Origin of the sequence: Arthrobacter sp. U41, assembly GCF_007679325.1 — a bacterium.
Lineage (GTDB): Bacteria > Actinomycetota > Actinomycetes > Actinomycetales > Micrococcaceae > Arthrobacter.
Map to the genome: position 1 here is coordinate 1 of NZ_VEGI01000002.1, position 227,671 is coordinate 227,671.

Sequence of the window (227,671 nt, forward strand, 5' to 3'; positions counted from 1 at the left end):
CCCCGCGACACCAAACAAAGCGACAAACTGCAGGCACGCGAGGAGGAGGACATCCAACGCGGCCGCGAACTCCGCGAACGAAGCGGTGGCGCGGGCACCGGGTCGGAAAGCGATGCCGACACCGGGGCCGAGGCAGGAGTGCCCCGGCACGCTGACGTCACGGAGCCGCGCAACCCGCGGGACCAAAGCCCCTAGCCCTTGGCGGCCCCGTGCGTTCTACTGGGGGCCAAAGTACCGCCCGGAGGCGGACACAGCTGACCCGGAGGACGCATGACGGCACCCGATACAGGGCAGGGCCCCGCAACGGTGGCCGTGGGCTACGACGGCTCGGAAGCCGCGCAGGACGCCGTCCGGTGGGCCGCAGAATATGCCGCCGCAGGAAACTACCGGATAAAGGTGGTCCACGCCTGGGTCTGGCCTATGTTCACCAAGAAGCTGGGCCCGGTCAAGGGCGTGGAGGGCAGCGGGTTGCGGCACTCGGCCGAGGCCATCCTCGCAGAGGGCGTTGAGCTTGCCCGCTCATCCCTCGCCGCGGCGCGAACCGCCGGCCCCTCCACCCCAACCGCTCAATCCGTCCAGACCGACGCGACAACCTCCCCGCCGGCCGGGGTAACCCCGGCGGGAGAGGATCCCTTCGACGCCGGAACCGATTCCGGCGTCGAAGGGATTATGGAAGCGGGACTTCCGGCTCCGGTGCTGCGGGATGCGGCCGGCGACGCCCGCCTCCTGGTGGTCAGCAGCCGCGGACTCGGGGGTGTGCTGGGGCACGTTGCCGGGTCGGTCTGCCTCGCCCTGGCCGGGTCCTCGCCCTGCCCGTTGATGGTGGTCCGCCGCCGGCGCGGCCCCGGGGAGGCCGCGGCCCCCGTGGTGGTTGGCGTCGACGGGACGTCCCGGAGCTCCGCGGCGCTGGCTGGTGCTGCCCGGCTTGCCACGATGATCGGGGCGCCCCTGCAGATCGTCCACATCGACAAGGCCTCCGGCAGGACCCGGGAAGGCCATGGCCGGCATGTCCGGCACGGCCAGGACCTGCTGGACCATTTCCTGGCGGAGGCCAAGTCGCTGGCCCCGGAACTGTCCATCACCGGCGTCCTGCGGGAAGGCCACGCGGCGTCCAAGGAACTGCTGGCTGCCGCCACTGACGCCGAGGTCCTGGTGATTGGAACCCACAATCGTGAGGGCGGTCCCGGCAACACCGTCACCGCCGTCCTGAACAAAGCGCGTTGCAACGTCCTGATTACGCGCTGATCCCGCCCACCGGACCACCGCCTTCAGAGGGGAGCTGAAGGTTCTAGCAGAGGAGGACGCCCGTGCGAGCCTGGCGGGTAGGACAGCCCGGGCCAATAAGAAGCGGCCCCCTCGTGGCGGATGAGTGCCCCGATCCCAGGCCGGGTCCCGGGGAGGTGCTGTTGAAGGTCCGGGTGTGCGGGGTCTGCCGCACGGACCTGCACCTGGCCGAAGGCGACCTCGCCCCGCGGCACCCCGGCGTCATACCGGGCCACGAAGTGGTGGGCGAGGTGGTGGCGTGCGGGCCCCGGGCCACGAGGTTCTCCCCCGGCGACCGGATCGGGGTGGCTTGGCTCGGCGGGACCTGCGGCGCCTGCCGTTTCTGCCTGCGCGGGCAGGAGAACCTCTGCCTCTCCCCTGTGTTTACCGGTTGGGACCGCGACGGCGGCTACGCGGAACTCATGACGGTGGCCGAGAACTTCGCGTACCGGCTCCCGTCGAATTTCTCGGACGAGGAGGCTGCGCCGCTGCTGTGCGCCGGCATCATCGGTTACCGCGCGCTCTGCCGGGCCGAGCTGCCGATCGGCGGCCGGCTGGGCATTTACGGCTTCGGCGGGTCCGCGCATCTGGCGGCACAGATCGCCCTCTACCGGGGTGCCCGCGTGTACGTGATGACGCGGTCGGCGGAAGCCCGCAGCCTCGCCCTCGAGCTGGGAGCGACGTTCGCCGGCGGCGCCGATGAACAGCCGCCGGATCCGCTGGACTCGGCCATACTGTTCGCCCCCGCCGGCGGCCTGGTTCCGGCGGCCCTGCAAGCCCTGGACCGCGGCGGCACCCTCGCCGTGGCCGGCATTCACCTGAGCGACATTCCGCCCTTACACTACGCCACGGAGCTGTTCCAGGAACGCCAGCTGCGCAGTGTCACGGCCAACACCCGGGCCGACGGCGAGGAGTTCTTCCGCATTGCCGCGGAGATCCCGCTGCGGCCCACCACGGTGTCCTATCCGTTCTCAGCGGCGGACCGGGCCCTGCTGGACCTGTCGGAGGACCGGATCACGGGGGCGGCCGTGCTGCGGATGGACTCCGCCTAACCGGCAACCGACGGGCCGGACGGGCAGGCGGTCAGGGTGCCGGGACTGCCCCATCAGTCGTCCTGGCGCAGGAACTCGTGCTCCTGCCCGGCCCGAAGCAACACCCGCCGGGTCCCCACCCGCACCAGCACGGGGGCCGCGTCCCCGGGAGCTGCCGACACCCGCAGGCGGTCGCGCTCCAAATGCACGGCGAGCATCTGGTCCCGGTAGCGGACGCGGAAGTCCACGCGGCTGAGCTCTGCCGGCAACCGGGGCGCGAAATCGAGGGCATCGCGGGTGATCCGCAGACCGGCGAAACTGCGCTGCACAACGTCGATCGTCCCGGCCATGGCACCCAGGTGGATGCCTGAGCTGGTGGTTCCACCCTGGGTGTCGTCCAGGTCCGCATCCAGGGCCTCACGGAAGGTCGCCCACGCCCGCTCGGGGTCGCGCTGCGCCAGCACCGAGGCGTGGGCCACCCGGCTGAGCGTGGATCCGTGCGCCGTCCGGGCCAGGTAGAAGTCCACCGTGGCGGCGATCTGCGCGGATGTGACGGCATAACCCATCCGGGCCAGGAACCGGATGAGCTGGTCTTCGCCCAGGACGTACAGCAGCATCAGGACGTCGGCCTGCTTAGCGAGCCGGTAATGGTTGGTGCTGTCCCCTTCCGCCTCCAGGATCAGGTCCAGCCGCTCGATGAGCCCGTAGCTGCGCCGGTAGTGTTTCCAGTCGAGTTCCCGGAGCGCACTGTAGCCGTCGAACTGGCTGATGACGCCGTCGTCGTGGAACGGGACGAACATGCGCCGGCTGAGGTGCTCCCAGGCCGCGATCTCGGCGGCGGTGATCGACAGCCGGGCGCGCAGTTCGTCCATGTCAAAGCCCTGCACCGAATGCATGATCCAGACGGCCTGGTCGAATGCCCACGCCGCCATGATGTTGGTGTACGCGTTGTCGTTCAGTCCGCCGCCCGGGTTGCCGGGGTTGCCGGTGTGGTACTCATCCGGACCCATAACGCCCCGGAGATGGAAACGGTCCTGCGCCGCGTCGAACTCCGCCATCGACGCGAACAACCGTGCGACGTCAACGATGATTTCCGCACCGTGCCCGGTCAGCCAGCCCCGGTCCTGGGTGGCCTCGAAGTACTGCCAGGCGTTATAGGCGACCGCGAGTCCAACATGGCGCTGCAGCCGGGAATAGTCCGGCATCCAATGCCCGGACAGCCGGTTGAACAGCAGCTTTGGTGTCTGTTCGGTGCCGTCCCCGCCGCTTTGCCATGGGAACAGCGCCCCCTTCAGCCCGGCCGCCCGCGCAGCATCGCGCGCTGCACCGAGCCGCCGCCACCGGTAGTCAATCAGCTCCCGCGCGAGGGACGGCAGCCGGGAGTTGAGCAGCGGGAGGACGAAGAGTTCGTCCCAGAAGACGTGGCCCCGGTAGCCCTCGCCGTGCAGCCCGCGGGCCGGAACGCCGGCGTCGAGTTCCGCAGTGTGGGTGGTGAGCGTCTGCAGGAGGTGGAAGACGTGCAGGTTGAGGATGAGCTGCGCCTGGGAGGTGGCGTCGAACTCGATAACAAAGGGCTGGAGCAGGATCGTCCATGCGGCCTCGTGTTCGGACTGCAGGGCCTCGAAACCGGCCGACGCGCGGGCCAGGACGGCCCGCGCCGCCGTCAGCGGCGAGGCGATGGCGTGGTCCCGGGACGACGCCACGGCCACGGTCTTCAGCACTGTCAGCTGCTCCCCCTCGGCCAGGGGAACATCGAAGCGGTGTGTGTACAGTCCGCCGAGTTGCTCGGGAATCCCCGCCCCCGCCGGTCCGCCGGACCGGGCGACGGTGGTCCGGAGCGCGAGGGCGATCCCGATCCCGCTGGTGATGGTCCGCGCTTCCACCGTGAGCTCCGCGGTGCCCGGGCCGGCCCCGGACGCGGAGACCTGGACGGAACCCAGATGCCGGTTGGACAGAGCCGCGTCCTCGGGCACGTTGGAGTTGGTGACGCCCGTGTCGCAACCGCTGCGGACACTCACATCCCCGCCCCAGCCGAGGGCAGTGATGACAGTCTCGAGCGCCGCGAGGTGCGGCTCGGCCATGGAGACGAGGCGGCGCTGCAGGAGCTGGAGTTGCCGGCCGGCGTCGTCCTCCAGGAGCGCTTCCCGGGTCAGCACGGCACGTTTCAAATCCAGGGTTCGCCGCTCGCTGCGGAGCGAGAGGCCGCCTTCGGACCACCACGCGCCGTCGCCGATCCGGAGGTCCAGCGGCAGCCAGTCAGGGATGTTGACCAGGTGCTCGTCCACCGTCTCCTGGCCCAGGACAACGCTGTGCAGGGAGTTGTAGACGCCGGCGAGGTAGCTGCCCGGGTAGTGCACGTCCCCGGCGCGGTGTTCCGGCGCCGCCCCCCGGGTGGCCAGGTAGCCGTTGCCCAGGGTGGTGAGGGCTTCGCGGTGGCGTTCGTGCGCCGGGTCGAAGCCCTCGTAGACCAGCAGCCAGGGGTGGGTGATGACGAGTCCGATATCGAGCTGGCTGAGATCTTCGACGACGACGTCGGCGCCCGCCGCCTCCAGCCTTTCCCGGCGCCCGTCCCGGTCGATGCCCACGACGAGTCCGAAGCCGCCGCGCCGCCCGGCTTCCACCCCGGCGGCTGAGTCCTCAATGACCATGGCCCGGGCGGGCGGGATCTCCAGCCGGCGCACCGCTTCCAGCGGCAGCGCGGGAGCCGGCTTGCCCCCGACGTCGCGGTCCAGGGCGGTCTGCCCGTCGATGACGTGATCGAAGACGTCCTTTAGTCCGGCGGCACCCAGCAATGCGTCCGCGTTCCGGGCGGAGGTGGCCAGCACCACGGGGATCCGGCCTGCCTTCAGCCTGCCGAGCAGGTCCGACGTGCCGGGGAAGGCCCGGACCGGGTTATTGCTGAGCAGCTTCTCGAACAGTTCGTTCTGGCGTGCCGCGAGCCCAAAGGCTGTCCACGCCCCGGGGCCGTCCGTGGGCGAGCCGTCCGGGACGGCCCCGCCGCGGAAGCCCAGGAAGGCGGCCACCGCGCCCTCCCAGGTCCGGCCCGCCACCTGGTCCCGGTAGTCGTCGGCGGTAAACGGGTCCCGGCGGGTCCCGGCGGGAAGCCGCGGGTCCTTGAGGACGTCGTCGAAGAGTTCCTTCCACGCCGCCGCGCGGAGCTCCGCCGTATCCGTGACCACTCCGTCGAGGTCAAGGATCACGGCGTCAACCGGGGCCAGTGCGGCGGCGACTGTGGGCGACTCAGTCATGCCGCCATCAGCCCAGTAACGCGACGAGCGTGGTGAAGCCGTAGCCGGCCTGCCGGATCCGCTCAATCATTCCGGGCAGGGCGTCCGCGTCCAGGGTGGTCCCGTCGTCGGGATTGGAACCGATGTGCATCAGCACGATCTCCCCCGGCTGCAGCCGGGCGAGCACGCGGTCCGCCACGATCTGCGCCGTGATCCCGCCGCTGCTGCCCTTCCACCCCAGGGTGTCCACGGTCCAGCGGACGGGCAGATACCCGTAGGCGTTGACCGTGGCGATGGTCCGGGCGTCCCGCTCGCCAAAGGGGAACCGGAACAGCGGACGGGGGTCCCCTCCGCCGGCCCGGATTGCCTGCCGGGCCGCCGAGAGCTGCTGGCCGATCGCGGCATCGCTGAGCCCGGTGAACCCCGGGTGGGTCATGGAGTGGTTACCCAGGCGGTGGCCGCCCGCCACGATCGCGGCGACTCCGGCCGGGTTGGCCGCGGCCCAGTTCCCGGTCAGGAAAAACGTGCCGCGCACGTTTTTTGCTGCCAGCGTCTTCAGGATGCTTGGCAGCCCCGCCGAGTTGGCTCCGGCGTCGAACGTCAGCGCCACCACCGCTCCGGCGCCCGGGATCACTTCGACGTCGAGACCGGCCAGGGCGGCCGGAAACGGCGGGGGCGCCGGAGCAGGCGGCTTGGGAGCAGGGGCCGGCGCGGGAGGCTTCGGAGCCGGGACGGCCGGCGGCGGTGCGGGGGCCGGGGCTGCCGGAACCGTGGCGCCGGGGGTGGGGGCCATAGCCTTCGACGGGGATGGCGCCGGCGGGGTTGCGGCCGGTGGACTCGCGGACGGGCTCGCAGTGGACGGGGGCGACGTCGGACTTTCAGTGGCTGGCGGCGGGGACGCCGGGCCGGCTGAGGGCGGCACCGACGAGAAAACGGCCGCCAGCACCACCCCCACGGCCAGCACCAGCACGGCAGCCACGGCCGCGAGCCACCGGCGTCGTTCGCCCCGGAAGATCGCCCACATGATTCACTGTGGCGCCGCCGGCCGCAGCCGGACTAGGGCTGAAAGGCCCGCGCGGCCTGCGGCGCGGCGGGAATCAGCCGTTCGGCCCGGCACCGGTCGAATAAGCTGATAAAGGAGTCTTCCGTGCGGCGGTACCCGGTGAAACCCGCCAAACGGCTCTTGCTCATGTCGGTGACCACTTCGAGGTTCCGGCCCAGATCACCGTCTGTGTGCCACCAGGACGCGAGCCGTGCCAAGTGCGGTTCAGCCAGCCCATAGCGGGCGGCCATGTCCGCCCAGAGGCCTTCCTTGCCGAGCATCTGCTGTTCCAGCGGGCGGGGTTGCCCGGGGTAGCCTTCAGGCTCGACGCCGAAATAGGCGGCCAGCGCGGGCCACATGCGCCGCCAGCGGAAGATGTCACCGTTGACGATGTTGTAGGCCTCGTCGCTTACCCCGTCAGTGGTGGCCGCCCAGATCATGTGTTCTGCCAGCAAGCCGCTGTCTGTCATGTCAGTCAGGCTGTTCCACTGCGTCTCGGAGCCGGGAAAAACGAATGGCTGCCCGAGTTCGCGGCATATAGATGCCTGGACGGCGAGCGTGAGACCCATGTTCATGGCATTGCCCACCGCATGCCCTATCACCGTATGCGCCCGGTGCACGGACCAGCCGAAGCCTTGCTCCTTCGCGGCAGCCCACAACTCGTCCTCCTGGGCGTAGTAGAAGTTGGGCGTCGGCAGCCTCGGCTCGCTTTCGCGGAAGGGAGTGTCCGGCATCTCCCCCGCCGCATACGCTTCAAACGGGCCCAGATAGTGCTTCAGCCCGGTCATGAGGGCCACGTGTTTCACCGGGTGGCTGCTGAGGCTGGCAAGCAGGTTCCGCAGCATGGCCGCGTTGGTCTCGATGTTTTCTTGTTCCGTGTTCATCCGCGACCACGCGGTGTAGAACACGTGGCTCGGCCGTTCGCCGGCCAGGGCTGCCCGCAAGCTCTCCACCGAATTCAGGTCCGCGCTCACCTGGCGGACACCGCCGCGCCGGATCCGGCTGCGGGACAGGGCCACCACGTCCCAGCCCTCATCCACGAGCCTGTCGACCAGGGCGGATCCGGCAATCCCGGTGGCCCCCACCACCAAGGCAGTCTTTGTGTTGACGGTGTCTGAATCTGAACTGCTTCGCACGCCATTCCTCCTGGTACTGTCCGCTGCGCCTACTGTACGTTGCGCCGTCACCGGGTCCCAGGCTGCGGGCCCGGTCTGGCCGGGACGGCTCGTTTCCGGCCCGTTCCAGCGTCTCATGCCCGTGGGGGGACGGCCCGCCGGCACTTCGTAACCTGGGCCCGTACGGACCTCCGGGGAAGGGGACCGCAGTAGGATGCAACTAGTGGAAGGCGCGTAAAGACAGCGCGAATTCGAAGGCAGGACATCCGTGAAACTCTTGCTCCGCTATCCGCTGGTTGCTGGCACTCTCGTTGCCCTGCTCGCGGTGCTGATCCTGCTGTTGTCGGGGCAGCCGGTGATTGCGCAGATCGCGGCCAGCATCTATGCCCTGGCCGTGGCGGCCTACCTTGCCGTCGGCATGGCCCGCCGGCTGGCGGGCGGCCAGTGGGGCATCGACATCCTGGCGGTCACCGCGATCGTCAGCACCGTCCTGGTGGGCGAGTTCATCGCGTCCATGATCATCGTCCTTATGCTGGCCGGCGGGACCGCCCTCGAGGACTACGCCGCCGGCCGGGCCAAAAAGGAACTGACGTCCCTGCTGGAACGCGTCCCGCAGACGGCCCACCGCGAGCGCGGCGGCAGCTCCGCCGCCGGCTCCTCCGCCGTCGAACCTGCCGCCGAATCCCAAACCAATGGCCAGCACGAGGACGTTGCCGCCACCGAGGTACGGATTGGCGACATCCTGCTGGTGCGGCCGGGTGAGGTGGTGCCGCTGGACGGAGTCCTGCTCTCCGAATCCGGCACCTTCGACGAGTCCTCGCTCACCGGGGAGAGCCTGCCAGTGGAACGGGTCGCCGGGGAACCGCTGATGAGCGGCTCCCTCAACGGCGAGGCCGCGGTCCGGATGCGGGTGACGGCCCTGATGGAGGATTCGCAGTACAGCCGCATCGTTGCCCTGGTCAAGGAAGCCTCGGAGAGCAAAGCGCCCATGGTGCGGCTGGCTGACCGGTATGCCATCCCCTTCACGGCCCTCGCCTACACCCTCGGCGCCGTCGGCTGGATCATCAGCGGAGACCCTGCCCGGTTCGCTGAGGTGCTGGTGGTGGCCACGCCCTGCCCGTTGCTGATCGCCGCCCCCGTGGCGTTCCTCGGCGGGATGAGCCGCGCCGCGCATTCCGGCATCATCGTCAAGTACGCCGGTGTCCTGGAACAACTGAGCCGGATCAAGACGGCAGCCTTCGACAAAACGGGAACCCTGACCTACGGCCGGCCCGCGCTGGTCGGTGTCCGGACAGCCGGGTCCATGACCGAGGACGAGGTCCTGGGGTTGGCGGCCTCGGCCGAGCAGTATTCCTCCCATGTGCTGGCCGCCTCGGTGATGGACGCAGCCCGGAACCGCGGTTTGTCCTTCCAGACCGCCACGGAAGCCAGTGAATTCGCCACGCACGGCGTCCGGGCCCGCTTTGACGGCCGCGACGTGGTGGTGGGCAAGCCCGCATTTGTCGCCGAATCGGCCGCCGGCGTCGCAGAGACGGAACTGGCCAGCGGCGAACTCGCCATTTACGTGGGCGTGGCCGGGGAATTCGTTGGCGCCCTTGTGATGAGCGACCCGATCCGCACGGAAGCCCGCCGCACGCTGGCCGAGCTGGAGTCCATGGGCGTGATCCGGACGGTCATGCTGACCGGCGACGCGCTCGCCACCGCCCAGCACATCGCGGCCGAGGCCGGCCTCACCGATGTCCGCGCCGAGTGCCTGCCGCCGGACAAGGTCGAAGCCGTCAGGTCCCTGCCGCTCCGCCCGGTCATGATGGTCGGCGACGGCGTCAACGACGCCCCCGTCCTGGCGGTGGCCGACGTCGGAATCGCCATGGGCGCGCGCGGCTCGACGGCGGCCGGCGAGTCCGCCGACGTCGTGATCATCCTCGATGACCTGTCCAAGGCGGCGTCCGCCGTGCGGATCGGGCAGCGCACCGTGAAGGTGGCGCTGCAGAGCATCTGGATCGGCATCGGGCTCAGCGTCGCCTTGATGGTGGCGGCGGCGGCCGGCTATATCCCGGCCATCGCCGGGGCCCTGTCCCAGGAACTCGTGGACCTTGCCACGATCCTCAACGCGCTGCGCGCCCTCAGCCCCGACAGGGGCGCCGGCAAGGACGCCCTGAAGGGGGCCGGCACGCCGGGGACGGGCCGAACGCTCGACGCCGGGGCTACCGGGCCTGCGCCTGTTTCTCGGCTTCCGCGATCCGCGGAACAGTCCTGAGATAGCTGTCCGGGTTCAGCGAGATCGAGTCGATGCCCTCGCGGACCAGGAACGCCGCGAACTCCGGGTGGTTGCTGGGACCCTGGCCGCAGATGCCGATCTTGATCCCGGCGGCGTGGGCCTTGCGGATGGCCTCGCTGATCATCGCCATCACGGCCTCGTCCCGCTCATCGAAGAGTGCGGCCAGCTGCGCCGAATCCCGGTCCACGCCCAGGACCAGCTGGGTGAGGTCATTGGAGCCGATGGAGAAGCCGTCGAAGCGGGTGGCAAACTTTTCCGCGAGGACCACGTTGGAGGGGATCTCGCACATCATGTAGACCTGCAGGCCGTTCTCACCCCGGACCAGGCCGTTCTCCGCCATCACGGACAGCACCCGGTCCGCTTCCTGCGGGGTCCGGCAGAACGGGATCATCACGATGATGTTGCCGAAGCCGAGCTTCTCCCGGACCCGTTTGAGGGCCGCGCACTCCAGGGCGAATCCCTCACGGTAGCGCTCGTCGTAGTAGCGCGAGGCGCCGCGGAAGCCGAGCATGGGGTTCTCCTCCGGCTCCTCGAAGGCGGAACCGCCGATCAGGTGCGCGTACTCGTTCGTCTTGAAATCGCTGAGCCGGACGATCACGGGCCGCGGATGGTAGGGTGCGGCGATCTTGGCGATGCCGAGGGCCAGGGCGTCCACAAAGTAGTCCTTCGGGTCCTCGTAGGCGCTGGTGAGGACGCGGATCTGCTCTGCGTCCCCGGCGTCGGTGACCCTCTCGGGGTGGACCAGCGCCATCGGATGGACCCGGATCAGGCTGCTGATGATGAATTCCATCCGGGCCAGCCCGACGCCGTCGGCGGGCAGCCGCCACCACTGGAAGGCTGCCGCGGGGCTGGCGATGTTGACCATGACTTTGGTGCGCGTTTCCGGCAGCTCCCCGAGGTCCACCTCCTCGGTGTCGAACGCGAGGCTCCCCCCGTACACGCGGCCTTCATCACCCTCGGCGCACGAGATGGTGACAGCGAGGCCTTCCGCCAGGACCGTGGTGGCGTTGCCGGTGCCGACGACGGCCGGGACCCCCAGTTCGCGGCTCACAATCGCCGCGTGGCTGGTGGGGCCGCCGTGGTCGGTGACGATGCCGGCCGCCCGCTTCATGACCGGAACCCAGTCGGGGTCGGTCATTTCCGTGACAAGGATGGCGCCGTCGCGGAAATTCTCGATGTCCGCCGCGCTCCGGATCACACACGCTGTGCCCTGCGCGATCGAGTCGCCGATCGCGGCGCCGGTGGCCAGCACCGTGCCGGTTTCCCGGAGGTGGTGGAGGGTGAACCGGGAGCCGGTCTTCTGCGACTGCACCGTCTCCGGCCGGGCCTGGACCATAAACAGCTCCCCGGTCACGCCGTCCCGGGCCCATTCCATGTCCATCGGCCGCGCGTAGTGTTCCTCCACGCTCACGGCCCAGCGCGCCAGGGCGAGGATTTCGGCGTCGGCCAGGACGAAGGCGCGGCGTTCGGCGTCGGAGGTGTCCACCATCTTGGTCCGCGCATGGCCGCCCCGGCTGTAGACCATCTTCCGGGCCTTGGAACCGAGGGTCTTTTCAATGATTGGGCTGATGTCGTCCGCGGCCCCGGGCGCGGCCAGGAGCGGTTTGAACACGAGGTACTTGTCAGGGTTGATGGTGCCCTGGACCACGGTTTCGCCCAGGCCCCAGGCGGCGCTGACCACGGCCACGCGGGGGAAGCCGGAGTCGGTGTCGATGGAGAACATCACACCGGAGGCGCCGACGTCGGAGCGCACCATCCGCTGCACCCCGATCGAGAGGGCGACGTCCAGGTGGTCAAAGCCCTTGACCTCGCGGTAGCTGATGGCCCGGTCGGTGAACAGCGAGGCGTAGCAGCGGCGGCAGGCGTCCAGAAGTTCACGTTCCCCGCTGATGTTCAGGAACGTCTCCTGCTGTCCGGCGAAGCTGGCGTCGGGCAGGTCCTCGGCGGTGGCGCTGCTGCGGACCGCCACCGAGAGCCGGTCCTGGCCCGCGCGCTCCCCCAGGTCCCGGTAGTGGGAGCGGATGGATCCGGCGATGTCCTCGGGGAACTCGCTGTCCAGGAACATCTCCCGGATGGCCTCCCCGGTGGCGCGCAGGGACGTTTCGCCGGAGCGGTAGGACTGGATCCGGGAGCGCATCGCGGCCTCGATCCCGTTGGCCTCAAGGAACCGGCGGTAGGCGTCCGCGGTGGTGGCGAAGCCGTCCGGCACCCGCACCCCCTTGGCCTTGAGGGACTGGATGAGTTCGCCGAGGGAAGCGTTCTTGCCGCCCACCTGCGGGACATCACCCATGCCTATCTCTTCGAACCACAGCACCGGGGAGTCAGTCATTCACCCATCCTGTGGCGGCACGCCGTCCGGGGTCAGAGTCTTTGGACCTTGGTGGCCGGTGTGGCTTTCCCGGCCCGGCGGTGCCTCACGATCTTGTACAGCCAGTCGGCGAGCAGCACGGCGGGTATGGCGGCGAGCGCCACGGCCAGTCCACCGGGCGACGGCGGGGCATGGCCCAGCAGGGCGGCCAGAGGCCCCAGGAACAGGAACACCGCCAGCAGCCCCAGTTCGGCCAGCACCGCCCAGATCAACAGCCGGTTGCTGAACCAGCCGAGCTGCCACGGCGGCACGGAGGCGCTGCGGCAGGCGAACGCGTTGGCCAGCTGGGCCAGGACCACCGTGGTGAACGCGGCGCCGGAGGCCGCCATCAGCACGTCCGACGGCGGCAGTTCCGCCCCGGGCGTCCAGCCGGCACCGAGCAGCACGGCCGTGTACGCCGTCATTTCGAAGAAGGCCTCCACCGGGCCCAGCAGCCCGAACACCCGGATCATCAACGCCTTATCCATCAGGTGCCGGCGCTCCGGCGGCCGTTTCAATGTTCCCTTGCTCGGTGCCTCGCTGCCCAGCGCCAGCGCGGGGAGCAGGTCGGTGCCGATGTCGAGGGCAAGGATCTGGAGCACGCTCAGCGCCAGCGGGAACCGCCCGCCGGAGAGGGCCCAGATGACGAAGGGGGTGAGCTCGGCGACGTTGTCCGTCAGGTGGTAGGTCAGGAAGCGCCGGATGTTCGCGTACGTGGCGCGGCCCTGCTCCACGGCAGCGATGATAGTGGCGAAGTCGTCATCCAGCAGCACCAGGTCCGCCGCCTCGCGGGCCACGTCCGTCCCGCTGAGGCCCATGGCTACACCGATGTCGGCCTGCTGAAGGGCCGGGCCGTCGTTGACGCCGTCGCCGGTCATCGCCACCACGTGGCCGCGGTGCTGGAGCAGGCGGGCCACCCGGAGTTTCTGCTCCGGCGTGACCCGGCTGACCACCACGCCGTCGCGGTCCAGCAGCGCCGCCAGAACGGCGTCGTCCTCGGGGAGGCTGTGTCCCTCCAGCACCAGTTCGGGTGAGCCGATCAGCCCGGTTTCGCGGGCGATGGCGGCGGCGGTGAAGGCATGGTCGCCGGTGACCATGGCCACCTTGATGCCGGCCTCGCGGGCCGCCTCGAGCGCCACCCGGACCTCGGCCCGGGGCGGATCGTGCAGACCGATGAGTCCCAGGAGGGTCAGTCCGCTCTCCACCTCCTCGAGCCGGAAGCTGGCGCCCGGCAGGCCGGGCAGGCTCCGCTCGGCCACCGCAAGTACCCGCAGTCCGTGCGAGGCCATCTGGTCGACCATCTGCAGGGCGCGGCCGGCGCTGTCCTCGCCGCACAGCGGGATCACGGACTCCGGTGCACCCTTGACGAACAGTGTGGTGCCAACGATCGCGGACTCCCGCAGCCGGCGGGGATCGAAGGCGAAGCGGTGTGACACCTCGGGTTCCTCGGGTTGCTGCCCCGGATCTGCCAGCCTGGCGGCCAGCGCGTCGATGGCGGCCTCCATCGGATCGCCTTCGGCGATCCACTGCCCCTCGTGGAGCACCGCGCGGCCCACGGAGGCGGCCCGAGCGGCGGTGCTGAGGTGGCGCGCCTCCCCCGCTCCGCGCCCCGTGACCTCCGCCTCGGGTCCGTAGCCCGCGCCGATGACGCTGAGCAGCCCGGCCGGGGTCCAGACCTCGACGGCGTTCATCCGGTTCTGGGTCAGCGTGCCGGTCTTGTCGGTGCAAATGAAGGTGGTGGAGCCAAGCGTTTCCACGGCCTCCAGATTTCGGACCAGCGCGTTGCGCTGGGCCATCCGCTGCGCACCGACGGCCAGGGACAGTGTGACCGTGGGCAGCAGGCCTTCGGGCACCAGCGCCACCATCACGCCGATGGCAAACAGAAAGGCATCCCGCCAGGAGATCCCGACCAAGAGGGAAAGCACGAAAAACAGCACGCCAATGCTCAGGGCCATCGCGGCGGTGATGCGGACGATTCGTTGCAGTTCCAGCGCCAGCGGGCTCGGCGGAGCTTCGACCTTTCCCGTCAGGGCTGCGATTTCGGCGAGCCGGGTGTTTCCGCCCGTGCCCGCGACCACGCCTTCAGCCTGTCCGTTGACCAGGAAGGTCCCGCCAAAAACGGTGTCGCCGGGGATCTTGGTGAGCGCCTCGCTTTCACCCGTGAGCATCGATTCGTCGACGGAACACCCTGCTGCCACAGCCAGCCGGAGGTCCGCCGGGACCCGGTCGCCGGCAACGAGCACCACGGCGTCGTCCGGGACGAGTTCGGTGGTGTGGACCTTGGTGACGCGGTTGTCCCGGCGTACCGAGACCATGGCCGGGAGCAGCTCGCGGAGCTTTGACGCCGCATGCTGGGCGCGCTCCTGTTGAATATAGGCGAACACCCCGTTGACCAGGATCACGACGACGATCGCGACGGCCAGCTGCGGCATGCCGGCCAGGTAGGCCAGAACGGAGGCACACCACAGCAGGATGGCGAAGAAGTGGGTCAGTTCGGCCAGGAGCTTCCGCCAGCCGGGGACGGCGCCGGCCTCGGGCAGCTTGTTCGCCCCGAACTGTTGCAGCCTCCGCGCTGCCTCCGCCGAGCTCAGGCCGGCGACGCCAGGCAGTGCTCCGGCGTCCGGGCCCCCGGCGGGAGCCTCCGGTGTCACAGCCGGCCGGGGCCGCTCAGGCGCAGCACCGCAGACCGGCCCGGGTCAGGTAGCTCATGGGTTGAGAGTGCGCCCCGCGGGTGCGGGCCGTTAGGGCCAAAGGTCACGCGCGGAGCCGGACGGCACCAATCCCACCGTCAGTCGGCAGCCGGTGCCCGGTGTAATCCCAGCGTGCGGAGGTAGGCGCCGAAGCCGTGCGGAGCCCGGGCGTGGATCCGGCCCGAGGTCAGGACACGCATGCTGTCGGTGGCCGTCACCGTGAAGGCCCGGTTCCGGAGGCTTTGCACCAGCGTCCGGTCCTCGTGCGAGGCGAGCTTCGGGAAACCCCCGGCGGCCAGGTAGGCAGAGGCCCGGACCCCGAAGTTGGCCCCGTAGATGTGCGGGTGGTCCTCCTCGAAGGGGTGGCGTTCCAGCCAGCGCCGGCGCAGTTCCGCGTCCATCCCGGCGGGGTCCGGTTCCACCGAGCCCAGGACGGCGTCGGCTCCGGCCTCGGCGAATTCCAGCTGGCGGACGAGCCAGTTGTCGGGGACCTGGGAGTCAGCGTCGGTGTTGGCCAGCCACGTCCGTCCCGCCCACGGCGGCGGTGTCCACCGTTTGCCGGGCGGCCTCCGCCGGGCTGTTCCGATTCCGGCGGCCCTGATGCCGGCCGCACGGCTCGCCCCGGCGTTGCGGAGGCTGACCTCGAGGGTGTTGAAGCGGCGGTCCGCCGCAGCGTACCGGGCCGCGATGCCGGCGGAGCCGTCAGTGCAGCTGTCCAGCACCACCGTGACGCTGACAGTAATGTCGGGCCGGACCCGGTGCAGCGCGTCGGCGGCGCGCTGCACCGACAGCAGCGCCCGGCCAAGGTGTTCCTCCTCGTTGTGCGCGGGGAGGACGACGGCGATCCGGTCGAGGCTGTGTCCGCGGGGAAGCGGCAGGGCAAGGGCCGCCATCTAGCTGTCCGTGCCCGGCGCGACGACGGCTGCCGCCCGCTGATCCGGGCCTGCCTCCGGCGCCATCAGGATTTCCAGGATGAAGTCGCGTTCCCGGTACAGCCCGGCGTCGGCCCAGCGGAGCTGGCGGCGCGCGGCGGCGTGGACGGAGTCGCCGTCGAGCTCCCAGCCGGAGACGGGGTGGCGCCAGTGGCACAGAGCCAGGGTGCCGCCGGGCAGGAGGGCGGCCTGGACCCGCTCGAACAGCTCCGCCAGTTCATCGGGGGCGAGGTAGTAGCCCACCTCAGAGACCACGATCAGGTCGAACCGGCCCTTCGGCCAGTCCTGCGGGACGGTGAGGTGGCGCGTCCGGGCTGCCGGCAGGTGGTCGAGGCGCCGGGCGGCGTGGGCCAGCGCGGCGCTGCTCGCGTCGACGGCCAGGAAACTGTCGCAGCGTTGCGCGAGTTCCACGCTGAGCGTCCCGATCGAGCAGCCGATCTCCAGTCCTGCAGTGTAGTTCCGGCCGGGCAGCGCCGCGAGGGTGAGGGAACGTTTGCGGTGTTCGTACCAGCTGGTGGTGTACTGCCAGGGGTCGTCGGTGCCGGTATGGACGGCGTCGAAAACGCCCTCCGCGTCAGCAGCGGCGTACGCACCGCCGGCGGCTGTGCCTCCGGTGCCCGGGCGCTGCCACGCGAACGTCTCAAACGGCCGCTCAAAATGCTCCAGGAACGACGGCGGGAGCAGCACCTCATCGCCCGGCCGGCCGGACAGGGCGCGGACCTGCGACGTGTGGGAGTCCATCGCCGCCGCCTTGGCCTGCTGCTCGGCGGGATCCAGCGGCAGACGCAGCCAGGACTGCCAGGCCGGGTCCGCGGTGCCGGCCCAGAGCCAGTACCAGATGGGGTATTCCAGGAGTCCGTGGCCGCCTGCGCCGGCTGCTTCGGCGGCGGCGGAGCCGAGTGCGTCGTGGTCCGTGTGGCCGTCGTGCCGGTAAGGGGCCACCAGTGTGAGCTGCTCCGGCGGCAGTCCCGACGCGGCCGTCACATCGGCGATGGCCTGCTGCAGCGCGGAGATCACCTCTGGCCGGTGTGCGGCGAGCCGGCCGTCCGGCAGGGCGAGGAAGCGCCAGTCCGGATCCGGCAGCAAGTGGGTGAGCGCGCCGCCGAATTCCTCGAGCCGGACGGCGGCGAGCTGGTCCGGCGTCGTGGTGGGTGAGTCCGGGTGGGACGCCTCCCCCGCGGTGCACAGCAGCACCGTCACGCGGGCACCGAGCCGCCGGAGCCGGGCCATCAGCCCGCCGGCGCCGAGGGATTCGTCGTCCGGGTGCGCGGCGAGGACGATGAACGCCTGGCCGGCGAGTTCGCCGGCGTCGAGCGGCAGCTCCGGGAGCGCGGCCAGTCCGCTGGCCGCCCAGGCGTCCTCGCCGGTCCCGGGGTCCTGGTGCGTGAAGCTCACCAAGGGTGGTCCCCCTTGAGCGTAAGGGCACCGAGCTGGGCGTCGTCGCGCATGCCGTGGTGCTGGCGGATGTACAGGGAGAGGTCCGCCATGCGCTTTCCGTAGACCGGGTCGAACGCCAGCGGGGCGGGGCCGAGGTTCTGGCTGACGAGCGTTTGGATGCGTTCGACGGCGGTGGCAGTGTTGCCGCGGATCCGCAGGGCCTCGCTCCAGGCGCCGGCGCCCGAAAGGTCCCCGGCGTCGATCCGCGCGGCGGTCCGGGCGAGGTATGCAGTCAGTTCGGTGAGGGTGCGGTCGATCTCGCCGAGGTGGGCGAGTGCGAGCTGGTCCGGTTCGCGGCCGCCGTCGGCCGCCCTAAGCAGGGATTCCCGGTAGCCGCGGGCCACGGCGACGGCGCCGCCCAGCCAGCAGGCAGCCACGCCCATGCCGCCCCAGGCGAAGCCGGGCCGGCGGTAGTACCAGCCGGCGTCGCCCAGGGGCACGGCCGGAACGGCGTCGAAGTGCACGGTGCCGCTGGGGATTTCCCGGAGTCCCCGGCTGGTCCATTCCGGATCCGCGAACCCCACGCCGGGGGCGTGGAGGTCGACGGCGAACGCGGCCCGGCCGCCGTCGTCCAGATGGGCAGTCACGACTGCGTGGTCCAGTTGGGCCGCGAGGGAGCACCAGGGTTTGGATCCCTGCAGCAGGAAGCAGCCGTCCGCCGGTTTGGCGTCGAGCCGCAGGCCTGCCGCTTCGGCGGCGAAGACACCCCAGGCGCCGTCGAAGTGGGCACCCTCGAAGTCCGGGCAGTCCCAGCCTTCCACCGCCGCGTGGCCGGCGGCCTGGGCGAGGATCGCCGCGGCGTCCAGGTGCGGTTCGATGGCCCGGCCGGCCGCGACGTCGACGGCCGTGACGGAGGCCAGGAGCTCCCACAGGAAAGCGGTGCGGCCCTCGCCGGGCTTCGGGGCGGCGTCTCCTGCGGCCTTGGCCAGGTCCAGCAACGCCGGGACGTCGCCGACAGCCGATAGTGCGTCGTCCAGCAGGGGGCTGAGGGCGGCCAGGTCCTCCGGCGCGGAACTGATCCTCACGGCGCGGGGCCGCGGGGAAGCGGAAGTCCGGTTCATTCGGCCTGCTCTCCTTCGAAGTGCGTCTGGTGCTGCCGGTGCCCGAGCCGGCCGGGCACGGCTACTGCTCGGTAGTTCCAGCCCGTCCAGTAAATCTAAGCACACTTAGCACTTTCGGAAATGCGCTGCCAGCTGCCGGCCGGCGGCGCCTCCCGGCTGTTAGAGCACCCGCGCCAGGGCGAAGCCGTCCCACCCTTTGGAGCCCACGGTCTGGATGACGGTGGCGTCCAGCCTCGGGTCCTCGCCGAGCATGGTCAGTGCACTGATGATGCCGGGGGCGTTGGCGGTGTCCATCGAGGGATCCAGCACGGCGCCTTCCCAGACCACGTTGTCCATCACGACGGCGGTGCCGGGCCGGCCCAGGCGGATGGCCCACTCGAGGTAGTGCGGGTTGTTTTCCTTGTCCGCGTCGATGAAGACGAAATCGAAGGGCTCAGCGCCCTCCTCGACGAGGGCCTGCATCGTGTCCAGCGCCGCCCCGACCCGGATTTCCACAAGGTGGCCCAGCCCGGCGGAGTCCACGTTGGCGCGGGCCACCTCGGCGTGCTTGGGGAGATATTCGCACGTGATCAGACGGCCGTCGTCGGGCAGTCCCTGGGCCATCCAGATGGTGCTGAAGCCGGCCAGCGTGCCGATCTCCAGCACGCGCCGGGCACCGGAAAGCTGGACGAGCAGTTTCAGCAGTTTGCCGGCATTCGGGGCGACTTCGATCGGGGGCATCCCCGCCTCGAGGGCGGCGGTGACGGCGCGCGTCAGGGAGCTGTCAGGGCGGACCACGGCCCCGGAGAGGAAGTCCTCAACGGCGATCCAGCGGTCGGTGGGCTGATGCTCGAACATGCCCCCCAGTCTTCCAGCTGGGCTGTCCCGGCGGTAGGCTCCGGACCGTCCTGAATTTTAGCCCGCGGCCGGGTCCCCGGCGTCCCCGAGGGCGTGCTCCAGACGGTCCAGTTTTCCGGTGAGTTCGCCCGTATAGCCCGGCCGGATGTCCGCTTTGATAACCAGGGAAACCCGGCTGCCGTAGCGGCCCACGGCCTCGGTGGCGCGCTTCACGACGTCGAACACCTCATCCCACTCGCCCTCGATCGTGGTGAACATCGAGTCGGTGTGGTTGGGCAGACCGGACTCGCGGACGATCCGCACAGCGTCGGCGACGGCATCGTGGACCGACGCCTCGTCCGACCGGACGGCGGCGGCACCGGCGGGTGAGTCATCGGCAGGTGAATCGTCGGCGGTGCGGACGGGACGGCCTGAGGGTGCGACGGAAAAGGCAAGCAGCATGGCACCAGTCTTGCACGGATCGGGCCCCGGATCGGGGCCCGATCCGTCACATAAGGGACTACCCGGCAGTAACCTCCCGGCTGCGGCCTCGCGTTGCTAACCTAAGCAAATGAACCGGGTAGCAGACCGCAGGCCGCTCCGTGCCGATGCCGCGCGGAACGTCGACAAGATCATCACCGCCGCCCGCCAGTGCTTCCGCGAGCACGGTTCGGAAGTCCCGCTGCAGACCATCGCCGTGACCGCCGGCGTCGGCCCGGCCACACTGTTCAGGAACTTCGCCGACAAAGAGGAACTGGTCCTCGCGGCGCTGCACCGCCAGCTCGGACTGCTGGTTGATCCCGTCATCGAAGAGGCACTGGCCGGGCCCGATGCCGCCGACGGCCTCTTCCGCGTGATCGACGCCCTCATGGGCGTGGCCAGCGAGGAAGCCAACCTCCTCGGCGCCGTCGCCGGCCGGCGCGGCCTGCTCACCGGCATCACCGGTGACCTGATCGAATCCGTGGCCGTACTCCTGGGCCGCGGCCAGGGCCAGGGAACCCTGCGCAGCGACATCTCCATGACGGACATGATCCGCCTCCTGGCCATGCTGATCGGCGTCGTGGACACCATGGAGGCCGGTTCGGATGCCTGGCGCCGTCCCGTCGCCCTCGTCGAGGACGCCATCCGCACGGAGCGCCCGACGCGGCCCCTGCCGCCGCAGGCGCCGCTGCCGGGCACCGCGTTCGACTCTTACCTCGGCTGACACCCGTGTCATGGGAAACCGTGGCGGGCATCGTCGGCGGGGTGCTGCTGGTTTATGCCATTCTGTTGTTCCTCCTGTGGGGCTATGCGCGCCGGCACCCGGAAACGGTCGCGATGAAGGACGCGCTACGGTTGCTTCCGGACCTCCTGCGGCTCCTGCGGCGGCTGCTGGCTGACAAATCCCTGGGCGTCGGTGTACGGATACGGCTCGCCCTTCTCTTGGTGTACCTGCTCTCGCCGATCGATATTGTGCCGGATTTCGTGCCCGTGCTCGGCTATGCGGACGACGTCATCATTGTGGCCCTCGTGCTGCGCTCGGTGATCGCGCGGGCGGGCGAGGACGCGGTGCGCCGGCACTGGCCGGGAACGCCCGACGGGCTTCAGCTCATCCTCAGGCTCGCGGGCCTCGGGACACCGCGGTAAGGTTTCAGCCGCTGAAGGCCGCTCCGGCGGGGGCGCCGTCGAACCGCCGGAGGATCTCTTCGGCCACGATCCGGAGCTTGATGTTCCTGGTGTTGGAGACCTTGGTCAGCAGTTCAAACGCTTCCGACTGCGAGCAGCGGCTCTGGGCCATCAGGATGCCGGTGGCCAGGTTGATCACGGTCCGCGACCTCATCGCCTGCAGCAGGTCCCGGCTCATGCCCTGGGCGGTTTCGATCCGGACGGCCAGCCTGACCACCTGGGCGGCCCGGAAGGCGAGCACCTCGCAGGCGGCGACGGCGTCGTCGTCGAACGCTTCGGGCGACGGCGAAAAGAAAGTCAGGGTGGCCGCCGCGTCCTGGTCCTCAAGGAGCGGCACGGCGAGAACGCTGCGGTTCCCGCGCTGGGCGGCGGCCCGCTGGTACCGCCGCCATCTCGGATCCATCGTCACGTCCTGCACCACCACGGATTGCCTGGTCGTCCGTGCCTCCAGCCCCGGCCCTTCCGCGAGTCCGTCCTGCAAACCGTCCAGAAACCGGGCCTCGGGGTTACTGGCGGCCAGGACCGCCGCCCGGCGTGGCCAGGCCAACCGCACGGAACACACCACCTCGCGGCCGGTTTCGGCCGAGGCAAACTCACCGGCAAGAGCGGAGAGTTGGCGGAGGAAGTCCTCCAGCACATCATTTTCGAGCAACAGATCCTGCAGACGCTCCGACAGCCGGGTTCTGAACATCAATCCTCCGCGGGCTTCTCTTTGACCTCTTGGAGGTGGTGCTGCAGCTTCTCCTCGGCTTCCCGGCGCCGGCGTGACACATCGCGAAGTTCCCTGGTGGACTCGGCTCCCGGCGGAACGAACGGCTCATGCGGTTTGGGATGCTGGCCCTTGCCGGGCGCAGGAGTATCCGGATCGTCTTTGTCGCTCATATCCGAATGCTCCCACGGGGCTCCGGCGGCAAGTAGGGACTAAAGACCGTTGCTAACCGGTCAGCTCCAACCCAGCAACCGCAGTCCTGCCGCGGCACCGGCTCCGGCGAGGACGACCACCAGGAAGGGCGCCCGGAGCATCAGGGCGATGCCAGCGGCGGCGAGGGCGCCCAGCCGCGCGTCCAGCACCAGGGCCTGGCCGGAGGCCACGGTGTTCACGATTGTGAGGGACGCCAGCAGGCCGATGGTCATGGTCCCCGCGATCCGCGACATCCGGGGGTCCCGCAGCACGCTCGCCGGCACCAGATAGCCCAGCAGTTTCCAGCCGTAGGCCAGCACGCAGGAGAGCAGCAGCCACATCCAGAGGGTCACGTGGCATCCCCCTGCGGATGCGTGTGCGGGTGGTCGGCGTAGGGGTCCACGTCGGGTTCCAGCCCTTCGTCACTGCGGCCGTGACTGAACCAGCCGATGGCAGCCGCCACCACGGCAGCCACCAGGATCGGCACCCCGGCGGGCACGAACGGTACGGCAAGCACGGTGGCAAGGGCGCAGACGACGGCGATCGCCACAGGTTCGCGACCCTTGAGCCGGGGCCAGAGCAGCCCCAGGAACGCCGCGACGGCGGCGCCGTCGAGGCCCCACTGCTTGGGATCCCCCAGCGCGCTTCCGGCGAGCGCGCCCACGGCGGTGAACACGTTCCAGAGGATGAAGATCCCCAGGCCCGCGGTCCAGAAGCCGCGCTTCTGCTCGAGCGGATCCGTCTGCCCGGTGCTGGTGGCGGTGGATTCGTCGATGGTGACGTGGGCGGCGGCAAACCGCAGCAGGCCGCGCGGCTGGAGCAGGGCGTTGATCTGCATGCCGTAGATCCCGTTGCGCATGCCGAGCAACGTGGCCGCCCCCATCGCCGCGACGCCGGAACCGCCACCGGCCACCACACCGATAAACGCGAACTGCGAGCCGCCGCTGAACAGCAGCAGGCTCAGGGCCATGGTCTGCCAGAAGTCGAGTCCGGACGTGACGGAGAGGGCGCCGAAGGACACCCCGTAGAGCCCGGTGGCGATGCTGATGGAGAGCCCCACCCGTACCGCCGGGGACTGCAGGAGGTTCACGGCCGGGCCGGTTTCCGCGGGACGGGCTTTGTCAGGCTCCAGGCCCAGGCGATGAGCGGCGCCTGCAGCGGCAGCCGCAGGGAGTGGATGCGGCGCTGGCCGGGCGTCCCGTCCGGGCTGTAGGCCCGGCGCAGGGCGCCGAGGTGTCCTGCGATAAACAGTGTGAACATCACCGTGACGCAGCCGGCGGCCGCGCGGCGGGTTGCCGGAACCAGGAGCCCGACGGCGGCACCGGCCTCGAGCAGGCCGCTGACCGCCACCCACTCCTCCCGGGACAACACCGCGAGGGGGCCGTTGGACTGTTCGCCGGAGTCGTCGCGGCAGAGGAAATCCGGCACAACCGGGCCGAAGAACCCGGGGTCCTCGAAGTGCTTGCCGGCGCTGGCCAGCAGCAGGGCGCTCATCGCCACGGCGGAAAGCGTCTGGGTGTCCCGGCCGGACCAGCGAGAAAGCATGGAACAACTCAATCACAGCCGCGGACCCCTCGCTAACTGCGTCCGAAGGTGCCGGAAAGGGGACTTTCCGCACGGGCCCATCCCGGCAATCCGGCGTAGCTTGTTGACTATGAGCAGTGTGGTGGAAATGGTCGGGGTGGTGAAACGTTTCGGGTCCGTGACGGCCTTGGACGGACTGGATTTTGACGTGGCCGCCGGCGAGGTGCACGGCTTCCTGGGGCCCAACGGGTCCGGCAAGTCCACCACGCTGCGGCTCCTGCTGGGCCTCCTGCGTTCCGACGCCGGGTCCATCCGGGTGCTGGGGCTGGATCCGTGGCGCGACGTGGCGGCCCTGCACCGCAGGCTGGCCTACGTCCCCGGGGACGTGGCCCTGTGGCCGAACCTGACGGGCGGCGAGGTGATCGATCTGCTGGGCCGGCTGCAGGGAGGCCAGGACCGCGCCCGCCGCGCCCGGTTCCTGGAGCTGTTCGAGCTGGACCCCAGCAAAAAGGCCCGCACGTATTCCAAGGGGAACCGGCAAAAAGTGGCCCTGGTCGCCGCCCTGGCCACCGACGCCGAACTGTTCCTCCTGGACGAGCCGACGAGCGGGCTGGATCCGCTGATGGAGGACGCGTTCCGCGGCTGTGTCCGCGAACTGCGCGCGCAGGGGCGCACCGTGGTGCTGAGCAGCCATATCCTCAGCGAGGCCGAGGCGCTCTCCGACCGGGTCAGCATCATCCGCGCCGGGAGGGTCGTGGAGACCGGACCGCTGGAGCAGTTGCGGCACCTGACGCGCACCGCGGTCACGGCGGACGTCGCCGCGGTGCCTCCCGGGCTGGACCTCCTGCCCGGCGTGCACGACGTCGTAGTGACGGACCACCGGGTCAGCGCGCAGGTGGAGCCCGCGGGCCTGGGCCCGTTCCTGCACGCGCTGGCCTCCGCGGGACTGCACGCCCTGACCAGCCAGCCGCCGACCTTGGAGGATTTGTTCCTGCGGCACTACGGTGCCGGAAACGACGTCGACGTCGACGCCGGTGCGGCCGGCGGAACCGTCGGCGCCGGCGTCGACGGCGCAGTCCCGCGGCGGTCCGGCGATGCCTGACACCTTGGCGGGAACGGGTGTCCTGATCCGGCTGGGACTGCGGCGGGACCGCTGGTTGCTGCCTTTCTGGATTGCCGGTTTTGCCCTGGTTACCTATTCGACGGCGGTGGCCGGCGCCGAGCTCTACCCGGATACGGCGAGCCGGGTGGAGGCCGCCACCGCCCTGAACGCGACCGCCTCGATGGTTGCCCTGTTCGGGCGGATCTACGATCCCACCTCGATAGGTGCTCTGTCGCTGATCAAATACACCGCGTTTATGACCGCCATCCTGGCCGTCCTTATGGTGGTCCTCGTCATCCGGCACACCCGCGGCGACGAGGAGAGCGGCCGCTTGGAGCTGCTCGGCGGGGGCAGGCTGGGCCGTGACGCGCCGCTGGCGTCCGCACTCACCATCAGCCTCGGCGCCAACCTGGTGCTTGGGCTGCTCGCGGCTGCTGCGCTGGCCGCCGGCGGGCTGCCGGCCGCAGGATCCCTCGCGTTCGGCCTGGGCTGGGCTGCCACCGGGATGGCGTTCAGTGCCGTGGCGGGTCTGGCCGCGCAGCTGACCGCCAGCGCCCGGGCCGCGACGGGGCTCAGCATCGGGTTCATCGCCGTGACCTATGGGCTGCGCGCGGTCGGAGACCTGGCCGAGCCTGGGCCCTCCGTGCTGTCCTGGCTCTCGCCCATCGGGTGGAACCAGCAGATCCGGGCGTTCGCCGGGGACCGCTGGTGGGTGCTGGCGCTGCCGGTGGTCCTGTGCCTGGTCCTGGTCCCGGCCGCTTTTGCGCTGCGGGCGCGGCGCGACCTTGGGGCCGGCCTCCGCGCCGAGCGCCCCGGGCCGTCCGCCGGGTCGCTCTCCGGCGTCTGGGACCTGGCGGTGCGCCTGCAGTACCGTGTGCTGCTCGCCTGGGCCGTGGCGTTCGTCCTGTTCGGCGTGGTGATCGGATCCCTGGCCAGCAACGTGGGAGAACTGCTGAATTCACCGAACGCCCAGGACCTGATCAGGCTACTGGGCGGCCGGGAAGCCCTGACGGACGCCTTCCTGGCCGCCGAGATCGGCATCATGGGCGTGCTGGCCGCGGCCTACGGGGTATCCGCGGCCAACCACCTGCGCAGCGAGGAGTCCGCGGGCCACACCGAAGCCCTGCTGGGAACGGCCACCACGCGCATCCGGTGGGCCAGCAGCCACTTTGTGTTTGCCCTGGCCGGAGTCGCTGCGCTGCTCCTGCTGGCCGGGGCGTCGATCGGCGCGGGCGCAGCCTTCGCCATGGGCGAAGCCGCACTGGTGGGCCGCAGCACCGTGGCCGCCCTGGCCCAAGTGCCCGCCGCGTGGGTGGTGACCAGCGTGGCGCTGGCGGTGTTCGGCTGGGCGCCGCGGCTGGCCGGGGCGGTCTGGGGCTTCCTGCTGGCATTGGTGGCCCTGGGCGAATTCGGGGTGCTCTGGAACGCGCCCGAGTGGCTCATGGACCTCTCCCCGTTCAGGCATTCCCCGCTGCTCCCGGTGGACTCCGGTGGCCTGCCGGCGCTGGCGGCCCTCATCGTGGCCGCGGCGGCCGTCGCGGCGCTGGGCTACGCCGGCTGGCGTCGCCGCGACCTGGCGGCGTAGCCGGTGACGCTGCCCGTTTAGAGACTCCTGGAGCCGGCCGACAGTTGGGCGAGGACCTGCGCCGGCCTGTTCGTGGTGATCTCGTGGATCCCCAGGCCCTGGCACAGTGCGACGTCGTTTTCCGAGTCCACCGTCCACACCCGGAAGCGGCGGCCGGAGCCGAGCCAGCGCCGGATGGTGCGGGAATGCTCGCGGACATAGTCAATGCCCGGACCGGCCAGCCCGGTCTCGCAGTCGTCCAGGATCCGCTCAGCTTCGGTCTGCGCCGCCTTCATGACGTTCGCCAGCGCCCCGCCGGTGAATGCTCCCAGGCCGAGTTCCTCCCGGATTTCCTCGACGTTGACCTCGTCCACCAGCTGGCACACGGCGGACGCCGGGACTGACCTCAGCAGGTGCTTCACCGAGTCCGGGCTGAAGCTCATAAAGGACACCGTGATGTTGTCCAGCCGGGACGTCGCCGGATCCCAGCCTCCGGACCGGAGGACCTGCAGGACGCGGTCCTCGAGTTTGAGCTGGAAGGGGCTGGGGTGCTTGAACTCGATCGCCAGGCCGATTTCCCGGCCGGCGTTCCGCAGCAGCACCAGCAGGTCCGGGAGCGTCAGGAACTGGGCGGACTTGGCGCCGTAGTCGTCCGGGATCCTGGCGCCCTTCCAGGAGGAGAAGTCCAGCTGCCGGAGCTCGTCGAGAGTATGGTCCGCCACGGGGCCGGTGCCGTCCGAGGTGCGGTCCAGGTTGGCGTCGTGCAGCAGCACCGCGTGCTGGTCCCGGGTGAGGTGGATGTCGCACTCCACTCCGTCGGCGCCGTCGGCGATTGCCTGCAGGTAAGCGGCCCGGGTGTGCTCGGCGAACGTTTCGCTCGCCCCGCGGTGGGCGTAGACCAGGGGACGGGCTGTGGCGGACTCGTCAGTCGTCATGCTGCCACGTTAGCCGACGGCCCCCGCCAAAGCGGGGCTAGGCTGGGCACATGCAGGTGAATACTGAGCCAAGTACCCGTCCGGAAGGCCCCGGCAGTGCCGGAGAGAGCGCTTCCGGCGATCAGGCCCGCCGCCAGAGGGTGGCATCGGGCGACGCCGAGAAGGCGGCCGCGCTGCGGAAGATGAAGCTGTTGGCACTCTCGCTGCTGATCCTGATGGCCGTCATCTTTGTGGTCGCCTTCGCCTTCCAGGACCAGTACCCCTGGCTCGAATACGTCCGGGCCGCGGCTGAGGGCGGCATGGTGGGCGCCCTCGCCGACTGGTTCGCCGTGACGGCCCTGTTCAAGTACCCCATGGGCATCAAGATCCCGCACACCGCCATCATTCCGCAGCGCAAGGACCAGATCGGCGCCTCGCTGGGCGAATTCGTGGAAACCAATTTCCTCTCCGAACAGGTGGTCCACGAAAAGCTCGCCTCCGTTGACATCGCCCGCAAGGCCGGGACCTGGCTCTCCGGGCCCGGCGGCGCCGAACGCGTCGCCAAGGAGGGCGCCGCCGTCATCCGCGGCGCCTTTACGGTGCTCAACGACGACGACGTCCAGGCCGTGATCGAGGGCATGGTCCGCCGGCATCTGCTCGCCCCGCCGTGGGGTCCCCCGGTGGGCCGGGTGGCCCAGCGGATCTTCGAGGATGGGCACCACCACGCCCTGGTGGACGTGCTGGTGGACCGCACCGTGGACTGGGTGCGGGACAACCAGGAAACGGTCAACCGGCTGGTCACCGACCGTTCGCCGACGTGGGTGCCCTCGTTCGTGGACGGGCTGGTGGGCGACAAGGTCTACGTGGAGATCCTGAAGTTCACCCGGGCCGTGCAGTCGGATCCGCAGCACCAGGTCCGCCTGTCGATCGACAAGTACCTCAAGGACCTCGCGCAGGACCTGCAGCATGATCCGGTGATGATCGCCCGGGCCGAGGGCATTAAGGCCCAGGTCCTTGGCGATCCCGAGATCCGCGAGCTGGCCTCCCGCACGTGGGGCACCATCAAGGCCGCCCTGCTCTCCGCCGTCGACGACCCGCACAGCGAACTCACCGTCCGGTTCAAAGCCGCCGTGCATGATTTCGGCACCCGGCTGGTGGCCGATCCCGAACTGGCCGGCAAGGTGAACAAGTGGATCGGGGACGCCGCGGGCTACCTCGTCAGGACGTACCGCTCGGACATCGCCGGCGTGATCACCGATACCGTGGCCCGGTGGGACGCCGAGGAGACCTCGCAGAAGATCGAGCTCCAGATCGGCAAGGACCTGCAGTTCATCCGGATCAACGGCACCGTGGTGGGAGCCCTGGCCGGGCTCGCCATTTTCACGGTGGCGCATCTGGTCTTCGGCTGACGATCCGGCACTCCTTGGGAAGGACGGCTAGGCGGCCATGACCTTCGCCTTTGCCCGGCCGGGCAGGGCGAAGATCGTGAAGGCCAGCGCGGCAAGGGCCGTGACCACCAGCAGCAGCAGCCCGATCGAGTAGCTGTGCGTCGCGGGGTCATACGTCGCCCCCATGATCAGCGGCGGGAAGTAGCCGCCGAGGCCCCCGGCCGCGCTGACCACTCCGCTGATGCTGCCGACTTTCCCGGGCGGAGCGAGCACGCCCACCCAGGCGAACACCCCGCCCGTCCCGAGCCCCAGAGCCGCCGCCATGGCGACGAAGGTCAGGCCGGCAGGGACCTCGCCGTCGGGCTGCAGGTTCACCACCCAGGCCAGGACCGCGACGCCTGCCAGAGACGCGACCACCACGGGCTTCGGCCCGAATCTGTCCGCGAGCACGCCGCCGACCGGCCGCGCCAGCACGGCCGCCAGCGCGAAGCCGGCGGTGCGGGCACCGGCGCCGCTCGGATCGAAGCTGTACACGTCGCGGAGGTAGGTGGGCAGGTAAGTCGCGAAGGAAACGAAGCCGCCGAAGACGACGGCGTAGAGGAAGCACATCTTCCAGGTGATCGGGGTCTTCACGGCGTCGAGCAGTTTGGGCAGGACGGGGAGGTTGTTGCGGGTCCAGCCCGGGGCTTCCTTCATCAGGAACCAGACCAGGGCCGCCATGACCGCGAGGATCCCGGCGATCAGCAGGTGCGTGGGGAAGTATCCGATTGCCGCGACCAGCCGCGGGTTCAGGAAGGCGGCCAGCGCCGTGCCGCCCATCCCGGCGCCGAAGACGCCGGTGGCGAAGCCGCGCCGGGACGGCTCGTACCAGGCGCTGACGAAAGGGATCCCGACGGCGAAAACCGTTCCGGCGACGCCCAGCAGCAGCCCGGCACCCAGCACCAGGGCAAAGGAACTGAGGAGCCCGCCGACGGCCACGAGCAGGATGGGCAGGATGGAGGCCAGCAGCACGAAGGTGAACATGGCCCGGCCGCCGTACCGGTCCGTCAGGGCCCCGACGACGATCCGGCCCAGCGAGCCGACGAACACGGGCATGGCCACGAGCACGCCGGTGGCGGCCGGGGTGAGCTCCAGGGTCTGCGTGTAGAACGCGCCGAGGGTGGCCACCGAGTTCCAGGCCCAGAACCCGGCCACCGACGCCGACGTGGCCAGCACCAGGTTGAGTGTCCGCCCGGCCGGGGCGGTTGAAGGAACGGGCGCGGATCCGGCCACTGGTCTTCCTCTCAGTTCGACGTCAGTTCAACAGGGGCCACGGGTCCGGCTCAGCGGTTCCGGGTGTCGCGGTCGCGGGTCCCGACGGCGGACCAGCCGCGGCGGGCCGCGACGTTGGAGGTCCGCGCGGCCGCGGCGCCGGCTGCGCTGCCGGCCCTGCCCCTGTCCCGATCCCTCGAGCGGTAGACGATGTAGGGGCGGAAGAGGTAGTGGAACGGGGCGGTGAAGGCGTGGACCAGCCGGGTGAAGGGCCAGATCACGAAGAGCGCCATGCCCACCAGGGTGTGCAGGTGGAAGGAGAAGGGCGCAGCCGCCATGGCCGCGAGGTCCGGCTGGAAGATGAAGAGGGACCGGAACCAGGGGGCCACGGTTTCGCGGTAGTTGTGCCCGTGCTCGCCCTCGAAGACGCTGGCCAGGGTGGTCCACAGACCGAACACAATGGCTGCGGTGAGCACCACGTACATGGTTTTATCGTTCGTGGTGGTGGCCATAAAGACCGGTCCCGTGGTGCGGCGGCGGTAGATCAGCAGGATGATCCCGCCCAGGGTCCCCACCCCCGCGATGCCGCCCACCAGCAGGGCATTGAAGTGGTAAAAGTCCTGGCTCATGCCCGCCGCCTGGGTCCAGGCCATCGGGATGACCAGGCCGAAGAAATGGCCGGCGATCACGGCGAGCAGGCCAAAGTGGAACAGTGGTGAGGCGATCCGGAGCAGCCGGGATTCGTAGAGCTGGGAGGACCTTGTGGTCCAGCCGAACTGGTCGTACTTGTAGCGCCAGACCAGCCCGCCCACCAGCACAACCACCATGACGTAGGGCAGGACGCCCCAGAGCACAACGTCCAGTGCGGAGATTTCGGCGGCGGATCCGGGCGCGGTTTCGAATGCCAGCATGGTCAGGCCCCCTTCACGGGCAGCAGGCGGGGATCGTACGGGTCCAGGCCCACCGCTTCGGTGGGTGGTCCGTAGCCGGCCATCCGCATGACGGCCTGCTCGTCTGCCGGGGATTTGCCGGGCAGGGTGGCGCAGACGGCCTGCAGGATCCTGGCGTGTGGAAGCTCGTCCCGGAGCAACCCGAAGCGGAGCATCTCCAGGCTCGCCCGGAAGCGGGCCAGCAGGTCGCGGCCGGCGGCGAGGTCCACCACCGCGGCGTATTCGAGGACCATTGGCAGGTAGTCCGGAAGTTCCCCGTGGGTGTCCACCAGGATGTCGCTCTGCCGGTACGTCTTTTTGAAGTTGCCCAGGACCTCGCCGCGGCGCCGCGTGTCCCCGTCCGTCCAGTAGGACAAGTGCAGGGCATGGCGTTTCCCGAGGTCGAACTCGCGAACGTATTGGGCCTGGATCTGCAGGGGCGGGGTGGACTCCAGCGAATCCAGGACCTCCTGGAAGTCGGCCACGGCGCCGGGAAATTCGCCCAGCGCGGCGCGCATGAGCGGAACCCTGCCGATGAGGTCCTCGTCCGGGTAGGACAGGCACCAGGCCGCGGCGAGATAAACCACCTGCTCGCGCCGGGTCATGGCCGTTCCCCGTCCGCCGGAGTGCCGGCCCCGGGGCCGGCCCCGGGGCCGGGCCCGGGCGGCTTCTCCGGAAAAAGCGCCTTTTCCGGAAAAAGCCCGGAGGGCGCCCCCGTACCGTCCCAGTTCAGCAGGTTCACACGGCCGCGCAGGGTGGTTTCGCCGGGCGCGGAGCCGGACGTCTGACGGTCGCGGAGGGCGTTGAAGGTTTCCACCGCCACCGGGACGGGCCTGCCGCTGGCCTCACCGAACGGGGCGGAATCCTGCATGCCCGGTCCGCCCTCGAAATCCAGCGAGCAGCCCATCTCCTCCAGGTCGTGCGCCTGCTCCACGTGGGCCTTGGGGATGACGTAGCGCTCCTCGTACTTTGCGATCGCCATCAGCCGGTACATCTCGTACATGGTCTGGCTGTCCATGCCCACGGCCTCGGGGATGGAGTCGTCGGGGTCGTTGCCGAGGCTGATCCCGCGCATAAAGGAGCGCATGGCCGCGAGTTTCTTCAGCACCGCGGTGACCCGGTCGGCGTCGCCGGCGGTGAAGAGTTCCGCGAGGTATTCCACCGGGATGCGCAGCGCGTCGATGGCGCCGAAGAGGTTGCCGGCGTCCTCGCCGTCGTGTCCCTGGTCCCGCAGCAGGTCCACCACGGGTGAGAGGGGCGGCACGTACCAGACCATCGGCATGGTCCGGTATTCGGGGTGGAGCGGCAGGGCCACCTTGTAGACCTTGGCCAGGGCGTAGACCGGCGAGCGCCGGGCGGCGTCGATCCAGTCCTCGGGGATGCCCTGGGCCCGGGCTTCGGCCTGGACGGAAGGGTCGTTCGGGTCCAGCAGCACGTCCATCTGCGCGTCGTAGAGTTCCTGGGGGTCCGTGACGGACGCCGCCGTGGTAACGGCGTCGGCATCGTACAGGAACAGGCCCAGATACCGCAGCCGGCCCACGCAGGTTTCCGAGCAGACCGTCGGCAGCCCCACCTCCACCCGCGGGTAGCAGAAGGTGCACTTCTCGGCCTTGCCGGTTTTGTGGTTGAAGTAGATCTTTTTGTACGGGCAGCCGGTGACGCACTGCCGCCAGCCGCGGCACTTGTCCTGGTCCACCAGGACAATCCCGTCCTCCACCCGCTTGTAGATCGCGCCGGAGGGGCAGGAGGCCATGCAGGAGGGATTCAGGCAGTGCTCGCAGATCCGGGGCAGGTAGAACATGAAGGTCTGCTCGTAGGCGAACTTGATCTTGTCTTCGGATTCCCGCCGGACCTTTTCCACGATCGGGTCCAGGTGGCCGTTTTCGGCGGAGCCGCCCAGGTCGTCGTCCCAGTTCGCGGACCAGGTGATCTTGGTGTCCTTCCCGGTGATCAGGGACTTGGGCCGGGCCACCGGGAAATCGTCGCCCAGGGGCGCGTCCACGAGGGTCTTGTAGTCGTAGGTCCACGGCTCGTAGTAGTCCTTGAGCTCGGGCTGGACCGGGCTCGCGAAGATCCCCAGGAGTTTCTTGACCCGGCCGCCGGCCTTGAGGACCAGCTTGCCGTGCTTGTTCAGCACCCAGCCGCCCTTCCACTTGTCCTGGTCCTCGTAGCGGCGCGGATACCCCTGGCCGGGGCGGGTTTCAACGTTGTTGAACCAGACGTATTCGGTGCCCGCACGGTTGGTCCAGGCCTGCTTGCAGGTCACGGAACAGGTGTGGCAGCCGATGCATTTGTCCAGGTTCATGACCATGCCCATTTGAGCCATAACACGCATCAGTACTGCACCTCCTGGGAACGACGGCGGACGGTGGCGACCATGTCGCGCTGGTTCCCGGTGGGGCCGAGGTAGTTGAACGCGTAGGCCTGCTGGGCGTACCCGCCGATCAGGTGCGAGGGTTTGACCAGCAGCCGGGTCACGGAATTGTGGATGCCGCCGCGGCGGCCGGTGGCCTCGGACTTGGGCACGTCGATGGTGCGTTCCTGCGCGTGGTGGACGTAGACGACGCCGGCCGGCATCCGGTGGCTGACGATCGCCCGGGCCACCAGGACGCCGTTGATGTTCAGGCACTCCACCCAGTCGTTGTCCTTGACCTTGATGGCGTCCGCGTCGGCGGGGCTCATCCAGACCGTCGGCCCGCCGCGGGAGAGGGAGAGCATCAGCAGGTTGTCCTGGTATTCGGAGTGGATGGACCACTTGGAGTGCGGCGTCAGGTAGCGGACCACGACTTCCATGGCCCCGTCCCGGCCGAGTCTGGGTTCGCCGAAGAGCTTGTGCATGTCCAGCGGTGGGCGGTAGATCGGCAGGGCCTCGCCGATATCGATCATCCAGTCGTGGTCGAGGAAGAAGTGCATGCGGCCGGTCAGGGTGTGGTAGGGCTTGAGCCGTTCGATGTTGATGGTGAAGGGTGCGTAGCGCCGGCCGCCCGTTTCGGAGCCGGACCATTCCGGGGAGGTGATCACCGGGACGGGGCCGGCCTGGGTCTGGGCGAAGGTGATGAATTTTTCCTCGGACCCCTCGGACAGGTCCGCCAGTTTCTTACCCGTGCGCAGTTCCAGGTCCTTGAAGCCCTGCACGGACAGCGCACCGTTGGTGGTGCCGGAGAAGGCCAGGATGGCCTCGGCCATTTTCGCGTCCGTGTCGATCGCCGGGCGGCCGTCCGCGGCGCCGCCGAGCATCACCCCGTTGGAGCGGCTGAGCCGGTCCAACGCTCCGGCGAGTTTGTACGTGACGTTTTTGACCGTGAAGCCCAGTTTGTCGGCCAGCGGCCCGACGGCGGCCAGCTTGTCCGCGATGGCGGTGTAGTCCCGCTCCACGACGGAAAAGACGGGCATGTTCTGCCCCGGAACCGCGGGGATGGATGTGTCCCGCCAGTCCCGGACGATCCCGCCGGGCTGGGCGAGCTGACCGGGGGTGTCGTGCTGCAGCGGCACGCTGACGAGGTCCCGGCGCACGCCCAGGTGGGTCTCGGCCATCCGCGAGAACTCCTGGGCCAGCAGGTGGAACATGTCGAAGTCCGTTTTGGTCTCCCACGGCGGGTCGATCGCCGGCGTGAAGGCGTGCACAAAGGGGTGCATGTCGGTGGAGGACAGGTCGTGCTTCTCGTACCAGGTGGCGGCCGGGAAGACGACGTCGGACAGCAGCGTGGTGGAGGTCATCCGGAAGTCCGCGGAGACCAGCAGGTCCAGTTTCCCCTCGGGCGCCTGGTCGTGCCATTTCACGTCCCGGGGTTTGAGGCCCTCGGCGTGGTCCTTGCCGAGGACGTTGTTGTGGGTTCCCAGCAGGTTCCTCAGGAAGTACTCGTTGCCCTTGGCGGAGGAGCCGAACAGGTTGGAGCGCCACAGCACGAGGGTCCGGGGCCAGTTCTCCGGCGCGTCCACGTCCTCGATAGCCGGGTTGAGGGTGCGGTTCTTGAGCGCGTCCGCGATGTAGCTAGGGGTGTCCTTCGCCGTGCCGGCGGCGACGGCGGCCTCCGCCTCGTCCGCGACGTCCAGCGGGTTGCGGTCGAACTGCGGGTAGAAGGGCATCCAGCCGAGCCGGGCGGACTGGGCCAGCGCGTCGGCGGTGTGCATGCCGTCCATGGCCCCGGTGGACAGCGGGGACTTCAGCGCATCCGCGGAGTAGCCGTCCTGCCGCCATTGGTCCGTGTGCATGTACCAGTAGCCGGTACCGATCATGGTCCGGGGCGGGCGTGACCAGTCCAGGGCATTGGCCAGCGACAGCCAGCCGGTGACCGGCCGGGTCTTCTCCTGCCCCACGTAGTGCGCCCAGCCGCCGCCGTTGCGGCCCATGCAGCCGGTCAGCATCACGAGCGCCAGGACCGCCCGGTAGGTGGTGTCGCCGTGGAACCACTGGCAGATGCCGGCGCCCATGATGATCATCGACCGGCCCTTGGACTGCTCGGCGTTCCGGGCGAATTCGCGCGCCACCCGGATGCAGGCCTGCGCGGGGACGGAGGTGATCTCCTCCTGCCAGGCCGGGGTGTAGGGCGTCGCGGCGTCGTCATAGCCGGCGGCCCACTCCCCCGGGAGCCCGGCACGGCCCACGCCGTACTGGGCCAGCATGAGGTCGAACACGGTGGTGACCAGCTGGCCCTCCACTTCCAGGACCGGTACTCCACGCCGGAGTACGCTGCCGGTGCCGTCCGCTTCCTCGAAGCAGGGCAGCAGGACCTCGGCGCTCGCCGCGGACGCTTCGCGCAGCGACAGCGCCGGTTCGATCCCCTCAAGGTCCAGGTTCCATTTGCCTTCGCCGCTGCCGGAGTAGCGGAACCCCATGGAGCCGTTGGGGACTGCCGGGCGTCCGGCCTTCTTGTCGAACAACACGGTGCGGAACGCCGCGTCCTCGGCCCCGGCCTCGGCCGGGAGGTCCCGGGCGGTGAGGAACTTGGACGGGCTGAGGGAGCCGTCGCCGCGCCGTTCGAGCCGGACCAGGAACGGCAGGTCCGTGTACTGGCGGACGTAGTCGGCAAAGAACGGGACCTCCCGCTCGACGAAGAATTCCTTGAGCATGACGTGGCCCATCGCCATGGCCAGGGCTGCGTCGGTTCCGGCCTGGGCGGGGAGCCATTCGTCGGCGAACTTCGTGTTGTCCGCATAGTCCGGGCTGACCGTGACCACCTTGGTGCCGCGGTACCGCACCTCCGCCATCCAGTGGGCGTCCGGGGTGCGGGTCACGGGGACGTTGGATCCCCACATCATGAGGTAGCCCGCGTCCCACCAGTCTCCGGATTCCGGGACGTCGGTCTGGTCTCCGAAGACCTGGGGGCTGGCCACTGGCAGGTCCGCATACCAGTCGTAGAAGGACGTCATCACCCCGCCGATCAGCTGGATGAAGCGGGTTCCGACCGCGTGCGAGACCATCGACATCGCGGGGATCGGCGAGAAGCCGGCGCAGCGGTCCGGCCCGTAGTTCTTGATGGTGTTCACGTGGGCGGCAGCCGCGATTTCGACCGCTTCCTGCCAGGACACCCGGACCAGGCCGCCCTTTCCGCGGGCCAGCTGGTAGCGGCGGCGACGCTCCGGGTCCCCCACGATGTCGGCAAAGGCCAGCACCGGGTCGCCCAGCCGGGCCTTCGCCTCGCGGTACATTTCGACGAGGACACCCCGGGCGTAGGGGAACCGGACGCGGGTGGGCGAGTAGGTGTACCAGGAGAAGGCCGCGCCGCGCGGGCAGCCCCGCGGCTCGTATTCCGGGCTGTCCGGGCCCACGGAGGGGTAGTCGGTCTGCTGGGATTCCCAGGTGATGATGCCGTCCTTGACGTACACCTTCCATGAGCACGAGCCGGTGCAGTTCACCCCGTGGGTGGAACGTACCACCTTGTCGTGGCTCCACCGGTCCCGGTAGAAGATGTCGCCCTTGCGGCCGCCTTCCCGGAACACCGCCCTGCCGTCGTCGGTCTGGTCCCATTTCGTGAAAAATCGGCCCAGCTTCAGCATTGCGTCCGAGGCGGGTCCGTCTAACCCCGCGGAGCCTTCGGCAGTCATGCCTTCAAGCTAGGTTGCCGTTTCAGGCCCGGATAGGGCCTTGCGGCACTGGCCCGAATCCGCCGGGCAGAGTGTTGGCGCCGGCCTCACCCAGGGTTCAGGCGAAGCTTTCCAGCTCCACTCCGGCGCCGACCAGGGCGGCACGGATCGCCGTGGCCGTCTCGATGGAGCCGGGGCTGTCGCCGTGGAGGCACAGAGAATCGGGGTTGATCCGGAGCACGGTGCCGTCGACGGCTTCCACTTCGCCCTTGGTGGCGAGCCGGACGGCCCGCTCGGCGATCCGGCCGGCGTCCTGCAGCAGGGCACCGTCCTGCCCGCGGGGTACGAGGGTGCCGTCCGGCAGGTAGGCGCGGTCAGCGAATGCCTCGGAGAAGACCGGGTGTCCGGCGTCCTTGGCGATCCCCAGGAGGGCCGACCCCGCGAAGCCCAGAACGGGCAGCCCCGGATCGTAGGCCTGGATGGCGGCGACCACGGCGGAGGCCTGCTCGGCGTCGCGCACTGTGCGCTCGTAGAGCGCCCCGTGCAGTTTCACGTAGTCAACGGAGGCGCCGACTGCGTGCGCCACCCCGTCCAGCGCGCCGAGCTGGTACAGCACGGCACCGAAAAGGTCATCGAAGGTGATGTCCATGGCCCGGAGGCCGAATCCGGCCAGATCCGGATACCCGAGGTGGGCGCCCACCCGGACGTCCAGCTCGTAGGCTTCCCGGCACGTGTCCAGCATGGTCACCGGGTCCCCGGCGTGCAGCCCGCAGGCCACGCTGGCGCTGGTGACCAGCGGGAGCATCGCGGCGTCGTCGCCCATGGTCCAGGTCCCGAAGGACTCCCCCAGATTGGCGTTCAGATCCAAAACGTGCCGCCTTCCTGGGCTGACTTGTCCTTCGTGTCCTTCTCCGGCGCAGCTGCCAGGTCCCCGGCCTGCGGCGGGCCCCCCAGCTCCCCGGGAATGACCAGCGGCATCGGCCCGAACGCCTCCTTGGCGTTCGCGACGACGGCGCGGCCCATCACGCGGTTGCCGACGCCGCCCACCACGGCGCCGATGCCGAACGGCAACGCCCGGCCCAGCCAGGCCGTTCCCTGCTGTTTCAGCAGGGTCCGGAGGAACATCGTCTGGATCCGTTCCCGCACCGTGCCGAAGCCGGCCAGCGGTACGCGGCGGGAGAAGAGGGATCCCCAGGCCTGTGTGGGGCCCCTGCCCTGCCCTGCGGCCTGCCCGCTCAGGGAGCTCAGGAGTGCGGTGCCCTCCTCGCCCAGCATGATCGCCATGACCAGGGTGCTGGCCTTCTCTGGATCCACCAGCCGCACGCCGTGGAGTTCGGCCAGGGAGGTGGAGAACAGTGCGGTGGCTTCGAGGAAGCCCACGGTGGCGGCAGCCGAGAGGCCCAGTGCCGCAGCGGTCCCGACGCCGGGGATCACGGCCGCACCGCCCACCAGCGCACCGCCGCCGGTGACGGCCAGGAGATAGTCCCGTTCCAGCATCGCGGCGAGCTGCGCGGCAGTGGCCTGCGGGTGCCTGCGCTGGAGCCTGCGGAGGTTCGCCAGCACCAGCGGGCGCTGGACTTCAACGGCCCGCAGGAGCACGTTGTGGACGCCCGGCTTGGGATTGCCCTGGGCATCGAACATCGCGTTGTGTGCTGACTTCTGGGCAATATTTATTGCCGGGTTGCGTCGCTTGGCCATCATCGCCTCTCCGTGAACCGTAAGTGTGCTGAGTTTCATCCGGTGTTAACACTAGGCCACGGGCCCTTCCCCCGGCGCCTCCGCCCGTCGAACGGCAAGGCGGCCATGACACCCACGATTCGGTCACGGCCCGCTGGAAGTTGGCGGAGGCGTTCCTGGCCGGAGCCTGGCCGGGGCGCCTCCGCTGCGCGGAAGCGCCCCGGCTCCGGATTTAGCGCGGTGTCCGGATGAGCTTCTTGTTGACGAACTCATTCATGCCGAACCGTGCCAGTTCGCGCCCGACGCCGGAGCGCTTCACGCCGCCGAACGGCAGATCCGCCTGGGTTTCGGCCACAGAGTTGATGAACACCATCCCGGTATCCAGCTGATCAGCCACATCCTTGGCCTTCTCGGCATCGGCGCTGAAGACCGCGCCGCCGAGGCCGTACGGGGAACCGTTGGCCAGCTCGATGGCTTCCTCCACGCTGGCGACCTTGTAGATGACCGCTGCCGGGCCGAAGAGCTCTTCCGAGAACGCCCGCATCCCGGGGGTCACATCCGTCAGCACCGTGGGCTCGACGTAGGCGCCGGGGCCCTCGACGTGGTGACCGCCGGTCCGCAGGGTGGCGCCCTTGTCCACGGCATCCTGGATCTGCTCGATGAGGCCGTCGGCGGCGCTCTGTGAGGAGAGCGGGCCGAACCGGGTGTCGGCCAGCAGGGGGTCGCCCGGCTTGATCGCGGACATCCGGGCGGTGAATTTCTCCACGAACGCCTCGTACAGGTCCTCGAGGATGATGAACCGCTTGGAGGCGGTGCAGGCCTGCCCGGCATTCCCCATCCGTCCGCTGACGGCAGCCTTGACGGTGGCGTCGAGGTTCTCGGAGTCCAGGACAATGAAGGGGTCGCTGCCGCCTAGTTCCAGCACGTATTTCTTCAGGTTCCGGCCGGCCACCTCGGCAACGGCCGAGCCTGCCCGCTCACTGCCGGTCAGCGAGACTCCTTGGACCCGGTCATCGGCGATGACCTCCGCCACTTGGTCGTTGCTCAGGAAGAGGTTGATGTAGGCCCCTTCGGGGAGCCCGGCGTCCTTGAAGATCTGCTCGATGGCGAGGGCCGACTGGGGGCAGCTGCCGGCGTGCTTGAGCAGGATGGTGTTGCCGAGGATCAGGTTGGGGGCGGCGAACCGCGCCACCTGGTAGTAAGGGTAGTTCCACGGCATGATCCCCAGCAGCGGCCCCACCGGCGCGGAGCGGACGATTGCCTCGCCGCCGCCCTTGACCTCAAGGATTTCGTCCTTCAGGAAGGACGGGCCCTCGTCCGCGTAGTACGCGTAGATGTCAGCCACGAGGCCCACTTCACCGCGGGACTGGGCCAGGGGCTTACCCATCTCCGTGGCAATCAGCCGGGCCAGCTCGTCCCGGCGCTCCCGGTACAGCTCGGCCACCCGGGCAATCACCTTCGCGCGGGCCTCTACCGGCGCCGATTGCCAGTCCCGGAAGGCCGCCTTCGAGTCCGCCAGCGCGTGTTCCACCTCGGCCGCGGTGGCGAGCGGAAATTCCTTCAACGTTTCTCCGGTCGCGGGGTTCACTGTCTTGTAGGCAGTCATTAATCCACCATCTCCGTTTCTGAGTAGTCCAGCCCAACCGGTCCCTGGCCGTTGCCGCGTTGTTGCGGCAGTCCGGCCCTCCGGGCCCGGTACGTCGGAACGGGCTGCCCCGATGAGGCCACCCGTCCCACTAGGCGGCAACCCCGGCACCTGTCCTGCTATTCCATCCCTCTCCGGGGACGGCCTGCGGCCGCCGGGCTGGGACGCGTCCGGACCCGCCCCTAGACTGGAACCATGCGCTCACTGAGGGCCCTCCGCCCGTTCGTGCACCGGGAATACCGTGTGCTGATAGCGGCCTTGGCCATCTCCATTTTCGGCTCCGGGATGTGGGCCGTGGCGATGGTCTATGAGGTGATCCAGCTGGGCGGTGGTCCGCTGGAGCTCTCCCTCGTGGCGGCCGCGGGCAGCGTGGGCCTCGTCGCTTTTCTGCTCGCGGGCGGCATCGCGGCGGACCGGTTGCCGCAGCGGCTCCTGATCATTGCGGTGGAGGGCGCCAACCTTGCCGTGATCGCCAGCATCAGCGGGCTGGCCATGCTGGGCTGGCTGCAGCTCTGGCATATGGCGCTGGGAGCGTTTGTGCTGGGAGTCGGGGCCGCGTTCTTCTTCCCGGCCTACTCCGCGATCCTCCCCCGGATCCTGCCGCCGGAGGACCTGCTCGCGGCCAACGGCATGGAGGGAACCATGCGGCCCATCCTGCAGCAGGCCGCCGGACCGGCCGTTGCGGGCATCCTGGTGGCCACTCTCTCCCCCGCGCACGCCGTGACGGGGGTGGCGGCCTGCCATCTGCTGGCGTTCTGCATCCTCAACCTGCTCCGGCGCGAATCCCTCCCGGGGACGGAAAGCCTGACCGCGGAGGGCGGCACTGAGGGTGGCGCTGATCCCGGCCCGCCCGCCAGGACGTCGGTACTGCACGACCTTCGCGAAGGCGTCAGCTACACCGTCCGGACCCCCTGGCTGCTGTGGACCCTGCTGTGGGCCTGCATCTCCGTGCTGTTCCTGATCGGACCCATTGAGGTGCTGCTGCCGTTCGTGGTCCGCGACCAGCTCGGCGGCGACGCGCGTATGTTCGGGTTCCTGCTCGCCGTCATGGGCATCGGAGGCGCCGCAGCCTCGTTGGCCACGGCCTCGTTCCCGCTGCCGCGCCGCTACCTCACGGTGATGATGGTGGGCTGGGGCGCCGGCACCCTGCCGCTCGCCGCCGTCGGCATCATGGACAGCTTCTGGGCGCTGGCGGCCGCCCTGTTTATCTTCGGCGCCACCGGCGGCATGGGCATGGTCATCTGGGGCACCCTGCTGCAGCGCCGGGTCCCGCCGCACCTGCTGGGCCGTGTCTCAAGCCTGGATTTCTTTGTCTCGCTGGCCTTGATGCCGGTCTCCATGGCCCTCGCCGGTCCCGCCGCGGAGGTGCTCCCGGTGGGGCTCATCTTCCTGGTCGCCGGGACCGTGTGCCCGGTCATGGCCGTCGTCGCCATGGTCGCCGCGCGGATGCGGGCCGATGAACAGGCCCACCCCCTGGAGGACGGCCGCGAGAGCATCGCTGCCGGCGGGAGCCCCGGCGGCACCGGGTCCGAGTCCGGCGAACGGTCCGGGAACCGCCGCGCTTAGACCGCCGCGCGCACGATCGGGATGGACGCCGTCGGAAGTCCGCTCGGGAAGATCGTAGGCTCCGGCGCCGCGACCGGTGCCAGCGGGACCCGGACCGTGTCGCCGTCGACCGTGAACAGTTCGCCGCGCACGTCGACGTCGAGCGGTGCGCCCTCGCGCACGGTCAGGCTGATGGCACCCTGTTCCAGCTCGAGCTTCAGCAGCCGGCCCTGGATCTTCAGGTGGAAGGACAGCCCGTCCCAGTCGGCGGGCAGCCGCGGGTCGAAGTACGGCACCGCGCCCTGGTCCCGCAGGCCCGCGAAGCCGCTGACCAGCGAACTCCAGACCCCGCCGGTGGAGGCGATGTGCACACCGTCGATCGTGTTGCCGTGTGTGTCGTCGAGGTCGATGAACAAGGCGTGGGTGAAGTGGTTCAGCGCGGCCTCGCCGTAGCCCACCTCGGCCGCCATGATGCCCTGCACGCAGGCGGAGAGGGTCGAATCGCCGGTGGTGATCGGATCGTAGAAGTCGAAGGCGCGGCGCTTTTCCTCGGCGGAGAAGTCCTGCCACTGCAGGAACATGGCCAGCACGCTGTCCGCCTGCTTGAGGACCTGGTGCCGGTAGATCACCAGCGGGTGGAAGTGCAGCAGCAGCGGGTACTTGGACCGCGGCGTACTCCAGTCCCACGGTTCCAGCGTCATGAAGTCGTTGTCCTGCGAGTGCACCTGGAGGTCCCCGTCGTAGGGCAGCTGCATCCGGTTGGCGGCCTGCTCCCAGAACTCGCGTTCGGCGTCATCGATCTCCGGGTGCTCCAGCGCCGCCGCGGCGCGCAGATTAAACCGCGCCATAACGTTGGTGTACAGGTTGTCATTGACGACGGCGGTGTACTCGTCCGGGCCGGTGACGCCGTGGATGTGGAAGAGACCGTCCTTTCCGAAGAAGCCCAGGGACGCCCACATCCGGGCGGTCTCGATCAGCAGCTCGGCGCCGAGGGTTTCCCGGAACGCCTGGTCGCCGCTGGCCCAGATGTAGCGGTTCGTGGCAAAAGCGATCGCGGCGGCGATGTGGAACTGGGCCGTGCCGGCGGCGTAGTAGGCGCTGGCCTCGAGCCCGTTGATGGTGCGCCAGGGGAAGAGGGCGCCGTCCACGCTGAGCTCCTTGGCGCGGATCTTGGCCTCGGGCAGCATGTCGTGGCGGAACTCGAGGACCTGGCGGGCGTTGCCCGGGCTGGTGTACGTCAGGTACGGCATCAGGTACACCTCCTGGTCCCAGAAGTAGTGCCCGTCATAGCCTGAGCCACTGACCCCCTTGGCCGGGATGCCGGCGACGTCGGCGCAGGCCGTAGCCTGGGCCAGCTGGAAGAGGTTCCAGCGGACGCCCTGCTGGAGTTCGGTCTGCCCGGCGAGGACGATGTCGCTGGTGGTCCAGTAGTCGCGGTAGTGCGCGGCGCTTTCAGCGAAGATGTCCGCGAGCGGTTTGAGGCCGGCTTCGGCGTCGTCGGCCAGGTCCGCAGATGCCTGCCCGACGGCGTAGCTGACGCTCTTCTCCAGCACGAACGGTTCGTCGGCGCCGACGGCCAGGACGTAGCGGACGCTGCTGTCGTCCTCGTGCACCTGGGTGTCGAAGGGCTGCACGCCGGCGTTGGTCCAGTGGTCCACGGCCAGGCCGATGCGCTGTTTGGATTCGGCCGTCTCCCAGGACAGGCGCAGCGAGCCGTCGCCGCCGTCGAGCCGGACCGGAAGCAGCACCCGCCCGGCGTGCCGGCCGGCACGGCGCGGGTCATGGGCCGAATGGTCCTCCACCGGCTGGTCCTGGCGGTTGATGACCGAGGAGGTCACGTCAGCGGAGACGTCCCGGTCCGCGGCGAGTTCCAGCGAGATGCCGAGGGAACCGCGGGACTCGTAACCGACGGCCCGGCGTTCGGTGGTGGTCACGGTGGCACCGGAGCGGCACTGCCAGGTGATCCGGCATTCGTAGACGCCGGTGGCAAAATCGACGCTCCGCCGGTAATCCAGCACCGTTGATTCGTCCAGGCTCAGGCTTTCGCCGTCGACGATCACGGTGAAGTTGTTGGCGTCCGGGATGTAGAGGATCCGCTGGCCGGTGCGGGCGAAGCCGTAGGCGTTTTCCGCGTGCTTGATGTCCCAGGTTTCGTGGAAGCCGTTGATGAAGCTGCCCGGCAGCTCGGCGTCTGCGGCCGCCCAGTGGGCGCCGCGGATGCCGAGGTGCCCGTTGCCCAGGCTGAAGAGCGTCTCCAGCGTGCCGGCGTTGCCGGGGAGGTGGACGGTCTCCACCAGCTGCCAGGGATCGTTGGGGAACCGTGCGCGGTCCGAGGTGATGAGGGCCATAGTGGGGGCTTTCCTTGTGGGCGGTGAACGTGCTGGGTGAAAGTGCTTGTACTGATCGTGTGCTCTGCGGGCCCGGCCGGGCTGGTGGGGCGGCTAGAGGAGCTCGTCGAGGTCGTTGACCACGAGGGTGGCTCCGGCGGCCAGCAGGGTCTGCCGGCCGGCGCCGCGGTCCACGCCGATCACCGAGTGGAAGCTTCCCGCACTGCCGGCCTGGACGCCGGAGACGGCGTCCTCGACCACAACGCACTCCTGGCTGGGCAGGCCCAGCAGCCGGGCGGCGTACTGGTAGGTCGCCGGGCTGGGCTTGCCGGGCAGTCCCTCGGCCACGGCGACGACGCCGTCGACCACCACCGGGAAATAGTCCGAGAGGCCGGCGGCCTTGAGCACGGCCGGGGCGTTGCGGGAGGAGGAGACGACGGCGAGCTTGAGTCCGCGGGCCAGCGCGGCGTCGATGAACCGCACGGAGCCTTCGTAGGGCTTAACGCCGCCAGCCTCGACAATGTCGTTGAAGACCTTGTTCTTGCGGTTGCCCAGGCCGTGGACCGTGTTGTGCGCCGGGTCGTCGTCCAGCGGGCCCTCGGGCAGCACGATGTTGCGGGAGGCCAGGAAGTCGCGGACGCCGTCGAAGCGCGGTTTTCCGTCGATGTGGTCGAAGTAGTCGCTTTCGCGGTAGCCGGGCGCCTCGGGGACGGTCTTGAGGAACCCGTCGAAGAGTTCCTGCCAGGCCCGTTCGTGCACGATCGCGGTGGGCGTCAGGACGCCGTCGAGGTCAAAGAGGATGGCGGAGGCGCTGGTCCAGCTCGATGGGGTGCTGTTGGAAATCTCAGTCATGGTCGATGGTCCTTTCAGACGGCGGTATCTAAATCGGCGGGCGGGTGTCCCGTTTGTGGCGGGCGCACCGGTGCGGGTTCTGGAAACTTTTGGACGGCGGCAACATGCGGACGGCGGGCCGGGCTGGCGGATGGTGGAGGGCGCCGGTCAGCGCCGGCGTCGGGTGCTCCTGCGCTCTATCAGCTTGGTCTCCAGGACGTGGCTGGAGGGCGGATTCGGGAGCCCCGAGCGGTGGAGCCGGTCAATCAGCAGGTTGGCCGCGAAGGCGCCCTGATCGGCCACCGGCTGGGAGATGGTGCTCAGCCCCAGGAAGCAGCTCATCTGATGATCGTCTATTCCTATGATGGACACGTTCCTGGGTGCAGACAAACCGAGGTCCCTCAAGGCCATGAGAGCGCCGAAGGCCGTTTCGTCGCAACCGGCGAGGATCGCGGAGGGCATCCGGCGGTTTTCGATCAGCTCGATCATCGCCCGCCGGCCACCATCGATGCTGGACCCGGCGTCGAGTACCAGGTCCGGATCGACCGTCAGGTGCTGTGCGTCGAGCGCCTGTTCGAAGCCCCGCAGCCGCTCGCTGGCGGTGATGAGGGAGGGCTCACCGGTTTCGCTGCCGGAGAGCATGGCCACGTCCCAGTGGCCCAGTCCCAGCAGGTGTTCGGTGGCGGCGCGGGCGGCTGCGGCGTTGTCGATCCCGACGTTGTCCCACGGCACACCGTGCATGCCCACACTGGCCACGGCCAGCCCCGAGCCGGCGAGGTCAGCCAGTTCGGCTTCGCTGAGGGCGATATTGAGGAGCAGGACGCCGTCGACACGTTGGGACAGCTTAGCCAGGTCGCCGAAGAGTTTGCGGTGCACACTGGGCCGGTTCCGGAGGCTGATCAAGACGGTGTCGTAGCCACCGCCGGCGAACACTTCCTCTGCCGCTTCGACGGCCTCCGCGAAGAACCATGCGCTGGCGGTGGGCGCGATGATGGCAATCGAACCGGTGCTGCCGCCGGCCAGCCGGGAGGCTGCCGGGGAGGCCTTGTAGCCGAGTTTCGCGGCGGCGTCGCTGACCTTGGTCTGTGCGGCGACGGACACGTTCGGAAGGTTGCGGAGGGCCCGGGAGACGGTGCAGATGGAGAGTCCGGAGAGTGCGGCGACGTCCTGGATGGTGGCGCGCGGAGCTTTGGCCTGCAGCACGGGCTCAGCCCTTTCTTCCCCCTGAAGTAGTGGGCCGGAATCATGGCCAAGGTCGAGTGTAAACGCTTACAAAATTGGCGCGCAAGTGGATAAACGAAGAAAAAGGACGTTTGGCCCTTCCGCACCGGTCCGCCGCTGGCTTGTTAGGGTCAACTGTCCTGGCGCAGCACGTAGTGGCGAAGGAACGCGCTGACGTCCACCAGTTCGGCCGCCGAGATGGAGTGCCCCATTCCCGGGTAGGTCCGCGCCGTGAGCCGGGTGTGCTCATGGAGCCACTCCTCGGTGTGTGCCGTGGCGGCGTCGTTGATCACCACGTCATCCCGGTCCCGGCCCCAGAAGAACGGCGGGCGCGACTCGAACGATTCGCTCATCGCCAGGAGTTCGTTTTCCAGGACAAAGCCGGAGAGGCCGACGACGGCCCGGAACTGCGCCGGCCGCAGCCGCAGCAGAGTGCTGGCCATGGCCATGCCCTGCGAGTAGCCGAACAGGCTGACGCTGCTGTGCTGGGCCTTGACGGATTCGATCCAGCTGAAGACCGCGTTGGTGGAGGAGATGACATCGGCGAAGTCGTGGGTCAGGAAGTAGTCAAGCAGGAACCAGCCGTGGCCGTCCCCGATCACTTTGGGCCCGCGCAGAGCGGCGCAGGTGAACGCGGGCGGCAGGGAGTCGAACAGCTTCGCCATCCGGGACTCGTCCCTGCCGTAGCCGTGCATCATTACCAGCAGCGGCGTGCCGGGGCGTTCGTGTTCCGGCTTGGACCAGACGACTGTCTCCATCGGACCAGCCTAGCTTTCGGTGATCACCAGCGCGGTGCTGTGCCCGCCGAAGCCGAAGGCGTTGGCAACACCCGCTCTCGCGGGGTTATCCGTCACTGTGGTCCGCAGGAGGTTGAGGTCGATCCCGGCGTCGGGCTCGTCAAGGTTGCTGGTGCCCGGGACCGCCCCGGTCTTCAAGGCCTGGATCATCACGACGGCGCCGAGCGCCCCGGCGCCGCCGAGGAGGTGCCCGGTGAGGGATTTGGTCGACGTGACGGGAACCTGGCTCCCGAGTACGGCCTTGATGGCTTCCGCTTCCAGCCGGTCACCCACGGGGGTGGACGTGGCGTGGGCGTGGACCAGGCCAATGTCCCCGGCGCCAAGTCCGGCCGCCGCGATCGCCTTTTCCATGACCCGGCGCTGCATGGCGGGATCAGCAGCGACGATGTCGACGGCGTCGGACGTCACCGCGGTTCCGGCCACGACGCCGAGGATGTCGGCCCCGCGGGCCCGTGCGTGGTCCTCGCGTTCCAGGACCAGGATTGCTGCGCCTTCGGCCAGCACGAATCCGTCCCGGTCCGTATCGAAGGGCCGCGACGCAGATTGCGGGTCGCCGTTGCGGGTGGACAGCGCCCGGATCTGCGCGAACCCGCTGACGATCAGGCCATTGATGCAGGAATCCACGCCGCCGGCGATCACAACGTCCGCCGCGCCCGCCCGGATCATGTCGGCCGCCTGGGAGATGGCTTCCGCCCCGGAGGCGCAGGCGCTCACCGGGGTCCTGGCGCCGCCCTTGGCACCGACCTCCATGGACACCCAGGCCGCCGGCGCGTTGACCATGATCCGGGTGAGGGTGTGCGGGGATACCCTGCGCGGGCCGCTGGCATCCAGCGTCCGGGTCTGCTCCAGGGTGGTGTCCAGGCCGCCGTAGCCGGAACCGATCACCACGGCCAGCCGCTCCGGGTCGGCCTCGGGACGGCCGGCCTGAGCCCACGCTTCCCGGGCCGCGATCAGCGCCAGATGCCCGCAGCGGTCCATCCTCTTGTATTCGGGGGTAGTGAGCTGCGACGCGACGTCAACGTCCACCCGGCCGGCCATGCGGACAGGGAGGCCCTGCGCCCAGTCGTCCTCCAGCGCCGTGATTCCGGAACGCCCGGCCAGCAGCGCAGCCCAGGTCTCGGACGCAGTCCCGCCCACGGGGGTGACGGCACCCAGTCCGGTGACAACGACTCTGGGAGAAACTTCAGGCATGGGCACCGGTATTCTGTGAGGCCCTTCGGGCGACCCGCAGGGAATGCAGGGTCGGCGGAGCGCGCGGGGCGTGGGCGGGGCGTGGGCGGGGCGTGAGGCGTGTGGGCGGGGTCGGGCAGGGCGTGGGCGGGGCGTGCTTGCGGGCAGGGATGGCTTGCGGGCGCGCTGCAGGGGCAGGGGCTGCCGCGGCGCACCTTTTAAGAGTACGGGGCTCCGGCGCCCGGGGCCGCTTCGGAGTCGCGACTGTGAATCCGCTACGAAAACGGACACCCGCACCCCGGATCCGCGCCGCGGCTGTCCAAAACCGCAGCGGAAGTGACTTTGACGTGCGAAAACTAACCGGAGTGGCGCAGCTCAGATCGTTGAAACTACACACACCTGGCTGTAGCGTGACGGTGGACAGCATGCTTAGCAATACCTATCCGTCCCACCGGACACAAGGAGCAAGTCATGAGAATCGGTTCCTCCATCTTCCTCATCGCCCTGGGTGCCATCCTGGCCTGGGCCATCGCCCCCGGTCTGATCCCCAACGTGGACCAGACCATGATCGGCTACATCCTGATGGTGGTGGGCGTGATCGGCCTGATCGCATCCCTGATCCTGGCCTCCCCGGGACGCAGCCGCACCCGCCGGGTCAGTGAAACCCGCTCCGTCGTGGACCCCAACACCGGCGAGACCATCACCCGGAACGAGAGCCGCGACGCCGGCATCTAATCCCGGGCCGCAGTAAACCCCCCCGAACAAACCCGACGCCGGGCCGGACCTCCAGGAGGTCGGGCCCGGCGTCTGCCGTGTGCCCACTCCCCGGCGCGAAAACTGGACATGTCCCCCGGTCCACAAACCCCCGGGATGGGCATACCCCACGCCCGCGGCCCCGGCTGGACATAGTCCCCATATGCCCACTCCACGGCGCGAAAACTGCACATACCCCCGGCCCGGGAACCCCAGGATGGGCATGCCCCACGCCCGCGGCCCCGGCTGGACATAGTGCCCATATGCCCACTCCACGGCGCAAAGACTGAACATGTCCCCCGGTCCGCGAACCCACAGGATGGACATGCCCCACGCCTGCGGCCCCGGCTGGACATAGTCCCCATATGCCCACTCCACGGCGCGAAGACTGGACATGTCCCCTCAGAGCCAAGACAAACTTTCTGCGTTCATGTTGTTTTTCATTGACAAACCAACAGATTCAAAGATAAAGTCAATCAACTCCACTAGCTGTGATGGGTATCACGGAAGTGGCAGGAAGACCCGCAGTACTGACACAAGGGAGAGCCAGTGTTCGCCGAGGAACGCCAACAACTGATTGTTGGGCTCATCACTGCCAGTGGCCGCGCCAGCGTCACGGACCTCGCCGAGCGCTTCAGCATCACCACCGAGACGGTCCGCCGGGACCTCGCCGCCCTCGAAGCCGCCGGCAGTGTGCGCCGGGTCCACGGCGGCGCGGTGTCCCCGGACCGCTTCAGCACCAACGAGGAGAGCATCCTCGTCCGGACCGACCAGCGGCAGCCGGAAAAGATCCGGATCGCCGAGGCCGCCCTGGCGCTCATCCCGCAGGACGGCACCGGCAGCGTCCTGATCGACGCCGGATCCACCACCGAGTCCCTCGCGGAACTCCTGGCCGCCCGGACAGCAGCAACCACCGCCATCTCGGGACCCGCCGCGGAACTCGTGGTCATCACCCACTCCCTGCCCATCGCGGCCAGGTTGTCCGGGGAACCCGGCATCGCCCTGCACCTGCTGGGCGGGAAGGTCCGCGGACTGACCCAGGCCGCCGTCGGCCAGTCCACCGTCGAAGCCGCCCGCCGGATCCGCCCGGACATCGCCTTTATCGGCACCAACGGCATCCACGCAGCCTTCGGGCTGAGCACTCCCGATCCTGAAGAAGCCGCTGTCAAGGCTGCCTTCGTCCAATCAGCACGCCGCATAGTGGTGTTGGCTGATGCCTCCAAGCTGGACACCGAAACCCTGGTCCAGTTCGCCTCGTTGAAAGATCTGGACACCTTGATCACTGACACGAAACCCAGCCCGGACCTGGCCGACGCCCTCGCGGACGCCGGAGTGGAGGTGGTGGTCGCATGATCGTCACCCTGACCGCCAACCCGAGCCTGGACCGCACCGTGGCTTTGCCCGGTCCCCTGCTCCGCGGCGAAGTCCAGCGGGCCGTCTCCGTCCGGCAGGAATCCGGCGGCAAGGGAGTCAACGTCTCCCGCGCCCTGGTCGCCTCCGGCATGACAACGGTCGCAGTGCTCCCCGGAGCCGAAGCGGACCCCGTCCTCGCCGGGCTCCGGGCCGGCGACGTCCCCTTCGCCGCCCTCCCGATCGGCGAGCCGCTGCGCAGCAACGTGGCGCTCACCGAGCCCGGCGGTGTCACCACCAAAGTCAACGAACCCGGCCCGGTTCTCAGCGCGGACCAGCAGGAGGCCCTGATCGGGCTGCTGCTGGACCGCTCCCGCGGCGCCAGCTGGGTTGTCCTGGCCGGATCGCTCCCACCCGGGGTCCCGGCCGACTTCTACGCCACCGTCACCCGGCGGCTGCGCTCCATGGATCACGGCAACGAGGCTCCCCTCATCGCCGTCGATTCCTCCGGCGAACCGCTCGCCGCCGCGATCTCCGGCGATGCGCTGGGGAAACCGGATCTCCTCAAACCCAACGCCGAGGAACTGGTGGAACTGGCCGCCGCAGCCGGATTCGCCACCAACAAGTCCGCCGAGGAACTCGAAGCGGATCCGGAGGCTGCCGCGGTGGCCGCCGCCGCCGTCGTGCGTTCCGGGGTGGGTGCCGTGCTGGCAACGCTCGGGTCCAAGGGTGCGGTGCTTGTGACGGCCGACGGCGCGTGGCTGGCCACGCATCCGCCGGTCACTGCGGTGAGCACGGTAGGCGCCGGCGATTCCTCGCTGGCCGGCTACCTGCTCGCCTCCGGCCAGGGCGCCGCCCCGGCCGATTGCCTCCGTCAGGCGGTGGCCCACGGTGCCGCCGCCGCTTCCCTGCCGGGCTCCACAGTTCCGGCAGTCCACCAAACCACCCCCGATGCCGTAACCATCACGGCCCTCCGGAAGGATTGACAGTGACTCAGCTCATTACTACCGAACTGGTCGAGCTCGACCAGAACTTGGGCAGCTCGCCCGAGGACGTGATCCGGCACCTGGCAGGCAAAGTTGCAGCCAACGGCCGCGCCACGGAAGTCGAAGGCCTCTTCGCCGACGCCTTCGCCCGTGAATCCAAGACCGCCACCGGCGTCCCGGGCGGCATCGCCATCCCGCACTGCCGCTCGACGGCGGTCACCGAACCGACGCTCGTCATGGCCCGGCTCTCCCAGCCCGTGGACTTTGGCGCCAAGGACGGTCCCGCGGACCTGATCTTCTTCATCGCAGCCCCCGAAGGCGCGGACCAGGAGCACCTCAAGCTGCTCTCCAAGCTGGCCCGCTCCTTGATCAAAAAGGACTTCACCGCCGCCCTGCGCGCCGCCGGCTCGGAGGCCGAAGTGGTGGAGCTCGTGGAAGGCGCCCTCGCGGACAAGCCGGCAGCAGCGGCTGCGGCCCCTGCGGCAGCCGCCGCCACCGGAGCCACCGCTGCCGGAGCCGCCGCCGACGCAAGCACCGAGACGGCCCGCCCCAAGCGCCTCGTCGCCGTGACCGCCTGCCCCACCGGCATCGCCCACACCTACATGGCCGCCGATTCGCTGGTGGCCGCCGCCAAGGAAGCCGGCGTCGACCTGCAGGTCGAGACGCAGGGTTCCTCCGGCGCCAAGGCCCTTGACCCGGCCGTCATCGCGGCCGCCGACGCCGTGATCTTCGCCGTGGACGTGGACGTGCGCGGCAAGGAGCGCTTCGCCGGCATGCCGGTCATCAACGCCCCGGTCAAGCGCGGCATCGACGAGCCGGACAAGATGGTCCAGGAGGCCCTCGCCGCCGCAGACAACCCCCACGCCCGCCGCGTCCCGCACTTTGGTGAGGACCAGGCCCAGCAGGAGGCCGAGGAAAAGGGCGAGCACTTCGGCACCAGGCTGAAGAAGGCGCTGCTCACGGGCGTCAGCTACATGATCCCGTTCGTGGCAGGCGGCGGTCTGCTGATCGCCCTCGGCTTCCTGTTGGGCGGCTACGACATCACCGCCTACGCGGACAAAATCCTGACAGAGAACACGCTCACCAATCTGCCCACCGAGTACCCGGAACTGGCCTGGGGCCCCTTGGGCGCATTCCTGGGTGCCGTGATGTTCAAGATCGGCGCCCTGTCGCTCGGCTTCCTCGTCCCGGCGCTGTCCGGCTACATCGCTTTCGCCCTGGCTGACCGGCCGGGCATCGCCCCCGGCTTCGTCACCGGTGCCGTTGCAGGGTTCATGGGCGCAGGCTTCCTCGGCGGCATCGTCGGCGGCCTGCTGGCAGGCTACACGGCACATGCCATCGGCCAGATCAGCGTCCCCCGCTGGCTGCGCGGCCTGATGCCGGTAGTTATCATTCCGCTGGTGGCATCCCTCGTAGCGTCCGGCCTGATGTTCCTGGTCCTGGGCGGCCCGATCGCCGCACTCACCGTGGGCCTCAACGACTGGCTGAACAGCCTCACCGGCGCCAGCGCAATCGCCCTCGGCGTCATCCTCGGCCTGATGATGTGCTTCGACCTCGGCGGACCGGTCAACAAGGTTGCCTACGCCTTCGCCGTCGCCGGCCTCGGCGCAGCAACCATCGACAACCAGGCCCCGTGGCAGATCATGGCGGCCGTGATGGCCGCAGGCATGGTCCCGCCGCTGGCTATGGCCCTCGCCTCCACCGTGCTGAACAAGAAGCTCTTCAGCCTCGCGGAACAGGAGAACGGCAAGGCCGCCTGGCTGCTGGGAGCCTCGTTCATCTCCGAAGGCGCCATCCCGTTCGCCGCCGCAGACCCGCTCCGCGTCATCCCGGCCAGCATGCTCGGCGGCGCCGTGACGGGCGCCATCTCCATGGCAGCCGGGGTGGGATCGAAGGCCCCGCACGGCGGAATCTTCGTCTTCTTCGCGATCGACAACTTCCTGATGTTCGTCGTCGCCATCGCAGCCGGAACCGTCGTCACGGCCTTCGCAATCATCGGGCTCAAGCGCTACGCAGTCAAGAAGCCGGTTGATACGGTGGAACAGGTTCCCGTAGCCGCCTGAGCCGTCCAGAAAAACCTTCCTGGCTGATATTCCCCAAGCTGAAACCAAGGAGCAGAAATGACCGAACGTAACGCCACCATTGCCAGCCGCGTCGGGCTGCACGCCCGCCCGGCCGCCATCTTTGCCGAGGCTGCAGGCGAGTTCGATCTCGAAATCACCATTGCCCGCCTGGGCGAACCCGTTGACGAGGCCATGGACGCCGCAAGCATCCTGTCCCTCATGAGCCTGGGCGCGTCCCACGGCGAAGTTGTGGTGCTGCGCGCCGAGGGCGACGGCGCCGACGCCGCCCTGGAGCGCCTGGTCCAGATCCTCGAAACGGACCACGACGCCGAATAGCGTCACCGCCCGGCATTGCTGCCGCCGGCTCCGAGGCCCGGCCGAACCCTGAACGGGGGGCGGCCGGGCTTCTGCGTTCCGGCACCGTTCCGGCGCTCCCCGGAGTTCCTCAGCAAACTTAGTAACTGCTTGTCACGGCCCTGCCGCGCGGCTAGTTTGGAATCCGCGGCACCATCACCCGTGGCCTGCCGCAGGACCCGTTCCCGGCCGAAGGAGAAACCGTGGCAACCGTGCAGCACAGCATTGAAGTCGACGTTCCCGTGTCCACCGCGTACAACCAGTGGACCCAGTTCGAGACCTTCCCCGAGTTTATGAAGGGGGTCGAAGCCGTCGAACAGGTCGACGAGACCTCCCTCCAGTTCCGCACCGAGATTGCCGGGGTCCGGCGCGAATACCTCGCCCAGATCACCGAGCAGACGCCCGACCGGAAGATCGCCTGGGTCAGCACGGACAAACCCCGCAACGCCGGGACCGTGACGTTCGAATCCCTCGGCGCGGAGCGCGCCCGGGTCAACGTGGAACTTGAGTGGGAGCCCGAGGGGCTCGTGGAAAAGGCCGGCTCGGCTGTCGGCGCGGACAGCCGCCAGGTTACCGCGGACCTCGGCCGCTTCAAGGAGTTCATCGAATCCCGCGGCGTCGAAACCGGCGAATGGCGGTCCTCGGTGGCCCGGGGCGAAGTGGACGACACCACCGTCGGCACCGACCACCAGCTCCCGAGGTAGTCATGCCCACGAAAAAGAACGCCCCACGGGGCGCCGACAGCCCCAGCATCAAGGATCCGGAACTCTACGAAGAGCTGCTGGAGGACGGTGCCTCGAAGCAGAAGGCAGCCCGCATCTCCAACGCCGCCGCCAAAAAGGGCAGGTCGGCCGTGGGCCGCAAGGGCGGGAAGGCCGGGGACTACGAGGACTGGACCGTCCCCCAATTAAAGGCACGCGCCAAGGAGATCGGCCTCAAGGGCTACTCGGCGAAGAAGAAAAGCGAGCTCATTTCCGCGCTCAGGAACTCCTGATCCCGGTGGCCGCCGGCCGGGCCGACCCCCGCTCAGGCCTCCTTGCGCGCCGCCCCCTCGGCAGTCTTCGCGGCGGCAGCCTTCGGGGCTGCCTTCGTGCCGGCGGTTTTCGCGGCGGTTTTCGCGGTGGTTTTCGTGCCGGCTTTGGGAGCGGCCCGGGACGCCGTCTTGGGCGCGGCCTTGGCCGCCGTCTTCGCGGCAGGCCTGGCGGCGGATTTGGCAGTGGGCTTCGCGGTGGACTTGGCGGAGTCCGCCCCGGACGCGCCTCCCCCGCGTTTCTTCTCCAGGCTCCGCTTGAGCGCCTCCATCAGATCGATCACCTCGCCGCTCCCGGCCTCGGCCGCCGGGACGCCGAAGGTCTCCTCGGTGTCCAGGGACTCCCCCTTCTCCAGCTTCGCCTCGATGAGCTGGCGCAGCTGCAGCTGGTAGTCGTCGGTGAACTGGTCCGGCTCGAAGTCCGCCGCCATCGAGTCGACCAGCGCCGCGGACATTTGACGTTCCTGCGCGGAGATACGGATGGATGTTTCGAGCGACGGGAAGCTGGCCTCCCGCACCTCGTCGGCCCAGAGCAGCGACTGCAGGACCAGGACGTCGCCGCGGATCCGCAGGGCCCCCAGCCGCGTCTTGTCCCGCAATGCGAACTGGACTATGGCCACCCGGTCGGTGTCCTCCAGCGCGCGGCGCAGCAGGACGTAGGCCTTGGGCGACTTGGAGTCGGGCTCAAGGTAGTAGCTCTTCTCGAACATCATCGGGTCCAGTTGCTCGGCCGGCACGAACTGCACCACATCGATCTCGTGGCTGTTCTCGGCCGGGATGGACTTCAGCTCCTCGCGGCTGAGGACCACCGTCCGCCCGTCGTCCTCGTAGGCCTTGTCGATGTCCTCGTAGTCCACGATCTTGCTGCAGACCTCGCAGCGGCGCTGGTACCGGATCCGTCCGCCGTCGGCGTTATGGACCTGGTGGAGGCTGATGTCGTGGTCTTCGGTGGCGCTGTAAACCTTGACGGGCACGTTGACCAGCCCGAACGCTATCGCGCCTTTCCAGATGGCTCTCATGGATCAAGTGAACATCACAGTCGCAGGCAGGTGAAGCCCTTTGGCTGAAACCACGCCGGCCGGAGGCCGGGAGCGTGTCCGGGTTGCCGGCCGCGAAATGGTTGTCACCAACCTGGACAAGGTCATGTATCCGGAGACGGGCACCACCAAGGCCGACGTCCTGGCCTATTACGCGGCGGTGGCGCCGGTCCTGATTCCGGCTGCGGCGAACCGCCCGGCCACCCGGAAACGCTGGGTGCACGGCGTCGGGACTGCCGACGCCCCCGGCGAGATGTTCTTCCAGAAGAACCTGGACCATTCGACGCCGGGATGGGTGCCGCGGGCGTCCATCACCCACAAGGACCGCACCATCCAGTACCCGCTGGTCAACGACCCGGCCACCCTGGCCTGGCTCGCCCAAATCGCGGCACTTGAGATCCACGTCCCGCAGTGGCGCGTGGATTCCCACGGCAACCAAATGCCTCCGGACCGGCTGGTGCTGGATCTGGATCCCGGCGAAGGGGCCGGGCTGGCCGAATGCGTCGAGGTGGCGAAGCTCGCCCGCACCATCCTGCAGGACGTGGGCCTGGAGCCCGTACCCGTGACCAGCGGGAGCAAGGGCATCCACCTGTACGCCGCACTCGACGGCACACAGAGCTCCGAGCAGATCTCCGAATTCGCCCACGAACTGGCACGCTCGCTGGAGGCCGATCACCCCGAGCTCGCCGTGAGTGACATGAAGAAGACGCTGCGCACCGGCAAGGTCCTGGTGGACTGGAGCCAGAACAGCGCCGCCAAGACCACGATCGTGCCCTATTCCCTGCGGGGCCGGCTCCGGCCCACGGTGGCGGCGCCCCGGACCTGGCGCGAACTCAGCTCGCCGTCGCTGCACCAGCTCGACTACCAGGAGGTCCTGCAGCGGGTGAAGGACGGCAAGGACCCCTTCGCCGCCATTTCGGGTGGGAAACGAACCGGGCACGAGCCGGCGCAACGCTCCCAGGACCAACGCCCGGATGGGCCCGGCGACGGCGGTGGCACCGACCCGCGGCTGGAGACGTACCGCGCCAAGCGGGACGCGGCGTCCACCCCGGAGCCCTTCACGGCCGAGCGGCACCGTGCAGGCACCGAGGGAACGGGACCCGGGGACGGCACGCTCCGGGAGAGGTTCGTTATCCAGGAACACCACGCCAGCCGGCTGCACTTCGACCTCCGTCTGGAGCGCGACGGCGTGCTGGTGTCCTGGGCGCTGCCCAAGGGTGTCCCCACGTCCAAGACGAAGAACCATCTTGCGGTCCAGACCGAGGACCATCCGCTGGACTACCTGGACTTCGAAGGCACTATCCCCAAAGGCCAGTACGGCGCCGGGACCATGAGCATCTGGGATCACGGGTACTACGAGGTGGAGAAGTGGGTGGCGGGCAAGGAGGTCATTGCCACCCTCACCGGCCAGGACGACGGAGGGCTGGGCGGCGCCCGCAGGTTCGCCCTGATCCACACCGGCCGGGGCGACGACCAGTGGCTCATCCACCTGATGGACCCCCTCGCCGCGAAGGACGCGAAGAAGGGGCAGGCCGCCCCGCCGCCGGACGACGAAGCGGCTGCCTCCACAGACCAGGTCGACGATCGCGCCACCCTGGTCCCGGAGGACTTCCAGCCGATGCTCGCCAGCGCCGGGACCATTTCCGACCTCCCGGACAAGGACTGGCAGTTTGAGCTCAAGTGGGACGGAGTACGGGCCCTGATTATCGGGGATGCGACGAGGATCCGGTTGATCAGCCGCAACGGGAACGACATGTCCGCCTCGTATCCGGAGCTGACGGACCGCGCCTGCTGGCCGGCGCAGGATTTCATCGCCGACGGCGAGATCATCGCCGTCGGACCGTCGGGGCGGCCCGACTTCGGGCTGCTGCAGGGGCGGATGAAGCTCACGCGGGCCGCCGACGTCGCGAAGGCGCGGGCGTCGACGCCGGTGCGGCTGCTGCTGTTCGACCTCCTCGCCGAACACGGCAAGGACCTCCGCCGTCTGCCGCTCAGCAAGCGCCGGGTCCGGCTGGAAGCGTTCTTCACCCCCTCCGGCTGCCCGGTGGAGCTCTCCGGGCTGATCGACGGCGATATCCGGCACATCCTCGAGAGTGCCGAGGAACTGGGACTCGAGGGTGTGATGGCCAAGCGCACGGACGGCCGGTACGTCGGGCAGCGCAGCAGGTCCTGGCTCAAGCTCAAGTTCGAACGCACCCAGGAGGTGGTGGTCGGCGGCTGGCGGCCGGGCAAGGGCGAGCGCGGGCAGTCCGTGGGCTCGCTCCTGCTGGGGATCCCGGACGGATCCAGGCTGCGCTACGTCGGACGGGTGGGCAGCGGCTTCAGCGCCCGCGAACTAGTGGAACTGCGCCGGCAGCTCGATGCGCTGCCGCGGAAGACCCCGCCGTTCAGCGACGTGCCGGCAACCGACGCCGCGGACGCTCACTGGGTGAGCCCCAAGCTGGTCGGTGAGGTGACCTACGGCGAATGGACCGGCAGCGGCAAACTCCGGCACCCGGTCTGGCGCGGATGGCGGCTGGACAAAAAACCGGAGGACGTGGTGGTGGAGGAAGGCTGAGAGTAACGAAAAGCCCGGGCCAACCGATAACAGTTGGCCCGGGCAGATGCCGCCGGAAAAAATGCCGCCGGGCTAACGCCACGATCCATGGCGCCGGCTCGTGCCGCCGCCCCGCGACCGCGGACGGCCGTCAGGACGAGTGCGGGGTGTCCGGCGGAGTGATCCGGTGAACCGCGTTGACGGCGGCCCCCTGAGCCAACCGGCCGTGCTTGACGTCGTGTTCCTTGGGGTGGCGGTGCTTGCCGTTGCCGTCCGGCCACTGCTGCCCGCTGGCGGCGGACGGCGGGGCGGGGCGTTTGGTTTCCGGCCCGGGCGCCTCATCCATGGACTCCGCCAGATGACTGGCAACCTCGGGATTGATGTCGTCTCCGAACTGGTGTTCCGCCATTGCTCTTCCTTCCGCTGTCGAATTACGCCGTCGAAATAAGCTGTGAAATGAAGTGTCCAACTATCGTAGGTCGGCCGGCGGGCGATGTCTGTAGGACTACCAGCGGACTTTCTTTTCCGTCGGCCCCTGCTTGCCGCTGACGTGCGTGGGCTTGTGGCTGTGGCCTACGCTTTGGGTGGCGGCGCCGCCCCGCGACTTGCTGGCGAGCATCTCCCTCTGGGCGTCGGTGAGGCGCGACTTAATGCCCTTCCCCTGCCCCTCCTTGGCCTGGGGGCCGTCCCCGTCGGCTCCGCTGTTGCTGCTCTTCTTGGTCTCTTTGCCAGTCATGGGCTGTTCTCCTCGTGCGGCGTTGTGATCGGGGCTGCGCTGGCTTCAACCCTAAGCGCATTCCGGATCCCGTGGGTACCCCCTTTTTTCGTGCTCTGCGGCCCCCGGAGGGTGAGCTCGGAGGGTGAGCTCGGAGGGTGAGCTCTGAGGGTGAACTTTGCGGGTGAACCGGAGGTGCGGTGACGCCGTCCCGGAACACTTGTTCGGGCCTAAAAACCGGCTCCAGCCCGCCCCTCAGGGAAAAATTTTGTGCAGGCCACGGTGGAGGCCGGGGATTCCCAGCATTGGCGCGGCGAAACGGCGGAAAAGAAATCCGACAATCAGCCTCTGATCGGGGCTGAAACACCGGATGATACGGCACGAAACTCGGAAACACCATAGAAATCACGTAAAATCGAAAGCCTGCCCAGAGCGGGGCAGCTACAAGTCGCAAGCAAATGACCTCCATAGGAGCGGCCCAAATGCCCACAGACCGAAGCACGACCGACTCTTCAGCAGGCGTTATGAACGCCCGCGGAACCAACCAAGCCGCACCCCCGGGTGCGAAGAAACCTAAGCTGCGGACGCGGCGTCGGCTCAAAGAGTCCGACGTCAACGTCGTGAACAAGCCGATGCTCAAAAAAGCACTCGGCGGCACCATCGTGGGTAACACCATGGAGTGGTACGACGTCGGCGTGTTCGGCTACCTGATCACCACCATGGGACCGGTGTTCCTGCCCGAGGCGGACAAGAGCGTTCAGACGCTGTTCCTGCTGGGAACGTTCGCCGCCACCTTTATTGCCCGCCCCCTCGGCGGAGTCATCTTCGGCTGGCTCGGCGACAAGGTGGGCCGCCAGAAGGTCCTCGCCTGGACCCTGATGCTGATGGCTGCCAGTACATTCGCCGTCGGCCTGCTGCCCGGCTACGCGCAGATCGGCATGTGGGCTGCTGTCCTGCTGGTTGTGCTCAAGCTCGTCCAGGGATTCTCCACCGGCGGCGAGTACGCCGGTGCCACCACCTTCGTGAGCGAATATTCCCCGGACAAGCGCCGCGGCTTCTTCGCCAGCTTCCTGGACATGGGCAGCTACCTCGGCTTCGCCCTCGGCGCCGCACTGGTGTCCGTGCTCCAGTTGACCCTCGGCCAGAGCGCCATGGAGGAGTGGGGCTGGCGGATCCCGTTCCTGATTGCCGGCCCGCTGGGCCTGATCGCGGTCTACTTCCGCAACAAGATCGAGGAATCCCCGCAGTTCCAGGCCACCCTGGACGCCCAGGAGAACCTCTCCAAGGAGGCTGCGGCCTCCGCTGACGCCGGATCGAAGAGTCCGGTGGGCATCGTGAAGGCCTACTGGCGTTCACTGATTGTCGCCATGATCCTAGTGGCAGCCGCAAACACCGCAGGCTATGCCCTGACGTCCTACATGCCGACGTACCTCACCGAATCCAAGGGCTACGACCCGGTCCACGGCACGCTGCTGACCATCCCCGTGCTGGTCGTCATGAGCCTCTGCATCCCGCTTACGGGCAAGCTGTCGGACCGTATCGGCCGCCGCCCCGTGCTCTGGATCGGCGCGCTCAGCACCGTGGTCCTGGCCACCCCGGCGTTTATGCTGATTGGCATCGGCGAAATCTGGTCCACCCTCCTGGGCCTGGGCATGATCGCCTTCCCGGTGACGTTCTACGTGGCGAACCTTGCCTCGGCCCTGCCGGCGCAGTTCCCGACGGCCAGCCGTTACGGCGCCATGGGCATCGCGTACAACTTCTCCGTTGCCATTTTCGGCGGCACCACGCCGTTCATCGTCGCCGCCCTCATCGGCGCCACCGGCGACGACATGATGCCTGCCTACTACCTGATGGCCACCTCGGCGATCGGTGCAATCGCCATCTACTTCCTGAAGGAATCGGCCAAGCGCCCCCTGCCGGGTTCCATGCCCAGCGTGGACACGCAGGCCGAGGCCAAGGAAATCGTTGCGAACCAGGACGAGAACCCGCTGATCGACCTCGTGGAGATGGACATGCCCTTCACCACGGCCACCGGTCAGGGTACTGATCCGGCGGCGCCGCGGGACACCGAAAAGGTGCCTGTCTAAGCCTGAGCTTGCCCTTCTGGCAGCCCGGTCAGGTTCATCCTGAGCCCGGCCGGCTAACCCAGGCTCTGTAGCAAAAAAGTCCCGCCCGTTGAGGCCTGCCTTGTGTGATTACCCATTGGGGGAACCACACAAGGCAGGCCTTAGGCGTGTCCGGCTACTGCGGTTCGGCGGCCAGGAGTTCGGCATGCTCCTCCGCCGTCAGGTCCTTCTGCCCGTCCATGACCGGAGGCGGGGAGAGCTTGTACGCGGCGTAGTACAAGCCGGCGGCGAGTGCCATGGTGATCAGCGGGGTGAGTTGCGAGACCACGGGCACCGCTGTCTGCTCAGTCAGCAGGATGCCGGTGGCGGAGGCGATCACCCAGGCGATGGCTCCGGCGGTGACTGGCTTGAGCCGGCCCGGCCGGACTTCCGGAAGGTACCGCTCCTCTTTCCAGTTGATGGCAATGTACGTTAGCGCGATCGCCACCCAGGCCGTGACAAAGACGCCTTGCCACGCGAGCGCCTTCAACAGGTAGCTCAGCACGTCCGTGAGCATCAGCAGGTACGCGAGGATGCCGGAGACGATCACCCAGACATACCGTGGCAGGTTGAGGCCGAACGCCCGGTGCACGAAGGCCGAGAGGTTTGTCGACGCGAGGAAGTAGTTGGCCGTGTTGATGCGGGTCTGGGAGATGAAGATGACCAGCACGCCCCAGATTCCCAGCGACGAAATGAAGGCCGTGACCACACCCGTCTCGGAGGCCTCCAGCCCCCAGGCACTCATGATGTAGATGCCGACGAGGCCGTTCAGGCCGAAGGTGAAGGCATAGAACACCCAGCCGAAGGTGACGCTGCCCAGGAATCTCCGGTCCTCGCGCTTGCCCATGCGGGCGTAGTCAAAGGTGTACATCATCATGATGTACACGCCCATGTAGATCAGATAGGACGTCAGCCAGCCGGGCAGGGCGGAGCCGGCCGCGGCCTCGCCGATCCAGGTGGTGGGGACCCCGCGGATGACCGTCGCGGCGATCACCACGGCAATGAGCCCCGCGAAATAGAACGGGAGCAGGAAGCCGTTGAGCCGGTCCAGCCAGTGCTGGACGCCGCCGACCGCCAGTGGAATGGCATAAATCACCACCGCGGCGTACCAGATCAGGATGTCGCCACCAAAGTACTCGTGAAACGCGACGGCGATGATGGAACCTTCAAAGACGGCGTAGTAGATGGCCGTCGCTGCGAAGATCAGGGACGCGAGCGCCGACCCCAGCAGCCCGAACAGGGTGCGGGAGAAGACGCTTACGGTCAGTCCGGTCCGGGCGGCGTAGCGCGACAGCACCAGGTTGATGATCCCGTAGGTGGCGATGGTGAGGACCATACCGATGATGGTGTTGGGCACCCCCACGGCGCCGGCCGAGGCGACGGCCACGTAGATCCAGAACATGGCCGAGAACAGGGCCCACCAGGCCATGGTCAGCGACCATTTGCCGACCCGCTGATCCGCGGGCATTACTAGATTTGAGTACGACAAAGCGACACCTCTGGTGTTGGAATGATGCATGTATTGAACTGGTGGCGGGTGCCACTGGTCTGGGGGCGTTGGTTACCCCCAGATGGAACGGCGGAGGGCCTTTCCTTCCGCACGGGCCGCGACGGCCTCCTCCATGGTCACGGCGACGAACCGCGTCTTGGTGCCCGGTGCGCTGCGGGCAAGCTGGTCCATGTCCGCGCTGATGACGGTTGCGACCATGGCGTAGCCTCCCCCGGACACGGCGTCGCGGTGCAGGACGATGGGTTCGCTGCCTCCGGGGATCTGGATGGAACCCACCGCATAGCCGGCGTCGACAATGTTGGAAGGGTCGGAACCGGCGCCGAAGGGCTGTTCCCGGGCTTTCCATTCGACGGCCGGTCCGCTGTACCGCAGGCCGGTCCGGTCGGCCACCGGGGTGAGCGTCCAGGTCGAATCCAGAAGGGTTGCGAGCCCGGACTCGGTGAGCCGGTGGTCGTAGAGGCCCAGAAGGACCCTGATCTCCGTTTCACCGGGAAATGCCGGGCGCAGCTCCGGCGCGATTCCGGCGAGGACTTCCCCGGAGGCGGTGTCGCCGACCGGGACCTCATCGCCCGCGGCGAGCTTGCGCCCTTGATAGCCGCCAAGGGCGCCGAGGGCATAGGTGGAGCGGCTGCCGAGGACAAGGGGCACGTCGATGCCGCCGCGGACGGCCACGTAATAGCGCGTGCCGCCCTGGAGGAAGCCGAAGGAGACTTCGTCCCCCGCGGCGAGTTCGATGGCTTCCCATTGCGGGGCGGTGGCTCCGTTGACTTTGACCTCCACCGGGGCGCCTCCCACGGCAATGACCGCGGCGGCGGAGGTGCGGAATTTCGGGCCCAGATAGGTGCACTCCAGCACCGCCTCCTCGGCGCTGTTGCCCACCAGGGCATTCACGATTTCCGCGGAGAGCTGGTCCATGGACCCGCCCTGCGGGATTCCCACGTTGTAGTGGCCGAATCGGCCCCGGTCCTGGACCGTCGTCGACAGGCCGGGCTCCAAGATCTCAAGAGTCATTGAGGTTCTCCAATAGCTTCGTGTTGTAGCTCTCGGGATCGTCGAGGGCCTCGGCCAGGTCGAAGGTGACCGGCACCTGCTTGTATACGAAGGTGCCTGCTTCCACCTGGTCCTTGATGCTCTTGTATTCGCCCTCATCGACAGGCCGGAACTTGACGATGTCGCCCGGCTTGAAAAAGACCATGAAGTCCTTGAAGTCGGCCAGGGACTGCGCGGGGTCGAAGATCGGCGCAGCCGCGATGCCGAACATCTGGTAGCCGCCGGCGCCACGGACGGAATAGATGCAGGCGAAGCACCCGCCATGACCGACGGTGAGGGGAGGTGTGTCCGTGCGCGGACTGAGGTACTTCGGCACCTCCAGCTGCTGCTCGCGTGGCACCATCTGGAACATAAACGGCAGACCGGCGACAAACCCGACCATGGAAACCAGCCAGGGGCTGCTGTGGTGGCGCCTGATGAACTCGTCGGCACCGGAAAGGTTATTGACCTCGGCCGCAAAGTCCAGGTCGGTCCCCTCGGGCCGCTGGTGCCCGCTGCGGAAGCGGGCGCCGGTTTCCCGCGTGTACGGATCGTCGTACCAGACCGGAACCTCGATCAGCCGCGTGTTCAGCACCGGGTGGGCGGTGTTGTCCACCTCCACCTCGATCTCCCGTGTGGCTGCCTCCAGCTCCGCGGCGTCCAGCACATCGGGGTCGAAACGGACCAGCAGGGACGCGTTGGCGGGGCAGATTTCCGTCACGCCGGCCAGCGCCCTGTCGCCAAGCCTGGTGGCCATCGAGTTGGACTTGAAGTTCGCGGCCAGGCTCATCGCCTCCGAGATTTCGACGAAAAGGAACTCGTCGCCGCCCCAGGTGTAGCGGGCCGTCCCTTTGAGTGAGCTGGCACTCAGGATATTGCTCATGACAGGTCCCCCAGGATCTCCGGGCAGGTTTCGATGAACTTGGTGTGGTGCTCCACGGACTTCAGTTCCGGCCGGTGCAGCACGGCGCTGAGAAGCGGAATGGTGGTTGACACGCCCTCGATGGTGATTTCGTCGAGGGCGCGGATGGACCGGCCGATGGCCTCCTCCCGGGTTTCGTCCCAGACGATGATTTTCGCCAGCAGCGAGTCGTAGAAGGGCATGACCGAGGAGCCGGCGACGAATCCGGAGTCGATGCGGACGCCAGGACCGCCCGGCCAGTCCAGGCGTTCCAGCAGCCCCGGACTGGGCATGAATCCCTTGGACGGGTCCTCGGCGTTGAGCCGGAATTCGAAGGCATGCCCGCGGAAAAAGACGTCTTCCTGGCGCATCCGCAGCGGCTCCCCGGCAGCTATCAGCAGTTGTTCGCGGACCAGGTCAAGGCCCGTGACCATTTCGGTGACCGGGTGCTCCACCTGGAGACGGGTGTTCATTTCGATAAAGGAGACTTCGTGGTTGACAGCGTCGTACAGGAATTCGACCGTTCCCAGGCCCTTGTAGTGGCACTGCCGGGCGAGCTCCACCGAGGACTCCAGCATGTGCCGGCGGACGTCGTCCGGCAGGTCGGGGGCTGGCGCTTCCTCCAAAATTTTCTGCTGCCGTCGCTGCATGGAGCAGTCCCTGTCCCCGAGATGGACCACGTTGGTGCCGTCGCCGAGGACCTGAACCTCAACGTGGCGGGCGCGTTCCACGAACTTTTCCAGGTAGACGGCGGCACTGCCGAATGCAGCCGCCGCTTCGGCCTGGGCCACCTCGACGGTCGAGGCCAGGTCCTCCGCACGCGTGACCAGCCGGATTCCGCGTCCGCCGCCGCCCGCGGCCGCCTTGACCACCAGGGGGAAGCCGATCTCGGCAGCGATCTCCAGCAGGGCGTCGCCGGTGGGGGCCTCTCCGTGGGTTCCGCGGAGGGTGGGGACGCCCGCCGCTTCGGCGGCCTTCCTGGCCTGCGCCTTGTCCCCCATCAGCTCGATGGCTTCCGGGGACGGGCCCACCCAGATGAGTCCCGCGTCAATGACCGCCCGGGCAAACGCGGCGTTCTCGGACAGGAACCCGTATCCGGGGTGCACGGCGTCGCAGCCGAAGTCGGCTGCCGCTTTCAGGACGGCACCGTGGTCCAGATAGCTTTGGCTGGCCGGTGCGGGGCCGATGACGGCGTATTCGTCCGCGAGGCGCGCCGCCAGCCCGTCGACGTCGGGCTCGCTGGCCACCACCACCGTGTGGATCCCCAGTTCGCGGGCTGTGCGGATAATCCGTACTGCGATCTCCCCCCGGTTGGCGATGAGCAGTTTCTTCATGGTTTTTCCTCTATTACTGCAATCACGTCGCCCGGATTAACGGTGCCTGAATCCGACACCTCAAACTTGACCAGGTTCCCGGAGACTTCGGTCTTGACCTCGCTGAACTGCTTCATGATTTCGACGACGCCGATCGTCTGGCCCGCTTCGACGTGGTCGCCTTCCTGCACATAGGGATCCTTGTCAGGGCCGGGCTTGCGGTAGAACACTCCGGGAAGCGGCGAGGTGACTTGGTGTGACATGGTGTGCCTTTCGGTTGGGGTGTTGTGGGCAGTACATGACAGGTCATTGGCTACCGTCCGCCCAGGGCCGCCCGCACGGCCTGCGCCACGGCCGGCGAATTGGCGGCATCGGAGTGGACGCAGATGCTGGTGAAGTCGATGTGGACGGTTGAGCCGTCGGAGGTTTCCACCAGCCCGTCGTCGAGGACCCTGCGGACGCGCTCGGCAGCCTTGGCGGGGTCCGTGGCTTCGGGCCGGCGCTGGATGATCAACTGGCCGGCGGGGTTGTAGTTCAGGTCCACGTAGAGTTCGCTGACGAACGGCACTCCCATCTCTGCGCAGACGCTTTCGTGCGCTGTTCCGGCGAGCCCGAACATCGGGACCTCGTACAGCGCGGCGACTTTCGCGGCGGACCGCATCAGTTCGGGGTCCCGTGAGAGCATCCCGTAGAGGGAGCCGTGCGGTTTGATGTGGTTCAGCTCCAGTCCGGCCTTCTTCAGGAAGCCCACCAGTGCGCCCGTCTGGTACAGGATGATGGACTCGACTTCGGCCGGGGTCAGTTTCATTTCGCGGCGGCCGAATCCGGTCAGGTCCGGCAGGCCCGGGTGCGCCCCGATCCGCACCCCGTGCTCTTTGGCTGCGGCCACGGTTTCTTCCATGGTGTCCGGGTCGCCGGCATGGAAACCGCAGGCCACATTGGCCACATCGATGATCTCCATCAGCGCCAGATCGTTGCCAAAGCTGTGCAGCCCGAACGCTTCGCCCATGTCCGAATTGATCTCGATGCTGTTTTTCCCGTCACCATTTTTTCCGGCGGCGGCTGTGACTTGGCCCACATTAACATTGTTCATGCGTTCCACATTAGGGACTGCCCCAGCCCTTACATAGTGGGCAAATGTCCACTAACTTTGACAGCAGATGTGCAGCTTGCACACCACATTCTCGGAGGGCAACGGCACCCGGGAGGCACCCATGAGAGTCTCGGATCTACTGGCAGAGGACGCGCTGCAACTCAGGTTGCATACGCCGTCCACCGCCCAGCGCCTGGCGACATCCATCAGCTACACCGCCCCGGCTGAGTTCCTTGATCCCACCCCGTTCCTGGGTGCCAACTGCCTGTTGATCACCCACGGGATCGGCTTCAACTTCTTTGACCAACGGACGTGGGACGCCTATGTCGAACGGCTGGCCGGTGTCCCTGTTTGTGCCATCGCCTTCGTCACGGGAGTGGCGCACCGGCTGATTCCCAAACCCCTGGTGGAGGCGGCCAAGGCCCACGGGATTCCCCTGCTGGAGGTTCCCAGTGTTGTTCCCGCCCTGCAGCTGCAGCGCTTCGTCACGAGCGTTCTGGAAGCCGAACGGTTTGCCCTGACCCGTCAGTCATGGGAGCTGGCCGATTTGTGCGCCAAGGCCGCGCGATCCGGCGGATCGCTCCGGGCCGTGCTGGCGGAGGTGGCCGCCGCAGCAGAGGGGCAGTGTGCCGTTTTTGACACCACCGGGGCCCTGATCAGCTGCTGGCCGGCCAGCTCACGCTGGACCGCGGAGGACCTCCGCCATGACCGCGGCTCCTCCGGGTCCAGCTTCGCGCTGCCCACCGGCGGCACGGAGCACTTTCAGCTGGTGGTCCGGGGCGGGACCACCGGGGAGCCGCTCGCCACGCTCATCGGGCCGGCGTCATCCATTCTCGCCATGCAGCTCAACAGGGCGTTCCAGGCCAGCGCGCCGCACCAAACCAAGCTGGAGCGGCTGATGCAGCAGCTTGAGGACTGGCAGGGTGTGGCCTTGAAGGAGGTGACCCGGACCTTCCGCGGCACGGGCCTGGACGCGCACGCCCCCACTTTCCTGGTGGTGGCCGAGCCGGACAAGGCCGAACTGCCGCATGCCTGGCGGATCCGGCTGGCCGTGCAGGAGCACCTGAACAACGCCCACGTCTTCACGTATAGAGGCTCGTTCTACGCCCTCGCGCAGGCGCGGACGGACACCGCCGCGGATTGGAATGTCATTCCGGACCGGCTGCTGGGCTCTCTCCGGCAGGTGGTGCCCGGGATGCCCCTTGTTATCAAGGGGCCCTTGGGCAGCGTGGATGAGCTCCGGCTCGGCCTCGCCCATGCGCAATGGCTGGTCCGGCAGGTCAGGGGTCCCGCCGTCGCCGCCCCGATGAGCATCGAGTCCCTGGTGCTGGCCACCGCCGGCAGCGGCGCCCACGCCGCAGCGGAGAATCTGCTCGCACCCCTCCGCAACTACGACCAGGCGAACAACGGCCGGCTGATGCCGACACTGCGCGCCTACCTCGACCACGACGCCCAGCCGTCCAGGGTCTGCCAGGCCCTGTACATCCACCGGAACACACTGAGCAAGCGGCTGGCGCTGATGTCGAGGCTGCTGAACGTCCGCCTGGACACCCTGGACGGGCTCACCACGTGCATGCTGGCCGTCCGGATCACCGACGACGAGCCCTGATACCGGGCGCTACTTGGGGCGGCGGGGCGGTCCGGCCACGAGCTGGTCCGGGAGGATCCGGGCGGCCGCGGTCAGCACCTTGTAGCGCTTGGTCGGGACGGAGACGGCCTTGCCCCGTTCGTTGTCAGCGAGGCCCTCCCGCACCACCCGTTCGGCCTGCAGCCACAGCCCGCGCGGCACCACGGTGGTGTCCATGCCCATCCGGTCGTGGAACTCGGTGTGGGTGAAGCCGGGGCAGACGGCGGTCACGTGCACGCCCTGCCGGGAGTACGTGAGGTTGGCCCAGCGGGAAAAGCTGACAAGCCACGCTTTGGCCGCGGAATAGCTTCCCCGGGGAAGGAACGCGGCCACGCTGGCGACGTTGATGATCCGGCCGGAATGCCGCCTGAGCATCCCCTGCAGCGCGGCGTGGGTCAGCTGCATGGCGGTCTCGACGTGCAGCTTGAGGTGCCTGGTCTCCTCCGCGACGTCGTTGTCCTCGAAAGAACGCAGCAGGCCGGTCCCTGCATTGTTGACCAGGATCTCCACCGGACGCGCCGGATCCGTGAGGCGGGCGACGACGGCTGCCACGCCGGCGTCGTCCGTCAGATCAGCGGAGATCACCTCGGCGTGGATGCCGTACCGCTTCTCCAGCTCCTCCGCCTTGGTCTGCAGCCGGGAGGCGTCGCGGGCCACCAGCACCACACTGTGCCCCTGTTCGGCGAGCTGGCGGGCGAATTCCGCGCCGATTCCGGCGGTCGCTCCGGTGATCAGGGCAGTGGTGGCAGCAGGTGCCGGGGCGGGCGAAGGTGCAGTCATGGCGACAGCCTAGTACGCGGAGGCCTCAGGCAAGGGCCGGACCGGCTGCCAGTTCGCCCTCCGCGGGATCGCTCCCGCCGCCCAGGTGCCGGTTCTGCAGCTCTTCGGTGGCCAGCTCGTACCAGGTGTGCGCGCCAAAAGACGGGTTGCTGGTGTCAAGGTGCCGGTAGAGGGCATCGGCCAGTTGGCCCAGTGCCACGTCGGACAGTGCCCGGACGGTGGCGGCGGGGTCGAGGGTCCCTTCGAAGTATTCGGAGAGCGCCAGGCCGTTGATGGTGTTGACCTCGTCAGGAATCGGGCTGCAGGCCTCGTCGAGCCCCGCATCCAGCGCCCCGCCAGCGGGAAGGCCAGCAGTTGAACCTGCGGGAAGGCCCGCGGCGAGTCCCGCAGAGAGGGCCGGGGAAACGCCGGCGCCGCCGACGGCCAAGGGCGCAGCGCCCCCGACGGCCAAGGGCACGGCGGCGTCCGGCAGCGGGGCAGCGGCGAGCTCGCCCTCGAGGCCGGCCAGGACCTCGCCCTCGGAGCCGACGTGCATCAGGCAGATCGGCAGGTCCGCAGGTTCCGCCAGAGTGATGCGGAAAGGCACTTTTCCGGCAGCAGTCCCGTCAAGTGACCCGGCGTCCGTCCCGGCGTCCGTCAAAGGTGCATCCATGCTGGCGTCGGCGATGGACCGCAGCTGAAGGAGGATTTCGGGGTCGAGGTGGGACGAGCCATGAAGGTCAATGATGACGCCAGACCCTGCGCCGAGGCGGCCCGCCCGCCGCATGATGTGCAGCAGTGCGGGGAAATCTGATTGGGTGAGGCAGCCGGTGACCTCGAGGGTCACGTGTCCGGGATCGACGTCCACACGGACAAGCACACGCAGTTTATGGTTCACGGGGTTCTCCAAAAGGGACACGTCCAAGAGCCAACTGCATAACTCTGCTAGAACTTTACGGGGTTGTTGCTCCGGTCACAAGCAGGGAGCGGCCTTTCCTGAGACACGCCGCGGCTGGCGCGGCGTCAGGCGCCGGCCGGAGGCTGCTCGGGCCAGTCGATGTATTGGTTGTACGCGTCGTGCTTGCGCAGGTACCGGTACATAAAGGGGCAGTTGGGAATGATCCGCTTGCCGGCTGCCACCACGTCGTCCAAAGCGAAGTGGGCCAGCACCTTGGCGAGACCCTGGCCCTGGAATTTCTCCTCCGTATCGGTGTGGATGAAGTCCACATGCCCCGGCTCGTCGATGAAGCGGATCTGGACGGCCAGCTGGCCGCCGACGTGGAGCTCATAGTGGTGCAGCTCATCATTCCGGGTGGTGGATACGTTCGGACTGAACGTGTCTTCCGTGGCTGCCGAGTTCTCCGTCATGGTTCGACATTGGCACTTAATGGCGGGTGTGGCAATGGCGGGTCAGATCCGCCGATGCCCGGATCGGACACGAGCCGGGCCGGAATCCGGCCCAGCAGCAGGACGGCGAGCGCGAAGCACGCCGCTCCCCCGCCGAGCAGTGCCAGGGTCAGTCCGTTGAGCGCTGCGTCGGCAACCGGCACAAAAACGACGACGGCGGCCGTCACCACGGCGGCTGCCGGGCGGGGCCGGGCGGCAGCGGACGACGTCGGGCGTTCTTCGAGCCGGCCGAAGAGCACCAGCACCGGCAGCAGCAGGCCGATCACGGACAGCAGCACCAGCGGCCTCCCCCACCACCAGGCGGCGGTTCCGCCCGCCGGCTGGGGGAAGTCGGTCAGCAGGAGCACACCGGACAGCGCCGCGAGCAGGGGCAGATGCCAGAGGTAGACGGTCATGGACCGCCGTCCGGCCAGCCCGATGAACCGACGCACCGGTACCAGCGACCCGATTCTGGACAGCACCGGCCGGAAGAGCTGCAGGGCCGCGGCCTGCGAACACCCGAGGAGCAGCAGGGTGAGGTTGGGCGGGTTGAGGTTCACCAGCATGTTCCCGGAGTACAGCCCCAGCCACACAAGGAGCCCCAGGAGCAGGTTGCTCGCCAGGATGATGCCCGCCAGCGCGGCGCGGCCGGGAGCCAGCGGACCCCTGTCGGCGAGGAAGAATCCGAGCTGCTGCACGGCGCACCAGACGAAGACCATGTTGAGGTAGGCCAGCGCCGGCATCATCCCCCGCAGGCAGTCCACCGCCACCACCAGGGCGGTGAGTGCCGTCAGGGTCAGCCGGGGCGCCCGGGCATGCAGGCGGGCCAGGATCGGGAGGTTCAGCTGCGCCGCGAGATAGGCGGCGAGGAACCACAGCGGCATGCCTGCCCCGGACACCAGGAGCTGGATGACCTGCGGATCCACCCCGGTGAGCCGCGCAACCCAGAGCCCGGTGAACATGATGGCAAGCAGGACGGCGGCGGGGCGGATGAGCCGCAGCATCCGCACCTGCATGAAGTCAAAGGTGGTGCCGCCCCGGGCCCTGAGGCGGCGCCAGGACTGCAGGCCGGTGATGCCCCCGACAACAAAGAAGAGCGGCATGACCTGCAGGACCCAGACCACGGGTTCGAACCAGCGCTGGTTGCCAAGGGTGTTGTCGGAGGTCACGGTGCCGTCAGGGTGCAGCACTGGGCTCACCATCATGGTGTGCGAGACCACCACGAGGGCAAGGCAGAAAAACCTGGCGAGGTCGATCACCAGGTCACGGTCCGGCCGCACCGCCAGTCCGCTCCCTGCCCGCTGCCGTGGAACCATTGAGCCCCTCAGGAACCTGCCAACGCCCCGCCAGGGTTGTTGGCACCAACGCCGCTGTGTTTGCTCCATTGTCGGCCCCGCCGGCGCCCGCGGCCAGTACCGTTGGGCCCGATTTCAGGTTCTGGGCGTCGCGGTCAGGCGGTCAGGCGGTCAGCAGCCCCACGGCACCGAGTGCGACGGCGAGCAGCGGCGTCGCGCCCTGCATGGCGGCTGCACGGAGGTACTTGCGTCCGCTCACGGCGAGAACTATCGAGGCCAGGAGCATCGATCCGCAACTGCTGAAGACCAGGGTCCAACCGACCGCAGGGTGCCCGAGGGCGATGGCGCCGGTGCCGGCCAAGGCACCGGCGGCGAGGAAAAGATTGTAGAAACCCTGGTTGTAGGCCAGCGGCCGCGTGGTGTCGGCGTCCGCCTGCGAGGTAACGCCGAAGCGCTTCCACGTGGCTGGCTGCGTCCAGGTAATGGACTCCATGACGAAGATATACACGTGCAGCAGGGCCGCAAGCAGCGCAAAAACGAGGGAGGCCAGAATCATGGTCCTGATCCTAGCCTCCCCCGATTTCGGAGCGGTTGTGTTGAGTCAGCGCGAGAGGGTGGCCAGCGCCGTGGCCGCGAACGTCCCGGCCGAGTTGTCCCATTCGGCCAGCAGTCCCTGGAGGTTCTCGCCGTCCCTGCGGTGCACGGCGGTGCGTGCCTCAAGGGTTTCCAGGACGCCGGTGCGGAGCTCGGTGTTGAAGTTGACCTTGCCCACGTTCATGGCGGCGGCCTTGACCAGCTCGGCGGCGGGGATTCCGGAGGCGCCGTGCAGTACCAGGGGGATGCGGGTCCGCACTGCGATGTCCTGCAGAACGTCCCACCGCAGCTCGGGTTCGCCCTGGTAGCGGCCGTGGACGTTGCCCACGGCCACGGCCAGCAGCTGGGCTCCGGTGCGGGCCACAAAGTCTTCCACCTGGGCGGAGTCGGTGAGTCCTGCCGTGCCGGCCGACGGGGCCCTGCTTGCGGCGCCGGGACCGAAAGCCCGGTCCTCGTCGCCGGCGAGGCCGCCGAGTTCCGCTTCAATGACGGTCTCCGCCGAGCCGGAGCGGTCCAGCATGGCGCGGGCGGCACGGACCAGTGCGATGTTGTCCTCGTACTCCATCGACGAGCCGTCCACCAGGACGGAGTCGGCGCCGGCGGCGACGGCGTCGGCAATCACCGCCAGATCGGAGGAATGGTCAAGCTGCACGGCGACCGGGACCGCTGCCGAGTCGGCGAGGCCGCGCAGCGCCGCGATCAGCCGCAGGCCCTTGGCGGTGGCCGCAGTGCTGGGCGGGACCAGCAGGATGGCGCCGCGTCCGCCGTCCTCCGCCGCCGCCACCACGGCGAGCGCCGTGGTGAAGTCGTAGCAGGTGAAGGCCGGAACGGCCGATCCCTGCTGGAGGGCCGAAGTTACGAGCTGATCGAGGCGGGCACGCATCAGGCGCTCAGGCCTCCCACCAGGGTCCAGGCGAGGAACGTCAAGGCGAAGCCGGCGACGCCGAGGACGGTGGTGAGCACGGTCCAGGTGCGCAGGCCGTCGGCCACCGACAATCCGAGGTAGCGGGTGACAATCCAGAAGCCCGAGTCGTTGATGTGGCTCAGGCCAAGGGCGCCGAAGCCGATAGCCACGAGGATCAGGGCCGTCTGCACGGGCGTGTAGCCGCCGTCGGCCACGGAGGCGGCGAGCAGGCCGGAGGTGGTGATGATGGCTACCGTTGCCGAGCCCTGGGAGGCGCGGAGGACGGCGGCCAGGATGAAGGCCATCAGGATCAGCGGCAGGCCGATGCTCTGCAGGCCCTCGGCAAGTGCCGTGCCGATTCCGGAGACAGTCAGGACTTTGCCAAAGACGCCGCCGGCGCCGGTCACCAGGATCACGATGGCAGTGGGGGCGAGGGCCGAGTCCATGACTTCGCCGGTGTGCTGTGAGGACCAGCCGCGGCGGATGCCCAGGAAGTAGTACGCCAGTCCGAGTGCCGTCAGCAGGGCAATCAGGGGGGCGCCGACGAAGGCTGCGATGTCGGCCGCAGTGCTGCCCTTCGGCAGGACCACAGCGCCCACGGTTCCCACCATGATCATCAGGATCGGCAGGACGATGAGCGTGATGATCATGGCCGGGCTGGGTGCGGTCTTGGCTGTGGTCTTGACCGCGACGCCGCCGCCGCCCGCAGTGGTGTCCTGTTCGACGTCGGACTTTCCGGTGCCGAAGAGGCGGAACTGCTCGGCGGTGCCGGACAGCATGGGGTAATCGCGGCGGTTCAGCCGCTTCGCGACAAAGTAGCCGAGCACGCCGACCGGGATACAGGTCAGGAGACCGATGATGGTGGTCCAGCCGATGTCGGCGTTCAGGATGCCTGCGCCGCCAACGACACCGGGGTGCGGCGGGACGACCACATGGATGGCGAGCATGATGCCACCGACCGGCAGCCCGATCTTGACCGGGTTGACCCCGGCGGCCTTGGAGAAGCCGTAGATGATGGGGATCAGGATGATGAACCCGACGTCGAAGAAGACCGGGATGGCCAGCAGGAACGCCGCCGAGGTGAGCGCTGCGATGACGCGGCGCGGGCCCAGCAGCTGGGTGAACTTGCCGGCCAGGGCCTGGGCGCCGCCGGAGACTTCGATCATCTTGCCGAGCATGGCGCCGAGGCCGACGAGGATGGCGACGGAGCCGAGGGTGCCGCCCATGCCTTCGGTGACGGTTTTGACAATGTCCGGCAGCGGAATACCCGCCACCAGGGCGACCAGGACGCTGACAACCAGCAGCGCCAGGAAGGCCGGGATCTTGAACTTGATGACGGCCACCAGCAGCAGGGCAACGCCTGCTGCGGCTATGGCCAGAAGAGCGAGAGCGCTCATCGGGTGTCTCCTTTGACAGACCCGCCGGCGGGAAACCGGCGGGAAGGGTTCAGCTGCGACGGCGGAAAGGGGGGATCCGCCGTCGCAGGGTTTTGGGGAACTATAGGTGAAGGCGGAAGCGGGTACTAGGCGGTGCGCTTGGTGGGGGCGACGACCCTGATGACGGCGGAGTCGTCGGCGGCGGCGAGCCCCTGGGCCTGGCCGAGGAGGTACAGCTGCTCGGCGGCAGCGGCCACCGGGGCGGCGAGGCCGGCGGCGCGGGTGGCCTTGCCGACGATGCCCATGTCCTTGACGAAGATGTCCAGGCGGCTGAGGACCTCCGCGCCGTTCTCGGTGTAGGCCTCCAGGATGCGGGGCCCGCGGTTGGACAGCATAAAGGAACCGGCGGCCCCGGCCTCCAGTGCCGCGAGGGTCTTGGCCTGGTCCAGGCCAAGGGCATCCGCGAGGGCCATCGCCTCGGCCGCCGCGGCGATATGGATACCGCAGAGCAGCTGGTTGACGGTCTTGAGGGCCTGCCCGTCGCCGGGCTTGTCGCCCACCACGGTCAGGGTTGAGGCGAGCAGTTCCAGGACCGGCCGGGCCGTTTCCAGCGCCTGCGGTTCGGCGCCGACCACGATCAGCAGGTCGCCTTCCCCGGCGCGCTTCGGCCCGCCCGACAGCGGGGCGTCGACGAGGGCGACGCCGAATTCCGCGAGGCGGGCGACGGTGGCGGGGATGGCTTCGGTGCCCACGGTGCTGCCCAGGATCACGACGGCGCCCGGCTTCAGTACGGAAGCCACGCCGTTCCCGCCGAAGAGGACGTCGTCCAGCTGTTCGCCGTTGCGGACGGCCAGCAGCAGGGCGTCGGCGCCCTCGGCGGCCTCACGGGCCGAGGAGAAGGTCTTGATGCCGGCCTCTTCGGCGAGCTTCAGCCGCGGTTCGGCGATGTCGAAGCCGTGGACGGTCAGCCGGGTGGCCAGCCGTGCGGCCATGGGCAGTCCCATGGCGCCCAGGCCGAGGACAGTGACTTTGTAGTTCATGGTTTCTCCGTTGAAATGAGGGTTTTGTTGCGGGCGGGCGATCAAAAAGTGTTGCTGAGCTTGCGGGTGACCTGGGCCAGGGACTGGTCGTCACCCACGTTGCCGGCGAAGACGATGTACGGGATGCCCTTCGCAGGTCCGTCCACCGGTTCCCACAGGCTGACGATGCCCGGAAGCATGGGCCCGCGGACGATCGCGTGCCGGATCTCCAGGCCGTGGGCGGCGACGTCCGAGGACGTGATGCCGCCCTTCGCGATGACAAAGCGCGGCGGGAACGTCTTCAGGGTCCGGTTCACCACCGCGACGACGGCGGCGGACACGGTGCGGGCGATCCGCAGGCTCGCGGCGGCGTCGTCCGTCTTGATGAGCAGCCGGCTGGTGTGGAGGATGACGTCGGCGCTGCGCAGGGCCTCGGCGACGGTCCGGACGATGCCGTCCAGATAGTCCTCGGACCCGCCGCCCAGCAGCCTTTCGACGTCGATTTCCACGATGCGCGCGGCGCTGTGCTGTTCCACGAGGGCCTTGAGCTGCCGGGTGGTGACGCCGACGTGCGATCCGACGACGATCAGGCCGCCGGCGTCGGAGGGTGTGAGCCCCGCGTACGCTTCCTCGCCGCTGAGTTCGGTGCGGATTTCCTGCCCGATGCGGCCCCGGACGAACGGCGGACCCACCCGGTACAGCAGCTTTTTGCCCCGGCGTTCGGCTTCCTCCAGGCCCAGGGCCAGCGCACGGAGATCGTTTTCGGTCACGATGTCGGCGACGATCGGGGTGGAATCCGTGGCCGAGCCGACGGCGTCGGCGATGGCTTTGGCCGAGGCCTGGGGATCCCCGTCCGGGCCGGCTGCACGGATGATGTTCAGGTCCAGCACGATCACCGAATCCGCCGGGAACCGGCCTCCGGACTTCTCCTCCACGTACTTCGCCAGATCGGAATTCGCGAAGCCGAAGCTCGCGTCCCGGGCGAATTCGGTCTGGGCCACCGGAGTGAGCTTGCCGGCGTCCCCGCCGGTGCCGCGCATGTAGTGCACGCCGCCGATCGTCACGCGCCCGGCGTCGGGAAATGCGGGGACCATCACGACGCCGTCCGTCACCTCGCCGGTGGCAGCGGCGACGGTGGCCGCGATGGTGTCCGGCTCCAGCGGGTAGTGGCCGCGGAGGGTGGAGTCGCTGCGGCTGACAAACCCGAGCTGCAGGCTGGGGGCGGCACCGTCGATTTCGAGGGCGGCCGCCGCGAGGGCGTTCCGGACCACTTCCTCGTTGCGGGCGGCCGCCTCGGCGGGGTCCAGGCTGCGGGTGTTGGTCAGGACGTAGACCGCGTCTGGGCGGCGGCCGTTGATGCGGTGGTTGAAAGCCCAGGTGAAGTCGGTGACTTCCCAGCGGGTGAGGACCGGCAGGTCCGCGACGGATTGCGTGCCGGTGGGGTCGTCGTCGAGCACTACCAGGATCCGGGGGGCCGCCGCGGAGCGGGCCTCCAGCGCTTCGGCGACGGTCCGGGCGGGAATCCGGACCTCCGCGGGGAAGGCGGCCAGCACATCTGCTTCGAAAAGCTCTGGTTCAAAGGGCACTTGCACTCCATTGTGGGAACTCTGCTGCGGAACAAATTTGTAAGATGTCTGACATCTAACATCTGAGTGCTAGTGTGGCATACGGCACAACGGCGCGCAAGTAGACTTGTCCACCAAGTGCAACTCGGTGACAGCGGATGGGGAAAATTGGCTAGGAAATCGCTGGTCGGCGTGGTCGCTGACGAATTACTGGACCGCATCATTGCCGGCGAGTTCCCCCCGGGCACATCAGTCCCCGGCGAGCTGGAGCTGAGTGCCCGCCATGAGGTGAGCCGCATGACGGTCCGCGAGGCGATGAAGACCCTCGAAGCCCAGCAGATCCTCAGCGTGGAGCGCGGCCGCGGCACCTTTGTGAATCCCCTGAGCCGCTGGGCTTCCCTGGAGGCTGTCCTCCGGGCGGCCTCGGAGGGGAAAAACGACGCAGCCGCCGCCGTGCAGCTGATCGAGCTGCGCCGGATGCTGGAGTCGGGCGCCTGCGAGCTGGCGGCCGTCCGGATCAACGACTCCGACCTGGAGGCTCTCTACGGGCAACTGGAATCGATGCGCCTGGCGCATGAAAAGCACGATGTGGCCGCGTTTGTGGCGGCCGACCTCGCGTTCCACGACCTCATCCTGCGCGCCTCGGAGAATGTTTTTGTGGCTGTGCTGTTCGCCCCGCTGCACCGGGTGCTGGAAAAGCGGAGGACCCAGACGTCCGAGGTACGCGAGATCCAGGCCCATGCGATCGGCCAGCACCAGAAAATCGCGGACGCCCTGGCCACGCGGGACCCGCACCAGGCGCGGGACGCCATGGACGCCCACATGCAGCAGACACTGGATGACCTCAAGACCTACGTCTTGGCGGACCGGCCGGCCTGATTGGCGGCGCGACTGTCGGGAGCGGTGCCGGGCCCGGTGACTGGGGGCTCTTAGCTGCGCCCGGCCGGCTTAGGCCAGCGAGAGGAAGAGCTTCTCGAGCTCGGCCCGGTCCAGGGTGGGGTCCTCCTGCTGCATGCACTGCTGCAGGCCCGTGGCGATGATCGAGAATCCGGCCCGGTCCAGGGCGCTGGACACGGCAGCCAGCTGGGTCACAACGCTTTTGCAGTCGCGGCCCTCTTCGATCATCCGGGTCACGGCGGCGAGCTGCCCCTGGGCGCGGCGAAGTCGGTTGATGACGGGCTTCATGTCGGTGGGATCGAGTTCCATTTTGTTCTCCGGGATCAAACAGTCGGGATCAACAGGGTTCATTCCATGATATACCCCCCTATGTATCTGCCATACCCTGCAGGGTATGATGCCGCCCACTCCCGCCGCCCGGCGCGGGCATCAGGGGTCCCCGGAAGGGTGGGCACGCCCCGCTAGGGACCTAAGGACCTAGTGGAGCCTGAATATTCGGCGTATTGCTAAAAGCGTGAACGCGGCCGGATTCCTGGATCCCGGCGCCGGCCAGGCCGGCGCACGGGGCCCCGCGCCGGGGCCAGGGCCGGGCCCGGGCCATAGACAGGTGCACGGCGTGGCGTACGGTCCGCGGCGGGACATTACTTCGAGTGCAGCGTGGAGCCCGGGACTGTGGAGCCGCTATGTCGCTTTGGGAGATTCGTTCACGGCGGGCCTGGGGGATCCTGAGCCGCTGAGCCCCGGCGGGATGAGGGGCTGGGCGGACCGCATCGCGGAGGAACTCAGCGACGGAAGAACGGATTTCCGGTACGCCAATCTCGCCGTCAGCGGCCTCCTGCTGCGCCAGATCCTCGACCGGCAGCTGGGGCCCGCGATCGCGCTCAGGCCGGACCTGGTCACGCTCTCGGCCGGCGGAAACGACCTCGTGTTCCACCGGAGCGATCCAGACCGGCTGGCCGCCGACCTCGATGCCGCAGTAGGCATGCTCAGCGCCACCGGGGCCACCATTGTGCTGTTCACCGGTCCCGACTGGCGCGACACACCGCTGCTGGGGCATAACCGGGGCAGGGTGGCCGTCTTCAATGAGAACATCCGGACCATAGCGGCGCGCCATCACGGGGTGATCGCTGATCTTTGGACGTTGCGGCAGCTCTCTGACCCGCAAATGTGGGACCCTGACCGGCTGCACTTCTCGCCGATCGGGCATCACACCATCGCGGCCATGGTGCTGGAATCACTGGGGGTCGCCCACACCCTCACGCCGCTGGAGCCCAGGCCCATGCCTGCCGCAAGCTGGCGGGACAGCAAGGCCGGGGATCTCGCCTGGTTCACCACCTATCTGCTGCCCTGGATGGTCCGCCGGGTCCGGAAACGCTCCGATGCCCCGCCGCTTGCGCCCAAGCGTCCCGAGCCGGGTCCGGTCTACGGATCCTGAGGCGCGGGATTCAGAGGCACGGGCCTCCGGCCCCTCTAGTCCCGCCGCGATCTGTCGGCTAATCTGCAGGAACGGCCCACCGCCGGGTACCGATGGCGATCACGAGGAGCGAAGTTGTCTAATCACACTTACAGCATTTCTGAAATTGTCGGAACGTCGAACGAGGGCGTTGATGCCGCAGTCCGCAACGGCATCGCCGAGGCGGCCAAGACCCTGCGTAACCTGGACTGGTTTGAGGTCAAGGAAATCCGCGGACACCTCGAGAACGGCGCTATTGCCGACTGGCAAGTGACCATCAAGCTCGGATTCCGACTGGAACGGTAACGTCCGACGCCGGCCCGCACGTTCCGCCCTCCACAAAGGCGGGCGCCGTGCGGTCACCGAATTCATCGACTTCCGCGGGTGGCCCCCCGCTCAACGGAGACGGGCAAAACCCGGCCGAAACCGGGGCAAATGCCCGAGAAAGTACCCGCCACGAAGAGTTTTCCCTCCCCGCCGAATGGCTCTTTGATAATAAGCATGATTAGTATTGGGGAAGAAGGATGAAGCGTACCCGGCAACCCGGGTGCCTCCTCAATGAAGAAGAAGGAACGATAAAAATGGGTTTTTTCGCATTTCTGATTCTGGGCCTCATCGCCGGCGCAATCGCTAAGGCAATCCTCCCGGGCAAGCAGGGCGGTGGCATTCTCATCACGCTGCTGCTCGGCGTGGTCGGCGCCATTCTTGGCGGCTGGATTGGCGGACTGCTGTTCGGCACGGGCATCAACGAGTTCTTCTCGCTGTCGACCTGGCTCCTGGCCATCGGCGGCGCGATCATCGTCCTGCTCGTTTACGGCATGATCACCAAGCGTTCAGCCCGCTAAAGCTGACGACCGGAAACCGGTCCCGGGAATTTTCCCGGGGCCGGTTTTTTGGCAAACGGCCCCACCACCTTTATTACCCAGCACCATCGAGGAACAGGAGTACCGCATGAAAGGCAAACTTCTTTTCGGAGCAGGAATCGCAGCAGGCTACGTTCTCGGATCGCGGTCCGGACGGGCCGCCTACGAGAAGCTCAAGACGCGGGCGGCCGCTCTCTGGGAGAGCCAGCCGGTCCAGGACAAGGTGGCAGCGGCGACCGAGGCGGTCAAGGAAAAGGCACCAGAGGTATCGGAGCAGCTCGGCGAAGCCGCCCGGCGGGCCGGAACCGTGATCGGCTCCGCGGTCCGCCGCGACACACCCCCGACGGGGACCTCAGGTGACGGGAGTGCAGCCGAGGGCGGCATCCCCGCGCACAGCACCCACCCGGAGACCGTCAACCTCGGGACGTCCGTCGCGGCCGGGGCTCCCGACGTCGACTCGGACCCCGCACTGTCGGACCAGCAGGGCCAGGACTGGTCGGATGAAGGCGGGGCCACCCGGGCCGGAGCCGCGACCAACGTCGATCCCCACAAGGCGTACTAACCGCTCCGGGGTTCGCCGTCATTGGGGCGCATCGTGCATCGGCGTTCCGATGACAACCGTGGCGTCCAGCTCCCCGGAGCGGGCCACCCGGGCGGTGAGTCCGTTGCGGCGGAACAACCCGGCGGTCTGCGGCGCCTGCCGCGGACTCGTCTCGATCAGCAGGTAGCCGCCGGGAGCCAGCCATAGCGGCGCCACGGCGGCCACCCGCCGCTGGATCTTAAGCCCGTCTGTGCCGCCGTCGAGGGAAACCCGCGGCTCGTGCAGGCGGGCTTCCCGCGGCATGGTGCCGATTTCGGCCGAGGGAACGTACGGGGCGTTGACGGCGAGAACCGAAACCCGTCCGCGCAGCCGCTCCGGGAGGGCCGTGTACAGGTCCCCGGCGTGGACCTCGCCGCCCAGCGGCACCAGGTTGCGGGCCGCGCACTGCACCGCTGCCGCGTCGACGTCGGCAGCGTGCAGTTCCAGGGGGCCGGCCAGCGCCGCGAGCGCGGCGCCCACCGCCCCTGAGCCGCAGCACAGGTCCACGACCACCGGCGGGGTCCCGGTGCGGCCGGATCGGGCAGCCCGGCCGGAACTATTCAGGAGCCTCATGGCCTCCCTGACCAGGAATTCGGTGCGGCGGCGGGGCACAAAGACTCCGGGGTCCACGTCGATCCGGAGTCCACAAAATGCCGCCCACCCAAGGACGTGCTCCAGCGGCAGGCCGGAAATCCGCTGCTGCACGAGGGCGTCGAGGTGGTCCGGCGTCGTGGCAGCACCGGAAAGCAACCCGGCCTCCTCCTCGGCGAAGACGCAGCCGGCTGCCCGGAGCCTCGTGATGACCGTGGGGCTGGACGCGGCAGGAGCCGTCATGCCGCAGACCCCCTTCCGTTCATCACGCCGGGAATCTCATGGTATCGAAGTGGCAGGATGGCACCATGTCCACGAACAGCATGTCCTCCGGATCTTCGCTGCCGGTTCCGGCAGACGCGCCATTGTCAGACCCCGCATCCGCAGACGCCGCATTGTCAGGCCTGGTACCGCCGGACGAGCTGATCTGGACCGGTTGTTACACCACGGACCGCGGCGGCCGCGGGACCGGAGTCGGGGCCCTGCGCGTCACCGCTGACGGAACGCTGGAATGGCTGGGGGTGGCCGCCGCGGCGGACTCGCCGTCGTTCCTCGCCGTGCACCCCACCCTGGACGTGGTCTACGCGGTGGGCGAGGCGGCCGGGACTGTGCGGGCGTACCGGCGGTCCGGCGGATTCAGCCTGGTCCCGGCCGGCCGGGACTGGCCGGCCGGAGAGGCAGCCTGCCATGTTGCCGTCGACCCGCAGGGCCGCTTCGTCGTGGTCACCTGCTGGGGCGACGGACAGGTGCTGCTCTACGAACTGGACGACGACGGCGGCATCACGGCGCGCTACCCGGCCGCGGCCTCGTTGGTGTCCGGGCGCCCCAGCCGCGCCCACGCCAGCCTGATGCTCGACGACGGCAGGGTGATGACCACGGACCTGGGGCACGACCTTTTGCGGGTCTGGAACTACGTGCCCTCGCAGGGGCTGCAGCTGGACCACGAGCTGGCACTCCCCCGGGACAGCGGCCCCCGGCACCTCGTCCAGCACCCCGGCGGGCGCGTGCTGGTGGTGACCGAATACTCGATTGAAGTGGCCGTCGTACAGCTCTCCCGCCAGTCCGGCATTTTCAGCCTGGCCGGGGTGGTCCCGGCTACCCGTGAGGGAGCCCTCCCCGGGGACTCCGCGGCCGAGATTGCCCTCTCCCCGGACGGGAGGCACGCCTACGTCGGGGTCCGCGGCTCCAACCGGATCACCGTGCTTGACGTGGACAACGACGGCGGCGTCCGTGCCCGCGCCGATGTCCCCAGCGGCGGCGACTGGCCGCGTCACCATCTGGTCCGGAACGGCCGGCTGCATGTGGCGCATGAACGCTCCGGGGACGTGGTGACGTACCCGCTGGATCCGGCCAGTGGCCTCCCCGGAGAGGCCGTGGGCAGGGTGGCGCTGGCGTCCCCGACAGCACTCGTCCCAGCGGCGCGCTAGCGAGGGACATGCCCAGCCTCAGCAGCGGTCAGTGGACATAGGGCATTTTGCCCACCCTTCCCCGCTTCCAGAGCGCATGTCACGCCGGGGTAGGAAAAACTGGACATGCGCAGCAGCCCTGACCGCGGGACATGTCCTGTCTCCGCAGCGGTCAGTGGACATAAGGGCACTTTGTCCAGCCTTCCCCGCGCCCGGAGGGCATGTCCCGCGCTGCCGTACTGAAGATTTTCTGACCATTCGCTGGAATAACTTCCGTGCAAGCGCTTACAGTTGTGACTTGGCTCTCAGTGGCCGGTCTCCGCATCCATCCCTTCGTCGAGGCAACGTCGCTTACCGGAAGGTTTCCCATCGTGTTAATCCGCACTACTAGCGCGGGCAAAAAAACCGCACCCAGCAACAGGCTGTGGCGCGCCGCGTTCCTCCGCACCGGAACCGCCGTGGCAGCGGCCCTCGTTACCGCGGCAGCCGCCGTCGTGACCCCGGTGCCGGCCGCCCAGGCCGCGCCCGCCCCGGACGATCCGTCGGCCGTCCACTCGCTCCGCGGCCCGGTGACGGACGAACGGTTCTATTTCGTGATGGCGGACCGCTTCAACAACGGCACCACCGCCAACGACGACGGCGGCCTTGGCACGGACCCGATGGTGTCCGGCTTCGACCCGACGAAGAAGGGCTTCTTCAACGGCGGGGACCTCAAAGGCCTGCGGGAGAAGATCGACTACATCCAGGGCCTGGGCACCACCTCGATCTGGCTGACCCCGAGCTTCAAGAACAAGGCGGTCCAGCCGGAGGACAAGTCCGCCGGCTACCACGGCTACTGGGTCACCGACTTCACCCAGATCGATCCGCACTTGGGCACCAACGCTGAGCTCAAGTCGCTCATCGACGAGGCCCACGCCCGCGGCATGAAGGTCTACTTCGACATCATCACCAACCACACCGCGGACGTGATCGGCTACGAAGAGGGCGACCGCACCGCCTACAAGTCCAAGGACGCCGCCCCGTACCTGACCGCCGCCGGCGAACCGTTCGATGACCGCGACTACGCCGGAACAGGCAACTTCCCGGCCCTGGACGCGGCTAAGTCCTTCCCCTACACGCCGAAGCTGGCGCCCGGTGAGGAAAACCTCAAAGTCCCGGCCTGGCTCAACGACCCGACGCTCTACCACAACCGCGGCGACACCACCTTTGAGGGCGAAAACTCCTTCTACGGCGACTTCTTCGGCCTCGACGACCTCTTCACCGAACACCCCCAGGTGGTGGACGGCATGGCGGACGTCTACGAGAAGTGGATCGGCGACTTCGGCGTGGACGGCTTCCGGATCGACACCATGAAGCACGTCAACGACGAGTTCTGGCAGCAGTTCGGCCCCCGGGTCCTCGACTACGCCAAGGCGCACGGCAAGGACGAGTTCTTTATGTTCGGCGAGGTCTTCGACACCTCCAAGAGCTTCACCTCGCAGTTCACCACCCGCAACAAAATGCAGGCCGTGCTCGACTTTCCGTTCCAGGATGCGGCCCGGAACTTCGCCTCCCGCGGCCAGGGCGCCAAGGAACTGGAGACCTTTTTCGCCGGTGACGACTGGTACACCGACGCCGACTCCAACGTCTACCAACTGCCCACCTTCCTGGGTAACCACGACATGGGCAGGATCGGCAGCTTCATCAGCGCTGACAACCCGAACGCGGACGACGCCGAACGCGTCGCCCGCGACCGGCTCGCCCACGAGCTGATGTACTTCTCCCGCGGCAACCCCGTGGTCTACTACGGCGACGAACAGGGCTTCACCGGCCCCGGCGGCGATCAGGACGCGCGCCAGACGATGTTCGCGAGCAGGGTCCCGGACTACCTCGATGACGATCTGCTCGGCACCGACGCCACGCACTCGGGCGACAACTTCAACACAGCCCACCCGCTGTACCGCGGGATCAGTGAGCTCGCCGCCCTGACCGCCGAACACCCGGCGCTGCGCAACGGCGCACACCAGAACCGCTATGCCTCCGACGGACCGGGCATCTACGCTTTCTCCCGGACCGACGCTAAGGACCAGCGCGAGTACGTGGTCGCCGTCAACAACAGCAAGCAGGCCCGGACGGCAGCGGTCCCCACCTACGTGGCCAAGCGCAGCTACAACCGGATCTACGGAGAAGCAGCCGCCGAGGTCAAGACGGCCGCGGACAGGAAGCTCACGGTCACCGTGCCGCCGCTCTCCGCCGTCGTCTACGAGTCCGCGGGCCGCATCCCGCATTCCAAGGCAGCGCCGGCCGTAACGCTGCAGGAGCCGGCGGCTTCTGCGGCGGACAACAGCCGCGTACGGGTGGCGGCCGACGTCGACGGCAGCTCCTTCTATGAGGTCACCTTCCAGGCCCGCACCGGCGGCGGCAAATGGTCCCCGATCGGCACGGATGACACGGCGCCGTACCAGGTCTTCCACGACGTCTCGGCACTGGACGCCGGCACCGCCGTGGAGTACCGCGCCGTCGTGCTGGACAACGGGTCCCACACGTCGGTGAGCCAGCCCCGCAGCGGCACCGTCCCGGCGCCGGTTTTGACCCTGGTGTCCCCCAAGGAGGGCAGCAGCGTCCAGGGCAAGGTCGACATCAGTGCAGTCGCCAGCCCGGAAAAGGCCGACTACACGGTCCGGTTCGAGCGCAGCATCAGCGGCGGTGACTGGTCCAAAATCGGCCAGGACAGCTCCTCCCCCGCCTACACGGCCGTCGACGACCTGAGCGCGCTGGCGCTGGCGGACGGTACCCAGCTCCGCTACCGGGCCCTGATGGACGTTCCAGGCGTGGGCGAGGTGTCCAGCGGGACCCGCACGGTCGTAGCCGGGGAGCTTCCCCAGCCCGCTTCGGTCACCGTGGCCGGGAGCCTCAACTCGGAAATGGGCTGCCCGGGTGACTGGCAGCCGGATTGCCGGGACGCTTTCATGACGCTGGATCCGGCAGACAAGATCTGGCGGTTCACCGCGGTCCTGCCCGCCGGCAGCTACGAGTTCAAGGCAGCCCTCAACGGATCCTGGGACGAGAACTACGGTGCCGGCGGAGTGCTCAACGGAAACAACATCACCCTGGACCACCCCGGCGGCCCAGTGACCTTCCGGTACGACAACAGCACGCACCTGCTGAGCGCCGTGTACGCCTCACAGCAGCCGGGGGCCGTCGCGGCTGCCGGTGACATGAACTCGGAGCTTGGCTGTGCGGGCGACTGGATGCCGGACTGTGACATGGCCCAGCTGATCCTGGATCCCACGGACCAGGTCTGGAAGCTGACCACCACCCTGCCGGCCGGCAGCTACGGGTTCAAGGCCGCCCTCAACCGCTCCTGGGCGGAGAACTACGGGGCCGGGGGCGCCCCCGGCGGTGGCAACGTCAGTATCACGCACGACGGCGGGCAGATCACCTTCCGGTACGACCACTTCAGCCATCTCATCAGCGCCGGCTGATCAGCGCCGCCCGGGCCTCAGCGCCCCTGCGCGGCCCAGTCCAGCAGGCGGTCCAGGGGCCAGGTGGTGACGATCCGCTCCGCCGGCACGCCGTTGCGTTCGGCGCGCTCGGCACCGTACTGCAGGAAATCGAGCTGGCCCGGGGCGTGGGCGTCGCTGTCGAGACTGAACAGGCAGCCGGCGTCGAGGGCCAGCTGGATGAGGGTGCCGGGCGGGTCCTGGCGTTCGGGCCGTGAATTGATCTCGACGGCGACGTTGTTCTCGGCACAGGCGGCGAAGACCAGTTCGGCGTCGAACTCCGACGCCGGACGCGTCCCCCGGCCGCCCTGAACCAGGCGGCCGGTGCAGTGGCCGAGCACGTTGGTGTGCGGGTCCGCGATGGCGCCGAGCATCCGGCGGGTCATGGTGCGCTTGTCGGAGCGAAGCTTAGAATGCACGCTGGCGACCACGATATCCAGCCGGTCCAGCATCTCCGGGGTCTGGTCCAGGGTGCCGTCCTCGAGGATGTCCACCTCGATGCCGCGCAGGAGGCGGAAGCCGCCGTCGTCGGCATTGATCGCCGAGACGATATCGAGTTGCTCCGCGAGCCGCGCGGCACTCAGCCCGTTGGCGATTTTGAGGTTCGGTGAATGATCAGTCAGCGCGAGGTACTCGCGGCCCAGCAGCTTGGCGGCGTGCACCATGGCCTCAATCGGGGATCCGCCGTCGGACCAGTCACTGTGGCTGTGCAGGTCGCCGCGCAGCGAGGCCAGCAGCTCGTGACCTCCCTGCACCAGAGGCTGGTCCCCCCGGCTCCGCAGGCCGCTCAGATACTCAGGCACCTCGCCGTCGAGCGCCTCCCGGATGACCTGGAACGTCCGGTCGCCGATCCCTTTGGTCCTTTTGAGCCGGCCGTCACGGGCCCGGGCAGCCAGTTCCTCCGCGTCGAGGCCGGCGATGATTCCGGCGGCCTTGCGGAAGGCCTGGATCTTGAACGTGGGTGCGAGCTCGCGTTCGAGCCAGAAGGCAATCTCATTGAGGGCGTCGACGGCATCCATGGCACCATCTTGCACCCCATCCGCGGGCTGCGGGCCCCGAACGTGTCCGGATGTCACGCTGATTTGGGCGGCGGGCCCTTCGTTCTGAGAGACTTGTCCCGGCCGGGGCCTGATCCGGCGGGGAACTAAGCCGGCAGTCCGTGGGGAGGGCGGCCCGGCAGCTGGGAATGTTCAGAATTATGGTGCTGCTCGACCGGTCCACGCTCATGGTGGTCTTCGCCGTGATGACGTTGACCATGCTGGTCCTTTTCTACTTCGACACCTACCGCAAGAGCCGGGCTCCCTTTGCCGGGTGGTGGTGCGGCGCTGTCGCCTCGTTCTTCCTGGCCGCCGTCTTCTACATCATGGGCGAGGTCCAGGGTGTGGCCTGGTCTCCCAGTGTGGGCAACGGCGTGATGGTGCTGGGCACCGGCTGCGTCTGGGCGGGCACCCGCTCGCTGGCGGGCCGGAGGATCCGGCCCTGGCTGCTGGCGGTTCCGGCGACGGCGGCCGTCGCCGTTGATGTCGCCGTCCGCTACTCAGACAATGCCCGGCTCGGCAGCATTGTCCTGTTGGCCCTGATGGGCACGGCGATCGGCCTGGCCTCCGTGGAGCTCTGGCGCGAGCGCGCCGAGTCCTGGCACCTGGTCCGGTCCCTCGCCGTCGCAACGGCCGGCTGTGCCGCCTACTACCTGAGCCGGACCGTCGGGCTGGCAGTGCTGGGCCCCGCGGATCCGCTGTTCCAGGTGCTCTTCGGCACCGGCGTGACCCTGCTGATGGCCATGGTCCTGCTGGTGGTGGTCTCCTCCAGCATCACATCGCTGAACTACGCCCGCCGGACCGAGGACCTGCAGGAGCTGGCCTACCGCGACGGGCTGACCGGGCTGCTGAACCGCGAGGAGTTTATGCACCAGGCCCACCGCCGGCTCCGGGCCAACCTCGCGGCCGGCATCGACACCGCGGTTGTTATGGCGGACCTGGACCGGTTCAAGGCAATCAACGACCGCTTCGGCCATGACGCAGGCGACGGCGTCATCCGGGCTTTCGCCGAGGCCTGCCGCTCGGCCGTGCGGGACGCGGACCTGGTGGGCCGCTACGGCGGCGAGGAGTTTGCCCTGCTGCTCGACGGCGTCGACGCGGAAGAAGCCGTCCGGATCGCCGACCGGATCAACGCCGCACTGGCCGAAAAAAGTTCCCTGCCCCAAGGTGTGGCCGCGCCGACGGCGAGTTTCGGCGTCGTTGACGCACGGGACCGAAACGCCGGGCTGCAGCGCCTCCTCCGGGAAGCCGACCGCGCCCTGTATGACGCGAAAGCCGCCGGACGGAACCGGGCGGTGATCGGATTCACCGGAGCGGGTACCCAGGCAGGCTGAACGGTCCGGCGGCGCTCAGGACGTGCGCGGAAGCCTTGCCGCGAGCTTCCTGGCCGCAGCGGCCGAAGGACGCGCCGCGGGATCCATGGACGTCATGGCACCCAGCAGCGACACCCAGGATGCGCCGATGCCGGCCGGAATCTCAGGATCGCGAAGGGTCCGCGCCACCAGCGATTCCACGGGGGTCCCCGGGAACGCCTTGGCCCCGGTGAGGCACTCCAGGAGCACGAGCCCCAGGGAATAGATGTCGCCGGGCGCACCCGGATGCCGGCCGGCGGCCTGCTCCGGGCTCATGTAGTGGACGGTGCCGGAGGAATCGCCCGGCTCCAGCTCCACTCCGGCGGGGGTGGCGATGCCGAAATCGGCGATCCGGACGGCAGAGCGCCGCAGTTCGCTGACCAGGATGTTGGCGGGTTTGATGTCCCGGTGGACCAGCCCGCGCGCGTGGATGTGCGCAAGCCCGGACAGCGCCGACTCCGCCCAGCGGGCCACGTCGCCGGCGTCGGCGGCGCCGTTGCGGATCCGCTCGGCGAGGCTTCCACCGTAGACGTACTCCTCCACGAGGAACGGGCGTCCTGCCCACGGGTCACCCGCCGGAACGACGCCTTCGGCGATAAACGTGACGATCGCGGGGTGGTTCAGTGACGCCAGGATGCGCGCCTCGGCGTGGATCCGTTCCGTCTGCCGCGGTTCGGGGCCCTCAGCGACCTTGATGGCGACGGTCCGGCCGTCCAGGAGGTCCGTCCCGCGGAACACCGTGGCGGTGGCGCCCCGGCCCAGGAGTTCATGGACGAGGAAGCGCCCCGCCGGGGCGTCCGGAAGGGCCAGCACTTTGGCATCGAGCCCAGCAGCGGTGATCGCAGGGGCAATGAGCCCAGGTGCCGTGAGCGCAGGAGCCTTGACCGCCTGGGCGGGGACCGCAGGGGCGGTGGCGGCGGGCCGCTCCGCCAGGGCTACCCCGGACGGCGGTGTCATCGGCTGAGCTCGGACAGGATGCCGGACGTGTGCACGATTCCGTCCAGCTGGAAGCCGCAGACGCAACGCCAGAGCGGCGGCAGCTCTGCCGCGGCGTCGGCCGGCGCGTAGGAGTAGACGGACATGGTGGCCAAGGCCGGGGCCTTCCACTCCATGGGCATCCCGCAGTGGCTCGGCGCGGTCAGGGCCTGCGCGGCCGGCGCGATGGCCGGTGCAGCGGCGGGCGCCATTTCAGCCACGGCGCCGCCGGAAAAACGAATCTCAGACATAGTTGGTAAGCATACATATAACTAGTCAGACTAGCTAGTTGCCGTGCGGGTTAATTTCCGCCGTGGCTCGTCGGCTCGGCAATGGCCTCACTCATCCGCCGCAGGAACCTGACTACGGTCCGGGCTTCCTCCTCGCTGAGTTCCTCCGCCACGGCCATCATTCGGCGGTGCATGTCACCCAGCGTGGCCCGGACCTCGGCATCCGTGGCCCCCGTGGGGACGATCACCAGGGAGCGCCGGTCCGTGGGGTGGGGCTCGCGGCGGACATGGCCGCTGCTCACCAGCCGGTCGATCAGCGACGTGGTGGAGGCTGTGGTGATTCCCAGGATGCGGCTGAGGTCTTTGGGCCCCGCCTGCTCGCCCGCGGCCTGGGCGCGCAGCAGGTACCGCAGCGCCAGCAGGTCCGTCTCGCCCATCCCCATGGAATCCCTCGTGGAGCGCCGGCGGGCAACTTCCACGTTGCGGTACTCGCGAAGGGCCTGGAGGACCGCGCCGGGCGGGTCAAGCCGGTCGTCCGCTCCATACCAGTACCCGGAGCCGGTGGTGCTGTTCGCGTTCATCCAGCAATCCTAGCCGAACTGATAACTAGATCATCGTGCGTTTTCGGCGGGGTCCGGGCAACAAAAAACCCCGGCACCCTGTCGCCAGGATGCCGGGGTTTTCCCGCTCTTCGCTAAAAGAGTGGGCCCTGTGGGGATCGAACCCACGACCCACGGATTAAAAGTCCGATGCTCTACCAACTGAGCTAAAGGCCCCAGCCGACTGCCCTGAAACAACGGATGAATCCGCCACTCGAGGACTGATCAGCCCAGTCCATTTCTGGACGTTAATACTGTACCCCAGACCGGGGCCGGTTTTTCGCACGCGGCGGGGGCATCGCCGTCGGGCGCCATCGCGGCCGCGCCGGTACCCGGCGGTTGGCGGGCTGCACGCTCGATTCCCCGACAGCACTGGAGTAGCGTGGTGGCATGAGCGAGCAAGCAGGATCCAGCACCCCCGGACCGCCCCGGCACCACAAGCCGAAGCCTTTCGCCCCCATTGACTTTGAGCCCTTCGCGGGCGGGGCCGATCCCGCCCGCGTCTCCGAAGCGGCCCATCTCGCCGCGCAGGCGCTGGTGCGCCGAGGACGTGACAGCGACGACCCCGTAGTGACGAAACGGCTGGTGAAGCTCGCCGACGAGCAGGGCCTGGAGGCCATCGCCGAAATGTGGGCCGAAAGCCCGGCACGCTCCCTCCCGGGAGCCCTCTGGCGGCTGTACGCCATCCGCGCCGCCACCATCCAGGACCCCGAACGGATCTCCGTGTACTTCAAGGCCGGAAAGGACACCGCCCAGGTCTCGCACGTCGTCGCCGGCGCCGCCGAGCCTCCCGGAGCGGATGAGATGAAGTCGATGGCGGATGCCATCCTCTCGGGCGCGTTCGACGGCGAGTTCGACGTTGCGCTGGAGCGCTCCGCCGCATTCTGCCGCGTGGTGGCGCTGGGCCAGGCCACCCTCGCCGACGGCGCAGAGCACGGGAACGAGGGCCACGCGAGCAAACTCACCCGCAATTCGCACCTGCTGGTGAAGACCGCCGAGGACCTGGAGCACGCCGCCAACGCGTGGCGGCTGGGCGAGCTGGACTGAGGCCTATCGCGCGCCGCCGGGTTCCCGGCACGCACGCCTCCCGCGGACTGTCAATGTTGACTTGTCCCCGGCCACGTAGAAAACTAAAAGCGGTGCCGAACCGCGAAACCCCCGGGCTTCAACATTTAGCCGCCTAGAGCGGCCTACCGCCGAGAGGCGTATCCGGTTCGGCACCATTTTCATGCCCTACGCTCAGCTCCCGGTGAGCTCCGCATACAGCGTCTGGACACGGGCCTTGATGTCGTCCCGGACCAGGCGCATGCGCTCCATGCCTTCGATGCCCCGCGCGGAGGGCTCGTCCGTATCCCAGACCTCGAGCCTTTTGCCTTCGGGGGCTTCGACCTTCGCCTCGTTGCCCAGGACGATCACGACGTCGACCGCCTCCAGGACGTCCACCGTGACGGGCTTGGGGTGTTCGCCGGTGATGTCGATGCCGAGTTCAGCCAGCGACTCCACGGACTGGGGGTTCAGCGCCGTGCCGGGCTTGGTCCCGGCGGAGTGCACCGTGACCGTCCCATCAGCGAGCTGGTTCATCAGGCCGGCGGCGAGCTGGGATTTTCCGCCATTCTTGCTGCAGACGAACAGAACGGCCGGCTTCTTAGAAGTCTGGGTCATGCTTTTGATTCTTCCTTGTCTGGGGAGCTAAGCAGCGAGGCTGCGAGGGCCTTGACCCGGTCGTGAATCTCGTCACGGATGATCCGCACGGCCGCAACGGGGAGGCCGGCCGGGTCTGCCAGCTCCCAGTCCTCATAGCGCTTGCCCGGGTAGATCGGGCAGGAATCGCCGCAGCCCATCGTGATCACCACGTCCGAGGCGCGCACCACGTCGTCGGTGAGGGGCTTGGGGTAGTCCCTGGTCAGGTCCAGGCCCATTTCGGACATCGCCGCGACGACGGCGGGGTCCAGTTCGGCCGCCGGGAGGGAGCCGGCAGACCGGACGTGGATCCTGCCCTTGGCCTCGACGGCGAGCAGCGCGGCGGCCATCTGGGACCGGCCGGCGTTCTGCACGCAGACAAACAGCACTTCGGGGACCTCGGAGACGACCGCACCCTTGGATTTGGCCAGGGCACTGAGCCGGTCGATCGCGAAGTTTTCCGTGGTGGAGGGCAAGTACGTTTTGATCTTCGCAGTCCGGGCCAGCGCCGTATAGGACTCGAAGACGTAGCGCTCCACTGTCTCCGCTGCGAACACGCCGGCAAACCGGGCGGCCAGGCGGTCGCTGATCCGGTGCAGGAGCTCGGTGTTGTCCTGCAGGCCCGTGCCGCGTTCAGGGTGGTCAGTCATGGCAGCTCTCCATTGCGCTCGGTGGACCGGGTCAGGCGTGGGTGGGTTCTTCGACGAGGGCGGTGGCGATGCTGTCGGCGTCGTCGAGTGCCGCGAGGTAGCGTTCGGCGTCCAGGGCGGCGGCGCAGCCGGTTCCAGCAGCCGTGATGGCCTGCCGGTAACGGTGGTCCACGGCGTCGCCGCACGCAAAGACACCGGAGAGGTTGGTGACCGTGGTGGGGGAATCGACCTTGATGTAACCCTCGGCGTCGAGGTCCACCTGGCCCTGCAGCAATTCGGTGCGCGGGAGGTGGCCGATCGCGACGAAGATGCCGGTGGCGGCCTGTTCCCGGGTTTCACCGGTGCGGGTGTCGGTCAAGGTGACGCCGGTGACCTTGGTGTCCCCGTGGATGGCGGTGACGGCGGAGTTCCACGCGAAGCTGATCTTGGGGTTGTCCTTCGCCCGCTGCGCCATGATGCGCGAGGCGCGGAGCTCGCCCTTGCGGACCACCACCGTGACGGTCTTCCCGAAGCGGGTCAGGAACGTCGCTTCCTCCATGGCCGAGTCTCCGCCGCCGACCACAATGATGTCCTGGTCGCGGAAGAAGAACCCGTCGCACGTGGCGCACCAGGAGACGCCGTGGCCGCTGAACTTCTTCTCCTCCGGCAGGCCGAGTTCCTTGTAGGCGGAGCCGGTGGCGAGGATGACGGCCGGCGCCTCGTGCGTCTCACCGGCTGCCGTGACCACCCGCTTGAGGTGGCCGGCAAGCTGGACCTCCGTGACGTCGTCGAACACCACCTGCGCGCCGAACTTCTCGGCCTGCTGCTGGAGCCCGTCCATAAGCTCGGGGCCCTGGACGCCGCCGGGGAAGCCGGGGAAGTTTTCCACTTCGGTGGTATTCATCAGGGCACCGCCGGCGGTCACCGCGCCGGCGATGACCAGCGGCTTCAGGCCCGCACGGGCGGCGTAGATGGCCGCGGTGTACCCGGCGGGGCCGGACCCGATGATGATCAGCTGTTCAGTCATGGCGGTACTCCTACTTGGCGGCGGGGACGAGGGATGCGATGAGGTCCTCGATGCGGGCCTTGATGTCGTCGCGGATGGGGCGGACGGACTCGACGCCCTGGCCGGCCGGGTCCTCAAGTTCCCAGTCCTCGTAGCGCTTGCCGGGGAAGATCGGGCAGGTGTCGCCGCAGCCCATGGTGATGACGACGTCGGATTCCTTGACGGCCTCGGTGGTGAGGATCTTCGGAATTTCGGCGGACATGTCGATGCCCAGTTCGGCCATGGCCTCGACGGCGGCCGGGTTGACCTTGTCCGCCGGCGCCGAACCGGCTGAGCGGACCTCGATCCGCCCCTCGCCCAGGGTGGTGAGGAAGGCGGCGGCCATCTGGGAGCGGCCGGCGTTGTGGACGCAGACGAACAGGACGGAAGGCTTCTTGGCGGTATCGGTACTCACGGGATTTCTCCTGAAATCAGTTAGGAATCGGTAAAAGCGGGCATGTTCGGAAAACTAGGCAGTCAGTACGCGCGGGGCTAGGTCATTGATCCGGTGGGAGATGTCCTGGAAAGCCTGTTCGAAGGCTTCGTCGGTACCCAGGCGCAGCGGATCCGGCACTGACCAGTGCACACCACCCAGGCCACCCAGCTCCTCGTGCGCGTTGTCACACACGGTCACCACGAAGTCACCCTCGCCCGCCACCTGCTCCAGCTTGCGCGGAGCAACGTCTGCGAGGTTCATGCCGTGGCGGCGGGCAACCTCGACGGCGCCCCGGGCGATGCGGTCCGCGGGATGCGTTCCCGCGGACAGCGAGGGGATCTCGCTGACCTGCCGCCAGAGCGCGGCGGCCAGCTGGGACCGTGCGCTGTTCCGCGTGCAGACAAACAGGATGCGGCGGGCACCGTGCTCCACCCCCGGCACCAGGCCCTCCAGGGCGCCGGCGGCAAGCCGGATGTAGCTGCGCCGCCTGTCCGCTTCGGAGCGGCGCCGGATCACCAGCCCGGCCTCTTCAAGTGCTCGCAGGTGGTGGGAGAGCAGGTTCGACGGCATCCCCAGCTCTGCCTGCAGCTCCGTCGGCGAGAGGTCCCCCAGGGTCAGCAGGTCAGCGATTCGCAGCCGCGCCGGATCGGCGAGGGCTGCATGTTTGGCGACCCGCGCCCGAAAATCGTTCGCTGCATCAATGTTCATTGATTCAATTTTGACTGAGTTAGTTCTTTCCGTCAAGCTGTTTCCATGACTTCCAACCAGCCGCCCCTGTGGCGCCGCGCCCTCGCCGAGCTCCTCGGCACCAGCCTGCTCGTCTGCATCGTCGTTGGCTCCGGGATCGCCGCACAGCAGCTCTCCCCCAATGACGTTGGCCTGCAGCTGCTCCAGAACAGCACGGCCACCGTGCTGGGTCTGGCGGTCCTGATCCTGATGCTCGGACCCGTGAGCGGCGCGCATTTCAACCCTGTGGTGTCCCTCGCCGACTGGATCCTGGGCCGGCGCAGCGGGTCCGGACTGACCCTGACCGAGCTGGGTACGTACGTGGTTGCCCAGACCGTCGGCGCGGTGAGCGGCAGCGTGCTCGCGAACGCCATGTTTGAGGTGGGCACCTCCATCTCCGTCAAAGAGCGCGCAACCACGGGGCATCTGCTGGGGGAGGTTGTGGCTACGGCCGGGCTGGTCCTGCTGATCTTCGCCCTCGCAGCCACGTCCCGCGGCGCCCTCGCCGCGCCGGCCGTGGGCGCCTATATCGGGGCCGCGTACTGGTTCACGTCCTCGACGTCGTTCGCGAACCCGGCGGTGACGGTGGGCCGCATCTTCAGCGACACCTTCGCGGGCATCGCGCCCTCCTCCGTTCCGGCATTCGTCCTGGCACAGCTGGCCGGCGCGGCCGTGGGCCTGGGCCTCCTGCTGCTTCTGTTCCCCTCCGCCCCCCGCTCCGCGGACGACGTCGTTCTTCCGCACAGCTCCGAAAAGGCCAGCGCGTAGGCTTCGCCTGCAGTCGGAGGGCGAATGGAAGGACACCGTGCTGATCGAACGGCGCACACGGGTCCTTTAGTACTTGTGCTGCAAGCACGGCGGCGGCGAAGGTAGTCGCTGGGAGCTGACGACGCGACCGCAACCAAGGAGGACACCATGACTGCCGAGACCCCCGCCACCGAGGCCCGGTTGCGCGCGATGCTGGAGAACATCAGGACGGCAACCGCCAACACACGCCAAGCGATGGACTCACCGGGCGACGAGAACTGGGTGCAGGACGGCGAGTCGGACGCCGAGTACCTGCGGTCGCTCCAACGGGATACGATCACCAGGCTTGACGCCACTGCCCGGGACATCGAAGCCCTGATGGCTCAGCGCCCGGACGGCTAGCCGAACGGGTCACAGCCCCCGCCCGCACGCGTAGCCGGGGACTTGATCCGCGTCAGGCAGGCAGTGAGCTCAGCGCAGTCAGGGCCGACAACTTCTCTTCGCCGATGGGCTCTTCGGGCAGCAGCGGAATGAGCGCGACCCGGTCCGTCAACGTGCGTACCTTTGTGATCTGTTCGATTTCGTTCGCGGCGCGGGCCCGCAGGAACGGCGTTTTCGGGTGTGCGGCGGCGATCGAGTTGTTGATGACCCACGCCCACGGGTGAATTCCGGCCCTTTCCAGGTCGCTCTTCAACTCTTCGGCCTCCAGTACCGGCGTGGTTTCGGCCAGCGTGACGAGCACAACCTTGGTCTGCGCCGGATCCTGCAGCCGCATGAGCGGCGTCACGAATCCCATGGTGTCGCCCACCTGGCGGGCGATCTCGCGATGGTACGAACCGGTGGCGTCAAGGAGCAGCAGAGTGTGGCCGGTTGGTGCGGTATCGATCACCACGAAGTGCCGGCGGGATTCCTGGACCACCTTGGAGAACTGCCGGAATACGGCCACCTCGTCGGTGCACGGGGACATCAGATCCTCAGCGAGGGCCGCGCGTCCGTCCTCGTCCAGGCTCCGGCCTTTCGTCTCCATCACGTGGCGTCGATACTCATCAATGGCGGCTTCCGGATCGATGCGCGAAACCGTCAGGCCGGGGATGGAACCGGCGAGTGTTTCGGTGAGGTGGGCTGCGGGATCGGTCGTCGTAAGGTGGACCGGATGGCCGCGTTTGGCCAGGGCGACCGCAATAGCGGCAGCGACCGTGGTCTTCCCGACGCCGCCCTTTCCCATGCACATCACCAGACCGTGGCCATCGGGCTCCATTTCGTCCACCAGGGCGGCCAACGGAGCGTCCGCAATCTCAGCGACCAGCGCCGCCTCCGGCGCGATACCGGCCTCAGGAGTGGCCACGAAGAGGGACTCAATCGCCGGAATGCCTACCATGTTGCCCGGCTTCAACTCCAGAATATCGAGGGGCAGGCCGGCAACCGCCGAGGGCATGGCTGCCATCGCCGCCGCTTCCCTGGCACGCAGGGCCCGCGCCAGCTCCTCCCCGCCGGCGGCTTCCGGCAGGAGCCCGTTGACGACGACGAAGCCGCCGCCGATGCCGATCTGGTTGAGTTCGAAATAGGTCCGCTTGATCTCGTTCAGAGACGATGTCTGGGCGCGGCTGACCAGGACAAGCCGGGTCCTGGCCGGGTCGGTGAGGGCCTGAACAGCAGTGGCGTAAACCTGCTTGTGCTTCTCGAGCCCGGAGAGGGGGCCGAGGCAGGACGGGTCACCGTTGCCCGCCTCGAGGAAGTCGGTCCACGAGCCGGGCAACTGCAGCAGGCGGATGGTGTGACCCGTCGGAGCCGTATCGAAAACGACGTGGTCATACTCCCCGTAGGAGCTGTCGTCGGCAAGCAGGTTGGTGAACTCGTCAAATGACGCGATCTCCGTGGTACAGGAACCGGACAGGCTCTCGGCAATCCCGGCCAGCTCCGAATCCGGAAGGAGCCCGCGGGCCGGAGCGATGATCCGCTCCCGGTAGGCGTCGGCCGCCTGCTCCGGGTCGATCTCCAGCGCAAAGAGACCCGGAACGTCCGGGATGGCAGTGACGGTGTTCCCGATGGTCTCGCCGAAGACCTGTCCGAGATTGGACGCCGGGTCGGTGCTGACCAGCAGCACCCGTTTGCCGGCCCTCGCCAAGGTCAGGGCGGTCGCACAGGCCACGGAGGTTTTGCCAACACCGCCCTTGCCTGTGAAGAAAACGAACCGTGGAGTGTTGTCGAGGAATTTCACGCTGGACCTGGCAGCAGCAGGCATTTCGTTCTCCTTGGCACTTGCAGTCGTCAGATCCAGTAACCGAAATAGAGCGCCACCTTCGGCCTGGCGGCAGCCCCTGGCTACCGGTGATAACGCCAGTGTGGCGTTTCTGATTGTATCGACAATTGTCGATGCAAGGTAGGGTTCCGGAGAGTGACGATGCCGGATACGGTCCGCCGCGGACCCCAGGCGGACTGGACCCGGCCCCCGGGCCCTGCCCCTCCAACCGGGCCGCTGTCATATTCCGGGTGCCACCCGGGTGGTTTCCCGGCACTGTCAGGGCGGACGGTAAAGTAATGCACATGCGCGGGTCATCACCACGTTTCACGCCCGGCAGAAAACTCCCGTGCACCTCCTTCCCGAAGACCGGTAACCACACGTGAAGCTGCGCCTTTTCCCCCAGGAACCCGCCGGGCTGAATCTTCTTGCCCAGCTGGCACGCCAGATCGTGCTCGCCACAGGCACACTCTCGGAGATCCTGGGCGCACCGGCCAGCGAGAATGCCCGGCTGGTGGAGGACATGCACAACCACGAGGCCAAATGCGCTGAGCTGCATTTCGCCCTGCTGACCCATATGCGGACCACTTTCGTGAGCCCGCTCCCCCGCGAGGACATGTACGCCCTGTCCCGGCACCTCAATGACGCGATGGAAAAACTTGATGCCGCCGCCGACCTGGTGTCCCTCTACAAGCTGGATCGCCTGCCGAAGCGCGCCGCGGACCAGCTGGAGATCATCAGCAGGCAGGCCGAGCTCACCGTGGATGCCATGCGGAACCTCGATAACCTGGACGACCTCGAGGACTATTGGATCGAGGTCCTCCGCCTCGCCAAGCGCGCTGAGCGGTCCCACCGGGTCTGGGTGGCGGACATGCTCACTGAAATGAAGTCGGCGCGGTACGCACGCCACCGGGACATTGCCGACCAGTTGGTCGAAGTCACCAGGGACATGCGCCGGATCGCGACCCAGGTGGGCAGCATCATCGTCAAGGAATCCTGACGTGACCATCTTCCTGTTTGCCCTGGTGGTGGTTTTCGCCGGGGCATTCGCCTTCCTGAACGGCTTCAGGGACGCCTCCGCGTCCGTGGCACTGGCCGTGCGGAACCGCGCCCTCACCCCCACCGTCGCCGTGCTGCTGGCCGGGTTCTTCAACTTCATCGGTGCGGCGTTGAGCGCCGCCCTGGCCCTCGCTGTCAGCCGGGCCTGGATGCAGCTGCCGCCCGGAGAGAACGGGCTGGCCATCCTGATGGCGGGCCTCATCAGCGCCGTGCTGTGGGGAATCTACACCTGGTGGCGGGGTATCCCGTCGTCCTCGACGCACGCCCTCGTGGGCGGCCTGGCCGGCGCCGGATTCGCCAGCGTCGCCGTCGGCGGGAACGCCGTCGGGGGCGTTGACACGTCCCTGCTCTTCCAGGTGGCGCTTCCGCTGCTGCTCTCACCCCTGATTGCTTTCGCCGGCGCCTACCTGCTGGTCTGGCCCGCGACGTGGGCCGCGCGGTATACGCCGCCGAACGTCGTAAACAGCCGCGCGCGGAGCGCCCAGAGCATTGCCGGGGGCGCTGTGGCGTTCGCCCACGGCCTGCAGGACGGCCAGCGCACCAGTGCCGTGCTGATCCTGGCGCTGCTGGCGTCCGGTCTGTCCGACGGCGGCGAAGTGCCGGTCTGGGTGGCCCTGTTCACCGCGGCCCTGCTGACCGCCGGGACCCTGGCCGGCGGCTGGCGCATTTCCTACACCATGGGATACCGGCTGATCCGGATGGATCCCCTGCGCGGTTCCGTGGCACAGTTGTTCAGCTCGGCCATCCTGCTGGTGGGCGCGATCGGACTGCAGTGGCCCATCTCCACAACGCACACGGTCACCTCGGCCGTGCTGGGCTCCGGCTCCAACCAGCGGTTCCCCGCCACCAACCGGAAAGTGGTGATCCGGGTGCTGGCGTTCTGGGTGCTCACACCGCTTGTCACCGCCGCGGTGGCGTTTGTACTGGCCCTGTCTATGTCACCGCTCAAGGACCTCTAAGCGACTCATCGAGCGCTTATCCGAAGCGGCCGGAGACGTAGTCTTCCGTGGCCTTCTCGGTCGGGTTGCTGAACATGGTGTGGGTGTCGCCGTACTCGATGAGGCGTCCCGGCTTCCCGGTGCCCGCGATGTTGAAGAACGCGGTCTTCTGGGACACGCGCGCGGCCTGCTGCATGTTGTGGGTCACGATCACCACGGTGTACTCATCCTTGAGCTCATTGATGAGGTCCTCGATGGCGAGCGTGGAGATCGGGTCCAGTGCGGAGCAGGGCTCGTCCATCAGGATCACCTGGGGTTCCACGGCAATGGCCCGGGCGATGCAAAGCCGCTGCTGCTGGCCGCCGGAGAGTCCCGAACCGGGCTTCGCGAGGCGGTCCTTGACCTCGTTCCACAGGTTGGCGCCGCGCAGTGAGCGCTCCACCAGCGCGTCCGCCTCGCCCTTGGACATCTTCTGGTTGTTCAGCTTCACGCCGGCCAGCACGTTGTCCCGGATGGACATGGTGGGGAACGGGTTGGGCCGCTGGAACACCATGCCGATCTGCGAACGGACGGTCACCGGGTCCACGCCGGGACCGTACAGGTTGTCGCCGTCGAGGAGCACCTCGCCTTCCACGCGGGCGCCGGGGATGACCTCGTGCATGCGGTTCAGGGTGCGCAGGAAGGTGGACTTGCCGCAGCCCGAGGGGCCGATAAAAGCCGTCACCGATTTGGCGTCGATGTTGATGTTGACGTCTTCAACGGCCAGGAACTTGCTGTAGTAGACGTTCAGGTCCTTGACGTCGATGCGCTTAGACATGATTTTCCTTCACTTACTGGAGATACGGGCTGAAGAGTGGGGCGGCCGGTGCCGGGCTAGCGGCCGGTCTTGGGGGCGAACGCGCGGGCGATCAGGCGGGCGATCAGGTTGAGCAGCATCACCAGGATGATGAGGACCAGGGCCGCGCCCCAGGCGCGCTGGGAGGACGGATCCGGGTTGGACGGCGACGTCGGGTTGAGGATCTGCGTGTAGATGAACGTGGGCAGCGAGGCCATCCAGCCGCTGAACACGTTGTAGTTGATCGACGTCGCGAAGCCGGCGGTCACAAGGATCGGCGCGGTCTCGCCGATCACGCGGGCGATCGCCAAGGTGACGCCGGACGCGATGCCGGAGATCGCCGTCGGGATGACCACCTTGAGGATGGTCCGCCACTTGCGGACGCCGAGGGCGTAGGCGGCCTCGCGGAGTTCGTTGGGGACGATCTTCAGCATTTCCTCGCTGGAGCGGACCACCACGGGAATCATCAGCACGGACAGCGCGACGGCGGCGACGGCACCGGTTTTGGTGCCCGGCCCCACGATGGCGAAGAAGAACGCGGCCGCGAACAGGCCGGCCACGATCGAGGGGATGCCGGTCATAACGTCCACGAAGAATGTGATGGAGCGGGCCAGGGGGCGGTCGTTGCCGTATTCCACCAGGTAGATGGCGGTCAGCAGGCCGATGGGCACCGAAATGATTGTTGCCACCAGGGTGATGAGCAGGGTGCCGATCAGCGCGTGGAAGATGCCGCCGACGACCGGCGCGCCTTCCTCGACGCTCTTGTTGTCGAAGGCGCCCGTGACGCCGTTCATCGAGGTGGTCAGGAAGCCCGGGTCCGTGAGGCCGGGAAGGCCGTTCACCAGCACCGTCCAGATCACGGAGACCAGCGGGAGCAGGGCGATCAGGAACGAACCGACGACCAGGCACGTGGCCAGTTTGTCCTTAGCCTTCCGGCTGCCTTCAACAGCTCCGCTCCAGCCGACGAGGCCGGCCGCGAAGAGGATGGCGGAGACGAGGCCCCAGCCGAAGGCGTGGAAGCCGATAAGTGCCATGATGGCGGCACCGAGAACCAGGGCCACAGCCAGGACTAGGTAGGGGGCCCATTTGGGCAGCTGGCCCTTGGTGAGGGCCGAGCGCTTCTTGACGGGGGTCAGGGTGGCGGTCATTTAGTTGGCTCCCGAGAATTCTTTGTGCCGGGTGATGATCCACCGGGCAATCATGTTCACGCCGAGGGTGATGACGAACAGGACGAGGCCTGCTGCGATCAGGGTGCTGACCTGAATCCCGCTGGCTTCCGGGAAGTTCAGCGCGATCTCGGCGGCGATGGTCTGGTTGCCGGTCTGGATCAGGCTCGCGGTGAGGGCGCCGGAGGACAACACCAGCGCAACGGCCATGGTCTCGCCCAGCGCGCGGCCCAGGCCCAGCATGACGGCGCTGATGATTCCGGGGCGGGCGAACGGCAGGACAGCCATTTTGATCATTTCCCACCGCGTGGCTCCCAGCGCCAGGGAGGCTTCCTCGTGCAGCTTGGGGGTCTGCAGGAAGATCTCGCGGGTCAGGGAGGTGATGATGGGCAGGATCATGACGGCCAGCACGATGCCCGCGGTCAGGATGGTCTTGCCTGTTGCCGAGGCGGGGCCTTGGAAGATCGGCAGCCAGCCCATGTTGTTGGCCAGCCAGTTGTAGGCCGGGGAGATTTCCTTGGCCAGGAACGCCGCGCCCCAGGCGCCGTAGACCACGGAGGGGATGGCGGCGAGCAGGTCCACCACGTACCCCAGGCCCGAGGCGAGCTGCCGCGGGGCGAAGTGCGAGATGAACAGCGCGACGCCGATCGCGATCGGCGTCGCGATCACCAGGGCGATGGTGGCCGCGATGAGCGTGCCGATGACGATCGGCCAGATGTAGGCGAAGAAGCCTTCGCCGCCCTTGATCATGTCCGGGGAGGCCGTCAGGGCGGGGAACGCCTGGACAACCAGGAAGAGCGCCACTCCGAAGAGCACGGCCAGGATGAGGCACCCCGCGGCCAAGGTGGCTCCGGAAAAGACTTTGTCTCCGGCGCGGCCTGCGCCCCGGGACGAGGTCAGGGAGGTGGTGGTCACTTCATGATCCTTCGGCTTTGAAACTTTGGTTCTTCGGACAAAACGCTCAGGTTCCCTGCCCCGGGCCGACGGTCGGTGACCGTCTGAATGGGGCAGGGAACCTGGGTCAGGCTGGTGTTTCCACTATGCCTTGTGGCGGAAGGTATTCCCTAAGACTTGACCTTGATGGCCTCGATGGAAGCCTTTGCCTTGTCCTGCAGCTCCTTGGAGAGCGGAGCGGACTTAGCGGCGTCAGCGGCTGCCTGCTGACCGGTCTCGGAGACCACGTAGTTTTCGAATGCCTTCACCAGGTCAACAGTTTCCTGGCTGTCGTAGGTGGAGCAGACGATGTGGAAGGACACGAGCACGATCGGGTAGGCGCCCTCGATGGTGGTGGTTCGGTCCAGCTTGATGGAGAGGTCGTTGGCGTTGCGTCCCTCAACCGGCGTGCCGGCGTCGACTGCCTTGGCGGCGGCCTCGGCCGAGATCTTGGTGTAGGTCTCGCCCACCTTGATCTGCGCGACGCCGAGCTTGCCGCTGACGGCGGAGTCGTCGGCGTAGGTCACGGCGCCCGGGGTGTCGGTGACGGTCTTGACCACACCGGAAGTGCCCTTGGCGTTCTCGCCCTTCAGCGACGCCGGCCACACGCCGGAAGCCTTGTCGGTCCAGGCCTCGGGGGCCGCGGCGGCCAGGTAGTCGGTGAAGTTGGAGGTGGTGCCGGAGTCATCCGAGCGGTTTACCGGGGTGACCGCGAGGTCCGGCAGCTTGGCGTCCGGGTTCATGGCGGCGATGGCCGGATCGTTCCACTTGGCGATTTCGCCGCGGAAGATCTTGGCGACGGTGGGGGCGTCGAGGTTCAGTTCCGTGATGTCGGGCAGGTTGAAGGCCACGGCGATCGGGGAAATGTAGACCGGGAGGTTGATGGCGCCGTCGGGGCCGCACTGGGTGGTGGAGCTGGCGTACTCTTCGTCCTTGAGGTAGGCATCGGAGCCGCCGAACTGTGCGGAGCCGTCCAGGAGCGCCTTGCGGCCTGCGCCGGAGCCGTCCGGGGAGTACTGCACAGTGGCACCCTGGTTGGCCGAGGCGAAGTTGGTCTTCCACGCGTCCATGGCCGCACCCTGTGCGGAGGAACCGATGCCGGTCAGCGTGCCGGTGACCGCGGGACCCGAGGCGGCGGGGGTCGCGGGGGCGGTGCCCGTTGCGTTGTCTGAACCACAGGCGGTCAGCGCGAGAGCGCCAGCTGCGATGACAGCGGTTGCCGCGTGGCGGCCGAAGCGGAGTGCCTTCACTAGATGTACCCCTTCCAGGGATTTTCTATGCGTGCCGGGCCGGAGAAGACCGGGCAGGGGATGCGTACGGTTTGTACCTTTATCGAAGGTAGGTGCCCCAGATGAAGAGAATGACTGTCCAAGGTGAACGAATGGTTAACGACGCCGGGACATTGGCTTACATCCACCGGCGCCCCCTTGCGTTAGCTGCGTCACATCCGTAGTGGTTGTGGCGCGGCCCGCGCTCGATGACCGAACAAATAGACTGGAGCGCATGGCCCCCGCCCCTGGACTCTCCGCAAGCGCCCGATTCCTGCGCCGACGGGTGCGCACCGGCCTGGTCCGGAGCCGAAATTCCCTGGTGCCGGCCATCCAGATGACCGCTTGCGCGGTGGGCGCCTACGCGTTCGCCGAGTACGTCCTGGGCCACAGCGGCCCGCTCTTCGCGGCTACGTCCTCCCTCATCTCCCTGGGCTTTTCCCGCGACCCCCGGCTGCGCCGCGTGATTGAGGTCGGCCTGGGCTGCACCATCGGCATCGTGGTCGGGGACCTGCTCCTGCACTGGCTGGGCGCCGGGATCTGGCAGGCCGCCGTCGTGCTGCTGTTCTCGATCCTGCTGGCCCGCTTCCTGGACAGCGGCACGATTTTCACCACCCAGCTGGGATTGCAGTCCCTGCTGGTGGTACTGCTGCCGGCACCGGCCGGGGGGCCGTTCACCCGCAGCATCGACGCCATCGTGGGCGGCGTCTTCGCCCTGCTGGTGACCATCCTGGTGCCGAAGGACCCGCGCCGGGAACCCCGCAATGACGTCAAAAAGCTCCTGCACGAGCTCGCCGAGGTGCTGCGCGAATGCGCCTCCGCGCTGAGCTACAGCGACTCCACCCAGGCCTGGCATGCGCTCATCAGGGGGCGGAACTGCCAGCCCCTGGTCGATGCCATGCGGCAGTCCCTGCGCGCGTCCGGCGAGGTGGCCACGCTGGCGCCCGCCTACCGCCGGCACCGGGAGGAGCTGGACCGGATGGAACAGTCGCTGGATTACATCGACCTCGCGCTGCGCAACAGCCGCGTCTTTGCCCGCCGCCTGACCAGTGCCATCAACCATGCGGCGTTGTCCGACGAGGCCACCCAGAACATCGCCGACGTCCTGCAGGACACGGCCGACGCCGTCGACGAACTGTCCCTGGGCCTGGCGGAAGTGCACGACGGCGTCCGCCGCTCGCACCTGCGGACTGCCCGGACGGACCTGCGGGAAATCGCCGGTCGGCTGCATCCGCGGCTACTGGACGTGCAGCGGCTAGAGGGCGAAACGGTGGTCATGTTGTTCCGCCCCCTGATGGTGGACCTGCTCGAAGCGGCGGGGGTCGACTCCCGCGAAGCCCGGGACATCCTCCCGCCGCTGTAGCTGCCGTGGCGGCCGTGGTTGTCGTATCCCGCGGATAGTGTGGAGCAATGGCTACCAAGACTTCCCGGACGTCCAAGGCTCCGGGCTACAAATGCGCCGAGTGCGGCTGGACCACAGCCAAGTGGGTGGGCCGCTGCGGCGAGTGCCAGGCCTGGGGCAGTGTTGAGGAAACCGGCGGCGCCGTGGCGCGCACGACGGCGGCCACCACCGTTCTGGAGCCGGCGCGCCGGATCTCCGAGGTGGACGCCACCACAGCGGCCTTCCTGCCCACCGGCGTGGACGAACTGGACCGTGTCCTCGGCGGCGGGCTGGTCCCCGGAGCCGTGATCCTGCTGGCCGGCGAGCCCGGCGTCGGCAAGTCGACCCTGCTGCTGGATGTCGCGGCAAAGTTTGCCCGCACCGCCCAGGACGTCCTCTACATCACGGGCGAGGAGTCCGCCGCGCAGGTCAAGCTCCGGGCGGAACGAATCGACGCCGTCGCCGAGTCCCTGTACCTCTCCGCCGAAACGGACCTTGGCCAGGCCCTGGGCCAGGTGGAGAAGCTGGAGCCACGTCTGTTGATCGTGGACTCCGTGCAGACCTTGAGCAGCGCCGACGTCGAAGGCAGCGCCGGGGGTGTCTCGCAGGTCCGGGAGGTCACGGCGTCCCTGATTGCCGCGGCCAAACGCCGCAACATGACCACGCTGCTGGTTGGCCATGTGACCAAGGACGGCTCCATCGCCGGGCCCCGGCTGCTGGAGCACCTCGTGGACGTTGTGTGCCAGTTCGAAGGCGAGCGCCACTCCCGGCTGCGGCTGCTGCGGGCCGTCAAGAACCGGTACGGCCCCACCGACGACGTCGGCTGCTTCGACCTGAACGAGGACGGCATTGTGGGCCTGGCCGATCCGAGCGGGCTGTTCGTCTCCCGGACCAAGGAACCCGTGTCCGGGACCTGCATCACGGTGACCCTCGAGGGGCGCCGGCCGTTGCTCGCCGAGGTGCAGTCCCTGCTGGCCGAAAGCGCCAGTTCCCAGCCCCGCCGGGCAACCAGCGGGCTGGACAGTTCGCGGGTGGCCATGCTGCTGGCTGTCCTCCAGCAACGGGCCGGGTGCCTCCTGAGCAAAGATGACTCCTACGTGGCGACCGTGGGCGGTGTGAAGCTCAGCGAGCCCGCGACGGACCTGGCGGTCGCCCTGGCCGTTGCATCGGCCAAGTCCAAGAAGCCGCTGCCGCAGCGGCTCATCGCTTTCGGCGAGGTTGGCCTGGCCGGCGAAGTCCGCCCGGTGCCCGGCATCAACCAGCGGATCCAGGAGGCCCACCGGCTGGGATTCACCCACGCCGTAGTCCCGGCGAGCCCGAACGGCCCCGGCCCTGTCCCGGCGGGCTTCTCGGTGCGGGAGGTCGGGCATCTGGCCGAAGCGCTGGGACTCCTGATCAGCTAAGGCTTCGCTGCGGCCCGAAAGGCGACTTAGGACCCTACCCCCGGCGTCGTGTCCGGCGGATCATGGGACTAAAGACTGCCTCGGGCGAAAGGATCAGGCCATGATGGGGTATTACGGCGACGGCTTCGGCTGGATGTGGCTCTGGGGCCTGCTGTTGCTGATCGGAATCGGGGTCCTTGTGCTGCTCGCGGTCCGCCTCTTCACCGGGGGGACCAGCCGCGGCGGTCCGGCCAACTACGGGCCCTACGGCGCCCCGCCTTATGGCCAGCCGGGGGGTCCCCCGGGCGGCAAGAGCCAGGCGCGGTTGATCCTCGATGAACGCTTCGCGAGGGGCGAGCTCACCGCGGAACAGTACCGCGAGAATGTGAAAGTACTCGGCGAGGAGCCGTAATGCGGCCGATCAGCCGCCGTAACGCCCTGATTGCGGGCGGACTGGGCACCGCGGCCACGGTGGCCGGCGGCGCCGGGCTGTGGTGGTCCCTGAATTCCACGCAGCAGCCGAACGGCGCCGGCGGGGGCAACAGGGGCGGCGCAGCGCCCGTGCAGGGTGCCGGGCTGCACGGTCCGGCCGAACTTCGCAGCGCCGACGGCCGGCTGCAGCTCACCCTTGATACCGCCCCCGGACGGGTGGAGCTCGGCGGCCGCCAGACCCGTGCCCTCTGTTACAACGGCACCGTCCCTGGCCCCACCCTGCGCCTGCGGCCGGGCGACGAGCTCAGCGTCCGGCTGGTGAACGGCCTCAACGAACCGACGAACCTGCACGTCCACGGCCTCCATGTGTCCCCGGAGGACGACGCGGACAACGTCTTCAGGGCGGTCCTGCCCGGACAGGCCTTTGACTACCGTTACCGGCTGCCGCCGGACCACCCGCCGGGTGTGTACTGGTACCACCCGCATCACCACGGCATGGTCGCAGACCAGATCTTCGCCGGGCTCTTCGGGGCGATCATCGTCGAAGATCCCGAGGTTATCCCGGTGAGCACGGAACGGGTGCTGGTGGTCTCGGACACCACCCTGGACAGTGCCGGGAACATCGCGGCCGTGTCGCCGATGGAACGCATGGCGGGGCGGGAGGGTGAACTACTCCTGCTCAACGGGCAGAGCAACCCGCTGCTCACGGCCAACCCGGGCGCCCGGGAGCGGTGGCGGATCATCAACACGTGCGTGGCCCGCTATCTCCGGCTCCGGCTCGACGGCCAGCAGCTGCAGCTGCTCGGCATGGACTCGGGCCGGTTCCCCGAACCCGAAACCGTCGAGGAACTCCTGCTGGCGCCGGGGAACCGGGCGGACCTGCTGGTGACTGCTGCCGCCGGCGAAGCCGTGTTTCATGCCCTCCCCTATGACCGCGGCGGCATGCCCGGGATGATGGGGCAGGTCCCGATCGGCGGGGCGGGTACGCTGGCGACTTTCCGGGTCAGAGGCTCCACCGCAGCCCCTTCCGACGCCGCCACGCCCGGCGCCGTCACGTCCCGGCCGGCCCAAGAGGACCTGAGGACTGCCGCCGTCGCCGCACGCCGGCAGCTGGTCCTGTCCATGGGGGCGGGACAGGGACGCAGGGGCGGGGGGATGGGCGGCATGATGCGGTTTACGATCAACGGCCGAGAATACAGCGAGGCCCGCACGGACACGACCGTCGCGGCCGGCACCGTGGAGGAATGGACGCTGGTCAACACCAGCCCCATGGACCACCCGTTCCACCTGCACGTGTGGCCGATGCAGCTCATCGAGGACAACGGTCAGGACGTCGGCGCCGTGGTGATGCGTGACGTCGTGAACGTGCGGGCAAACGGCCGCGCCACGGTCAGGATCGCGTTCCGCGACTTCGGCGGCCGCTCGGTCTACCACTGCCACATCCTGGATCACGAGGACCTAGGAATGATGGGCGTGATCGAGGTCCGCTGAGGGGTGAAACCTCTTGTCAACGATACCCCCTGGGGGTATGGTGGGCCTCATTCGAACTGACGATGAATTTCCCCGGGAGCGCATCATGGAACACCGGCACAGCAACCACCCCATCGACGGCCGGCAGCTTGACCACCCGAAAGCAGAACACGGCGGGCCGCATGGCGAGCACAACGGGCACCAGCCCCACGGCACGCCCGGAGCCGGCACCGCCGCACCGCCCGACGACGAGCATCTGGTTCACAGCCAGGGCCAGCACGCCGGCCACAGTGTGGCCATGTTCAAGAACAGGTTCTGGCTGACCCTGGCCCTGGCGGTCCCGGTGGTCTTCTTCAGCCCCATGTTCGGGCATTTGCTCGGCTACCAGGCTCCAGTGTTTCCCGGCTCCGCCTGGATCCCCCCTGTGCTGGGAACCGTCATTTTCTTCTACGGCGGCCAGCCGTTCCTCAAGGGCGGCCTCAACGAGCTCAAAGCGCGCAAGCCGGGGATGATGCTGCTGATCGCCATGGCCATCACGGTGGCCTTCATTGCCTCGTGGGTGACCACCCTGGGGATCGGCGGCTTCGACCTCGATTTCTGGTGGGAACTGGCCCTGCTGGTCGACATCATGCTCCTGGGACACTGGCTTGAAATGCGCGCGCTCGGCTCGGCACAAGGCGCCCTGGATGCCCTCGCGGCGCTGCTGCCGGACGAGGCCGAACGCATCACCGAAACTGGAACCGAGACCGTCGCGGTGTCCGGGCTCAGGAGCGGCGACATCATCCTGGTCCGCTCCGGAGGCCGGATGCCGGCGGACGGGACCGTGATCGAAGGCCAGGCCGAATTCGACGAGTCCATGATCACGGGTGAGTCCAAGACCGTCCTGCGCTCTCCCGGCGACGCCGTGACAGCCGGGACCGTCGCCACCGACAACAGCCTCCGCGTCCAGGTAACGGCCATCGGCGAGGACACCGCCCTCGCTGGGATCCAGAGGCTCGTGGCCGAAGCCCAGGCGTCTTCCTCCCGGGCCCAGGCCCTCGCCGACCGCGCCGCGGCCTTCCTGTTCTACTTCGCTGCCGGCGCGGGCGTCATCACCTTTATCGTGTGGACACTGCTGGGCAGTGTGCCCGACGCCGTGGAGCGCACCGTGACGGTGCTGGTGATCGCTTGCCCGCACGCCCTGGGCCTGGCCATCCCCCTGGTCATCGCTATCTCGACGGAGCGGGCCGCCCGGGCCGGCGTGCTGATCAAGGACCGGATGGCGCTCGAGCGGATGCGGACGGTCGACGTCGTGCTGTTCGACAAGACGGGGACGCTGACGAAGGGCGAGCCGGAGCTGAAGGACATTGCCGCCGTTGACGGGACCGACCGGGACGGGCTGCTCGCCCTGGCCGCCGCTGCGGAGTCGGACAGCGAGCACCCCATGGCGCGCGCAATCGTGGCCGCGGCCCGCGCACGCGGACTAGCGGTCCCCCAGGCGAGCGGGTTCACCTCCCTGACCGGGCGCGGGGTGCGCGCCACGGTCGGCGGACGGACGGTCCGGGTGGGCGGTCCGGCCCTGCTCCGGGAGGTGGGGGCGGAGGAGCCGCCGGATCTGGCCGCCGCCACTGCCACCTGGCGGGACCGCGGCGCCGCGGTGCTCCATGTGGTGGACGGCGCCACCGTGATCGGCGCCGTGAGCCTTGAGGACGCGGTCCGGCCGGAATCACGCCAGGCCGTCGCGGCCCTGCAGCACAGGGGCATCAAGGTTGCCATGATCACCGGTGACGCCCGGCAGGTGGCCCAGGCGGTGGCCGCCGACCTGAAGATCGATGAAGTCTTCGCCGAGGTGCTGCCCGCGGACAAGGACAAGAAGGTCGCTGAGCTCCAGACCCGCGGCCTCAGGGTGGCGATGGTGGGAGACGGTGTCAACGACTCCCCCGCCCTGGCCCGGGCCGAGGTGGGAATCGCGATCGGAGGCGGAACCGACGTCGCGGTGGAGTCCGCGGGCGTGGTCCTGGCCGGGAACGATCCGCGGGCGGTGCTGTCCATGGTGGACCTGTCCCGCGCCAGCTACCGGAAAATGTGGCAGAACCTGGTGTGGGCGACCGGCTACAACATCATTGCGGTGCCGCTTGCCGCCGGCGTCCTGGCCTTCGCCGGGATTATCCTCTCCCCCGCCGCCGGCGCCGTGCTGATGTCCGCCTCCACGATCGTGGTGGCGCTCAACGCGCAGCTGCTGCGGGGCCTGAAACTCAACCCGGCCGACGTCGGCTGACCGGGAGGAGACCTCCATGCCCGAGAACACCCCGCGCGAGTCATCATTCGGGAGATCCTTTGCGCGCGTGGGTCCGCGGATGGATGCCCGCGGGGCCGCGGACCACCGCCGGCGGCTGGTTGCGGCGGCGCGCGGCGTCGTCGTCGAAATCGGGGCGGGTTACGGCGCCACCTTTCCGTTCTATCCGGCCGCGGTGACGGGGGTGCTTGCCCTCGAACCGGACCCCACGCTCCGGGGGCTGGCCCGGGCCGCCGCCAGCAAGGCACCGGTGCCTGTCACCGTGGAGGACGGTATGGCGGAATCGCTGCCTGCCGCGGATGCCACTGTCGACGTCGTGGTCTCCAGCCTGGTGCTGTGCAGCGTGGCGGACCAGCCGGCCGCCCTGACGGAGGTGGTCCGGGTGCTGCGGCCCGGCGGCCTGCTGCTCTTCTACGAGCACGTCCGCTCGGCACACCGCGTGCTGGGGGCCGCCGAAGACCTGCTCACGCCGTTGTGGAGCCGGGTGGCCGGGGGCTGCCATCCGAACCGGGACACGGCCGCCGCGATCGCCGGGGCAGGCCTCGCGGTGCAGGACCTGGACCGCTTCGGTTTTTCGGTCCTTCCCGGCAACCCCCGGGTGGCCCACGTGCTGGGCGCGGCCAGAAAACCCTGAGGTCCCCGTTGCGGCGCGACGCTCCCGAAACACCGCCTGGCACACAAAAGGGGCGCCCGCCGCGATGGCAGACGCCCCTTCAGTCAGTCGAAACCGGCTTGGGCCGCGCTCAGGCCTTCTTCGGCGGCAGCGCCAGCTTGAAGACCTTCGCCCAGGTGGAGCCGACCTGCTTCCAGATGGGACCGGTGGTGTACGGCAGGCCGTAGCGCTTGCAGATTTCCTGCACCTTGGGAGCCACCTCGGCGTAGCGGTTGGACGGAATGTCCGGGAAGAGGTGGTGCTCGATCTGGTGGGAGAGGTTGCCGGTCATGAGGTGCATGAACTTGGAACCCGAGATGTTGGCTGATCCGATCATCTGCCGCACGTACCAGTCACCGCGGGTTTCGCCTTCCACCATTTCCTCGGTGAAGGTGTCCGTGCCTTCGGGGAAGTGTCCGCAGAAGATCACCGCGTGGGCCCAGACATTGCGGACAGCGTTGGCGGCCAGGGTGCCGTACAGCGCCTGCTTGCCGGAGCCGGTCAGCATTGCGACGGCGGGAGTGGCAGCGTAGTCCTTGGTGAACTGCGTGAGCGCCTTGCGGCCGAGGGCCTTGAGGTCCTTGGTGAGGGCCTCCTTGGACTTGTTGCCCTCCTTGTAGTCGTTCAGTTCGAGATCGTAGATCGCGATGCCCCACTCGAAGACCGGGGCCAGCAGGGCGTTGTAGAGCGGGTTGCCCAGGTTGAACGGCTTCCACTCCTGGTCCGCGTCCATCCGCAGCAGGTTGTATCCGACGTCGTTGTCCTTGCCGACGACGTTGGTCCAGCGGTGGTGCAGGTCGTTGTGGGTGTGCTGCCAGGACCGGGCCGGGGTCACGAAGTCCCACTCCCAGGTGGTGGAGTGGATGTCCGGGTCCCGCATCCAGTCCCACTGGCCGTGCAGGATGTTGTGGCCCAGCTCCATGTTTTCCAGGATCTTGGCGAAGCTGAGCAGCGTGGTGCCGGTGACCCACGCGGCCTTGTTCTTGCTGACCAGAAGCGCGGCGCGGCCGGAAATTTCCAGTCCGCGCTGGATCTTGATCATGCGGCGGATGTAGGCGGCGTCGCTGGCTCCGCGCTTGGCAAGGATGTCGTCCTTGATGGCGTCGAGCTCGCGTCCCAGTTCGGCGACCTGCTCGTCGGACAGGTGCGCTGCAGCCGGCGGCCGAACGCTGGGGCTGCCGGTCTCGGCGAGGGCGCCGCGCCGCGTCTTCACGGCAGCGGGCGCCTTGCCAGAGTCAATACCGCCCTGGGGGGCTTCCTCGGAAACGTCAGGCTTGTCGGAAACAATCGTCATGCGTTGGTACTCCTCAGAGGTCGAGGTTAACGGGTCCGGCGGCTGCCGAAACACACGTCTGGATTAGTTGGCCGGGCTCGCCGTGGACTTCGTCCGTGCGCAGGTCACGGACCTGGCCGGCCCGGAGGGGGATAAGGCAGCTGTGGCAGATGCCCATGCGGCAACCGCTGGGCATCAGGACACCGGCGTCCTCGCCGACGTCGAGCAGCGGGGTGTCGCCGTCCGCTTCGACTTCGCGGTCCGACGCCTCGAACGTGACCAGTCCGCCGTCGTGTCCTTCTCCGCCGGCAAGCTTGGTGCTGAAGCGCTCGATGGTGAGGCTGGCTTTGGACGGTTCCGCGGTTGCGGTCTCCGCCTCCCAGAGTGCCTCGGCGTCGTCCAGGAAGCTTTCGGGGCCGCATGCGTAGGCGGCGCGCTGGCGCCAGTCCGGGCAGAGCTGTTCGAGCCCAGCCACGGAGCTGAAATCCAGCCGGCCGCGTTCGCCGGTGAACCAGTGAACCACACGGAAGTTGGGGAACTGGTCCGCCAGTTCGGCCAGCTCCTCGCGGAAGATGGCGTCGGCCGGGGTCCGGGCGGTGTGAATGAGGACGACGTCGGAGTCGGGGCGGTGCGGGACCAGGGTCCGGATCATTGACATCACCGGGGTGATTCCGCTGCCGGCGGTGAGCATCAGCAAGGGCCGCGGGTGTTCAGGGAGGACGAAGTCGCCCTGCGGCGGCGCCAGGAAGAGCACGTCGCCGGGCTTGGTGTTGCGCACCAGGGTCCCGGACACGGCACCCATGTCACTGACGGTGATGGCCGGGTCCTTGCCGGCCGGAGCGCTGAGCGAGTACGACCGCCAGTGGCGGACACCGTCGAGCTCGACGCCAATACGGGCCCACTGGCCGGCAAGGTGTGCTTGCCAGCCGCGGCCGGGACGGAAGAAAATTGTGGCGGAATCGGCCGTTTCTGGAACCACCCGGGTGACTACGCCGCGCAACTGGCGGGCAGAAAACACAGGATTGAACAGCGACAGAATGTCTTCTGGAGCTAGTGGGGTGGTCAGTAGAGATGCGGCGCGCGCCAGCTTACGGAGCCGGATCATTTATCAATCTTATGTCAGAGAGGGTCATAGTTCTTCACCCAAGGCATACGATCGACCAGAAGAAACTATTCCCCCGAAACAACTTTTTGGACCCATCCCATGAACACTTCCCCTGCCGGCACCCCCGGCTCCCCCGCCTACGACCCCCCGTGGCTGGCCCTGCCGCGCGAGGTCAGCGACGTGCTCCGGCCCATGATGCCGGGCATCGTCGAGGCCATCATCGACGCCGTGCCCCAGCTCGTCCCGGCCTACGCCAGGCCGATCGAAGGCCGGTTTGGCCGCGGTCTGCGCCGCGGCGTGGCAGCCGCGCTGGACCGGTTCCTGCAACTGCCGGGGACCCGGCTGCCCGCCCTCTCCGAGGAAAGCAGGCAGCTGGTGGCAGGGCTGGGGAGCGGCGAATTCCGGCAAGGCAGGAGCATGGATGCGCTGTTGAGCGCCTACCGGATGGGGGCCCGTGTGACCTTCCGCGAGATGTCCCGGGTGTCCGTGGAGCACCATCTGGGGCAGACCGTGGTGGTGGACCTGGGCGAATCGATCCTGGCCTACATCGACGAGCTGTCCGCGGTCAGCGCCGAAGCGTATGCCTTCGAACAGTCGGAACGGGCCGGGGCCGTGGACCGCCGGCGCACCGAACTGCTGGACCTGCTGCTGCTGGGACAGGCCGACGAGGCGGCCCTGCGCCAGACGGCCGCCATGGCGGACTGGTCCCTGCCGCCGCGGATGGTGGTGGTGACGCTGCCGGTGGACCGGTCTGCGGGGCTGCGTCTCCGGCTGGGGCCGGGAACGCTGGTGATCGAACGGGAGACCGACGCCGTCGCCCTGGTTCCGGCGCGGAAGTCCGCGTCCGCGCGGGCTGACCTGGAAAAGGCGCTGCGGGGCCGCGGTGCCGCCGTGGGGCCGGCTGGCGGCTGGGAGAAGGTCCCGGATTCCCTGCGCCTGGCAGTGCTCGCAGCCTCGGTCCTGCCGCCCCGCGACGGCCCGGAGGATCCGCCAATCTGGGCCGACGACCACCTGGCCGAGGTGATCCTCGGCGCGGAGCCCTCCGCCATCGCCGAACTGGCCAATCGCCGTCTGGCGCCGCTGGAAGGACTGCGTCCGGCCCAGCGCGAACGGCTCGCGGAGACACTGCTGTCCTGGCTGCGGCACTGGGGCCAGCGCGCGCCGGTGGCCGCAGAGCTCGGGATCCACCCGCAGACGGTGGGCTACCGGGCAGCGCAGCTGCGCGAGCTGTTCGGCGACACCCTGGAGGACCCGAAGGCGCGATTCGAACTGGAACTGGCGCTCCACGCTGGTAAGCGTTAGACAGCGCAGGCGTTAAGGAGCGTAAGCGTCAGATAGCGCAGGCGTCAGATAGCGCAGGCGTTAGACAGCGTAAGCGTTAGACGGCGCAGGCGTTAAGCGGCGCGGGCGCCGAGGCGCGCTTCCCGGCTTTGCAGCCGCATCTCCAGGTCGTTCATCACAATGGCGGCCAGGTCCTGCAGCGCCCGGATGTCGTCGGTGCTGAACTCCCGCGGCTCCCGGTCCAGGATGCAGAACGTGCCCAGGTTGTGGCCGTCCGGGGTGCGCAGCGGAACTCCGGCATAGAACTGCAGGCCGAACTCGCCCGCCACCAGCGGGTTGGCGAGGGTGCGGGGATCCCTGACGGCGTCTTCAATGACCCAGACGTCATCCTGCAGGATCGCCGAGGCGCACAGCCCCGGGTCGCGGCCGATCTGCGTGACCTCGGTGCCGTGATGGGCCTTGAACCAGATCCGGTCATGGTCCACCACGCTGATGATGGCCACCGGCACGGAGAACATCCGTGCCGCAAGTCCCGCGATCCGGTCGAAGGCACCGTCCGGCGGGGTGTCGAGGATCCGGTAACGCTCGACGGCGCGGAGCCGGCCTTCCTCGTCACTGGCGCCCGGGGCGCTGTCCATGCGGTGGCGGGCGGCGCTGTTGATGACTTCCTGGCGCAGGGCCAGCGATACTTCCCGGGCCGCGGGGCGCTGCGCCGGGTCGCGGGCCAGCATGGAGGACAGCAGCGCAACCCACATCGGGGCGAGTTCCTCGGGAATCTGCGGGTCGTGGAGCAGCCGCGCGACGGCGGACTGGATCGGCGCGCCGGGGTACGCCATCTTCCCGGTCAGCCCCTCGAGCAGCACCAGGCCGAGCGAGTACACGTCGCCGGCCGGGCCAGCCACGTCGCCGGCCGCCTGCTCGGGGCTCAGGTAGGCGGGGGTTCCGGAGGTTCCGCCTTCATCCGGCACCGGGCCGTTGCCGGTGACGACGGCGACGCCGAAATCGGTGAGCTTGGCCCGCGGGCGCCGGTCATCGTTGCTGTAGTCCACCAGAAGGATGTTCGCGGGCTTGACGTCCCGGTGCACGATTCCATGGTGGTGGATGTAGGAGAGCCCGTCCGCCAGGTCATAGCCGATGTGGGCCATGTGCGCCGTCGAGAGCGGACCCTGGGCGCAACGGTGGCGCAGGTCCTGCCCGCCGACGAGTTCCATCACAAGGTACGTGAGGGGGTCGTTCCGGTCGCTCAGGTCCGCTCCGGCGTCGAAGAGCGTCACCAGCGCGTGGTGGCTCATTCCGGCGAGGATGCGGATTTCCTCACCGTGCCGGCGGGTCTGTTCAAGGTCGTCGGCGTCGTTGCGGAAAAGCTTGACCGCCACGTCGCGCTGCAGCAGTTCGTCGTAGGCCCGGTACACGGAGGACTGGCTGCCCCTGCCAACAAGGTCCGCGATCCGGTACCGCCCGCTCAGCAGATAGCCGGGTTCCATACGATGCTTCGGGGTGGCCGGTGTGGAACGTGCCGGTTCTGAAATGAGCTCTGTCAACTAGTGTTCGTTGTCCCTTGTAGCGGGTTCCGCCGATGGCGCCAGGCAGATCAGTCCAATCCCGGCATTGGTGAAGATCCGGCGCCCGCATAATTAGCAAGGTTACTTATGGTACCGCGATTTCCCGGTTCAGGAAGACCTTGGGCCGGGTCGTTTTTCCGCCCCGGCAGCCGGGCGGCGGCTGCTACTTGGCCGGGTTGTGCGTGCCGATCGGCACCAGCGTCAGGTCCGGGTGGTTCTTCTCGATCCGGCGCAGGGCCCACACGTCGTTGAACAGGGCGAGGTATTCGCCGTCGGAGCGCAGCAGCACCTCAGCGCCGGGCACGGTGGCCAGCGCCGGCATGGCTTCCGCCGTCGTGATCCTGGCGATGGAATACGGCAGGCGTTCCAGCCGCATCGGCGCGCTGAAATCATGCGCCATGCGGTCCTCCACCACTTCGAACTGCATGGGGCCGACGGCGGCAAGCACCGGTGCCTGATCGCCGCGGATGTCCGAGCGGAGCACCTGGATGACACCCTCGTGCTCCAACTGCTCGATGCCGCGGCGGAACTGCTTGAACCGGCTGGGGTCCTTGGAGCGGGCCACCTGGAAGTGCTCCGGGGCGAACAGCGGGATGGCGGGGAACTCGACCGGCTGCTCGAGGAAGAGGCTGTCGCCCACCCGGAGCGAGGAGGCGTTGACGAGGCCCACCACGTCGCCGGGGAAGGCTTCGTCAATGACCTCGCGCTCCCGGCCGAAGACCTGCTGGGCATATTTGGTGGCGAAGGACTTACCCGTCCGGCCCTGGGTCACCACCATGCCGCGTTCAAAGATGCCGGAACAGACCCGGATGAAGGCGACGTGGTCGCGGTGCGCCTTGTTCATGCCGGCCTGCACCTTGAAGACAAACCCGGAGAAGGGCGCCTCGACGGGCCGCGGAGCGCCCTCGACGTCGGGCCGCGGGGCGGCCGGCGGGGCGAAATCCACCAGGGCGTCGAGGATCTCCTTCACGCCGAAGTTCAGGGCGGCGGAGCTGAAGAGAATGGGGGTGGCCTTGCCGGCGTGGAACGCGTCCACGTCGAACTCAAGGTTGGACTCAATGACAAGTCCGGCTTCATCGACGGCGTTGGACCAGTCGTCGCCCTGGCTGGCCGCGGCCTCCTCGGGGGTGAAGTACTCGGTGAGGGCAATGTTGGCGCCCGCATTGTTGCGTTTGAACTGGGCGAAGCGGTCATTGCGCAGGTCCCAGACGCCACGGAAGTCACCGGAGATCCCCACGGCCCAGGTCAGCGGCATGGGCTGCAGGCCCGTGCGCTCGGTGATCTCGTCCATGAGCGCCAGCGCGTCCAGGCCCGGCCGGTCCCACTTGTTGATCACGGTGATGATTGGCAGGTTGCGCTGCTTGCAGACCTCAAAGAGCTTCATGGTCTGGGTTTCCAGGCCCTTGGCGGCGTCCACGAGCATCACGGCGCAGTCAACGGCGGCCAGCACACGGTAGGTGTCCTCGGAGAAGTCCGCGTGGCCGGGGGTGTCCAGGAGGTTGATGACGGTGTCGCGGTAGGCAAACTGCAGCGCCGCGGAGCTGATGGAGATGCCGCGGTCTTTTTCCATCTGCATCCAGTCCGAGACCGTCTCCTTGCGGTTCGCCTTGCCGCTGGAGGCGCCGGCGGTGCCGATCACCTTGGCGTGCAGCGCGAGGGCCTCGGTCAGCGTTGACTTGCCGGCGTCGGGATGTGAAATGACTGCGAAAGTCCGACGCCGGGCCGCCTGCTTGTGAATCTCCTGGACTCGGGCGGGGCTAAGGACTTCTTGAGACACGGTGCTACTTTCGCTGCGGCTTTGAATGGTTGCGGTCCCGGGCTGGGGGAATCCGGCTGGCCCGGCGGGATCGCGGGAGGTCCTGCCGGGAGTTCTGCGTAACTGCTGTGCTGGTTGCTGTGCTGATTTGGGGCGGGCGGCGCCGGCATGTCGGCGGCGCACCCCAAGGTTCCAAGTTTATCGCAGCCCGCACCGCCGCCGCGAAGCGGGCATGGCACCGAAGGAGCTGCGGCCAAAAGTCCGCTCAGGGAGAGGGAGTTTCCGGGGCATTCCGGAGGCGTTCCCGCGGACGTCCTTTTGGACCACTTTGGGGCTTGTCCGTGCGGAACTTGGCCCGCCTTACCTCTACTATGATGAAAGCGGGGAACCGAGTACTTTTGATCCTGCCGGCAACACTGGGAACCGGCGCACCTGCGGGCCGCGGCCTGCACCTTTGAAGGGAATATCTATGGCTCGGAGCCCTGAAGATTCACTCAAGGCGACGCTGGGCCGAGTGGCACCGGGCACCGCTCTCCGCGACGGCCTGGAGCGTATCCTCCGCGGCCGGACCGGCGCCCTGATCGTGCTGGGCATCGATAGAACCATCGAATCCATCTGTTCCGGCGGCTTCGATATCGGCATTGATTTCTCCCCCACCAGGCTCCGGGAACTGGCCAAAATGGACGGTGCCATCATCTGCGACAAGGATGCCAGCAACATCCTGCGCGCGGCCGTCCAGCTGGTGCCCGACTCCAGCATCGAAACCCAGGAGTCCGGCACCCGGCACCGGACCGCCGAGCGTGTTGCCATCCAGACGGGCGTCCCGGTGATCTCTGTCAGCCAGTCCATGCAGATCATCGCCCTTTACGTTAACGGGCTGCGGCACGTCCTGGAGGGCTCGGAGAAGGTCCTGGCCCGCGCCAACCAGGCCCTGGCAACCCTGGAACGCTACCGTTCACGCCTCGACCAGGTGACCAGCTCCCTGTCGGCCCTGGAAATCGAGGCCATGGTCACCGTCCGCGATGTCGCCGTGACCCTGCAGCGCCAGGAGATGGTCCGCCGGATTTCCGAGGAAATCTCCCAGTACGTGCTGGAACTCGGCGAGGACGGACGGCTTCTCTCACTCCAGCTGGACGAACTCACCGTGGGCCGCGGCCCCGGCAGCGACGTGATCATCCGCGACTACTCCGGTCCGGACACGTCCGCCGAGGACATCGACCGCGCCGTGAAGTCGCTCGTGAACCTGGGCCCCACGGAACTGATCGACCTCGGCAAGATCGCCGGGATTGTCGGCTTCGCCGGCGGCGAGGCCAACCTCGACGCCGTCGTCCAGCCGCGCGGCTACCGGCTGCTGTCCGGGCTCAAGGCCGTGCCGAAGGCCGTCGCCGACCGCCTGGTGGACCACTTCGGCGGGCTGCAGTTCCTGATGGCGGCCACCATCGATGACCTGATGACGGTGGACGGCATCGGCGACCAGCGCGCCCGGACGGTCCGCGAGGGCCTGAGCCGGATGGCCGAGGCAAGCCTGCTGGACCGCTTCCTCTAAGCCCCGGTCGAGCGCTCCGCAACTGCCCTTTTGGCCCCTCATAACGGCACCTACGGAACAATCGACGAGGGTTTAGTGGAGCTGGAACACGGCTTTGGGGCTGGTCTTGTTCGCCAGCCGTGCGGTGAAGACGTAGTACGCCCCGCCCGCCCCCGGCTCGGCGTCGATCCGGGCGCAGCCCTGGACGGTGCGGTTGCGCTGCCAGGGGAAATTCGCCGTCTCACTTTGGCCCGGCGCGATGGTCTTCACCAGGTCCGTGGAGTCCGCCTGGCAGTCGGTGGAGGAAAAGATCCGGTCGGAGCCGCTCGTGACAAGGAACTCCATCTGGGAAGTCCCCATATTGACCTCACACGGCACCCTGTTGCCGTTGGTTACCTTGAGCGTGAGGAGCGGGTTCTCGCCGGCAGCGTAGGCGGGCTTGTCCGTGGCGGCTGTGACGGTCACGAGGTTCTGCTCGCAGCCGTTCCCCTCCGGAGATGCAGAAGGCGATGCCGAGGGGGCGGCCGAGGTTCCCGGTCCGGCGGCGGGGCCGGAGGCCTGGCCGGACGTTCCTGTCCCCGCACCGGAGGAGGACTGCCCGGTGTTGAGGAGACTCGACACGGCAGCGAATCCCCCGATGGCGAGGGCGAGCACGAGGAGCAGGGCGACGCCAGCGAACAGCCGTCGGCGGCGGTAGACAGGGCTAACCGGCTTCCGGGCAGGCTTCTGCGCGGGTTTCCGCGCTTGCTTCCGGGCTGGCTTGCCTGCAGACTTCGGGGCAGGCTTGCGCGTGGAATTGCCTCCCGCGCCGCGGCCCGCGGGTGCTCCGCTGCCGGAATCCTCCGGCCGGGAACCGCGAGTTCCTGAATTGTCGTGCCTGCCCATCCTTCTAGGCTAGAGAACCGCGCCGGGTATGGAGCCCTCCCACGCCGCGGGCGGGGTGTGGCCCTCATCTATTACGCTGAATCCATCAAAGCTCTCGCCGATTCCCCCACTGCCCCTCTGGTTGCCGCGCGTCCGGACGACAATCCGGCAGCCCTCCCGCTGTCCGCCATCCATGAGGCCCTTGCCACCTGGTTTGCGGCGAAGGCCCGCGACCTGCCGTGGCGGGCCGCTGAATGCACGCCGTGGGGCGTGCTGGTCAGCGAGATCATGCTGCAGCAGACCCCCGTTGTGCGGGTGCTGCCGGTCTGGGAGGAGTGGCTGCGGCGCTGGCCGGAGCCTGCCGATCTGGCCCGGGAGCCTGCCGGCGAAGCGGTCCGGGCCTGGGGCCGGCTGGGATATCCGCGGCGGGCGCTGCGGCTGCACGCGGCCGCCGTCGCCATCGGCGCCGACCACGGCGGCAAGGTGCCCGGAACGTATCCGGAACTGTTGAAGCTGCCCGGGGTGGGGAGCTACACCGCGGCGGCCGTCGCCGCCTTCGCTTTCGGGCGCCGCGAGACGGTCGTGGACACCAACATCCGCAGGGTGCACGCGCGCCTGTTCTCCGGCGCGGCGCTGCCGTCGCAGGCGCTGACCGCCGCGGAGATGCGGCTCGCCGCGCAAACGCTGCCGGACGACGTCGGGTCCTCCGTCCGCTGGAACGCCTCCGTTATGGAACTCGGGGCGCTGGTGTGCACGGCGCGGTCACCGAAGTGCCGGGAATGCCCGGTCAGCGGTTCCTGCGCCTGGCTCGCGGCCGGGGAGCCGCCGCCGACGTACACGCCCAAAGGGCAGTCGTGGCACGGAACGGACCGCCAGGTGCGGGGCGCCGTGATGGCGGTGCTTCGCGCGGCCGAGTCGCCGGTGGCTCCGGAGCTGCTCCAGCGGGCGGCCGCGGACCTTGGCTTCGAACCCGCCGGGGTCGGAATCCCGCTGGCCGCCCTGCACCGGCTCAATCCAGCCCCGGAGCAGCTGGAGCGCGCACTGGCGGGGCTGCTGAGCGACGGGCTGGCCGAACTGCAGCCCTCCGGCTTCCAGCTTCCCGCCTGATCCGCTGGAACCCCAGCCGCCCCTTGGATCTGGCCGCGGCCGATACTGCGTGAAGCCGGGGCGGTAAGGGGCCCGTTCGGTGAGGGCGGGTCCGCTAGGGTTCGCCGAAACTTGTCCCGATCAGTCCGCGCAGGTATTCGACGGCTTTGACGGCGTCGGGGCCGCTGGCCTCGACGTGAAGTACGGTTCCCTTTCCGGCACCGAGCATCATAAGTTCGGTCATCGACGCGGCGTCGGCGCCGTTGACGGTCACCTCGGCGTCCATGCCGGACAGTCCGCCGGATATCTTGGCAGCCGGGCGGGCGTGCATTCCGGCCTGGTTGATGAGTTCAAAGTCCCCTGCTGCCTCCGGGGGCCGGTGTTGGTGCGCGTGCTGCGGCGCTGCCGGGGGCCGGTAGACCGCCTCCGCGGCCTCCTTCACGCCCGCGGAATCGGCTCCGGCCTGGGCTGCCACAGCGGCGGCGACGAGCCCTTCGACCAGGGGTGCGTCGGCCAGCAGCACAGAGGAGGGATCGGCCAGGAATTCCAGGGCGGACTCGGCTGTCATCACGGCCGAGCCCAGGTCCGTCAGGATAACCGTGCCGTCGCTGTTGGCGTCCGCTGCCTGTTCCAGGGCCGCCATAACGCGCTCCAGGCTGGTGCCGATCCGGCCGTCGTCGGTGCCGCCGGCGGGGAGGATCAGGACGTCGGGCGCCATCTGGACGGCGAGCTCGACGGCGCCGTCGGCGATCTTTTCGCTGTGGGAGACGACGACGAGGTTGACCGTCATTCGGCCGCCCCGACGGCAGCCCGCAGGATCAGGGCACTGGACACGGCGCCCGGATCCCGGTGGCCGATGCTCCGCTCCCCCAGGTAGCTTGCGCGGCCCTTGCGGGCGAGCATCGGGTCGGTGGAGACGGCTCCCGCTTCGGCCGCCTCCGCGGCGGCCAGCAGGACTTTGCGCACGTCGCTGTCTCCGGCGGCGGCCGCTGCGGCGTCGACCGCAGGAGTCCAGGCGTCGACCATCGTCTTGTCGCCGGATTCCGCCTTTCCGCGGGCCACGATTCCGTCCCTCGCGGCCTGGAACGCTGCGGCGAGGGTGGCGGCGTCGACGTCGGCGGTGTCGCCCAGCGCCGTGGCCGCCCGGAGGAACGCCGTGCCGTACAGCGGACCGGCGGCCCCGCCGACTTTGGACATCAGGGTCATGGCAGTCAGCTTCAGGGCGGCCCCTGCGGTTTCCGGCGGCGCTTCGGCAAGCTTGACCATCACGGCCTTGAAGCCGCGGTCCATGTTCTCACCATGGTCTGAATCGCCGATGGGCCTGTCCAGTTCGATGAGTTCTTCCCGGTGCTCCGCCATGGCGTCGGCCGAAAGGGCCAGCCACCGCAGCGCCCAGTTGACGTCCAGTCCCACGGTCAGACGCCCCAGCGGAGGGCGGGGGTGTGCACGGGAGCATCCCAGAGTGCGGTCATCTCATCGTCGAGGCGCAGGACGGTAATGGAGCAGCCCTGCATTTCGAGGGAGGTGATGTAGTTGCCGACCAGCGAGCGCTCCACAGTGATGCCCTGCCCGGCCAGCTGCTGCGCGGCACGGCGGTAGACGATGTAGAGCTCGCTCTGCGGGGTGCCGCCCATGCCGTTGACGAACAGGAGCACTTTGTCCCCGGACGCCAGGCCGAGGTCGCTGACCACAGGCTCCAGCAGGCGGTCGGTGATCCCGTCGGCGTTCTCCATGGCAATGCGGTGCCGGCCGGGTTCGCCGTGGATGCCGATTCCGATTTCGATCTCGTTTTCCTCCAGCACGAAGCTGGGCGCCCCGGCGTGCGGGACCGTGCAGGCCGTCAACGCGACGCCCATGCTGCGGACGTTCTGGTTGACCCGGTCGCCGATGGCGGCGACGGCGTCGAGGTTGTCGCCGCGCTCGGCGGCGGCCCCCGCGATCTTTTCCACCAGGACCGTTCCGCCCACGCCGCGCCGTCCGGCGGTATACAACGAGTCCTGCACCGCGACGTCGTCGTTGACCAGCACGGTGCGGACGTCCACCCCTTCGGCCTGGGCCAGTTCGGCAGCGGTCTCAAAGTTGAGAACGTCGCCTGTGTAGTTCTTCACGATGTGCACGACGCCGGCGCCGGAGTTGACGGCGAGCGTCGCCGGAAGGATCTGGTCGGGGGTAGGTGAGGTAAACACGGCGCCCGGCACCGCGGCGTCGAGCATTCCCATCCCGACGTAGCCGCCGTGCAGGGGTTCGTGCCCGCTGCCGCCGCCGGAGACGAGTCCGACTTTCCCTGCCACCGGCGCGTCTTTGCGCACGATGTACTTGGGGTCCGGAAAGACGGTCACGAGGTCGGCATGGGCAAGCCCGAAGCCCTCCACTGACTCGTCAACCACGGCGCGGGGATCATTGATGAGCTTCTTCATGGCTGTGCTCCCTGGATGGTTTCCTGGCTGCTTGGTTGAACCCTACTACCGGGGCCCCTGCCAGCGGTAGGCTCCGGATTCACAACCTCTGACGCGGAACCGGGGTCTCCCGGACGGCAGCCCTCCCGGATCCGCAGTTGCCTCAGGTGGGCTTATCCGCCCACAAGGGGAAGTTCGGCCAGGCGTCGCCGCCGAGCCAGGAAAACGGCGGCGCATTGAGCCGCTCCTGGCTGGTCCCGGACGCGGGGCCGGACCGGGACCCGGGGCCCGTGGGATGGGCCGGCGCCGGGTCCCCGGCTGCTTGTCCCCCGGCGGCCGGGCCGGAGGCGGGCGCCGCCGGGACCGAGCCTGCGATAGTCATCTGGAATGCGGAGAAATCTGGAAATATGACGCGATCGTGCAATTTCTTGCCTCCGAAAGTTGGTCGGTCCACCCCCTGGACCGGGATCAGTTTATCCATCAAATTTATTGATGGGAAGACCCAATTCGGCCGGCTCCCGCCGCGGTTCCGGGATGCCTGTGGACCCCGGCTGCTGCGTTCCTTGCGGCTTTCGGCGTCGCGGAACTACAGGGTTTTGATCATCCGGGTGTTGCCGAGCGTGTTGGGCTTCACCCGGGCCAGGTCCAGGAACTCGGCGACGCCCTCGTCATGGGAGCGCAGCAGTTCTGAATACACCACCGGGTCGACGGCGGTCTGGTCGGCCATGACTTCGAACCCGTGCTTCTTGAAGAAGTCCACCTCGAAGGTCAGGCAGAATACCCGGGCGACGCCCAGGGCACGGGCGTCCTCCAGCAGTCGTTCCACCAGCAGATGGCCCACGCCCCTCCCCCGCCAGGCGTCCGATGCGGCGAGCGTGCGCACCTCGGCGAGGTCTTCCCACATAACGTGCAGCGCCCCGCAGCCGATCACTTCACCCCCGGAGGACTCGGCGATGCGGAACTCCTGCAGGCTCTCGTAATAGGCCACGGTCTCCTTGGCCATGAGGATCCGCTGATCGGCCAGTGGCGCCACCAGCGTCTTGATCGCCCCGACATCGCTCGTGCGGGCAGGGCGGATGCGGATTGTCTCAGTCACAGGCCAATCTTACGGGGGCGCGCCCGCGGCGCCCCCGTCCTGACCTGACCGCCGGAGCCTACAGACCCAGCTCCGCAGGCACGGGCAGATCCTTGTCGAGCAGGTTCCTGGCAAGGAAGTGCTCCACTACGCCGTACCAGACCTTGGCGTGCTGCGGCTGCAGGATCCAGTGGTTCTCGTCCGGGAAGTAGAGGAACCGGTGTTCGGTGTCGCCGTTCTCGTCGGCCGCGAGCCGGGACTTGGAGAGCAGTTCATACCAGAGGCGCAGGCCCTCGCCGATCGGGACGCGGTAGTCCTTGTCGCCATGGATGACCAGCATGGGCGTGCTGATGTTCTCCACATGCAGGTGCGGGGAGTTCTCCAGCGCCATCTCCGCCGTCATCTCCTTGAGCCAGTACTGCGCGGCGTCGGTGGTGGGGCCGAACTGGTCCAGCGCCCAGAGGCTGGCGTGGGTGACGATTGCCTTGAAGCGGTCCGTGTGGCCGGCCACCCAGTTGGCCATGTAGCCGCCGAAGGAGCCGCCCATGGCGGCCGTCCGGGTCTCATCGATGTCCGGGCGCTGCACAACGGCGTCGGTAATGGCCATCAGGTCGGTGAAGGGCGCCTTGCCCCATTCGCCCCAGCCCCGCTGGATGTGGTGCTGCCCGTAGCCGGTGGAGAGGGCCGGGTCAGGCAGCAGCACCGCGTAGCCCCGGGCCACCAGCAGCCAGGGATTCCAGCGCCAGGTCCAGGCGTTCCACGAACCGAGCGGGCCGCCGTGGATCCACAGCAGCAGGGGCGCCGGGCTGCCGGCCGAGGCGTCTTCGGGGAGGGCCAGGTACGCCGGGACGCGGGTCCCGTCCGCCGCCGTCGTCTCCACGCGTTCCAGCGAGCCCTTGTAGTGGGGGCGCCCGGCGGGGGCGGGGAGACGGCGGACGTCGCCCGTGGTGAGGTCGATCCGCACCGCTTCCGGGGGGACTTCATAGGAGCTGCGCAGCGCGTATGCGGCGCGGCCGTCCGGGGCGGCAACGACGTCGGTGTACGCGGCCGTGTCGGCGGTCAGACGGGTCACGTGGCCCGCGCCGCCGCTGCCGGTCACGCTGATCCGGAAGACCGGCGAAGCGCCGTCGTCGTCAGCAGTGACCAGCACGGCCGAACCGTCCGGCAGCCAGGCGGCAGGGTGCGGCCAGCGGTCCCAGTCGTGGGCCAGCGGAGTCAGGCCGGCGTCGCCCGGCACGCTGCCGGGGGCACCGCCCGAGACGTCGAGCAGGTGCAGTTTGACCTGCGGTGCCGCGACCGGCGTGGTCTCGCTCTCGCTGAGGACCACAAGTGTCCGGTTGTCGGGGCTCACCGGACCGGGGAAGTAGCTCATGCCCTCGGTATCCAGCAGGACGGTGCGGGTGCCGGTGGCGACGTCGATCGCGATCAGAATTGAACGTGAGTTCGCGCGGGCAAGCGGCTTGTTGAAGCTGCTGTAGATCGTTTTGCCGTCCGGACTGACGACGGCGTCCGCGTCGCGGAGCGCGCTACCGGCGTCGGGCGTCAGGTTGCGGAGCTTCAGCGGCGGTGCGGCGTCAACCGTGGCGGGCCTGCCCGGCTCCTGCTCCTCGCCCGGTTCCACCGCGAAGAGCCGGGGCTGGGCCGGCCCCAGGTCGGCGTCCCAGTAGCGGACGGGATAGCCGCTGTGCAGGATGGCAGCCACCTTGTTGTCCTTGCGCGCCTTGCGGCGATCCTCGTCGCTGTCCTCGTCTGTGGACCCGGCCAGCACGGAGGCGTTGACGAACAGGGCGCCGGTCTCCTTCGCGGCCAGGAGTCCACTGACGCCGCCGGCCCGGGTGAGCACCACGCGGGCCTCGCCGCCGTCAGCTGGCAGCATCCACAGTGCGTTCACGGGGTCCGCCTCGGGGGTTTCCGGGTCGGGGCGGGCGGAACTGAAGTACAGGTCGCCGCCGGCGGCGAACACGGCCCCGGCCTCCCCCTTGGCGCTGCGGGTGATCCGGCGGGCCTGCTTCTGCCCCTCCGGGTCCAGTTCCCACAGGGCGGTGCCGTATTCGGTGCCCTTGGCGTTGAGTGTGGCCACCGTGGTAACCAGCCTCCTGCCGTCGGGGCTCAGCGCCAGTCCGGACACCCTCGGGATGGCGAGGTAATGGTCCAGGTCATGGAAGGGTGTCTCGGGTTTTTCGCTCAGGGTCTCTGAATCGTTGGAAGCCATGCACCGATTCAACACCCACTGTGCGCCGGATCACATTATGTTCACTTATAGTGAAACATTACTTTCAGATAGGCAATGTTGCAGGGGCCTAGGCGTGAGGTGCGGATTAACGCGAAGGCCCCGCCTGCTCCTTGCGGAGCAGGCGGGGCCTTCGAGTGGTGCTTAGACGCTCGGAGCGATCTCCGGGATGCGCGGCTTGGCGTTGCCCGCGAAGGTGAACTTGGCGTCGTCGCCTTCGCCGTCCACATCCACTACAACGATGTCGCCGGCGTGGAGTTCGCCGAAGAGGATCTTCTCGGAGAGCTGGTCCTCGATCTCGCGCTGGATGGTCCGGCGCAGCGGCCGGGCACCCATGGCGGGGTCGTAACCGCGGGTGGCCAGGAGGACCTTGGCCGCGGGCGTGAGCTCGATGCCCATGTCCTTGTCCTTGAGCCGCTTCTCCAGGCGGCCAACGAACATGTCCACGATCTCGATGATCTCGTCCTGGGTCAGCTGCGGGAAGACCACAACGTCGTCAACACGGTTCAGGAACTCGGGGCGGAAGTGCTGCTTGAGCTCCTCCGTGACGCGGGCCCGCATCCGGTTGTAGCCGGTCTGCGTGTCCGTGCCGGACTGGAAGCCGGTGGCGACGCTCTTGGAGATGTCCCGGGTGCCCAGGTTGGTGGTCATGATGATCACGGTGTTCTTGAAGTCCACCACGCGGCCCTGGGAGTCGGTCAGGCGGCCGTCTTCCAGGATCTGCAGCAGCGAGTTGAAGAGGTCGGCGTGCGCCTTTTCCACTTCGTCGAACAGGACCACGGAGAACGGACGACGGCGGACCTTTTCGGTCAGCTGCCCGCCTTCCTCGTAGCCCACGTAGCCGGGAGGGGCACCGAAGAGGCGCGACACCGTGTGCTTCTCCGAGTACTCGGACATGTCCAGGGTGATAAGGGCATCTTCCTCGCCGAAGAGGAATTCCGCCAGCGCCTTGGCGAGCTCGGTCTTGCCGACGCCGGTGGGCCCGGCGAAGATGAACGAACCGCCCGGACGCTTCGGGTCCTTCAGGCCTGCACGGGTGCGGCGGATCGCCTGGGACAGCGACCTGATGGCCTCGTTCTGGCCAACAACGCGCTTGTGCAGCTCGTCTTCCATCTTCAGCAGACGCGAGGACTCTTCCTCGGTCAGCTTGAAGACCGGGATGCCGGTGGAGTTCGCCAGCACTTCGGCGATGAGGTCCTCATCAACTTCGGAGATGTCATCCATGCCGCCGGTCTTCCACTGGCGTTCCTTCTCGGCACGCTCTGCAATGAGCTTCTGCTCCTTGTCGCGCAGCGAGGCGGCGCCTTCGAAGTCCTGCGCGTCAATCGCGGATTCCTTCTCCAGCTTCATTGCGGCGATCTTCTCGTCCATGATCTTGAGTTCCGGCGGGGCGGTCATCCGGCGGATGCGCAGCCGCGCGCCGGCCTCATCGATCAGGTCAATCGCCTTGTCCGGCAGGAAGCGGTCCGAGATGTAGCGCTCGGAGAGGCTCGCCGCCGAGGCGAGGGCGCCGTCGGTGATGGTCACACGGTGGTGTGCCTCGTACCGGTCCCGGAGGCCCTTCAGGATCTCGATCGCGTGAGCGACGGAGGGTTCCTTGACCTGGATCGGCTGGAAACGGCGTTCCAGCGCGGCATCCTTCTCGATGTGCTTGCGGTACTCGTCCAGCGTGGTGGCACCGATGGTCTGGAGCTCACCGCGGGCCAGCATGGGCTTCAGGATCGAGGCCGCATCGATGGCGCCCTCGGCGGCACCGGCACCCACCAGGGTGTGGATTTCATCGATGAACAGGATGATGTCGCCGCGCGTGCGGATCTCCTTGAGGACCTTCTTCAGGCGCTCTTCGAAGTCGCCGCGGTAGCGGGAGCCCGCCACGAGGGACCCGAGGTCCAGCGTGTATAGCTGCTTGTCCTTGATGGTCTCCGGCACGTCGCCGCGGACAATCGCCTGGGCAAGGCCCTCGACGACGGCAGTCTTGCCGACGCCGGGCTCACCGATCAGGACAGGGTTGTTCTTGGTGCGGCGGGAAAGGACCTGCATAACGCGTTCCATTTCCGATTCGCGCCCGATGACCGGATCCAGCTTGTTCTCGCGCGCAGCCTGGGTCAGGTTGCGGCCAAACTGGTCCAGGACGACGGAACCGGCAGGAGTGCCTTCGGCCTGGCCCGGGCCGACGCCGGCTCCGGTGGTCTCCTTGCCCTGGTAGCCCGAGAGCAGCTGGATGACCTGCTGCCGGACACGGTTGAGGTCCGCGCCGAGCTTCACCAGCACCTGGGCGGCAACGCCTTCACCCTCACGGATGAGGCCGAGCAGAATGTGCTCCGTGCCGATGTAGTTGTGGCCCAGCTGCAAGGCCTCGCGGAGCGAGAGTTCCAGGACCTTCTTGGCGCGCGGGGTAAAGGGGATGTGCCCGGACGGGGCCTGCTGGCCCTGGCCGATGATCTCCTGTACCTGCTCGCGGACGCCGTCGAGCGAAATGCTCAAGGACTCAAGGGCTTTGGCAGCAACACCTTCACCTTCATGGATCAGACCCAAGAGGATGTGTTCGGTACCAATGTAATTGTGGTTCAGCATGCGTGCCTCTTCTTGGGCAAGCACAACTACGCGACGGGCACGGTCCGTAAATCGCTCAAACATTTCGCCACACTCCTAGCTACGACGTACTTTGATGCTACGTGGCCGGGTTCAAGATTTGGGGCTTGTTCGCCACAGGGGAAACCGGGACGCCCCCGCCGCGTCACATCAGGGCGGGAACCAAGGCCCGCGCATGCCCTGCGGCAACGCCCCGGGGGCACCCGAACATGCGTGGCGGCGTGGGTAGCAGCGGGCGTGGCGGCGGGCCGAACCGGCCCGGTCCCGGATGCGCTCCTGCCCGGTTGTTTCGTCCCGGCCGGGCGGACATGCCGCGCGTCCCCGGCTCCGGGCCGCGTGGTTGGCCGGCAACCGGGCTGGACCGCGCCGAAGTAGGACCTCGGCCAAGTATCGGCACGGCGAAGGATCAGCACGGCGTATCGGCACGGCCCGCCGGCATCTGCGCACACAACAATGCCCCCGTCAAGGCGGGGGCATTGTTGTGTGTCCTGCGGCTCCGACGCCGCGCGCACGGCGCAGCGGTCCGGGCGTGGAGGCTAGGAATTCGCTTTTTGGTAGGCTTCCTGAATTTCAGCCTGAATACGGCCGCGGCTGTTTACCGCGTAGCCGTTATCGCGGGCCCACTGCCGGATCTGGGCAGAGTCCTGATTCCGGCCCGAGGCAATTTTGGTCCGGGTTGCGCGGCCGCTCGAGGTCTTGCGCGCGTGACTCACAAACCGCTCAACGGCGGCCCGTAGTTCTGAAGCATTTTCCGCCGACAGGTCAATTTCGTAACTGACCCCGTCAAGGCCAAACCGGACGGTCTCGTCCGCGGATCCCCCATCCAGATCATCGACAAGGATGATTTTCACTTTCTGTGCCATTAATGACTCTCTTTCCAAAAGGACGAGCATTTAGTAAAAGCAGGATGTATCTGGTTAAAAGTATCCTCTGCTTTATGGCAACGAGTCAAAGCGAAAAAGAGTTTCCAAAGGAAAACCCAAGGGGAATAGTCCGCTATTAGTTACGCCCGTTGGAATGGCCGTCGTTACGGAGGGTATCCGCCCCGCGGGCATTTCCTTCGGCTTCCGCCTGGGCACGCGCTTCGGCCTGGCGCTCCGATTTGTCGGCATTGAAAATCGATTTCATGGCAAACCAGAAGATCAGGCCCACCACCACGGAGGGAAGCAGGACGGCGACGTATTCCATGGTCAGTGTCCTTCGGGCTTCAGCAGCGGGAAGAGAATGGTCTCGCGGATGCCGGCGCCGGTGAAGAGCATGACCAGCCGGTCGATGCCCAGGCCGATCCCGCCCATGGGAGGGGCGCCGTACTCAAGGGCCCGGAGGAAATCCTCGTCCAGCTGCATGGCCTCGACGTCGCCGGCGGCGGAGCGGCGGGACTGTTCGGTGAGGCGGTCGCGCTGGATGACCGGGTCAATCAGCTCGGAGAACGCCGTGCCGCGCTCCATGCCGCCGATGATGAGGTCCCACGCCTCGATCAGCCGGTCATCCTCGCGGTGGTGGCGGGCCAGGGGCTGGGCGGACGGCGGGTAGTCGTAGACGAATGTCGGGTTCAGCAGCGTCGGCTCCACCAGCTCACCGAAGAGTTCCACCACAAGCTTCTCGGCGTCCCAGTTGGCGTCCACCTTCACCTCGTGCTTGGCGGCCAGCGCCAGGAGCTCGGACACGGGGGTCTCCGGGGTGATGTCCTGGCCCACGAAATCGGACAGTCCCGGGTAGACCGCCATCCACGCCCAGTCGCCGTCGAGGTTGATCTCCCCGGCCTCGGTCTGCAGGACGCGGCCCACGCCGGCGGCGTCAGCGGCGTCGAGGATGAGTTCCTTGATCCGGTCCGCCATCACGAACTGGTCGGCCCAGGCCTCGTAGCTTTCAAGGGTGGTGAATTCAGGGCTGTGGGTGGAGTCCACACCCTCGTTGCGGAAGACGCGGCCCATGTCGTACACGCGGTCAATTCCGCCGACGACGGTGCGCTTAAGGTACAGCTCGGTGGCGATCCGCAGGGTCATCTTCTGGTCGAAGGCGTTCATGTGCGTCTCGAAAGGGCGGGCCGTGGCGCCTCCGTGAACCAGCTGCAGCATGGGGGTTTCCACCTCGACGTAGCCCTGGCGGTGCAGGGTTTCGCGGATGGAACGCGTGATCGCGGCCCGGGTGTAGACCATTTCACGGGCTTCGTCGCGGACGATGAGGTCCACGTAGCGCTGGCGGACGCGGGTTTCCTCGTTGAGGCCGGCGTGCAGCACCGGCAGCGGGCGCAGGGCCTTGGACGCCATGGACCAGGACTCGGCCATAACGGAGAGCTCGCCGCGCCGGGAGGAGATGACCTCGCCCTTGATGAAGACGTGGTCGCCCAGGTCCACGAGGGCCTTCCAGTCGGCGAGCGCGTCCTCGCCGATGTTGGCCAGGCTCAGCATGACCTGAAGCCGGACAGCCTTGCCGTCAACGCCGCCCTCCTGAAGGGTGGCGAAGCACAGCTTGCCGGTGTTGCGGATAAACACAATACGGCCGGTCACCCCGACCACGTCGCCGGTGGTTTCGTCGGCCTGGAGGTGGGCGTACTTTTCGCGGATGTCACTCAGTGAATGTGTGCGCTCAACACCCACCGGATACGCCTCGATGCCGCGCTCGATCAGCTTGGCGCGCTTCTCCATACGGATGCGCGTCTGCTCGCTGGCGTCGTGGGAGTCGGCGGCGGTGTTCGGGGCGGAGGTGTTTTGGGAAGTCACAATTCCCAAGTTTACCGGGGATTCCGCCGGGGCAGGTCCCGCCCGGCCAAGGACGCCGCGGCTGCCGCGGAATAGACTCGGGGCTGTGGAGACGCGGACCATCAACACCGACGACGGCGAGGGGCACCTCGAGCTGCACACCTTCCGTCCGCCTGCGCACCCGCGCGCTGGAGCATCGGACGCCCCGGCGGCTGGACCAGCGGCCGGCCAAGCACCCTGCCAGGGCATCGTCGTCGTGCACGGCACCATGATCACCGCCTCGCTGTACCGCCCGTTCGCACGGAACATCAGCCGCCTGCTGGGCCGCCCGGTGCACTGCTACAACCGGCGCGGGCGCGCCGGTTCCTCCCCGCAGCCGGCCGGGTATTCCGCGGCCATGGAGGTGGGAGACCTGGCTACGGTGATGCGGGAAACGGACTCATGCGACGTGGTGGCGCACAGCTACGGCGGCTTCGTGGCCCTGCAGGCGGCACGGACGTTGCCGATCCGCAGAATGGTGACCTACGACGCCGCGGTCTCCCTCGCCGGGAACCTCACCCACCGTTGGCGGCCCGAGCTGGAGCGTTCGGTGGCGGCCGGGGAACTGGATGATGCCTGGGCGCACCTGGTCCAGGGCATCGAGGTGGGCGGGCCCGTCGCCAAGCTCCCGCTCGGCGCGCTGCGGATGCTCAGCATCCTCTCAGCACGGACGACCATGGGTGCCGAGATGCGCGAACTGCTTCCCACTGCCGTCGCGGAGATGCGCGCGGTGCTGGACGAGGACGCCGAACTGGCCGACTTCGCGGCTGTGACCACCCCCACGCTGATGCTGAGCGGCAGCTGGAGCCCGGACTACTTCACCGAAACGGGCCGGCAACTCGCCGCCGCAGTCCCCTGCATCGAGTGCGCCGTGCTGCCGGGGCAGCTCCACGAAAGCCCGCTCCGGCCCGGAATCCGGCTGCCCCGCGCTGTGGCGCGGTACCTCCTGGCCGGGGAAGGAAACCTGCGGCGCCTCCCGGCGCGCAGGAGGCGGCTCAAGCTGGGCCGCTGAGGGGCGCGCCCTTACAATCGGTGGGCGACCCCTTCGAAAGGACCCCTTTGGCCAAGCTCTACTTCCGCTTCGGCGCGATGAACTCCGGGAAGTCAACTGGCCTGCTGCAGGCCGCCTTCAACTATGAGGAGCGCGGCCAGCGGGTCCTGCTGGCCAAGCCGGATGTGGACACCAAGGGCGACGCCGACGTCGTCTCCCGCCTGGGCATGACACGTTCGGTGGACTTCCTGATCCCGGCCGGGGCCTCTGCCCGCGACCTGTTCACCGCCCAGGCCCACGGGGACGATCCCGATGCCCTGCTGAAACATGTGGACACCCAGCCGGTGGCGTGCCTGCTTGTGGACGAGGCCCAGTTCCTCGAACCGGACCAGGTGGACGACCTCTTCCGGATCGCCGTCCTGGACAACGTTCCCGTGCTGGCCTACGGCATCCGCACGGACTTCCGCACCCGGGCGTTCCCTGGATCCCTGCGGCTGCTGGAGATCGCCCATACCCTCGAGGAGCTCAAGACGATCTGCCGCTGCGGCCGCAAAGCCATTTTCAACACCCGCCGGGCCGGCGACGAGGTGGTCTTCGACGGCGACCAGGTCGCGATCGACGGCCAGGACGTCTGGTACGAGTCGCTCTGCGGCTCCTGCTACCTGGAGGTCTCCGGCGGGCGGCTGGGCAACTAGCCGCGCAGGGTCGCCCGGGCGAGCGGTACCCCTACTACGCCGTAGCTGCAGCCTCGGCTAGGCTCGGACCATGACCCGCGAGAACATCAGAACCCCCGACGGTGGAACGATCGAGCTTTTCAGCACGGGTGCCGAACTCGCCGCGGCGGGCTCCGGCGTCGTCGTCGTTTCGGCTTCAATGGTGACGGCCGCCGACTACACGCGCTTCGCCCAGAAGCTCAGTGCGTCCCTGGGGCGGCCGGTGCATACGTTCAACCGGCGTGGCCGCGGCTCGTCCTCGCCGCAGCCGGAGGACTACACCCTGGACGTGGACATCCACGATCTCGACGCTGTCATGAAGCACACGTCCAGCACGGACGTTTTCGGGCACAGCTTCGGCGGCGCGGTGGCCCTGCACGCTGCCCGTACCCTGCCGGTGGAGCGCCTCGCCGTGTACGACCCCGCCGTCTCCGTGAACCACAGCGTCACCGCGGACTGGACCTCCGAATATGAGAAGGCGACGGCGGCCGGCGATGACGACCGCGCCCTCGCCGTCCTGCTCAGGGGCCTCGAGACCGGCAGTGCCCTGTCCCGGATGCCGCTGTCCATGCTGACCCTGGCGAACAAGCTGGCCGCGGGGACCCCGATCGGCAAGCAGATGCGCGAGCTGATGAAGACCGGCGTCCGGGAGATCAAGGCCATCATCGCCGCCGACATGCCGGCCGAGCCGTTCCTGGAACTGCCGCTGGAGACGCTGATCATTGTCGGGGAGAAGAGCCCGGCGTACTTCGGGGTGGCCTGCGCCCAGATACACGAGGTGCTCTCCGGCTCCAGCTACACCATCCTGCCGGGCATGGGGCACGACGGCGTCAACAAGGCACCGGACAAGCTCATTTCCGCGCTCAGCGAGTTCTTCGCCAGTTAGGCTGCGCCAACACGACGCGGGCTCCAAAGCCAACGCGGGGTCACCCGGCGTCCATCCCGACGGGATTTACGGGCGCTAGGTGACCCCGCATTGGGTTAAGCGGCTAGTGGGCGACGGCGTGTTCCGCCGCGGGGTGTTCCACCGCGGCTGTTTTCCGCATCAGGGTGGCGAGCACCACGGCGGCGACGGCGATGACCGAGGCGGTGAGGAACGCGGCGTGCATCCCCGCGACCATGCCGGCGCCGGCGGATACCACCGCGTAGACCGAGACGAGCAGCGCTGTTCCGGCGGCCCCGGCAACCTGCTGCAAGGTACTCATGATCGCCGATCCGTGTGAATACAGGTGCGGCGGCAGCGGGTTCAGCCCGGTGGTGAACGCCGGGGTGAAGATCAGCGCCAGGCCGAGGCTGAGCCCCACATGCACGGCAATGATCCATCCCACCGGGGTGCCTTCGTCAAGCAGCGAAAACTGGAACAGCGCCAGCACCAGCAGCGACGAGCCCGTGACGGTTAGCGGCAGCGGGCCCACCTTGTCGAAGAGGCGTCCGATGAACGGCCCCAGCAGGCCCATGGCAAGTCCTCCGGGCAGCAGGGTCAGTCCGGTTTCCAGCGACGACAGTCCCCGGATTTCCTGCAGGTACAACGGCAGGAGAATTACGGAGCCGAACAGGGCGATCATGGCCACCACGAGGAGCAGCACGGACACCGTGAACATCCGGAAGGTGAACGCCCGGAGGTCCAGCAGGGGCGCCGCGGACTTCTGCAGCCGCAGCTGCCGGAACACAAACGCCACCATGGCGATGACGCCCACGGCCAGCGCCATGATCGCGGTTGAGCCGGGTCCGCCGTCGGCGCCGCCACCCTCGCCGCCTATATGGCTCAGTCCGTAGACCAGTCCACCGAACGCGGGGACGGTCAGCAGCACGGACAGGACGTCAAGCCGGGTCTTCTCTTTCTCACCGATGTTGGTCAGGTACCTGGCGCCGATGGCAAAGGCGGCCACGGCGATCGGGAGGACGAAGACGAACAGGAAGCGCCAGGAGAAATGCTCAAGAATCAGGCCGGAAACCGTGGGGCCCATGGCCGGCGCCACCGAGATGGCGATGCTGACGTTGCCCATCACGAAGCCGCGGCGTGTCACGGGGACCAGGGTGAGGATGGTGGTCATCAGCAGGGGCAGCATGATGGCGGTGCCGCCGGCCTGGACGATCCGGGCGAGCAGCAGGAATTCGAATCCCGGAGCCAGGGCCGCGAGCAGGGTACCGCCGGAGAAGAGGCCCATGGCCAGCATAAAGACGGCGCGGGTGGACAGCCGCTGGAGGATGAAGCCGGTGGTGGGAATCACGACGGCCATCGTCAGCATAAAGCCGGTGGACAGCCACTGCACGGTGGGGGCGGTGACCCCAAGATCCACCATCAGCCGCTGCAGCGCGACGTTCATGATGGTTTCATTCAGGATCACTACAAAGGTTGCCACCAGCAGGGTGGCGATGACGGTCACCGATTCCCGGGACATCTTCGCCGGCTGCGCGGACGCCTCCGCGGCGACCTGAGTCGGCGCGGCCGGCGCGGGATCGCCGGTGGGCTTGGAAGAGACGTCTGTAGACATAGGGGTTCCCTCAGGGAGTTGTGGCGTGGGGTCGGCGAGCGTCGTCGCTACAACAGGAGTCAACCTGCGAGCCGCCGCGGTAATTCCCGCCAATGGAGAAAACTTGCCGGGACCTGAAATCCAACGCTTGATGGCGGCGGGATTTGGCCTAGGCGTCCAGCGGGACGTTGTCGATAAGGCGGACCTTGCCCACCGTGGCGGCGATCAGAGCCAGGCCCTCGCCGCGGAACGGTGTGTCCCGGCAGTTCTCCGCGAGCGGTTCCAGGGTGCGGGGATCCACCACGTCCAGGTAGTCCAGTTCCACGAGCGGCTGGGACCTCACCAGCGCCTCCACGGACTCCAGGTCCAGCGGCTGGTGGGCGTTGGCCCGTTCCTCGATGAGCCGCAGCGCCCGCGAGAGCACCAGCGCGGCCTCGCGTTCCCCGGCGGAGAGGAAGCGGTTGCGGCTGGACAGCGCCAGCCCGTCGGCGGAGCGCACGATCGGCACCGGGACGATCTCCACGGGGAAGTTCAGGTCCGCGACCATACGCTGGACGAGCGCCAGCTGCTGGGCATCCTTCTGGCCGAAGTATGCCCGGTAGGCCGGCAGCTCCGGGCCGGCGGCCGCCCCGGGCAGGCCGTAGTGCAGCAGCTTGGCCACCACGGTCAGGGCGCCGTCGAAGTGCCCGGGACGGGAGGCCCCCTCCCACTTTTCGGCCATGGGACCGGCGCTGATCCGGACCCGGGGTTCCCCGCCGGGATAGACCTCGTCCACGTCCGGAGCGAACACCAGGTCCACGCCGACGGCGTCGAGGAGCGCCAGGTCGGCGTCCAGGGTCCGGGGGTACCGATCCAGGTCCACGGCCTCGCCGAACTGCAGCGGGTTCACGAAGATGCTGGCCACCACCACGTCGTTTTGCCCGACGGCGGTGCGTGCCAGTTCGGCGTGGCCCTCATGGAGGGCGCCCATGGTGGGCACGAGGCCCTGCGAGGTGCCGCCCTTCTCCCTGATCAGCCGGGCGCTTTCGGCGCGGAGCGCGGCGGCCGTGGTCACGAGTTGGATCGCCAAGGTATGGACCTTCCTTAGGGTTGCGGGCCGTCGTGGTCCGGGCCCTCGAGGGCCTGCGTGATGCCGTCGAGCTGGTCCGGTTTCAGCAGGCCCCGGCGTCCGGCCCGCCGGGCCGTCGCCCGGGCCATGGCCAGGTACGCCTCCAGAATATCGCCGCCGGCGCCGCCGTCGTGCTCCCGCAGGGACCCTGCGTGCGCGGCCACGGTTCCGACGTCGCCGCGGGCCACCGGCCCGGTCAGGGCTGACTCGCCCGAGGCGAGGGCGTTCTCCAGCGTCGCGCGCAGCAGCGGTCCGAGCATACGTTCGGGGGCCTCGACGCCGACCTCCCGGAGCAGTTGCGAGGCCTGGGCCACCAGGGTGACGAGGTGGTTTGAGCCGTGGGCGAGGGCGGCGTGGTACAGCGTGCGGTCGGCCTCGGCGATGGCAACGGGTTCCGCGCCCATCTCCACCACCAGGGCCTGTGCGATGGGCAGCATGGCAGCATCCGCCGTGACGCCAAAGGTGCAGTCCAGCAGCCGGGTCAGGTCCAGGCTCATCCCGGTGAAGGTCATCGCGGGATGCAGCGCCAGCGGAACGGCGCCGGCGGCCCGGACGGGATGCAGGATTCCGACGCCGAAACGGCCGGAAGTGTGGGCCACGAGCTGCCCGGGCTGCCAGGCGCCGAGCTTCGCCAGGCCCTCCACCAGCGGGCCGAGGGCGTCGTCGGGGACGGCCAGGAGCACCAGTTCTGCGCGTTCGACGATGTCCTGCACTTCGAGCACCGGGACACCGGGGAGCAGGGTTTCCGCGCGCTCCCGGCTTGCGTCAGAGACCGCGGAGACTCCGATGATGGCGTGCTCCGCGCCGCGAAGCGCCGCCCCCAGGACGGCACCGACTTTGCCGGCGCCGACGATTCCGATGCCGAGTCGTCCTGGTTTAGCCATGCTGCCGGTCATCCTGTCTGTTGGGTTCTTCGGTGTTCGCGGGTTCGTCGGTGTTCGTAGGCGCTTCGGCGCTTGACGGCGCTCCGGTGCTGTTGGGCGCTTGGGTGCTGGCAGCCGCTTCGGTGCTGCTGGGCGCTTCGGTGCCGGCGGGGTCAGCTGCGAGCGCCCGGACCTGGTCCAGCCAGTGCTCGCTGGTCTGCCGTTTCCGCGCGGTCCGGGCCCGCGCCGCCTGGTCGTCCAGCAGCGCCCGCCCCTCGTCCAGGCCGGCCTGGACCAGCCGCGGGGACACCGGCCCGGCCGTGGTGTGCAGGACCAGGTCCACCACGCGGAACCGCCGCGCCAGGGGGCCCTGCTCCAGCGCCATGGATTGCGTGCGCTGGTGCGGGACCACCACGAGGTGGCGCCACCAGCGGCCCGAGCGGATCAACAGGGCCGTGCCGGTGGCGGTGAAGCCGTTGCGGCGCCAGCCCAGTGGCGCCAGCAGCCGGGCGCGCTGCGGCGTGGTGACAAAACCGCCGTCGTCCGGGCCGGTATCCGCCGGAGCGTGCGCTGGAGACCCTGCGGGGGCGGCGAGGCCGTTGATGCCGGCGCTGAAGATCCCCACCGGGTCGGTTGTGCCCGGATCGGGCAGGACGAGGGAAAGCATGGTGAGCACGTCGGGGAAGGTCCCCACCGGCAGGAGCGTGGTCCGGGATGAGCCTCCGCCGTCGCTTCCCGCTCCGCCGTAACCTGCGACGTTGACTTGGATCCGGTACCAGCCGAAAATCCGCCACAGCGGGGGCTGGCTGACCCGAAGCGCCTGGATCCGGCCCGGCGGCAGGGTCTGCGCCTGGGTGTCCAGCAGACCGTACCGCAGCCGGATACCGTCCGGGGAAATGGCGGCGGTGAAGTTGTACCCCCGGTTGATGGAGTTCCAATACGCGGCCACCATGCCGAGCACTGCCGGGATCAGGAAGAGGTAGAAGCTGCGGTTCTCGGTGAAGGCGGAGAGCACCACGGAGGCGACGCCGCCGACCACCACGAACATACTCTGTTCGCTCAGGAGCAACGATCCCACCAGGCGCCGCGGCGGGACGGTCAGTACGGCATGTTCGGGGGCCTCCGCGGCGGCCTCCCCCGGGCGTGCGGGGTCCGGCGCCGCACCGGCAGCGCGGGCCAGGATCGCGGCCCGGAGCAGCCGCGCCTCGTCCATACGAAGGTAGGCGAGCCGCACCGCGGATTCCCCGGCGTCCGCCACCTCGAACTTGAGCTCGGCCAGCCCGAAGATCCTGGCCAGCAGCGGCTGCACGATGTCGATGGCCTGGACGCGGTCCAGCCGGGCCTGGCGCTGCTGTTTGAAGAGGAAGCCCGTGTTCAGCCGGACATACCCGTCCGCCACCTGATAGCGGGTGAAGTACCAGCTCAGGACGTAGCCGAGGACGGTGAGCAGCAGCAGCCCGCCGCCGCCGAGCAGCAGCCACGGCGCCCGGTCCGCGAGCCGCTCATCAACCAGCGGGCCGCCCTGAAGCATCCGTTCGAAGGAGTCCCGGAAGAAGAAAAACGCGATCGCGGCCAGCGCCACCCAGCCGCGCACAAACGGTGAGGCGGGGTGCACACGAAGCCACGCGCCGTCGGGGGCTCCCGCCGCGGCGCCGGCGGAGGCCGCCGGCGCGGCACCCGGCTTCACTGAGCTCCCTTGACGCAGGCCTTCACGGCGAACCCGTCACAGTCCGGCCAGCCTGGCTTCGCCGCGGGCGGAGAGCTGTTCACGGAGCCGCGCGCCTTCCGCTGCGGGCAGGCCCGGGATTTCCGCGTTGGTGCCGGCCGAGGCGGTGTGAAGTTTCAGCGTGCACAGTCCCAGGGCGCGTTCCACGGGTCCGGCGCCGATGTCCACGTACTGCATGCGGCCGTAGGGGACCACGAGGGTGCGTTGGTAGAAGATGCCGCGGCGGATGAGCAGGTCATCCTCCCGCTCGGCGTATCCGATGGCCCGTACCTGGCGCGGAATGAGCAGGAGCCGCCACAGGGCCAGGAGCAGCGTCACGGCCGGGACCGCGACGGCCAGCCAGAGCGGGAACGACTGCCACACTCCGTTCAGGACAAGAACGAGGGGAAGGCACAGCAGTGCCACCAGGAACAGGGTTGACAGCGCCCAGCCGGCGAGACGCACCGTGACGTACTTCGGCGAGACGCGCAGCCACGTGATGCCTGGAGGATCAATCGCCTCGGTACGCATACTCGCCTTCCGACTTGGGCTTGCGTTTTTCCTGGCGGCCCGGGGCCGACTCGCCGTCACCGTCTTCGGGGGGTACCCGGCAGAACCGCTCCACCATCAGGCCGACCACAATCATCACGAGGCCGCCGCCCGCCATGGCAACAGCCTGCCAGGCGAGGGCCTGGTCGCTGCGCAGGTTCCAGAGCCGCAGCTGGTCAATGAAGATCCCGGCGTGCCAGCCCAGCAGCACGCTGCCGGTGTAGGCGCAGGCCTGGGCGAGGACCAGGGTCCAGGCGGCCAGAATGGGGTTGAGCATTTTCTTCTTGTTGCCGTTCCGCCACCGGAGCACCCTGATGCCCAGCACGAGGGTGAGCACAACGATCACACCCATCGTGATCAGTGCGTTGAGCGGCAGCACCGGGGTGTTGAGGCCGTAGCGGGTGGTCAGCACCGCGGCGAGCCAGCCGAGGACCCCCACGGCCGAGCCGATCACAACAAGGGTCAGGGGGTTGGTCAGCTTCATCATTCCACCGCTCCGGCCACGCCGTGGAAGTTTTCGAAGCCGTCGAAGGGCACGAGGTCGGCGAAGTCGGCGGCTCTGGCGGCCAGTTCCCCCACACGTTCGCCGTTCAGTTCCGCCGCGGGGTCGATGAGCGACCACGGGTACAGCACGAAGGCCCGCTCGGCCGCCCGCGGGTGCGGCAGGGTCAGCTCCGGGTCGGCGCTGACCGTGTCCCCGTAGGTGATGATGTCGACGTCGAGCGTGCGCGGGCCCCAGCGCACGTCACGGACCCGCAGGTGCTTTTGTTCCACCGCGTGGCAGTGCCGCAGCAGCTCCAGCGGCGCAAGCGTGGTTTCGACGGCGATCACCATGTTGAGGAAGTCCGGCTGGCCGGCCGGCCCGCCGACGGCTTTGGTCTGGACGATGGGTGAGATGGCCAGGAGGCGGACCTCGGGCGGGTCAACGATGTCCGCGACGGCCGCCGAGAGGGTGTCGCTGCGCTCCCCCAGGTTGCTGCCGAGCGCCAGCACAGCGCGCGTGTAGTTCATCGCTGGTCCTGCCGGGTCCGCCGGACGCTGACGGAGACGTCGCCGAACTCGACTTCGATCGGAGCCTTGGGTTTGTGCACGGTGATCTCCACCGCGGCGACGGGGAACTTCACCAGGACGTCCTCGGCGATCCGGACGGCCAGCGCCTCGATCAGGTTCAGCGGTTCCCCCGTGATCCAGGCCCGGATGCACTCGGCCACTTCACCGTAGTGGGCGGTGTCCAGGACGTCGTCGGAGGCTGCGGCGGGGCCGAAGTCCAGGTGCAGGACGGCATCGACCACAAACGGCTGGCCGTTGCGCCGCTCGAAATCAAACACTCCGTGATGGCCGACGGCAGTGACGCCGCTCAGCGTGATCTGGTCCATGGGTAGTCTGTCGGTTCAGCTGCGGCCGGGGGCGGCTGGATGAGCCGGCGCCATGCGGGCGGCGACCTTGACGGCGTCGAGGCTGGGACCGACGTCGTGCACGCGGACCGCCCAGGCACCCCGGTAGGCGCTGATGGCGCTCACGGCGGCGGTGGCGTCGTCGCGTTCGGCCGGCGGGGCGGCCTTGCCCGCCACGGTGAGGAGGCTCCCCAGGAACCGTTTGCGGGAGGCGGCCACTAGGACCCTGTGGCCCATGGCCTGCAGGACGTCCAGGCGCTGGAGCAGTTCCCAGTTCTGCTCCTCGTTCTTCGAGAAGCCCAGTCCCGGGTCCAGGATGATCTGCTCCGGGGCGACGCCGGCCGCGTACAGTTTGCCGCGGACACCGGCCAGCTCCGCGGCCACTTCGTCCGCGACGTTCCCGTACTCGGCCAGGGAGTCCATGGTGCTGGCGTTGCCGCGGCGGTGAGTGAGAATGTACGGGGCCTTGCTGCGGGCCACCAGTTCGGCCATCTCCGGCTCCATGGTCAGTCCGGAGACGTCATTGATGATCGCGGCCCCCGCGTCCAGGGCGGCGGCGGCGGTGGCGGCGCGCGTCGTGTCGATACTGACCAGCGCGCCGGCCTTGACCAGCGCCTGGATCACGGGCAGCACCCGCTGCTGCTCTTCCTCAGCACCCACCTCCACCGCTCCCGGGCGGGTGGATTCGCCGCCGACGTCGATGATGTCCGCTCCGGCGTAGAACATCCGCAGGCCGGCGGCGATGGCGGTGTCCGCGGTGGCGTGCTTGCCGCCGTCGCTGAAGGAGTCCGGGGTGACGTTCAAGATCCCCATCACGAGCGTGCGGTCCGTGGGGAGATCCTTGAATTGCGCTGCCGGGCGCGATTTGCGCAGTACGGGCAGGGGCGAGGTCGCGGGTCCGGTTCCAGGGGCTGCGGCGAGGGAATCCATAGTCTGTGTTCTTACCTTCCGATGATGAGGCTCATGGCTTCGGCGCGGGTGGCCGGGTCATGGAGTTGCCCGCGCACTGCGCTGGTGACGGTCTTGGCGCCGGGCTTGCGGATGCCGCGCATGGACATGCACAGGTGTTCGCATTCGACGACGACGATCGCGCCGCGCGGTTTGAGGTGGGTGACGAGGGCTTCAACGATCTGGGTGGTGAGGCGTTCCTGGACCTGGGGGCGGCGGGCAAACATGTCCACCAGCCGCGCCAGTTTGCTCAGCCCCGTGACCTTACCGTCGTGCGAGGGGATGTAACCCACATGCGCCACCCCGTGGAACGGAACGAGGTGGTGCTCGCAGGTGGAGTAGAACGGAATGTCCTTGACCAGGACCAGTTCCTCGTGGTCCAGATCGAACGTGGTGGCCAGGATTTCGGCCGGATCGTGGTGCAGGCCGGCGAACATTTCGGTGTAGGCCTTGGCCACCCGTTTCGGGGTGTCAAGGAGTCCGCTGCGGTCCGGGTCCTCGCCGATGGCCAGGAGGATCTCGCGGACGGCCGCCTGGATCCGGGCCTGATCCACAACGGTGCCGGGGACGGACCCTCCCGCCGCCGAAGCGTCGGTGGCGGGAGCGTCGTCGTCGTCATTGAAGAAAGAAGTCACTGAAGAAGCCTAGCCGGGATGGCCGTCGGGCCCGAGATCCGTTACACCGCCCTGGAACGGCTCCTGCCCGGAGACACCCTGCGCGTGCGGCGGGAACGTGTCCAGCGGTTCCTCAAGACGGGCTTCCTTGGCTTCTTCCTGGGCCTCGCGTTCGGCCTTCTCCCGGCGGGACTCCACCGGCCCCACGTCCTGGATCGGGCGGGATTCCTTGGAGAGCCAGATCTCGCGGAAATCGCGCTTCCGGATGTTGGTGAAGACCTGGGCGATTTCGGCCTGGTTCAGCGTCTCCCGTTCCAGCAGTTCGAGGGCCAGCTCATCCAGGACGTCGCGGTTCTCGACCAGGATCGCGTAGGCCTCGTCGTGGGCGCTCTCGATCAGGCGGCGCACTTCCTCGTCGACGATGTAGGCGATCTGGTCCGAGTAGTTGCGCTCATGACCGGCGTCGCGGCCCAGGAAGGGCTCGCCGCCGCCCTGGCCCAGCCGCACCGCGCCGACGCGTTCGCTCATGCCGAACTCGGTGACCATCTTGCGGGCGATCCCGGTGGCTTTTTCAATGTCGTTGGACGCGCCGGTGGAGGGGTCGTGGAAGACCAGCTCCTCGGCAACGCGGCCGCCCATGGCGTAGGCCATCTGGTCAAGCAGTTCATTGCGGGTCACGGAATACTTGTCGTTCTCCGGAACCACCATGGTGTAGCCGAGGGCACGGCCGCGGGGCAGGATGGTGATCTTGGTGACCGGGGCCGAGTTCCGTAGCGCCGCCGCCACCAGGGCGTGCCCGCCTTCATGGTATGCGGTGACTTTGCGTTCGTGTTCCTTCATAACGCGGCTGCGCTTCTGCGGGCCGGCCATCACACGGTCAATCGCCTCGTCGAGGGCGCGGTCGTCAATCAGGTTGGCGTTGGAGCGGGCCGTCAGCAGGGCCGCTTCGTTGAGGACGTTGGCGAGGTCCGCGCCGGTGTAGCCGGGAGTCTTTTTGGCCACGGCTTTCAGGTCGACACCGGGAGCCATCGGCTTGCCCTTGGCGTGGACCTTCAGGATCTGGTCGCGTCCGATCAGGTCGGGGGCTTCCACCGAGATCTGGCGGTCGAAACGGCCGGGCCGCAGCAGCGCCGGGTCGAGGACGTCGGGGCGGTTGGTGGCGGCGATCAGGATGACGTTGGTCTTGACGTCGAAGCCGTCCATTTCAACGAGGAGCTGGTTGAGGGTCTGCTCGCGTTCGTCGTTGCCGCCGCCGATGCCGGCGCCGCGGTGGCGGCCGACGGCGTCGATCTCATCCACGAAGATGATGGCCGGGGCGTTGGACTTGGCCTGCTCGAACAGGTCGCGGACGCGGGAGGCGCCGACGCCGACGAACATTTCCACGAAGTCGGAACCGGAAATCGAGAAGAAGGGGACGCCGGCTTCGCCTGCAACGGCGCGGGCCAGGAGGGTCTTGCCGGTGCCGGGCGGGCCGTAAAGCAGCACACCCTTGGGGATCTTTGCACCCACGGCCTGGAACTTCGCGGGTTCCTGGAGGAACTCCTTGATCTCTTCGAGTTCCTCGACGGCTTCGTCGGCGCCGGCAACATCGCTGAAGGTGACCTGGGGCATGTCCTTGCTGACCAGTTTGGCCTTGGACTTGCCGAACTGCATGACCTTGGAGCCGCCGCCCTGCATCCGGGAAAGCAGGAACCAGAAGAGTACGCCCAGGAGCAGGACCGGGATCAGGAGGGAGAACAGTCCGGCGAACCAGTTGTTCTCGACCGGCTGGTCGGTGTAGCCGCTGGGGGGCTGGGAGTCTGTGACAGCTTGGACCACATTCTCGGCGCGGGCGTTGACGTAGTAGAACTGGATGTTCTTGCCCTTGTCCTGGCCGTCAACTTGGTAGTTTTCCTTCAGGACCAGATCCACGCGGTTTTCCGCATCGAAGATCTTGGCCTGTTCGACTTTGCCGCCCTCGGTCAACAGCGCCAGACCCTTGTCGGTGTCGACCCGGGTTGAACCGCCCGGGGAAAGGGTGGCAAAGGCCAGCAGGAGCATGCCGATAACAACGACAATCCAGATCCCCGGGCCCTTGAAGAAACTCTTAGCTTTCATCTGTTCGGGGCCAGGCCCCGTCCCTCCTGGTAGTGCTGCACGGCGACCGATCTGCGCGCGTGGGGTGCTGCGTCAGGTTCTAGCTATACACCGTCGGTGTAAGTCACGCACGGAATGGGCCAAAAGTTCCCTGAGGGCGTAGCGGGCGCAGGGCAGGACCGGCCCGGACCTGCGCCGGGCCCGTCCTGCCGGGCCTGTCCCGCGTGGCGGGTGCCTTCTATTCGTAAACGTGCGGGGCCAGGGTGCCGACGAAGTCCAGGTTGCGGTACTTCTCGGCGTAGTCCAGGCCATAGCCCACAACGAACTCGTTGGGGATGTCGTAGCCGACGTACTTGACGTCGATCTGGACCTTTGCGGCCGTGGGCTTGCGGAACGCGGTGCAGATTTCCACCGAGGCCGTGCCGCGTGATTCCAAGTTGGTCTTGAGCCAGGACAGGGTCAGGCCGGAGTCGATGATGTCTTCGACGATCAGCACATCCTTGCCCATGAGGTCCGTGTCGAGGTCCTTGAGGATACGGACCACGCCGGAGGACTGGGTGCCGGAACCGTAGGACGACACGGCCATCCAGTCCATTGACACGTGGCTGTGCAGAGCACGGGCGAGGTCGGCCATGACCATCACGGCGCCCTTGAGCACGCCGACGATCAGCAGATCGCGGCCTTCGTAGTCCTTGTCGATCTGGGCAGCGAGTTCGGTGATCCGTGACTGGATCTGTTCCTTGGAATACAGAACATGCTTGAGATCTGACTGGACGTCGTTTGAATCCACCAATAACTCCTGTGTAGATGCGGGGGCGACTATATTTGGGGCGGTTTTTGAGGCCGGAATACAAGCTTCCCACAGCGGGCCGCTTCGCGGGGAACCCCTGCGGGCCCTGGTTTCCCCTCCGCGAGGAGCTGCGCGAGGGAGAGACGGTAGACGCTGACCCCGCCGGGGAGCTCCACGGGACCTGCCGAGCCCTGCCGGCGGAGCAGTGCTTCCGCGGCGAGCAGGCGCTGGTACCCGGGCTGCTGGCCTCCGACGGCGGCCGCGGCTTTTGCGATGACGCGGAACCGCACGGCCGGCGGCAGTCCGCGCAGGGCCTCCTCCGGGAGGCTGATGGTGGCGCCGGTTTGTTCCCGGAGCCGGGCGTAGGTGTCTTCCGCCACGTCGTCGAGGTAGTCAGCGTCCAGCTGCAGGATGGCGGCGGTGCGCGCGAGCGATTCGGCCACGCCCGGACCCAGCTTCTCCTCCAGCAGCGGCAACACTTCCACCCTGGTCCGGGACCTCGCAAACGCCGGATCGGCGTTGCTGGGATCGTGCCAGGGGTCCAGGCCTTCAACCTCGCAGATCGCGAGGGTGTCCGCGCGGCGCAGTCCCAGGAACGGCCGCAGCAGGCGGTCCCGGGCGGGCCGCATTCCAGCCAGGGAGCGGGTTCCGGAGCCGCGGGCGAGCCCTAGCAGCACCTGTTCGGCCTGGTCGTCGAGGGTGTGCCCGAGCAGGATTGCCCCGGCGCCGGTGTCGTCGGCGGCAGCTTCCAGGGCAGCGTGGCGGGCGGCCCGGGCGGCCGCTTCCGGCCCCATCCCGGTGGACGCGACGTCGACGGTCCTGATCTGCACGGGCGAGAGGCCCAGTTCCCGCAGCGCGGCCGCCGCGGCGGCCGCGACGTCGGCGGATCCGGGCTGCAGTTGGTGGTCGACGACGACGGCTCCCACAGTGACGGGGTGCCCGTCCACGTGTCCGCGGCGGGCGAAGTAGGCGGCGACGGCGGCGAGGGCCAGCGAGTCGGGCCCGCCGCTGCAGGCGACCAGGACCCGTTCCGGGTAGCCTGCCTCGGCCAGCGCGTCCTGCAACATTTTGCGCGCGGTGCCGACCACCGGCGCGAGCCGGCCGGGCCGGCGCCGTCCGCTGGATAGCGGGCCGCTGGATTGCCGCACGTCGGAAAGCTGTCCGCTGGAAACGGGACCGGAAGTCACGGGACCTAGTGCCCCATCCGTTCGAGCCAGAGCCTGGAGTCGTGGATTTCGGCCTCGCTCGGCAGGTGTTCGGCGGACTCCCAGACCTTGTTGAAACCCTCCATGCCGGCGACGTCCACCACTTCGCGGACAAACTTGGAGCCGTCGCTGTACTGGCGCATCTTGGCGTCCAGCCCGAGCAGGTTGCGGATGAACTTCTCGATCACGCCGCGGTCCTTCGCCCGGGAGTTGAAGCGCTGCCGGATGGTCTTCACGGACGGCACGATGCTGGCGTCCACTGCGTCCATGACCACGTTGGCGTGCCCCTCGAGCAGGCTCATCAGAGCGGTCAGCCGGGAGATGGCGGCCTTTTCCTCGGGGTTCTGCAGCAGGTCGACGATGGCGCCGCGGCTGGGGGCGGCGCCGGAGGCCGTGCGGTCCTTGAGCGATTTCGCCGCGGCGGACGCCCGCTCCATCAGGGAGTCCATGTTGCCGAGCAACTGTCCGCTGAGGTTTTCGATCTCGTCCAGCATGTGGTGCCGCAGCCACGGCGCCGCGGCGAACTGCACCCGGTGGGTCTGTTCGTGGAGGCAGACCCAGAGCCGGAAATCCTCGGGTTCAACGTTGATTTCACGTTCGACGGAGATGATGTTCGGCGCCACGAGGAGCAGGCGTCCGGCAGCGGGGGCCGTGGAGTTCTCAGCGAGCGCAGAGAAGGGGTCGTACTGGCCAAGTACCTTGCTCGAAAGGAAGGCAAGGATGGCTCCGAGCTGGCTGCCCGTGATGGCGCCGCTGACGCTGGCCGCGCCGGGATTCAGGGTGCCGCGGCGGCCTTCGAGCATCTTTTCCATCGCCGGTTGGAGCATAACGGCGAAGCTCTGGGTGTTGGCCTTGGCCCAGGACGCGCGGTCCACCACCAGGACTGAGGAATCGCGCAGGTCGCGGGCGGCCTCCAGTCCGGTGATGTCATGGACGTGCGGCACGGAGATGTCCGCCATCAGCCGCAGGTTGTCCACGGCGGCGCCGATTTCCGCAGAGCTGAGGGTGGGCCCGGCGGGTGTCAGGCGGGCGGCGGTGGAAGCGGCAAGCTCCCAGTTGATGAGGGCTTGGGCTTGGGCTGATGTCTCGCCGGCAGAGGACTCCATACGCTCCATCAGACCACAAGGGCATGACAATGCGCCTTAAATTCGTCGGGCGGCGAACGCCGGCGGGCTGATCGCCGTCGCCCGGGCCGTCCGCTGCTCCGTAACTGCCGTTTTGGGGGCCCAAAAGGGCGTCTACGGAGCAGTCGGGGGAACGACGCCGACCGCCGTCGGGTCAGCGGCAGCCGCAGCCGGCCAGGACGGAGGCGGCGCGGTCCAGCGCGGCCTTGTTTGCCGCACCGGGGGTCAGGCCGTTGCCGATAAAGGAAAACACCAGGAGCCGGCCGTCGGCGTCCACCACGTACCCGCTCAGCGCGATCACCGTGTTCAAGGTGCCGGTCTTCGCGCGGACCAGTCCCGCGCCGCGGGCCGTCGCCGCGTCCAGGTAGCGGTCCCCCAGGGTTCCGGTGAGGCCGGCAATCGGGAACCCGTCAAGGCCGGCACGCAGCCGGGTGTCCGCGCCCGAGGTGATGGCCCGGACCACTTCAGAGAGCTGCCGGGCGGAGACCTGGTTGGCGAGCGCCAGTCCGGAGACGTCGGCGGCGCGCAGTGTGCCGGCGGGAATTTTCAGTTGTTCGAGCTGCTGCAACACGGCCGTGACGGCGCCCTGGTTGCTCCCGGGCTTGCCGGAAGCGACGGCGGCCATGCGGCCGACCGCCTCGGTGAGGTAGTTGTCCGAGGTGCGCAGGAGTAGGTCCACCTGCTGGCCGACGGTAGCGGACTGCACCTCGGCCAAGACCCTGCCCGAGGTGCTGCCCGAGCCGCTGCCCGCCGTCCCGCCGTCGGGTTGCGATCCGGCCGGAACCCGCGCGACGCCCGGCGCGACCGTCAGCCCGGCCGCGGAGGCGGCGGCCGCAAGCTCGGCCGAAAACGCCTTAGCGGCGCTCATCGCGGCGTCCTGGGGGCGGGGGCCGGTGGTCTTGGCGGGGTCGAAGCGGGCCGAGTTCAGTGCCAGCGGGAACAGCGGAGCGACCTCGCCGGCGGCAACGTCCTCCGGGCTCCAGGCGGGGTTCAGCGCGGGTCCGGTGAAGAGGGAATCGTCCAGCAGCACTTTCACGGGGACGGAGACGCCGTCGTCCTTCAGCGCCCGGACCGTCGCCTTGGCCAAGCTGGCGAGCCCTGCATGGCCCATCACGGCGTTCGGGGCTGATTCGCCGGCGCCGAGGAGCACATCTCCGCCGCCGGTGAGCACCACCGATCCGGGGGTGTCGCCTGACACGGCCGTAGTGCTGAAGCGGCGCTCCGGGCCGAGCGTGCGCAGCGCCGCGACGGCCGTGAGGAGCTTCATGTTGGATGCTGGAACGCGGACGGCGTCGCCGGACCGGTCGAAGAGGACCTCCCCGGTGGCGGCGTCCTGCACCACCCCGGTGAAGCTCCCGGCGCCGTCGACCTTCAGGGTCTGATTAAGTTGCGCCGCGAGGGAGCCGGGTTCCGGGACGGGGGCCGCGGCAGTGAGCGGTTCGATACTGTCAAGGGCGCCGCCGGCGGCCAGTGAACCGGGGACCTGGTGCCAGGGCGGGGCGGACGGCGCCGCGGTTGCGGGATCCGGGGCGCCGAAGAATCCCGGTGCGACGGCCAGGCCCGCGGGGAGCGCGAGTGCCGCGACCAGCAGGGTCTGGAGCAGCAGCGGGAGGCTCCGCCGCAGCGGCCCGGTCACCGGGTCCGTGCCCGCGGGGCTCGTTCTGCGTTTCATGCTGCTGCTGGTCCTTTAGTCCTGAAATGTCCCCACTAGTTCCTGAAACCAGGGCCTCTCGCTATATCCTCAATAGTAGTCGGCGGCTCCGGCGCTGCTTTGTGCGGATGTCCCGGGTGCCGCGAACCCCCTGAAATCGTCAAGGAGCAGTCCATGAAGCATGACGTGACCATCGAGATCCCCAAGGGATCACGCGTCAAGTACGAAGTTGACCACGAGACGGGCCGCGTCCGCCTGGACCGCGTCCTGTTCACCTCCATGCAGTACCCCACGCACTACGGTTTCTTCGAAAACACCCTCGGCGAAGACGGCGATCCGCTGGACGCCCTGGTGCTGCTGCAGGACTTCGACCTGCACCCCGGCGTCATTGTTGAGTCCCGCCCCATCGGCGTGTTCAACATGACCGACGACGGCGGCGGCGACGCCAAGGTCCTCTGCGTGCCGGCGGACGCCCGTTTTGATCACATCAACGAGATCAGCGACGTCAGCGAGTTCCTCATCAAGGAAATCGAGCACTTCTTTACCCGGTACAAGGACCTGGAGCCCGGCAAGTGGGTCAAGGCCGAGGGCTGGGGCGACCGCGCCGCCGCCGAGGCCGAGCTCGAAGCCTCCATCAAGCGCTACGTCCCGCACACGCACTAACGTATTTCAACTCAAACGCGGGGTCACTTGCCGCCCATCCGGACGACGGATTTGGGCCGGAGGTGACCCCGCGTTGCTGTTAACGAGCTGTTGCCGTTTAAGCGACGACGGCGGCTGCCAGTCGCGGGTCAGGAATGTATGAAATCGTTGGCTCATGAACGCCACCCCTGCTTTTAGCCCTCCCTGCGGTCCGATCACCGGATGGCGTGACGGCGACGTGGTGCGCGCCACCGGAATCCCCTACGCCACGGCGGGACGTTTCCAGCCGCCCGCGAGTGCACCCGACCGGACCGAGGTCTTCGCGGCCACGTCCCTGTCCCCGGCCTGCCCACAGGGACCCGTGCCGTTCCTGGACGACATCCTCGGCACCCGCTACGGGGAGCTTCCCGGAAGCGAGGACTGCCAGCGGCTCTCGATCACCATGCCGGCCGGCCTTGGCGCGAACGAGCGTGTCCCGGTGATGGTGTGGCTCCACGGCGGCTCCTACACCTCCGGCTCCGGCGACCTCGCCATCTTCGACCCCCGGGCCCTCGTCGCTGAAAACCGGGTCATCGTGGTGTCCGTGACGTACCGCCTGGGCCTGTTTGGCTACCTCGCCACCGGCACGGGCCGGCCCGCGAACCTCGGCCTGCTGGACCAGCTCGAGGCGTTCCGCTGGGTCCAGCGCAATATCGCCGCCTTCGGCGGCGATCCGGGACGGGTCACGGCCTTCGGGCAGTCCGCCGGCGGCGACGCCGTCGCGCACCTCATGGCGACGCCGGAAGCCCCAGCCCTCTTCCAGCGCGCCATCATCCAAAGCGCACCGCTGGGCATTGCCCGGGGCCGGGAAAAGATGAGCACCGCCATGGGCATCGCCGCCGAAACCGTCACCGAAGACACCCCGGCGATGGACGTCGTCGACATCGAAGGGCACGTATCGCAGGTGGCCCGGAAGTTCGGGCTGATCGCGGCCATGCCGTTCGGCACCCAGTACGGGCACGCCCCCTTGCCGCCGGAATCCGGTATCGAGGAGGCCTGGAACGCCACGGCCGCCGGGATCGAGGTCCTGATCGGCCACACCTCTGAGGAAGCCCGGATGTTCCTGCCGCGCAACCGCGCGGTCAGCCGCCTTACCAGAGTCCCCGTGGTGGGGCCCGCCGCGGTCAAAGCCATCAACTGGGCCGTGACAGAGGCGGTCTACGGCCGGTCCGCCCGGAAGTTCGCCCGCCGCCACGCCCGGGCGGGCGGCACGGCCTACAGTTACGTACTGAGCTGGGCGGCGCCGGGCAACGTCTACGGCGCCGCGCACACCGTCGACCTGCCGCTCCTGTTCGGAAACAAGCAAACGTGGGCGGGAGCCGGCCTGCTCGCGGGTGCCTCGTGGGAGGAAATCAACGCCCAAGGCCGGGCACTCCGCGCCGTCTGGGCCCGCTTTGCCGCCGGGGACGGCCTGGACACCCGCGGCGGGCTGCCCGGCACCCTGCAGTACCGGGCGGTTTAGCCGGATGACGGTCATGGTTCCGGTCGCCTTCGGGAGCGGACCGCGGTGAGGACCCTCGGCGTCGACCTCGCCGCGGCCACCCGGAAAACCGCGGCCGCCGTCATCGTCTGGGGCAACGGCACCGCCCACCTGGAGCATCTGGCCCTCGACGTGGGCGACGACGAGATCGTGCGGCTCTTCGGTGCCAGCGACATGACCGGGATCGACTGCCCCGTGGGGTGGCCCGACGCCCTCCTGCCCTTCCTGGCCGGGCATCTCGCCTGCGAGCCGCACTCCGTGCTGGACTACGACGGAATCGAAGGCCGCCGGCTTTTGGCGTACCGGGACACCGACCGCTTCGTCACGGCCCGCACCGGGCTGATCCCCCTGAGCGTCTCCGCCGACCGGCTGGCCCATCCCGCGATGCGCTGCGCAGTCATCCAGGCCAAAATCGCCGTCGCTCACGGACCGCAGGCCAGGGACGGCAGCGGCCGGCTCGCGGAGGTCTATCCGGCGGCGACGCTGAAGTCCTGGGGGCTGCCGGCCCGCGGCTACAAGGGGCGCGGCGGCGCCGAGACGGAGCGGCTGGCCGCGATCCTGGACGGCCTGACCGCGGCAGCGCCGTGGCTGGACCTGGCCGGACACCGCGACCAGCTGGCCGGCTCGGATGACATGTTCGACGCGCTCATCGCCTCCCTCACCGCGCGGGCCGTAGCCCTCGGCGCGACGCTCCGCCCTGATGCCGGACATGCCCGGGCGGCCGTGACCGAGGGCTGGATCCACGTGCCCGCCGGCGGGCTGGACGGGCTCACCGGGACCCGGCCGTAGCGGGGCGTTCCCGAGGAGCGGTGGTTACTCGAGGCCGAGGGTCCAGCCGCTGATTTCCTCCGAGTCCTCGCCGTGGTCCCGGGTGTGGTTGTGCGCCCGGATGCGGCTGTCCTGCAGCGCCTGGCGCAGCAGCGAATGCTTCTCCGCCAGGCCCGGCACCCGGTCGATCGCGTCGATGGCGAGCTGGAAGCGGTCGATCCCGTTGAGCATGGCCATGTCGAACGCCGTTGTGGTGGTGCCTTCCTCCTTGTAGCCGCGGACGTGCAGCCCGTCCTGGTTCGTCCGCCGGTACGCCAGCCGGTGGATCAGCGACGGATAGCCGTGGTACGCGAAAATGATGGGTTTGTCCGCCGTAAAAATCCCGTCAAAGTCCCGTGACGTCAGGCCGTGCGGGTGCTCGCTGGCATCCTGGAGCCGCATCAGGTCCACCACGTTGACCACCCGGATCTTCAGCCCGGGGGCACCGGCCTTCAGCAGTTCCGCCGCCGCGACCGTCTCCACCGTGGGCACGTCTCCGGCGCAGGCCAGCACGACGTCGGGCTCCTCACCGGGGACTTCAGACCCGGCGAACTCCCAGATCCCCAGGCCGCGCTGACAGTGGTGCGCCGCCTCGGCGGGGCCCAGCCACGTCGGCGAGGGCTGCTTGCCGCTGACCACGATGTTGACGTAGTCCCGCGAACCGAGGCAGTGCTCCATCACCGAGAGCAGGGTGTTGGCGTCCGGGGGCAGGTAGACGCGGATGACCTCGGCCTTTTTGTTCACGGCATGGTCGATGAAGCCGGGGTCCTGGTGCGAGAAGCCGTTGTGGTCCTGCTGCCAGACGTGCGAGGACAGCAGGTAGTTGAGCGAGGCGACCGGCCGGCGCCACGCCAGCTCCCGGTGCACCTTCAGCCACTTGGCGTGCTGGTTGAACATCGAGTCGACGATGTGGATGAAGGCCTCGTAGCAGCTGAACACGCCGTGCCGCCCGGTCAGCAGGTAGCCCTCGAGCCAGCCCTGGCACAGGTGTTCGCTGAGGACTTCCATCACCCGCCCGGCGCGGGCAAGGTGCTCGTCGAGTTCCTCGATCCGGTACTGCCACACCTTGTCCGTGACCTCGTAGACGTCCTGCAGCCGGTTGGACGCGGTCTCGTCCGGACCGAACAGCCGGAACGTTTCAGGGTTCTGGCTGATCACGTCGCGGAGCCAGGACCCCAGCGTGACCATCGCGCTGACCCGCTCCACCCCCGGCCGTGCCACCGCCACCGCGTGGTCCTCGTACTTCGGCAGCTTGAGGTCCCGCAGCAGCACGCCGCCGTTCGCGTACGGGGTGGCGCTCATCCGCAGTTCGCCCTCGGGGGCGTTCGCCGCAACGTCCGGCCGCAGCCGCCCGGCGTCGTCGAAGAGCTCATCCGGGCGGTACGATTCCAGCCACTCCCCCAGCTGCGCCAGGTGCTCCGGGTTGGTGCGCACCTCGGACAGCGGCACCTGGTGGCTCCGCCACGTTCCTTCCACCGGGAGCCCGTCAACCACCCGGGGCCCGGTCCAGCCCTTCGGGGAGCGCAGCACAATCACGGGCCAGCGGGCAGCGCCGTCGTCGGGTGTTCCGTCCCCCGTTGTTGCACTCCGGCGCGCCGCCTGGATGTCCCTGATCTCCATGAGGCAGCGGTCCAGGACGGCGGCGAAGTCGCGGTGGGCGGCCGCCGTGTCGTCCGGATCGGCCACGGTCACGAAGTGCGGCTCGTGGCCGTACCCGCGGAGCAATTGCTCCAGCTGGGCCTCGGGCATGCGGGCCAGGATGGTCGGGTTGGCGATTTTGTAGCCGTTCAGGTGGAGGATCGGCAGCACCGCGCCGTCATGCACCGGGTCCAGGAAGTTGTGGGAATGCCAGCTCGCTGCCAGCGGCCCGGTTTCGGCCTCACCGTCACCGATCACGACGGCGGAGATCAGGTCCGGGTTGTCGAACACGGAGCCGTACGCGTGCGCAAGGGAGTAGCCCAGCTCCCCGCCCTCGCTGATGGAGCCCGGGGTTTCCGGGGCGGCGTGGCTGGGGATGCCGCCCGGGTACGAGAACTGCCGGAACAGCTCGGCCATGCCGGGTTCGTCGTCGCTGACGTTGCTGTAAATCTCGGAGTAGGTGCCCTCCAGCCAGGCGTTCGCCACCACGGCGGGTCCGCCGTGCCCCGGACCGGCGATGAACAGCATGTTCTTGTTGTCCCGGCGGATGGCCCGGTTCAGGTGGGCGTAGACGAAGTTCAATCCCGGGGTGGTGCCCCAGTGGCCCAGCAGCCTGGATTTGGTATCGTCCGCGCTCAGGGGCTCGCGTAGCAGGGGGTTGGAGCGGAGGTAGATCTGCCCTACGGAGAGGTAGTTCGCGGCGCGCCACCAGCGGTCCACCAGCGCCAGTTCGGCGTCGTCGTCACCCTTTCGCCCGGCAGACTCCGGCGCCGGCTCGGATTGCCGCCCCGGGGTGCCGCTGAGGCTTGGATCGGCGTCGGTGATCTGGTCACTGGACTGGTCACTGGACTGGTCACTGGACAGATCGCGGGTCAGGTCACGGGTCACTGGATTCCTTACTTCACGGGGGCTTGGGCGGCGCGCAACCTCCATCGCAACACGTCCCCGGACCGGACACAAGCCTGCCCGCCCGTGTCAACGGGCGGAGCTTGCCAGCCTCTTGCCACCGGGTAGTGTGGTCCCAGAATGTTCACGCTGACCATCAATCAAACAGACAGCCGGCGCGACGGCGACTGCGTGCCGCAGCTCCTTAAGGACCTGCGGCACATTCCAGCGCGCCTCGATTTCGACCGCTCGGTGGAGGACGAGGTCCAGGGCATTGTGGACCTCCCGCACCAGGCCGTCGAGGCGGCGATGATCGCGTTGCGGACCGGCAGCTGGTACGTCGGGATCGGCGTCGGGCCTGTCAATGAGCCGCTGCCGAACCAGATTAAGGACGCCTCGGGCCACGGGCTGATTTATGCCCGCCGGGCCGTGGACCGGCTGCGCAACGGAAAGGACCGGATTCCGGTGGCAGTGGAGGGACCGCTGGCCGAGATCGCGGCGGAGTCCGAGGCGGTGTTGCGGCTGCTGGGGCACATTGTGCACGACCGCAGCCCCGCGGAATGGCGCGTCCTGGACCTGCTGACGCCCGGCGTCCGCGGGCAGCAGAAAGCGGTGGCCGAGGAACTCGGGATCACCACCCAGGCGGTCAGCAAGGCCGTGGCGCGGGCCCAGTGGAACGAGGAACACGCCGCGCGTCCCGCCGCGGCCAGGCTTCTGGGCCTCATCCTCGAGGTGCGCTGACCGCGCCTCCGCCCGGCCGGTTGCTAGAGCAGCAGGCTGCGCAGCACGTGGGCGGCGCCGTCGTCGAACACGGAGTGGGTGACCTCGTTCGCGGCAGCGATGACTTCCTCCGGCGCCTGGCCCATGGCCACACCGCGGGCTGCCCAAGTGAGCATCTCGATATCATTGCGGCCGTCGCCGACCGCGACGGTGCGGTGCGTCTCGATCTCAAGCCGGCCGCGCAGGTGCTCCAGCGCGCTGGCCTTCGTCACGCCTTCGGCGGCGATGTCCAGCCAGGCCGTCCAGCCCACCGAGTACGTCACGCCGGCCAAGCCGATGTGCCGGATGGCGGTATTGAATTCCTCGGGTGTGTTCTCGGCGCTGAAGACCACCACACGGACCGCGGTGGCTTCCAGCATGGTCTGGAAGTCGACGCCGATGGCCTCCACCCCGAAGCTCATGTCCTGGAAGCGCTCGGTGGAGAGGAACGCGCCGTCCTCGTCCTCGAGAGCGTATTTGGCTGTGGGCAGCCGCTTGCGCAGCGCCCGCAGCACGGGGCCGGGGTCGAAGGTGGCCTTGTGCACGATCTCGTACCCGGCCGAGAGGCTGGAATCCAGGCGCAGCGTGACACCGCCGTTGGAGCACACGGCGTAGCCGTTGTCGATGCCGATGTGCTCGATGATGGGCAGCGTCGCGTTGAGTGAACGGCCCGTCGCGATGGTGACGTGGTGGCCTGCAGCCACGACGTCCTGGGCGGCTTCACGGACGGGGACGGACATGTGGCCGTCGTGGTCCACGAGGGTGCCGTCGACGTCGAGGGCGACCATCAGCTTTTGGGCTGCTGCGTTGTTGTTGTTCCCGTTGTTGCGGTTGTTCTCGTTGTGCTCGTTGTTCCGGGTGTTGTCTCGCCGGTCATCGTTGCCGGCGACTGAGGTTTCAGTCAATGTTGTCATCTCACAAGTAGAGCAGACACCCCCGACCGCCGCTAGGACGCCCGCCACAGCGCGCAGTGAACCGGGGATGAACAGCTGTTGACGCCCATGACCCCGCGGCAGTCCGCCGGGTCATGGGCCGGGAACCGGCGGCTCAGATGACGGGGAAGACCGTCATGCCGCCGAGGTACTTCTGCAGGGCCTGCGGGATGTTGACGGAGCCGTCCGGGTTCTGGTGGTGCTCCAGGATGGCGACGATCCAGCGCGTGGTGGCCAGGGTGCCGTTGAGCGTGGCGACGGCCCGGGTGCCCTTGGGCGCCCCGTCCTCGTTCAGCACGCGTTCGCGGATATTGAGCCGGCGGGCCTGGAAGGTGGTGCAGTTGGAGGTCGAGGTCAGCTCGCGGTAGGCACCCTGCGTCGGAACCCAGGCCTCGCAGTCGAATTTGCGGGCGGCGGAGTTACCGAGGTCCCCGGCGGCGGTGTCAATGACCCGGTACGGCAGTTCGCACTTGGCCAGCATCTCCTCTTCCCAGGCCAGCAGCCGGGCGTGCTCGGCCGCGGCCTCCTCGACCGTGGTGTAGATGAACATCTCCACCTTGTTGAACTGGTGGACCCGGATGATGCCGCGGGTGTCCTTGCCGTGCGAACCGGCCTCGCGGCGGTAGCACGAGCTCTGCCCGGCGTAGCGGACCGGGCCGGCGGAGAGGTCCAGGATCTCGTCCGCGTGGTAGCCGGCCAGCGCCACTTCAGAGGTGCCCACAAGGTAGAGGTCGTCTTCGGCGAGGCGGTAGATCTCGGCGTCGTGCTTGACGTCAAAACCGGTGCCCTGCATGGTCTCCGGGCGCACCAGGGTGGGGGTGATCATCGGAATGAAACCGGCGTCGATCGCCTGCTCCATGGCCATCTGCAGCAGCGCCATTTCCAGCCGGGCTCCCGCACCGCGCAGGAAGTAGAACCGTGAACCGGACACCTTGGCGCCGCGCTCCATGTCGATGGCGCCAATCAGCTCACCGATCTCCAGGTGGTCCCTGGGCTCGAAGTCGGTGAACTCGCGGGGGGTGCCGACGGTCTTGACCACGATGTAGTCGTCCTCGCCGCCCGCCGGGACGCCGTCCTCGATGAGGTTGGGGATGGCGCGCAGCAGTTCGTCGTGGTCGGCCTGGGCGGCGTCGGCCTCGGCGGACGCGGCCTTGACCTGGCCGGCGAGGACCTTGACCTCCGCCAGCAGGGCCTGCTTCTCCTCGCCCTTGGCCTGCGCCACCTTCTTGCCGAAGGCATTCTGCTCGGCCCTCAGGTTTTCAAAGCGGATCAAGGCGGCACGCCGGGCCGAGTCCGCGGCGATGATCGCGTCCACCACGGACTCGTCGGCGCCGCGGGCGCGCTGGCTGGCCCGGAACTTGTCCGGATTTTCGCTGAGGTCTTTTACGTCGATCACGTGACAAGACTATCCAATGCGGGCACCATTACCGGGCAATCGCCGGGCAATCAGGCCACCGGCCACCGGCGGGATAGTGTTGGAGCACAATGCGCGACTGGCTGCCCTACCTCATCATCGCTGGACTCCTGGTATTTGCCGTCTCCAGCTGGTGGGGGGTGCGCAGACTCAAAGCCAAGCACGCGCGCAGCGCCGTGTGGGAGGAAACGCACAGTCCCGGGCTGGGCCAGCAAAAGGTGGCCGTGGTGATGAACCCGATCAAGTCCCGGTCCGATGAGGCCCGCACCCTGATTGAAAATGCCTGCGCCGCTGCCGGCTGGGTACCGCCGCGGGTCTTCGAGACCACGGCCGAGGACCCCGGGGCCGCGCAGGCGCGCGCCGCGCTGGACTACGGCGCCGATGTCATTCTCGTGGGCGGCGGCGACGGCACGGTCCGGGCAGTGGCGGACGTCCTCGCCGGCACGGACACCGCCATGGCCCTGATCCCCCTCGGCACCGGAAACCTCCTGGCCCGCAATATCCACCTCGACATAGGCGACCTGCAGGGCAGCGTCCAGACCGCCCTGTTCGGGCACCAGCGCTTCATCGACACGGCGCGGATGAAGGTTGAGAACACCCGCACCGGCGAGGCCGCGGAACACACCTTCCTGGTCATCGCCGGCATTGGCATGGACGCCGAGGTGGTGGGAGACACCAACGACGGACTGAAGAAGGCCGTGGGCTGGCTGGCCTACACCGAGGCGGGCGTGCGGCACCTCCCCGGCCGCCGCAAAAAAGTGTCCATCTCGCTGGACGACCAGCCGGAACAGAGCCGGAAGATCCGCAGCGTGCTGTTCGCCAACTGCGGCCTGATCCCCGGCGGGATCGACTTCATCCCCCAGGCCATGATCGACGACGGCATGCTCGACGTCGTGGTGATGAGTCCGCGCAGCGCGATCGGCTGGCTGGCGATGTACTGGAAGATCGTGCTGAAGCACAAAAGAAACCTGCCGGTGATGACGTATTACCGCTCCGGCAAGATCACCATCCGCTGCGCGGAGCCGATGCCCACACAGGTCGACGGCGATCCATCCGGTGAAGCCACGAAGGTCACCGTGCAGGTTGCCCCCGGCTCGCTGCTCGTCCGGGTTAAGGACGGCACCGAGGGGGATTAGGCGCTGGCGTCCTTCGCGGCGTCGTCGTTGTCCGCGGCTGCGGTCTTCTTCGCTTCCGCGGCTGCCTTGGCGGCGCGCGCCTCGGACTGTTCGCGGATCATCGCCTGCTCCTCTTCGAAGCGCAGCCGGTCCGCACGGTCGGCGTCGTCGCCGTCCCAGTCCTGGTTGTCAGCGGTCGGCTTGGGATTCACGATCATTCCCTGGCCGTCATTTTCAAGGCTGGTTCCTGCCATGACCTGCTCCCTCGGTAGAGGACTTCCCCAATATGGATCAGGTAAGCATACGCACAGATTCATAGGGGCGGAAGTGCCTGATGTGGCATTTGTCTACGCTGTGGGCGAAGCCCCGGACGTATATTCCGGCACCACGGATGCCCCGGACAGTATGTCTTTCACCCAGGCATGCGCGGCGCGGAACGCCGAGTCGGAGGTGTGCGGCTCCACGACGGTCCGGTGCCCGTCAGCGCGGCCGTAAGACCCCAGGAATCGGGTGGCAGGGCTGATCCGGTGCAGTCCAGCCAAGGCGTCCGCCACACGGGCGTCGGCCACGTGGCCGTCGGCGTCGATGCTGAAGAAATAGTGGCCCAGGTACTGGCCGGTGGGGCGCGACTCGATCCGGCTGAGGTTCACACCGCGGGTGGCGAACTGGTCAAGGATTTCCATGAGGGCGCCGGGACGGTCTTCCGGCAGGGGCACCACCACGGTTGTCTTGTCCGCGCCCGTGGGCTCCGGCAGCTCACCGGGCCGGCCGACCAGCACAAAGCGCGTAACAGCTCCGGGGTTGTCGCCGATGTTCTCCGCCAGCACGGTGAGGCCCGGCTGCTCGGTCGCCACAATCGGGGCGCAGATGGCGGCGTCGTAGTGGATGTCGCCTTCCAGAAGCCCGATGGCCGCCGCGGCGGTGGAGGATCCCGGGATGTATTCCGCATCCGGAATGTTTTTCTCTGCCCACAGCCGGCACTGCGCCCAGGCGTGCCCGTGGGTGGAGATCCGGCGGATGTCTTCGATCCGCGTCCCGGGCCGGGCCACCAGCACGAAGCTGATCGGCACGAGGGTTTCGCGGAGGATCCGCAGTTCCTGTCCCGTGGCGATCGCATCCAGGGTGGCGGTGACGCCGCCCTCGACGGAGTTCTCGATCGGCACCATCGCCGCGTCCGCCGAGCCGTCGCGGACCTTGTCCAGCGCCGTGTTGACGTTGGACGACGGGACGCGGACCGCGTCCGCCGCACCGGGAACCTGCATCAGGGCCGCCTCGGTGAAGGTGCCCGCGGGTCCGAGGAAGGTGTAGGTGACGGGTGAGGCGGGCATCGGCGCTTCTTTCTTCACTTACAGGATGACGGGCTTGAGTCCGTTGTCGGACACCAGCGGCATCCCGGCTTCCAGCCACTGGTCCATGCCGCCGGCCACGTTCAGGGCGGAGTACCCCTGGCCGGACAGCCACTGGGCGGCGCGGAAGGAACGGCCTCCGGTGCGGCAGATGACGTAGAGGTCCTCGTCGGGATCCAGATCGTCAAGCCGTGCCGGGAGCTGGTCCAGGGGGATGTGCAGCGCGCCTGCGGCGTGGCCAGCCACCCATTCGTAGTCTTCGCGGACGTCGAGAATCCTGGCCCCTTCGGGGATATCGGACACTTTCACGGTGTCAAAGTCGCTCATGGTGGTCCCTCCGCAGAATGCATGGTCTCACCCCAGCGTATCGCCAGCCACCCGTTCCGCGACCTCACCGGGTGCAGGTTACGCTTCTGGAATGGCGCACTGGAGACCCGTAGCAACCGACCGGCCCCCGGTTCCCGCCAGTCCCCGCTTCTCCTCCCGCGGGGCATGCCCTCCCCCGGCCGCGAAGACCGGGCACAATGCCACCATGTCCACCGGCCCGCACCAACACTGGACATGTCCCACGGCGGGCCGCGCCTCCTCCCGCGGGGCATGCCCTCCCCCGGCCGCGATGACCGGGCACAATGCCACCATGTCCACCCGCCCGCACCAACACCGGACATGTCCCACGGCGGGCCGCGCCGGGAACCCGCCGGAGCTGCGCTCCCGTGGCTGAAATCCATGAGCTCTCCGCCGTCGAGCTGCGCGACGCCCTGCGCTCCGGCGAGCTGTCCTCGCGGCAGGCCACAGGGCATTTCCTGGACCGTATCGCCGCCGAGAACAAGCACCTTGGCGCCTTCATCACGGTCACCGCTGAGCAGGCCCTGCTGGATGCGGCCGCAGCGGACGAATTCCACGCCCGGGCCGCCCGGGACGGAACCGGGCTGGCGCTCCTGCACGGGATGCCGGTGGCGTTCAAGGACCTGACGGACGTTGCAGGCGTCGTGACCACCCACGGCAGCGCCGCCCTGGACCACAAACCCGCCCTGGCCGATGGCGCCCTTGCCGCCGCGCTCAAAGATGCGGGGGTGGTCTCGGTGGGCAAAACCCAGGTGCCGGAGTTCGGCCTCACGGCGTACAGCGAGAACCGGATCGCGCCGCCGTCACGGAATCCATACGCCCTCAGCCGCAGCTCCGGGGGCTCCTCCGGCGGCAGTGCCGCGGCGGTCGCTGCCGGCCTGGTTCCCTTCGCCCCCGGATCCGACGGCGGCGGTTCGGTCCGCATCCCGGCCGCCGCCTGCGGTCTGGTGGGCCTGAAACCCGGCCGCGGGCTGGCGCCGGCGGGTGAAAGCTCCGGCGACCCCGCCGGGCTGGTGGTGTCCGGGCCGCTGGCCCGCTCCGCGGCGGACGCCGCACTGTTGCTCGATGCCCTGGTGCCCGCCGCCGGAACCGAGAAGTCCGCGGCACCCGCACCCGGTTACCGGGACCTCGCCGCGCAGGATCCGCCCAGGCTCCGGATCGGAGTAAGCCTGGAGAGCCCGTGGCAGACGGTCTTCCCCTTCACGCCGGACGCCGAAGCGCTCCACGCCCTCGCCGAAGGCATCCGGCGGCTTGAAGCGGCCGGTCACCAAACCGCGGAGGCCTCCGTCCGCTACGACAACCGTTACCCGGCGGTGTTCACCACGGCCTGGACCGCCGGCGTCGGGGGCGCCCGGATCGCTCCCCAGCGCGAGGCGCTCCTGACCCCGCTGACCCGGACGTTCCGGCGCCGGGCACAGCAGCGCGGCCCCGCGAAACTCGCCGAATCGCTCGCTTTCCTGCGCCAATTCCAGCGGGACACCATCGCCCAGTACGCCGCGTGGGACCTGATGCTGATGCCCTCGCTGGCCCAAACCCCGCGGCCGGTTGGCTGGTTCACCGGGGCGGCCCACGGCGACGGATACTGGCCGGCCTCCGAATGGGCGGGGGACGCCGACGGCGACTACCGCAAGCAGTGCGAGTACGCGCCCTGGTCATCGATGGTCAACGTGTGCGGGCTGCCCGCGATCAGCATTCCGGTGCACTGGACCGGCGGGGCGAAGGGTGCCGGGCTGCCGATGGGCGTCCAGCTGGTCGGCCCGATGGGTTCCGAGGCGCTGCTGCTGCAGGTGGCCGCGCAGCTGGGGTTCTAGCCCCACGACCCGCCGGGGTGGATGATTTCCCGGGCAGGCGGCGATACGGTTTAGCAGGGCAACGCCATGACATGCCCCGCCTGGCAACCGCATGACTGGAACCCACATGAGAGGGATCGATGAAGATCACCGGTGCAGTACTTGAGGAAATCGGCCGTCCCCGCCCCTTCGCGGATTCCCGGCCCATCACCGTCTCCGAGCTGGACCTGGAGGGTCCCGGACCCACTGAAATCCTGGTCAGGATCGAGGCCGCCGGCATCTGCCATTCGGACCTGAGCGTTGTGGACGGCAACCGGGTGCGTCCGGTGCCGATGCTGCTGGGGCACGAGGCTGCGGGGCGCGTCGTCGAGGTGGGCGCGGACGTCACGGACCTCGCGCCGGGCCAGCGCGTGGTGATGTCCTTCCTCCCCCGCTGCGAACGGTGCGAGAACTGCGCCGAAGACGGCCGCCTGCCGTGCACCACGGGTTCGAAAAGCAACGGCGACGGCACCCTCCTGCACGGATCGATGCACCTGGACCGCGGGGGAGAGAAAATCTTCCACCACCTGGGCGTCTCCGGCTTCGCCACCCATGCCGTGGTGGACCGCGCCTCGGCCGTGCCGGTGGACGACGACATCCCGGCGGACGTCGCCGCCGTCCTGGGCTGCGCCGTGCTGACCGGCGGCGGTGCCGTGCTGAACGCGGCCCGGCCCCGGCCGCAGGACAGCATCATGATCGTGGGACTGGGTGGCGTTGGCATGGCCGCGCTGATCACGGCGATCTCCCAGGGTGTTTCGCGCATCGTGGCCGTGGACACGCTGGAGGAAAAACTCGACCATGCCCGCCGCCTGGGTGCCCACGAGACTTACACCCCGCAGCAGGTCCTGGCGGAGGGCGTCAAGGCGAAGTACGTGATCGAATGCGCCGGGAACCCGCGGGCCTTCGAAACTGCCTTCGCCGCGACCGCGGTGGGCGGAACCACCATCACCGCAGGCCTGCCGCACCCCGACGCCCGCGCCCAGATCTCACCGCTGACCGTCACGGCCGAGGCCCGGACAATCATCGGCAGCTACCTCGGCTCCGCCGTACCCGCGCGGGACATTCCCACCTACGCCCAGCTCTGGCGGGAAGGGAAGCTGCCGGTCGAAGAGCTCATTTCGGCGCGCATCTCTCTGACGAACATCAACCAGGCGATGGACCAGCTGGCCGACGGGAAAGCGGTCCGCCAGGTCATCATGTTCGACGCCGAGTAGCCCCGCTCCCGCCCGCCCCACACACCCCCGCCCGTTGCGCTATCACGCCTTGTTGTTATTCCCGGTCATTCCGGGTCCATAGCAACATCCAGTGATAGCGCAACGGCAGAAACACCGGGCGAATGACTTGCCCCGGGGCGCCGCGAATGTGACAATCGCGCGTCACACTGTCAGCATTAAGTAAATGAGCACTACTCATTTATCCCGTCCCCCCGCTACAACGCCGGGCGACACATCCTTTTTCGGCCACCCAAAGATGCTGGCCAGCCTCTTCTCCGTGGAGATGTGGGAGCGCTTCTCCTTCTACGGAATGCAGGGCATCCTGCTCTACTACATGTACTTCACGGCCGCCGAGGGCGGCCTGGGGATTGAGCAGGGCCTGGCCGCAGGCCTCGTCGGCGCCTACGGCGGCGGCGTCTACCTGTCCACCATCCTGGGTGCCTGGCTCGCGGACCGGCTGCTCGGTTCCGAGAAGGTGCTGTTCGGCTCCGCCATCCTGATCATGGCCGGCCACGTGGCCCTCGCCTTCGTGCCGGGCATACCCGGCCTGATCGCCGGCCTGGTGCTGGTCGGCGTCGGGTCCGGCGGCCTGAAGGCCAACGCCACCGCCCTGGTGGGAAGCCTCTACCGGGAGAAGGACGAACGCCGCGACGCCGGATTCTCCATCTTCTACATGGGCATCAACGCCGGCGCGCTGATCGGCCCGCTGGTCACCGGCTGGCTGCAGGAAAGCCAGGGGTTCCACTGGGGCTTCGGCGCCGCCGCCGTCGGCATGGGTATCGGACTGGTCATCTACGCGCTGGGCCGCAAGAACCTGCCCGAGTCGGCGCACCTGGTGCACAACCCGCTTCCCGCCGACGAGCGCACCAAGTACGGCCTGCGCTTCGGCGCGATCGCCGCCGTGATCGCCGCGCTCTTGGCCACGGGCATCGTAAATGCGGAGAACCTGGCCATGTCCATGGCCTACGCGGCCATCGGCGCGTCGGTGCTCTACTTCGCCCTGATCTTCAGCAGCAAGAAGGTCAACGGCGCCGAACGCCGGCGTGTGGGGGCGTTCATCCCGCTGTACATCGCCTCCGCCGCATTCTGGGCACTGTTCCAGCAGCAGTTCACCTTCATCGCCGTGTACTCAGAGGAGAAACTGGACCGCAACCTGTTCGGCTGGGAAATGCCCGCCGCCTGGGTCCAGTCCATCAACCCGGTGTTCATCATCATCTTCGCCGGTGTTATGGCTGCCCTCTGGACCCGGCTGGGCCGCAAGCAGCCCGGCTCGGCCCTGAAGTTCTCGATCGGCCTGTTTGTGATGGGCCTGGCGTTCCTGGCGTTCATCCCGCTGGCCGGGGACGGCAAGACCCCGCTGCTGGCACTCGTGGGCATCCTGTTCCTGTTCACGCTCGCGGAGCTGTTCCTGTCCCCGATCGGCCTGTCCGTGACCACCAAGCTGGCGCCGGCGGCCTTCCGCACGCAGATGGTGGCGCTGTTCTTCCTCTCGGTGTCGCTGGGCACCACGCTGGCCGGCATCCTGTCCGGGCTGTACAACCCGGAGGACGAGCTGCCGTACTTCATCGGCATCGGCGGCACCGCGATGCTGCTGGCCGTCGGCCTGGCCGCGGCCTCGCCGGCGATCAAGAAGCTCATGGGCGGCGTACGCTGAGCCGATGAGCTCCCGGCACCGCGCACCGCTTGAGTCCCGCGTTTACGTCCCCGCCGCAGGCGAGGCGTCCGACGTCGAACTCATGCCGGCGGGCGATGTCACCGACGGCGTGGTGCGGGTGGGCGGAACCATCCGCCGCCCGCACCAGCCGCAGTCTTTCGCTGTCGCCGCGTACCTCGACTGGCTGGAGGACGCCGGTTTCGATGGTTCCCCGCGTTTCCTGGGCCGGGACGGAGAGGGCCGGGACGTGCTGACGTTCCTGCCCGGACAGTGCGCCGGGCCCCTCCCGGAGGCCTGGGTCCGGTCCGAGGAACTCCTGGTCTCCGTCGCACAGCTGCTGCGCCGGCTGCATGCGGCCTCCGCCGGGTTTGTGCCGGGCGCCCATCCCTTCCCGCCGCGCCCGGTCCGGCAGGACCCGGCGGAGCTGGTCTGTCATCTCGACGTAACCCCGCAGAACGTGGTGGTCCGCGACGGCCGTGCCGCCGGCCTGGTGGACTTCGACCTTGCCGGCCCCACGACGGCGTTCAAGGATTCCTTCAACACCGCAATGCACTGGGTGCCGCTCCGGGACCCTGCCGACGCGTGGCCGGGATGGGAGGCGGCGGACCCGTTCCGGCGGCTCCGGATCTTCGCCGACGCCTACGGTTGGAACAACGAGGAACGGCGGCGCCTGCCCGCGTTTGGCATCGAGGCCACGTCCCTGAGCTACGAGCGGATGCAGCACAACGCGCGGGAACTCGGTGGCGGCTGGGCGCGGATGTGGGACGAAGGCGCGGGCGGGACGATCCGCCGCCGCGGCACCTGGCTCGAGGCCAACGCCGGCCGGCTGATTACGGCGCTTACGTCCGCCGGCGGAGGCTAGGCGCCAGACGTTCCGAAGGTTGACCTTCCGACGGCCAGTCCCACCGCGATGAGTACGAATATCAGAACCGTCAGCGCGATCCCCACATAACCCATCACCAGGCCGGCGATGGCCATGCCCTTGCCGGCCGGCTCGCGCTTGAGGGCCATGTGCCCGAGGATGACTGCCGCAAGCTGCGGCAGGAGGAAGAAGCCCAGTCCCACGAAGGTTGCGATGCCGCAGCACAGGCTGGCGATACTCAGGCCCTTGGGTTCCGGCGGCAGGCCGTAATATGCCGGCTGGCCGTAGGCGTTGAACGGTGTGCCCGGCTGGCCGTACTGCGGCTGCCCGTACTGCGGCTGCCCGCCGTAAGACTGCTGGGCGTACGGCTGCTGGGCGTACGGTGAGGGCGTGCCGTACGGATCCGCCTGCTGGTTGTAGTCCGGTGCGGCCTCGCGGTACTGCTCGCCCGGGCGGACCTGTTCGCCCGCGTAGCCCTGCGCTCCGGACGGCTGCCGGCCGTAGCCCGGCTGCTCGAACTCCGTCGTCGCGGGCGGCGCCGGCGCCGCAGGAACATCTGACTCCTGCGCGGGAATATACGACGGCGGCCGGTAGCCCTCAGGCGACTCGTCTTTGTCCGGTTTCGGCTGGTCAGTCATGGTTTTCCCCTCGCGAAGTCTTAGGATTCAGCCTACCGCCGTCCCGGTTCCTTGAGCAGGACATTTCTTACGTCACAGGGGCCGTAATCCGTCGAAATCATGTTGCCTGCCACGACGGTCTGGCATGCTGGTGCCATGGCTAGCCGCGCGGGCACTGTTGCCCAACCCCAAGACCTTGTCGACCTCACTGCGCTCCTTGATGCGTACTACGATGTTTCACCGGATCTGGGCGACCCCGGCCAACGGGTGGCCTTCGGGACGTCCGGGCACCGGGGCTCCAGCCTGAAAGCTTCCTTCAACGAACCCCACATCCTGGCCATCACGCAGGCGATCGTGGAGTACCGGGCAGGCCAGGGGATCACCGGTCCCCTCTACCTCGCCAAAGACACCCACGCCCTCAGCGAACCGGCCCAGAACTCCGCCCTCGAAGTCCTCGCAGCCAACGGCGTCAACGTGCTGATCGATGCCCGGCACGGCTACACCCCCACGCCGTCACTGAGCCACGCCATCCTGACGCACAACAACAACTCCCCCGCCGGGGCCCCGCAGGCCGACGGGATCGTGGTGACGCCGAGCCACAACCCGCCCGGAGACGGCGGCTTCAAATACAACCCGCCGCACGGCGGCCCCGCCGATTCCGACGCCACCGGGTGGATCGCCAATCGCGCCAACGAACTGCTGGAGAACGGACTGCGCGGGGTGAAGCGGATCCCCATCGCCGAGGCCCTCAGCTCCGACACCACGGGCAAGTTCGACTTCCTCAGCAGCTACGTGGACGATCTCCCCTCCGTCCTGGACCTCAATGCCATTCGCGAGGCCGGCGTCCGGATCGGCGCCGACCCGATGGGCGGGGCGTCTGTGGACTATTGGGGCGAGATCGGCGAACGCCACCACCTGAACCTCACGGTGGTCAACCCCACCGTCGATCCGCAGTGGGCGTTCATGACGCTCGACTGGGACGAGAAGATCCGGATGGACTGCTCCTCCCCGTCCGCGATGGCCTCGCTGATCAACAGGATGTCTGTTGGTGCGGACGGGTCCGCAGCCTTCGACGTCGCCACCGGCAACGACGCCGACGCCGACCGTCACGGCATCGTGACGCCGGACGGCGGCCTGATGAACCCGAACCACTACCTCGCCGTCGCGATCGATTACCTGTACCGCCACCGGACCGGCTGGAACCCGCAGTCCGTGATCGGAAAGACCCTGGTTTCCTCCTCGATCATCGACCGTGTGGCCGAAAGCCTGGGCCGCAAGCTCGTTGAGGTCCCGGTTGGTTTCAAGTGGTTCGTCCCGGGGCTGCTCTCCGGCGAGGGCGCGTTCGGCGGCGAGGAATCCGCCGGCGCCTCCTTCAACAAGATGGACGGCAGCGTGTGGACCACCGACAAGGACGGCATCCTGCTGGCCCTGCTGGCCTCGGAGATCACGGCGGTAACAGGCAAGTCGCCGTCGCAGCTGTACAAGGGACTCACCGATCAGTTCGGCGATCCCGTCTATGCCCGGATCGACGCAGCGGCCACCCGCGAGCAGAAGGCGGCCCTCGGGAAGCTCTCACCCTCGGACGTGACCGCCACCGAACTCGCGGGCGAGACCATCACGGCCAAACTGACCGAAGCTCCGGGCAACGGGGCGGCAATCGGCGGACTCAAGGTGGTCACCGAGAACGCCTGGTTCGCGGCGCGCCCCTCCGGCACCGAGGACGTATACAAGATCTACGCCGAGTCCTTCAAGGGCGCCGAGCACCTCAAGCAGGTCCAGGCCGAGGCCAAGGCCCTGGTGGACGGGGTCATCTCCTAGCGGCCGCCCCTGAGCCGCTGCCCGGCGATGCCGCGCACCTGCGGCCCGGCGCGCTCAGGCTGGTTCTTCCTCGAAGCTGCCGGCGAGTACTGAGCGGTCGCGGCCCAGGGTCTTGGCGCGGTACAGCGCGGCGTCGGCGGAGGCGATCATCGCGTCAAGATCGACACGGCCGGGCGCGGTAGAAGCGATGCCGTAGCTGGATGTGGGCAGGCGCGGGATGACCGGCGACGCCGATTCCTGCAGCCGGGCGCTGATGTCCGAGGCGATCTGGCCGGCGCGCTCCTGCGTCACTCCGGGCAGGAGGATGATGAACTCCTCGCCGCCGTAGCGGCCCACGAGGTCGGTGGACCGCACGGTGGACGTGCAGGCCTCGGCGAACGCCTGCAGGGCGGCGTCGCCGGCGGAATGGCCGTACTCGTCATTGATGGATTTGAAGTGGTCCAGGTCCGCCAGGATCAGCGACGCCGTGGTCCTGGTCCTCGTGAGGCGGCGCAGTTCGTCCTCGGCGAGGTCAAGGAATGCCGCACGGTTCAAGAGCCCGGTCAGCCCGTCCACGGTAGCGCGGGCACGGAGGTCCTGGGTCTGCTGCTCATAGCTCAATTCGGCCATGGTGAAGGACGCCACCACCATGATCACTGCCGAGCAGACCGTTGCCGGGACGGAGCCGAAGAGGGTCAGAAAAACGGCCCCCTCCGGTCCATCAAGGACAAAGGCGGCCAGGCGGCCCAGGTAGAACGCCGCGAGGAACCCGGAGCCCAACGCCAATGTGCGGTGCACACGGGAGAAGTGCGGGTCCAGCAGGAACAATTCCCGGCAGGCGAGGCCAATCAGCAGGCCCATGAAACCCAGGTAGGCCGGCCCCCCGGACCACACGTTGGTGGCCGGCTGGTCCAGTGCCGACGCCACGGCGGTGATGGCGGGCCCGGCTGCCAGGTACCAGAAGGTGGGGGCCGTGGTCCGCAGGGAACGGGCCCCCGCCCAGATGCTGGACGCGCCCGCAACGAGGAGCACATTCCCCAGCGGATTGGCCCAGACCTGCTGCGGTCTCCCGTCCAGCAGGTACGCCGCATTGCCGGCCAGGAAAAACAGGAGCGCCAGGCACCACGAGCCGCTGTACGTGGAACGTGTCCGGCGGAACGTGATGAAGTAAAAGAGCAGCAGCAGCGTCAGGTCAACCGCCGCCAAGGCGACACGCAAAGTTGAGGTGTCAAGCGTCATGTAGTGGCCCCCCGGTCCGCTCGCAATAGCCCGATATTGCGTCGACTATGCGCCGCAGATGACCCTAGTATTACACCCCGGCCGGATAAAGTGTGATCGCCGTCTCGGATGTGACTTGACGCGCCATGCGTCTCGGCCGGCACGGCCGCCACGCACCCCCGGGCGGGGCCAACGGCCCCTGTGGCAGGAGACGGAAGCGGACTAAACTGGAAGCGGCCCCGGATGCGGCCTTGCGCTCAACCGCAGAATTGCGTCCCGAGTGCCTCCGGCCTGTCCCCCATGGTGCCGGAGGCACCTCCGCGTGATTGCAGTGCCGGAGGCACCTCCGCGTGATGAGAGTGCCGCAGGCAGCTCCGCGTGAACACACATGTCAGACGGTGCGGACAACGTCCTCATAAGCGAACTTTGGCTTGGCCTCGCCCCAGGCATCGGCCGCGGGCTGCCCGATGTTGACCACCAGGAAGCTCCGCTGGCCGCCGTCGGGGAAAAAGGCCTGGTCGATCGCGGTGAAGTCCGCGCCCGTCATCGGTCCGGCGGACAGGCCCAGGGAGCGGACGGCGAGGATGAAGTAGCCGGCCTGCAGGTGGGCGTTGTTGTTGCCGGTGGCCGCGGCGAGGTCCGGGTCGGCGTCGTACATGGCTTTGGGTGCGTTGTAGCCGGGAAGGAAAGTGTCCCACTGTTCCTGCCAGGACGTGTCGTAGCTGAGGATGGCGACGAGCGGCGCCGCCTCGGTCTTGGCGCGGTTGCCGTTGGCGAGGGTGCCCACCAGGGTGGCGCGGGCTTCCGCGGACCGGACGTAGGTCACGCGCAGCGGCTGCGAATTGAATGCGGTGGGGCCGAACTTGGTGAGCTCGTAGATGGCCCGGGCCTGGCCGTCGGTGACGTCGCCGGTGAAGGTGTTGGGGGTGCGGGCCCCGGCAAAGATGGCGTCTACTGCGGCGGCGTCGATTACTGCTTCGTCATGGGCGATGGTCATGAGCGTCCCTTTCGCTGGGGTGCCCGCCGGCGGGCGGCCACTGGTCTCTGTCAATAGTTGCAACTTCAAGTTCTGCCTCCCGCTTCCCGAAGTTCCCCGTGACGTCCGGCACAGCAGCGCCGGCGGCGAAGCATGCCGGAAACACCGTCGCGGTAATGTTGCTCCGGAAGATTCCTTCCCGCCCGCCAAAATTTTCTCTGAAAGGCCCGGCAATGAGCATGCTCGGTACCAAATGGAAGCTGCACGGCAACGGCAAGTCCATCCGCCCCGGCGAAGTCGTGAAGCCGGATGAGCGCCTTGCCTGGCCACTGACGCTTGGCGTCGGGATGCAGCACGTGGTCGCCATGTTCGGCGCCACCTTCCTGGTCCCGATCATCACGGGCATGCCGCCGGCCACCACCCTGTTCTTTTCGGGCATCGGCACCCTCCTGTTCCTGGTCATCACCAAGGGCCAGGTGCCGAGCTACCTCGGGTCCAGCTTCGCGTTCATCGCGCCGATCATGGCCTCGCAGCAGCAGTACGGCGTCGCGGGAGCGCTCGGCGGCGTGGTGCTGGCCGGCGTCGGTCTGGCAGTCATCGGCGCGATCGTGCAGAAATTCGGTGCCGGCTGGATCAACCGCCTGATGCCTCCGATCGTCACCGGCGCCATCGTGGGCCTGATCGGCCTCAACCTGGCCCCGGCGGCGAAGAACAACTTCGACGCCGCCCCGGTGACGGCCCTCATCACCCTCGCCACGATCATTGTGGTCAGTGTCTTCTTCCGCGGCATCCTGGGCCGGTTGAGCATCCTGGTCGGTGTGGTGGTGGGCTACCTCGTGGCGATGATCCGCGGCGAAGTGGACTTCTCCAAGATGGACTCCGCCGCCTGGGTGGGGCTGCCGTTCTTCCAGACCCCCGAGTTCCACCTCGGCGTCGTGGGCCTGTTCGTTCCGGTGGTGCTGGTGCTCGTAGCGGAGAACATCGGCCACGTGAAGTCCGTGTCCGCGATGACAGGCCAAAACCTCGACGGCGTCTCCGGGCGGGCACTGATGGCCGACGGTGCCGCCACCGTGCTTGCCGGCATGGGCGGCGGCTCCGGCACCACCACCTACGCGGAAAACATCGGCGTGATGGCCGCCACCAAGGTCTATTCGACGGCGGCCTACTGGGTGGCCGGCCTCTTCGCCATTGTGCTGAGCTTCTCGCCGAAGTTCGGCGAACTCATCGCCACCGTCCCGGCCGGCGTGCTGGGCGGCGCGGCAACGATGCTCTACGGCATGATCGGCGTCCTGGGCGTCAAGATCTGGGTGCAGGCCAAGGTGAACTTCTCCAACCCGATCAACCTGACCACGGCCGCCGTCGCACTGATCGTCGGCATTGCCGACTACACCTGGACAATCGGCGACCTGGTGTTCACCGGCATCGCCCTGGGCTCCGCGGCGGCGCTGGTGATCTACCACGGCATGACGGCGATCGCGAAGGTCCGCGGCACCGTCGCCGAACCTGAGACCGAAGGCGCCGTGGCCGCTGCCACGGCTGCCGTGAAGCGCACGCCGAAAAAGCGCCGCTAAGCCCTCTGGCCCCAGCCCTGGAAGCCACCGGGGCCCGAAGGGACTGCGCCGCAGCCGAAAGGCCGGGACCCGGACACCCACGTGGGTGTCCGGCTCCCGGCCTTCGCTGTGAGGGGCAGTGGCTTTAGCCGGCGTCGAAGGTTTCCTCGGCGTCGTCGTCCTTGGGAGCCTGGTCTTCTGGCAGGTCCGTTCCCGATCCGTCCGGCAGCCCGGCCGCATCCTGTCCCGGCTCGGAGGAGAAGGGCCGCCCGGCGTCGGGCTCCTCGGTGTTGGATGTGTCCATCTCTGCCTCCGAGGACGGCATGACTGCCTCGGAGTTCTCCGAGGCGTCGGCGTCGTAGCCGGGGGTTGTGCTGGCGTTTTCCGAACTCATTTGTTCCTCCGTTCCTCCGAAGCGTCCCGCTCCGGGTTCTCCTGCACTGTCCTGGTCTTCGGCGCCGAACTGGCTTAGGTCGGGGGCGCCGGCCGGGTACGTTTCCCCGTCCGGGCTGTCCTGGCTGAGCCCTGCCGCGTCGAATGCTTCTTCTTCCCGGGGCTGGGCGAACTTCCTGGTGTCCCCGCCGGGCAGCTCCTGCTCCGCCGTGGGCGTTCCGTAGCCGCCGGCTTCCTCGATCGGGTCCTGCTGGTTGTCCTGGGTCATGCCGTTCCTCCAATACTGGAATGTTGAACTGCGTGGATTATTGCTGGAAATTTTTGACCGTTCAGAGGCCTTTGCCGCCCGTGACAGGCAGGACCGCGCCGGAGATGTAAGAGCCGTGGTCGGAGGCCAGGAGCACGTAGGCCGCTGCGAGTTCCGCCGGCTGCCCGGCGCGCTGCAGCGGGGTGTCCTGGCCGAAGGACGGCAGCTTGTCCGGCCACTCGGTTGCCGGGATCAGGGGCGTCCAGATGGGGCCCGGGGCCACGGCGTTGACGCGTATGCCCTTCGGCCCGAGCTCTTGGGCCAGGGCTTTGGTGAAAGCAACCTGCGCGGCTTTGGTCATGGCGTAGTCGATAAGTTCAGGCGAGGGGTTGAACGCCTGGATCGACGCCGTCGTGATGATCGACGCGCCGGCCTTCAGGTGCGGCACCGCCGCCCGCGCGGTCCACAACAGCGAGTAGAGGTTGGTCTGGAAGACGCGGTCGAACTCCTCGGTGGGGAGGGACTCGAAGCTGTCGCGGTTCTTCTGGTACGCGGCGTTCAGTACAACGACGTCCAGCCGGCCGAATTCAGCGAGCGCGTCATCCACGATCCGGGTGGCGAAGGCCTCGCTGCGGCCGTCTCCGGCGATCAGCAGCGCCCGCCGGCCGGCTTTGCGGATCCATGCGGCGGTGTCCTGCGCGTCCGCTTCCTCCTCCGGCAGGTAGGAAATAGCGACGTCGGCGCCCTCCCGTGCGAAGGCAATGGCCACCGCTTTCCCGATCCCGGAATCGCCGCCCGTGATCAGCGCGGCTTTGCCGTCGAGTGCGCCGCTGCCCTGGTAGCTCTCCTCGCCGTGGTCCGGTTTGGGTTCCATGGGCGCAGTGAGGCCCGGCTGTTCCTGCACCTGCTCCGGGAAGGAGCCGGAGTAGTAGCCGCCCCGGGGATCGCGCGGCTGGTCCTGCTGTTTTGAATCACTCATAGTCCACCTACCCAACGTGTCGGTTTTCCAGAGGCCGTTTCTGCAGGTCGCGGGCGAGGGCCCGGACCTGCGATGCGGCCCGACGGAGTAAACAATTACACCCTACCCGGGGATTCATCAGCAACCTTAGTATCGGCTTGAATTTCGTAACGCTCAAGCCTAGGTTGAAGTTGACTGCCACCGCAGCCCGGCCATCATTCACGTGGAGGCACAAGTGTCCGATTTAGAGCCGGAGTCCGCTCCGAACGAGTCCGCCGCGGGCCGAACGAGGGTGCCCGCCCAGGACGAACGCAACGAATCCGCCATCGAGAAACTGGACCGCAACTGGATGGAGCTGTTGCAGGAACTGCGGGTGCTGCAGACCGGCGTGCAGATCCTGGCAGGGTTCCTGCTGACCCTGCCGTTCCAGTCGAGGTTTGAGACGCTGGACGATTACCAGACCACGCTCTACCTCGCCAATGTGGCACTGGCTGCACTGACCACGGCCCTGATCCTGCTGCCTGTGAGTGTGCACCGCCGCCTGTTCCGGCTGCACCTCCGTGCGGCCCTGGTGTCCAGCGCGGACAGGATCGCCAAGGTGGCCCTGGCCTGCGTCGGGCTCCTCAGCGTGGGCACGTCGTCGCTGGTATTCGACGTCACGGCGGGCCGGGCGGCAGGGCTGTGGGCCGGTGGAGTGCTGCTGGTTGTGCTGATTGTCCTGCTGGTCTATGTGCCGAGCAGGCTGCGCCGGCAGGCTGAAAAGGAGAACTGAGGTGACCAAAGCGGCAGGCCTTCACGGCGGCACAGGGCCGCGGCGGACCGTGCGGGACTGGACGAAGGACCACGGCCTGCTGCTGGCCAATATCGCCCTGTTCGTGGTGTTCTTCGGCGGCATGGTGGTCAGCGGAGCGGCCGAATACAGCGAGGACCAGCGGGCGCACGGCGAACCGGCCGTGACACTGCTGGGCTACCTGGGCACCGGCGCGTTCCTCGAGGCGACCTTTGAGAACTGGGAATCCGAGTTCCTGCAGATGGGCATGTACGTCATCCTGACGGTTTTCCTCTTCCAGAAGGGTTCCTCGGAGTCCAAGCCGGTGGGCCGGGAGGCCCCGCAGGATGAGGATCCCCGGGACGCGGACCTCAAGGCAGCCACCCCGTGGCCCGTCCGGCGCGGAGGCTGGGTCCTCAAGCTGTATGAACACTCGCTGTCAGTCATGTTCCTGCTGCTGTTCCTGGCCTCTTTCGCCCTCCATGCCGTGGGCGGCGCGGAGGAGTACAGCTCAGAGCAGCAAAGTCACGGAGAAGCGCCCGTGACGGTATTTGAGTACGTGGCAACCAGCCGTTTCTGGTTTGAGTCGTTCCAGAACTGGCAAAGTGAGTTTCTGGCCGTCGCCGTTCTGGTGGGCGCCTCGGTATACCTCCGCGAGCGTGGCTCCCCGGAATCCAAACCGGTCGCGGAGCCGCACTATGAGACGGGTGCCTGAAAGACGGTCGCCTAAGCCGCCGGAGCCTGGGGGCCTAGGCTCCCTCGAGCACCTGGCTGGTGGCCCGGGCGAGGTACTTCGCGGCGTTCGCGACGGCGTCGTCCGGGCTCCCGGCCAGGTCCAGCAGCTGGGCAGCGGCCACCACGCCGTGCGCGGCGAGCTCCTCCGGAGTGACCAGGATCCGTCCTGCGACCACAATCACCGGGATTCCGCGGCTCTGGGCGGCATCGGCGAGCGCAATCGGGGCTTTGCCGGTGAGCGACTGCGAATCCATCGACCCCTCCCCGGTGATCACCAGATCCGCCTGCACGAGCTTGTCCGCCAGTCCGGTGAGTCCGGCCACCAGCTCGAACCCGCCTTCCAGCGCTGCGTCGCTGAACGCCAGGAACGACGCCGGGAAGCCGCCGGCCGCCCCGGCCCCGGGGACATTGACGTCCCGCCCGGTGGATTCGCGCAGCACCGAGGCCCAGTTGCGGAGTCCGGCGTCGAGCAGTTCGACGGCGTCCCCGTCGGCACCCTTCTGCGGGCCGAACACGTGGGCGGCACCGTCGCTGCCGTAAAGCGGATTCTGCACGTCGACAGCGATCCGGAAAGTGACCGACCCCAGCCGCGGGTCGAGGCCGGTGGCATCGAGGCGTGCCACGTCGGCCAGCGATCCGCCGCCGAGCGGCACCACGTTGCCCGCGGCGTCGAGCGGTTTAAGGCCCAGCGCGCGCAGGGCGCCGCTGCCGCCGTCACTCATGGCGGAACCGCCCAGGCCCAGGACAATCTCCGTCGCGCCGGCGTCGAGGGCGGCGGCGATGAGCTGGCCGCAGCCGTAACTGTGCGCGCGCAGCGCGTTGGCCGGCGTCGGCTCCATGTGCGCCAGCCCGGACGCCTGCGCGGTCTCGATCACTGCGGTGGCCCCGCCGAAGGCGTCCTTCCGGATCGCCCAGGCCGCCCCGACCGGCGCCAGGATGGGGCCCACGACGGCGTTCAACCGCTCCTCATACCCGGCGGCGACGGCCGCCTCCAAGGTGCCTTCGCCGCCGTCGGCCACCGGAAACTGGATGGCCTCGGCGTCGGGATAGACGCGCAGGGCGCCTTCGGCGATGGCGGCGGCGGCCTCGGCGGCAGTGAGGGAGCCCTTGAATTTGTCCGGGGCGATGAGAATACGCATGGTCCCATCCTGCCAGTCCCGGAGCTGCGCCCGACGCCGGGACAGCGGGACAGACCGCCGCCCCGGTAGTAACGTGGCAGCCACAAAGCAACGACCCGGATTCAGGGGGCAACGGTGAACGTCAACGGTAAGACCCGCCAGCACATGTCCGGCCAACCCGGCATGGCCGAACTTCTGCTCGTCCGCCACGGCGAGAGCCAGGGCAACGTCGCAGCCACACTCGCGCACGAGTCCGGGGCGCACGTCATCAAGGTCCCGGCGCGCGACGCCGACGTTGAGCTGTCCGCAACCGGGCGCGAGCAGGCGCTGGCCCTGGGCCGCCTGTTCGCCGGATTCCCGGAGGACCGGCGGGCCGCAGTGTGGTCCTCCCCGTATCTCAGGGCGCGGCAGACGGCGGAACTGGCCGTGCACACCGGGGGCTGGACAACGCCGGTCACGCTGGACGAGAGGCTGCGCGACCGCGAGCTCGGCATCCTGGACATGCTCACCTCGGCCGGGGTGGAGGCCAGGCTGCCGCAGGAAGCGGAACGGCGGCGCTGGCTGGGCAAGTTCTACTACCGCCCGCCGGGCGGCGAGTCGTGGGCCGACGTCGTCCTCCGCCTGCGTTCCCTGCTGGCCGACCTGGATCGCTCCTACCCGGGGCAGCGGGTGCTCCTGGTCTGCCACGACGCTGTCATCATGCTGATCCGCTACATCCTGGAAGGGCTGACGGAGAACGAACTGCTGGACCTCGCCGCCTCCACCGCCATTCTCAACGCCTCAGTGAGCCGATTCGTCCGGCCGGACGGCACCGGTCCCTGGCAGCTGGAGAGCTTCAACATGGCTGACCACCTGATGAGCGAGGGAGTCCCCGTGACCGAACACGCCGGAGATGCCAATGTCCACCCGAGGTAAGGCAGACCCCGGGCCGGGGCGGGAGCCGGTCCGCCCCGAGCCCGTCACACCCACCCTGTTGCGGGACTGGCCACTGCCGGGCGGCGGCTCCGGCAAGGACGACCGCGGATCGGTGCTGGTGATCGGCGGGGCGCGGATGACGCCGGGCGCCGCGCTGCTCGCCGGAGTGGCGGCACTGCGCTCCGGCGCCGGACGGCTCACCCTGGCAGTGGCGGAATCCGTGGCCGTCCAGCTGGCGGTCGCGCTGCCGGAAGCCGGTGTCCTCAGGCTGCCGGAAACTGCGTCGGGAACAGTCAGGGGCTCTGCGGCGGCCGCCGTCCTCGCAGCACCGGTCGAGGCGGCCGACGCGGTCCTGATCGGCCCGGGCCTCGACGACAAGGACGAGGCCACCGCGCTGCTGCGCGGACTCCTCAAGCTGCCGGCGGGGAAACAGCCGCCGGCCATCATCCTTGACGCCTTCGCCCTGGGCAGCCTGCCCGAGCTGGCCGGGGAGCTGGGTCCGTGGGAGGGCCGGCTGATCCTGACCCCGAACGTCACCGAGGCGGGCATCCTGCTGGGGCACGACGCCGGGCAGCTGGTCCGGGACGTGCCCGAGCTCGCGGAGAAGTACGGCGCGGTGGTGAGCTGCCAGGGGGTGATCGCAGGACCGGGCGGCGCCGCCGGGAAATCCGCCGGCAAATCGGCAGGGAAATCCGCCGGTAAATCCGCGGGTAAACCAGCCGGCAAGCCAGCGGGCGCGGCCAACTCCGCGGCGGAGGCCTCGCTGTGGGAAATCACCACCGGACACAGCGGCCTGGGCACGTCGGGCTCCGGTGATGTGCTGTCCGGGACGATCGCCGGTTTGCGGGCTCGGGGCTGCACCGACGCGCAGGCTGCCTGTTGGGGCACGCATCTGCATGCGAGCGCCGGTGACCGGCTTGCCAGCCGGCTGGGCGGTCTCGGCTACCTCGCCCGGGAACTGACGGAGGAATTGCCGCCCCTGATGATGGAGCTCGGCTCCTGACTTCGGGATCTGGGCTCAGCCGCTCCAGCCGCCGCGTTCCAGCAGGACTTCCTTGAGCAGGTCCGCCCGGTCGGTCACGATCCCGTCCACGCCAAGGTCCAGCAGGCGTCGCATTTCCGCGGGATCGTTGACGGTCCAGACGTGCACCTGCAGCCCGTGCCGGTGGGCCCGCCGGACGAAGCCGGGCGTCACGACAGGCACGGCGCCGTAGCTGACCGGGACCTGCAGCGCCTGGACCCCCCGGAGCGCCCGCCCGGCCGTGAGGCGCAGCAGCGGCGCCGGCAGCACCGGGCCCAGCAGGACGAAAAGCGCGTTGGACACAATGCCGGCCGAACTCGCGACGGGGCGGCTCAGTTGCTTCAGCACGGCCCGCCGCCGGCGGTCCGAAAAGCTGGCGATCAGCACCCGGTCGTGCAGGCCGTACCGTTCGATCGCCGCTGCCAGGGCGTCCACCGAATTCCAGTCCTTGACGTCGAGATTGAGCCGGACGTCCGGGAAGGCCTTCGCGAGTTCCTCGAACAGCGGAATGGGTTCCACGCCGCCGATCCTTGCCCGGGCCACGGCCTCCGCCGGGAGTTCCGAGATCCGGCCGCGGCCGTCCGTGACGCGGTCCAGGGTTTCGTCGTGGAACAGCAGCAGGACCCCGTCGGCGGTGGTGTGGACGTCCGTCTCCAGATGCCGGAACCCCAGCTCGACGGCGGCGCGGAACGCCGCCATGGAGTTCTCCAGGCCGTTCCGGGAGAAGCCGCGGTGGGCCATGGCCAGGGGAAGATCGGGACCGTCGCCGTCGGCAGGACCGGAGGCGAAATACGGGTGCGGGCTGCTCACCCCTGAAGCCTATCGGAGCACGGCCGGGGCCCGGGATGGGCTAACGCGGCGCGGGCCGGGTCAGTCAGCGGGCGGCGTCAGTTAGCGGGCGGGAGGATTTCCACACCGTCGGTGCAGTGCAGCAGCGTGCGGCCCCGGCCGCCGTCGAGGTCCACCCACACGGCGGTGTGGTCCGCGGTGACGGCCTCCACCCGGCCGCCGGTTTCGTAGCCCGGCGCCAGCCGCACGCTGACGCGGTCGCCTTGCTGCAGGCTCTTCCAGTGCGCGTCCGGCGCCGCCGGGCGCAGGGGCGTGTCGTCCATGTTCTTCGTGCGGTACCTGGCCATGATGTCCCACCGTTAGTCAGCTGATCCGTCGTGAGATTTCAGCGTAGGGCGCCAAGGTGAACGCCAGTTGACCGGGAGCTGGGAGTCCGGTGACCGCGGGTCAGGGCAGCCGGACGCCCAGGGCCGCCAGCTTCGCTTCGAGGATCTGCGCAACGCCGTCGTCGTCAAAGTGCGGGGCCTGCTGCCCGGCGGCGAGGATGGCTTCCGGGTGGCCACTGGCCATCGCGTAACCGTGGCCGGCCCAGCGCAGCATCTCGATGTCGTTGGGCATGTCCCCAAAGGCGACGACGTCGGCGGAGTCCACACCAAGGGAGGCCGCATATTCGGCGAGGGTGACGGCCTTGTTCACACCGGGCAGGGACAGCTCCAGCAGTGCCATGTTCGGCGCCGAATGCGTCGCGGCGGCCAGATGGGCGACCGCAGGGGTCACCTCGGCCAGGAACTCATCAGCCGTGCCCTCCCGGACGATGGCCATGAGCTTAACCACGGAATCTTCGGCCGTCAGGGTGCTGTGCAGCGGCGCGGGGGTGAGTTCGGCCAGCAATGGGCTGCTGCCGGAGTTGAGGAACCCCGGTTCCAAGTGGAAGCCGGTCAGGGTCTCGGCGGCAAAGACTGCGGAGGGGCGCAACCGCTGGATGATGCGCCGCGCCTCAAAGACGGCGTCGAGCGGCAGGCCGCGGGCCGACACGAGGCGGTCCGCCTCAAGGTCCCAGACGACGGCGCCGTTGGAGCAAATAACCGTTCCGGTGTGGCCCAGCCGGTCCTGCAGCGGGTGCAGCCAGCGCGGCGGGCGGCCGGTGACGAAGACCAGCTCGACGCCGGCCTCGCGGCACGCGTGAAACGCCCGGACAGTCCGGTCACTGATTTTGCCGTCGTGGCCGAGGATCGTTCCGTCAATGTCACTTGCTACCAGCCGCATACAGCCAGTCTACGTTGGCGGTGCCTGCCTGGGCGCGGGCGTCCGGGCTGTCGGGAGCCGCGCGGAACCGAGTCGGGCGCCGGCCGCGGGCTCAGCGCTCGTAGATGCCGGTCAGGCTCGCCTTGGCCAGGGTGTGCGGGGCGAGCTTCGCTTCGAGTTTTGCGGGATGTGCTCCGGCGTCGAGCCCGGAGTGCGCTGTACCGAGGGCGTGGACCGTGACGATGTACCGGTGCGGGCCATGGCCCCTGGGCGGCGCCGCTCCCAGGTAGCCGGTGGTGCCGCCGTCGTTCTTCAGCTGGAAGGCGCCGGGCGGCAGGTGCCCGTGCCGCGACCCCGCCCCGGCAGGCAGGGAGGTGACGTCCGCGGGGAGGTCCAGCACGGCCCAGTGCCAGAAGCCGCCGCGGCCCGGGGCGTCGGGGTCGAACACGGTGACAGCGTAGCTCAGGGTCCCTGCGGGGGCGCCGCTCCAGCTCAGCTGCGGGGACTCGTCCTTAGCGCTTGCGCCGGTTGAGGTGCCGCGCTGGGCCGGCGGGAGGGTCTGGCCGTCCTGGAATGACTCACTGCTGACGCGGAAGGACGGGGCATCGTGGTGTGTCATGGCTGCCTTTCAGTTGCTGGGGAGTTCTGCACTTTCAGGGGCGTGGCCGGTTTCCCTAGGCGTCCGCGCGCCGGCCTCCATCCGGTTCAATTCCGCGCGGGTGGGCGGGTTGGCGCCGGCGCGGGACACGGTGACGGCGGCGGCCCGGGCGGCGTGGGCCAGGAGGTCCCGTAGGCTCTCGGCGGAAAGCCCGCGCAGGTCCTTGCGGTTCTGCGCCCCGTCCAGGCCCAGGTCCACAATGGCGGAGAGCAGCGCCGCCATAAAGGAGTCCCCGGCGCCTACCGTGTCGGCCACTTTCACGGACGGCGCCGGGAAGTCCGCCTCACCGGCGGCGTTCACGCCCCACGGCCCCTGGGCGCCGCGGGTGACCACCACCATCGCGGGGCCTTCCGAACCGCCGAGCGACAGCCAGCGCCGGGCCGAATCCAGCGGTTCCTCGCCCGGGTACAGCCATTCGAGGTCCTCGTCCGAGGCCTTGACCACGTCAGCCAGGGTGACGAACTTTTCCGCCTGCCGGCGCGCGTAGTCGACGTCGGTAATGATGCTGGGCCGGCAGTTGGGGTCAAAGCTGATGGTCGCCAAAGGATGGGCATGCTCGACGGCGGAGAGCACCTCGGCAGCGCCGGGGGCCAGCATGGTGGCAATCGAACCGGTGTGCAGCAGCGTTGTGGCCTGCAGCATAAACGGCAGCCGGTCCGCGAGCCCGGGAAGCTCCCACGCGAGCTCGAACGTATAGCTCGCGGCGCCGTCGTCGTCGTCGATCAGGGCGGTGGCCACGGACGTGGGGAGCTCGTCCGGGCCCACCGGGAGGAGCACCGAGCTGGACTTCAGGTGGGCGGCCACCGATTCGCCGTAGGCGTCGCGTCCGTAGCGGCCGATGAACTGCACCGGATGGTCCAGCCGGGCCAGCCCCACGGCGACGTTGAGCGGACTGCCGCCCACGTGGGCCTGGATACCGGAGGAACGCTGGACCACATCAACCAGGCCCTCGCCTATAACTGTGAGCATGCTCATACTCTGCCAGAGAACGCGGGCCGGCGCCCCAGTGTTTCGCCGTGCGGCCCAGCGGTTCAGCCGGAGGCGGCCCCCGACGTCTCCAGGGGGATCCCGGCGGCCTCCGCGTCGTCGAACCTCGCATCGATGAGGACCACGTCCCTGCCGGCGCGCTGCAGCAGGCTCGCGGCGATGCCGGCCCGGTAGCCGGAGGTGCAGTGCACCCACAGCTTCCCGGCGGGGAGATCGGCCAGGCGCGGCAGCAGATCGTGCAGCGGGACGTTGACGGCCCCCGCCACCCTCGAGGCGGCGTACTCGTCGGCCCGCCGCACGTCGACGACGGCGTCTCCGCCGCCGGAACGGTGCACCGGAACAGCGTCCCAGCCCACGCAGGGGAAGGACGCGACGGCGGCGCGCGGCGCCAGGGCGTGCGGGTCCGTGCCGAGGGCGGCGTCGGGCGAGTCGATGCCGATGCGGGCGAGGTCCCGGATGGCATCTTCAACATCGGCGCGGGATCCGACGAGGGTCAGTTGCTCGCCCCACGGCATCACCCAGCCGAGGTAGGTGCTGAAGCTGTCCCCGTAGCCAAAGCTCACACTTCCCTTGAGGTGGCTGCTGGCGAAGGCCACCCGGCGGCGCAGGTCCACCACCCACTCGCCCGCCTCCAGCCGGCGCATGAGCTCCTCGGCGTCGAGGGCCTCCGGCACGGTCAGGTCGGCGGGGCCGGGGCCGGCGGTGTTGGTGACCCCCATGTGGGCGTAGTAGGAGGGGTAGGCCGTGAGGTTGGCGATGAGTTCCTGGACGAAGTGGTCCTCGTCGGGGTCCGTCAGGGCGTGGTTGCTGGTGAGCTGTTCGCCGATGGTGGACGATCCGGCGCCGCTGGCCGGGCCGGAGGAGCAGAAGGACCCGAAGCCGTGTGTCGGGAACAGGCCGGCGCCGGGAGTGGCCTCCCCGGCGAGGCGGCGCACCGAGGCGTACTGGTCATGGGTCAGGCCAAGCGTGTCCTCGGCGCCGACCAGGTCCGTGCGGCCCACCGAGCCGTAGAGGAGGCTTCCGCCGGAGAACACGGCCTGCTGCCCGCCGTCGTCCACGATGAAGGACAGGTGGGTGTGGGTGTGGCCCGGTGTCGCGACCGCCTTGACCGACAACGCGCCGACCCGGACGGTCTGCCCGTTCGCGATCGGCTGCCGCTCGAAGGTGACGGGATCCGCGGCGTTCACGAGGTAGGTGGCGCCGTGCGCCCTGGCCAGTTCGAGCCCGCCGGTGAGGTAGTCGTTGTGGATGTGAGTCTCGGCGACGTGAGTGATGCGCACCCCGGCGCCGAGCGCGGCCGCCTCGACGCGGTCCGTGTCCCGCTGCGGGTCAATGACCAGCGCCACGGAGCCGTCATGGACGAGGTAGCTGCGGTCCCCGAGCTGTGTGGTCTCGATGACGATGACGTCCATGATTCACTCCTGCGGCCGGGCGATCCGTGCGTGTCGCTTCCATAGTCAAACCCCTGAGGGTATGAGCGCAAGCCTCATCGGCGCGGATGCCGGCTCGGGAGTTCAGGCGGGGGCCGGCCGGCCCGACTGGCGGCTGGCCCGACTGGGCTACCGGGCCGGGCCGTCCTCCTGGTAGACGTCTGGGATGCCGTCCATGTCCGCGTCGACCTTCTCCGCCTCCTGGACCTCCCGGTACTGCCGGTTCCGGGTCCGCAGCACCAGCGTGGCCAGGAGGGCTGCCAGCACGGATGCCGCCAGGATGCCCACCTTGGCGTGGTCGTCGTGCAGGCTGCCGTGGCCAAAGCTCAGCTCGGCCACCAGGAGCGAGACGGTAAAGCCGATGCCGGCCAGCAGGGACACTCCAAAGACGTCGATCCACTTGAAACTGGTGTCCAGCCGGGCCTTGGTGACCTTGGTGAGCAGCCAGGTGGTACCCATGATGCCGATCGGCTTGCCGAGGACCAGCGCCATGATGATGCCGACGGCCACCGGGTCGGTCAGCGCCGACACCAGTCCGTCCCATCCGCCCACGGCCACACCCGCCGAGAAGAACGCGAAGATCGGGACGGCGACGCCGGCCGAGATCGGGCGGAACCGGTGCTCGAAGATCTCCGCCAGTCCCGGACCGGCCTCCGGGCCGCCGCTGGCCTGGGACCGCAGGACCGGAACCGCGAAGCCGAGCAGTACACCGGCGACGGTGGCGTGGATCCCCGAGGCATGGACGAGGGCCCAGGCAACCGCACCGATGGGCAGCAGGATCAGCCACGCGGCGGAGGCCTTCATCCCGAAGAAACGCCGGTACTTGTGCGCCAGGTAGGCGTAGAGGGCCAGCGGAATCAGGGCCAGCAGCAGCGGTGTCAGCTGGAGGTCACTGGTGTAGAAGACGGCAATGATGGTGATAGCGATCAGGTCGTCCACCACGGCCAGGGTCAGCAGGAAGATCCGCAGGGCGCTGGGCAGGTGGGAGCCGATGATGGCCAGCACGGCGACGGCGAAGGCGATGTCGGTCGCAGTGGGGATGGCCCAGCCGCGCAGGGTCTCCGGGCTGGCGAGGTTGACCACAATGTAAATCAGCGCCGGGATAATGACACCGCCGGCGGCCGCTGCGACCGGCACGATCGATTTGTTGATCTGCCGCAGGTCCCCGGCGATGAACTCGCGCTTGAGTTCCAGGCCCACCAGGAAGAAGAAGATGGCGAGCAGCCCGTCGGCGGCCCACGCGCCGAGGCTCAGTTCCAGATGCCAGGGCTCGTAGCCGAATTTGAAGTCCCGCAGGGCGAAGTAGCTCTCGGAGACCGGGGAGTTCGCCCAGATGAGCGCGATCACGGCTGCCGCGACGAGCAAGGCGCCGCCGACTGTTTCCTTGCGGAGGATCTCTCCGATCCGGAGGGATTCGGCGTAGCTGCCTCGGCCGAAGATCGTCATGCGCGGCCGGTTGGGAGGGGGCGTGGGGCTCATGCGGGGAGTCCTAAAAGTTGGGTCGACAGAACTATGCCGACCAGACTTCCCGGCGCACCTGTCATCCAGTCTAGTGGGTCAGGCCATGGTGCTGAACCGTTCGGCCTTGGCTTTGCGGCCCTGGACGATGATCTGGTCATCGTCGTACAGCACCGTCTGCGCCGTCGTGTGCCCCCACGTGCCGCCGGGCCGTTTGACGGCAACAATCGTGACGCCGAACTTGTCCCGGAGCCCCAGCACGCCCAGCGGCCGGTCCCGCGCGGCGGAGGGCGGGCTGGTGCGGATCATCACGAAATCGTCCTCGAATTCCACGTAGTCAAGGATCGAGCCGAGGACCAGGTGCGCGACGCGCTTGCCCATGTCGTGTTCCGGCCTGATGACGTGCTCAACACCGAGCTGGCCCAGGATCTCGGCGTGCGGTTCGCTGATGGCCTTCGCCCAGATCTGGGGACGCTGGAATTTCAGGATCCGGGAGGTGGTCAGGATGCTGGCCTCGATGTCCGAGCCGATGCCGACGACGGCACGGTCGAATTCGTGGACCGAGAGCTGGCGCAGCGCCTCTTCCTTGGTGGAGTCGGCCCTGACCACGTGGGTGAGGCGCCCGTTGTAGGACTGGACGATATCCTCGCTGGCGTCGATGCCGAGGACCTCGGTGCCCTGCGCCTCCAGCTCCAACGCGAGCGAGCCGCCGAAGCGGCCCAGGCCGATGACCACCACCGAGGACGCCTTGTCAGTGGCGGCGGCGGAGTGGGACGAGAAGATGTTCCTAGCCAATGAGGGGCCTTTCCTTGGGGTATTCATAGAGCAGGGGCCGTTCGCGCAGGGCCAGGGCGGCGCCCAGCGTGACCGGGCCCAGCCTTCCGACGAACATCAGCAGGATCAGCACGAGCTGCCCTGCCGGGGGCATTCCGGCCGTGATGCCGGTGGACAGCCCCACGGTGGCGAATGCCGACACGACCTCGAACAGGATCCGCTCCTGCCCGAAGTCGGTGATCAGCATCAGGAACATCGTGGACCCGGTCACCAGGGCGATCGCCAGCAGCACCACGGTAATGGCCTGCCGGTGCACGGCGCGGGACAGCCGCTTGCCGAAGATGTTCACGGCCGTACCGCCCTGCAGTTCGGTGCTGAGAATAAAGAACAGCACCGCGAAGGTCGTGATTTTCAGGCCGCCGGCTGTACCGGCCGGGCCGCCGCCGATGAACATGAGGATGTCCATGCCCAGCCACGACACCGGATTCATCTGGGCAATATCGATGCTGTTGAAGCCGGCGGTGCGGGTAATGACGGACTGGAAAAAGCCGGCCAGCACGCGCTCGGCGGGGTGGAGGCCGCCCAGCGTCGCCGGGTTGGCCCACTCGACGGCGGTGAGGAACACGGTGCCGCCCGCCAGGAGGACGGCCGAGCCGACGACCACGAGTTTGGTGTGCATGCTCCAGAGGATCGGACGCCGGTACTCCCGGCCCAGTTCGAACAGGACCGGGAAGCCGAGTCCGCCGATGATCACCGCGGCGGCGATCGGCAGGCAGATCCAGGGATCGCCGACGAACCCCATGAGGTTGTCCGAGTACAGGGCAAAGCCGGCGTTGTTGAAGGACGAGATTGAGTGGAACACCCCGTGCCAGACCGCCTCGCCCAGCCCGTAGCCGTACCCGGCACTGAAACGGACCGCGAGCATCAGCGCCAGCACTGTTTCCACGACCACGCTGATGAGCAGAACGCCGAGCAGCACACGGCGGACGTCGCCGAAGCCGCTGCTTTTCGTCTCGGCGGCGGCGGATATCCGGGATTTCAGGCCCAGCCGGCGGGCGGTCAGGACCCCCAGCAGCGTGCCGAAGGACATCACGCCGAAGCCGCCGATCTGGATGAGCACCAGGATGACCACCTGGCCGAAGCCGCTCCAGAAGACGGGCGTGTCCACGGTGATCAGGCCCGTGACGCAGACGGCGGACGTGGCCGTGAACAGCGCTTCCAGCAGGCTGGCTCCGCCCCCGCCGGCCTTGGCCACCGGGAGCAGCAGCAGTCCGGTCCCGACGGCGATGGCCGCGGCGAAGCCCAGCACGATCACCTGGGCGGGGTGGCGCGGCGCGAACGCGCGGAAAAACCGGGTGAAGCCCGCAGCCAGGGCGCGCAGGACCGCGGGAACTTCGACTTGCATAGGCGCCACGCTACCACCGGCCGCGCGGCCGTGGCTGACAGAGTCAGCCGAGCAGGACTTGCACCAGTTCGCGGCACTTCCGGTATGCGGCGGCCTTCGGGTCGATCAGGGCGAAGTGGTCGCCCGGGACCTTCAGCAGCTGGACCGGGGCGCCGGCGGTCTTGGCTGCCGCCGCGTAGGAGTCGGACTGGCTCACGGGAACGCTGTCGTCGTCCGTGCCGTGAACGGCATACACGGGGATCTTCAGCGGCACTGCGCTCATCGGGTCCGCATACTTATGCCGTTTCGGGTATTTTTCCGAAGAGCCGCCCAGCAGGTTGCTGACCGCGCCGTTGCTGAGGTTCAGCCGTTCGGCTTCAGCGAGGTTCAGCAGTCCGGACTGGCTGACGACGCCGGTCAGGTGCACCGCGCCGTCGTTGTCCTTGCGGATCAGCTGGCGGTCCGCGTCGGGGGCGCCCAGCCGGGCGAGCCTGGTCCGTCCCGCAGCCCAGACCGCGAGGTGCCCGCCGGCGGAGTGTCCCAGCGCCACCACCCGGTCCAGGTCAAGGGCGTGTTCAGCGGCGATGTCGCCGAGTTTGTCGATGCCGGCGAGCACGTCGGAGAAGGTGTGCGGCCAGCCGCCGCCGTTGCCAGCGCGGCGGTACTCCAGGTTCCAGGCGGCCATGCCGTGCGCCGCGAGGTCCTTGGCCAAGGGTTCGCCGAGTTCCGCGCCGTACTGGGAGCGCCAGTATCCGCCGTGGATGACCACCACCACACCCTTGGTGGCGGCTGACTCCGGCAGGAAGAGTTCCCCCCACTGGCTGGAGTCATCGCCGTAGCTGTACCTATGCCGCTTCACACTGTCCTCCTTGGGGCCCGGTGAACAGGCGGCGGAGCCTGCCCCCAGAATCACCGTCGCTGCGGCCGCGATAAATGCCCGACGCCGCACATCAGCCATGTGCCGAGCCTACCCTGAGGGCCGCGCGGCACGGCGCAGGGCGGCTCGGGCCCGGGTTGGCTGGCCGCGGGCTCACGCGCGGGTGTCGGCCGGCCGCCGTCGTACCCCGGCCGTAAGCTGGACGCATGGCGAGTAACTGGGACCGGCTGGACGTGGGCTTGCGCGAATCCGTGCAGGAAAACGTGAAACTCTACGAGCGCGTGCGTCCTGCGCTGAAGCTGGTCACCCGCGAGGTCCTGCTGGAGCTACGGAGCATGCTCAAAGGCACGGAGGTGACGCCGCTATTCGTTACCGGCCGGACCAAGACGGTCGAATCGTTCCGCGAGAAGATCTCCCGGACGGAGGAGCCGTTGGAGCCGGGCGGTCCCCCGGTGCTGAAGTTCCCGGATCCGTTCCGGACCCTGAATGACATGGTGGGCGTCCGCGTGATCACCAAGCTGCCGGCGGAAAACGCGGTGGTGGCCAACCTGATCAAGCGCCAGCGCCAGCTCTTCGACTGCCGCGGTGACCGCGAGAAGGACATCGGCTCCATCGAGTCCGGGACCTACGGCTACTCCAGCCGGCACCTGATCCTGCGGACCATCCAGAACGAGGCCGTCAAGGAGTACCAGCAGGCCTTCAACCCGGAGGTGCCGCCGAACGGCAGCTACTTCTTCGAATGCCAGATCCGCACCGTGTTCGCGCACGCCTGGAGCGAGATCGAGCACGACATCCGCTTCAAGGCCGAGGATCCGCGGGCCTGGACCCCACACTTTGACCGCCAGTTCACCGCCACCGCGGCCATGCTGGAAACCGTGGAGGGAGCCTTCGCCGACCTGCACGAACGCTACGAAGAGGTCCGCAGCTACTGGGACATGGAGGGCGAGGGAGCAGCGCAGCTCACCCCGAACCGGATCCGCGACGTCTGGCGCACGCTCCTGCCGCACGTGGACCGGAAGGTCGACGACGACTGGGGCTGGGCCGCCGAGCTGATGGCCGCGCACGGCCTCAACCAGACCATGCAGCTGGCTGCGCTGCTCAGCGCCAACCGGATCACCGAGGTCCGCAGGGCCCTGGACCACCGCTACTCCCCCGGCCCGGACCGTCTCCTCGATGACCTGCTGCTCTGGCAGTACGGCACCAAGCACATCGACCTCACCGCCGAACCGGCCGACGCCGTCCCGCACCCGCGGCGGGACAGCCTCCTGCGGCGTCTCAAGCAGATCGAACGCTACCGACTGACGCAGGGGTAGGCCGCCGGCCTGCGTCAGCCTGCCCTGCTCAGGCGAACCGCGCCAGGGGGTTCCGCAGCCGGCCGGCCATCTGCAGTCCGCCGGAGGGGTCGGCCAGGTCCAGCATCTGCTGGTTGTTGCGCAGCTGCAGCCGGTTGAGGCAGGACAACGGGAAATCCGTGGCGAACAGCTCATGCCGGGCAAACTGCTCCGCGAGCTCGGGATGCTCGGCCTGGTACTCCCGGAGGACGGCCGCGGCGGTCCGCCAGAATTCATCACCGCTGAGCTTCCCGTCTTCCTCCAGCAACGCGCTGAGGAACCGGAAGATGCAGTCGAAGACGTCGGTGAAAATGGCCAGGACTTTCTCCTCGTCGGGGATCTCGGCCTTGATCCTGGCGACATCGTCGGGCAGCTCCAGCCGGTCACCCATCACCACGATCTCCTCAGCGATGTCCTTCATGACGGCGCTGACCGGGACGCCGTCCTCCAGAATCAGGATGACGTTTTCGCCGTGCGGCATAAACGCCAGCTCGTAGGCGTAGAGGCAGTGGACCAGCGGGACGAGATACGCCTCGAAGTACCGGCGCAGCCACTCCGCGGGCGCCAGTCCGGACCGCTCGATCAGCGCGGACACCATCGGCTTGCCCGCGGCGTCGACGTGGAGCAGGGACGCCATGGTGGCCAGTTGCTGCCCGTCCTCCAGGAGCGGCACGGGGCTTTCCCGCCACAGCGCGGACAGCATCTTCCGGTACGGTGAGCCCTTCGCCGACCCGGCCTCGTAGTAGCCGTTGTGATAACCGATGGCAGCCACTTCGCGGATGAGCGCCAGCCGGCGTTTCTGCAGTGCGGGGTCGCCGTGGATCAGGTCGCGGAGCCAGTCGTTGATGGCCGGGGTGGCTTTCATGTACTGCGGCGACAGCCCCCGCATAAAGCCCATGTTCAGCACGGACATGGCCGTCTTGACGTAGCACTTCTCCGGCGACACCGTGTTGAAGAACGTCCGGATGGACTGCTGGGCCTGGTAGCTGTCCGCGCCGATCCCCAGATGGACAATGCGCTGCTGCGCTATTTCGGCCGCGAACGTCACGGTCAGCTTGTTGTCCCACTGCCACGGGTGCACCGGCATCAGGAAATAGTCCGCCGGGTCCAGGCCCCGGACTCCCAGCTCGGCGTCGAAGGACGCGACGGCGGACGCCCCCAGCTCGGCGTCGAGGTGGTTCCGGTAGCTGAGGCCCGCGGCGGATGTGAAGACGGCCTGGTTCCGGTGCACCGCAATCCACTCGACCTGCACGGGGGCGCCGGCCTCCGGCGCGAAGGAGCGGTAGTCCACGATGCCAAAGCCCAGCCGACCGTTGTTGGCCACAAAGCAGGGATGCCCTTCGGTCATGCTCCGTTCGATGGCTTGGAAGTCAATGGCGGCGTCCGCCCCGCCGGTCACGCCGGCCGCCAGTTCGGCGGAGGAGGGCTGGCCCGTCCACTGCTTGTAGGCGTGGCTGGAGAGCGTGCTGCTGATTTCCTCGAGGTAGACCGGGAGCATCTCCTCACGGATCCCCAGGGTGTCCCGGAACTCGGTTATGAAGCGCAGGGCATCGAGCTCCGCTGCCTCCCCCGGGGGACATGCCCATTCTTCGGCCTCTGGCGCGGACATATCGGGATATGCCCCGGCCTCGAGGCGGCGGATGGACATGTCCGCGATGGACCAGTGGTCAAGCTCCAGCTTCCGGGCCGAAAACCGGTACTCGACGGAGCCGTCGTCGCTGGTGACGCGGTAGCGGTCCAGCTCTGCGTTGAGGGGATCTGGTCCCAGACGTTCCGGCGTGAGGATCCGTTCGTGCGAGAACTCGGCGAGGGCCTTGCGGAGCACGTGCCGGTTGGCGGCGGCCCAGCGTTCGGGGGTCAGGTGGACGGTGGCGTTGCCGGCCGTGAGGACGGATTCAAGTGCGGCGGCGGTCATAGCGGGGCTCCCTGGCGGATCGGGGATGAATGGAGGTCGGCGCGGGCAGTGTGGAAGGCCTCCCGGGTACAGAAGCTGAGCAGGGCAGTCTTGTCCGGCAGGACCACCTCCCCGGCAGGCTGGAAGCCCAGCCGCGCGTTGAGGACGTGGATTTTGTGGTTCCGGACGTCAGGCTCCACCACCACGCGCTCCACACCCGGGTCGGCGAACAGCCGGTCCAGCACCGCCTCCATCACCCGGGTGGTGAAGCCGGTGCGGACCTGCCCTTCCGGCGGGCCGACCAGCAAGTGCATCCCGATATCGCCGGGCTGCGTGGCGTACACACCGGCCAGCGGCGACAGCGGCGGGAGGTACTCCTCCATCAGGAAGGCGGGGACGCCGCCGTCGAGCCCCAGCAGCGCATGGTGGTGGCCGGTGGACTGGATCTTCGCGTACTCCTCCGCGAGGTCCTGCACGGTGGCGGACTGCATCCCCCAGAAGGACGCGTAAGGCCGGGCTACCCAGCTGTGGAGGAGGGGCGCGTCGGCGTCGGGATCGAAGCAGCGGAAGGTGAAACTCATGCGTTCGCACCTGCCGGCTCACGGTCGCCAGCACGGCGGTCGCCGCCCGGGAACCCGGCGGGCTCCCGGGTTCCGAACTGCTGGAACGCGATGCTTTGTTCCACCGGGTAGACCTCGCGGCCGGTGATCTCGCGCAGGATGCAGGAGTTGCGGTAGGCGGCCATGCCCAGGTCCGGCGTAACGAAGCCGTGGGTGTGCAGTTCGGCGTTCTGGACGAAGATCTCGCCGGGTTCGACGCCGGTGCTGTAGTTGCGCTCGACGGCGAACCTGCCGCGGCTGTCCCGGGCGATGCGGTCCTGCACACCGGCGAGGAACTCCGGCTCGCGGTAGCCGTACCCGGTGGCGAGCACCACGGCGTCGGTGTCCAGCGAGTAGCCGGCGCCCTGCTCCTCGTGCCGCAGCTGCAGGGTGTGGGAGCCCGTTGCCGGGTCCCAGGAGGCGCCGGTGAGAGCCGAGTGCGTCAGCAGCCGGGTGTCCACGATGCCCTGGAGGCTCTTGGCATACAGGAGGTCGTAAATGGCGTCGATGAGCTCGGAATTGATGCCCTTGTAGAGGTTTTTCTGGCTCTTGACCAGGCGGTCGCGCTGTTCCTGCGGGAGCGCGTGGAAGTAGTCCACGTATTCGGGCGATGTCATTTCGAGGGTCAGTTTGGTGTACTCGAGAGGGAAGAACCGGCCGGAGCGGGTAACCCAGTTCAGCCGGTAGCCGTGGACGTCGATCTCCTGCAGCAGCTCATAGTAGATTTCGGCGGCGCTCTGGCCGCTGCCGACGATCGTGATGCTCCGCTGCTGCTGCAGTTCGCTCTTCCGCGGCAGGTACTCGGCGTTGTGGAGGACCAGTCCGCCGGCGTCCATAATGCCGTCGCAGGCCGCCGGCACGTAGGGCGAGGTGCCGGTGCCCAGCACCAGCCGCCGGGCGTGCAGCACCTCCGGCCCGTCCGGGCCTTCCAGCGCAAACCGGTACACGCCGTCGTCGAAACTGATCTCCCGGACGTCCGTACCAAACCGGACGGAATCCAGCTGGCCGGCCACCCACTGGCAGTACTGGTTGTACTCGGCGCGCAGCGGATAGAAGTTCTCCCGGATGTAGAACCGGTAGAGCCGTCCGGTCTGCTTGAGGAAGTTCAGGAACGAGTACGGCGACGTCGGGTCCGCCAGGGTGACCAGGTCGGCCATAAACGGAACCTGCAGGTGCGCCGGCTCCAGCATCATGCCCGGGTGCCAGTCGAAGGAGTTCCGGCGTTCCAGGAAGACGCCGTCCAGCCCGTCGACGGGCTCGCTCAGCGCCGCGAGGCCCAGGTTGAACGGCCCGACGCCGATCGCGGCGAAGTCGTGGACGCGCTGGTTTCCCGCGTTCATGCGGACACCTCCGCGTCCTCGAGCAACGATGCCCCGGTGGTCCGGAGCAGGTCGATGATGCTGCGGATGTCCTCCACGCGGGCCTCGGCGTTCAGCAGGGTGAACTTCAAGTAGTGCCGGCCGGCCACGGTGGTCCCGGCCACCACGGCCTCGCCGGAGGCGAAGACGGCGGAGCGGATGTCCTGGTTGAGGCGGTCCGCCGTGTCTTCGGCCAGGCGGCTGCCGTCCGGTTGCAGGGGGCGGTACCGGAACACGAGCGTGCTGAGTTGCGGCGCTGCGGCGAGCTCAAAGTCCGGATCCGAGGCCAGGATCCCGCCCACGCGCGACGCCAGGTCGATGGCCTCGTCGAAAAGCGCCCCCAGCGCGTCGGCGCCCATGATCCGCAGCGTCAGCCAGAGCTTCAGGGCGTCGAAACGGCGCGTGGTCTGGATGCTCTTGTCCACCTGGTTGGGGCGGTCGACGGCGGCGGCCGGGTTCAGGTAGTCGGCGTGATAGGTCACGTGCCGGAGCGTGGCCGCGTCACGGACCAGCAGCGCGCTGGAGCTGACCGGCTGAAAGAAGGTCTTGTGGAAGTCGACGGTGACCGAATCCGCCCGGTGGATCCCGTCCAGCAGGTGCCGGTGCCGCCCGGACACCATGAGCCCGCCGCCGTAAGCAGCGTCGACGTGCAGCCAGACACCATGCGCGCGCGCCGCCGCGGCCAGCTCGTCGAGGGGATCGACCGCCCCGAAGTCGGTGGTGCCGGCCGTGGCCACCACCGCCATGGGCACGAGGCCCTCGTTCCGGGCGCGCGCCAGTTCCCCGGCCAGCGCCACGGGATCCATCCGGTGGTCCGGTCCGCAGGGAACAGACACGACGGCGTCGTACCCCAGTCCCAGCATGGACGCCGACTTCCGGATGCTGAAGTGGCTGTCCGCCGAGGTGAAGATCCGCAGCTTCTCCAGGAGGGACGGCAGCCGGAGCCCGTCATTTTCCGGGTCCAGCTTCAGCCATTCCACGGCCTGGTTCCGGGCCAGCAGGAGGGCCTGGAAATTGGACTGGCTCCCGCCCGAGGTGAACACCCCGTCGGCGGAGTCGCCCAGCCCGAGCTGCCCGGCAGCCCACGAGATGAGCCTGCGCTCGATCATGGTGGCGCCCGCGCTCTGGTCCCAGGTGTCCAAGGAGGAATTCACCGCGGACAGGACGGCCTCGGCCACGAGGGCGGGGATCACGACGGGGCAGTTCAGGTGCGCCGCGTACTTGGCGTCGTGGAAGTAGACGGCATCCCGGAGGTAGACGCCCTCCAGTTCGTCAAGGGCAGCTGCGGTATCCGGCAGCGGGGTGCCGAGGTCCACGGCGTCGACGCGGTTCTTCAGCTCGGCGGGCGTGGCCCCGGTGAAAGGCCGGGTGCACTGGGAGACTTTGTCGGCCACTGCCACGACACCCTTGAGCACCTGGGCCGTGTAGCCGTCAACATTGCGGGCGTTGAAGAGGTGGGCGGTGGCACTGTGCAGCAGCTGGGCTGGCGAACCGGGTGCGGCCTGGGTGCCGGGAGGCAGGGGGTGAAAATCCGCGGGGATGACGGGCGCCACAGAAGAATCCTTTGTTTGACGTAAGTAGCATCGACTAAGCTAACCCTTACTTAGGTTAGCCTTAACGTCAAACTTGTGTGACTTAATTCCTGTCGAAAAAGATTACCGGAGAGAAAGGGGTCAATGCCGCCTGCGGATCAGGACGGACGTTTTACCTGTGGGCGTAGGTAAGGCAGTCGGCGTTGTCGACGCCCGGACCCACATGCACCTCGGTGGCCTTGCACATCAGGTGGTCGTTGTGAGTGCATTCGGAGCGCTGGCAGGCGCCAACGTCGGCCAGCACCTTGGGCAGCCCGCCGTGCACGCCGATATCGATGAACGTGGCGCAGGAGGCATGGTCCTCGGCCCCGCCGACGGTGATGGCGGCGGCGTTGCAGTTGGAGTGGTCGTTGAAGGAGCAATTGGTCACACTGCAGTCGGCTACGTGCGTCGTCATGGGATATTCCTCCGTGATCCGGCCACCCGGGCTGGGCGGCTCCGTGTGTCCACGGTAGGCCCCTCCCCGGCATGCAAAAAGACCCAATTGTGTTACCTAATTCCGGAACCGGACGGCGCCTGCAAGGCCCGGAGCAAGGGGCGTGCCCTGAAGTGGGAGGGCGCGTCAGGCGTCCGGCTTCTGGAACCGGGCGACGTACTTCCGCTGCCACGGGGTCTCGCTGGCGCCCCGGCGATAGTGGGCGCGCACGAAAGCCACAGCCTCCGCGGGCGGAACGCCGTCGAGGACGGCCAGGCACGCCAGCGCGGTGCCGGTCCGTCCGCGGCCGCCCCAGCAGGCGACTTCAACCCGTTCGGACTCGGCTCGGCGCCAGGCTTCCAGAAGGGCGTCCAGGGTGTCGGCGTCGTCGGCCGGCAGGCCGAAATCCCGCCAGCGGACCCAGCGGGATTCCCAGGTCACCGGCGCCGGACGGCTTCCCAGCAGGTACAGGCCAAACTCGGGCCGCGGGCCGGCCGGAAGCGGCCTGATCAGCCCGCGGCCCCGGATTAGCCGGCCGGACGGGAGTTCAAGGACTCCCACCTGGCCCGGATCCCAGGTCTCGGCCATGCTCCCGAGCGTAGTCCTTCCGCCCGCAACACGCACCGCGGCTTACTCGCCGGCGCCGAGCTTTCCGGCCAGGCGTTCGCGCATGAGGAGGCTGGCGTCGTTGAGGCCCACGACGTCCACAGCCTTGCCGTGGCGGCGGTATTTCTCGGTGATGGCGTCCAGCGCGGCGATAGTGGAGGCGTCCCAGAGGTGGCTGGTGTGCATGTCGATGACCACGCGCTCGGGATCCAGGGCGTATTCGAACTGGGTGTAGAGGTCGTTGGAGGAGGCGAAGAAGAGTTCGCCGTCCACCTTGTAGGTGGCCACCGGAACCCCGTCAACCTCTGTCACGGTGCGGTCCACGGTGACGAAGTGCGCCACGCGGCGGGCGAACATCACCATTGCCACCAGCACGCCGACGCCGACGCCGATGGCCAGGTTGTGCGTGGCCACCGTGACCACCACGGTGGAGACCATCACCAGGGTTTCGCTCTTGGGCAGTGCCTTCAGGGTTGATGGCCGGATGCTGTGCCAGTCGAACGTGGCCACGGAAACAAAGATCATCACGGCCACCAGGGCGCCCATCGGGATGAGGGACACGATGTCGCCGAGGGCCACCACCAGGATGAGCAGGAAGACGCCGGCCAGGAAGGTTGAGATCCGGGTGCGTGCGCCGGAGGCCTTGACGTTGATCATGGTCTGGCCGATCATCGCGCAGCCGCCCATGCCGCCGAAGAAGCCGGTGACGATGTTCGCGACGCCCTGGCCCCAGGCCTCGCGGGTCTTGGGGGAACGGGTGTCCGTGATGTCGTCCACGAGCTTGGCGGTCATGAGCGATTCCAGCAGCCCCACGAACGCCATGGCCAGGGCGAACGGGAAGATGATCTGCAGTGTTTCGAGCGTGAACGGCACGTTGGGCACGAACAGCGAGGGCAGCGAGTCCGGCAGCGCGCCCTTGTCCCCCACCGTGGGGACCGCGACGGCGGCCAGGACCGTGACAAGGGTCAGGGCGACGATGGCGACGAGCGGCGCGGGCACAGCCTTAGTCAGCTTCGGCAGGCCGAAGACGATCAGCAGGCCGGCCGCGGTGAGCGGATAGACCAGCCAGGGGACGCCGAGCAGTTCGGGGACCTGGGACATAAAAATCAGGATGGCCAGGGCGTTGACGAAGCCCACCATCACAGAGCGGGGAATGAAGCGCATCAGCTTTGCCACCCCGGAGAGCCCCAGGACGATCTGGAAGACGCCGGCCAGGATCACGGCGGCGACGAGGTAGTCCAGGCCGTGGGATTTCACCAGCGGGGCAATCACCAGGGCTACGGCGCCGGTGGCCGCCGAAATCATCGCAGGACGGCCGCCGACGAAGGCGATCGTCACGGCCATCGTGAAGGAGGCGAACAGCCCGATGCGGGGGTCGACGCCGGCAATGATCGAGAAGGCGATGGCCTCCGGGATGAGCGCCAGCGCGACGACCAGCCCGCCAAGGACCTCGGTCTTGAGCCGGCGCGGGGACCTCAGGGTGCCGCGGACCGATTGCAGCTGCTCCGGGGCCAGGGCCGGGGCGGTTATGGTGGCCATCGCTGGCTCCGTTCAGACTCGGGAAGGCGCACCGCGGCTTCGGTGTTGAGCAGGAGCCAGGGCGACGTCGGCAAGGGATGAGGCGCCACACCGCGCCGGAAGGGAATACCGTGGCAGGGGTACCGGCCGGAAGTGGCAGCGGGTCCATCCTGCACCCTCGATTCTACCCGTCAGGGCGTAAAGGGCGCGCTGACGGGAAGCCCGCCGCCGAAAGCAGGGGGCTGGCCGCCCCCTGCGCTTCGGCTTAGTACCCGGTGCTGCGTCCGCCGCTGAGGACGTCCGCGGTGCCGGACAGCCCCAGCCGGGTGGCGCCTGCCGCGATCATCGCCTGCGCTGCAGCCCAATCCCGGATGCCGCCGGATGCCTTGACGCCAAGGCGTGGACCCACCGTGCGTGCCATCAGTTCGACTGCGTGGACGGTGGCTCCGCCGTCCGCGTGGAAGCCCGTCGAGGTCTTGACGAAGTCGGCTCCGCTGCTTTCAGCGGCGGCACAGCACCGCACGATCTGCTCATCCGTCAGCGCCGCGGTCTCCAGGATGACCTTGAGCACGGTCGGCGACGACACGGCCTCGCGGACGGCGCTGATGTCCCGTTCGACGGCGTCGTAATCACCGGCCCGGACCGCTCCGACGTCGATGACCATATCGATCTCGTCGGCACCGTTATGCACTGCGTCGCGGGCTTCGGCAGCCTTGACGCTGCTGTGGTGTTTGCCCGACGGGAAGCCGCAGACCGCCGTAATCCGGGTTCCCGTGCCAATGCCGGCCAGCGGCAGCATCGACGGGGAGACGCAGACCGACCAGGCTCCCAGACGGGCGGCTTCGGCGGCCGCCTGCTCGGCCTCGGCCCTGGTGCCCGTGGATAGCAGGAAGGTGTGGTCCACGATCCCGGCCAGGCCGGCCGCATTCAGTTCAGTCATGGTTCTCCTTGGAGGTAGAGGGGCTACTTGCAGGTGGCCGTGTCGCCGATGCCCCGCAGGTAGGAGCAAAACTCGTCGACGCCGCTGCCGGTGACGAGCTTGCCCTGGAGCACCCGGGACTCTTCGACTTTGTCGCCGCTGGCAACGGCGTGGCCGATCTTGGCGACTTCCTGGCCGAGCGCGAACGGGGACTCGGCGTTCGTGGCGTACATCTCTCCGCTCTTCACGGCGGCCAGGGCGTCACCGATTCCGTCGTTTCCGACGATCTTGATTGTGGCGAGCAGCCCCCGTGACTTGACGGCGGCCACAGCGCCGAGCGCCATTTCATCGTTGGCGCCGTAGATCCCGGTGATGCCCGGGTTGGCCTGGAGGATGTTGGTGGTGACATCGAGGGCCTTGCCGCGGTCGAAATCTGCGGACTGCACGGCGACAACCTGCACGCCCGGGCATTCCTTCATTCCGGCCTTGAACCCTTCGGACCGGTCCCGTGCAACGCTGGTGCCGAGGAGGCCCTGCAGCTCGGCCACTTTGCCCGTGCCGCCGACCGCTTCGCAGAGGGCTTTGGCGCCGTTCTTGCCCGCCTGGACGGCGTCATAGCCGATGAAGGCGGCCAGTTTGCCCTGATCGGGCACCCGGTCGAAGGCGACGACGGGGACGTTTGCCTGGTTGGCCTTAACGGTGATCGATCCGCCGGCTTCGCTCGAGGTCGGGTCAAGCAGCAGCACTCCGGGCTTCTTCACGAGCGCGGTGGTGGCCTGGTTCAGCGCGGCCGTGTCGTTGTTGTTGGCGTTCTGGACATCCAGGTTCACGCCCAGTTTCGCGGCCTGGTCCTTGGCGCCGTCGCCGACGGAGACGAAGAACGGGTTGTTCAGCGTCGAGATGACCAAAGTGGCCGATTTCTGCTGAGCGCCCGCGCTTCCGTCGTCCGTGGAGCGTACGGCCGTGGTGACGCCTGCGCCGACCACCAGGAGGCCCACCACGGAGATCATGGCGACCTTCGGAAGGAGGGGAGCCGGCGCGCCGGGACCGGTTGCGGGCGCCGTCGTGGGGGTTGCCTCGGCGGGCCTCCCTGACCGGAAGACGCGCATCAGGACCCCGGAGTTCCGGTCCACAAACACGGCCAGCAGGATCACGGCGCCCTTGACGACGCTCTGCAGGAACGGGGAGACGTTGAGCAGGTTGAGCCCGTTGTCGATCATGGCCAGCAGGACCGCGCCGACCAGGGTGCCCAGAAGCGCTCCGCGGCCGCCGGCAAGGCTGGTCCCGCCGATGATCACGGCAGCAATGGCAGCGAGCTCAAGGCCGGTACCGGCGGTGGGCTGGGCCGTGCCGAGACGTGCGGTGAGGATGAACCCGGCGGTCGCGGCGAGGACGCCCGAAATCATGAAGGCCAGGATCTTGACCCGGTCGGTGCTGATGCCGGCGAGCCGCGCGGCGTCGGCGTTGTCGCCCGTGGCGTAGAGCTCACGGCCGTACCGTGTTCGGGCCAGGATGTAGCCGAACAGTACACCTAGGACCAGCATGATCCAGATCGGCGTGGGAATGCCCAGCAGGTTGCCCTGGCCCAGCGCCAGGAACGCCTCGTTGGTCACCTTCACGGGGTTGCCCTGGGAGAACTGCAGCGTCAGTCCGGCGAAGATGGACATTGTTGCCAGCGTGGCGATGAACGAAGGCATTTTGGCTTTGGTGACCAGCACACCGTTGACCAGGCCCGCCAGCGCGCCGACCGCGAGGCCTGCGGCGAGCCCGGCTACCACACCGTATTGGCTGATCACGCTGGCGGTGGTGATTGCGCTGAAGCCGAGGACCGCTCCGACGGACAGGTCGATCTCGGCGAGGATGATCACGTATGTCTGCCCCGCGGCGATCAGGGCGACGACGGCGGCAGTGAGCAGGACGTTGAGCATGTTGGACGGCTGCAGGAACAGCGGTGTGGCGAAGACAAGCGCTATAGCCACGAAGGCCAGCATCCACACCGCGCGCAGCTGGTCACTGAAGAGGGATATTTTTTTCATCGGGATACGGTCTCCATTGCGTGTTCCAGGACGGACTGCTGGGTCAGGGCGCCGGAGGTCAGCTCAGCGTTGATGCTGCCTCCGCGCATGACCAGCACCCGGTCCGACATTTCGACTAGTTCGGGCAGGTCAGACGAGACAAGGACGACGGCCACGCCCTGGGCGGCGACGTCGTTGATGATGGAATAGATCTCCGCCTTCGCACCCACATCTACGCCGCGCGTGGGTTCCTCCATCAGCAGGATCGCGGGGTTGCTCAACAGACAGCGGGCCAGGAGGACCTTCTGCTGGTTGCCGCCGGAGAGGGTCCCGACGGCGTCGTCAATGCTGTTGCATTTGACGCTGAGCCGGGTGGAAATCTCCTGGCACCGGTCCCGCTCGCGTTTCAGGGCCACAATCCCGTTCCGGGTGATGGCGCCAAGGGTGGCCAGGGATTCGTTGTGCGAGATGGGCTGCGCCAGCGTGAGGCCCTCCGCCTGGCGGTCCGGGGTCAAGTAGGCCACGCCGGCGCCGATGGCATGCCGGGGCGACTTCAGGGTCAGCGGTTTGCCGTCGACACTGACGGAACCGGCAGCATCGTCCAGTCCGAAAAGTGCGCGCAGGACCTCGCCTTTGCCGCTGCCCATCACGCCGCCGATCCCGAGGACTTCCCCGGCCCGGACCTGGAAGGAAACTCCGTTAACGCCGGCCGATTCCAGGTTCTGGACGTCCAGCCGGACACGGTCCGTGGCGTGGTGTTCCTTGGGGTAGAAGTTCTCCACCTCGCCGCCCACCATGGCGGACACGACGGCGGCTTCGGTCAGTTCGGCGGCGGTTCCGGTCTTCGATACGCGGCCATCGCGCATCACGACGATGCGGTCGGACAGTGCGAAGACTTCGGGGAGCCGGTGGCTGATGTAGATCACGGCCACGCCGGCAGCCTGGATCTTGCGCACCTGGGCGAACAGGAGCTCCGATTCGCGGTCGTCAAGGGCGGCCGTCGGCTCATCGAGGATGAGCAGCTTGACCGAGTGGTTGAGGCAGCGGGCCAGCTGCACGAGCTGCTGCTGGCCGAAGCTGAGTTTTCCCACAGGAAGCCGGGTGTCGACGTCGATCCCCACCTGGCTCAGGAGCTCGGCGGCGCGGGCATGCATCTTGTCCTTGTTGACGAAGAGCCTGCCGAACTCGCCGGTGCCGTCGTGGGCGAAGATGTTCGAGGCGACGTCCAGTTGCGGGAACAGGTTGTTCTTCAGCTCTTGGTAGATGACCTGGATGCCGGCGCCCATGGCGTCCTGCGGGCCGCTGAACTTCCGCGCCTCGCCGTCGATGGAGATCTCACCGGAATCGGGCTGGTAGGCCCCGGCGATGATGCGGGTCAGGGTGGATTTTCCGGCCCCGTTTTCGCCCACGAGGGACACAATTTCGCCGGGTTCGATGCTGAGGTCGACACCGCGGAGCACCCGGTTGGGGCCGAAGGACTTGGTGATGCCGCTGAGGGTGACTGTCATGTCAGTACACCACCCCGGCCACGAGGATCACGTTGGCGTAGGGGGTGAATTCGCCGGAGCGGACTGCGGCCCGGGAGTTCCTGGTCCGCTGTTTGAATTCCGTATGCGGGACCAGTTGCAGGGGGATGCCGTGGCTGCCGAGCCGGTCCTTGAGGGCCTCGAGGAGTTCCGGGCTGTGTTCGGCAATCTCCGATGCCGCGATGGCTCCTTCCGCCTCCACTTCGGCCAGGACGACGTCCAGGCACTCCAGGAACCGCGGGACGTTGGCTGTCAGGGCCAGGTCGATCCGTTCCACGCCGGCCGGGATCGGCAGGCCGGCGTCGGTCACGACGAGTTCGTCGGTATGGCCCAGTTCCGAGATGACCCGGGCGAGGGATGCGTTGAGGGTACCGCTGTTTTTGCGCATAGTTGCTCCACTGCGTTGTAGAGGGATGGGGTGGTGGGTGGCTCTTCCGCGGCTAGCGGGCCGTGGCGGCCTGCCCGGCGAGGAACGCGTCAATGGCTTCACGCTGCGGGAGGCTGGGGCTGGCACCGGCAACGGTGACAGCCAGCGCGCCGCCAGCCATAGCGCGCCGCAGGGACTCTTCCCAGTCCAAGCCTTCGGCCAGCGCGCTGCCAAGCACCCCGGCGAAGGCATCGCCCGCGGCCGTTGTGTCCACCGCGGTGACACGGAACGGTTCCTGCAGGGTCACGGCGGTGCTGTCTGCGGACGTCCGCTCAACGACGACCGCGCCGGCGCCGGCCAGGGTGATGACGGCACGCTGCACGCCGCGGTCGGTGAACCAGCGACCCGCCGCGGTGGCTGATTCGTGATCGGTTACCTCGATTCCGGTGATGAGGCGTGCTTCGGTCTCGTTCGGAGTGACGATGTCCACGTGGGGCCAGAAGTCCTCGTCAAGGGCAGCCGCCGGAGCCGGGGCGGGGTCCAGAATGACGATGATGCCGCGGGCTTTGCACACGCGTGCCGCCTCCAGCGCCGATTCGTGCGGGATCTCCAGCTGAATTAGTGCGACTTCGGCGGGACGTGCGGACAGGTCCAGGGATTCCCTGATGTGGGCCGGGCTCAGCCGGGAGTTGGCGAGCGGGATCATCACGATGTCGTTTTCCGCCGAAGCGTCCACCCGGATGTGGGCGATTCCGGTGGGGCCTTCCGTGCGCATCACGCCTGTAGTGTCGATGTTCTCCTCGGCCAGGGTCCCGAGGACCAGTTCGCTGAAGCCGTCGTTGCCCACGCTTCCGATCAGGGATACCTGGCTGCCGGCGCGTGACGCCGCCAGCGCCTGGTTGGCGCCCTTACCGCCGAGGACCATGGTGAAGGCGTTGCCGAGGACGGTTTCCCCCGGCTGCGGGAGGCGGTCGCTGAAGCTGGTCAGGTCGCAGGTGATGCTGCCGATCACCAGTACGTTCCCGTTTCCGGGCGCAGTTGTTGTCATGGGATTCCTTAGTGATGTGATCAGTTGGGAGCGTTAGTTGGAGGCGGGAGCGGAGCAGGACTGCCGGATTGTCAGGCTCACCGGGAGTACTTTGTGCTCCAGAGGGGGCTGATTGGGACTGCCGAATCGTTCAATCCGCTCGAGCAGCAGGTCCGCGGCGGCGTGGCCCTCGGCGATGGCGGGCCGCGAGATCACAGTGACGGGCGCCGGGAGCAGTTCCGCCAGGTCGAAGTCGTCGAAACAGAGGAAGGAGAGCTGCCCGGGGATTGACACCCCGGCGGCGTGTAGGGAGAGCAGGGCACCTTGGGCCATGGTGTTGTTGCCCACGAACAGTGCCGTGATTCCGGTGGGATTGTCGATCAGCTCCTGGGCGGCGCGACGGCCGAAGTCACGGCTGAATTCGCCGATCTTCACGGCTTCGGCCGGGACCTGGATGCCGGCATCGGCCAAGGTCTGCAGGAAGACCTGATGGCGGACCCGTCCGGGAACGGTGTCCTGGCGTCCGCTGATGATGCCGAATCTGCGGTGCCCCAGGGACAGGAGATAGTCCGCAGCAGCTTTGGCCCCGCTGGCGTTGTCGACATGGACCAGGTCGAAACCCGGCTCATCACCTACGGTCCGGTCGATCAGCACCACCGGCTTGTTGAGGTCCGCCAGCATCCTGCGGGTTCGGTCGCCTTCTTCGGCCGGCACAATCGCGACGGCGTCGACGGCGTCGATGAGGTTGCCCAGGAGTTCCGACTCCGCGCTGAACTGCTCATCGCTGCTGGCCACGACGATTCGGAATCCCTGCGTCATGACCCGTTCCTCAATGCCGCGGACCAGTGCGGCGAAGTAAGGGTTCGAGATGTCGGGGACAATCACGGCAATGCTGTGATGCTTGCCCAGGCGCAGCCCGCGGGCACTGGCGTTGGGCCGGTAGCCGAGATCTGTGATGGCCCGCCTGATCGCCTCAGCACTGCGGACGTTTTCCCCGGCGAGCATGCGTGAGACGCTGGCGATCGACACGCCGGCAAGCTTTGCCACGTCATGGATGTTTGCCACGGATGCCCTCTCCTTTGAGTCGGCCGGGTCTGCTGGTCCGGCCATTCTTTGCCGGGATGAGGCGCCGGTTGTGAACCCAGTCACGCCGGAATTCGACAACTGTAAACGTTTTCAGTTGGAAGCACAAGGGCGGGTTTGACCAGCTGTTATTGCCGGAGCAGCGTTCAGGAATCCCCGGACCCAAGTCCTGGGGGCATGCCTTGGTTGTCGTGCCCGCCGCCGCGCAGCCGGGCGATCAGCCGGGCCACCGCCCGCTCGGCGAGGGCATCCGCCGTCGTGCTGGTTCCCGGCGGCAACGCGTCGACGCCGTCCGGCGGCCGGGTGTCCGAAACCACCAGCTGGGCCACGCCGCGGTCCACGAGTTCCGTCATCGCCTCGATATCGGCGGCGGTGCGCCCGGCCGGGCGGGAGCCGAGAATGACGCCGTCGGCGCCGCCCGAGAGCATAAACGGACGCCAGCTGTCGCCGACCAGGACGACCGGCTGGTAGCCGTGCCGGGGCAGGATCCGGGCAGCGGCGGTGGCCAGCTCCCGGTCCCCGGAATCGTCGAGGTCGGTGATGGCCAAGGCGACGACGTCGGTGCGTCCGCGCCGCATCCCGCGGGCGGCCCCGTTGGGCACATAGCCGAGGTCGCGGGCCGCGGCATGGACGCGGTCCTGCGTGGGCTGGCTGATCCGGGTGTTCCCGCCGGACCGGCCGGAGAGCACGTAGGACACGGTGGTCAGGGACACGCCTGCCGCCTCCGCGACGTCGCGGATGGTGGGCTTGGATCCGTGCCGCACTGATGACTCCCGGGTACTTCTCCGCCGCAGATTAGCGGCGGCCTTGAGGCTGGCTTCTCCTTGAACTGTAGCGGGAAGTCACGCGCAAGGGTCACGGGCGGGGACTTTCCGCCGTGCCCATTGTTAAGGGTTGTGTACCCCTGCGGGCGGCCACCGCGCGAAAGGCGTAGCGTGCAGAGATGGCTGAGGACAGATACACCACCGAGAGGGACGGCTTCGGGCGGCTCCTGGCAGACCGTGAAGTCTGGCGGCAGGCGGGCACCATCCCCGCGGCCGGCGAGCTCACCGCGCGCTGGCTGGAAGGGCGCAGCGAATACCAGCCGGGGACCTTCGCCCCCGGCTTCGACGCAGAAACCCGGGCCATCGCCGGCCGGCTCGCGGAGTTGAGCCGGAGCGGTCTCTTCACCAAGGAATCGCAGCCCGGCGTGCTCGCCGAGGGACACGCGCAGCGCGCCTACGTGACGGGTTTCTGCAGTGCGGAGTCGGCGTCGGCGCTTCTGGAACTGTCCGGCCGGACCGATCTTGTGACCGTGGCGCATGCTCCCGGAGAGGCCAGCCAGGCCTCCATCCCCGTGACTTTGCGGGACGACGCCGTGGTGACGGTTCTCGGCAGCAGTGAGGTCCCCGTCAGCGAGGAGCAGCTCCGCGACTGGACCGAGGAGGCCAACGAAACCCTCGCCCTGTTGCTGGCCGAGTCCTGGTATGTGGAGGTCTTCGACCCGGTCTGGGGCCGGGAAGAAGTCCTCCTGCCCGCCGTCCTCAACGCGCTGGCCGCCGCGGATTCAGGAAGCGGGGGCTAGTCCCGGCCGATGCTGGCGGCCTCGTCCAGGGTGCGCGCCTCGAAATGCTCCAGCATCCCGCTCATGCCCTCCATACTCTGCTTGAACACCTCGGACGCCCGCCACGCTTCAGCCTGTTCCAGCGACTCCCAGGGACCGGTGCTGATGAACCGGTTCCGGACGTCGCGGTCATGCATCAACACGGCCTGCGTGTGCGGGAAGTCTTCCTGGGTTTTGCGGGCCAGGTCCCGCCACGCCTGCACGAAATCATTCTCGCGGCCGGGGTGTACCAGCCAGATTCCCAGCGTATAAACCGACACGTCGATCGCCTCCATAGTCTGCACGGGGTGGATACCCCTGATTATCGGCCCGGCCGCCAGCATGCGGGTAGGGCCGATTTACCCGCGGGCGGGACCCCTTTCAAGAAGCCGGTGCACCGGACGCCAAGGATTTGTAGGCTGATGCCATGACTGAGACGCAGCAGAAGGTGGATGGGTTCTTCGAGCGGTACGCCGCTGCGCTCCTGGCGCGCGACGCCAAAGCGATCGCGGGGCTGTATGCGGTGCCGTCCCTCATCCTGTTTCCCGGTACGTCGATCCCGGTCAGCGACTCCCGCCAGACCGAGGAGTTCTTCGCGTCGGCGTTCGGCCAGTACGCCGGGGTGGCCGACGTCCGGACGCACATCGCCATCATGGGCGAGGGACCGGGCACCGTCTGGGCGGACGTCACCTGGTCCTTCGACGGCCGGGCCTCCGAGCGGTTCTGTTACCAGCTCATCGAATCGGCCGAGGGTTACCGGATCGCCGTCCTCACCCTGCTGGCCTGAGAACTCTTCAGATGCCGGAATCCCGCAACGCCGCTCCTGCCTACGTCCTGCGCGGCGCCCTCCTCAGCGACGGCGAAAGTGCCGCGGACTCGGTCGTGGCGGTGACGGGTGGCCGCATCGCCTACGCGGGACCCGGACGCAGCTACGATCCCGCGCAGTTCCCCGGAGCAAGGGAGCTCCCGCTGCCGCCCGGCAGTTCCCTGCTGCCCGGGCTTGTCGACCTCCACTGCCACGGCGCGGCGGGCGGCGGATTCCCGACGGGCGACGACAAAACTTGCCGGGAGGCAGCGGACTTTCTGCACCGCCAAGGGACCACCACCCTGCTGGCCAGTCTCGTCACCGCCTCGGCCGATGAGCTGCTGCGGTCGCTCGGCGTCCTCAATGTCCTGGCCGCCGAGGGTCTCATCGCGGGGATCCATGCCGAAGGCCCTTTCCTCTCCCACACGCGCTGCGGTGCGCAGAATCCGCTCTGGCTCCGGGACCCGGATCCGGGCCTTCTCGGGGAGATGCTGGCGGCCGCCGGCGGTGCGCTGAAAACGATGACCTACGCCCCGGAGCTTCCGGGCGCCGGCGAGCTGGTCCGGAGACTCGCGGAGCACGGTGTCGCGCCCTCGCTGGGCCACACCGACGCCGATTCGCGGACGGCGGCGGCCTCATTGACCGAGGCCGCAGCGTTCGTGGGCACCGCGGCGCGGGCTGGGGTTTTCGGGCCGCAGGCCCGGCCGACGGTGACCCACTTGTTCAATGGCATGCCGCCGCTGCATCACCGCAGCCCGGGGCCCGCGGCGGCCTGCCTGCGGCTGGCCGCTGCGGGGACGGTCGCCGTCGAGCTCATCGCCGACGGCGTCCACCTCGATCCGGAGACGGTCCGGATGGTGTTCGACCTGGTCGGCGCCGGAAACATCGCGCTGGTGACGGACTCCATGGCGGCAACCGGACTGCCCGACGGCGACTACGATCTGGGCCCCTCCGACGTGGTGGTGCACGACGGCGTCGCCACCTTGAGAAGCAACGGCGCCCTGGCCGGGGGCACGGCGACCCTGCTGCAGGTTGTCCGCTCCACGATTGCCGCCGGGGTGAGCCCTGCCGACGCCGTCCTGGCAGCAACCCTGGTCCCGGCCCGTGTCCTGGGCCTGGAAACCGAAATCGGAAGCCTCCGCCCCGGAATGCGCGCCGACCTCATCGCCGTTGACCCGGGCTTCGAGCTGGTGACGGTCCTGCGCGGCGGGCGGATTCTGGACTCCCCCAAATAAGCCCGGATGCCGCCTTAGCCCGGCGCCGCCTGCCGAATCGCTGGCTGGCTGGCGCCGCCGTCGCGCAGGCCGGCTCAGGCGGGAACCTTGTCCGCCAGGCCGGAGTGGGCCGCGCGGACGGCCGGGACGCCGTCGCCGTCCTGGCCGTACAGCCAGTCGTTGTACTGGAAGTCGTTGTCCTTCCGGCTCTTGAAGAGCAGGTTGCGCAGCGTCCGGGCCAGCCCGGAGACGTGCCAGGATTCGCCCCAGACGCGGGCGGTGCGCTGGACCCGTGCGGTGCGGCCGGCACGGTTGGTGTTGAACTCCTTGATCGCGGCGTCCCAGGCTTCCGGGTGCACGCCGTCGGCGGTGAAGACGGTGCCGTTGCTGACATCCTGCAGCGCTGCGGCGTCCTCGAGCGCCTGGCAGGCGCCCTGGGCGAGGTACTGGAGCATCGGGTGCGCGGCGTCGCCCATCAGCACCATCCGGCCGGCGACCCAGTTTTCGATCGGGTCGCGGTCGTACATGGGCCAGCGGATGCCGGTGGCCAGGTTCTTGAGTGCTTCCTGAACGGCCGGGACGCAGTCCTTGTACGCAGCCTCGAGCTCGTCCACTCCGCCGTACTGCTCCTCGCCGCGTTCGAAGGAGGGGCTCTTGAAGACGGCAACGGTGTTCAGCAGCTCGCCCTTGCGCAGCGGGTACTGGACGAGGTGGCAGTCCGGGCCGAGGTAGACAATGACGTCCTCGAGGTCAGCCTTGGGGGTGTCCTCGGTGATCGGCACGGTGCCGCGGTAGGCGACGTAGGCCGAGGAGACGGGCTCGTCGTTGGCCACGAGCGGACGCAGGGTGGACTTGAGTCCGTCGGCGCCGATCACGACGTCGGCCTCGTAGTCCACACCGGCCGCGGTGTGGGCCACGCCGCGGCCGTTCACGGTTTCGACACTCTCCACCATGACGTCGTTGACAAGCTTGACGCCCGCCGCCTCGCAGCCTTCGAGAAGGACCCGGTGCAGGTCGCTGCGGTGGATCACGACGTACGGCGCGCCGTAGCGGTCCGTGAACTCACCGTTGAGGGTCTGGCGCGTCAGCTCCTCGCCGGAGACGGCGTCGCGGAAGACCAGGTGCTTGGGCTGGACACCGATTTCCAGTGCCTTTTCCAGCAGGCCCCAGCGCTTCAGGACGCGGGAGGCGTTGGGGGCCATCTGCAGCCCGGCGCCGACCTCGCCGAATTCGGGAGCCCGCTCCACGAGGGTGACGTTGGCGCCGTTTTCCCGCAGTGCGAGGGCTCCGGCCAGTCCGGCCATTCCCCCTCCGATGACGAGGACATCGGTGGACTCTGCACCGGTGGACTGGACGTGCTCAGACATTGCTTGCTCCTGTTGTTGAGAGGGAGGGGGAGATTGAGGATTTTGACTTGAGTTTGAGGCCGACGGCGGCCAGCAGGACCGCGGCGATGGCGGCTGCACCGGCGAAGGCGAGGAAATTGGAATTGACGCCCAGCCCGGCGGCCAGCAGCAGGCCGCCCACCTGGGGTGCGGCGACGGCGCCGATGCGGCCCGTCCCCAGCGCCCATCCCAGCGCGGTTCCCCGCAGATGTCCGGGATAGTGGCTTGCGACGGCGGCGATGATGAGGCACTGCGTGCCGTGCGTTCCGACGCCGGCCAGGACCAGCATGAGGTACACGACCGTGACTGACGGTCCGGTGACCAGGACCATCAGCGCGACGGCGGCGACGGCGGCCGCGGCGATCGCGGTCGGCACCGGACCGAACCGGGTCCCGGCCCAGGCCGTGATCACCGAGCCGGCCACCGCACCCAGGTTGAGGGCGAGGGCAAAGGTCAGGGCGGAACCCAGGTTGTAACCGGCCAGCTGCATGAGGTTCGGCAGCCAGGTGCCCAGCCCGTACCAGGCGAACAGGGTGGCGATCGTCGCCAGGGCGAACAGCATGCTGACCCCCAGGTACGGGGCACGGAGCAGGGAGGAGAAGCCGGACGGCTCCTTGATGGTGCTGGCCTTGCCGGCCGCCTTGCGGGCGGCCTTGTCTGCGGAACTCACCGGGGCCAGGGTCTCCGGCAGGTACTTGAGTCCCAGCGGCACCACGATCACCAGGGCCAGGCCTGCCACGAGGAACATGGACTCCCAGCCGAAGGCCGGGATCAGCTGGATGCCGACAAGGGCGGCAATGGACCCGCCGATCGGGACACCGGACATCATCAGGGTGGCGATGGTGGACCGCCATTTGGTGGGGACCAGTTCGGCGACAAGGGCGTTCGCGGAGGGCACCAGTCCGCCAAGTCCGATGCCGGCGAGGAGCCGCAGGGCGCCGAAGACGGCGGCGTTGGGTGCGAAGGCGCAGAGGACGGTGAAGACCGAGAAGATGACGGCGCAGCCCAGGATGGTCCGGCGGCGGCCCCACGAGTCGGCCATGCGGCCGGCGAAGATCGCTCCGATCATCATCCCGAGGAAAGCCATGGAACCGATGGTTCCGGCGGTGGCCTTGTTCAGGCCCCAGCCGGTCTCGGAGATCAGCGAGGACTGGACGGTGCCGTAGACGATGAGGTCGTAGCCGTCGAAGACCACCAGCAGCCAGCAGACAAGCACGGCGGCTGCCGAGCCCTTGGAGAACCGCGATGCAGGCCCATCGGCGGTGGTGGGGGCTGAGGCCCCCGGCGATGACCGTTGCGGCGCTGCAGCGGGAGGTGTGTGATTCATGCCACTAACTGTCCTAGCCGCCGCAGGTGAACCACAATAGAATTCTGATGTGCAGAACAAGCCCCCGCCCGCATCAGCCCGGAAGCCCATCCAGAAGCGGCCCACCTACTCCATCGAGGCAGTGGACAACGCGTTGCAGCTCCTGCAGCTGCTCCGCGACGGCGGGGCGCTACGGCTCAAGGATGCCGCCGAGGAACTGGGGGTGGCCCCGTCCACCGCCCACCGCCTCCTGGCCATGCTGGTCTACCGGGGCTTCGCCGTGCAGGATGAAAACCGCCGGTACGTGCCCGGCCCGGCCATGGGCGTCGGGCCGGCCGGGCTGAGCTGGACCAGGCTCCTCCGCTCGCTCTCCCAGCCGCACATGGAACTGCTCTCCGCGCGACTCAACGAGACCGTCAACCTTATGGTGCGGGTGGGGACGAAAGTGCGCTTCCTGGCCACTGTGGAGGGAAACAACGTCTTGCGGGTGGGTGACCGTCAGGGGACGGTGATGCCTGCCAATAAAACCTCCGGCGGCAAGGCCATGCTCGCCGAGCTGGAACCGCCGATGATCGACCAGCTCTTCCGCAGCAACAATGCCGAGATCGGCGGGGACACCATTCCGGCGGCGGAGTATCCTGCGTTCCTGCGCGAACTGGAATCCATCCGCAACAACGGCTTCGCCGCCAATTTCGAAGGCACGGAGGATGGTGTGAGCGCCCTCGGCATCGCCCTGCACAACCGGCACGGGCACGTGGTGGGCGCGCTCAGCGTCGCCACTCCCGCCACCCGCTTCCGAAAAGTGTTCGACGCCGGACTCGTCCCCGCGCTGCGGGAAACGTGCCGGCAGCTGGAGATCGACATCGCGGCCAATCCGGCCGACCCGGACTGAGCGTCCGGCCGCCCCTCCCAACAATTCTGACCAGCAGAATATGTTGGGGGTCACACTGCCCCCGTCCGTAGAGTCGAACTACGCCAATGAACTGTTCTGACCCTACCGAGGAGGCCCACGTGTCCATCAGCGCCGAGAACACGACTCACGAATCAGTGGCCGCCGGGCACACTGCTCCGGAGCCGACGCCCGAAGAGGCTGCCCAGCTGCAGGAGCTGTACCGGGATTTTGACCGCGAGAACCTGATCCCGCTGTGGACCGAGATCGCGGACCTTATGCCGATGGTCCCGAGTCCCAAGGCGGTGCCTCACGTGTGGCGGTGGAGCGACCTGTACCCGCTGGCTGCCCGCGCCGGAGACCTGGTCCCGGTGGGCCGCGGCGGGGAACGCCGCGCCATTGCCCTGGCCAACCCCGGTCTGGCCGGGACGCCGTACGCCACCCCGACCCTGTGGGCGGCCATCCAGTACCTTGGTGCCCGCGAGACCGCCCCGGAACACCGCCACTCGCAGAACGCTTTCCGCTTCGTCGTCGAGGGTGAAGGTGTCTGGACGGTGGTGAACGGGGATCCGGTCCGGATGTCCCGCGGCGACTTCCTGCTCACCCCGGGCTGGAACTTCCACGGCCACCACAACGACACCGATGAGCCGATGGCCTGGATCGACGGCCTGGACATCCCGTTCGTGCACTACGCCGACGCCGGCTTCTTCGAGTTCGGCACCGAACGCGTCACGGACGAGGCCACCCCGGACATCTCCCGTTCCGAGCGGCTCTGGGCCCACCCGGGCCTGCGCCCGCTCTCGGGCCTGGATGACACCACCAGCTCCCCCATCGCGGCGTACCGCTGGGAATACACGGACCGGGCCCTGCGCGAGCAGCTGCTGCTCGAGGACGAGGGCCACCCGGCCACCGTGTCCCAGGGCCACGCCGCGGTCCGCTTCACCAACCCCACCACCGGCGGGGACGTGATGCCCACCATCCGGGCCGAATTCCACCGGCTCCGCGCCGGCGCCTCCACCGAGCCGCTCCACGAGGTCGGCTCCAGCGTCTGGCAGGTCTTCGAAGGCTCCGGCTCCGTGGTCCTCAACGGCGAAACCAGGACCCTGGCGAAGGGCGACCTCTTCGTCGTCCCGTCCTGGGCCGCCTGGTCACTCCAGGCGGAAACGGAGTTTGATCTGTTCCGCTTCAGCGACGCCCCCATTTTCGAACGGCTGAACTTCAACCGCACCTACATCGAAGGACGCAACAACAAATGAGACTCCTCACCCTCCGCACCTCTGTTGGGGACAAGACAGTAACGAAGGCCGTGCGCCAGGACGGCGACACCCTCACCGAGATCGACGGCTTCGCCGACGTCGGAGAGCTGCTCCGCTCAGAGGGCTGGGAGGCGACCGCGCAGAACGCGAACGGCGCCACGCACCCGCTCGACGGCGCGGACCTGGCCGCCGTGGTCCCCTCCCCCGGCAAGATCATCTGCGTGGGCCACAACTACCGCAACCACATCAAGGAAATGGGCCGGGAAGTCCCCGAGTTCCCCACCCTGTTCGCCAAGTACCAGGAATCCCTGATCGGCCCGAACGACGACCTGGCCCTGCCGCAGGAATCGGACACGGTTGACTGGGAGTCCGAACTCGCCGTCGTCATCGGCAAGAAGGGCCGCCGGATCGCCGAGGCCGACGCCCCGGCCCACATCGCCGGGTACGCCGTGCTCAACGACGTGTCCATGCGCGACTACCAGTTCCGCACCGTCCAGTGGCTGCAGGGCAAGACCTGGGAGAAGTCCACCCCGTTCGGACCCGCCCTGGTCACCAAGGACGAGTTCAGCGGCGGCCTCATGACCACCGCGGTGGACGGTGACATCCAGCAGCAGACCCCCACGAACGACGTCGTCTTCACGCCCGAGTTCCTGGTCTCCTACATCTCCACCATCATCACGCTGAACCCCGGCGACGTCATCGCCACCGGCACCCCCGGCGGAGTGGGCCACGCCCAGGACCCCAAGCGCTACCTGCAGGAAGGCCAGATCCTGGTCACCACCATCGAGGGGCTCGGACAGCTGAAGAACCGCGTGGTCAAGGAAGCCTGATGGTTGCCCGCCACGACCAGACGACGGACCCGGAGCTGCTCGCGGCCCTGCTGCAGGCGCGCCGGGGCACGGCGTTCTTCGCCCGCAAGCTCAACGAGCTCTCCGACGCGGAGCTCGACGGCGATTCGCTGCTGCCGGGCTGGACCCGCCGGCACATCACGGCGCACATCGGCTACAACGCCCGGGCCATCGCCCGGCTCATCGAGTGGGCGGCCACCGGGGTGGAAACCCCGATGTACCCCTCCACCGAGGTCCGTGACCACGAGATCAACTTCGGCGCCACCCTGAGCCCGATCGCGCTGCGGCACCTCTTCGACCACTCCGCCGTGCACCTGAACGTCGAATGGCGGGACCTGCCCGAGGACGCCTGGCACCACAACGTCCGGACCATCCAGGGCCGGGAAGTGCCCGCCACGGAAACGGTCTGGATGCGCAGCCGCGAAGTCTGGATGCACGCCGTCGACCTCGCCAACGGCGCAGCGTTCCGCGACATCCCGGTCCCCGTCCTGGAACGGCTCCTGGCGGACATCACCGGCGCCTGGAAAACCCGCGGCACCGACGTGGGTCTTGTGGTCAAGGTAACGGACCGCGACCTCACCTTCGGGGACACGACGACGGCGTCCCCCACCGTGGTCTCCGGACCGCTGGCCGCCGTCGTCGAATGGGCTGCAGGCCGCGGCAACGGCGGCGTCACCGCCGCCGGGCCTGGCGCTACCAATGGCGCAGTTCCGGCCGCGCCGAAGTGGATCTGAGGCTCGATAAACGACCGATAAGCGGGAGGCCCCCTCGGAGGCCTCCCGCTTATTGCTTGGTTGCCTCCGTCCGGGGGCACTTTGAGGGCGATGTTCGACGCCGGCGCCCTGGCTGACGGCGTGTCCGCGCCAAAGTGCCCCCGGACCGCAGCCGCCGTGCTCAGCCCAGATGGACGATCGGAGCGTCACCGTCCGTGCCGGCGAATTTCCTGCGGTCGATGGTGATGAGCAGCAGGGCGATGGGAGCGATCAGGATTGCGACGCCCGCGGCCCAGAGGAACACCATCGAGTAGCCGGTAGAAAGCGCCGCCAGAGAAACGCCGCCGGCTGTTGCGGCCGCGGCGATGGTGCTGAACAGGGCGATGCCCAGGGAACCGCCGATCTGCTGCGAGGCGTTGACCAAAGCGCTGGCCACGCCGGAATCATCCTGGTCCACGCCGAACAGGGCAAGGTTCTGCATCGGCACAAAGACCATGCCCAGCCCGACTCCCAGCAGGAGCAGCGCGGGCAGCATGTTGACGAAGTAGCTCCCGTCGGCGCTGACCTGCGTGAGCCACAGCATCGCAGCCGCCATAAAGACCGGGCCCGCCGCCGTCGGGATCTTTGCGCCCAGTTTCGGCAGGTTCTTCGCCACAAGCCCTGCCGTGATGATGAGCGCCACCGTCATGGGCAGGGAGGCCAGGCCGGCGAGGAACGGGGCGAAGCCCAGCACGATCTGGATGTAGAAGTTGATGAAGAGGATGCCGCCGATGAGGACCGCGCCGGACAGGAGCGCGGCCAGGAAGGCCGCCCCGCGGTTCCGCTCGGTGGCCACGCGCAGAGGCAGCAGGGGGTGCCGGACCTTACGCTCGACGGCGACGAACAGCGCCATGAGCACCGCGCCGGCGGCAATGAAACCCCAGGCTTCGGGGGCGTCCCAGCCGTGCTCCGCGTTGGTGAAGCCGTACACAAGGGATCCCAGGCCCAGGGCGGCGAGGACCACTCCGGGCCAGTCGTACTTTGTGGAGCCCTGCGCCTTGCTTTCACTGACGAGTGACCAGACGCCGACGAGCGCGACGATGGCGATGGGCACGTTCACGAAGAAGCACCAGCGCCAGCTCACATGTTCCGTCAGGAACCCGCCCAGCAGCACGCCGACGGCGGCGCCGACGCCGGTGATGGAGCCGAAGATCGCGAACGCCGTGCCGCGGTCCTTCCCGCCCGGGAAAGCGACCGTCAGGAGCGCGAGGGCGGCGGGGGCCAGCAGCGCGGCGAACACACCCTGGAGTGCGCGGGCGCCGATGAGTTCCCACGGCTGCTGCGCGATGCCGCCGATCAGGGACGCGGCGGCAAAACCGACGGCGGCCACGATAAACGCCCGTTTGCGGCCCCAGAAGTCCGCGATCCGGCCGCCGAGCAGCAGGAAGGCGCCGAAAGCCAGGGCGTAGGCCGTGACCACCCAGGAACGCGTCGAGTCACTGATGCCCATCTCGGTCTGCAGGCGCGGCAGTGCCAGGTTCACGATGGTGCCGTCCAGGACCACCATGAACTGCGCGAGGGCAAGGAACACCAGCGCCCACCACCGCTTCCCGTTGCCGCTCCCCTGCTGTACGCCTGCAGCTGCTAACTGTGTTGCCACGCTAAGATCCACCCTTCAAAGTAACAATACTTATAAAAGTATAACTACTTTGGAGGAGTGGTCCGGGTAGCGATTGCGATGATGCGGACTACTCGGGTTCGGCGAGCAGCGCCGCGAGCCGTTGCAGGGCGGGCAGGCTGGCGGCGATCTGCTCGCGCTCTTCGGGCAGCAGCCGGGAGCTTGCCGAGGACAGCGCCTCGGCCCAGGCGCCTTCAAGAAGCGCTTTGATCCGTTGGGATTCCGCCGTCGGGTGGAGGGCGACGTAGCGCTTGTCGGCCGGGTCGCGGACCCGGGTGACGAGGCCCCCGGCGACCAGCTCGCGGAGCTGGACGCTGACGTTGCTGAACTGCCGGCCCAGGCGGGAGGCGACTTCCGCGACAGTGATACCCGGGTGGCTTTCGATGACCCGGAGGATTTCGAGCACCCCGTTGGAGAGCGGCCGGACGCCGGTGTCATTGTGCGATTTCCGGCGGATATCGGAGGAAATATCGATCACCGAGACCGCCAGGGCGCGGTGGTCCACAGCCTCCGCCGGTCCTTCTTTTGCGCCAGCACTTTCCATTCCCTAAGCATAGGCTTCGGGCCGGCCCGGCCCCTGCGGCCCGGCGGGCGGGCGCGCCGGACGGGCCCGCACATCCGACCGGCGGACGGGCCGTCTTTCCTTTTGCGGCGGGAACAGGCAATAATCGGATTGGTCAGCATACTTATCAATTCCAGTAATGACTGAAGGAGCGGCATGAGGGCACTTACCTGGCAGGGAAAGCGGTCGGTCAGCGTGGAGGAAGTTCCGGACCCGGTAATCCAGGAACCGACGGACGCGATCGTAAAAATCACTTCATCGGCGATCTGCGGTTCCGACCTCCACTTGTACGAGGTGCTCGGGCCATACATGAAGGCCGGCGACATCCTGGGCCACGAGCCCATGGGCATCGTCCAGGAGGTCGGCCCCGCGGTCTCGGCCCTCAAGCCCGGCGACAGGGTGGTAATCCCGTTCAACATTTCCTGCGGCCACTGCTGGATGTGCAGGCAAGGCCTGCAGTCCCAGTGCGAGACCACACAGGTCCACGCCCATAACAGCGGAGCTAGCCTGTTCGGCTTCTCCGAGCTGTACGGCTCGGTCCCCGGCGGCCAGGCAGAGTACCTGCGCGTGCCCCACGCCGACTACGGGCCGATCAAGGTGGGGCAGGAACTGCCCGACGAGCGGTACCTCTACCTTTCCGACATTCTTCCCACAGCCTGGCAGGGCGTCAAATACGCAGACGTCCCCGACGGCGGGACGCTGGCCGTCTTCGGGCTGGGTCCGGTGGGGCAGTTCGCCAGCAGGATCGGCCGGCACCTCGGCCAGCGGGTCATCGCCGTCGAGCCGGTTCCGGAGCGCCGCCGCATGGCCGAGAGGCACGGCGTGGAAACGGTCGATTTCACCAAAGACATCGGCGACCAGCTTCGCGACATGACCGGCGGCCGGGGCCCTGACGCGGTGGTCGACGCCGTCGGCATGGAAGCGCACAATTCGCCCGTCGGGGCCTTTGCCCAGAATGCGGTGGGCCTGCTGCCCGATGCCTTGGCCAAGAAAGCTATGGAGACTGCCGGCGTCGACCGGCTGACAGTCCTCCACGCTGCCATCGACTCCGTGCGCCGGGGCGGGACCGTCTCGCTCAGCGGGGTGTACGGGGGCACAGCCAGCCCCATGCCCCTGCTCACTATGTTCGACAAGCAGATCCAGCTGCGGATGGGCCAGTGCAACGTCCGCCGGTGGACGGACGAGCTGCTCCCGCTGGTGGAGGACTCCGCAGACCCGCTCGGCGTCATGGACCTCAAAACCCACGAGGTCTCCCTCGACGGCGCCGCGGCCGCCTACGAGATCTTCCAGAAGAAAGAAGACGGCTGCATCAAGGTAGTGCTGAAGCCGTAGCCGGACAATCCCCGTGTTCCGAACCACGAAAGGCATAACCATGGACACCTACCATCCCGAAAATGACCCGGCCAACCCGGATCCGCCACAGCCCGGGCACTGCGCGGAGCGTCCGGACGATCACGGCGCGGAAGCAGCCGATCCGGCATCCTCGGCCAACCCGGATCCGCTGAGCGGGAACGTCACGGGACTGGAGCCCGGCGGCGGCGTTCCTCCGGGAGAGACCCCGCCGGCCGAGGACCAGATGAGCCGCGACCAGGGCCACGAGGAGTAGCGCGGCGGGCCGGGCACCGGGTGCCCGGCCCGCCGTGGTGTTTCCGGCGGACGGTGCGTGCCGCGGTCGGCCCTGACATGCTTGTGAGGTGACATCGATCTCGACGGAAAGTCAGCGCACCGCGCTCAGCTGGAAACTGGTGCCGGCGGGGCTTGTCTCGGTGGCCGGCGTGCTGCTGTTCGGCGTTGAGAATGACGTTGGCTACGGAGTCCTTGCTTTGGGCTTGGTCGCGGCGACTTTCGTCGACCGCGCGTTGATGCGGCACCTTGCGCTGATCGCGGCGGGAATGGTCACCATCAGCCTGGTGCCGCTGAACGCTGACTTGAGCATCCAGCACATGATCCTGATGGGCGGTGCCCTCGCGCTGGCCGTGCTGGTTCCGTGGCTGGTGTCGCGCTTCGTTTACGGGGAGAGGATCATCAGATTTCCGGTGAAGACCGGCCGTAAATGGCCGCTGACCGCGAAGCTGTACCTGATCGGCGTCGTGCTGCTCGGATACTTCATCCTGCCGGCGTACCTGATCCGCACCGGGGTCTACCAAAACTGGCCGGACGCCTCCGACCCGACCATCTTTTGGCGGCTCTTTCTCGGCGTGAACGCTGTGGGCATCTGGGACGAACTGTTCTTCATCTGCACCACGTTCACCCTGCTGCGGCAACACTTTCCGGACTGGCTGGCCAACATCCTGCAGGCCGTAGTGTTCTCGTCATTCCTGTGGGAGATCGGCTACCAGGCCTGGGGACCGCTTCTGACGTTCCCCTTCGCGCTGCTGCAGGGCTACACCTTCAAGCTGACGAAGTCCCTCACCTACGTCGTGACAGTGCACCTGACCTTCGACTTCGTGCTGTTCCTCGCGCTGGTGCACGCCCACAACCGCGACTGGCTGCCGGTTTTCCTGTACTGAGTCCTGCTTGGAACGAGGGGCCTGGAACGAGGTGTCCGTCGCGCTGATCAGCCTTCGTCGCAGAGCAGGTGATACCAGCTGTCGGCGAGCACCTCGAGCGCGTGGTCGCGGTTCGGCTCGAGCTTGCGGCGCGTCCAGAGCGTGGCGACATAGTCGAGCTGGGTGAAGGCGAGCGTCCCCCGGATGTGGTGCGTTTCCTGAGAGAAGCGGCCGGCCAGTTGCATGCCGCGGACGATGTCGGAGATGACCTCTTCATGCCATCCGCGGACCAAAGCCCGCACCTCGGGATCGACGGCGGCAGCCTCGTCGAGCACGTCGAGGTACGGGCGGAAGACCGGCCAGAGCGCAGCGCGCGATTCGAGCCAGGCAAGGATTCCGTCCAGCTCGCCCGCCCGAACCACGTCGACGAGTCCGGCGGCGGTCGTCGCCAGGTCGGGGCCATCCGCGCGGTCGAGCACGGCGTTGACGCGGGCCATGAAGTCCCGCATCAGGTCAGCACGCGAGGGGTAGTGCGCGTAGAAGGTCGCCCGGGTTGTCCCGGCCCCCACGGCGATCTCGTCGATCGTCGTCGCAGCGTAGCCCTTCTCGGTGAAGAGCTCCAGCGCGCGGTCGACGATCATGTCGCGGGTGAGCTGCTTCTGGGCCTCTCGCAACGACGACATGAGCCAATCCTATCCATGGTGTGCGGTAGTTGCCCGGCGGACGAACAAAGATACGCCACGGCAAGCGGCCCGACATGCTGTAAAGCGCGAGGGCGCGCCTCAAACGCTCACCGGCGCCGCCAGGCGGAGTGCCCCAGGGCCGACGTCGGCCAATCGGCGCAGTTTCGGGATGGGGATCCGGTAGTTGACCGCCGCGGCGGTTCCGGAGCCGTCGCCGTTCTCCCAGCGCAGGAGCATGGACTCCGGGTCTTTTCCCGGCTCGCGGTAGTCGGGCGCGCCCGCCACGGGAGTGAACCCGACCGATTTGAGCGACAGACCGAAGCCCTCCGTCCAGAAATACGGCTGGAAGTTGAGCTCGGGGGCCGCGTCGCCCCGGAGCAGGCCGACGGCAGCGACCTTGGCCTGGTCAATGGCGCTGGTCCACAAGGGCACGCGCTGGACGCCGCGGCGAGTCGGGAAGGACGCCACGTCGCCGGCGGCAACGATCTCCGGCCGGAGCCGGCCGCGGGTATCCACCCGCAGCGACCCGTCGACCAGGAGTGTGGAGCCGGCCAGCCAGCCGGTGTTTGGCTCGTCGCCGATGGCCGTGACCACGAGGTCGGCCTCCAGCTGGGTCCCGTCGGCCAGGACCACCCGCGCCCCGGCGTCGAAGCCTGCCCCTTCATCGAAGTCGATGAGACGCGCCTTCCCGCCGCCGACGACTCGAAGGCCGCGCCGGGCGGCGGCCGCGGTGAACATCCCGGACAGATGGTCACCCAGCTGGCGCGAGAGGGGCTGGACGTCGGAGACGAGCGTGACGTCGCAGCCAGCCTGCAGGCAGCCCGACGCGACCTCCATGCCGAGCGGTCCGCCGCCGACCACAATGACCGACGGACGCGCCGCGACGCGCTGTTTGAGCGTGATCGCGTCCTCGATAGTGCGCAGAGTAAGTTCCGGGGCAAAGCCGTCGTCCCGCGGCTCACGTGCTCCCTCCGTGGGGGCGAGGCGCTTCGCCCGGGAACCTGAGGCGATGACAAGGCCGTCATACGGCAGTTCGCCGCCCCCGTCGAGCCGGACAACCCGGGCCTCGACGTCCAGGCCTGACACATTGACGCCGAGCAGCTCGGTCGCTTCGTGCGTCGGCTCGGGCAGTTCGTGGGCTTGCAGGCCGTCGTCGCCATTCCCATTAACACCGTGCAGCAGGGCCTTCGACAGGGCCGGGCGGCTGTAGGGGTGGTGGCGCTCGGCGCCCACCACCGTCAGCTCGCCGTCGAAGCCGGCGGAGCGCAGCGAGTCGCAGGCCGTGAGCCCGGCAATGCCGTTGCCGACGACGACGATCCGGCGCATCGTCATGCCGCCGCCAACCGGAGCGCGGCCACCGGGCAGACCCTTACCGCGGCCTTCGCGGCGTCCAGGTCGGCCCCGTCCACCTCCGGCACATCGATGAGGAGTTCGCCGTCGTCGTCGAGGTGCATGAGCCTGGGCGCGGCCTCCTCGCAGAGGCCGTGTCCTTCGCAGCGCGGCCGGTCGAGTTCGATCCTCATGCGGCCACCACCTTGGCAACGTGGAGTTTGTCGATGCTCCGGGTCATGTTGCTGGGCACCCGGACTTCATCGGTGATCGTGATTGACTTCACCTGGCGTGCGAGGGCGCTGACGATGGCGTGGCCCTCGAGCTTGGCCAGGCCCTGGCCGGCGCAGCCGTGCGGCCCGTAGCCGAAGGACAGGTGGTCCACGGGGTTGCGTGTCACGTCGAAAACGTCGGGATTCTCGTAGTGGCGGGCGTCGCGGTTGCCGGCGCCGAGGAGAATGCCCAGCTGGGCGCCGGCGGGAACCGTTACGCCGTCGATCTCCACGTCGCGGGTCGCCGTGCGGCCCCAGATGTGCAGCGGGGCCCAGTAGCGCAGCACCTCGGCAAAGGCTGCGGGGACAAGCTCCGGGTTCTCGCGGACCAGCTGGAGCTGCTCCGGGTGGCGGCCGAACAACGCGACGATGTTCCCGATCGAGGCGATCGTTGTGTCGACGCCTGCCCCCAGGTATTGATGGATGATGTGCCCCGCGGAGCCTTCGGGGATGTCGCCCCGGGTCTCGGCGTCGAAGATTCCGCGGCCGATCGAGCCGGGAGTGAGGTCGCCGCCGGTGACGGTGGAGCACCAGCCGTAAAGCTCCCCGGCGATCGGGAAGCTCTCCTGGGTGCGTTGGTTCAACGGCCCGATGACCTGCATCGCGGCCTGCCCCCAGCGCAGCATGTTGTCCTTGACGTGTCCGCTGAAGCCGATGAGATCGGCGACGATCTCAAGCGGGAAGGCGCGGGCCAGGGAGTCGATGGCCTCGAAGCTGCCGCTGGCCACGAGTTCGGCGACGAGCTTGTCCGCCTTCTCGTCGATGGTGACCTTCAGGCCGCGCAGGGCGCGGGGCGTGAGGTTCTCTGACAGCGTTGCGCGCAGCTGGGTGTGCACTGGCGGGTCGGAGGCAAGCGAGGTGCCCTGCAGCGCCTCGTTCACCATGGGGTTGAAGCCGAGCGTGGTGGACGAGAACGTCGACGGATCGCCGAGCACGTCGCGGATGATGTCGTAGCGCGTCAGAACGTACAGGTCGTTCTTGGGCAGGTGGACGACGCCGGCCTGCTCGCGGAGCGCGGCGTAGGCGGGGTAGGGGTCGACGAGGATGTCGTCGTCCCAGATGTCGATGGCTGATTCGGTGGGTGCAGTCATGCTGCTCTCCTTGCGGATAGTGGGTGGTGGGTGGTGGGTGAAGTGAAGCCGTCAGACTCAGACAGCCACTTCGGCGTTCTCCTCTGTCGCCTCCGCGACGGCCTCGGGCGCGGGCGCCGAGGACCGGGCGGAGATGAAGAGGGTGAGGATCGCGGAGGCCGCCGCCGCAATGGCAGCAACGAGGTAAACCATTTGGAAGCCCTGGCCGAGCGAGGCCCCGGCCACGCCCTGGATCTGCTGCTGCGCAGCCGTGAGCGCCTGGACCATGCCGTCGACGGCCGGGGCGGGTGCGCCGCCGGCCAGCGCCTGGCCGGAGAACTGCGCGATCACGCCGTCCCAGCCCGAGAGATAGCCCAGCGGCGGCACCTGGGAGAGCCCGGCGACGGCTTGGGCGGGCAGCCCCGCCTCGCCCAGGATCCCGCCGAGCGGGGCCGCGAAGATCGAGGCGCCAATGCCGAACGCGATAACCGAGCCGATGACCGGACCGAGTGCGAAGCCAAGGTCGCGCAGGAGGTTCGTCGTCGCGGAGGCCATCCCGATGTGCTGGGGCGGGACGGTGTTGATCGCCACCGACGTGACGGAGCCAACGGTGAGCGCGAAGCCGATGCCCAGCAGCAGAAGCGGCGGAATGAACGCCGTCCACGGGGTACCGCCGAAGGCCTCGGGCGTGCCCAGGGAGAACGTCGAGAGCCAATAGCCGGAGACCGCCATCAAGGCGAAGCCCGAGGTCAGCACCCAGCGCGGCGCTACGCGGTGGATGAGCCAGCCCACCACCGGGATGAAGGCGAACGCCGGACCCTGGATGAAGACGAACAGCACCCCCACCTTCCACGTCTCGGCCAGGGCGAGACCGCCGACGGCGACGCTGGTGCTGAAGCAGATCGCCAGGAAGGCGAACATGCCGGTAACCGCGACGACGCCGGTGATCGAGTAGGCGCTGTTCTTGAAGAGCGAAAGGTGGATGAGCGGCTCTTTGGTGCGCGTCTCGATGACAACGAAGACGATCAACAGCAGGCCGCCGACGACGTAGCTCACGATGACATCCCAGGCGCCGAACCCGGCGTCGACCGCCTGAACGGTCGCGAAGAGCACGGCGATGAGTCCGAGCGCGAGGGTGAACTGGCCGGGCAGGTCGAGTTTGCGTCCCTTGGCAGCCGCGGAGTCCTTCGCCCGGAGTGCGACGAGGAGAACAACAACCGCGACGCCGGCCGCAACGAGGTAGGCCACACGCCAGCCGCTGAACACGTTCGGCGCGCCGGGCGCAGCGCCCGGCACCGTGAACAACTGCGCGGTGAGGCCGGCGAGCACGGGTGAAATGACGGCTCCGAGCGACAGGAACCCGGCCCAGGTGGCGATAACCCGGGCACGCGCCCGGTGGTCCGGGGTGATCGCCGCGATCATGGACAACGAGATGGGAAAGAGGATGCCCGCCGCGATGCCGCCGACCGCCTGCGCGAAGATCATCATCTCGGTCGTCGGCGCCAGCGCAGCCATGACGGAGCCGACGACGCTCAGCGCGGCGCCGGCGTACAGCAGCTTCTTGCGTCCGAACAGGTCGCCCAGGAGCCCCCAGCTGAGCTCGAACACCACGATGCCCATCAAGAACATGCCCGCGATCCACGTCAGGCCTGCGCCCGAAGTATGGAATTCCGCGGCAAAGGTGCCGCTGAGGGCGCCCGGCAGTGCGTTGGTGATCTGTGCGAGGGCGACCGCGCTGTAGGCGGCGACGAAAGTCGCCCGTACCGAGCCTCGGCTCGACACCTTAATGGTCTGACTCATCGATGAAACTCCTTTGTTTCCGGTCGATCCTCCGGTGTTGCGCCAGGGACTGGTGACACCGAACATCGGCTGAACCGGAGGTGGGTGTGGCGCTTCCCACATTGTGGCCATTAGATTTACATGATGTCAAGAGTTTTAACGGACCGTTGGTTTTGCAGACGTATTGCGGGCTTTTGATTTACATAGCGACTATTTACTTGACATCATGTAAAGAAACATGTGACGCTGGCTACACCGCAACGGAGCGACGCCGGCACAGTCAAGCTCCGCGTCCCCCTGCATCCAGCACCGATCTTCAAGGGAGAAGCCAGTGAGTCACACCCCACCCGTCGCCGCCGGTGATACGTTCCACGCCCCCACCGGACAAACCGTCAACACGGTCCTTGGGCCCATCCCAGCCTCGGAATTGGGTGTGGTTGCCGTCCATGAGGCGCTGTTGTCGGTAATTCCTGGCGCCCAGTACGCCCCGGACATTTCCATGGACCGGACGGAGATCTTCGAGATCCTGGCCGGGAAGCTGGCGGGTTTCCGCGAGCACGGCGGACGGACGATCGTGGACAGCACGGGCATGTTCCACGGCCGCGACGTGAAACTGTACGAGGCGCTGTCGCGCTCAACCGGGGTGCACATCGTGGCCTCGACCGGCATGGGTCCGGAGGAGATGCTCGGCGGCTACTTCCTGACGCCGCAGACCAACCCGCCGACGCCGTGGCCTGCCGGGAAGTTCGCCGACCTCTTCAGCAAGGAAGTCACCGAGGGCATGGTGGTTCCGCGCGTCGAGCGGCGCGGCGCCGCCGGGCTGGTGACCACCACGGCCGCCCGGACCGGCATGACGCCCACCGAGGAGAGCCTGTTCCGCGGTGCAGCCAGAACATCCTTGAAGACCGGCATCCCGGTGTCCATCCGATTTGGTGCCGACGCGCTGCACGACCTCGACATCGTCCTCGACGAAGAGCTCCCGGCCGACCGGGTGCTCGTCGGCGGCCTCGACCGCAAGGACGCCGACAGCGCCGCCCTCGGGGTGGCTGGCCGCGGAGCGTTCGTCGGCATCGACAACGTGGGCCTGAACGACCACGCCGGCTACCTCACCGACCATGACCGCGCCGAACTGGTGCTCGGGCTCGTCAAGGCCGGCCATGCCGACAAGATCATCCTGTCGGGCAACTCGATCGGCGTGGCCAAGGGACAGCCGGACTACGACCTGCCGTTCAGCCACGTCGT

The 227,671-nt window shown here is 68.3% G+C and carries 210 protein-coding genes, 1 tRNA gene and 1 pseudogene (1 of these 212 cut by a window edge); 72 read left to right on the forward strand and 140 right to left on the reverse strand.

Annotated elements, in window-relative coordinates; genetic code table 11:
• From FS787_RS08765 to FS787_RS08775, 3 genes and pseudogenes are all read left to right on the forward strand, one after another.
• Positions 1-195 (forward strand): annotated as a pseudogene (locus FS787_RS08765) (ribonuclease BN); the annotation flags it as partial.
• Between the two features lie 75 nt (positions 196-270).
• Entirely contained in the window at positions 271-1,245 is a 975-nt protein-coding gene (locus FS787_RS08770) for a universal stress protein (RefSeq protein ID WP_144672070.1), read from the forward strand.
• A 62-nt stretch (positions 1,246-1,307) separates the two neighbouring features.
• On the forward strand, positions 1,308-2,315 hold the full coding sequence (locus FS787_RS08775) for a zinc-dependent alcohol dehydrogenase family protein (protein ID WP_144672071.1): 1,008 nt from the start codon (positions 1,308-1,310) through the stop codon (positions 2,313-2,315).
• A 53-nt stretch (positions 2,316-2,368) separates the two neighbouring features.
• Here the strand turns inward: FS787_RS08775 and FS787_RS08780 are convergent, their stop codons facing one another.
• The 3 genes from FS787_RS08780 to FS787_RS08790 form a co-directional block, all read right to left on the reverse strand.
• A complete protein-coding gene (locus FS787_RS08780) occupies positions 2,369-5,542 on the reverse strand; it encodes an HAD-IA family hydrolase (RefSeq protein WP_144672072.1) in 3,174 nt (1,057 codons plus the stop codon).
• Positions 5,543-5,549: 7 nt separating this feature from the next.
• Positions 5,550-6,314 carry a polysaccharide deacetylase family protein gene (locus FS787_RS08785; RefSeq protein WP_260982482.1) on the reverse strand — a complete coding sequence of 255 codons (765 nt, stop codon included), beginning with the start codon at positions 6,312-6,314 and terminating at the stop codon, positions 5,550-5,552.
• A gap of 263 nt (positions 6,315-6,577) precedes the next feature.
• Positions 6,578-7,699 (reverse strand): SDR family oxidoreductase, encoded by a 1,122-nt coding sequence (locus FS787_RS08790; protein ID WP_260982483.1) that lies wholly within the window; start codon positions 7,697-7,699, stop codon positions 6,578-6,580.
• 247 nt (positions 7,700-7,946) lie between these two features.
• Here FS787_RS08790 and FS787_RS08795 point away from each other — a divergent pair, with 247 nt between their 5' ends.
• Positions 7,947-9,935 carry a heavy metal translocating P-type ATPase gene (locus tag FS787_RS08795; protein WP_144672075.1) on the forward strand — a complete coding sequence of 663 codons (1,989 nt, stop codon included), beginning with the start codon at positions 7,947-7,949 and terminating at the stop codon, positions 9,933-9,935.
• Here FS787_RS08795 and ppsA read toward each other — a convergent pair.
• The 7 genes from ppsA to FS787_RS08830 all read right to left on the reverse strand — a co-directional run bounded on the left by ppsA (position 9,883) and on the right by FS787_RS08830 (position 19,701).
• Positions 9,883-12,285, reverse strand: coding sequence for a phosphoenolpyruvate synthase (gene ppsA, locus FS787_RS08800; RefSeq protein WP_144672076.1), 2,403 nt, complete (start codon positions 12,283-12,285; stop codon positions 9,883-9,885). The two genes, FS787_RS08795 and ppsA, sit on opposite strands and share 53 nt — an antisense overlap.
• Before the next feature lie 32 nt (positions 12,286-12,317).
• Positions 12,318-14,954, reverse strand: a complete 2,637-nt coding sequence (locus FS787_RS08805) for a cation-transporting P-type ATPase (RefSeq protein ID WP_260982484.1) — start codon at positions 14,952-14,954, stop codon at positions 12,318-12,320.
• Positions 14,955-15,091: 137 nt separating this feature from the next.
• Positions 15,092-15,886, reverse strand: a complete 795-nt coding sequence (locus FS787_RS08810; protein WP_144672077.1) for a glycosyltransferase family 2 protein — start codon at positions 15,884-15,886, stop codon at positions 15,092-15,094.
• Positions 15,887-17,323 (reverse strand): bifunctional PIG-L family deacetylase/class I SAM-dependent methyltransferase, encoded by a 1,437-nt coding sequence (locus tag FS787_RS08815; protein WP_144672078.1) that lies wholly within the window; start codon positions 17,321-17,323, stop codon positions 15,887-15,889. It abuts the gene before it with no gap.
• Positions 17,317-18,423 carry an acyl-CoA dehydrogenase family protein gene (locus FS787_RS08820; protein ID WP_144672079.1) on the reverse strand — a complete coding sequence of 369 codons (1,107 nt, stop codon included), beginning with the start codon at positions 18,421-18,423 and terminating at the stop codon, positions 17,317-17,319. The genes FS787_RS08815 and FS787_RS08820 overlap by 7 nt, the downstream gene beginning before the upstream one ends.
• 159 nt (positions 18,424-18,582) lie before the next feature.
• On the reverse strand, positions 18,583-19,260 hold the full coding sequence (locus FS787_RS08825; RefSeq protein ID WP_144672080.1) for an O-methyltransferase: 678 nt from the start codon (positions 19,258-19,260) through the stop codon (positions 18,583-18,585).
• A gap of 57 nt (positions 19,261-19,317) precedes the next feature.
• Positions 19,318-19,701: a thiamine-binding protein gene (locus tag FS787_RS08830; protein ID WP_144672081.1), complete on the reverse strand. Its 384-nt coding sequence runs from the start codon at positions 19,699-19,701 to the stop codon at positions 19,318-19,320.
• A gap of 109 nt (positions 19,702-19,810) precedes the next feature.
• Between FS787_RS08830 and FS787_RS08835 the strand changes: the two genes are divergently transcribed.
• Together FS787_RS08835 and FS787_RS08840 are read left to right on the forward strand one after the other, a co-directional pair.
• Entirely contained in the window at positions 19,811-20,443 is a 633-nt protein-coding gene (locus FS787_RS08835; protein WP_144672082.1) for a TetR/AcrR family transcriptional regulator, read from the forward strand.
• 5 nt (positions 20,444-20,448) lie between these two features.
• Positions 20,449-20,865, forward strand: a complete 417-nt coding sequence (locus tag FS787_RS08840) for a YkvA family protein (RefSeq protein WP_144672083.1) — start codon at positions 20,449-20,451, stop codon at positions 20,863-20,865.
• 4 nt (positions 20,866-20,869) lie between these two features.
• On the opposite strand, the gene FS787_RS08845 is transcribed toward FS787_RS08840, so the two are convergent.
• From FS787_RS08845 to FS787_RS08865, 5 genes are read right to left on the reverse strand one after another with little or no spacing between them, the layout of a single operon-like run.
• Positions 20,870-21,595, reverse strand: coding sequence for a GAF and ANTAR domain-containing protein (locus FS787_RS08845; RefSeq protein WP_144672084.1), 726 nt, complete (start codon positions 21,593-21,595; stop codon positions 20,870-20,872).
• A complete protein-coding gene (locus FS787_RS08850; RefSeq protein WP_144672085.1) occupies positions 21,595-21,786 on the reverse strand; it encodes a hypothetical protein in 192 nt (63 codons plus the stop codon). Before FS787_RS08850 ends, FS787_RS08845 begins: the two co-directional genes overlap by 1 nt.
• 60 nt (positions 21,787-21,846) lie before the next feature.
• Complete coding sequence (locus tag FS787_RS08855) at positions 21,847-22,158, reverse strand: AzlD domain-containing protein (protein WP_144672086.1); 312 nt, start codon at positions 22,156-22,158, stop codon at positions 21,847-21,849.
• Entirely contained in the window at positions 22,155-22,895 is a 741-nt protein-coding gene (locus tag FS787_RS08860; protein WP_144672087.1) for an AzlC family ABC transporter permease, read from the reverse strand. The genes FS787_RS08855 and FS787_RS08860 overlap by 4 nt, the downstream gene beginning before the upstream one ends.
• On the reverse strand, positions 22,892-23,350 hold the full coding sequence (locus FS787_RS08865; RefSeq protein ID WP_144672088.1) for a hypothetical protein: 459 nt from the start codon (positions 23,348-23,350) through the stop codon (positions 22,892-22,894). Before FS787_RS08865 ends, FS787_RS08860 begins: the two co-directional genes overlap by 4 nt.
• A gap of 109 nt (positions 23,351-23,459) precedes the next feature.
• Here FS787_RS08865 and FS787_RS08870 point away from each other — a divergent pair, with 109 nt between their 5' ends.
• Together FS787_RS08870 and FS787_RS08875 are read left to right on the forward strand one after the other, a co-directional pair.
• Positions 23,460-24,431, forward strand: a complete 972-nt coding sequence (locus FS787_RS08870; protein ID WP_144672089.1) for an ABC transporter ATP-binding protein — start codon at positions 23,460-23,462, stop codon at positions 24,429-24,431.
• Positions 24,424-26,016 carry an ABC transporter permease gene (locus tag FS787_RS08875; RefSeq protein WP_144672090.1) on the forward strand — a complete coding sequence of 531 codons (1,593 nt, stop codon included), beginning with the start codon at positions 24,424-24,426 and terminating at the stop codon, positions 26,014-26,016. The genes FS787_RS08870 and FS787_RS08875 overlap by 8 nt, the downstream gene beginning before the upstream one ends.
• Before the next feature lie 17 nt (positions 26,017-26,033).
• On the opposite strand, the gene FS787_RS08880 is transcribed toward FS787_RS08875, so the two are convergent.
• A complete protein-coding gene (locus tag FS787_RS08880) occupies positions 26,034-26,930 on the reverse strand; it encodes a glycerophosphodiester phosphodiesterase family protein (RefSeq protein WP_144672091.1) in 897 nt (298 codons plus the stop codon).
• Positions 26,931-26,980: 50 nt separating this feature from the next.
• Here FS787_RS08880 and FS787_RS08885 point away from each other — a divergent pair, with 50 nt between their 5' ends.
• A complete protein-coding gene (locus FS787_RS08885) occupies positions 26,981-28,318 on the forward strand; it encodes a DUF445 domain-containing protein (protein WP_144672092.1) in 1,338 nt (445 codons plus the stop codon).
• Positions 28,319-28,345: 27 nt separating this feature from the next.
• Here the strand turns inward: FS787_RS08885 and FS787_RS08890 are convergent, their stop codons facing one another.
• The 8 genes from FS787_RS08890 to FS787_RS08925 all read right to left on the reverse strand — a co-directional run bounded on the left by FS787_RS08890 (position 28,346) and on the right by FS787_RS08925 (position 39,784).
• Positions 28,346-29,569 carry an MFS transporter gene (locus FS787_RS08890; protein WP_144672093.1) on the reverse strand — a complete coding sequence of 408 codons (1,224 nt, stop codon included), beginning with the start codon at positions 29,567-29,569 and terminating at the stop codon, positions 28,346-28,348.
• 50 nt (positions 29,570-29,619) lie between these two features.
• Positions 29,620-30,459: a respiratory nitrate reductase subunit gamma gene (gene narI, locus FS787_RS08895; protein WP_144672094.1), complete on the reverse strand. Its 840-nt coding sequence runs from the start codon at positions 30,457-30,459 to the stop codon at positions 29,620-29,622.
• Between the two features lie 2 nt (positions 30,460-30,461).
• A complete protein-coding gene (gene narJ, locus FS787_RS08900) occupies positions 30,462-31,082 on the reverse strand; it encodes a nitrate reductase molybdenum cofactor assembly chaperone (protein ID WP_144672095.1) in 621 nt (206 codons plus the stop codon).
• On the reverse strand, positions 31,079-32,812 hold the full coding sequence (gene narH / locus FS787_RS08905) for a nitrate reductase subunit beta (protein ID WP_144672096.1): 1,734 nt from the start codon (positions 32,810-32,812) through the stop codon (positions 31,079-31,081). Before narH ends, narJ begins: the two co-directional genes overlap by 4 nt.
• On the reverse strand, positions 32,812-36,522 hold the full coding sequence (locus tag FS787_RS08910) for a nitrate reductase subunit alpha (protein WP_186329147.1): 3,711 nt from the start codon (positions 36,520-36,522) through the stop codon (positions 32,812-32,814). Before FS787_RS08910 ends, narH begins: the two co-directional genes overlap by 1 nt.
• A 97-nt stretch (positions 36,523-36,619) precedes the next feature.
• Entirely contained in the window at positions 36,620-37,369 is a 750-nt protein-coding gene (locus FS787_RS08915) for a LamB/YcsF family protein (protein ID WP_144672097.1), read from the reverse strand.
• Positions 37,360-38,199, reverse strand: coding sequence for a hypothetical protein (locus FS787_RS08920; RefSeq protein ID WP_144672491.1), 840 nt, complete (start codon positions 38,197-38,199; stop codon positions 37,360-37,362). The genes FS787_RS08915 and FS787_RS08920 overlap by 10 nt, the downstream gene beginning before the upstream one ends.
• Before the next feature lie 211 nt (positions 38,200-38,410).
• Positions 38,411-39,784: an NAD-dependent succinate-semialdehyde dehydrogenase gene (locus tag FS787_RS08925; RefSeq protein ID WP_144672098.1), complete on the reverse strand. Its 1,374-nt coding sequence runs from the start codon at positions 39,782-39,784 to the stop codon at positions 38,411-38,413.
• A 234-nt stretch (positions 39,785-40,018) separates the two neighbouring features.
• Between FS787_RS08925 and FS787_RS08930 the strand changes: the two genes are divergently transcribed.
• Positions 40,019-41,389 carry an MFS transporter gene (locus FS787_RS08930; protein WP_144672099.1) on the forward strand — a complete coding sequence of 457 codons (1,371 nt, stop codon included), beginning with the start codon at positions 40,019-40,021 and terminating at the stop codon, positions 41,387-41,389.
• On the opposite strand, the gene FS787_RS08935 is transcribed toward FS787_RS08930, so the two are convergent.
• The 5 genes from FS787_RS08935 to FS787_RS08955 form a co-directional block, all read right to left on the reverse strand.
• Positions 41,386-43,716 carry a glycoside hydrolase family 65 protein gene (locus FS787_RS08935; protein ID WP_144672100.1) on the reverse strand — a complete coding sequence of 777 codons (2,331 nt, stop codon included), beginning with the start codon at positions 43,714-43,716 and terminating at the stop codon, positions 41,386-41,388. The genes FS787_RS08930 and FS787_RS08935 overlap by 4 nt on opposite strands.
• Before the next feature lie 93 nt (positions 43,717-43,809).
• Positions 43,810-44,547, reverse strand: coding sequence for an HAD family phosphatase (locus FS787_RS08940; protein ID WP_144672101.1), 738 nt, complete (start codon positions 44,545-44,547; stop codon positions 43,810-43,812).
• 147 nt (positions 44,548-44,694) lie between these two features.
• The gene (locus FS787_RS08945) at positions 44,695-45,729 is read right to left on the reverse strand and encodes a LacI family DNA-binding transcriptional regulator (RefSeq protein WP_144672102.1); all 1,035 of its coding nucleotides are present in this window, start codon (positions 45,727-45,729) and stop codon (positions 44,695-44,697) included.
• A gap of 149 nt (positions 45,730-45,878) precedes the next feature.
• Positions 45,879-46,505: an alpha/beta hydrolase gene (locus tag FS787_RS08950; RefSeq protein WP_144672103.1), complete on the reverse strand. Its 627-nt coding sequence runs from the start codon at positions 46,503-46,505 to the stop codon at positions 45,879-45,881.
• A gap of 9 nt (positions 46,506-46,514) precedes the next feature.
• Positions 46,515-47,735 carry a beta-ketoacyl synthase gene (locus FS787_RS08955; protein ID WP_144672104.1) on the reverse strand — a complete coding sequence of 407 codons (1,221 nt, stop codon included), beginning with the start codon at positions 47,733-47,735 and terminating at the stop codon, positions 46,515-46,517.
• Between the two features lie 450 nt (positions 47,736-48,185).
• Between FS787_RS08955 and FS787_RS08960 the strand changes: the two genes are divergently transcribed.
• The 7 genes from FS787_RS08960 (at position 48,186) to FS787_RS08990 (ending at position 54,214) form a co-directional block, all read left to right on the forward strand.
• Positions 48,186-48,449: a DUF6458 family protein gene (locus FS787_RS08960; RefSeq protein WP_144672105.1), complete on the forward strand. Its 264-nt coding sequence runs from the start codon at positions 48,186-48,188 to the stop codon at positions 48,447-48,449.
• A gap of 567 nt (positions 48,450-49,016) precedes the next feature.
• Positions 49,017-49,820 (forward strand): DeoR/GlpR family DNA-binding transcription regulator, encoded by an 804-nt coding sequence (locus FS787_RS08965; protein WP_144672106.1) that lies wholly within the window; start codon positions 49,017-49,019, stop codon positions 49,818-49,820.
• On the forward strand, positions 49,817-50,803 hold the full coding sequence (locus tag FS787_RS08970; protein WP_144672107.1) for a 1-phosphofructokinase family hexose kinase: 987 nt from the start codon (positions 49,817-49,819) through the stop codon (positions 50,801-50,803). Before FS787_RS08965 ends, FS787_RS08970 begins: the two co-directional genes overlap by 4 nt.
• Before the next feature lie 2 nt (positions 50,804-50,805).
• Positions 50,806-52,866, forward strand: a complete 2,061-nt coding sequence (locus tag FS787_RS08975) for a fructose-specific PTS transporter subunit EIIC (RefSeq protein ID WP_144672108.1) — start codon at positions 50,806-50,808, stop codon at positions 52,864-52,866.
• 57 nt (positions 52,867-52,923) lie between these two features.
• On the forward strand, positions 52,924-53,202 hold the full coding sequence (locus FS787_RS08980; protein ID WP_056428072.1) for an HPr family phosphocarrier protein: 279 nt from the start codon (positions 52,924-52,926) through the stop codon (positions 53,200-53,202).
• A 221-nt stretch (positions 53,203-53,423) separates the two neighbouring features.
• Complete coding sequence (locus FS787_RS08985) at positions 53,424-53,924, forward strand: SRPBCC family protein (protein ID WP_144672109.1); 501 nt, start codon at positions 53,424-53,426, stop codon at positions 53,922-53,924.
• Positions 53,925-53,926: 2 nt separating this feature from the next.
• Positions 53,927-54,214 (forward strand): Rho termination factor N-terminal domain-containing protein, encoded by a 288-nt coding sequence (locus tag FS787_RS08990; protein ID WP_144672110.1) that lies wholly within the window; start codon positions 53,927-53,929, stop codon positions 54,212-54,214.
• Positions 54,215-54,246: 32 nt separating this feature from the next.
• On the opposite strand, the gene FS787_RS08995 is transcribed toward FS787_RS08990, so the two are convergent.
• Positions 54,247-55,269, reverse strand: a complete 1,023-nt coding sequence (locus tag FS787_RS08995) for a Ku protein (protein ID WP_144672111.1) — start codon at positions 55,267-55,269, stop codon at positions 54,247-54,249.
• Between the two features lie 97 nt (positions 55,270-55,366).
• Between FS787_RS08995 and FS787_RS09000 the strand changes: the two genes are divergently transcribed.
• Entirely contained in the window at positions 55,367-57,844 is a 2,478-nt protein-coding gene (locus FS787_RS09000) for an ATP-dependent DNA ligase (RefSeq protein WP_144672492.1), read from the forward strand.
• Between the two features lie 130 nt (positions 57,845-57,974).
• Here FS787_RS09000 and FS787_RS09005 read toward each other — a convergent pair whose 3' ends face one another.
• Both FS787_RS09005 and FS787_RS09010 read right to left on the reverse strand, forming a co-directional pair.
• Positions 57,975-58,232 carry a hypothetical protein gene (locus FS787_RS09005; RefSeq protein WP_144672112.1) on the reverse strand — a complete coding sequence of 86 codons (258 nt, stop codon included), beginning with the start codon at positions 58,230-58,232 and terminating at the stop codon, positions 57,975-57,977.
• A 96-nt stretch (positions 58,233-58,328) separates the two neighbouring features.
• Entirely contained in the window at positions 58,329-58,559 is a 231-nt protein-coding gene (locus FS787_RS09010; RefSeq protein ID WP_144672113.1) for a hypothetical protein, read from the reverse strand.
• A 461-nt stretch (positions 58,560-59,020) separates the two neighbouring features.
• On the opposite strand from FS787_RS09010, the gene FS787_RS09015 reads away from it, so the two are divergent.
• Positions 59,021-60,625 carry an MFS transporter gene (locus FS787_RS09015; RefSeq protein WP_144672114.1) on the forward strand — a complete coding sequence of 535 codons (1,605 nt, stop codon included), beginning with the start codon at positions 59,021-59,023 and terminating at the stop codon, positions 60,623-60,625.
• A gap of 154 nt (positions 60,626-60,779) precedes the next feature.
• Here the strand turns inward: FS787_RS09015 and FS787_RS09020 are convergent, their stop codons facing one another.
• The 6 genes from FS787_RS09020 to pxpA all read right to left on the reverse strand — a co-directional run bounded on the left by FS787_RS09020 (position 60,780) and on the right by pxpA (position 66,489).
• Complete coding sequence (locus FS787_RS09020) at positions 60,780-62,111, reverse strand: cytosine permease (protein WP_144672115.1); 1,332 nt, start codon at positions 62,109-62,111, stop codon at positions 60,780-60,782.
• A gap of 93 nt (positions 62,112-62,204) precedes the next feature.
• Positions 62,205-63,164, reverse strand: coding sequence for a biotin-dependent carboxyltransferase family protein (locus tag FS787_RS09025; protein WP_144672116.1), 960 nt, complete (start codon positions 63,162-63,164; stop codon positions 62,205-62,207).
• Positions 63,154-64,065, reverse strand: coding sequence for an allophanate hydrolase subunit 1 (locus FS787_RS09030; RefSeq protein WP_144672117.1), 912 nt, complete (start codon positions 64,063-64,065; stop codon positions 63,154-63,156). Before FS787_RS09030 ends, FS787_RS09025 begins: the two co-directional genes overlap by 11 nt.
• Complete coding sequence (locus FS787_RS09035) at positions 64,062-65,417, reverse strand: acetyl/propionyl/methylcrotonyl-CoA carboxylase subunit alpha (RefSeq protein ID WP_144672118.1); 1,356 nt, start codon at positions 65,415-65,417, stop codon at positions 64,062-64,064. Before FS787_RS09035 ends, FS787_RS09030 begins: the two co-directional genes overlap by 4 nt.
• Positions 65,414-65,659, reverse strand: coding sequence for an acetyl-CoA carboxylase (locus FS787_RS09040; RefSeq protein ID WP_144672119.1), 246 nt, complete (start codon positions 65,657-65,659; stop codon positions 65,414-65,416). The genes FS787_RS09035 and FS787_RS09040 overlap by 4 nt, the downstream gene beginning before the upstream one ends.
• A 50-nt stretch (positions 65,660-65,709) precedes the next feature.
• Complete coding sequence (pxpA, locus tag FS787_RS09045; protein ID WP_144672120.1) at positions 65,710-66,489, reverse strand: 5-oxoprolinase subunit PxpA; 780 nt, start codon at positions 66,487-66,489, stop codon at positions 65,710-65,712.
• 121 nt (positions 66,490-66,610) lie between these two features.
• Here pxpA and FS787_RS09050 point away from each other — a divergent pair, with 121 nt between their 5' ends.
• Positions 66,611-68,098, forward strand: coding sequence for a PucR family transcriptional regulator (locus tag FS787_RS09050; RefSeq protein WP_186329148.1), 1,488 nt, complete (start codon positions 66,611-66,613; stop codon positions 68,096-68,098).
• A 9-nt stretch (positions 68,099-68,107) separates the two neighbouring features.
• Here the strand turns inward: FS787_RS09050 and FS787_RS09055 are convergent, their stop codons facing one another.
• From FS787_RS09055 to FS787_RS09095, 9 genes are all read right to left on the reverse strand, one after another.
• Entirely contained in the window at positions 68,108-68,896 is a 789-nt protein-coding gene (locus FS787_RS09055; protein WP_144672122.1) for an SDR family oxidoreductase, read from the reverse strand.
• 25 nt (positions 68,897-68,921) lie between these two features.
• Positions 68,922-69,773 (reverse strand): hypothetical protein, encoded by an 852-nt coding sequence (locus FS787_RS09060; RefSeq protein WP_144672123.1) that lies wholly within the window; start codon positions 69,771-69,773, stop codon positions 68,922-68,924.
• Positions 69,774-69,898: 125 nt separating this feature from the next.
• Entirely contained in the window at positions 69,899-70,243 is a 345-nt protein-coding gene (locus tag FS787_RS09065) for a GNAT family N-acetyltransferase (protein WP_144672124.1), read from the reverse strand.
• Positions 70,240-71,577 (reverse strand): acyltransferase, encoded by a 1,338-nt coding sequence (locus FS787_RS09070; protein WP_144672125.1) that lies wholly within the window; start codon positions 71,575-71,577, stop codon positions 70,240-70,242. Before FS787_RS09070 ends, FS787_RS09065 begins: the two co-directional genes overlap by 4 nt.
• Positions 71,578-71,719: 142 nt before the next feature.
• Positions 71,720-72,112, reverse strand: coding sequence for a DUF1304 domain-containing protein (locus FS787_RS09075; RefSeq protein WP_144672126.1), 393 nt, complete (start codon positions 72,110-72,112; stop codon positions 71,720-71,722).
• Positions 72,113-72,157: 45 nt separating this feature from the next.
• Positions 72,158-73,033, reverse strand: a complete 876-nt coding sequence (locus FS787_RS09080) for a class II fructose-bisphosphate aldolase (protein ID WP_144672127.1) — start codon at positions 73,031-73,033, stop codon at positions 72,158-72,160.
• On the reverse strand, positions 73,033-74,451 hold the full coding sequence (locus FS787_RS09085) for a GntP family transporter (protein ID WP_144672128.1): 1,419 nt from the start codon (positions 74,449-74,451) through the stop codon (positions 73,033-73,035). Before FS787_RS09085 ends, FS787_RS09080 begins: the two co-directional genes overlap by 1 nt.
• Positions 74,452-74,576: 125 nt before the next feature.
• Positions 74,577-75,470: an NAD(P)-dependent oxidoreductase gene (locus FS787_RS09090; RefSeq protein ID WP_144672129.1), complete on the reverse strand. Its 894-nt coding sequence runs from the start codon at positions 75,468-75,470 to the stop codon at positions 74,577-74,579.
• Between the two features lie 41 nt (positions 75,471-75,511).
• Positions 75,512-77,035, reverse strand: a complete 1,524-nt coding sequence (locus FS787_RS09095) for a four-carbon acid sugar kinase family protein (protein WP_144672130.1) — start codon at positions 77,033-77,035, stop codon at positions 75,512-75,514.
• 147 nt (positions 77,036-77,182) lie between these two features.
• On the opposite strand from FS787_RS09095, the gene FS787_RS09100 reads away from it, so the two are divergent.
• A complete protein-coding gene (locus FS787_RS09100; RefSeq protein WP_144672131.1) occupies positions 77,183-77,893 on the forward strand; it encodes a FadR/GntR family transcriptional regulator in 711 nt (236 codons plus the stop codon).
• 69 nt (positions 77,894-77,962) lie between these two features.
• On the opposite strand, the gene FS787_RS09105 is transcribed toward FS787_RS09100, so the two are convergent.
• Positions 77,963-78,220 carry a metal-sensitive transcriptional regulator gene (locus tag FS787_RS09105; protein WP_056428136.1) on the reverse strand — a complete coding sequence of 86 codons (258 nt, stop codon included), beginning with the start codon at positions 78,218-78,220 and terminating at the stop codon, positions 77,963-77,965.
• 307 nt (positions 78,221-78,527) lie between these two features.
• On the opposite strand from FS787_RS09105, the gene FS787_RS09110 reads away from it, so the two are divergent.
• The 4 genes from FS787_RS09110 to FS787_RS09125 all read left to right on the forward strand — a co-directional run bounded on the left by FS787_RS09110 (position 78,528) and on the right by FS787_RS09125 (position 80,789).
• Positions 78,528-79,346: an SGNH/GDSL hydrolase family protein gene (locus FS787_RS09110; RefSeq protein WP_144672132.1), complete on the forward strand. Its 819-nt coding sequence runs from the start codon at positions 78,528-78,530 to the stop codon at positions 79,344-79,346.
• 114 nt (positions 79,347-79,460) lie between these two features.
• Entirely contained in the window at positions 79,461-79,670 is a 210-nt protein-coding gene (locus FS787_RS09115) for a dodecin (protein ID WP_144672133.1), read from the forward strand.
• A 275-nt stretch (positions 79,671-79,945) separates the two neighbouring features.
• On the forward strand, positions 79,946-80,209 hold the full coding sequence (locus FS787_RS09120; protein ID WP_066432543.1) for a GlsB/YeaQ/YmgE family stress response membrane protein: 264 nt from the start codon (positions 79,946-79,948) through the stop codon (positions 80,207-80,209).
• 106 nt (positions 80,210-80,315) lie between these two features.
• Positions 80,316-80,789: a YtxH domain-containing protein gene (locus tag FS787_RS09125; RefSeq protein WP_144672134.1), complete on the forward strand. Its 474-nt coding sequence runs from the start codon at positions 80,316-80,318 to the stop codon at positions 80,787-80,789.
• An 18-nt stretch (positions 80,790-80,807) separates the two neighbouring features.
• Here the strand turns inward: FS787_RS09125 and FS787_RS09130 are convergent, their stop codons facing one another.
• Complete coding sequence (locus tag FS787_RS09130) at positions 80,808-81,641, reverse strand: putative protein N(5)-glutamine methyltransferase (protein WP_144672135.1); 834 nt, start codon at positions 81,639-81,641, stop codon at positions 80,808-80,810.
• Positions 81,642-81,706: 65 nt separating this feature from the next.
• On the opposite strand from FS787_RS09130, the gene FS787_RS09135 reads away from it, so the two are divergent.
• Positions 81,707-82,825: a lactonase family protein gene (locus FS787_RS09135; RefSeq protein ID WP_260982486.1), complete on the forward strand. Its 1,119-nt coding sequence runs from the start codon at positions 81,707-81,709 to the stop codon at positions 82,823-82,825.
• 437 nt (positions 82,826-83,262) lie between these two features.
• On the forward strand, positions 83,263-86,268 hold the full coding sequence (locus FS787_RS09140) for an alpha-amylase family glycosyl hydrolase (protein WP_144672494.1): 3,006 nt from the start codon (positions 83,263-83,265) through the stop codon (positions 86,266-86,268).
• A gap of 17 nt (positions 86,269-86,285) precedes the next feature.
• Here FS787_RS09140 and FS787_RS09145 read toward each other — a convergent pair whose 3' ends face one another.
• Positions 86,286-87,305 (reverse strand): PHP domain-containing protein, encoded by a 1,020-nt coding sequence (locus FS787_RS09145; protein ID WP_144672136.1) that lies wholly within the window; start codon positions 87,303-87,305, stop codon positions 86,286-86,288.
• Positions 87,306-87,472: 167 nt separating this feature from the next.
• Here FS787_RS09145 and FS787_RS09150 point away from each other — a divergent pair, with 167 nt between their 5' ends.
• Positions 87,473-88,657, forward strand: coding sequence for a GGDEF domain-containing protein (locus FS787_RS09150; protein ID WP_144672137.1), 1,185 nt, complete (start codon positions 87,473-87,475; stop codon positions 88,655-88,657).
• A 15-nt stretch (positions 88,658-88,672) separates the two neighbouring features.
• Here FS787_RS09150 and FS787_RS09155 read toward each other — a convergent pair whose 3' ends face one another.
• The 4 genes from FS787_RS09155 to FS787_RS09170 form a co-directional block, all read right to left on the reverse strand.
• Positions 88,673-89,632 carry a serine/threonine-protein kinase gene (locus FS787_RS09155; RefSeq protein ID WP_144672138.1) on the reverse strand — a complete coding sequence of 320 codons (960 nt, stop codon included), beginning with the start codon at positions 89,630-89,632 and terminating at the stop codon, positions 88,673-88,675.
• Positions 89,629-89,901 (reverse strand): hypothetical protein, encoded by a 273-nt coding sequence (locus FS787_RS09160; RefSeq protein ID WP_144672139.1) that lies wholly within the window; start codon positions 89,899-89,901, stop codon positions 89,629-89,631. The genes FS787_RS09155 and FS787_RS09160 overlap by 4 nt, the downstream gene beginning before the upstream one ends.
• 50 nt (positions 89,902-89,951) lie before the next feature.
• The gene (locus FS787_RS09165) at positions 89,952-90,461 is read right to left on the reverse strand and encodes a MarR family winged helix-turn-helix transcriptional regulator (RefSeq protein WP_144672140.1); all 510 of its coding nucleotides are present in this window, start codon (positions 90,459-90,461) and stop codon (positions 89,952-89,954) included.
• A 122-nt stretch (positions 90,462-90,583) separates the two neighbouring features.
• A tRNA-Lys gene (locus FS787_RS09170) sits at positions 90,584-90,656 on the reverse strand.
• A gap of 213 nt (positions 90,657-90,869) precedes the next feature.
• Here FS787_RS09170 and FS787_RS09175 point away from each other — a divergent pair.
• Positions 90,870-91,526, forward strand: a complete 657-nt coding sequence (locus FS787_RS09175; RefSeq protein WP_144672141.1) for a hypothetical protein — start codon at positions 90,870-90,872, stop codon at positions 91,524-91,526.
• A gap of 192 nt (positions 91,527-91,718) precedes the next feature.
• Here the strand turns inward: FS787_RS09175 and FS787_RS09180 are convergent, their stop codons facing one another.
• The 5 genes from FS787_RS09180 to FS787_RS09200 are packed head-to-tail and all read right to left on the reverse strand — an operon-like array spanning position 91,719 to position 94,977.
• A complete protein-coding gene (locus tag FS787_RS09180) occupies positions 91,719-92,141 on the reverse strand; it encodes a low molecular weight phosphatase family protein (RefSeq protein WP_144672142.1) in 423 nt (140 codons plus the stop codon).
• The gene (locus FS787_RS09185) at positions 92,138-92,809 is read right to left on the reverse strand and encodes an arsenate reductase ArsC (protein WP_144672143.1); all 672 of its coding nucleotides are present in this window, start codon (positions 92,807-92,809) and stop codon (positions 92,138-92,140) included. The genes FS787_RS09180 and FS787_RS09185 overlap by 4 nt, the downstream gene beginning before the upstream one ends.
• A gap of 31 nt (positions 92,810-92,840) precedes the next feature.
• Positions 92,841-93,815 carry a thioredoxin-disulfide reductase gene (gene trxB / locus FS787_RS09190; protein WP_144672144.1) on the reverse strand — a complete coding sequence of 325 codons (975 nt, stop codon included), beginning with the start codon at positions 93,813-93,815 and terminating at the stop codon, positions 92,841-92,843.
• A gap of 10 nt (positions 93,816-93,825) precedes the next feature.
• Positions 93,826-94,248: an arsenate reductase ArsC gene (locus FS787_RS09195; protein WP_144672145.1), complete on the reverse strand. Its 423-nt coding sequence runs from the start codon at positions 94,246-94,248 to the stop codon at positions 93,826-93,828.
• A 54-nt stretch (positions 94,249-94,302) separates the two neighbouring features.
• Positions 94,303-94,977, reverse strand: coding sequence for a metalloregulator ArsR/SmtB family transcription factor (locus FS787_RS09200; protein ID WP_144672146.1), 675 nt, complete (start codon positions 94,975-94,977; stop codon positions 94,303-94,305).
• Positions 94,978-95,022: 45 nt separating this feature from the next.
• Between FS787_RS09200 and FS787_RS09205 the strand changes: the two genes are divergently transcribed.
• Together FS787_RS09205 and FS787_RS09210 are read left to right on the forward strand one after the other, a co-directional pair.
• The gene (locus tag FS787_RS09205; protein WP_144672147.1) at positions 95,023-95,763 is read left to right on the forward strand and encodes an MIP/aquaporin family protein; all 741 of its coding nucleotides are present in this window, start codon (positions 95,023-95,025) and stop codon (positions 95,761-95,763) included.
• Positions 95,764-95,910: 147 nt separating this feature from the next.
• Entirely contained in the window at positions 95,911-96,144 is a 234-nt protein-coding gene (locus FS787_RS09210; protein ID WP_144672148.1) for a hypothetical protein, read from the forward strand.
• 52 nt (positions 96,145-96,196) lie between these two features.
• On the opposite strand, the gene arsA is transcribed toward FS787_RS09210, so the two are convergent.
• Positions 96,197-97,960 carry an arsenical pump-driving ATPase gene (gene arsA / locus FS787_RS09215; protein WP_144672495.1) on the reverse strand — a complete coding sequence of 588 codons (1,764 nt, stop codon included), beginning with the start codon at positions 97,958-97,960 and terminating at the stop codon, positions 96,197-96,199.
• Positions 97,961-98,363: 403 nt separating this feature from the next.
• Between arsA and FS787_RS09220 the strand changes: the two genes are divergently transcribed.
• Positions 98,364-98,981 (forward strand): DUF47 domain-containing protein, encoded by a 618-nt coding sequence (locus FS787_RS09220; protein WP_144672149.1) that lies wholly within the window; start codon positions 98,364-98,366, stop codon positions 98,979-98,981.
• 1 nt (position 98,982) lies between these two features.
• Positions 98,983-99,999: an inorganic phosphate transporter gene (locus FS787_RS09225; protein WP_144672150.1), complete on the forward strand. Its 1,017-nt coding sequence runs from the start codon at positions 98,983-98,985 to the stop codon at positions 99,997-99,999.
• A gap of 16 nt (positions 100,000-100,015) precedes the next feature.
• Here FS787_RS09225 and pstB read toward each other — a convergent pair whose 3' ends face one another.
• The 4 genes from pstB to pstS all read right to left on the reverse strand — a co-directional run bounded on the left by pstB (position 100,016) and on the right by pstS (position 104,162).
• Complete coding sequence (pstB, locus tag FS787_RS09230; RefSeq protein WP_144672151.1) at positions 100,016-100,795, reverse strand: phosphate ABC transporter ATP-binding protein PstB; 780 nt, start codon at positions 100,793-100,795, stop codon at positions 100,016-100,018.
• Between the two features lie 56 nt (positions 100,796-100,851).
• Positions 100,852-101,961 carry a phosphate ABC transporter permease PstA gene (gene pstA / locus FS787_RS09235; protein WP_144672152.1) on the reverse strand — a complete coding sequence of 370 codons (1,110 nt, stop codon included), beginning with the start codon at positions 101,959-101,961 and terminating at the stop codon, positions 100,852-100,854.
• Positions 101,962-102,894 (reverse strand): phosphate ABC transporter permease subunit PstC, encoded by a 933-nt coding sequence (pstC, locus tag FS787_RS09240; protein WP_144672153.1) that lies wholly within the window; start codon positions 102,892-102,894, stop codon positions 101,962-101,964.
• Positions 102,895-103,043: 149 nt separating this feature from the next.
• The gene (gene pstS / locus FS787_RS09245) at positions 103,044-104,162 is read right to left on the reverse strand and encodes a phosphate ABC transporter substrate-binding protein PstS (protein ID WP_144672154.1); all 1,119 of its coding nucleotides are present in this window, start codon (positions 104,160-104,162) and stop codon (positions 103,044-103,046) included.
• A gap of 253 nt (positions 104,163-104,415) precedes the next feature.
• Here pstS and FS787_RS09250 point away from each other — a divergent pair, with 253 nt between their 5' ends.
• The 6 genes from FS787_RS09250 to FS787_RS09275 all read left to right on the forward strand — a co-directional run bounded on the left by FS787_RS09250 (position 104,416) and on the right by FS787_RS09275 (position 111,754).
• Complete coding sequence (locus tag FS787_RS09250) at positions 104,416-105,543, forward strand: aromatic acid exporter family protein (RefSeq protein WP_144672155.1); 1,128 nt, start codon at positions 104,416-104,418, stop codon at positions 105,541-105,543.
• A 47-nt stretch (positions 105,544-105,590) separates the two neighbouring features.
• Positions 105,591-106,964: a DNA repair protein RadA gene (gene radA / locus FS787_RS09255; RefSeq protein WP_056428196.1), complete on the forward strand. Its 1,374-nt coding sequence runs from the start codon at positions 105,591-105,593 to the stop codon at positions 106,962-106,964.
• 100 nt (positions 106,965-107,064) lie between these two features.
• Complete coding sequence (locus tag FS787_RS09260; RefSeq protein ID WP_144672156.1) at positions 107,065-107,355, forward strand: SHOCT domain-containing protein; 291 nt, start codon at positions 107,065-107,067, stop codon at positions 107,353-107,355.
• The gene (locus tag FS787_RS09265; RefSeq protein WP_144672157.1) at positions 107,355-108,866 is read left to right on the forward strand and encodes a multicopper oxidase family protein; all 1,512 of its coding nucleotides are present in this window, start codon (positions 107,355-107,357) and stop codon (positions 108,864-108,866) included. The genes FS787_RS09260 and FS787_RS09265 overlap by 1 nt, the downstream gene beginning before the upstream one ends.
• A gap of 85 nt (positions 108,867-108,951) precedes the next feature.
• Entirely contained in the window at positions 108,952-111,102 is a 2,151-nt protein-coding gene (locus tag FS787_RS09270; RefSeq protein ID WP_144672158.1) for a heavy metal translocating P-type ATPase, read from the forward strand.
• 16 nt (positions 111,103-111,118) lie between these two features.
• Complete coding sequence (locus FS787_RS09275; RefSeq protein ID WP_144672159.1) at positions 111,119-111,754, forward strand: class I SAM-dependent methyltransferase; 636 nt, start codon at positions 111,119-111,121, stop codon at positions 111,752-111,754.
• A 109-nt stretch (positions 111,755-111,863) separates the two neighbouring features.
• On the opposite strand, the gene FS787_RS09280 is transcribed toward FS787_RS09275, so the two are convergent.
• Positions 111,864-113,066 carry an acyl-CoA desaturase gene (locus tag FS787_RS09280; protein WP_144672160.1) on the reverse strand — a complete coding sequence of 401 codons (1,203 nt, stop codon included), beginning with the start codon at positions 113,064-113,066 and terminating at the stop codon, positions 111,864-111,866.
• A gap of 13 nt (positions 113,067-113,079) precedes the next feature.
• Positions 113,080-114,150 carry a ferredoxin reductase gene (locus tag FS787_RS09285; protein WP_144672161.1) on the reverse strand — a complete coding sequence of 357 codons (1,071 nt, stop codon included), beginning with the start codon at positions 114,148-114,150 and terminating at the stop codon, positions 113,080-113,082.
• Between the two features lie 99 nt (positions 114,151-114,249).
• Here FS787_RS09285 and FS787_RS09290 point away from each other — a divergent pair, with 99 nt between their 5' ends.
• Positions 114,250-115,452, forward strand: coding sequence for a CdaR family transcriptional regulator (locus FS787_RS09290; protein ID WP_144672162.1), 1,203 nt, complete (start codon positions 114,250-114,252; stop codon positions 115,450-115,452).
• 92 nt (positions 115,453-115,544) lie between these two features.
• Here the strand turns inward: FS787_RS09290 and FS787_RS09295 are convergent, their stop codons facing one another.
• Positions 115,545-116,915, reverse strand: coding sequence for a GAF domain-containing serine/threonine-protein kinase (locus FS787_RS09295; protein ID WP_144672163.1), 1,371 nt, complete (start codon positions 116,913-116,915; stop codon positions 115,545-115,547).
• A 241-nt stretch (positions 116,916-117,156) separates the two neighbouring features.
• Positions 117,157-118,770: a peptide chain release factor 3 gene (locus tag FS787_RS09300; protein WP_144672164.1), complete on the reverse strand. Its 1,614-nt coding sequence runs from the start codon at positions 118,768-118,770 to the stop codon at positions 117,157-117,159.
• Positions 118,771-119,218: 448 nt separating this feature from the next.
• Here FS787_RS09300 and disA point away from each other — a divergent pair, with 448 nt between their 5' ends.
• Positions 119,219-120,295 (forward strand): DNA integrity scanning diadenylate cyclase DisA, encoded by a 1,077-nt coding sequence (gene disA / locus FS787_RS09305; RefSeq protein WP_144672165.1) that lies wholly within the window; start codon positions 119,219-119,221, stop codon positions 120,293-120,295.
• Positions 120,296-120,367: 72 nt separating this feature from the next.
• Here the strand turns inward: disA and FS787_RS09310 are convergent, their stop codons facing one another.
• Positions 120,368-120,895 (reverse strand): hypothetical protein, encoded by a 528-nt coding sequence (locus FS787_RS09310; RefSeq protein WP_313959648.1) that lies wholly within the window; start codon positions 120,893-120,895, stop codon positions 120,368-120,370.
• A gap of 513 nt (positions 120,896-121,408) precedes the next feature.
• Here FS787_RS09310 and FS787_RS09315 point away from each other — a divergent pair.
• The gene (locus FS787_RS09315; protein ID WP_395940340.1) at positions 121,409-122,245 is read left to right on the forward strand and encodes an A/G-specific adenine glycosylase; all 837 of its coding nucleotides are present in this window, start codon (positions 121,409-121,411) and stop codon (positions 122,243-122,245) included.
• Positions 122,246-122,339: 94 nt separating this feature from the next.
• Here FS787_RS09315 and dhaM read toward each other — a convergent pair whose 3' ends face one another.
• The 10 genes from dhaM to lysS form a co-directional block, all read right to left on the reverse strand.
• Positions 122,340-123,014, reverse strand: coding sequence for a dihydroxyacetone kinase phosphoryl donor subunit DhaM (gene dhaM, locus FS787_RS09320; RefSeq protein ID WP_144672167.1), 675 nt, complete (start codon positions 123,012-123,014; stop codon positions 122,340-122,342).
• Positions 123,011-123,637 (reverse strand): dihydroxyacetone kinase subunit DhaL, encoded by a 627-nt coding sequence (gene dhaL / locus FS787_RS09325; RefSeq protein ID WP_144672168.1) that lies wholly within the window; start codon positions 123,635-123,637, stop codon positions 123,011-123,013. Before dhaL ends, dhaM begins: the two co-directional genes overlap by 4 nt.
• A 2-nt stretch (positions 123,638-123,639) precedes the next feature.
• Positions 123,640-124,641 (reverse strand): dihydroxyacetone kinase subunit DhaK, encoded by a 1,002-nt coding sequence (gene dhaK, locus FS787_RS09330; RefSeq protein ID WP_144672169.1) that lies wholly within the window; start codon positions 124,639-124,641, stop codon positions 123,640-123,642.
• A gap of 142 nt (positions 124,642-124,783) precedes the next feature.
• Positions 124,784-125,002 carry a hypothetical protein gene (locus tag FS787_RS09335; RefSeq protein ID WP_144672170.1) on the reverse strand — a complete coding sequence of 73 codons (219 nt, stop codon included), beginning with the start codon at positions 125,000-125,002 and terminating at the stop codon, positions 124,784-124,786.
• Between the two features lie 204 nt (positions 125,003-125,206).
• Positions 125,207-125,716, reverse strand: coding sequence for an amino-acid N-acetyltransferase (locus tag FS787_RS09340; RefSeq protein WP_056428239.1), 510 nt, complete (start codon positions 125,714-125,716; stop codon positions 125,207-125,209).
• Between the two features lie 58 nt (positions 125,717-125,774).
• The gene (locus FS787_RS09345) at positions 125,775-127,907 is read right to left on the reverse strand and encodes a prolyl oligopeptidase family serine peptidase (protein WP_186329149.1); all 2,133 of its coding nucleotides are present in this window, start codon (positions 127,905-127,907) and stop codon (positions 125,775-125,777) included.
• Positions 127,908-128,069: 162 nt separating this feature from the next.
• Positions 128,070-130,562, reverse strand: a complete 2,493-nt coding sequence (locus FS787_RS09350) for an ATP-dependent Clp protease ATP-binding subunit (protein ID WP_144672172.1) — start codon at positions 130,560-130,562, stop codon at positions 128,070-128,072.
• A 491-nt stretch (positions 130,563-131,053) separates the two neighbouring features.
• Positions 131,054-131,380: an Lsr2 family protein gene (locus FS787_RS09355; RefSeq protein WP_056428247.1), complete on the reverse strand. Its 327-nt coding sequence runs from the start codon at positions 131,378-131,380 to the stop codon at positions 131,054-131,056.
• A gap of 136 nt (positions 131,381-131,516) precedes the next feature.
• Complete coding sequence (locus FS787_RS09360; RefSeq protein ID WP_144672173.1) at positions 131,517-131,705, reverse strand: hypothetical protein; 189 nt, start codon at positions 131,703-131,705, stop codon at positions 131,517-131,519.
• A 2-nt stretch (positions 131,706-131,707) separates the two neighbouring features.
• A complete protein-coding gene (gene lysS, locus FS787_RS09365) occupies positions 131,708-133,240 on the reverse strand; it encodes a lysine--tRNA ligase (RefSeq protein ID WP_144672174.1) in 1,533 nt (510 codons plus the stop codon).
• Between the two features lie 85 nt (positions 133,241-133,325).
• On the opposite strand from lysS, the gene FS787_RS09370 reads away from it, so the two are divergent.
• The 3 genes from FS787_RS09370 to FS787_RS09380 all read left to right on the forward strand — a co-directional run bounded on the left by FS787_RS09370 (position 133,326) and on the right by FS787_RS09380 (position 135,848).
• A complete protein-coding gene (locus FS787_RS09370) occupies positions 133,326-134,270 on the forward strand; it encodes an alpha/beta fold hydrolase (RefSeq protein ID WP_144672175.1) in 945 nt (314 codons plus the stop codon).
• A 47-nt stretch (positions 134,271-134,317) separates the two neighbouring features.
• On the forward strand, positions 134,318-134,944 hold the full coding sequence (locus FS787_RS09375; protein WP_144672176.1) for a thymidine kinase: 627 nt from the start codon (positions 134,318-134,320) through the stop codon (positions 134,942-134,944).
• Positions 134,945-135,014: 70 nt separating this feature from the next.
• Positions 135,015-135,848 (forward strand): alpha/beta fold hydrolase, encoded by an 834-nt coding sequence (locus tag FS787_RS09380; RefSeq protein WP_144672177.1) that lies wholly within the window; start codon positions 135,015-135,017, stop codon positions 135,846-135,848.
• A gap of 103 nt (positions 135,849-135,951) precedes the next feature.
• Here the strand turns inward: FS787_RS09380 and FS787_RS09385 are convergent, their stop codons facing one another.
• The 15 genes from FS787_RS09385 to dacB all read right to left on the reverse strand — a co-directional run bounded on the left by FS787_RS09385 (position 135,952) and on the right by dacB (position 151,484).
• Positions 135,952-137,457: a DHA2 family efflux MFS transporter permease subunit gene (locus FS787_RS09385; protein WP_144672178.1), complete on the reverse strand. Its 1,506-nt coding sequence runs from the start codon at positions 137,455-137,457 to the stop codon at positions 135,952-135,954.
• A gap of 148 nt (positions 137,458-137,605) precedes the next feature.
• A complete protein-coding gene (gene panC / locus FS787_RS09390; RefSeq protein WP_144672179.1) occupies positions 137,606-138,505 on the reverse strand; it encodes a pantoate--beta-alanine ligase in 900 nt (299 codons plus the stop codon).
• Positions 138,506-138,519: 14 nt separating this feature from the next.
• Positions 138,520-139,428: a Rossmann-like and DUF2520 domain-containing protein gene (locus FS787_RS09395; protein ID WP_144672180.1), complete on the reverse strand. Its 909-nt coding sequence runs from the start codon at positions 139,426-139,428 to the stop codon at positions 138,520-138,522.
• Entirely contained in the window at positions 139,421-141,094 is a 1,674-nt protein-coding gene (locus FS787_RS09400; RefSeq protein ID WP_144672181.1) for a PH domain-containing protein, read from the reverse strand. Before FS787_RS09400 ends, FS787_RS09395 begins: the two co-directional genes overlap by 8 nt.
• A gap of 36 nt (positions 141,095-141,130) precedes the next feature.
• Positions 141,131-141,643, reverse strand: coding sequence for a PH domain-containing protein (locus FS787_RS09405; protein WP_144672182.1), 513 nt, complete (start codon positions 141,641-141,643; stop codon positions 141,131-141,133).
• A complete protein-coding gene (locus FS787_RS09410) occupies positions 141,624-142,145 on the reverse strand; it encodes a DUF3180 domain-containing protein (protein ID WP_144672497.1) in 522 nt (173 codons plus the stop codon). The genes FS787_RS09405 and FS787_RS09410 overlap by 20 nt, the downstream gene beginning before the upstream one ends.
• Positions 142,145-142,672 (reverse strand): 2-amino-4-hydroxy-6-hydroxymethyldihydropteridine diphosphokinase, encoded by a 528-nt coding sequence (folK, locus tag FS787_RS09415; RefSeq protein ID WP_144672183.1) that lies wholly within the window; start codon positions 142,670-142,672, stop codon positions 142,145-142,147. The genes FS787_RS09410 and folK overlap by 1 nt, the downstream gene beginning before the upstream one ends.
• Positions 142,669-143,037 (reverse strand): dihydroneopterin aldolase, encoded by a 369-nt coding sequence (folB, locus tag FS787_RS09420; RefSeq protein WP_144672184.1) that lies wholly within the window; start codon positions 143,035-143,037, stop codon positions 142,669-142,671. The genes folK and folB overlap by 4 nt, the downstream gene beginning before the upstream one ends.
• 15 nt (positions 143,038-143,052) lie before the next feature.
• Positions 143,053-143,985 (reverse strand): dihydropteroate synthase, encoded by a 933-nt coding sequence (folP, locus tag FS787_RS09425; protein ID WP_144672185.1) that lies wholly within the window; start codon positions 143,983-143,985, stop codon positions 143,053-143,055.
• An 11-nt stretch (positions 143,986-143,996) separates the two neighbouring features.
• A complete protein-coding gene (gene folE, locus FS787_RS09430) occupies positions 143,997-144,638 on the reverse strand; it encodes a GTP cyclohydrolase I FolE (RefSeq protein WP_395940333.1) in 642 nt (213 codons plus the stop codon).
• Between the two features lie 9 nt (positions 144,639-144,647).
• Positions 144,648-146,714 carry an ATP-dependent zinc metalloprotease FtsH gene (gene ftsH, locus FS787_RS09435; protein ID WP_144672186.1) on the reverse strand — a complete coding sequence of 689 codons (2,067 nt, stop codon included), beginning with the start codon at positions 146,712-146,714 and terminating at the stop codon, positions 144,648-144,650.
• A gap of 217 nt (positions 146,715-146,931) precedes the next feature.
• Positions 146,932-147,483 carry a hypoxanthine phosphoribosyltransferase gene (hpt, locus tag FS787_RS09440; protein WP_024366624.1) on the reverse strand — a complete coding sequence of 184 codons (552 nt, stop codon included), beginning with the start codon at positions 147,481-147,483 and terminating at the stop codon, positions 146,932-146,934.
• Positions 147,484-147,512: 29 nt separating this feature from the next.
• Positions 147,513-148,550, reverse strand: coding sequence for a tRNA lysidine(34) synthetase TilS (gene tilS, locus FS787_RS09445; RefSeq protein ID WP_186329166.1), 1,038 nt, complete (start codon positions 148,548-148,550; stop codon positions 147,513-147,515).
• Between the two features lie 125 nt (positions 148,551-148,675).
• The gene (locus tag FS787_RS09450; protein ID WP_144672187.1) at positions 148,676-149,794 is read right to left on the reverse strand and encodes a zinc-dependent metalloprotease; all 1,119 of its coding nucleotides are present in this window, start codon (positions 149,792-149,794) and stop codon (positions 148,676-148,678) included.
• Positions 149,795-149,966: 172 nt separating this feature from the next.
• Positions 149,967-151,484 carry a D-alanyl-D-alanine carboxypeptidase/D-alanyl-D-alanine-endopeptidase gene (gene dacB, locus FS787_RS09455; protein ID WP_144672188.1) on the reverse strand — a complete coding sequence of 506 codons (1,518 nt, stop codon included), beginning with the start codon at positions 151,482-151,484 and terminating at the stop codon, positions 149,967-149,969.
• A 153-nt stretch (positions 151,485-151,637) separates the two neighbouring features.
• Between dacB and FS787_RS09460 the strand changes: the two genes are divergently transcribed.
• The 3 genes from FS787_RS09460 to FS787_RS09470 all read left to right on the forward strand — a co-directional run bounded on the left by FS787_RS09460 (position 151,638) and on the right by FS787_RS09470 (position 154,413).
• Positions 151,638-152,126, forward strand: a complete 489-nt coding sequence (locus tag FS787_RS09460; RefSeq protein WP_066432436.1) for an inorganic diphosphatase — start codon at positions 151,638-151,640, stop codon at positions 152,124-152,126.
• A gap of 154 nt (positions 152,127-152,280) precedes the next feature.
• The gene (locus FS787_RS09465; protein WP_144672189.1) at positions 152,281-153,606 is read left to right on the forward strand and encodes a carboxylesterase family protein; all 1,326 of its coding nucleotides are present in this window, start codon (positions 152,281-152,283) and stop codon (positions 153,604-153,606) included.
• Between the two features lie 45 nt (positions 153,607-153,651).
• A complete protein-coding gene (locus FS787_RS09470; protein ID WP_144672190.1) occupies positions 153,652-154,413 on the forward strand; it encodes a DUF429 domain-containing protein in 762 nt (253 codons plus the stop codon).
• 24 nt (positions 154,414-154,437) lie between these two features.
• Here FS787_RS09470 and FS787_RS09475 read toward each other — a convergent pair whose 3' ends face one another.
• Complete coding sequence (locus tag FS787_RS09475) at positions 154,438-156,957, reverse strand: phosphoketolase (RefSeq protein ID WP_260982487.1); 2,520 nt, start codon at positions 156,955-156,957, stop codon at positions 154,438-154,440.
• Positions 156,958-157,095: 138 nt separating this feature from the next.
• Here FS787_RS09475 and FS787_RS09480 point away from each other — a divergent pair, with 138 nt between their 5' ends.
• Entirely contained in the window at positions 157,096-157,695 is a 600-nt protein-coding gene (locus FS787_RS09480) for a helix-turn-helix domain-containing protein (RefSeq protein WP_144672191.1), read from the forward strand.
• A 23-nt stretch (positions 157,696-157,718) separates the two neighbouring features.
• On the opposite strand, the gene FS787_RS09485 is transcribed toward FS787_RS09480, so the two are convergent.
• Together FS787_RS09485 and serS are read right to left on the reverse strand one after the other, a co-directional pair.
• Positions 157,719-158,627, reverse strand: a complete 909-nt coding sequence (locus tag FS787_RS09485; protein WP_144672192.1) for an HAD family hydrolase — start codon at positions 158,625-158,627, stop codon at positions 157,719-157,721.
• 133 nt (positions 158,628-158,760) lie between these two features.
• On the reverse strand, positions 158,761-160,041 hold the full coding sequence (gene serS / locus FS787_RS09490) for a serine--tRNA ligase (protein ID WP_144672193.1): 1,281 nt from the start codon (positions 160,039-160,041) through the stop codon (positions 158,761-158,763).
• Positions 160,042-160,130: 89 nt separating this feature from the next.
• On the opposite strand from serS, the gene FS787_RS09495 reads away from it, so the two are divergent.
• A complete protein-coding gene (locus FS787_RS09495; protein ID WP_144672194.1) occupies positions 160,131-161,195 on the forward strand; it encodes a diacylglycerol kinase family protein in 1,065 nt (354 codons plus the stop codon).
• On the opposite strand, the gene FS787_RS09500 is transcribed toward FS787_RS09495, so the two are convergent.
• From FS787_RS09500 to FS787_RS09510, 3 genes are all read right to left on the reverse strand, one after another.
• The gene (locus tag FS787_RS09500; RefSeq protein ID WP_144672195.1) at positions 161,192-161,428 is read right to left on the reverse strand and encodes a hypothetical protein; all 237 of its coding nucleotides are present in this window, start codon (positions 161,426-161,428) and stop codon (positions 161,192-161,194) included. The genes FS787_RS09495 and FS787_RS09500 overlap by 4 nt on opposite strands.
• Positions 161,429-161,521: 93 nt before the next feature.
• Positions 161,522-162,502 carry a prephenate dehydratase gene (gene pheA, locus FS787_RS09505; protein WP_144672196.1) on the reverse strand — a complete coding sequence of 327 codons (981 nt, stop codon included), beginning with the start codon at positions 162,500-162,502 and terminating at the stop codon, positions 161,522-161,524.
• A gap of 18 nt (positions 162,503-162,520) precedes the next feature.
• Entirely contained in the window at positions 162,521-162,847 is a 327-nt protein-coding gene (locus FS787_RS09510; RefSeq protein ID WP_144672197.1) for a rhodanese-like domain-containing protein, read from the reverse strand.
• 386 nt (positions 162,848-163,233) lie between these two features.
• On the opposite strand from FS787_RS09510, the gene FS787_RS09515 reads away from it, so the two are divergent.
• The 4 genes from FS787_RS09515 to FS787_RS09530 all read left to right on the forward strand — a co-directional run bounded on the left by FS787_RS09515 (position 163,234) and on the right by FS787_RS09530 (position 168,424).
• On the forward strand, positions 163,234-164,676 hold the full coding sequence (locus FS787_RS09515) for an amidase (protein ID WP_144672198.1): 1,443 nt from the start codon (positions 163,234-163,236) through the stop codon (positions 164,674-164,676).
• A 119-nt stretch (positions 164,677-164,795) separates the two neighbouring features.
• Positions 164,796-165,908 carry an alcohol dehydrogenase catalytic domain-containing protein gene (locus tag FS787_RS09520; protein WP_144672199.1) on the forward strand — a complete coding sequence of 371 codons (1,113 nt, stop codon included), beginning with the start codon at positions 164,796-164,798 and terminating at the stop codon, positions 165,906-165,908.
• A 184-nt stretch (positions 165,909-166,092) separates the two neighbouring features.
• A complete protein-coding gene (locus tag FS787_RS09525; protein ID WP_144672200.1) occupies positions 166,093-167,562 on the forward strand; it encodes a peptide MFS transporter in 1,470 nt (489 codons plus the stop codon).
• A gap of 4 nt (positions 167,563-167,566) precedes the next feature.
• The gene (locus FS787_RS09530; protein ID WP_186329150.1) at positions 167,567-168,424 is read left to right on the forward strand and encodes a phosphotransferase; all 858 of its coding nucleotides are present in this window, start codon (positions 167,567-167,569) and stop codon (positions 168,422-168,424) included.
• Here FS787_RS09530 and FS787_RS09535 read toward each other — a convergent pair.
• The gene (locus tag FS787_RS09535) at positions 168,421-169,062 is read right to left on the reverse strand and encodes a DUF4190 domain-containing protein (RefSeq protein WP_144672201.1); all 642 of its coding nucleotides are present in this window, start codon (positions 169,060-169,062) and stop codon (positions 168,421-168,423) included. The two genes, FS787_RS09530 and FS787_RS09535, sit on opposite strands and share 4 nt — an antisense overlap.
• 135 nt (positions 169,063-169,197) lie before the next feature.
• Between FS787_RS09535 and pgm the strand changes: the two genes are divergently transcribed.
• A complete protein-coding gene (gene pgm / locus FS787_RS09540; RefSeq protein WP_144672202.1) occupies positions 169,198-170,859 on the forward strand; it encodes a phosphoglucomutase (alpha-D-glucose-1,6-bisphosphate-dependent) in 1,662 nt (553 codons plus the stop codon).
• A gap of 54 nt (positions 170,860-170,913) precedes the next feature.
• On the opposite strand, the gene FS787_RS09545 is transcribed toward pgm, so the two are convergent.
• Both FS787_RS09545 and FS787_RS09550 read right to left on the reverse strand, forming a co-directional pair.
• Positions 170,914-172,077: a GGDEF domain-containing protein gene (locus tag FS787_RS09545; protein WP_144672203.1), complete on the reverse strand. Its 1,164-nt coding sequence runs from the start codon at positions 172,075-172,077 to the stop codon at positions 170,914-170,916.
• A gap of 370 nt (positions 172,078-172,447) precedes the next feature.
• Positions 172,448-173,053 carry a malonic semialdehyde reductase gene (locus tag FS787_RS09550; protein WP_144672204.1) on the reverse strand — a complete coding sequence of 202 codons (606 nt, stop codon included), beginning with the start codon at positions 173,051-173,053 and terminating at the stop codon, positions 172,448-172,450.
• A gap of 212 nt (positions 173,054-173,265) precedes the next feature.
• Here FS787_RS09550 and FS787_RS09555 point away from each other — a divergent pair, with 212 nt between their 5' ends.
• Positions 173,266-174,603, forward strand: coding sequence for a uracil-xanthine permease family protein (locus FS787_RS09555; protein WP_144672205.1), 1,338 nt, complete (start codon positions 173,266-173,268; stop codon positions 174,601-174,603).
• Between the two features lie 124 nt (positions 174,604-174,727).
• Here FS787_RS09555 and FS787_RS09560 read toward each other — a convergent pair whose 3' ends face one another.
• Positions 174,728-175,243, reverse strand: coding sequence for a hypothetical protein (locus tag FS787_RS09560; protein WP_144672206.1), 516 nt, complete (start codon positions 175,241-175,243; stop codon positions 174,728-174,730).
• Positions 175,244-175,304: 61 nt separating this feature from the next.
• Positions 175,305-176,201, reverse strand: coding sequence for an SDR family oxidoreductase (locus FS787_RS09565; protein WP_144672207.1), 897 nt, complete (start codon positions 176,199-176,201; stop codon positions 175,305-175,307).
• A gap of 271 nt (positions 176,202-176,472) precedes the next feature.
• On the opposite strand from FS787_RS09565, the gene FS787_RS09570 reads away from it, so the two are divergent.
• Both FS787_RS09570 and FS787_RS09575 read left to right on the forward strand, forming a co-directional pair.
• Positions 176,473-176,952, forward strand: a complete 480-nt coding sequence (locus FS787_RS09570; protein WP_144672502.1) for a DUF6328 family protein — start codon at positions 176,473-176,475, stop codon at positions 176,950-176,952.
• A 1-nt stretch (position 176,953) separates the two neighbouring features.
• A complete protein-coding gene (locus FS787_RS09575) occupies positions 176,954-177,664 on the forward strand; it encodes a DUF6766 family protein (protein ID WP_313959649.1) in 711 nt (236 codons plus the stop codon).
• A 34-nt stretch (positions 177,665-177,698) separates the two neighbouring features.
• Here the strand turns inward: FS787_RS09575 and FS787_RS09580 are convergent, their stop codons facing one another.
• The gene (locus tag FS787_RS09580) at positions 177,699-178,823 is read right to left on the reverse strand and encodes a glycerate kinase (protein ID WP_144672208.1); all 1,125 of its coding nucleotides are present in this window, start codon (positions 178,821-178,823) and stop codon (positions 177,699-177,701) included.
• Between the two features lie 144 nt (positions 178,824-178,967).
• On the opposite strand from FS787_RS09580, the gene FS787_RS09585 reads away from it, so the two are divergent.
• Positions 178,968-179,717: a histidine phosphatase family protein gene (locus tag FS787_RS09585; RefSeq protein WP_144672504.1), complete on the forward strand. Its 750-nt coding sequence runs from the start codon at positions 178,968-178,970 to the stop codon at positions 179,715-179,717.
• Complete coding sequence (locus tag FS787_RS09590; protein ID WP_260982488.1) at positions 179,701-180,720, forward strand: ADP/ATP-dependent (S)-NAD(P)H-hydrate dehydratase; 1,020 nt, start codon at positions 179,701-179,703, stop codon at positions 180,718-180,720. The genes FS787_RS09585 and FS787_RS09590 overlap by 17 nt, the downstream gene beginning before the upstream one ends.
• Positions 180,721-180,735: 15 nt before the next feature.
• Here FS787_RS09590 and FS787_RS09595 read toward each other — a convergent pair whose 3' ends face one another.
• From FS787_RS09595 to FS787_RS09640, 10 genes are all read right to left on the reverse strand, one after another.
• Positions 180,736-181,548 (reverse strand): glycerophosphodiester phosphodiesterase, encoded by an 813-nt coding sequence (locus FS787_RS09595; protein ID WP_395940334.1) that lies wholly within the window; start codon positions 181,546-181,548, stop codon positions 180,736-180,738.
• Positions 181,549-181,625: 77 nt separating this feature from the next.
• Positions 181,626-181,874: a hypothetical protein gene (locus FS787_RS09600; protein WP_144672210.1), complete on the reverse strand. Its 249-nt coding sequence runs from the start codon at positions 181,872-181,874 to the stop codon at positions 181,626-181,628.
• Positions 181,875-181,974: 100 nt separating this feature from the next.
• A complete protein-coding gene (locus tag FS787_RS09605) occupies positions 181,975-182,793 on the reverse strand; it encodes an HAD family hydrolase (RefSeq protein ID WP_144672211.1) in 819 nt (272 codons plus the stop codon).
• 91 nt (positions 182,794-182,884) lie between these two features.
• Complete coding sequence (locus FS787_RS09610) at positions 182,885-183,391, reverse strand: YbhB/YbcL family Raf kinase inhibitor-like protein (RefSeq protein WP_144672212.1); 507 nt, start codon at positions 183,389-183,391, stop codon at positions 182,885-182,887.
• A gap of 9 nt (positions 183,392-183,400) precedes the next feature.
• Positions 183,401-184,399: a carbohydrate kinase gene (locus tag FS787_RS09615; protein ID WP_144672213.1), complete on the reverse strand. Its 999-nt coding sequence runs from the start codon at positions 184,397-184,399 to the stop codon at positions 183,401-183,403.
• A gap of 62 nt (positions 184,400-184,461) precedes the next feature.
• Positions 184,462-185,829: a rhodanese-like domain-containing protein gene (locus tag FS787_RS09620; protein WP_144672214.1), complete on the reverse strand. Its 1,368-nt coding sequence runs from the start codon at positions 185,827-185,829 to the stop codon at positions 184,462-184,464.
• 147 nt (positions 185,830-185,976) lie between these two features.
• Positions 185,977-187,326, reverse strand: a complete 1,350-nt coding sequence (gene nhaA / locus FS787_RS09625; protein ID WP_144672215.1) for a Na+/H+ antiporter NhaA — start codon at positions 187,324-187,326, stop codon at positions 185,977-185,979.
• 78 nt (positions 187,327-187,404) lie between these two features.
• Positions 187,405-188,100 (reverse strand): TrkA family potassium uptake protein, encoded by a 696-nt coding sequence (locus FS787_RS09630; RefSeq protein WP_222124060.1) that lies wholly within the window; start codon positions 188,098-188,100, stop codon positions 187,405-187,407.
• Entirely contained in the window at positions 188,093-189,484 is a 1,392-nt protein-coding gene (locus FS787_RS09635) for a TrkH family potassium uptake protein (RefSeq protein ID WP_144672216.1), read from the reverse strand. Before FS787_RS09635 ends, FS787_RS09630 begins: the two co-directional genes overlap by 8 nt.
• A 43-nt stretch (positions 189,485-189,527) precedes the next feature.
• Positions 189,528-190,322, reverse strand: coding sequence for an alpha/beta hydrolase (locus FS787_RS09640; protein WP_144672507.1), 795 nt, complete (start codon positions 190,320-190,322; stop codon positions 189,528-189,530).
• Positions 190,323-190,546: 224 nt separating this feature from the next.
• Here FS787_RS09640 and FS787_RS09645 point away from each other — a divergent pair, with 224 nt between their 5' ends.
• On the forward strand, positions 190,547-191,653 hold the full coding sequence (locus FS787_RS09645; protein WP_144672217.1) for a GTP pyrophosphokinase family protein: 1,107 nt from the start codon (positions 190,547-190,549) through the stop codon (positions 191,651-191,653).
• A gap of 28 nt (positions 191,654-191,681) precedes the next feature.
• Here the strand turns inward: FS787_RS09645 and FS787_RS09650 are convergent, their stop codons facing one another.
• The 14 genes from FS787_RS09650 to FS787_RS09715 all read right to left on the reverse strand — a co-directional run bounded on the left by FS787_RS09650 (position 191,682) and on the right by FS787_RS09715 (position 207,354).
• Positions 191,682-193,586 (reverse strand): IucA/IucC family siderophore biosynthesis protein, encoded by a 1,905-nt coding sequence (locus FS787_RS09650; RefSeq protein WP_144672218.1) that lies wholly within the window; start codon positions 193,584-193,586, stop codon positions 191,682-191,684.
• Positions 193,583-194,146, reverse strand: a complete 564-nt coding sequence (locus FS787_RS09655) for a GNAT family N-acetyltransferase (protein WP_144672219.1) — start codon at positions 194,144-194,146, stop codon at positions 193,583-193,585. The genes FS787_RS09650 and FS787_RS09655 overlap by 4 nt, the downstream gene beginning before the upstream one ends.
• Positions 194,143-195,504, reverse strand: a complete 1,362-nt coding sequence (locus FS787_RS09660; RefSeq protein ID WP_144672220.1) for a lysine N(6)-hydroxylase/L-ornithine N(5)-oxygenase family protein — start codon at positions 195,502-195,504, stop codon at positions 194,143-194,145. Before FS787_RS09660 ends, FS787_RS09655 begins: the two co-directional genes overlap by 4 nt.
• Positions 195,501-197,075, reverse strand: coding sequence for an aspartate aminotransferase family protein (locus FS787_RS09665; RefSeq protein ID WP_313959650.1), 1,575 nt, complete (start codon positions 197,073-197,075; stop codon positions 195,501-195,503). Before FS787_RS09665 ends, FS787_RS09660 begins: the two co-directional genes overlap by 4 nt.
• A gap of 151 nt (positions 197,076-197,226) precedes the next feature.
• Positions 197,227-197,511, reverse strand: coding sequence for a DUF1540 domain-containing protein (locus FS787_RS09670; protein ID WP_144672221.1), 285 nt, complete (start codon positions 197,509-197,511; stop codon positions 197,227-197,229).
• A 165-nt stretch (positions 197,512-197,676) separates the two neighbouring features.
• Positions 197,677-198,117 (reverse strand): protein-tyrosine phosphatase family protein, encoded by a 441-nt coding sequence (locus FS787_RS09675; protein WP_144672222.1) that lies wholly within the window; start codon positions 198,115-198,117, stop codon positions 197,677-197,679.
• Between the two features lie 42 nt (positions 198,118-198,159).
• Positions 198,160-199,674, reverse strand: coding sequence for a SulP family inorganic anion transporter (locus tag FS787_RS09680; protein ID WP_260982489.1), 1,515 nt, complete (start codon positions 199,672-199,674; stop codon positions 198,160-198,162).
• Between the two features lie 244 nt (positions 199,675-199,918).
• Positions 199,919-200,593, reverse strand: a complete 675-nt coding sequence (gene deoC / locus FS787_RS09685) for a deoxyribose-phosphate aldolase (RefSeq protein WP_144672223.1) — start codon at positions 200,591-200,593, stop codon at positions 199,919-199,921.
• 23 nt (positions 200,594-200,616) lie between these two features.
• Positions 200,617-202,608: a substrate-binding domain-containing protein gene (locus tag FS787_RS09690; protein WP_144672224.1), complete on the reverse strand. Its 1,992-nt coding sequence runs from the start codon at positions 202,606-202,608 to the stop codon at positions 200,617-200,619.
• The gene (locus tag FS787_RS09695) at positions 202,605-204,095 is read right to left on the reverse strand and encodes a sugar ABC transporter ATP-binding protein (RefSeq protein ID WP_144672225.1); all 1,491 of its coding nucleotides are present in this window, start codon (positions 204,093-204,095) and stop codon (positions 202,605-202,607) included. The genes FS787_RS09690 and FS787_RS09695 overlap by 4 nt, the downstream gene beginning before the upstream one ends.
• 1 nt (position 204,096) lies before the next feature.
• Entirely contained in the window at positions 204,097-204,501 is a 405-nt protein-coding gene (gene rbsD / locus FS787_RS09700; protein WP_144672226.1) for a D-ribose pyranase, read from the reverse strand.
• Positions 204,502-204,553: 52 nt separating this feature from the next.
• Positions 204,554-205,528: a ribokinase gene (locus FS787_RS09705; protein WP_144672227.1), complete on the reverse strand. Its 975-nt coding sequence runs from the start codon at positions 205,526-205,528 to the stop codon at positions 204,554-204,556.
• A 33-nt stretch (positions 205,529-205,561) separates the two neighbouring features.
• Positions 205,562-206,572, reverse strand: coding sequence for a LacI family DNA-binding transcriptional regulator (locus tag FS787_RS09710; protein WP_186329151.1), 1,011 nt, complete (start codon positions 206,570-206,572; stop codon positions 205,562-205,564).
• A 164-nt stretch (positions 206,573-206,736) separates the two neighbouring features.
• Positions 206,737-207,354, reverse strand: a complete 618-nt coding sequence (locus FS787_RS09715) for a LacI family DNA-binding transcriptional regulator (RefSeq protein ID WP_144672229.1) — start codon at positions 207,352-207,354, stop codon at positions 206,737-206,739.
• 179 nt (positions 207,355-207,533) lie between these two features.
• Between FS787_RS09715 and FS787_RS09720 the strand changes: the two genes are divergently transcribed.
• On the forward strand, positions 207,534-208,154 hold the full coding sequence (locus tag FS787_RS09720; protein ID WP_144672230.1) for a DUF6919 domain-containing protein: 621 nt from the start codon (positions 207,534-207,536) through the stop codon (positions 208,152-208,154).
• On the opposite strand, the gene FS787_RS09725 is transcribed toward FS787_RS09720, so the two are convergent.
• Entirely contained in the window at positions 208,151-208,468 is a 318-nt protein-coding gene (locus FS787_RS09725; RefSeq protein WP_144672510.1) for an antibiotic biosynthesis monooxygenase, read from the reverse strand. The genes FS787_RS09720 and FS787_RS09725 overlap by 4 nt on opposite strands.
• 131 nt (positions 208,469-208,599) lie before the next feature.
• On the opposite strand from FS787_RS09725, the gene FS787_RS09730 reads away from it, so the two are divergent.
• Positions 208,600-208,959, forward strand: coding sequence for a hypothetical protein (locus FS787_RS09730; protein WP_144672231.1), 360 nt, complete (start codon positions 208,600-208,602; stop codon positions 208,957-208,959).
• An 11-nt stretch (positions 208,960-208,970) separates the two neighbouring features.
• Positions 208,971-210,212 (forward strand): N-acetylglucosamine-6-phosphate deacetylase, encoded by a 1,242-nt coding sequence (nagA, locus tag FS787_RS09735; RefSeq protein WP_144672232.1) that lies wholly within the window; start codon positions 208,971-208,973, stop codon positions 210,210-210,212.
• Between the two features lie 74 nt (positions 210,213-210,286).
• Here the strand turns inward: nagA and FS787_RS09740 are convergent, their stop codons facing one another.
• Together FS787_RS09740 and FS787_RS09745 are read right to left on the reverse strand one after the other, a co-directional pair.
• Positions 210,287-211,558: an FAD-dependent oxidoreductase gene (locus FS787_RS09740; RefSeq protein ID WP_144672233.1), complete on the reverse strand. Its 1,272-nt coding sequence runs from the start codon at positions 211,556-211,558 to the stop codon at positions 210,287-210,289.
• Positions 211,551-212,903 (reverse strand): aromatic acid/H+ symport family MFS transporter, encoded by a 1,353-nt coding sequence (locus tag FS787_RS09745; protein ID WP_144672234.1) that lies wholly within the window; start codon positions 212,901-212,903, stop codon positions 211,551-211,553. Before FS787_RS09745 ends, FS787_RS09740 begins: the two co-directional genes overlap by 8 nt.
• 49 nt (positions 212,904-212,952) lie before the next feature.
• Here FS787_RS09745 and FS787_RS09750 point away from each other — a divergent pair, with 49 nt between their 5' ends.
• The 4 genes from FS787_RS09750 to FS787_RS09765 all read left to right on the forward strand — a co-directional run bounded on the left by FS787_RS09750 (position 212,953) and on the right by FS787_RS09765 (position 216,609).
• Positions 212,953-213,774 (forward strand): IclR family transcriptional regulator, encoded by an 822-nt coding sequence (locus FS787_RS09750; protein ID WP_144672235.1) that lies wholly within the window; start codon positions 212,953-212,955, stop codon positions 213,772-213,774.
• Positions 213,775-213,893: 119 nt separating this feature from the next.
• A complete protein-coding gene (locus tag FS787_RS09755; protein WP_144672511.1) occupies positions 213,894-215,027 on the forward strand; it encodes a cupin domain-containing protein in 1,134 nt (377 codons plus the stop codon).
• A complete protein-coding gene (locus FS787_RS09760) occupies positions 215,024-215,857 on the forward strand; it encodes a fumarylacetoacetate hydrolase family protein (protein WP_144672236.1) in 834 nt (277 codons plus the stop codon). Before FS787_RS09755 ends, FS787_RS09760 begins: the two co-directional genes overlap by 4 nt.
• Entirely contained in the window at positions 215,857-216,609 is a 753-nt protein-coding gene (locus tag FS787_RS09765; RefSeq protein WP_144672237.1) for a maleylpyruvate isomerase family mycothiol-dependent enzyme, read from the forward strand. Before FS787_RS09760 ends, FS787_RS09765 begins: the two co-directional genes overlap by 1 nt.
• 160 nt (positions 216,610-216,769) lie before the next feature.
• Here the strand turns inward: FS787_RS09765 and FS787_RS09770 are convergent, their stop codons facing one another.
• Complete coding sequence (locus FS787_RS09770) at positions 216,770-218,227, reverse strand: MFS transporter (protein ID WP_144672238.1); 1,458 nt, start codon at positions 218,225-218,227, stop codon at positions 216,770-216,772.
• A gap of 88 nt (positions 218,228-218,315) precedes the next feature.
• Positions 218,316-218,789 carry a MarR family winged helix-turn-helix transcriptional regulator gene (locus FS787_RS09775; protein ID WP_144672239.1) on the reverse strand — a complete coding sequence of 158 codons (474 nt, stop codon included), beginning with the start codon at positions 218,787-218,789 and terminating at the stop codon, positions 218,316-218,318.
• A gap of 174 nt (positions 218,790-218,963) precedes the next feature.
• Between FS787_RS09775 and FS787_RS09780 the strand changes: the two genes are divergently transcribed.
• From FS787_RS09780 to FS787_RS09790, 3 genes are all read left to right on the forward strand, one after another.
• Positions 218,964-220,139: a zinc-dependent alcohol dehydrogenase gene (locus FS787_RS09780; protein ID WP_144672240.1), complete on the forward strand. Its 1,176-nt coding sequence runs from the start codon at positions 218,964-218,966 to the stop codon at positions 220,137-220,139.
• Between the two features lie 40 nt (positions 220,140-220,179).
• A complete protein-coding gene (locus tag FS787_RS09785) occupies positions 220,180-220,413 on the forward strand; it encodes a DUF6480 family protein (RefSeq protein WP_144672241.1) in 234 nt (77 codons plus the stop codon).
• Between the two features lie 88 nt (positions 220,414-220,501).
• Positions 220,502-221,317, forward strand: a complete 816-nt coding sequence (locus tag FS787_RS09790) for a CPBP family intramembrane glutamic endopeptidase (RefSeq protein ID WP_144672242.1) — start codon at positions 220,502-220,504, stop codon at positions 221,315-221,317.
• A 47-nt stretch (positions 221,318-221,364) separates the two neighbouring features.
• Here the strand turns inward: FS787_RS09790 and FS787_RS09795 are convergent, their stop codons facing one another.
• The 5 genes from FS787_RS09795 to FS787_RS09815 form a co-directional block, all read right to left on the reverse strand.
• Entirely contained in the window at positions 221,365-221,979 is a 615-nt protein-coding gene (locus tag FS787_RS09795; protein WP_144672243.1) for a TetR/AcrR family transcriptional regulator, read from the reverse strand.
• A 99-nt stretch (positions 221,980-222,078) separates the two neighbouring features.
• Complete coding sequence (locus FS787_RS09800; protein WP_144672244.1) at positions 222,079-223,311, reverse strand: NAD(P)/FAD-dependent oxidoreductase; 1,233 nt, start codon at positions 223,309-223,311, stop codon at positions 222,079-222,081.
• Entirely contained in the window at positions 223,308-223,502 is a 195-nt protein-coding gene (locus FS787_RS09805; protein WP_144672245.1) for a ferredoxin, read from the reverse strand. The genes FS787_RS09800 and FS787_RS09805 overlap by 4 nt, the downstream gene beginning before the upstream one ends.
• The gene (locus FS787_RS09810; RefSeq protein ID WP_144672246.1) at positions 223,499-224,671 is read right to left on the reverse strand and encodes a cytochrome P450; all 1,173 of its coding nucleotides are present in this window, start codon (positions 224,669-224,671) and stop codon (positions 223,499-223,501) included. The genes FS787_RS09805 and FS787_RS09810 overlap by 4 nt, the downstream gene beginning before the upstream one ends.
• A gap of 57 nt (positions 224,672-224,728) precedes the next feature.
• On the reverse strand, positions 224,729-226,450 hold the full coding sequence (locus FS787_RS09815) for an MFS transporter (protein WP_144672247.1): 1,722 nt from the start codon (positions 226,448-226,450) through the stop codon (positions 224,729-224,731).
• 310 nt (positions 226,451-226,760) lie between these two features.
• Here FS787_RS09815 and FS787_RS09820 point away from each other — a divergent pair, with 310 nt between their 5' ends.
• Positions 226,761-227,671: the 5' portion of a phosphotriesterase gene (locus tag FS787_RS09820; protein ID WP_144672248.1), read on the forward strand. It continues 100 nt past the right edge of the window; the window shows 911 of its 1,011 coding nt (coding positions 1-911); its start codon is at positions 226,761-226,763; its stop codon lies off the right edge, out of view.

Excerpts from the sequence above, each read along its gene's own strand:
- FS787_RS08770 (WP_144672070.1), top strand. The coding sequence starts at position 271 with ATGACGGCACCCGATACAGGGCAGGGCCCCGCAACGGTGGCCGTGGGC.
- FS787_RS08780 (WP_144672072.1), bottom strand. The coding sequence starts at position 5,542 with ATGACTGAGTCGCCCACAGTCGCCGCCGCACTGGCCCCGGTTGACGCC.
- FS787_RS08785 (WP_260982482.1), bottom strand. The coding sequence starts at position 6,314 with ATGGCCCCCACCCCCGGCGCCACGGTTCCGGCAGCCCCGGCCCCCGCA.
- ppsA (WP_144672076.1), bottom strand. The coding sequence starts at position 12,285 with ATGACTGACTCCCCGGTGCTGTGGTTCGAAGAGATAGGCATGGGTGAT.
- FS787_RS08810 (WP_144672077.1), bottom strand. The coding sequence starts at position 15,886 with ATGGCGGCCCTTGCCCTGCCGCTTCCCCGCGGACACAGCCTCGACCGG.
- FS787_RS08820 (WP_144672079.1), bottom strand. The coding sequence starts at position 18,423 with ATGAACCGGACTTCCGCTTCCCCGCGGCCCCGCGCCGTGAGGATCAGT.
- FS787_RS08825 (WP_144672080.1), bottom strand. The coding sequence starts at position 19,260 with ATGTTCGAGCATCAGCCCACCGACCGCTGGATCGCCGTTGAGGACTTC.
- FS787_RS08830 (WP_144672081.1), bottom strand. The coding sequence starts at position 19,701 with ATGCTGCTTGCCTTTTCCGTCGCACCCTCAGGCCGTCCCGTCCGCACC.
- FS787_RS08835 (WP_144672082.1), top strand. The coding sequence starts at position 19,811 with ATGAACCGGGTAGCAGACCGCAGGCCGCTCCGTGCCGATGCCGCGCGG.
- FS787_RS08845 (WP_144672084.1), bottom strand. The coding sequence starts at position 21,595 with ATGTTCAGAACCCGGCTGTCGGAGCGTCTGCAGGATCTGTTGCTCGAA.
- FS787_RS08850 (WP_144672085.1), bottom strand. The coding sequence starts at position 21,786 with ATGAGCGACAAAGACGATCCGGATACTCCTGCGCCCGGCAAGGGCCAG.
- FS787_RS08865 (WP_144672088.1), bottom strand. The coding sequence starts at position 23,350 with ATGCTTTCTCGCTGGTCCGGCCGGGACACCCAGACGCTTTCCGCCGTG.
- FS787_RS08870 (WP_144672089.1), top strand. The coding sequence starts at position 23,460 with ATGAGCAGTGTGGTGGAAATGGTCGGGGTGGTGAAACGTTTCGGGTCC.
- FS787_RS08875 (WP_144672090.1), top strand. The coding sequence starts at position 24,424 with ATGCCTGACACCTTGGCGGGAACGGGTGTCCTGATCCGGCTGGGACTG.
- FS787_RS08880 (WP_144672091.1), bottom strand. The coding sequence starts at position 26,930 with ATGACGACTGACGAGTCCGCCACAGCCCGTCCCCTGGTCTACGCCCAC.
- FS787_RS08885 (WP_144672092.1), top strand. The coding sequence starts at position 26,981 with ATGCAGGTGAATACTGAGCCAAGTACCCGTCCGGAAGGCCCCGGCAGT.
- narI (WP_144672094.1), bottom strand. The coding sequence starts at position 30,459 with ATGCTGGCATTCGAAACCGCGCCCGGATCCGCCGCCGAAATCTCCGCA.
- narJ (WP_144672095.1), bottom strand. The coding sequence starts at position 31,082 with ATGACCCGGCGCGAGCAGGTGGTTTATCTCGCCGCGGCCTGGTGCCTG.
- narH (WP_144672096.1), bottom strand. The coding sequence starts at position 32,812 with ATGCGTGTTATGGCTCAAATGGGCATGGTCATGAACCTGGACAAATGC.
- FS787_RS08910 (WP_186329147.1), bottom strand. The coding sequence starts at position 36,522 with ATGACTGCCGAAGGCTCCGCGGGGTTAGACGGACCCGCCTCGGACGCA.
- FS787_RS08920 (WP_144672491.1), bottom strand. The coding sequence starts at position 38,199 with ATGGCCAAGCGACGCAACCCGGCAATAAATATTGCCCAGAAGTCAGCA.
- FS787_RS08925 (WP_144672098.1), bottom strand. The coding sequence starts at position 39,784 with ATGACTGCCTACAAGACAGTGAACCCCGCGACCGGAGAAACGTTGAAG.
- FS787_RS08930 (WP_144672099.1), top strand. The coding sequence starts at position 40,019 with ATGCGCTCACTGAGGGCCCTCCGCCCGTTCGTGCACCGGGAATACCGT.
- FS787_RS08935 (WP_144672100.1), bottom strand. The coding sequence starts at position 43,716 with ATGGCCCTCATCACCTCGGACCGCGCACGGTTCCCCAACGATCCCTGG.
- FS787_RS08940 (WP_144672101.1), bottom strand. The coding sequence starts at position 44,547 with ATGACTGAGATTTCCAACAGCACCCCATCGAGCTGGACCAGCGCCTCC.
- FS787_RS08950 (WP_144672103.1), bottom strand. The coding sequence starts at position 46,505 with ATGGAGACAGTCGTCTGGTCCAAGCCGGAACACGAACGCCCCGGCACG.
- FS787_RS08955 (WP_144672104.1), bottom strand. The coding sequence starts at position 47,735 with ATGCCTGAAGTTTCTCCCAGAGTCGTTGTCACCGGACTGGGTGCCGTC.
- FS787_RS08960 (WP_144672105.1), top strand. The coding sequence starts at position 48,186 with ATGAGAATCGGTTCCTCCATCTTCCTCATCGCCCTGGGTGCCATCCTG.
- FS787_RS08970 (WP_144672107.1), top strand. The coding sequence starts at position 49,817 with ATGATCGTCACCCTGACCGCCAACCCGAGCCTGGACCGCACCGTGGCT.
- FS787_RS08980 (WP_056428072.1), top strand. The coding sequence starts at position 52,924 with ATGACCGAACGTAACGCCACCATTGCCAGCCGCGTCGGGCTGCACGCC.
- FS787_RS08990 (WP_144672110.1), top strand. The coding sequence starts at position 53,927 with ATGCCCACGAAAAAGAACGCCCCACGGGGCGCCGACAGCCCCAGCATC.
- FS787_RS08995 (WP_144672111.1), bottom strand. The coding sequence starts at position 55,269 with ATGAGAGCCATCTGGAAAGGCGCGATAGCGTTCGGGCTGGTCAACGTG.
- FS787_RS09000 (WP_144672492.1), top strand. The coding sequence starts at position 55,367 with ATGGTTGTCACCAACCTGGACAAGGTCATGTATCCGGAGACGGGCACC.
- FS787_RS09005 (WP_144672112.1), bottom strand. The coding sequence starts at position 58,232 with ATGGCGGAACACCAGTTCGGAGACGACATCAATCCCGAGGTTGCCAGT.
- FS787_RS09010 (WP_144672113.1), bottom strand. The coding sequence starts at position 58,559 with ATGACTGGCAAAGAGACCAAGAAGAGCAGCAACAGCGGAGCCGACGGG.
- FS787_RS09015 (WP_144672114.1), top strand. The coding sequence starts at position 59,021 with ATGCCCACAGACCGAAGCACGACCGACTCTTCAGCAGGCGTTATGAAC.
- FS787_RS09020 (WP_144672115.1), bottom strand. The coding sequence starts at position 62,111 with ATGCCCGCGGATCAGCGGGTCGGCAAATGGTCGCTGACCATGGCCTGG.
- FS787_RS09025 (WP_144672116.1), bottom strand. The coding sequence starts at position 63,164 with ATGACTCTTGAGATCTTGGAGCCCGGCCTGTCGACGACGGTCCAGGAC.
- FS787_RS09030 (WP_144672117.1), bottom strand. The coding sequence starts at position 64,065 with ATGAGCAATATCCTGAGTGCCAGCTCACTCAAAGGGACGGCCCGCTAC.
- FS787_RS09035 (WP_144672118.1), bottom strand. The coding sequence starts at position 65,417 with ATGAAGAAACTGCTCATCGCCAACCGGGGGGAGATCGCAGTACGGATT.
- FS787_RS09040 (WP_144672119.1), bottom strand. The coding sequence starts at position 65,659 with ATGTCACACCAAGTCACCTCGCCGCTTCCCGGAGTGTTCTACCGCAAG.
- pxpA (WP_144672120.1), bottom strand. The coding sequence starts at position 66,489 with ATGAACAATGTTAATGTGGGCCAAGTCACAGCCGCCGCCGGAAAAAAT.
- FS787_RS09050 (WP_186329148.1), top strand. The coding sequence starts at position 66,611 with ATGAGAGTCTCGGATCTACTGGCAGAGGACGCGCTGCAACTCAGGTTG.
- FS787_RS09055 (WP_144672122.1), bottom strand. The coding sequence starts at position 68,896 with ATGACTGCACCTTCGCCCGCCCCGGCACCTGCTGCCACCACTGCCCTG.
- FS787_RS09065 (WP_144672124.1), bottom strand. The coding sequence starts at position 70,243 with ATGACGGAGAACTCGGCAGCCACGGAAGACACGTTCAGTCCGAACGTA.
- FS787_RS09070 (WP_144672125.1), bottom strand. The coding sequence starts at position 71,577 with ATGGTTCCACGGCAGCGGGCAGGGAGCGGACTGGCGGTGCGGCCGGAC.
- FS787_RS09075 (WP_144672126.1), bottom strand. The coding sequence starts at position 72,112 with ATGATTCTGGCCTCCCTCGTTTTTGCGCTGCTTGCGGCCCTGCTGCAC.
- FS787_RS09080 (WP_144672127.1), bottom strand. The coding sequence starts at position 73,033 with ATGCGTGCCCGCCTCGATCAGCTCGTAACTTCGGCCCTCCAGCAGGGA.
- FS787_RS09085 (WP_144672128.1), bottom strand. The coding sequence starts at position 74,451 with ATGAGCGCTCTCGCTCTTCTGGCCATAGCCGCAGCAGGCGTTGCCCTG.
- FS787_RS09090 (WP_144672129.1), bottom strand. The coding sequence starts at position 75,470 with ATGAACTACAAAGTCACTGTCCTCGGCCTGGGCGCCATGGGACTGCCC.
- FS787_RS09105 (WP_056428136.1), bottom strand. The coding sequence starts at position 78,220 with ATGGAACTCGATCCCACCGACATGAAGCCCGTCATCAACCGACTTCGC.
- FS787_RS09120 (WP_066432543.1), top strand. The coding sequence starts at position 79,946 with ATGGGTTTTTTCGCATTTCTGATTCTGGGCCTCATCGCCGGCGCAATC.
- FS787_RS09125 (WP_144672134.1), top strand. The coding sequence starts at position 80,316 with ATGAAAGGCAAACTTCTTTTCGGAGCAGGAATCGCAGCAGGCTACGTT.
- FS787_RS09130 (WP_144672135.1), bottom strand. The coding sequence starts at position 81,641 with ATGACGGCTCCTGCCGCGTCCAGCCCCACGGTCATCACGAGGCTCCGG.
- FS787_RS09135 (WP_260982486.1), top strand. The coding sequence starts at position 81,707 with ATGTCCACGAACAGCATGTCCTCCGGATCTTCGCTGCCGGTTCCGGCA.
- FS787_RS09145 (WP_144672136.1), bottom strand. The coding sequence starts at position 87,305 with ATGGATGCCGTCGACGCCCTCAATGAGATTGCCTTCTGGCTCGAACGC.
- FS787_RS09150 (WP_144672137.1), top strand. The coding sequence starts at position 87,473 with ATGTTCAGAATTATGGTGCTGCTCGACCGGTCCACGCTCATGGTGGTC.
- FS787_RS09155 (WP_144672138.1), bottom strand. The coding sequence starts at position 89,632 with ATGACACCGCCGTCCGGGGTAGCCCTGGCGGAGCGGCCCGCCGCCACC.
- FS787_RS09160 (WP_144672139.1), bottom strand. The coding sequence starts at position 89,901 with ATGTCTGAGATTCGTTTTTCCGGCGGCGCCGTGGCTGAAATGGCGCCC.
- FS787_RS09165 (WP_144672140.1), bottom strand. The coding sequence starts at position 90,461 with ATGAACGCGAACAGCACCACCGGCTCCGGGTACTGGTATGGAGCGGAC.
- FS787_RS09175 (WP_144672141.1), top strand. The coding sequence starts at position 90,870 with ATGAGCGAGCAAGCAGGATCCAGCACCCCCGGACCGCCCCGGCACCAC.
- FS787_RS09180 (WP_144672142.1), bottom strand. The coding sequence starts at position 92,141 with ATGACCCAGACTTCTAAGAAGCCGGCCGTTCTGTTCGTCTGCAGCAAG.
- FS787_RS09185 (WP_144672143.1), bottom strand. The coding sequence starts at position 92,809 with ATGACTGACCACCCTGAACGCGGCACGGGCCTGCAGGACAACACCGAG.
- trxB (WP_144672144.1), bottom strand. The coding sequence starts at position 93,815 with ATGACTGAACAGCTGATCATCATCGGGTCCGGCCCCGCCGGGTACACC.
- FS787_RS09200 (WP_144672146.1), bottom strand. The coding sequence starts at position 94,977 with ATGAACATTGATGCAGCGAACGATTTTCGGGCGCGGGTCGCCAAACAT.
- FS787_RS09205 (WP_144672147.1), top strand. The coding sequence starts at position 95,023 with ATGACTTCCAACCAGCCGCCCCTGTGGCGCCGCGCCCTCGCCGAGCTC.
- FS787_RS09210 (WP_144672148.1), top strand. The coding sequence starts at position 95,911 with ATGACTGCCGAGACCCCCGCCACCGAGGCCCGGTTGCGCGCGATGCTG.
- pstB (WP_144672151.1), bottom strand. The coding sequence starts at position 100,795 with ATGTCTAAGCGCATCGACGTCAAGGACCTGAACGTCTACTACAGCAAG.
- pstA (WP_144672152.1), bottom strand. The coding sequence starts at position 101,961 with ATGACCGCCACCCTGACCCCCGTCAAGAAGCGCTCGGCCCTCACCAAG.
- FS787_RS09250 (WP_144672155.1), top strand. The coding sequence starts at position 104,416 with ATGGCCCCCGCCCCTGGACTCTCCGCAAGCGCCCGATTCCTGCGCCGA.
- radA (WP_056428196.1), top strand. The coding sequence starts at position 105,591 with ATGGCTACCAAGACTTCCCGGACGTCCAAGGCTCCGGGCTACAAATGC.
- FS787_RS09260 (WP_144672156.1), top strand. The coding sequence starts at position 107,065 with ATGATGGGGTATTACGGCGACGGCTTCGGCTGGATGTGGCTCTGGGGC.
- FS787_RS09265 (WP_144672157.1), top strand. The coding sequence starts at position 107,355 with ATGCGGCCGATCAGCCGCCGTAACGCCCTGATTGCGGGCGGACTGGGC.
- FS787_RS09270 (WP_144672158.1), top strand. The coding sequence starts at position 108,952 with ATGGAACACCGGCACAGCAACCACCCCATCGACGGCCGGCAGCTTGAC.
- FS787_RS09275 (WP_144672159.1), top strand. The coding sequence starts at position 111,119 with ATGCCCGAGAACACCCCGCGCGAGTCATCATTCGGGAGATCCTTTGCG.
- FS787_RS09280 (WP_144672160.1), bottom strand. The coding sequence starts at position 113,066 with ATGACGATTGTTTCCGACAAGCCTGACGTTTCCGAGGAAGCCCCCCAG.
- FS787_RS09285 (WP_144672161.1), bottom strand. The coding sequence starts at position 114,150 with ATGATCCGGCTCCGTAAGCTGGCGCGCGCCGCATCTCTACTGACCACC.
- FS787_RS09290 (WP_144672162.1), top strand. The coding sequence starts at position 114,250 with ATGAACACTTCCCCTGCCGGCACCCCCGGCTCCCCCGCCTACGACCCC.
- FS787_RS09295 (WP_144672163.1), bottom strand. The coding sequence starts at position 116,915 with ATGGAACCCGGCTATCTGCTGAGCGGGCGGTACCGGATCGCGGACCTT.
- disA (WP_144672165.1), top strand. The coding sequence starts at position 119,219 with ATGGCTCGGAGCCCTGAAGATTCACTCAAGGCGACGCTGGGCCGAGTG.
- dhaM (WP_144672167.1), bottom strand. The coding sequence starts at position 123,014 with ATGACGGTCAACCTCGTCGTCGTCTCCCACAGCGAAAAGATCGCCGAC.
- dhaK (WP_144672169.1), bottom strand. The coding sequence starts at position 124,641 with ATGAAGAAGCTCATCAATGATCCCCGCGCCGTGGTTGACGAGTCAGTG.
- FS787_RS09335 (WP_144672170.1), bottom strand. The coding sequence starts at position 125,002 with ATGACTATCGCAGGCTCGGTCCCGGCGGCGCCCGCCTCCGGCCCGGCC.
- FS787_RS09345 (WP_186329149.1), bottom strand. The coding sequence starts at position 127,907 with ATGGCTTCCAACGATTCAGAGACCCTGAGCGAAAAACCCGAGACACCC.
- FS787_RS09350 (WP_144672172.1), bottom strand. The coding sequence starts at position 130,562 with ATGTTTGAGCGATTTACGGACCGTGCCCGTCGCGTAGTTGTGCTTGCC.
- FS787_RS09355 (WP_056428247.1), bottom strand. The coding sequence starts at position 131,380 with ATGGCACAGAAAGTGAAAATCATCCTTGTCGATGATCTGGATGGGGGA.
- FS787_RS09360 (WP_144672173.1), bottom strand. The coding sequence starts at position 131,705 with ATGGAATACGTCGCCGTCCTGCTTCCCTCCGTGGTGGTGGGCCTGATC.
- FS787_RS09380 (WP_144672177.1), top strand. The coding sequence starts at position 135,015 with ATGACCCGCGAGAACATCAGAACCCCCGACGGTGGAACGATCGAGCTT.
- FS787_RS09385 (WP_144672178.1), bottom strand. The coding sequence starts at position 137,457 with ATGTCTACAGACGTCTCTTCCAAGCCCACCGGCGATCCCGCGCCGGCC.
- FS787_RS09395 (WP_144672180.1), bottom strand. The coding sequence starts at position 139,428 with ATGGCTAAACCAGGACGACTCGGCATCGGAATCGTCGGCGCCGGCAAA.
- FS787_RS09405 (WP_144672182.1), bottom strand. The coding sequence starts at position 141,643 with ATGCGTACCGAGGCGATTGATCCTCCAGGCATCACGTGGCTGCGCGTC.
- FS787_RS09410 (WP_144672497.1), bottom strand. The coding sequence starts at position 142,145 with ATGAAGCTGACCAACCCCCTGACCCTTGTTGTGATCGGCTCGGCCGTG.
- folK (WP_144672183.1), bottom strand. The coding sequence starts at position 142,672 with ATGAACTACACGCGCGCTGTGCTGGCGCTCGGCAGCAACCTGGGGGAG.
- folB (WP_144672184.1), bottom strand. The coding sequence starts at position 143,037 with ATGGACCAGATCACGCTGAGCGGCGTCACTGCCGTCGGCCATCACGGA.
- folP (WP_144672185.1), bottom strand. The coding sequence starts at position 143,985 with ATGGATTCCCTCGCCGCAGCCCCTGGAACCGGACCCGCGACCTCGCCC.
- ftsH (WP_144672186.1), bottom strand. The coding sequence starts at position 146,714 with ATGAAAGCTAAGAGTTTCTTCAAGGGCCCGGGGATCTGGATTGTCGTT.
- tilS (WP_186329166.1), bottom strand. The coding sequence starts at position 148,550 with ATGTTGCAGGACGCGCTGGCCGAGGCAGGCTACCCGGAACGGGTCCTG.
- FS787_RS09450 (WP_144672187.1), bottom strand. The coding sequence starts at position 149,794 with ATGGAGTCCTCTGCCGGCGAGACATCAGCCCAAGCCCAAGCCCTCATC.
- dacB (WP_144672188.1), bottom strand. The coding sequence starts at position 151,484 with ATGAAACGCAGAACGAGCCCCGCGGGCACGGACCCGGTGACCGGGCCG.
- FS787_RS09460 (WP_066432436.1), top strand. The coding sequence starts at position 151,638 with ATGAAGCATGACGTGACCATCGAGATCCCCAAGGGATCACGCGTCAAG.
- FS787_RS09465 (WP_144672189.1), top strand. The coding sequence starts at position 152,281 with ATGAACGCCACCCCTGCTTTTAGCCCTCCCTGCGGTCCGATCACCGGA.
- FS787_RS09480 (WP_144672191.1), top strand. The coding sequence starts at position 157,096 with ATGTTCACGCTGACCATCAATCAAACAGACAGCCGGCGCGACGGCGAC.
- FS787_RS09485 (WP_144672192.1), bottom strand. The coding sequence starts at position 158,627 with ATGACAACATTGACTGAAACCTCAGTCGCCGGCAACGATGACCGGCGA.
- FS787_RS09495 (WP_144672194.1), top strand. The coding sequence starts at position 160,131 with ATGCGCGACTGGCTGCCCTACCTCATCATCGCTGGACTCCTGGTATTT.
- FS787_RS09500 (WP_144672195.1), bottom strand. The coding sequence starts at position 161,428 with ATGGCAGGAACCAGCCTTGAAAATGACGGCCAGGGAATGATCGTGAAT.
- pheA (WP_144672196.1), bottom strand. The coding sequence starts at position 162,502 with ATGCCCGCCTCACCCGTCACCTACACCTTCCTCGGACCCGCGGGCACC.
- FS787_RS09510 (WP_144672197.1), bottom strand. The coding sequence starts at position 162,847 with ATGAGCGACTTTGACACCGTGAAAGTGTCCGATATCCCCGAAGGGGCC.
- FS787_RS09520 (WP_144672199.1), top strand. The coding sequence starts at position 164,796 with ATGAAGATCACCGGTGCAGTACTTGAGGAAATCGGCCGTCCCCGCCCC.
- FS787_RS09525 (WP_144672200.1), top strand. The coding sequence starts at position 166,093 with ATGAGCACTACTCATTTATCCCGTCCCCCCGCTACAACGCCGGGCGAC.
- FS787_RS09530 (WP_186329150.1), top strand. The coding sequence starts at position 167,567 with ATGAGCTCCCGGCACCGCGCACCGCTTGAGTCCCGCGTTTACGTCCCC.
- FS787_RS09535 (WP_144672201.1), bottom strand. The coding sequence starts at position 169,062 with ATGACTGACCAGCCGAAACCGGACAAAGACGAGTCGCCTGAGGGCTAC.
- pgm (WP_144672202.1), top strand. The coding sequence starts at position 169,198 with ATGGCTAGCCGCGCGGGCACTGTTGCCCAACCCCAAGACCTTGTCGAC.
- FS787_RS09545 (WP_144672203.1), bottom strand. The coding sequence starts at position 172,077 with ATGACGCTTGACACCTCAACTTTGCGTGTCGCCTTGGCGGCGGTTGAC.
- FS787_RS09550 (WP_144672204.1), bottom strand. The coding sequence starts at position 173,053 with ATGACCATCGCCCATGACGAAGCAGTAATCGACGCCGCCGCAGTAGAC.
- FS787_RS09555 (WP_144672205.1), top strand. The coding sequence starts at position 173,266 with ATGAGCATGCTCGGTACCAAATGGAAGCTGCACGGCAACGGCAAGTCC.
- FS787_RS09560 (WP_144672206.1), bottom strand. The coding sequence starts at position 175,243 with ATGACCCAGGACAACCAGCAGGACCCGATCGAGGAAGCCGGCGGCTAC.
- FS787_RS09565 (WP_144672207.1), bottom strand. The coding sequence starts at position 176,201 with ATGAGTGATTCAAAACAGCAGGACCAGCCGCGCGATCCCCGGGGCGGC.
- FS787_RS09580 (WP_144672208.1), bottom strand. The coding sequence starts at position 178,823 with ATGCGTATTCTCATCGCCCCGGACAAATTCAAGGGCTCCCTCACTGCC.
- FS787_RS09585 (WP_144672504.1), top strand. The coding sequence starts at position 178,968 with ATGTCCGGCCAACCCGGCATGGCCGAACTTCTGCTCGTCCGCCACGGC.
- FS787_RS09590 (WP_260982488.1), top strand. The coding sequence starts at position 179,701 with ATGTCCACCCGAGGTAAGGCAGACCCCGGGCCGGGGCGGGAGCCGGTC.
- FS787_RS09600 (WP_144672210.1), bottom strand. The coding sequence starts at position 181,874 with ATGGCCAGGTACCGCACGAAGAACATGGACGACACGCCCCTGCGCCCG.
- FS787_RS09605 (WP_144672211.1), bottom strand. The coding sequence starts at position 182,793 with ATGCGGCTGGTAGCAAGTGACATTGACGGAACGATCCTCGGCCACGAC.
- FS787_RS09610 (WP_144672212.1), bottom strand. The coding sequence starts at position 183,391 with ATGACACACCACGATGCCCCGTCCTTCCGCGTCAGCAGTGAGTCATTC.
- FS787_RS09615 (WP_144672213.1), bottom strand. The coding sequence starts at position 184,399 with ATGCTCACAGTTATAGGCGAGGGCCTGGTTGATGTGGTCCAGCGTTCC.
- FS787_RS09620 (WP_144672214.1), bottom strand. The coding sequence starts at position 185,829 with ATGGACGTCATCGTCATCGAGACCACACAGCTCGGGGACCGCAGCTAC.
- nhaA (WP_144672215.1), bottom strand. The coding sequence starts at position 187,326 with ATGAGCCCCACGCCCCCTCCCAACCGGCCGCGCATGACGATCTTCGGC.
- FS787_RS09635 (WP_144672216.1), bottom strand. The coding sequence starts at position 189,484 with ATGCAAGTCGAAGTTCCCGCGGTCCTGCGCGCCCTGGCTGCGGGCTTC.
- FS787_RS09645 (WP_144672217.1), top strand. The coding sequence starts at position 190,547 with ATGGCGAGTAACTGGGACCGGCTGGACGTGGGCTTGCGCGAATCCGTG.
- FS787_RS09650 (WP_144672218.1), bottom strand. The coding sequence starts at position 193,586 with ATGACCGCCGCCGCACTTGAATCCGTCCTCACGGCCGGCAACGCCACC.
- FS787_RS09655 (WP_144672219.1), bottom strand. The coding sequence starts at position 194,146 with ATGAGTTTCACCTTCCGCTGCTTCGATCCCGACGCCGACGCGCCCCTC.
- FS787_RS09660 (WP_144672220.1), bottom strand. The coding sequence starts at position 195,504 with ATGAACGCGGGAAACCAGCGCGTCCACGACTTCGCCGCGATCGGCGTC.
- FS787_RS09670 (WP_144672221.1), bottom strand. The coding sequence starts at position 197,511 with ATGACGACGCACGTAGCCGACTGCAGTGTGACCAATTGCTCCTTCAAC.
- FS787_RS09675 (WP_144672222.1), bottom strand. The coding sequence starts at position 198,117 with ATGGCCGAGACCTGGGATCCGGGCCAGGTGGGAGTCCTTGAACTCCCG.
- FS787_RS09680 (WP_260982489.1), bottom strand. The coding sequence starts at position 199,674 with ATGGCCACCATAACCGCCCCGGCCCTGGCCCCGGAGCAGCTGCAATCG.
- deoC (WP_144672223.1), bottom strand. The coding sequence starts at position 200,593 with ATGACTGAACTGAATGCGGCCGGCCTGGCCGGGATCGTGGACCACACC.
- FS787_RS09690 (WP_144672224.1), bottom strand. The coding sequence starts at position 202,608 with ATGAAAAAAATATCCCTCTTCAGTGACCAGCTGCGCGCGGTGTGGATG.
- FS787_RS09695 (WP_144672225.1), bottom strand. The coding sequence starts at position 204,095 with ATGACAGTCACCCTCAGCGGCATCACCAAGTCCTTCGGCCCCAACCGG.
- rbsD (WP_144672226.1), bottom strand. The coding sequence starts at position 204,501 with ATGCGCAAAAACAGCGGTACCCTCAACGCATCCCTCGCCCGGGTCATC.
- FS787_RS09705 (WP_144672227.1), bottom strand. The coding sequence starts at position 205,528 with ATGACAACAACTGCGCCCGGAAACGGGAACGTACTGGTGATCGGCAGC.
- FS787_RS09720 (WP_144672230.1), top strand. The coding sequence starts at position 207,534 with ATGGCTGAGGACAGATACACCACCGAGAGGGACGGCTTCGGGCGGCTC.
- FS787_RS09725 (WP_144672510.1), bottom strand. The coding sequence starts at position 208,468 with ATGGAGGCGATCGACGTGTCGGTTTATACGCTGGGAATCTGGCTGGTA.
- FS787_RS09730 (WP_144672231.1), top strand. The coding sequence starts at position 208,600 with ATGACTGAGACGCAGCAGAAGGTGGATGGGTTCTTCGAGCGGTACGCC.
- nagA (WP_144672232.1), top strand. The coding sequence starts at position 208,971 with ATGCCGGAATCCCGCAACGCCGCTCCTGCCTACGTCCTGCGCGGCGCC.
- FS787_RS09740 (WP_144672233.1), bottom strand. The coding sequence starts at position 211,558 with ATGTCTGAGCACGTCCAGTCCACCGGTGCAGAGTCCACCGATGTCCTC.
- FS787_RS09745 (WP_144672234.1), bottom strand. The coding sequence starts at position 212,903 with ATGAATCACACACCTCCCGCTGCAGCGCCGCAACGGTCATCGCCGGGG.
- FS787_RS09760 (WP_144672236.1), top strand. The coding sequence starts at position 215,024 with ATGAGACTCCTCACCCTCCGCACCTCTGTTGGGGACAAGACAGTAACG.
- FS787_RS09765 (WP_144672237.1), top strand. The coding sequence starts at position 215,857 with ATGGTTGCCCGCCACGACCAGACGACGGACCCGGAGCTGCTCGCGGCC.
- FS787_RS09775 (WP_144672239.1), bottom strand. The coding sequence starts at position 218,789 with ATGGAAAGTGCTGGCGCAAAAGAAGGACCGGCGGAGGCTGTGGACCAC.
- FS787_RS09780 (WP_144672240.1), top strand. The coding sequence starts at position 218,964 with ATGAGGGCACTTACCTGGCAGGGAAAGCGGTCGGTCAGCGTGGAGGAA.
- FS787_RS09785 (WP_144672241.1), top strand. The coding sequence starts at position 220,180 with ATGGACACCTACCATCCCGAAAATGACCCGGCCAACCCGGATCCGCCA.
- FS787_RS09795 (WP_144672243.1), bottom strand. The coding sequence starts at position 221,979 with ATGTCGTCGTTGCGAGAGGCCCAGAAGCAGCTCACCCGCGACATGATC.
- FS787_RS09800 (WP_144672244.1), bottom strand. The coding sequence starts at position 223,311 with ATGACGATGCGCCGGATCGTCGTCGTCGGCAACGGCATTGCCGGGCTC.
- FS787_RS09805 (WP_144672245.1), bottom strand. The coding sequence starts at position 223,502 with ATGAGGATCGAACTCGACCGGCCGCGCTGCGAAGGACACGGCCTCTGC.
- FS787_RS09810 (WP_144672246.1), bottom strand. The coding sequence starts at position 224,671 with ATGACTGCACCCACCGAATCAGCCATCGACATCTGGGACGACGACATC.
- FS787_RS09815 (WP_144672247.1), bottom strand. The coding sequence starts at position 226,450 with ATGAGTCAGACCATTAAGGTGTCGAGCCGAGGCTCGGTACGGGCGACT.